This is a genomic window from Aeromonas sp. FDAARGOS 1411 (assembly GCF_019047125.1).
Taxonomy (GTDB): Bacteria; Pseudomonadota; Gammaproteobacteria; order Enterobacterales; family Aeromonadaceae; genus Aeromonas; species Aeromonas veronii.
On the sequence record NZ_CP077214.1, the window covers coordinates 4,170,001 to 4,394,471 of the forward strand.

Annotated in this window: 207 protein-coding genes, 13 tRNA genes, 2 rRNA genes, 1 pseudogene and 1 riboswitch (2 of these 224 only partly in view); of the genes and pseudogenes, 115 read left to right on the plus strand and 108 right to left on the minus strand. The window is 59.3% G+C overall.

Features of this window, described 5'->3' with window-relative positions; translation table 11 throughout:
• The 5 genes from I6L41_RS18975 to I6L41_RS18995 form a co-directional block, all read left to right on the plus strand.
• Nucleotides 1-1,725: ribosomal RNA gene (locus I6L41_RS18975) — 23S ribosomal RNA — on the plus strand; it begins 1,165 nt to the left of the window's first position.
• 81 nt (nucleotides 1,726-1,806) lie between these two features.
• Nucleotides 1,807-1,921 (plus strand): 5S ribosomal RNA (gene rrf / locus I6L41_RS18980).
• 94 nt (nucleotides 1,922-2,015) lie between these two features.
• Nucleotides 2,016-2,092: transfer RNA gene (locus I6L41_RS18985), tRNA-Asp, on the plus strand.
• Between the two features lie 410 nt (nucleotides 2,093-2,502).
• On the plus strand, nucleotides 2,503-2,820 hold the full coding sequence (tmaR, locus tag I6L41_RS18990) for a PTS system regulator TmaR (RefSeq protein WP_005336024.1): 318 nt from the start codon (nucleotides 2,503-2,505) through the stop codon (nucleotides 2,818-2,820).
• Nucleotides 2,821-3,028: 208 nt separating this feature from the next.
• Nucleotides 3,029-6,112, plus strand: coding sequence for a transglycosylase domain-containing protein (locus I6L41_RS18995; protein WP_216960630.1), 3,084 nt, complete (start codon nucleotides 3,029-3,031; stop codon nucleotides 6,110-6,112).
• 109 nt (nucleotides 6,113-6,221) lie between these two features.
• Here the strand turns inward: I6L41_RS18995 and yidA are convergent, their stop codons facing one another.
• From yidA to I6L41_RS19015, 4 genes are all read right to left on the minus strand, one after another.
• A complete protein-coding gene (yidA, locus tag I6L41_RS19000; RefSeq protein WP_216960632.1) occupies nucleotides 6,222-7,031 on the minus strand; it encodes a sugar-phosphatase in 810 nt (269 codons plus the stop codon).
• A gap of 114 nt (nucleotides 7,032-7,145) precedes the next feature.
• Complete coding sequence (locus I6L41_RS19005) at nucleotides 7,146-8,813, minus strand: DUF342 domain-containing protein (protein WP_216960634.1); 1,668 nt, start codon at nucleotides 8,811-8,813, stop codon at nucleotides 7,146-7,148.
• Nucleotides 8,814-9,063: 250 nt separating this feature from the next.
• On the minus strand, nucleotides 9,064-10,212 hold the full coding sequence (locus I6L41_RS19010) for a CinA family nicotinamide mononucleotide deamidase-related protein (protein ID WP_216960637.1): 1,149 nt from the start codon (nucleotides 10,210-10,212) through the stop codon (nucleotides 9,064-9,066).
• Between the two features lie 53 nt (nucleotides 10,213-10,265).
• Nucleotides 10,266-11,504, minus strand: coding sequence for a DUF3391 domain-containing protein (locus I6L41_RS19015; protein WP_204419726.1), 1,239 nt, complete (start codon nucleotides 11,502-11,504; stop codon nucleotides 10,266-10,268).
• Nucleotides 11,505-11,648: 144 nt separating this feature from the next.
• On the opposite strand from I6L41_RS19015, the gene metA reads away from it, so the two are divergent.
• Complete coding sequence (gene metA / locus I6L41_RS19020) at nucleotides 11,649-12,596, plus strand: homoserine O-succinyltransferase (RefSeq protein ID WP_042053667.1); 948 nt, start codon at nucleotides 11,649-11,651, stop codon at nucleotides 12,594-12,596.
• Here the strand turns inward: metA and I6L41_RS19025 are convergent, their stop codons facing one another.
• Nucleotides 12,597-13,115, minus strand: a complete 519-nt coding sequence (locus tag I6L41_RS19025; protein ID WP_216960640.1) for a cyclin-dependent kinase inhibitor 3 family protein — start codon at nucleotides 13,113-13,115, stop codon at nucleotides 12,597-12,599. It lies immediately after the preceding gene.
• A 143-nt stretch (nucleotides 13,116-13,258) separates the two neighbouring features.
• On the opposite strand from I6L41_RS19025, the gene I6L41_RS19030 reads away from it, so the two are divergent.
• Nucleotides 13,259-13,729: an Lrp/AsnC family transcriptional regulator gene (locus I6L41_RS19030; protein WP_005336001.1), complete on the plus strand. Its 471-nt coding sequence runs from the start codon at nucleotides 13,259-13,261 to the stop codon at nucleotides 13,727-13,729.
• Between the two features lie 91 nt (nucleotides 13,730-13,820).
• On the opposite strand, the gene I6L41_RS19035 is transcribed toward I6L41_RS19030, so the two are convergent.
• The gene (locus I6L41_RS19035; protein WP_216960642.1) at nucleotides 13,821-15,785 is read right to left on the minus strand and encodes an LTA synthase family protein; all 1,965 of its coding nucleotides are present in this window, start codon (nucleotides 15,783-15,785) and stop codon (nucleotides 13,821-13,823) included.
• 258 nt (nucleotides 15,786-16,043) lie between these two features.
• Here I6L41_RS19035 and I6L41_RS19040 point away from each other — a divergent pair, with 258 nt between their 5' ends.
• Nucleotides 16,044-16,301 carry a DUF2442 domain-containing protein gene (locus I6L41_RS19040; RefSeq protein ID WP_005335997.1) on the plus strand — a complete coding sequence of 86 codons (258 nt, stop codon included), beginning with the start codon at nucleotides 16,044-16,046 and terminating at the stop codon, nucleotides 16,299-16,301.
• On the opposite strand, the gene I6L41_RS19045 is transcribed toward I6L41_RS19040, so the two are convergent.
• Nucleotides 16,298-16,558 (minus strand): hypothetical protein, encoded by a 261-nt coding sequence (locus I6L41_RS19045; protein ID WP_127006022.1) that lies wholly within the window; start codon nucleotides 16,556-16,558, stop codon nucleotides 16,298-16,300. The genes I6L41_RS19040 and I6L41_RS19045 overlap by 4 nt on opposite strands.
• Between I6L41_RS19045 and I6L41_RS19050 the strand changes: the two genes are divergently transcribed.
• Nucleotides 16,547-18,514, plus strand: a complete 1,968-nt coding sequence (locus tag I6L41_RS19050) for a TonB-dependent copper receptor (RefSeq protein WP_216960644.1) — start codon at nucleotides 16,547-16,549, stop codon at nucleotides 18,512-18,514. The two genes, I6L41_RS19045 and I6L41_RS19050, sit on opposite strands and share 12 nt — an antisense overlap.
• Before the next feature lie 109 nt (nucleotides 18,515-18,623).
• On the plus strand, nucleotides 18,624-20,252 hold the full coding sequence (locus I6L41_RS19055) for an alpha-amylase family protein (protein WP_216960646.1): 1,629 nt from the start codon (nucleotides 18,624-18,626) through the stop codon (nucleotides 20,250-20,252).
• Between the two features lie 84 nt (nucleotides 20,253-20,336).
• Here I6L41_RS19055 and I6L41_RS19060 read toward each other — a convergent pair whose 3' ends face one another.
• Nucleotides 20,337-21,776 (minus strand): RimK family protein, encoded by a 1,440-nt coding sequence (locus I6L41_RS19060; RefSeq protein ID WP_111901505.1) that lies wholly within the window; start codon nucleotides 21,774-21,776, stop codon nucleotides 20,337-20,339.
• A 186-nt stretch (nucleotides 21,777-21,962) separates the two neighbouring features.
• Between I6L41_RS19060 and I6L41_RS19065 the strand changes: the two genes are divergently transcribed.
• From I6L41_RS19065 to I6L41_RS19075, 3 genes are read left to right on the plus strand one after another with little or no spacing between them, the layout of a single operon-like run.
• Nucleotides 21,963-22,484: a GNAT family N-acetyltransferase gene (locus I6L41_RS19065; protein WP_069526949.1), complete on the plus strand. Its 522-nt coding sequence runs from the start codon at nucleotides 21,963-21,965 to the stop codon at nucleotides 22,482-22,484.
• A 31-nt stretch (nucleotides 22,485-22,515) separates the two neighbouring features.
• Nucleotides 22,516-22,761, plus strand: coding sequence for a DUF3624 domain-containing protein (locus tag I6L41_RS19070; protein ID WP_005363187.1), 246 nt, complete (start codon nucleotides 22,516-22,518; stop codon nucleotides 22,759-22,761).
• Between the two features lie 56 nt (nucleotides 22,762-22,817).
• Nucleotides 22,818-23,564, plus strand: coding sequence for an SDR family oxidoreductase (locus I6L41_RS19075; RefSeq protein ID WP_216960648.1), 747 nt, complete (start codon nucleotides 22,818-22,820; stop codon nucleotides 23,562-23,564).
• A 60-nt stretch (nucleotides 23,565-23,624) separates the two neighbouring features.
• Here the strand turns inward: I6L41_RS19075 and I6L41_RS19080 are convergent, their stop codons facing one another.
• Nucleotides 23,625-25,097, minus strand: a complete 1,473-nt coding sequence (locus I6L41_RS19080) for a C69 family dipeptidase (RefSeq protein WP_216960650.1) — start codon at nucleotides 25,095-25,097, stop codon at nucleotides 23,625-23,627.
• A 474-nt stretch (nucleotides 25,098-25,571) separates the two neighbouring features.
• Between I6L41_RS19080 and I6L41_RS19085 the strand changes: the two genes are divergently transcribed.
• Entirely contained in the window at nucleotides 25,572-26,027 is a 456-nt protein-coding gene (locus I6L41_RS19085) for a hypothetical protein (protein WP_019446593.1), read from the plus strand.
• A gap of 143 nt (nucleotides 26,028-26,170) precedes the next feature.
• A complete protein-coding gene (locus tag I6L41_RS19090; RefSeq protein ID WP_216960652.1) occupies nucleotides 26,171-27,322 on the plus strand; it encodes an iron-containing alcohol dehydrogenase in 1,152 nt (383 codons plus the stop codon).
• Nucleotides 27,323-27,411: 89 nt separating this feature from the next.
• Here I6L41_RS19090 and I6L41_RS19095 read toward each other — a convergent pair whose 3' ends face one another.
• The 3 genes from I6L41_RS19095 to I6L41_RS19105 all read right to left on the minus strand — a co-directional run bounded on the left by I6L41_RS19095 (nucleotide 27,412) and on the right by I6L41_RS19105 (nucleotide 28,882).
• Nucleotides 27,412-27,870, minus strand: coding sequence for a methylglyoxal synthase (locus tag I6L41_RS19095; protein ID WP_005363178.1), 459 nt, complete (start codon nucleotides 27,868-27,870; stop codon nucleotides 27,412-27,414).
• Between the two features lie 184 nt (nucleotides 27,871-28,054).
• Nucleotides 28,055-28,531 (minus strand): bacterioferritin, encoded by a 477-nt coding sequence (gene bfr, locus I6L41_RS19100; protein WP_005354959.1) that lies wholly within the window; start codon nucleotides 28,529-28,531, stop codon nucleotides 28,055-28,057.
• Nucleotides 28,532-28,675: 144 nt separating this feature from the next.
• Nucleotides 28,676-28,882, minus strand: coding sequence for a bacterioferritin-associated ferredoxin (locus I6L41_RS19105; RefSeq protein ID WP_005335965.1), 207 nt, complete (start codon nucleotides 28,880-28,882; stop codon nucleotides 28,676-28,678).
• Nucleotides 28,883-29,019: 137 nt separating this feature from the next.
• Between I6L41_RS19105 and I6L41_RS19110 the strand changes: the two genes are divergently transcribed.
• Together I6L41_RS19110 and I6L41_RS19115 are read left to right on the plus strand one after the other, a co-directional pair.
• The gene (locus tag I6L41_RS19110; RefSeq protein WP_005354958.1) at nucleotides 29,020-29,331 is read left to right on the plus strand and encodes an HlyU family transcriptional regulator; all 312 of its coding nucleotides are present in this window, start codon (nucleotides 29,020-29,022) and stop codon (nucleotides 29,329-29,331) included.
• Nucleotides 29,328-31,394 carry a tRNA(Met) cytidine acetyltransferase TmcA gene (locus I6L41_RS19115; protein ID WP_216960654.1) on the plus strand — a complete coding sequence of 689 codons (2,067 nt, stop codon included), beginning with the start codon at nucleotides 29,328-29,330 and terminating at the stop codon, nucleotides 31,392-31,394. The genes I6L41_RS19110 and I6L41_RS19115 overlap by 4 nt, the downstream gene beginning before the upstream one ends.
• On the opposite strand, the gene I6L41_RS19120 is transcribed toward I6L41_RS19115, so the two are convergent.
• On the minus strand, nucleotides 31,381-32,100 hold the full coding sequence (locus I6L41_RS19120; RefSeq protein ID WP_216960657.1) for an SDR family NAD(P)-dependent oxidoreductase: 720 nt from the start codon (nucleotides 32,098-32,100) through the stop codon (nucleotides 31,381-31,383). The genes I6L41_RS19115 and I6L41_RS19120 overlap by 14 nt on opposite strands.
• 181 nt (nucleotides 32,101-32,281) lie before the next feature.
• Here I6L41_RS19120 and I6L41_RS19125 point away from each other — a divergent pair, with 181 nt between their 5' ends.
• From I6L41_RS19125 to I6L41_RS19135, 3 genes are all read left to right on the plus strand, one after another.
• Entirely contained in the window at nucleotides 32,282-33,298 is a 1,017-nt protein-coding gene (locus I6L41_RS19125; RefSeq protein ID WP_203118340.1) for a chemotaxis protein, read from the plus strand.
• A 176-nt stretch (nucleotides 33,299-33,474) separates the two neighbouring features.
• Entirely contained in the window at nucleotides 33,475-33,954 is a 480-nt protein-coding gene (locus tag I6L41_RS19130; protein WP_005354955.1) for a hypothetical protein, read from the plus strand.
• Nucleotides 33,955-33,971: 17 nt separating this feature from the next.
• Nucleotides 33,972-34,586 (plus strand): superoxide dismutase, encoded by a 615-nt coding sequence (locus I6L41_RS19135; protein WP_203118341.1) that lies wholly within the window; start codon nucleotides 33,972-33,974, stop codon nucleotides 34,584-34,586.
• A gap of 84 nt (nucleotides 34,587-34,670) precedes the next feature.
• Here I6L41_RS19135 and I6L41_RS19140 read toward each other — a convergent pair whose 3' ends face one another.
• The 3 genes from I6L41_RS19140 to I6L41_RS19150 all read right to left on the minus strand — a co-directional run bounded on the left by I6L41_RS19140 (nucleotide 34,671) and on the right by I6L41_RS19150 (nucleotide 39,354).
• Nucleotides 34,671-35,618: a vancomycin high temperature exclusion protein gene (locus I6L41_RS19140; protein WP_216960660.1), complete on the minus strand. Its 948-nt coding sequence runs from the start codon at nucleotides 35,616-35,618 to the stop codon at nucleotides 34,671-34,673.
• A 187-nt stretch (nucleotides 35,619-35,805) separates the two neighbouring features.
• Nucleotides 35,806-38,565 (minus strand): collagenase, encoded by a 2,760-nt coding sequence (locus I6L41_RS19145; RefSeq protein WP_216960663.1) that lies wholly within the window; start codon nucleotides 38,563-38,565, stop codon nucleotides 35,806-35,808.
• Between the two features lie 471 nt (nucleotides 38,566-39,036).
• The gene (locus I6L41_RS19150; RefSeq protein WP_216960666.1) at nucleotides 39,037-39,354 is read right to left on the minus strand and encodes a fimbrial protein; all 318 of its coding nucleotides are present in this window, start codon (nucleotides 39,352-39,354) and stop codon (nucleotides 39,037-39,039) included.
• Between the two features lie 91 nt (nucleotides 39,355-39,445).
• A riboswitch (cyclic di-GMP riboswitch) is annotated at nucleotides 39,446-39,532 on the minus strand.
• A 984-nt stretch (nucleotides 39,533-40,516) separates the two neighbouring features.
• Between I6L41_RS19150 and I6L41_RS19155 the strand changes: the two genes are divergently transcribed.
• From I6L41_RS19155 to I6L41_RS19180, 6 genes are all read left to right on the plus strand, one after another.
• Nucleotides 40,517-41,059, plus strand: a complete 543-nt coding sequence (locus I6L41_RS19155; RefSeq protein ID WP_005354944.1) for a fimbrial protein — start codon at nucleotides 40,517-40,519, stop codon at nucleotides 41,057-41,059.
• A gap of 99 nt (nucleotides 41,060-41,158) precedes the next feature.
• Complete coding sequence (locus tag I6L41_RS19160) at nucleotides 41,159-41,548, plus strand: hypothetical protein (RefSeq protein ID WP_216964005.1); 390 nt, start codon at nucleotides 41,159-41,161, stop codon at nucleotides 41,546-41,548.
• Nucleotides 41,549-41,615: 67 nt separating this feature from the next.
• Complete coding sequence (locus I6L41_RS19165; RefSeq protein WP_216960670.1) at nucleotides 41,616-44,150, plus strand: fimbria/pilus outer membrane usher protein; 2,535 nt, start codon at nucleotides 41,616-41,618, stop codon at nucleotides 44,148-44,150.
• A gap of 10 nt (nucleotides 44,151-44,160) precedes the next feature.
• Nucleotides 44,161-44,892, plus strand: a complete 732-nt coding sequence (locus tag I6L41_RS19170; protein ID WP_139741653.1) for a molecular chaperone — start codon at nucleotides 44,161-44,163, stop codon at nucleotides 44,890-44,892.
• Between the two features lie 5 nt (nucleotides 44,893-44,897).
• Nucleotides 44,898-45,926 carry a fimbrial protein gene (locus tag I6L41_RS19175; RefSeq protein ID WP_216960674.1) on the plus strand — a complete coding sequence of 343 codons (1,029 nt, stop codon included), beginning with the start codon at nucleotides 44,898-44,900 and terminating at the stop codon, nucleotides 45,924-45,926.
• An 11-nt stretch (nucleotides 45,927-45,937) separates the two neighbouring features.
• Entirely contained in the window at nucleotides 45,938-46,489 is a 552-nt protein-coding gene (locus I6L41_RS19180; RefSeq protein WP_019445472.1) for a fimbrial protein, read from the plus strand.
• Between the two features lie 2 nt (nucleotides 46,490-46,491).
• On the opposite strand, the gene I6L41_RS19185 is transcribed toward I6L41_RS19180, so the two are convergent.
• The 7 genes from I6L41_RS19185 to I6L41_RS19215 form a co-directional block, all read right to left on the minus strand.
• Nucleotides 46,492-47,727: a helix-turn-helix domain-containing protein gene (locus I6L41_RS19185; RefSeq protein WP_216960677.1), complete on the minus strand. Its 1,236-nt coding sequence runs from the start codon at nucleotides 47,725-47,727 to the stop codon at nucleotides 46,492-46,494.
• A 300-nt stretch (nucleotides 47,728-48,027) separates the two neighbouring features.
• On the minus strand, nucleotides 48,028-49,431 hold the full coding sequence (gene menE, locus I6L41_RS19190) for an o-succinylbenzoate--CoA ligase (RefSeq protein ID WP_216960679.1): 1,404 nt from the start codon (nucleotides 49,429-49,431) through the stop codon (nucleotides 48,028-48,030).
• Nucleotides 49,424-50,353, minus strand: coding sequence for an o-succinylbenzoate synthase (menC, locus tag I6L41_RS19195; RefSeq protein ID WP_216960681.1), 930 nt, complete (start codon nucleotides 50,351-50,353; stop codon nucleotides 49,424-49,426). The genes menE and menC overlap by 8 nt, the downstream gene beginning before the upstream one ends.
• A complete protein-coding gene (menB, locus tag I6L41_RS19200; protein ID WP_197971580.1) occupies nucleotides 50,353-51,201 on the minus strand; it encodes a 1,4-dihydroxy-2-naphthoyl-CoA synthase in 849 nt (282 codons plus the stop codon). The genes menC and menB overlap by 1 nt, the downstream gene beginning before the upstream one ends.
• Before the next feature lie 4 nt (nucleotides 51,202-51,205).
• On the minus strand, nucleotides 51,206-52,003 hold the full coding sequence (gene menH, locus I6L41_RS19205; protein WP_216960684.1) for a 2-succinyl-6-hydroxy-2,4-cyclohexadiene-1-carboxylate synthase: 798 nt from the start codon (nucleotides 52,001-52,003) through the stop codon (nucleotides 51,206-51,208).
• Nucleotides 51,963-53,720: a 2-succinyl-5-enolpyruvyl-6-hydroxy-3-cyclohexene-1-carboxylic-acid synthase gene (menD, locus tag I6L41_RS19210; protein ID WP_216960686.1), complete on the minus strand. Its 1,758-nt coding sequence runs from the start codon at nucleotides 53,718-53,720 to the stop codon at nucleotides 51,963-51,965. The genes menH and menD overlap by 41 nt, the downstream gene beginning before the upstream one ends.
• 32 nt (nucleotides 53,721-53,752) lie before the next feature.
• On the minus strand, nucleotides 53,753-55,075 hold the full coding sequence (locus I6L41_RS19215) for an isochorismate synthase MenF (protein WP_216960689.1): 1,323 nt from the start codon (nucleotides 55,073-55,075) through the stop codon (nucleotides 53,753-53,755).
• Between the two features lie 208 nt (nucleotides 55,076-55,283).
• Here I6L41_RS19215 and I6L41_RS19220 point away from each other — a divergent pair, with 208 nt between their 5' ends.
• Nucleotides 55,284-56,189 (plus strand): 1,4-dihydroxy-2-naphthoate polyprenyltransferase, encoded by a 906-nt coding sequence (locus tag I6L41_RS19220; protein WP_216960692.1) that lies wholly within the window; start codon nucleotides 55,284-55,286, stop codon nucleotides 56,187-56,189.
• 75 nt (nucleotides 56,190-56,264) lie between these two features.
• On the opposite strand, the gene I6L41_RS19225 is transcribed toward I6L41_RS19220, so the two are convergent.
• Complete coding sequence (locus I6L41_RS19225) at nucleotides 56,265-57,659, minus strand: PepSY domain-containing protein (RefSeq protein WP_216960695.1); 1,395 nt, start codon at nucleotides 57,657-57,659, stop codon at nucleotides 56,265-56,267.
• 278 nt (nucleotides 57,660-57,937) lie between these two features.
• Between I6L41_RS19225 and I6L41_RS19230 the strand changes: the two genes are divergently transcribed.
• Entirely contained in the window at nucleotides 57,938-58,345 is a 408-nt protein-coding gene (locus I6L41_RS19230) for a hypothetical protein (protein WP_216960697.1), read from the plus strand.
• 26 nt (nucleotides 58,346-58,371) lie between these two features.
• On the opposite strand, the gene I6L41_RS19235 is transcribed toward I6L41_RS19230, so the two are convergent.
• Together I6L41_RS19235 and dbpA are read right to left on the minus strand one after the other, a co-directional pair.
• A complete protein-coding gene (locus I6L41_RS19235) occupies nucleotides 58,372-58,662 on the minus strand; it encodes a YkgJ family cysteine cluster protein (protein ID WP_005341481.1) in 291 nt (96 codons plus the stop codon).
• Nucleotides 58,663-58,751: 89 nt separating this feature from the next.
• Nucleotides 58,752-60,131 carry an ATP-dependent RNA helicase DbpA gene (dbpA, locus tag I6L41_RS19240; RefSeq protein WP_042053613.1) on the minus strand — a complete coding sequence of 460 codons (1,380 nt, stop codon included), beginning with the start codon at nucleotides 60,129-60,131 and terminating at the stop codon, nucleotides 58,752-58,754.
• A gap of 542 nt (nucleotides 60,132-60,673) precedes the next feature.
• Here dbpA and I6L41_RS19245 point away from each other — a divergent pair.
• Complete coding sequence (locus I6L41_RS19245) at nucleotides 60,674-61,879, plus strand: NupC/NupG family nucleoside CNT transporter (RefSeq protein ID WP_005363118.1); 1,206 nt, start codon at nucleotides 60,674-60,676, stop codon at nucleotides 61,877-61,879.
• A 64-nt stretch (nucleotides 61,880-61,943) separates the two neighbouring features.
• Here the strand turns inward: I6L41_RS19245 and I6L41_RS19250 are convergent, their stop codons facing one another.
• Complete coding sequence (locus tag I6L41_RS19250; protein WP_201995202.1) at nucleotides 61,944-62,444, minus strand: metal-dependent hydrolase; 501 nt, start codon at nucleotides 62,442-62,444, stop codon at nucleotides 61,944-61,946.
• Between the two features lie 125 nt (nucleotides 62,445-62,569).
• Nucleotides 62,570-63,019 carry a YaiI/YqxD family protein gene (locus I6L41_RS19255; RefSeq protein WP_216960700.1) on the minus strand — a complete coding sequence of 150 codons (450 nt, stop codon included), beginning with the start codon at nucleotides 63,017-63,019 and terminating at the stop codon, nucleotides 62,570-62,572.
• Between the two features lie 140 nt (nucleotides 63,020-63,159).
• Here I6L41_RS19255 and zntB point away from each other — a divergent pair, with 140 nt between their 5' ends.
• Together zntB and I6L41_RS19265 are read left to right on the plus strand one after the other, a co-directional pair.
• Nucleotides 63,160-64,125 (plus strand): zinc transporter ZntB, encoded by a 966-nt coding sequence (zntB, locus tag I6L41_RS19260; protein ID WP_005341467.1) that lies wholly within the window; start codon nucleotides 63,160-63,162, stop codon nucleotides 64,123-64,125.
• Between the two features lie 13 nt (nucleotides 64,126-64,138).
• On the plus strand, nucleotides 64,139-64,651 hold the full coding sequence (locus tag I6L41_RS19265; protein ID WP_005335914.1) for a mechanosensitive ion channel domain-containing protein: 513 nt from the start codon (nucleotides 64,139-64,141) through the stop codon (nucleotides 64,649-64,651).
• A gap of 60 nt (nucleotides 64,652-64,711) precedes the next feature.
• On the opposite strand, the gene I6L41_RS19270 is transcribed toward I6L41_RS19265, so the two are convergent.
• The 7 genes from I6L41_RS19270 to lpxL form a co-directional block, all read right to left on the minus strand.
• Complete coding sequence (locus tag I6L41_RS19270; RefSeq protein WP_216960703.1) at nucleotides 64,712-64,960, minus strand: hypothetical protein; 249 nt, start codon at nucleotides 64,958-64,960, stop codon at nucleotides 64,712-64,714.
• A gap of 64 nt (nucleotides 64,961-65,024) precedes the next feature.
• A complete protein-coding gene (locus I6L41_RS19275) occupies nucleotides 65,025-65,597 on the minus strand; it encodes a DNA-J related domain-containing protein (RefSeq protein WP_216960706.1) in 573 nt (190 codons plus the stop codon).
• The gene (locus I6L41_RS19280; protein WP_216960709.1) at nucleotides 65,594-67,381 is read right to left on the minus strand and encodes a sodium:proton antiporter; all 1,788 of its coding nucleotides are present in this window, start codon (nucleotides 67,379-67,381) and stop codon (nucleotides 65,594-65,596) included. The genes I6L41_RS19275 and I6L41_RS19280 overlap by 4 nt, the downstream gene beginning before the upstream one ends.
• A gap of 190 nt (nucleotides 67,382-67,571) precedes the next feature.
• Nucleotides 67,572-68,093, minus strand: a complete 522-nt coding sequence (locus I6L41_RS19285; RefSeq protein ID WP_005335907.1) for an MltR family transcriptional regulator — start codon at nucleotides 68,091-68,093, stop codon at nucleotides 67,572-67,574.
• A gap of 133 nt (nucleotides 68,094-68,226) precedes the next feature.
• On the minus strand, nucleotides 68,227-69,372 hold the full coding sequence (locus I6L41_RS19290) for a mannitol-1-phosphate 5-dehydrogenase (RefSeq protein WP_162628412.1): 1,146 nt from the start codon (nucleotides 69,370-69,372) through the stop codon (nucleotides 68,227-68,229).
• Nucleotides 69,373-69,409: 37 nt separating this feature from the next.
• Entirely contained in the window at nucleotides 69,410-71,332 is a 1,923-nt protein-coding gene (locus I6L41_RS19295; RefSeq protein ID WP_216960713.1) for a PTS mannitol transporter subunit IICBA, read from the minus strand.
• A 627-nt stretch (nucleotides 71,333-71,959) separates the two neighbouring features.
• Entirely contained in the window at nucleotides 71,960-72,883 is a 924-nt protein-coding gene (lpxL, locus tag I6L41_RS19300; RefSeq protein WP_136502368.1) for an LpxL/LpxP family Kdo(2)-lipid IV(A) lauroyl/palmitoleoyl acyltransferase, read from the minus strand.
• 204 nt (nucleotides 72,884-73,087) lie between these two features.
• Here lpxL and hldE point away from each other — a divergent pair, with 204 nt between their 5' ends.
• Entirely contained in the window at nucleotides 73,088-74,515 is a 1,428-nt protein-coding gene (hldE, locus tag I6L41_RS19305) for a bifunctional D-glycero-beta-D-manno-heptose-7-phosphate kinase/D-glycero-beta-D-manno-heptose 1-phosphate adenylyltransferase HldE (protein ID WP_005335903.1), read from the plus strand.
• Nucleotides 74,516-74,631: 116 nt separating this feature from the next.
• On the opposite strand, the gene tolC is transcribed toward hldE, so the two are convergent.
• Nucleotides 74,632-75,951: an outer membrane channel protein TolC gene (gene tolC, locus I6L41_RS19310; protein ID WP_005335902.1), complete on the minus strand. Its 1,320-nt coding sequence runs from the start codon at nucleotides 75,949-75,951 to the stop codon at nucleotides 74,632-74,634.
• 304 nt (nucleotides 75,952-76,255) lie between these two features.
• Between tolC and nudF the strand changes: the two genes are divergently transcribed.
• The 6 genes from nudF to parC all read left to right on the plus strand — a co-directional run bounded on the left by nudF (nucleotide 76,256) and on the right by parC (nucleotide 83,317).
• Nucleotides 76,256-76,897, plus strand: coding sequence for an ADP-ribose diphosphatase (gene nudF, locus I6L41_RS19315; protein ID WP_213387752.1), 642 nt, complete (start codon nucleotides 76,256-76,258; stop codon nucleotides 76,895-76,897).
• Nucleotides 76,898-77,005: 108 nt separating this feature from the next.
• Complete coding sequence (locus tag I6L41_RS19320; RefSeq protein WP_216960716.1) at nucleotides 77,006-77,455, plus strand: DUF1249 domain-containing protein; 450 nt, start codon at nucleotides 77,006-77,008, stop codon at nucleotides 77,453-77,455.
• A gap of 22 nt (nucleotides 77,456-77,477) precedes the next feature.
• Nucleotides 77,478-78,296, plus strand: a complete 819-nt coding sequence (gene cpdA, locus I6L41_RS19325) for a 3',5'-cyclic-AMP phosphodiesterase (protein WP_043826047.1) — start codon at nucleotides 77,478-77,480, stop codon at nucleotides 78,294-78,296.
• 12 nt (nucleotides 78,297-78,308) lie between these two features.
• Nucleotides 78,309-78,896, plus strand: coding sequence for a YqiA/YcfP family alpha/beta fold hydrolase (locus I6L41_RS19330; RefSeq protein WP_167557664.1), 588 nt, complete (start codon nucleotides 78,309-78,311; stop codon nucleotides 78,894-78,896).
• Nucleotides 78,897-79,028: 132 nt separating this feature from the next.
• Complete coding sequence (gene parE, locus I6L41_RS19335; RefSeq protein WP_216960720.1) at nucleotides 79,029-80,939, plus strand: DNA topoisomerase IV subunit B; 1,911 nt, start codon at nucleotides 79,029-79,031, stop codon at nucleotides 80,937-80,939.
• 83 nt (nucleotides 80,940-81,022) lie between these two features.
• Nucleotides 81,023-83,317: a DNA topoisomerase IV subunit A gene (gene parC / locus I6L41_RS19340; RefSeq protein WP_216960723.1), complete on the plus strand. Its 2,295-nt coding sequence runs from the start codon at nucleotides 81,023-81,025 to the stop codon at nucleotides 83,315-83,317.
• Between the two features lie 94 nt (nucleotides 83,318-83,411).
• Here parC and I6L41_RS19345 read toward each other — a convergent pair whose 3' ends face one another.
• Nucleotides 83,412-83,921, minus strand: coding sequence for a hypothetical protein (locus I6L41_RS19345; protein ID WP_216960728.1), 510 nt, complete (start codon nucleotides 83,919-83,921; stop codon nucleotides 83,412-83,414).
• Nucleotides 83,922-84,581: 660 nt separating this feature from the next.
• Between I6L41_RS19345 and I6L41_RS19350 the strand changes: the two genes are divergently transcribed.
• Nucleotides 84,582-84,962 carry a VOC family protein gene (locus tag I6L41_RS19350; RefSeq protein ID WP_088868424.1) on the plus strand — a complete coding sequence of 127 codons (381 nt, stop codon included), beginning with the start codon at nucleotides 84,582-84,584 and terminating at the stop codon, nucleotides 84,960-84,962.
• 105 nt (nucleotides 84,963-85,067) lie between these two features.
• Here the strand turns inward: I6L41_RS19350 and I6L41_RS19355 are convergent, their stop codons facing one another.
• The 7 genes from I6L41_RS19355 to I6L41_RS19385 form a co-directional block, all read right to left on the minus strand.
• Nucleotides 85,068-86,555, minus strand: a complete 1,488-nt coding sequence (locus tag I6L41_RS19355; RefSeq protein WP_254203353.1) for a peptide MFS transporter — start codon at nucleotides 86,553-86,555, stop codon at nucleotides 85,068-85,070.
• Between the two features lie 525 nt (nucleotides 86,556-87,080).
• Complete coding sequence (locus I6L41_RS19360) at nucleotides 87,081-87,983, minus strand: hypothetical protein (RefSeq protein ID WP_216960734.1); 903 nt, start codon at nucleotides 87,981-87,983, stop codon at nucleotides 87,081-87,083.
• A gap of 11 nt (nucleotides 87,984-87,994) precedes the next feature.
• Nucleotides 87,995-88,762: a hypothetical protein gene (locus I6L41_RS19365; protein ID WP_005343119.1), complete on the minus strand. Its 768-nt coding sequence runs from the start codon at nucleotides 88,760-88,762 to the stop codon at nucleotides 87,995-87,997.
• Between the two features lie 12 nt (nucleotides 88,763-88,774).
• Nucleotides 88,775-89,317 (minus strand): hypothetical protein, encoded by a 543-nt coding sequence (locus tag I6L41_RS19370; protein ID WP_216954845.1) that lies wholly within the window; start codon nucleotides 89,315-89,317, stop codon nucleotides 88,775-88,777.
• A gap of 23 nt (nucleotides 89,318-89,340) precedes the next feature.
• Nucleotides 89,341-89,625: a DnaJ domain-containing protein gene (locus tag I6L41_RS19375; protein ID WP_005343121.1), complete on the minus strand. Its 285-nt coding sequence runs from the start codon at nucleotides 89,623-89,625 to the stop codon at nucleotides 89,341-89,343.
• Nucleotides 89,626-89,905: 280 nt separating this feature from the next.
• Complete coding sequence (locus I6L41_RS19380; RefSeq protein WP_216960737.1) at nucleotides 89,906-90,658, minus strand: SDR family NAD(P)-dependent oxidoreductase; 753 nt, start codon at nucleotides 90,656-90,658, stop codon at nucleotides 89,906-89,908.
• Entirely contained in the window at nucleotides 90,655-91,533 is an 879-nt protein-coding gene (locus I6L41_RS19385; RefSeq protein WP_216960739.1) for an NAD(P)-dependent oxidoreductase, read from the minus strand. Before I6L41_RS19385 ends, I6L41_RS19380 begins: the two co-directional genes overlap by 4 nt.
• 130 nt (nucleotides 91,534-91,663) lie before the next feature.
• On the opposite strand from I6L41_RS19385, the gene I6L41_RS19390 reads away from it, so the two are divergent.
• Complete coding sequence (locus tag I6L41_RS19390; RefSeq protein WP_216960742.1) at nucleotides 91,664-92,488, plus strand: LysR family transcriptional regulator; 825 nt, start codon at nucleotides 91,664-91,666, stop codon at nucleotides 92,486-92,488.
• 76 nt (nucleotides 92,489-92,564) lie between these two features.
• Here the strand turns inward: I6L41_RS19390 and I6L41_RS19395 are convergent, their stop codons facing one another.
• Genes I6L41_RS19395 through I6L41_RS19410 form a run of 4 tightly spaced genes read right to left on the minus strand, consistent with a single transcriptional unit; the run spans nucleotide 92,565 to nucleotide 96,310 of the window.
• Entirely contained in the window at nucleotides 92,565-93,080 is a 516-nt protein-coding gene (locus I6L41_RS19395; protein WP_216960746.1) for a protein disulfide oxidoreductase, read from the minus strand.
• 3 nt (nucleotides 93,081-93,083) lie between these two features.
• A complete protein-coding gene (locus I6L41_RS19400) occupies nucleotides 93,084-93,827 on the minus strand; it encodes a DsbA family protein (protein ID WP_113739865.1) in 744 nt (247 codons plus the stop codon).
• Between the two features lie 9 nt (nucleotides 93,828-93,836).
• Nucleotides 93,837-95,879, minus strand: a complete 2,043-nt coding sequence (locus tag I6L41_RS19405) for a protein-disulfide reductase DsbD (protein WP_216960750.1) — start codon at nucleotides 95,877-95,879, stop codon at nucleotides 93,837-93,839.
• A gap of 53 nt (nucleotides 95,880-95,932) precedes the next feature.
• On the minus strand, nucleotides 95,933-96,310 hold the full coding sequence (locus I6L41_RS19410; RefSeq protein ID WP_005354882.1) for a hypothetical protein: 378 nt from the start codon (nucleotides 96,308-96,310) through the stop codon (nucleotides 95,933-95,935).
• 181 nt (nucleotides 96,311-96,491) lie between these two features.
• Between I6L41_RS19410 and I6L41_RS19415 the strand changes: the two genes are divergently transcribed.
• From I6L41_RS19415 to pspG, 4 genes are all read left to right on the plus strand, one after another.
• Nucleotides 96,492-97,220, plus strand: coding sequence for a 1-acylglycerol-3-phosphate O-acyltransferase (locus I6L41_RS19415; RefSeq protein ID WP_005335875.1), 729 nt, complete (start codon nucleotides 96,492-96,494; stop codon nucleotides 97,218-97,220).
• 210 nt (nucleotides 97,221-97,430) lie between these two features.
• On the plus strand, nucleotides 97,431-98,093 hold the full coding sequence (gene pspA, locus I6L41_RS19420) for a phage shock protein PspA (protein WP_216960755.1): 663 nt from the start codon (nucleotides 97,431-97,433) through the stop codon (nucleotides 98,091-98,093).
• A gap of 2 nt (nucleotides 98,094-98,095) precedes the next feature.
• Nucleotides 98,096-98,302 (plus strand): PspC domain-containing protein, encoded by a 207-nt coding sequence (locus I6L41_RS19425; RefSeq protein ID WP_005335873.1) that lies wholly within the window; start codon nucleotides 98,096-98,098, stop codon nucleotides 98,300-98,302.
• A gap of 48 nt (nucleotides 98,303-98,350) precedes the next feature.
• A complete protein-coding gene (pspG, locus tag I6L41_RS19430) occupies nucleotides 98,351-98,569 on the plus strand; it encodes an envelope stress response protein PspG (protein WP_005335871.1) in 219 nt (72 codons plus the stop codon).
• A gap of 90 nt (nucleotides 98,570-98,659) precedes the next feature.
• Here pspG and I6L41_RS19435 read toward each other — a convergent pair whose 3' ends face one another.
• Nucleotides 98,660-99,004 (minus strand): GIY-YIG nuclease family protein, encoded by a 345-nt coding sequence (locus I6L41_RS19435; protein ID WP_005363060.1) that lies wholly within the window; start codon nucleotides 99,002-99,004, stop codon nucleotides 98,660-98,662.
• 44 nt (nucleotides 99,005-99,048) lie between these two features.
• Between I6L41_RS19435 and I6L41_RS19440 the strand changes: the two genes are divergently transcribed.
• On the plus strand, nucleotides 99,049-99,783 hold the full coding sequence (locus tag I6L41_RS19440; RefSeq protein ID WP_216960758.1) for an ABC transporter substrate-binding protein: 735 nt from the start codon (nucleotides 99,049-99,051) through the stop codon (nucleotides 99,781-99,783).
• On the opposite strand, the gene rarD is transcribed toward I6L41_RS19440, so the two are convergent.
• Nucleotides 99,765-100,655, minus strand: coding sequence for an EamA family transporter RarD (rarD, locus tag I6L41_RS19445; protein WP_216960761.1), 891 nt, complete (start codon nucleotides 100,653-100,655; stop codon nucleotides 99,765-99,767). The genes I6L41_RS19440 and rarD overlap by 19 nt on opposite strands.
• Nucleotides 100,656-100,754: 99 nt before the next feature.
• Here rarD and I6L41_RS19450 point away from each other — a divergent pair, with 99 nt between their 5' ends.
• Nucleotides 100,755-101,342, plus strand: coding sequence for a uracil-DNA glycosylase family protein (locus I6L41_RS19450; protein WP_201978686.1), 588 nt, complete (start codon nucleotides 100,755-100,757; stop codon nucleotides 101,340-101,342).
• Between the two features lie 4 nt (nucleotides 101,343-101,346).
• Here the strand turns inward: I6L41_RS19450 and I6L41_RS19455 are convergent, their stop codons facing one another.
• Nucleotides 101,347-102,204 carry a DMT family transporter gene (locus tag I6L41_RS19455; RefSeq protein WP_021231711.1) on the minus strand — a complete coding sequence of 286 codons (858 nt, stop codon included), beginning with the start codon at nucleotides 102,202-102,204 and terminating at the stop codon, nucleotides 101,347-101,349.
• Nucleotides 102,205-102,295: 91 nt separating this feature from the next.
• Between I6L41_RS19455 and I6L41_RS19460 the strand changes: the two genes are divergently transcribed.
• Nucleotides 102,296-103,186, plus strand: a complete 891-nt coding sequence (locus I6L41_RS19460; protein WP_107682801.1) for a LysR substrate-binding domain-containing protein — start codon at nucleotides 102,296-102,298, stop codon at nucleotides 103,184-103,186.
• 12 nt (nucleotides 103,187-103,198) lie between these two features.
• Here I6L41_RS19460 and znuB read toward each other — a convergent pair whose 3' ends face one another.
• Complete coding sequence (gene znuB, locus I6L41_RS19465; protein ID WP_216960765.1) at nucleotides 103,199-103,978, minus strand: zinc ABC transporter permease subunit ZnuB; 780 nt, start codon at nucleotides 103,976-103,978, stop codon at nucleotides 103,199-103,201.
• 21 nt (nucleotides 103,979-103,999) lie between these two features.
• Nucleotides 104,000-104,776, minus strand: coding sequence for a zinc ABC transporter ATP-binding protein ZnuC (znuC, locus tag I6L41_RS19470; protein WP_204385021.1), 777 nt, complete (start codon nucleotides 104,774-104,776; stop codon nucleotides 104,000-104,002).
• A gap of 93 nt (nucleotides 104,777-104,869) precedes the next feature.
• Between znuC and znuA the strand changes: the two genes are divergently transcribed.
• Nucleotides 104,870-105,802 carry a zinc ABC transporter substrate-binding protein ZnuA gene (znuA, locus tag I6L41_RS19475; protein ID WP_216960770.1) on the plus strand — a complete coding sequence of 311 codons (933 nt, stop codon included), beginning with the start codon at nucleotides 104,870-104,872 and terminating at the stop codon, nucleotides 105,800-105,802.
• A gap of 67 nt (nucleotides 105,803-105,869) precedes the next feature.
• Nucleotides 105,870-106,544, plus strand: coding sequence for a transglutaminase-like cysteine peptidase (locus I6L41_RS19480; protein ID WP_042052461.1), 675 nt, complete (start codon nucleotides 105,870-105,872; stop codon nucleotides 106,542-106,544).
• Here the strand turns inward: I6L41_RS19480 and I6L41_RS19485 are convergent.
• Both I6L41_RS19485 and I6L41_RS19490 read right to left on the minus strand, forming a co-directional pair.
• The gene (locus I6L41_RS19485) at nucleotides 106,539-107,480 is read right to left on the minus strand and encodes a TAXI family TRAP transporter solute-binding subunit (protein ID WP_127006075.1); all 942 of its coding nucleotides are present in this window, start codon (nucleotides 107,478-107,480) and stop codon (nucleotides 106,539-106,541) included. The genes I6L41_RS19480 and I6L41_RS19485 overlap by 6 nt on opposite strands.
• Nucleotides 107,477-108,775 (minus strand): LapD/MoxY N-terminal periplasmic domain-containing protein, encoded by a 1,299-nt coding sequence (locus I6L41_RS19490; RefSeq protein WP_216960773.1) that lies wholly within the window; start codon nucleotides 108,773-108,775, stop codon nucleotides 107,477-107,479. Before I6L41_RS19490 ends, I6L41_RS19485 begins: the two co-directional genes overlap by 4 nt.
• Nucleotides 108,776-109,035: 260 nt before the next feature.
• On the opposite strand from I6L41_RS19490, the gene mepM reads away from it, so the two are divergent.
• Nucleotides 109,036-110,373 carry a murein DD-endopeptidase MepM gene (gene mepM, locus I6L41_RS19495; RefSeq protein ID WP_005354854.1) on the plus strand — a complete coding sequence of 446 codons (1,338 nt, stop codon included), beginning with the start codon at nucleotides 109,036-109,038 and terminating at the stop codon, nucleotides 110,371-110,373.
• Between the two features lie 71 nt (nucleotides 110,374-110,444).
• Here mepM and I6L41_RS19500 read toward each other — a convergent pair whose 3' ends face one another.
• Complete coding sequence (locus I6L41_RS19500; RefSeq protein WP_167557645.1) at nucleotides 110,445-111,389, minus strand: D-2-hydroxyacid dehydrogenase; 945 nt, start codon at nucleotides 111,387-111,389, stop codon at nucleotides 110,445-110,447.
• A 162-nt stretch (nucleotides 111,390-111,551) separates the two neighbouring features.
• Here I6L41_RS19500 and I6L41_RS19505 point away from each other — a divergent pair, with 162 nt between their 5' ends.
• Nucleotides 111,552-112,133, plus strand: a complete 582-nt coding sequence (locus tag I6L41_RS19505) for a YjaG family protein (RefSeq protein ID WP_005335839.1) — start codon at nucleotides 111,552-111,554, stop codon at nucleotides 112,131-112,133.
• 71 nt (nucleotides 112,134-112,204) lie between these two features.
• On the opposite strand, the gene I6L41_RS19510 is transcribed toward I6L41_RS19505, so the two are convergent.
• The gene (locus I6L41_RS19510) at nucleotides 112,205-112,684 is read right to left on the minus strand and encodes a MarR family winged helix-turn-helix transcriptional regulator (RefSeq protein WP_047434495.1); all 480 of its coding nucleotides are present in this window, start codon (nucleotides 112,682-112,684) and stop codon (nucleotides 112,205-112,207) included.
• Nucleotides 112,685-112,847: 163 nt separating this feature from the next.
• Here I6L41_RS19510 and I6L41_RS19515 point away from each other — a divergent pair, with 163 nt between their 5' ends.
• The gene (locus I6L41_RS19515) at nucleotides 112,848-113,375 is read left to right on the plus strand and encodes a hypothetical protein (RefSeq protein WP_005335836.1); all 528 of its coding nucleotides are present in this window, start codon (nucleotides 112,848-112,850) and stop codon (nucleotides 113,373-113,375) included.
• A 9-nt stretch (nucleotides 113,376-113,384) separates the two neighbouring features.
• A complete protein-coding gene (locus I6L41_RS19520; protein ID WP_216960776.1) occupies nucleotides 113,385-114,983 on the plus strand; it encodes a BCCT family transporter in 1,599 nt (532 codons plus the stop codon).
• A gap of 118 nt (nucleotides 114,984-115,101) precedes the next feature.
• Here the strand turns inward: I6L41_RS19520 and I6L41_RS19525 are convergent, their stop codons facing one another.
• Nucleotides 115,102-116,340 (minus strand): multifunctional CCA addition/repair protein, encoded by a 1,239-nt coding sequence (locus I6L41_RS19525; RefSeq protein ID WP_216960779.1) that lies wholly within the window; start codon nucleotides 116,338-116,340, stop codon nucleotides 115,102-115,104.
• Nucleotides 116,341-116,577: 237 nt separating this feature from the next.
• On the opposite strand from I6L41_RS19525, the gene mutY reads away from it, so the two are divergent.
• From mutY to mltC, 3 genes are all read left to right on the plus strand, one after another.
• Nucleotides 116,578-117,630 carry an A/G-specific adenine glycosylase gene (gene mutY / locus I6L41_RS19530; RefSeq protein ID WP_042052456.1) on the plus strand — a complete coding sequence of 351 codons (1,053 nt, stop codon included), beginning with the start codon at nucleotides 116,578-116,580 and terminating at the stop codon, nucleotides 117,628-117,630.
• Between the two features lie 8 nt (nucleotides 117,631-117,638).
• A complete protein-coding gene (locus tag I6L41_RS19535) occupies nucleotides 117,639-117,911 on the plus strand; it encodes an oxidative damage protection protein (RefSeq protein WP_005335828.1) in 273 nt (90 codons plus the stop codon).
• A gap of 117 nt (nucleotides 117,912-118,028) precedes the next feature.
• On the plus strand, nucleotides 118,029-119,132 hold the full coding sequence (gene mltC, locus I6L41_RS19540; protein WP_005354839.1) for a membrane-bound lytic murein transglycosylase MltC: 1,104 nt from the start codon (nucleotides 118,029-118,031) through the stop codon (nucleotides 119,130-119,132).
• 85 nt (nucleotides 119,133-119,217) lie between these two features.
• Here the strand turns inward: mltC and I6L41_RS19545 are convergent, their stop codons facing one another.
• Nucleotides 119,218-119,604 (minus strand): YgiW/YdeI family stress tolerance OB fold protein, encoded by a 387-nt coding sequence (locus tag I6L41_RS19545; RefSeq protein WP_005335826.1) that lies wholly within the window; start codon nucleotides 119,602-119,604, stop codon nucleotides 119,218-119,220.
• Nucleotides 119,605-119,858: 254 nt separating this feature from the next.
• Between I6L41_RS19545 and I6L41_RS19550 the strand changes: the two genes are divergently transcribed.
• Nucleotides 119,859-120,896, plus strand: coding sequence for an SGNH/GDSL hydrolase family protein (locus I6L41_RS19550; RefSeq protein ID WP_216960782.1), 1,038 nt, complete (start codon nucleotides 119,859-119,861; stop codon nucleotides 120,894-120,896).
• Between the two features lie 266 nt (nucleotides 120,897-121,162).
• Nucleotides 121,163-122,200, plus strand: a complete 1,038-nt coding sequence (gene ompA, locus I6L41_RS19555; RefSeq protein ID WP_005335824.1) for a porin OmpA — start codon at nucleotides 121,163-121,165, stop codon at nucleotides 122,198-122,200.
• Between the two features lie 131 nt (nucleotides 122,201-122,331).
• Here the strand turns inward: ompA and I6L41_RS19560 are convergent, their stop codons facing one another.
• Complete coding sequence (locus I6L41_RS19560) at nucleotides 122,332-123,354, minus strand: GGDEF domain-containing protein (protein WP_019445736.1); 1,023 nt, start codon at nucleotides 123,352-123,354, stop codon at nucleotides 122,332-122,334.
• Nucleotides 123,355-123,488: 134 nt separating this feature from the next.
• Between I6L41_RS19560 and rnr the strand changes: the two genes are divergently transcribed.
• From rnr to I6L41_RS19580, 4 genes are read left to right on the plus strand one after another with little or no spacing between them, the layout of a single operon-like run.
• Nucleotides 123,489-125,882, plus strand: coding sequence for a ribonuclease R (rnr, locus tag I6L41_RS19565; protein ID WP_005354835.1), 2,394 nt, complete (start codon nucleotides 123,489-123,491; stop codon nucleotides 125,880-125,882).
• Nucleotides 125,879-126,628: a 23S rRNA (guanosine(2251)-2'-O)-methyltransferase RlmB gene (rlmB, locus tag I6L41_RS19570; protein ID WP_005354834.1), complete on the plus strand. Its 750-nt coding sequence runs from the start codon at nucleotides 125,879-125,881 to the stop codon at nucleotides 126,626-126,628. Before rnr ends, rlmB begins: the two co-directional genes overlap by 4 nt.
• 2 nt (nucleotides 126,629-126,630) lie before the next feature.
• The gene (locus I6L41_RS19575; RefSeq protein ID WP_005363028.1) at nucleotides 126,631-127,203 is read left to right on the plus strand and encodes a Crp/Fnr family transcriptional regulator; all 573 of its coding nucleotides are present in this window, start codon (nucleotides 126,631-126,633) and stop codon (nucleotides 127,201-127,203) included.
• Nucleotides 127,204-127,259: 56 nt separating this feature from the next.
• Nucleotides 127,260-127,715, plus strand: a complete 456-nt coding sequence (locus tag I6L41_RS19580) for a GNAT family N-acetyltransferase (RefSeq protein ID WP_069530022.1) — start codon at nucleotides 127,260-127,262, stop codon at nucleotides 127,713-127,715.
• A 72-nt stretch (nucleotides 127,716-127,787) separates the two neighbouring features.
• Here I6L41_RS19580 and srmB read toward each other — a convergent pair whose 3' ends face one another.
• Nucleotides 127,788-129,011 carry an ATP-dependent RNA helicase SrmB gene (srmB, locus tag I6L41_RS19585; RefSeq protein ID WP_216960785.1) on the minus strand — a complete coding sequence of 408 codons (1,224 nt, stop codon included), beginning with the start codon at nucleotides 129,009-129,011 and terminating at the stop codon, nucleotides 127,788-127,790.
• A gap of 119 nt (nucleotides 129,012-129,130) precedes the next feature.
• Here srmB and I6L41_RS19590 point away from each other — a divergent pair, with 119 nt between their 5' ends.
• From I6L41_RS19590 to brnQ (I6L41_RS19600), 3 genes are all read left to right on the plus strand, one after another.
• Nucleotides 129,131-129,841 carry a tRNA1(Val) (adenine(37)-N6)-methyltransferase gene (locus I6L41_RS19590; RefSeq protein WP_216960788.1) on the plus strand — a complete coding sequence of 237 codons (711 nt, stop codon included), beginning with the start codon at nucleotides 129,131-129,133 and terminating at the stop codon, nucleotides 129,839-129,841.
• A 191-nt stretch (nucleotides 129,842-130,032) separates the two neighbouring features.
• The gene (brnQ, locus tag I6L41_RS19595) at nucleotides 130,033-131,337 is read left to right on the plus strand and encodes a branched-chain amino acid transport system II carrier protein (protein ID WP_040067130.1); all 1,305 of its coding nucleotides are present in this window, start codon (nucleotides 130,033-130,035) and stop codon (nucleotides 131,335-131,337) included.
• A gap of 451 nt (nucleotides 131,338-131,788) precedes the next feature.
• The gene (brnQ, locus tag I6L41_RS19600) at nucleotides 131,789-133,066 is read left to right on the plus strand and encodes a branched-chain amino acid transport system II carrier protein (RefSeq protein ID WP_254203430.1); all 1,278 of its coding nucleotides are present in this window, start codon (nucleotides 131,789-131,791) and stop codon (nucleotides 133,064-133,066) included.
• A gap of 73 nt (nucleotides 133,067-133,139) precedes the next feature.
• Here brnQ (I6L41_RS19600) and I6L41_RS19605 read toward each other — a convergent pair whose 3' ends face one another.
• From I6L41_RS19605 to zur, 3 genes are read right to left on the minus strand one after another with little or no spacing between them, the layout of a single operon-like run.
• On the minus strand, nucleotides 133,140-133,370 hold the full coding sequence (locus tag I6L41_RS19605; RefSeq protein WP_047434532.1) for a hypothetical protein: 231 nt from the start codon (nucleotides 133,368-133,370) through the stop codon (nucleotides 133,140-133,142).
• A 4-nt stretch (nucleotides 133,371-133,374) separates the two neighbouring features.
• Nucleotides 133,375-133,836 carry a chemotaxis protein CheX gene (locus tag I6L41_RS19610; RefSeq protein WP_005343179.1) on the minus strand — a complete coding sequence of 154 codons (462 nt, stop codon included), beginning with the start codon at nucleotides 133,834-133,836 and terminating at the stop codon, nucleotides 133,375-133,377.
• Nucleotides 133,826-134,284: a zinc uptake transcriptional repressor Zur gene (gene zur / locus I6L41_RS19615; RefSeq protein WP_074042686.1), complete on the minus strand. Its 459-nt coding sequence runs from the start codon at nucleotides 134,282-134,284 to the stop codon at nucleotides 133,826-133,828. The genes I6L41_RS19610 and zur overlap by 11 nt, the downstream gene beginning before the upstream one ends.
• Nucleotides 134,285-134,421: 137 nt before the next feature.
• On the opposite strand from zur, the gene dusA reads away from it, so the two are divergent.
• A complete protein-coding gene (gene dusA / locus I6L41_RS19620) occupies nucleotides 134,422-135,408 on the plus strand; it encodes a tRNA dihydrouridine(20/20a) synthase DusA (protein ID WP_216960794.1) in 987 nt (328 codons plus the stop codon).
• A gap of 69 nt (nucleotides 135,409-135,477) precedes the next feature.
• Here dusA and I6L41_RS19625 read toward each other — a convergent pair whose 3' ends face one another.
• The 3 genes from I6L41_RS19625 to I6L41_RS19635 all read right to left on the minus strand — a co-directional run bounded on the left by I6L41_RS19625 (nucleotide 135,478) and on the right by I6L41_RS19635 (nucleotide 139,196).
• Nucleotides 135,478-137,037, minus strand: coding sequence for a PAS domain-containing methyl-accepting chemotaxis protein (locus I6L41_RS19625; protein ID WP_216960797.1), 1,560 nt, complete (start codon nucleotides 137,035-137,037; stop codon nucleotides 135,478-135,480).
• Between the two features lie 136 nt (nucleotides 137,038-137,173).
• On the minus strand, nucleotides 137,174-137,473 hold the full coding sequence (locus I6L41_RS19630; protein WP_139743104.1) for a hypothetical protein: 300 nt from the start codon (nucleotides 137,471-137,473) through the stop codon (nucleotides 137,174-137,176).
• Between the two features lie 118 nt (nucleotides 137,474-137,591).
• The gene (locus I6L41_RS19635; RefSeq protein ID WP_216960800.1) at nucleotides 137,592-139,196 is read right to left on the minus strand and encodes an ABC transporter substrate-binding protein; all 1,605 of its coding nucleotides are present in this window, start codon (nucleotides 139,194-139,196) and stop codon (nucleotides 137,592-137,594) included.
• Nucleotides 139,197-139,380: 184 nt separating this feature from the next.
• Here I6L41_RS19635 and I6L41_RS19640 point away from each other — a divergent pair, with 184 nt between their 5' ends.
• Nucleotides 139,381-140,088, plus strand: a complete 708-nt coding sequence (locus tag I6L41_RS19640) for a ParB-like protein (RefSeq protein WP_216960803.1) — start codon at nucleotides 139,381-139,383, stop codon at nucleotides 140,086-140,088.
• A 101-nt stretch (nucleotides 140,089-140,189) separates the two neighbouring features.
• Here the strand turns inward: I6L41_RS19640 and I6L41_RS19645 are convergent, their stop codons facing one another.
• On the minus strand, nucleotides 140,190-140,849 hold the full coding sequence (locus I6L41_RS19645; RefSeq protein ID WP_216960805.1) for a CatB-related O-acetyltransferase: 660 nt from the start codon (nucleotides 140,847-140,849) through the stop codon (nucleotides 140,190-140,192).
• A gap of 284 nt (nucleotides 140,850-141,133) precedes the next feature.
• Here I6L41_RS19645 and I6L41_RS19650 point away from each other — a divergent pair, with 284 nt between their 5' ends.
• Nucleotides 141,134-141,562 (plus strand): DUF2753 family protein, encoded by a 429-nt coding sequence (locus tag I6L41_RS19650; protein ID WP_005335785.1) that lies wholly within the window; start codon nucleotides 141,134-141,136, stop codon nucleotides 141,560-141,562.
• Between the two features lie 18 nt (nucleotides 141,563-141,580).
• On the opposite strand, the gene I6L41_RS19655 is transcribed toward I6L41_RS19650, so the two are convergent.
• The gene (locus I6L41_RS19655) at nucleotides 141,581-142,330 is read right to left on the minus strand and encodes an enoyl-CoA hydratase-related protein (protein WP_216960808.1); all 750 of its coding nucleotides are present in this window, start codon (nucleotides 142,328-142,330) and stop codon (nucleotides 141,581-141,583) included.
• A 90-nt stretch (nucleotides 142,331-142,420) separates the two neighbouring features.
• On the opposite strand from I6L41_RS19655, the gene I6L41_RS19660 reads away from it, so the two are divergent.
• The 3 genes from I6L41_RS19660 to I6L41_RS19670 all read left to right on the plus strand — a co-directional run bounded on the left by I6L41_RS19660 (nucleotide 142,421) and on the right by I6L41_RS19670 (nucleotide 144,310).
• Complete coding sequence (locus I6L41_RS19660; protein WP_216960811.1) at nucleotides 142,421-142,870, plus strand: copper chaperone PCu(A)C; 450 nt, start codon at nucleotides 142,421-142,423, stop codon at nucleotides 142,868-142,870.
• A 95-nt stretch (nucleotides 142,871-142,965) separates the two neighbouring features.
• Nucleotides 142,966-143,598 carry a TIGR04219 family outer membrane beta-barrel protein gene (locus I6L41_RS19665; protein WP_058059690.1) on the plus strand — a complete coding sequence of 211 codons (633 nt, stop codon included), beginning with the start codon at nucleotides 142,966-142,968 and terminating at the stop codon, nucleotides 143,596-143,598.
• Nucleotides 143,599-143,629: 31 nt separating this feature from the next.
• Nucleotides 143,630-144,310 (plus strand): SDR family oxidoreductase, encoded by a 681-nt coding sequence (locus I6L41_RS19670; protein WP_216960813.1) that lies wholly within the window; start codon nucleotides 143,630-143,632, stop codon nucleotides 144,308-144,310.
• A 92-nt stretch (nucleotides 144,311-144,402) separates the two neighbouring features.
• On the opposite strand, the gene I6L41_RS19675 is transcribed toward I6L41_RS19670, so the two are convergent.
• A complete protein-coding gene (locus I6L41_RS19675) occupies nucleotides 144,403-146,127 on the minus strand; it encodes a proline--tRNA ligase (protein ID WP_216960816.1) in 1,725 nt (574 codons plus the stop codon).
• 274 nt (nucleotides 146,128-146,401) lie between these two features.
• On the opposite strand from I6L41_RS19675, the gene rlmD reads away from it, so the two are divergent.
• Nucleotides 146,402-147,754 carry a 23S rRNA (uracil(1939)-C(5))-methyltransferase RlmD gene (rlmD, locus tag I6L41_RS19680; protein WP_216960818.1) on the plus strand — a complete coding sequence of 451 codons (1,353 nt, stop codon included), beginning with the start codon at nucleotides 146,402-146,404 and terminating at the stop codon, nucleotides 147,752-147,754.
• 78 nt (nucleotides 147,755-147,832) lie between these two features.
• Here the strand turns inward: rlmD and I6L41_RS19685 are convergent, their stop codons facing one another.
• Genes I6L41_RS19685 through I6L41_RS19695 form a run of 3 tightly spaced genes read right to left on the minus strand, consistent with a single transcriptional unit; the run spans nucleotide 147,833 to nucleotide 151,312 of the window.
• Nucleotides 147,833-148,402, minus strand: coding sequence for a membrane integrity-associated transporter subunit PqiC (locus tag I6L41_RS19685; RefSeq protein WP_019445716.1), 570 nt, complete (start codon nucleotides 148,400-148,402; stop codon nucleotides 147,833-147,835).
• The gene (gene pqiB, locus I6L41_RS19690) at nucleotides 148,399-150,048 is read right to left on the minus strand and encodes an intermembrane transport protein PqiB (RefSeq protein ID WP_005335774.1); all 1,650 of its coding nucleotides are present in this window, start codon (nucleotides 150,046-150,048) and stop codon (nucleotides 148,399-148,401) included. The genes I6L41_RS19685 and pqiB overlap by 4 nt, the downstream gene beginning before the upstream one ends.
• Nucleotides 150,041-151,312, minus strand: a complete 1,272-nt coding sequence (locus I6L41_RS19695) for a paraquat-inducible protein A (protein WP_216960821.1) — start codon at nucleotides 151,310-151,312, stop codon at nucleotides 150,041-150,043. Before I6L41_RS19695 ends, pqiB begins: the two co-directional genes overlap by 8 nt.
• 176 nt (nucleotides 151,313-151,488) lie before the next feature.
• Between I6L41_RS19695 and hfq the strand changes: the two genes are divergently transcribed.
• Nucleotides 151,489-151,848 (plus strand): RNA chaperone Hfq, encoded by a 360-nt coding sequence (gene hfq, locus I6L41_RS19700; RefSeq protein WP_005335772.1) that lies wholly within the window; start codon nucleotides 151,489-151,491, stop codon nucleotides 151,846-151,848.
• A gap of 132 nt (nucleotides 151,849-151,980) precedes the next feature.
• On the opposite strand, the gene I6L41_RS19705 is transcribed toward hfq, so the two are convergent.
• From I6L41_RS19705 to I6L41_RS19730, 6 genes are all read right to left on the minus strand, one after another.
• Nucleotides 151,981-152,571, minus strand: a complete 591-nt coding sequence (locus tag I6L41_RS19705) for an HAD family phosphatase (protein ID WP_201990057.1) — start codon at nucleotides 152,569-152,571, stop codon at nucleotides 151,981-151,983.
• Between the two features lie 65 nt (nucleotides 152,572-152,636).
• Complete coding sequence (locus I6L41_RS19710) at nucleotides 152,637-153,740, minus strand: EAL and HDOD domain-containing protein (protein ID WP_075116004.1); 1,104 nt, start codon at nucleotides 153,738-153,740, stop codon at nucleotides 152,637-152,639.
• 4 nt (nucleotides 153,741-153,744) lie between these two features.
• Nucleotides 153,745-155,385 carry a sensor domain-containing diguanylate cyclase gene (locus tag I6L41_RS19715; RefSeq protein ID WP_216960826.1) on the minus strand — a complete coding sequence of 547 codons (1,641 nt, stop codon included), beginning with the start codon at nucleotides 155,383-155,385 and terminating at the stop codon, nucleotides 153,745-153,747.
• A gap of 254 nt (nucleotides 155,386-155,639) precedes the next feature.
• Nucleotides 155,640-157,676, minus strand: a complete 2,037-nt coding sequence (locus tag I6L41_RS19720; protein ID WP_216960829.1) for an exoribonuclease II — start codon at nucleotides 157,674-157,676, stop codon at nucleotides 155,640-155,642.
• A 99-nt stretch (nucleotides 157,677-157,775) separates the two neighbouring features.
• Nucleotides 157,776-158,675: a LysR family transcriptional regulator ArgP gene (locus tag I6L41_RS19725; RefSeq protein ID WP_216960832.1), complete on the minus strand. Its 900-nt coding sequence runs from the start codon at nucleotides 158,673-158,675 to the stop codon at nucleotides 157,776-157,778.
• A 201-nt stretch (nucleotides 158,676-158,876) separates the two neighbouring features.
• On the minus strand, nucleotides 158,877-159,527 hold the full coding sequence (locus I6L41_RS19730) for an acyl-homoserine-lactone synthase (protein ID WP_042081537.1): 651 nt from the start codon (nucleotides 159,525-159,527) through the stop codon (nucleotides 158,877-158,879).
• A gap of 62 nt (nucleotides 159,528-159,589) precedes the next feature.
• Here I6L41_RS19730 and I6L41_RS19735 point away from each other — a divergent pair, with 62 nt between their 5' ends.
• Together I6L41_RS19735 and lysE are read left to right on the plus strand one after the other, a co-directional pair.
• Nucleotides 159,590-160,372 carry a LuxR family transcriptional regulator gene (locus tag I6L41_RS19735; protein WP_005335753.1) on the plus strand — a complete coding sequence of 261 codons (783 nt, stop codon included), beginning with the start codon at nucleotides 159,590-159,592 and terminating at the stop codon, nucleotides 160,370-160,372.
• Between the two features lie 207 nt (nucleotides 160,373-160,579).
• Nucleotides 160,580-161,188: an L-lysine exporter gene (gene lysE, locus I6L41_RS19740; RefSeq protein WP_021231753.1), complete on the plus strand. Its 609-nt coding sequence runs from the start codon at nucleotides 160,580-160,582 to the stop codon at nucleotides 161,186-161,188.
• 82 nt (nucleotides 161,189-161,270) lie between these two features.
• Here the strand turns inward: lysE and I6L41_RS19745 are convergent, their stop codons facing one another.
• Entirely contained in the window at nucleotides 161,271-163,280 is a 2,010-nt protein-coding gene (locus I6L41_RS19745; protein ID WP_216960835.1) for a methyl-accepting chemotaxis protein, read from the minus strand.
• A 260-nt stretch (nucleotides 163,281-163,540) separates the two neighbouring features.
• Here I6L41_RS19745 and ruvA point away from each other — a divergent pair, with 260 nt between their 5' ends.
• From ruvA to I6L41_RS19870, 25 genes are all read left to right on the plus strand, one after another.
• Nucleotides 163,541-164,155 (plus strand): Holliday junction branch migration protein RuvA, encoded by a 615-nt coding sequence (gene ruvA / locus I6L41_RS19750; RefSeq protein WP_216960838.1) that lies wholly within the window; start codon nucleotides 163,541-163,543, stop codon nucleotides 164,153-164,155.
• Between the two features lie 8 nt (nucleotides 164,156-164,163).
• Nucleotides 164,164-165,174, plus strand: coding sequence for a Holliday junction branch migration DNA helicase RuvB (gene ruvB / locus I6L41_RS19755; protein ID WP_005335744.1), 1,011 nt, complete (start codon nucleotides 164,164-164,166; stop codon nucleotides 165,172-165,174).
• Nucleotides 165,175-166,108: 934 nt separating this feature from the next.
• Entirely contained in the window at nucleotides 166,109-167,665 is a 1,557-nt protein-coding gene (locus I6L41_RS19760; protein WP_005335743.1) for a cytochrome ubiquinol oxidase subunit I, read from the plus strand.
• An 11-nt stretch (nucleotides 167,666-167,676) separates the two neighbouring features.
• A complete protein-coding gene (gene cydB, locus I6L41_RS19765; protein ID WP_005335741.1) occupies nucleotides 167,677-168,813 on the plus strand; it encodes a cytochrome d ubiquinol oxidase subunit II in 1,137 nt (378 codons plus the stop codon).
• Between the two features lie 14 nt (nucleotides 168,814-168,827).
• Nucleotides 168,828-168,944 carry a cytochrome bd-I oxidase subunit CydX gene (cydX, locus tag I6L41_RS19770; RefSeq protein WP_005304933.1) on the plus strand — a complete coding sequence of 39 codons (117 nt, stop codon included), beginning with the start codon at nucleotides 168,828-168,830 and terminating at the stop codon, nucleotides 168,942-168,944.
• The gene (locus I6L41_RS19775; RefSeq protein ID WP_041202810.1) at nucleotides 168,931-169,242 is read left to right on the plus strand and encodes a cyd operon YbgE family protein; all 312 of its coding nucleotides are present in this window, start codon (nucleotides 168,931-168,933) and stop codon (nucleotides 169,240-169,242) included. Before cydX ends, I6L41_RS19775 begins: the two co-directional genes overlap by 14 nt.
• A 105-nt stretch (nucleotides 169,243-169,347) precedes the next feature.
• Nucleotides 169,348-169,755, plus strand: coding sequence for a tol-pal system-associated acyl-CoA thioesterase (ybgC, locus tag I6L41_RS19780; protein ID WP_216960842.1), 408 nt, complete (start codon nucleotides 169,348-169,350; stop codon nucleotides 169,753-169,755).
• Nucleotides 169,745-170,434 (plus strand): protein TolQ, encoded by a 690-nt coding sequence (gene tolQ / locus I6L41_RS19785; protein WP_005335735.1) that lies wholly within the window; start codon nucleotides 169,745-169,747, stop codon nucleotides 170,432-170,434. Before ybgC ends, tolQ begins: the two co-directional genes overlap by 11 nt.
• Complete coding sequence (gene tolR / locus I6L41_RS19790) at nucleotides 170,434-170,880, plus strand: protein TolR (RefSeq protein WP_005335733.1); 447 nt, start codon at nucleotides 170,434-170,436, stop codon at nucleotides 170,878-170,880. The genes tolQ and tolR overlap by 1 nt, the downstream gene beginning before the upstream one ends.
• A gap of 5 nt (nucleotides 170,881-170,885) precedes the next feature.
• Entirely contained in the window at nucleotides 170,886-172,019 is a 1,134-nt protein-coding gene (gene tolA, locus I6L41_RS19795; protein WP_013723471.1) for a cell envelope integrity protein TolA, read from the plus strand.
• Nucleotides 172,020-172,114: 95 nt separating this feature from the next.
• Nucleotides 172,115-173,440, plus strand: a complete 1,326-nt coding sequence (gene tolB, locus I6L41_RS19800; RefSeq protein ID WP_005335728.1) for a Tol-Pal system beta propeller repeat protein TolB — start codon at nucleotides 172,115-172,117, stop codon at nucleotides 173,438-173,440.
• Nucleotides 173,441-173,489: 49 nt separating this feature from the next.
• Nucleotides 173,490-174,014: a peptidoglycan-associated lipoprotein Pal gene (gene pal / locus I6L41_RS19805; protein WP_005313284.1), complete on the plus strand. Its 525-nt coding sequence runs from the start codon at nucleotides 173,490-173,492 to the stop codon at nucleotides 174,012-174,014.
• 158 nt (nucleotides 174,015-174,172) lie between these two features.
• The gene (gene ybgF, locus I6L41_RS19810) at nucleotides 174,173-174,973 is read left to right on the plus strand and encodes a tol-pal system protein YbgF (protein WP_216960845.1); all 801 of its coding nucleotides are present in this window, start codon (nucleotides 174,173-174,175) and stop codon (nucleotides 174,971-174,973) included.
• Nucleotides 174,974-175,147: 174 nt separating this feature from the next.
• Nucleotides 175,148-175,223, plus strand: a tRNA-Lys gene (locus tag I6L41_RS19815).
• 31 nt (nucleotides 175,224-175,254) lie between these two features.
• A tRNA-Val gene (locus tag I6L41_RS19820) sits at nucleotides 175,255-175,330 on the plus strand.
• Nucleotides 175,331-175,354: 24 nt separating this feature from the next.
• Nucleotides 175,355-175,430: transfer RNA gene (locus I6L41_RS19825), tRNA-Lys, on the plus strand.
• Between the two features lie 16 nt (nucleotides 175,431-175,446).
• Nucleotides 175,447-175,522: transfer RNA gene (locus I6L41_RS19830), tRNA-Val, on the plus strand.
• A 24-nt stretch (nucleotides 175,523-175,546) separates the two neighbouring features.
• A tRNA-Lys gene (locus I6L41_RS19835) sits at nucleotides 175,547-175,622 on the plus strand.
• A gap of 17 nt (nucleotides 175,623-175,639) precedes the next feature.
• Nucleotides 175,640-175,715: transfer RNA gene (locus tag I6L41_RS19840), tRNA-Val, on the plus strand.
• A 22-nt stretch (nucleotides 175,716-175,737) separates the two neighbouring features.
• A tRNA-Lys gene (locus I6L41_RS19845) sits at nucleotides 175,738-175,813 on the plus strand.
• A 16-nt stretch (nucleotides 175,814-175,829) separates the two neighbouring features.
• Nucleotides 175,830-175,905: transfer RNA gene (locus I6L41_RS19850), tRNA-Val, on the plus strand.
• A gap of 23 nt (nucleotides 175,906-175,928) precedes the next feature.
• Nucleotides 175,929-176,004 (plus strand) — tRNA-Lys (locus tag I6L41_RS19855).
• 17 nt (nucleotides 176,005-176,021) lie between these two features.
• Nucleotides 176,022-176,097, plus strand: a tRNA-Val gene (locus I6L41_RS19860).
• Nucleotides 176,098-176,121: 24 nt separating this feature from the next.
• Nucleotides 176,122-176,197, plus strand: a tRNA-Lys gene (locus I6L41_RS19865).
• A gap of 17 nt (nucleotides 176,198-176,214) precedes the next feature.
• Nucleotides 176,215-176,290 (plus strand) — tRNA-Val (locus I6L41_RS19870).
• Between the two features lie 304 nt (nucleotides 176,291-176,594).
• Here I6L41_RS19870 and I6L41_RS19875 read toward each other — a convergent pair.
• A complete protein-coding gene (locus I6L41_RS19875) occupies nucleotides 176,595-177,908 on the minus strand; it encodes a sodium-dependent transporter (protein WP_201938699.1) in 1,314 nt (437 codons plus the stop codon).
• A gap of 431 nt (nucleotides 177,909-178,339) precedes the next feature.
• Here I6L41_RS19875 and I6L41_RS19880 point away from each other — a divergent pair.
• A pseudogene (locus tag I6L41_RS19880) lies at nucleotides 178,340-179,060 on the plus strand (substrate-binding periplasmic protein).
• A 3-nt stretch (nucleotides 179,061-179,063) separates the two neighbouring features.
• Here I6L41_RS19880 and I6L41_RS19885 read toward each other — a convergent pair.
• Entirely contained in the window at nucleotides 179,064-180,377 is a 1,314-nt protein-coding gene (locus I6L41_RS19885) for a sodium-dependent transporter (RefSeq protein WP_158112740.1), read from the minus strand.
• Between the two features lie 211 nt (nucleotides 180,378-180,588).
• On the minus strand, nucleotides 180,589-181,428 hold the full coding sequence (locus tag I6L41_RS19890; RefSeq protein WP_216960848.1) for an isopenicillin N synthase family oxygenase: 840 nt from the start codon (nucleotides 181,426-181,428) through the stop codon (nucleotides 180,589-180,591).
• A 206-nt stretch (nucleotides 181,429-181,634) separates the two neighbouring features.
• Here I6L41_RS19890 and I6L41_RS19895 point away from each other — a divergent pair, with 206 nt between their 5' ends.
• Nucleotides 181,635-182,198, plus strand: coding sequence for a DUF2799 domain-containing protein (locus I6L41_RS19895; RefSeq protein ID WP_064341678.1), 564 nt, complete (start codon nucleotides 181,635-181,637; stop codon nucleotides 182,196-182,198).
• 51 nt (nucleotides 182,199-182,249) lie between these two features.
• On the opposite strand, the gene I6L41_RS19900 is transcribed toward I6L41_RS19895, so the two are convergent.
• Entirely contained in the window at nucleotides 182,250-183,068 is an 819-nt protein-coding gene (locus tag I6L41_RS19900) for a Cof-type HAD-IIB family hydrolase (RefSeq protein ID WP_216960851.1), read from the minus strand.
• 110 nt (nucleotides 183,069-183,178) lie between these two features.
• Nucleotides 183,179-184,408: an MFS transporter gene (locus I6L41_RS19905; RefSeq protein WP_216960854.1), complete on the minus strand. Its 1,230-nt coding sequence runs from the start codon at nucleotides 184,406-184,408 to the stop codon at nucleotides 183,179-183,181.
• Nucleotides 184,409-184,514: 106 nt separating this feature from the next.
• On the opposite strand from I6L41_RS19905, the gene I6L41_RS19910 reads away from it, so the two are divergent.
• Together I6L41_RS19910 and I6L41_RS19915 are read left to right on the plus strand one after the other, a co-directional pair.
• A complete protein-coding gene (locus I6L41_RS19910; protein ID WP_216960857.1) occupies nucleotides 184,515-185,138 on the plus strand; it encodes a metalloregulator ArsR/SmtB family transcription factor in 624 nt (207 codons plus the stop codon).
• Between the two features lie 311 nt (nucleotides 185,139-185,449).
• Nucleotides 185,450-185,926 (plus strand): Lrp/AsnC family transcriptional regulator, encoded by a 477-nt coding sequence (locus I6L41_RS19915; protein ID WP_005304871.1) that lies wholly within the window; start codon nucleotides 185,450-185,452, stop codon nucleotides 185,924-185,926.
• Between the two features lie 131 nt (nucleotides 185,927-186,057).
• On the opposite strand, the gene I6L41_RS19920 is transcribed toward I6L41_RS19915, so the two are convergent.
• Both I6L41_RS19920 and I6L41_RS19925 read right to left on the minus strand, forming a co-directional pair.
• Complete coding sequence (locus I6L41_RS19920) at nucleotides 186,058-186,375, minus strand: hypothetical protein (RefSeq protein ID WP_005343224.1); 318 nt, start codon at nucleotides 186,373-186,375, stop codon at nucleotides 186,058-186,060.
• A gap of 145 nt (nucleotides 186,376-186,520) precedes the next feature.
• Nucleotides 186,521-186,748, minus strand: coding sequence for a hypothetical protein (locus I6L41_RS19925; RefSeq protein ID WP_005335715.1), 228 nt, complete (start codon nucleotides 186,746-186,748; stop codon nucleotides 186,521-186,523).
• A 206-nt stretch (nucleotides 186,749-186,954) separates the two neighbouring features.
• Here I6L41_RS19925 and I6L41_RS19930 point away from each other — a divergent pair, with 206 nt between their 5' ends.
• Entirely contained in the window at nucleotides 186,955-187,410 is a 456-nt protein-coding gene (locus I6L41_RS19930) for an NUDIX hydrolase (protein ID WP_139474067.1), read from the plus strand.
• A gap of 58 nt (nucleotides 187,411-187,468) precedes the next feature.
• A complete protein-coding gene (gene chrA / locus I6L41_RS19935; protein WP_216960860.1) occupies nucleotides 187,469-188,635 on the plus strand; it encodes a chromate efflux transporter in 1,167 nt (388 codons plus the stop codon).
• 74 nt (nucleotides 188,636-188,709) lie between these two features.
• Here the strand turns inward: chrA and msrB are convergent, their stop codons facing one another.
• The 4 genes from msrB to malQ form a co-directional block, all read right to left on the minus strand.
• A complete protein-coding gene (gene msrB, locus I6L41_RS19940; RefSeq protein ID WP_216960863.1) occupies nucleotides 188,710-189,096 on the minus strand; it encodes a peptide-methionine (R)-S-oxide reductase MsrB in 387 nt (128 codons plus the stop codon).
• Nucleotides 189,097-189,164: 68 nt separating this feature from the next.
• Complete coding sequence (gene glgX / locus I6L41_RS19945) at nucleotides 189,165-191,321, minus strand: glycogen debranching protein GlgX (RefSeq protein ID WP_042052416.1); 2,157 nt, start codon at nucleotides 191,319-191,321, stop codon at nucleotides 189,165-189,167.
• Entirely contained in the window at nucleotides 191,321-193,498 is a 2,178-nt protein-coding gene (glgB, locus tag I6L41_RS19950) for a 1,4-alpha-glucan branching protein GlgB (RefSeq protein ID WP_216960866.1), read from the minus strand. The genes glgX and glgB overlap by 1 nt, the downstream gene beginning before the upstream one ends.
• An 82-nt stretch (nucleotides 193,499-193,580) precedes the next feature.
• Nucleotides 193,581-195,770 carry a 4-alpha-glucanotransferase gene (gene malQ, locus I6L41_RS19955; RefSeq protein WP_216960870.1) on the minus strand — a complete coding sequence of 730 codons (2,190 nt, stop codon included), beginning with the start codon at nucleotides 195,768-195,770 and terminating at the stop codon, nucleotides 193,581-193,583.
• Nucleotides 195,771-196,117: 347 nt separating this feature from the next.
• Between malQ and gap the strand changes: the two genes are divergently transcribed.
• Both gap and I6L41_RS19965 read left to right on the plus strand, forming a co-directional pair.
• Complete coding sequence (gap, locus tag I6L41_RS19960) at nucleotides 196,118-197,113, plus strand: type I glyceraldehyde-3-phosphate dehydrogenase (RefSeq protein ID WP_005335708.1); 996 nt, start codon at nucleotides 196,118-196,120, stop codon at nucleotides 197,111-197,113.
• A gap of 86 nt (nucleotides 197,114-197,199) precedes the next feature.
• A complete protein-coding gene (locus I6L41_RS19965) occupies nucleotides 197,200-198,066 on the plus strand; it encodes a D-hexose-6-phosphate mutarotase (RefSeq protein WP_216960873.1) in 867 nt (288 codons plus the stop codon).
• A gap of 70 nt (nucleotides 198,067-198,136) precedes the next feature.
• Here the strand turns inward: I6L41_RS19965 and nadA are convergent, their stop codons facing one another.
• Entirely contained in the window at nucleotides 198,137-199,210 is a 1,074-nt protein-coding gene (gene nadA, locus I6L41_RS19970; RefSeq protein WP_216960876.1) for a quinolinate synthase NadA, read from the minus strand.
• Nucleotides 199,211-199,350: 140 nt separating this feature from the next.
• Here nadA and I6L41_RS19975 point away from each other — a divergent pair, with 140 nt between their 5' ends.
• A complete protein-coding gene (locus I6L41_RS19975; RefSeq protein ID WP_111900205.1) occupies nucleotides 199,351-201,456 on the plus strand; it encodes a methyl-accepting chemotaxis protein in 2,106 nt (701 codons plus the stop codon).
• 69 nt (nucleotides 201,457-201,525) lie between these two features.
• On the opposite strand, the gene I6L41_RS19980 is transcribed toward I6L41_RS19975, so the two are convergent.
• On the minus strand, nucleotides 201,526-201,981 hold the full coding sequence (locus I6L41_RS19980; protein ID WP_005354718.1) for an NfeD family protein: 456 nt from the start codon (nucleotides 201,979-201,981) through the stop codon (nucleotides 201,526-201,528).
• A complete protein-coding gene (locus I6L41_RS19985) occupies nucleotides 201,978-202,901 on the minus strand; it encodes an SPFH domain-containing protein (RefSeq protein ID WP_005335703.1) in 924 nt (307 codons plus the stop codon). Before I6L41_RS19985 ends, I6L41_RS19980 begins: the two co-directional genes overlap by 4 nt.
• A gap of 197 nt (nucleotides 202,902-203,098) precedes the next feature.
• Between I6L41_RS19985 and cysG the strand changes: the two genes are divergently transcribed.
• From cysG to cysC, 5 genes are all read left to right on the plus strand, one after another.
• Nucleotides 203,099-204,535 (plus strand): siroheme synthase CysG, encoded by a 1,437-nt coding sequence (cysG, locus tag I6L41_RS19990; RefSeq protein ID WP_216960880.1) that lies wholly within the window; start codon nucleotides 203,099-203,101, stop codon nucleotides 204,533-204,535.
• Nucleotides 204,536-204,631: 96 nt separating this feature from the next.
• Nucleotides 204,632-205,540: a sulfate adenylyltransferase subunit CysD gene (cysD, locus tag I6L41_RS19995; protein WP_100645123.1), complete on the plus strand. Its 909-nt coding sequence runs from the start codon at nucleotides 204,632-204,634 to the stop codon at nucleotides 205,538-205,540.
• A gap of 12 nt (nucleotides 205,541-205,552) precedes the next feature.
• On the plus strand, nucleotides 205,553-206,980 hold the full coding sequence (cysN, locus tag I6L41_RS20000; protein ID WP_042079975.1) for a sulfate adenylyltransferase subunit CysN: 1,428 nt from the start codon (nucleotides 205,553-205,555) through the stop codon (nucleotides 206,978-206,980).
• Nucleotides 206,981-206,984: 4 nt separating this feature from the next.
• Nucleotides 206,985-208,709, plus strand: a complete 1,725-nt coding sequence (locus I6L41_RS20005) for an SLC13 family permease (protein WP_136501696.1) — start codon at nucleotides 206,985-206,987, stop codon at nucleotides 208,707-208,709.
• Between the two features lie 138 nt (nucleotides 208,710-208,847).
• Nucleotides 208,848-209,438, plus strand: coding sequence for an adenylyl-sulfate kinase (gene cysC, locus I6L41_RS20010; RefSeq protein ID WP_216960883.1), 591 nt, complete (start codon nucleotides 208,848-208,850; stop codon nucleotides 209,436-209,438).
• A gap of 282 nt (nucleotides 209,439-209,720) precedes the next feature.
• Here cysC and I6L41_RS20790 read toward each other — a convergent pair whose 3' ends face one another.
• From I6L41_RS20790 to I6L41_RS20065, 12 genes are all read right to left on the minus strand, one after another.
• The gene (locus I6L41_RS20790) at nucleotides 209,721-210,206 is read right to left on the minus strand and encodes an ATP-binding protein (RefSeq protein ID WP_254203355.1); all 486 of its coding nucleotides are present in this window, start codon (nucleotides 210,204-210,206) and stop codon (nucleotides 209,721-209,723) included.
• A gap of 135 nt (nucleotides 210,207-210,341) precedes the next feature.
• On the minus strand, nucleotides 210,342-211,760 hold the full coding sequence (locus I6L41_RS20015) for a DUF87 domain-containing protein (RefSeq protein ID WP_254203357.1): 1,419 nt from the start codon (nucleotides 211,758-211,760) through the stop codon (nucleotides 210,342-210,344).
• Nucleotides 211,757-213,175 carry an SIR2 family protein gene (locus tag I6L41_RS20020; protein ID WP_216960886.1) on the minus strand — a complete coding sequence of 473 codons (1,419 nt, stop codon included), beginning with the start codon at nucleotides 213,173-213,175 and terminating at the stop codon, nucleotides 211,757-211,759. The genes I6L41_RS20015 and I6L41_RS20020 overlap by 4 nt, the downstream gene beginning before the upstream one ends.
• A gap of 669 nt (nucleotides 213,176-213,844) precedes the next feature.
• On the minus strand, nucleotides 213,845-215,482 hold the full coding sequence (locus tag I6L41_RS20025) for a PAS domain-containing methyl-accepting chemotaxis protein (RefSeq protein WP_216960889.1): 1,638 nt from the start codon (nucleotides 215,480-215,482) through the stop codon (nucleotides 213,845-213,847).
• 276 nt (nucleotides 215,483-215,758) lie between these two features.
• A complete protein-coding gene (locus tag I6L41_RS20030) occupies nucleotides 215,759-216,619 on the minus strand; it encodes a TIGR03899 family protein (protein ID WP_005335692.1) in 861 nt (286 codons plus the stop codon).
• A gap of 104 nt (nucleotides 216,620-216,723) precedes the next feature.
• Nucleotides 216,724-217,197, minus strand: a complete 474-nt coding sequence (locus I6L41_RS20035; protein ID WP_026034852.1) for a DUF3299 domain-containing protein — start codon at nucleotides 217,195-217,197, stop codon at nucleotides 216,724-216,726.
• Between the two features lie 31 nt (nucleotides 217,198-217,228).
• Nucleotides 217,229-218,476, minus strand: a complete 1,248-nt coding sequence (locus tag I6L41_RS20040) for an ABC transporter permease (protein WP_005354695.1) — start codon at nucleotides 218,474-218,476, stop codon at nucleotides 217,229-217,231.
• A gap of 76 nt (nucleotides 218,477-218,552) precedes the next feature.
• Nucleotides 218,553-219,242, minus strand: coding sequence for an ABC transporter ATP-binding protein (locus I6L41_RS20045; protein ID WP_005335686.1), 690 nt, complete (start codon nucleotides 219,240-219,242; stop codon nucleotides 218,553-218,555).
• Between the two features lie 4 nt (nucleotides 219,243-219,246).
• Nucleotides 219,247-219,825, minus strand: a complete 579-nt coding sequence (locus I6L41_RS20050; RefSeq protein WP_216960893.1) for a DUF2796 domain-containing protein — start codon at nucleotides 219,823-219,825, stop codon at nucleotides 219,247-219,249.
• Between the two features lie 31 nt (nucleotides 219,826-219,856).
• Nucleotides 219,857-220,156: a DUF2607 family protein gene (locus I6L41_RS20055; RefSeq protein ID WP_100645133.1), complete on the minus strand. Its 300-nt coding sequence runs from the start codon at nucleotides 220,154-220,156 to the stop codon at nucleotides 219,857-219,859.
• 44 nt (nucleotides 220,157-220,200) lie between these two features.
• Nucleotides 220,201-220,743 carry a YtfJ family protein gene (locus I6L41_RS20060; protein WP_005335681.1) on the minus strand — a complete coding sequence of 181 codons (543 nt, stop codon included), beginning with the start codon at nucleotides 220,741-220,743 and terminating at the stop codon, nucleotides 220,201-220,203.
• 220 nt (nucleotides 220,744-220,963) lie between these two features.
• Nucleotides 220,964-221,854, minus strand: a complete 891-nt coding sequence (locus I6L41_RS20065) for a hypothetical protein (protein WP_043821720.1) — start codon at nucleotides 221,852-221,854, stop codon at nucleotides 220,964-220,966.
• Nucleotides 221,855-221,993: 139 nt separating this feature from the next.
• Here I6L41_RS20065 and I6L41_RS20070 point away from each other — a divergent pair, with 139 nt between their 5' ends.
• Nucleotides 221,994-222,341, plus strand: a complete 348-nt coding sequence (locus tag I6L41_RS20070; protein ID WP_216960895.1) for a hypothetical protein — start codon at nucleotides 221,994-221,996, stop codon at nucleotides 222,339-222,341.
• 30 nt (nucleotides 222,342-222,371) lie between these two features.
• On the opposite strand, the gene ppa is transcribed toward I6L41_RS20070, so the two are convergent.
• A complete protein-coding gene (gene ppa / locus I6L41_RS20075) occupies nucleotides 222,372-222,902 on the minus strand; it encodes an inorganic diphosphatase (RefSeq protein ID WP_005335667.1) in 531 nt (176 codons plus the stop codon).
• 216 nt (nucleotides 222,903-223,118) lie between these two features.
• Nucleotides 223,119-224,471 carry the 3' portion of a DUF3369 domain-containing protein gene (locus I6L41_RS20080; protein WP_101529634.1) on the minus strand. The gene runs 228 nt beyond the window's last position, so 1,353 of the gene's 1,581 nt are visible here — the last part of the coding sequence; its start codon lies off the right edge, out of view; its stop codon occupies nucleotides 223,119-223,121.

Here is a 224,471-nt window from a genome sequence, read left to right on the forward strand (position 1 = left end):
TGTGAGTGGTAGGGGAGCGTTCTGTAAGTCTGCGAAGGTGTATCGAGAGGTATGCTGGAGATATCAGAAGTGCGAATGCTGACGTAAGTAACGATAAAGGGGGTGAAAAGCCTCCTCGCCGGAAGACCAAGGGTTCCTGTCCAACGTTAATCGGGGCAGGGTGAGTCGACCCCTAAGGCGAGGCCGAAAGGCGTAGTCGATGGGAAGCAGGTTAATATTCCTGCACGACTTGTAATTGCGATGGGGGGACGGAGAAGGCTAGGTGGGCCAGGCGACGGTTGTCCTGGTGAAAGTGCGTAGGTGGTGTTTGTAGGCAAATCCGCAGACACAACGCTGAGACACGAGACGAACACACTACGGTGTGGAAGCCATTGATGCCCTGCTTCCAGGAAAAGCCTCTAAGCTTCAGATTACAAGTCATCGTACCCCAAACCGACACAGGTGGTCGGGTAGAGAATACCAAGGCGCTTGAGAGAACTCGGGTGAAGGAACTAGGCAAAATAGAACCGTAACTTCGGGAGAAGGTTCGCTCTTGATGGTGAAGTCCCTTGCGGATGGAGCTGTCGGGAGTCGCAGTGACCAGATGGCTGGGACTGTTTATCAAAAACACAGCACTCTGCAAACACGAAAGTGGACGTATAGGGTGTGACACCTGCCCGGTGCCGGAAGGTTAATTGATGGGGTTAGCGCAAGCGAAGCTCTTGATCGAAGCCCCGGTAAACGGCGGCCGTAACTATAACGGTCCTAAGGTAGCGAAATTCCTTGTCGGGTAAGTTCCGACCTGCACGAATGGTGTAACCATGGCCATGCTGTCTCCACCCGAGACTCAGTGAAATCGAATTCGCCGTGAAGATGCGGTGTACCCGCGGCTAGACGGAAAGACCCCGTGAACCTTTACTACAGCTTGGCACTGAACATTGAACCTACATGTGTAGGATAGGTGGGAGGCTTTGAAGGCGTGACGCCAGTTGCGCTGGAGCCGTCCTTGAAATACCACCCTTGTATGTTTGATGTTCTAACGCAGGGCCCTGAATCGGGCTCGCGGACAGTGCCTGGTGGGTAGTTTGACTGGGGCGGTCTCCTCCCAAAGAGTAACGGAGGAGCACGAAGGTTGGCTAATCCTGGTCGGACATCAGGAGGTTAGTGCAATGGCATAAGCCAGCTTAACTGCGAGACGGACAGGTCGAGCAGGTACGAAAGTAGGTCATAGTGATCCGGTGGTTCTGAATGGAAGGGCCATCGCTCAACGGATAAAAGGTACTCCGGGGATAACAGGCTGATACCGCCCAAGAGTTCATATCGACGGCGGTGTTTGGCACCTCGATGTCGGCTCATCACATCCTGGGGCTGAAGTCGGTCCCAAGGGTATGGCTGTTCGCCATTTAAAGTGGTACGCGAGCTGGGTTCAGAACGTCGTGAGACAGTTCGGTCCCTATCTGCCGTGGGCGTTGGATGATTGAAGGGAGTTGCTCCTAGTACGAGAGGACCGGAGTGAACGAACCTCTGGTGTTCGGGTTGTCACGCCAGTGGCACTGCCCGGTAGCTAAGTTCGGAATCGATAACCGCTGAAAGCATCTAAGCGGGAAGCGAGCCCTGAGATGAGTCATCCCTGACCCCTTGAGGGTCCTAAAGGGCCGTTGGAGACCACAACGTTGATAGGTGGGGTGTGTAAGCGCAGTGATGTGTTGAGCTAACCCATACTAATTACCCGTGAGGCTTAACCATACAACACCCAAGAAGTGTTCTAAGGCTTGTAGCAAATACGAACGAATTACTTACGTCAGCTTTCTCAGATTGAAGAATTTGCCTGGCGGCAATAGCGCCGTGGAACCACCTGATCCCATGCCGAACTCAGAAGTGAAACGCGGTAGCGCCGATGGTAGTGTGGCATTCGCCATGCGAGAGTAGGACACTGCCAGGCACCCAATTAAACGGTGATGTGAAAGACATGACCGGCTGCGAGGATGATACCTCAGAAGAAGCAGCAGAAGATTTAGCGAAAGCTAACCGAATGCGGAGCGGTAGTTCAGTCGGTTAGAATACCGGCCTGTCACGCCGGGGGTCGCGGGTTCGAGTCCCGTCCGCTCCGCCACTAATTTGAAGGCCTTCCCTGATGGGAAGGCCTTTTTGCTATGGGCATTTTTACCAACTTCCCCCGATGGTTGCACACCGGAACCAACACAAAGCCCGGGTTCATAACCGGGCTTTGGTATTTTTAGCGTATTAAACAGCCAGTGTTAGCATTTATCTGCAGGAAGAGAACTAAAACCCTGTCACCTCCACCATTTTCTATCTATATCAACCCCTTATCTGATGGATTACTGGCCATTTTAACTGGTTTACTTTTGGCCAAACTCTGTTCATGGCGCGCGATTAGGGTTGTATCTCGCTTATAACTCGGTAGAGTAAGGGCATCTTGAGTTTGCCTGTCCCGCGCCGAGTTTGCCGGGTTCCAGGTGTAACTTGGCCAGTTTTTATCAACCTTAAGTCAGTGGTATCGATATGGAACAAGTAAACAAGTCCACCTTCAGCGATGTACTGGAATATGTGCGTATGTCCCGTCGCCAGAACAAACTCAAGCGTGAAATTGCGGATAACGAGAAGAAGATCCGTGACAACCAGAAGCGCGTGCTGCTGCTCGACAACCTGAGCGACTATATCAAGCCGGGCATGAGCATTGATGATGTGCAGGCGATCATCGCCAACATGCGTGCCGACTATGAAGAGCGCGTGGATGACCACATCATCAAGAACGCCGAGCTTTCCAAAGAGCGTAAAGAGCTGAGCACCAAGCTGAAGGGCATGAGCTCTCACAAATAAGCGTTGCGCTTTCGCTTAAGAAACACCGGCCACTGGCCGGTGTTTTGTTATCAGCTCGGATCTCTGCCACTCCTGCAACAATCGGCTCCCCTTTTTAGAATTGCCCTGTTACCATCACTACAAAGCGGTCAATAGTTTCAAGCCATTGACTTGAAAAGACTAAGCTTGAGTGAAACACAATAAATTGCGCAACCATGGTGGGGCTGATATGGGCGCATCAGAACAGACGGATTTGACACAAGTGGCATCTCAAGATTCATCTGTCCAGACCTCGGACGGGAACCCAAAGCGCAAGCGTCGTCCCTGGTGGCGTTGGCTGTTCTGTTTTCTCTTTTTATTGTGCCTGGGGGCGGTGATCGCTCTGGTTGGCTATGAGATGAAAACCTCGAAGCTGCAATCTCAGGAGATCTCCCGCTATGCCGCCAAGCTCACCTATCAGGTCGAGCCCGGCCAGAGCAAGCAGATCGCTTTCCCTGAGGATGGCCCGTTCGACAAGCGGCTCGGCTATGTGCAACTGCCGATGATGCAGGAGCGCCTGCTGCAGCGGGGCTATGAAGTCAGCAAGCAGGTGCATTTCTCCGACGCGCTCTATGACTACGCCAGTCGTGGCTTCTTCGTGCCCTATACCGAGAAGGTGCAGGCCGGACTGACGCTGCACGATTGCCGCGCCGAGCCCTTCTATCAATTCAAGTATCCGACCCATCACTATCCGGATTTTGACTCCATTCCACCGCTCGTCATCCAGTCGCTGCTGTTTATCGAGAACCGCGATCTGCTGAGCAACGAAGAGCCGTTGGCCAACCCGGCGGTCGATTGGCCCCGTTTTGCCAAGGCCGCACTCTCTCAAGTGGGCAAGGCGCTCGATATGCAGGATCAATCTGCCGGTGGCAGTACCCTGGCGACCCAGGTGGAGAAGTATCGCCACTCGCCGGATGGCCTGACCCTGTCGCCGACCGAGAAGATCCGTCAGATGGCCTCTGCCAGCGTGCGGGCCTATCGTCTCGGGCCGGAAACCCTCGAAGCGCGCAAACTGGTCGCTTGGGCCTATCTCAACTCGGTGCCGCTCTCGGCTGCGCCAGGATATGGTGAAGTGCATGGTCTGGGAGATGGCCTCTGGGTCTGGTTTGGTGCCAATGTCGATGACGTGAACCGTCTGCTGGACCCCGCCCGCAACCAGAACGCACCGCTGGCCGAACAGGGGCTTGCCTTGCGTCAGGTGGTCTCGCTGATGATTGCGCACCGCCGTCCCTCTTACTATCTGGCTCAGGGGCGAGAGGCGCTGGCTACCCTGACCGACAGTTACCTGCGCCTGTTTGTGCAGGAGGGAATGATCACGCCACCTCTGATGGAGGCGGCGCTCAAGGCCAAGATTACGTTCCGTGACTTCCTGCAGTCCCCGGCTATCACCCGGGTGAACAATAACAAGGGGTTGCAGGTTGCCCGTACTCGCCTGAGCCGTCAGCTCGGGGTGCAGCTCTATGACCTCGACCGGATGGATCTGACCGCCGATACTAGCCTCAACATGCCGTTGCAGAACGAAGTCTCCCGTTATCTGCAACAGCTAGCCGACCCGACGTTTGCCGCTCAGGTGGGACTGTTTGGTGAGCGCCTGCTCTCGCCGGAGAAGACGGGCGATGTGCGCTACAGCTTCACCCTGTTCGAGAAGTCGCCGGAAGGGTTCAAGGTGCGGGTACAGACCGATAACACCGATCAGCCGTTCGATATCAATGAAGGCTCCAAGCTGGAGTTGGGCTCAACCGCCAAGTTGCGGGTGCTGACCACCTATCTGGAGATCGTGGCCGAGCTGCACGACAACTATGCCGGGATGCCGGTCGAGAATCTGCGCAAGCTGGCTGCCGTCTCTCAGGACAACCTCAGCCGTTGGGCCATCTCCTATCTGATGACGGCTCAGGACAAGAGCCTGCCTGTGATGCTGGAAGCGGCGCTGGATCGCAAATACTCCGCCAGCCCCAACGAAGGGTTCTTTACCGGTGGTGGCATGCACACCTTCAACAACTTCCGCCGCGAGGATAACAATCGTATTCCGACGTTGCGTGACTCTCTGCGTGAGTCGATTAACTTGCCCTTTGTGCGGCTGATGCGCGATATCGTGCGCTACAGCCTCTACAAGGAGGGCAACCGTGCCCAGTTGCTCAAGGATGACAAGGATCCACGTCGTCAGGAGTATCTGGCCAAATTTGCTGACAAAGAGGGCCAGACCTATCTGCTGCGCTTCTGGCGCAAATATCGCGGCAAGACTCCCGAGGAGCAGCTCGATACCTTCCTCGACGGTCTCAAGCCGAGTGCGGTACGTCTGGCGGCGGTTCACCGCTACCTGATGCCGGAAGCCAGCGAAGCCGCATTTGCTGCCTTCCTGGCGGAGCGGTTGCCGCGGGAGAAGCTGAGTGCGAAACGGGTCAATCAGCTCTATGTGAGCTATGGCCCGGGCAAGTATTCACTGCCGGATCAGGGCTATATCGCCCGGGTTCACCCGCTGGAGCTGTGGCTGCTGGCCTATCTCAAGGAGTTCGACAAGGCCACCTTTGCCGACGCGGTGGCGGCCAGTCGTGACGAGCGGCAAGAGGTCTACAGCTGGCTGTTCAAGACTCGCCATCGCAGTGCTCGTGACAGCCGGATCCGCACCATGCTGGAGGTGGAAGCCTTCCTCGATATCCATCAGCGCTGGGCCAAGCTCGGTTATCCGTTTGATCATCTGGTACCTTCGCTGGCGACCGCGTTGGGCAGCTCTGGCGATCGTCCGGCAGCGTTGGCCGAGCTGATGGGGATTATCCAGAATGGCGGTGTCCGCTCGCCAACTTTGCGTATCGAGCACCTCTCGTTCGCCAAGGGGACTCCTTTCGAGACCGAGTTTGAGCCGCAGCACACCGAGGGTACCCGGGTGATGCCGGCAGAGGTGGCGGCCGCCCTGCGCAGTGCGCTCTCCAAGGTGGTTGAAGGGGGCACGGCAAGACGTATCGCCGGTGCCTTTACCCTGCCGGATGGCACTGTGCTGCAGATGGGGGGCAAGACCGGAACCGGGGATAACCGGATTGAAACCGTGGGTCGTTATGGCAACGTGACCAGCTCACTGGCGCGCAACCGCACCGCGACCTTCGTTTTCTATCTGGGTGAGGATCACTTCGGTACCCTGACCGCCTATGTACCGGGTAGCCAGTCTGACAAGTTCCGTTTCACCTCGGCGCTGCCGGTGCAGGTGCTCAAGGGGATGGCTCCCCTGCTGACGCCTTACCTGCAACCGGGCTCCCATACCCAGTGTCTGGCGAACCAGTGATGCGCACGAATTACCGCTCATCACGCAGATAGCTGACCAGAAAAAACGGGGAGGCTGACAGCCTCCCCGTTTTTATTTCCTCATCGGACGCAGCAGCGCTCGATTGCGATCAGGCGTTCAGTACGAACTGCTCGATCACCTGAGCCACGCCATCTTCATCGTTGCGGGCAGTGGTGTGCTGGGCGAGCGCCTTGATCTCGTCGGTGGCATTGCCCATCGCAACCCCGAGGCCTGCGTATTCGATCATGTGGCGATCGTTGCCCGCATCCCCGACGCAGATCACCTGATCGGCGGTCAGGCCAAGGTGCTCGGCCAGTGCGGCCACGCCGGTTCCCTTGTTGCTCTGCTTGTTCATGAACTCGAGGAAGAAGGGGGCGCTCTGTACCACGGTATAGCGCTCATAGAGTTCTGCAGGCAGTCGCTCGATGGCGCGGGAGAGCTGGGGCGGCTCGTCGATCATCATCACCTTCATGATCTGCTCGTCGGCAGGCAGGGTGGCGAAGTCGATCAGATTGATCGGCATGTCGATCAGGCGGGATTCGTGCTCGGTGTAGGTGCTGACACGGGGACTGATGAGGCCCTGGGTGACCGAGAAACCATGAACGTTCACCTCCAGCTCGTCAGCCAGTTTGGCGACGGCGCTGGCGTCACTGCCGGTCAGCAGCTGGCTGCGGATGATGCGCTGATCGGCCACCTGTTGCACCAGGGCGCCGTTGTAGCAGATGACGTAGTCATGCTCTGTGGTGAGGCCGAGCTCTTCCAGATAGCGGCTCATCCCTTCCAGCGGGCGGCCGGAGGCCAGTACTACGGTTACCCCTTTAGCGCGCGCGGCGCTGATGGCGGCGTGGGTGCGGGGAGTAATCTGGCCCTGCGGGTTGAGCAGGGTGCCATCCATATCCAATGCGATCAGCTTGTACATCTCTCACTACCTGAGTCTGGGTGGCCCGCCCGGTGGGGCCAAGGAAGTGGCGAGTGTAGCGAAAATCGACGGCGGGATCACGGACGATACAGCGAGCAGTCCGTGCCGGTTGAGCTATTTGTGTCCCTCGTAAGGGGTCATCTCGAGGGTTTCATCATGGATGGTCAGACGGGTAGGGCCTCGGGTGATGGTAACCTTGCGTTTGAAGCTGGCCATCTCGACCTCGATGCCGGAGTAGAGGTGTTGGGTGGCAATGACCTCCATCTGAGCCATCAAGTTTCGCAGCTCCTCCTGGTTGGCGGTGAGCTGCTCATCGAGCTGGGCCAGCTCGGCCAGCTGATGGTCCCGGATCGGTTTGAGCTTGCGCAGGGTATCCGGATTGCGCTTGTCGCCGGGCAGTTGCAGCAACTTCATGACCAGCTCCTTGATTTTCTCCAGCTGGGCCTGACACGCCTGCTGGTGCAACTTGAGCTGGTGTTCCTGCTCCTTGTGGGTGAAGTAGCCGCCAAGGATCTGCAGCCGGGTATGGTTGGCGGCCTCGGCCCCCAGGCTGGGGGCCATGATCAGGCGATTGGCAATGCTGGTGCCCCCCAGCAGTGTGCCTTTGCGCATGTTGCTATCGCCTACCTTGATGTCTTGTCCGCTACGGGAGTAGCAGTGGCTGAGCTGGCTCTGGATCTGGATATCGCCCCCCGCTTCCAGCTGGGCATACTGGGCGTAGCTGGCGTGGATCTCCCCTTGAGCATTGAGCTGGCAAAGATACTCTCCCTGCTCGTTGCGGCGGCCAATGATGCCGTGGCGTACCGTGATGCTGCCCCCTGCCTCGATCCAGCCCCCTTCGATAAAGCCGCCAATCACGATATCACCGCTGACCCTGATCTTCATGCCCGGGTTGACGTCGCCGCTGACGATTAAGCCCCCTTCAAAATCAATGTGGCCGTGGCGGGCATCAACCTGTTTGACGCTGAGCACCTCGTCCACCTTCATGCCCGCTTTCTCCTGACAGGGCAGGCCAGCCCGACCGGCAATCAGCAGGTCGGGATCGTCGGGGGAGATGAAGGTGCCCTCGCCAGCGCTCATCGGACTGTCTTTGCCATCCTTGGCGGGCAGCTCCTGACCGGTCACGGTAAAACCGGGTACCCCGACGGTGGCCGGATGACGGCGCATCAGCGGAGCGCCTGCCTTGACGGTGACGATGGAGCCGAGATCCCGCAGGTCGACCTTGCCATGACCCAGCTCCTGCGGTTTGAGGATCCGTTCGGCCGGGGTCTCCACCAGCCGCTCATAGCGAGTGTCCTGACCATTGACGGCAGGCTGGCCGTTGGCAATCACCAGCTTGAGCTGACTGCCGGGGGCGGCCTCCTTGGCTGACTGGATGGCAGCGGTGAGCAGTTGCTCACTTACCCCCTGTTTGATTTCGCTGATGGCGATCGCCTCTTTCAGCTGTTCCAGCGTCACATACTTGCCCCCCCAGTCGGCAGTGATCTGGGCGATGGCGCTCATGCGATCCTTCTCCACTATTACGGCGAGTCGGGCATCCTGACGCTTGCCGATGGGGATGGGGTTGGCAGGGACGGGGGCGGCAGGGTTGGTGAGCAGGGTATTAAGCAGGCTGATAGCCTGTTTGATCCCCTCGGGCAGCGGCTGATAGCGGCGACAGTTGGAAGCGAGCAGCAGAGCCTGCACATCCTGTTCCGTGACAGGTTTGGTGAGACCGGCGGCAATCCGCAGGCAGACCAGTTCCATATCGCTTGATAGCAGCAACCACTCTTTGCTTAACACCGCATCTCCTTGCTGAATGAGAACGGAACGATCGGCTCGCTCCTCTACTGTCATTTAATCTCTCAATGATTAATAAAGCGAGTCACCAACCCTGAGAGTGGGCAGTATTCAGATATTTCCTCTGAATGGTCAATGAATTGAAGTCAAATCGGTGATGGCGGCCGGATAAATATGGGTTCTGTTTGGCAATGGTGTGAAAAGACAGATCGCAGCGCCAGCAACATAGGGTCGTTGGCAGGGGCGGTGGTTATCAGCTGCGCTGGGCTGTTCTGGCCAGGGTGAGGTAATCGCCGAGCACCGGCTCACCCAGCATATGGCGGCGCAGCATGTCGAGGGCGGCAAAGGCGAGGATCTTGCGGCGACTCTCCGGGTCGGGGTGGCTGACCTTGACCGTCTGACCGATGTGTTTGCCATCGGCGCTGAGCAGCAGTGGCACCCCCTCTGCGCCCTCTCGCCCTATGGTCAGTTGCAGGCCCGCATCGGCGGTCGGCAGTTGTGCCAGCTCATCGGCCAGTTGCGTACTGAAGTTGGCCTCCAGCCGGGGATGGCTGTGACAAAGCGCCAGCAGGGCGCCGCCACTCTCTCCCTCCAGCAGAGCCAGCGGTTTGCCTTGCAGCAGCTCGAGGATCTGCTGCGCCGGTTCCGTATCTCCGCTGCCAACCAGCCAGGGGCGGATCGTATCCAGCAGTCGGCGCTCGGCACTCTCCATGTCAGCGGCACTGGCGCCGTGGCCGATCAGTTTCAGCTCGATAAGGGGCATGGAGGAGCGGTAACCCAGCTCAATACCAGTTGGCCAGGGTTCAGCATCCAGCATATCGCTGAGCGCCGACTCCGAGACGCCGAAGGTGTAAAAGCGACGCAGCTCGGTATCGACTTGTGCCCCGGCCAGCTGTTTGAGGCGCGGCAGAATTTGCTCGCGCACCATCTGTTTGAACTCGAACGGCACGCCCGGGGTGAAGAAGAGCTGACTCTGGCCACTTCGCACCACAAAGCCGCAGGCGGTGCCGACCGGGTTGTCGAGGATTTCGCACCCCTGTGGCAACCATGCCTGTTTGGCATTGCTTTGTGCCATGGGGCGGCCACGGCTGGCGTAGCGCGCTTCGATGGTAGCGAGCCAGTCGGGGAAAAGGGTAAGCGGCTGGGCAAAGGCTTCAGCGGCAGCCTGAGCGGTGAGGTCGTCGGCGGTGGGCCCGAGCCCGCCACACACCAGCACCACCTCGGCGCGGCTGGCACTCTCTTGCAGCACCGTTTTCAGGTCAGCGAGGTTGTCACCCACCGTCAGGCGACGGCGCACCTGCCACCCCTGTTCCAGCAGCAGAGCGCTGAGCCAGGCCGCGTTGGTATCCACCACCAGACCCGTCACTATTTCGTCTCCGGTACTGATGATCTCGATACGCATGGCAGGCTCCTTGGATTAAACGGGTGGCAACGGTTGGCCTCGGGCCAACACAATCAGGCTTTGTTGTGCTCGAAGTAGTAGCTGATCCGGGTACGCGGATTGAGGTACTCGAACACGGCGGGTGGCAGCCGTTTGGGGTGGATCACCTTGGCGATCGACAGTTCGGCTTGCTGCAGGTCGATGATGGCCGCTTCCTGACGGGGAATGCGCGGATCGTAGACCAGCACCGAGGGGTAGAGCAGGCGGGAAGCGTTGACCGACATCACCAGCCCCACCTGACCGTTGGAGAGTTGCACCACGCTGCCGGGGGGGTAGATCCCCATCAACCGGATCAGCATGCTGAGGTACTCCGGATTGAACTGCGCCTTGCGCTGCTTGTAGAGGCCGCTCAGGGCCGAGTAGGGCACCTTGGCCTGCATGTGGCAGAGGTTATCGTACTCGTTGATCAGCGACACCATCTGGGTCAGCGGATCGAGCTGGCCACCCTTGAGCCCTTCCGGCCCGCTGCCATCGAGATATTCGTGGTGATGGAGCACGATCCCCTTCGCCTCGGCCGGGAAATCCTTGGCCAGATTGAGCAGGTCCAGCCCGTAGCGCGGGTGCTGGGCCATCAGGTTCTGTTCCGGCTTGGTGAGCGGATCGGTCTTGCGCAGGATTTGGCTCGGGATCTTCAGCTTGCCGATATCGTGGAACAGCGCTCCCATGCCGACTTGACGGATCTCGTCGGCCGTCATGCAGCACTCCTTGGCCAGCAGCATGCTGAGCACGCTGACGTTGAGGGAGTGGAAGTAGAGGTTGTTGCCATCCTCGCTGTCGGAGACCAGATGGAGCACCATCTCGTCCACCGAGAGCAGTTGCTCGGTCATGGCGTTGACCAGCTCCTGCGCCTCGCCGATGGCATTGAGGGGGCGGGACTGGATCTTGCTCATCACGCTGCGCACCTGCGCCAGCGACTGCTGGAACTGTTTCTCGCACTGCTGCAGATTGCGGCGATAGAGTTGCAACTGCTCGATGCGGCGATCCTTCTCCTGCTGCATCTGGGCCTGGCGCTGGGCGGCGTCTGCGCTCTCTTGTTGCTGAGGCTGTACCTGATTGAGGGGCTTGGGCGGAACGTCGCTCTTGTCGGGAATGATGGTGACCAGTTTCAGGCCGAGACGGCGGATCAGCTCGATCTCTTCTTCACTTTTGATCTTGAAGCTGGAAAACAGGAACGGGTGTTCGCGCCACCCCAGTGGCAGGGATACATAGTTGCCGACTTGCAGTCGATCTACGGAAATCTTGATACCGGTCATTATCTTGGAAGCAGGAGACACACTGAGCCGTATGCTAGTCAAAGGCGGGGGTGAATACAAAAGGTATCTGATGACAGGGCAGGAGCTTTATTATAGGCTTCTGGATGTCCAGACATATTTACTGATGCAGTACAGGGAGTAAGCATGCCGATCAAGATCCCGGATCAGTTACCCGCCGCCGAAGTGCTGGGGCAGGAGAACATCTTCGTGATGACGGAATCCCGGGCCGTCACCCAGAACATCCGTCCGCTGCGGGTGCTCATCCTCAACCTGATGCCAAAGAAGATTGAGACCGAGATCCAGCTGATGCGGATGCTCTCCAACTCGCCGCTGCAGGTGGATGTGGATCTGCTGCGCATCGATGACAGGGAGTCAAAGAACACGCCTCAGGCGCATCTGGAGAACTTCTATCACGACTTCGAACAGGTGCGTGGCAATAACTACGACGGCATGATCATCACAGGGGCGCCGCTCGGGCTGGTGGAGTTCGAGGAGGTGGTCTACTGGCCGCGCATCGTCGAGATCATCGAGTGGTCCCATCAGCATGTCACCTCCACCCTGTTCCTCTGCTGGGCGGTGCAGGCGGCGCTGAAAGCCTTGTATGGTATGGAGAAGCAGACCCACGGCGAGAAGCTCTCCGGGGTTTACCGCCACCATCGCCTCGATGAGCACGAGCCGCTGCTGCGCGGTTTCGATGACGAGTTTGTCGCCCCGCACTCCCGTTACGCGGCGTTTGATGGCGATCTGATCCGTGCCCAGACCGACTTGCAGATTTTTGCCGAGTCAGAAGAGGCGGGAGTCTATCTGGCGGCGACCAAGGATTGTCGTCAGGTGTTTGTCACCGGGCACCCGGAGTACGATGCCCTGACGCTGGACGGGGAGTATCAGCGGGATCTGGCGGCAGGGCTCGACCCGGCCATTCCTGTCAACTACTACCCGAATAATGATCCGAGCCGGACGCCGCGCGCCAGCTGGCGCAGCCATGGTCATCTGCTGTTTGCCAACTGGCTCAACTACTACGTCTATCAGCTCACCAGCTATCGGGTGGAAGATATCGGCAAGGTCTTCACCTACGACCAGGGAGGCAAGTAGTCAGTCGCCCTGCGCCAGCCGCTCGGCCAGCTGGTCGAGCCATTGGCGGTGGCAGGCCAGGGTAAACGCCTTGGGTCTGTGGGCCTTGATGGCGGCCATCGCCTCTTGCTGTGGCTGGCCGAGGGTCATCAGCAGCGCGGCGGCGACCAGACCGGTGCGACCGCTGCCCCCTTTGCAGTGGATGACCAGATGTTTGCCATCTCCCAGCAGCTCGCGCAGCTGTGGCAGCGCCTGTTGCCAGGCAGCCTCGAAGTCGGCATCGGGTGCCAGATCATCCTCGATGGGCAGATGGAACCAGCGCATTCCTTCGTGCTTGACCTGCTGGCCGAGCTGCGCCAGTTCGAGTCGGATCAACTCGGCGCTTGTCATCAGGGTCACCACTCCGTGGGCACCGGCCAACCGCAGTTGATCGAGCGCCAGGGTCAGCGGCACCTGCTGGGTGCCGGGGCAGGGGGTCAGCAGCAGCTGACCGTCGACACGGGGAACCTCAAGGCTCCAGAAGGGGTGATACGGGTGCATGGCGGATCCTCGCGTGGTGGCCGCAGGGCTGCGACCGATGAATGGCGCCAAGGATAGGCGGGGCAGGGGGGATGTCAATGGCCGTTGTGTTTGCCTCGGTTTACGGGCAGAGTCTAAAAAATTGAGCGGTTCAAGGAGTTAAGATGAGAAACCTGGATCAACTGGATTTGGATATCCTGGCCCATCTGTTTCGGGATGCGGGCATGACCAACAAGGATCTGGCCGCGCTGGTGGGCGTTGCCCCCTCCACCTGTTTGGAGCGGGTGCGCAAGCTGCAGCAGGATGGCGTGCTCAAGGGGGCGCACTGCGAAGTGGATTATCAGGCCCTCGGTGGTCACATTCAGGCCATGGTCTCCCTGCAGCTGGCCCGTCACAGCCGCCAGATCATCGATGCCTTCCGCGATGCCATTCTGGCGCTACCCGAAGTGATCAGCCTGTTCCACATGGGCGGCAAGGATGATTTTCTGGTGCACCTCTGTGTTTCAGATACCGAGCACCTGCGCAACTTTGTCTTCGATCACTTCACCTCCCGCGAAGAGGTGGTGCACCTCGAAACCTCGCTGGTATTCGAGCACAAGTTCAGCCGCTCCCTGCCCTGCTTTCCCCAGCCATAACGGCCAGTGGGCCGACAGTATGAATAGATAGAAAAAACCGCCAGCTGGCGGTTTTTTCCATTCTGCTATCGGCTGAATCAGTACGGGTGGCTCAATTGGCGGCGGTGCGTTCATCCTTGGCCGTCTGATAGAGACTCTTCTGATAGGCCATGCTGCCCCACAGGGCAAGACCGAGGGCATCCTCCTTCAAGGCGTCCGGCTGCGCCGCCAGAGTCAGCTTCTCGCTGGCATTGTCGTAGACATAGCCCTCTGCCGCCCGTTCCGGTTGCAGGATCACCACATCCTTGCCGCGCATCAGGGCGAAGTTCTTGTCGTACTGCATGATGGCGCGCCCCGGCCAGTCGGCGGGCATACGGGTCAGATCCTTGCCGAGCATGGGGTAGTCGGCACTGATCCCCATCAGGGAGAGCAGGGTAGGCGCCATGTCGATCTGGCTGACGATACGCGAATCCTTTCTCGGCACTATGCCATCGCCCACGATGACCCCCGGAATATGGAAGCGGGGAATGGGCACCAGACTGGCGCCACCGACCCGGCTGTCGTGGTCGGCGATGACCAGGAACAGGGTGTCCTGCCAGTATTCGGACTGTTTCGCCCTCTTGAAGAATTCGCCGATGGCGTAATCCGCATACTTGGCCGCGTTGTTACGGGTCTGTTTGGGTTGCTCGAAGAGTTCGATGCGGTTGTCCGGGAATTCGAACGGATCGTGATTGCTGGAGCTGAACACCAGACTGAAGAAGGGTTTACCCTCCTTGTGCAACGCCTTGAAGGTCTCGTCGGCCTTGGCCATCAGATCCTCGTCGGAAGCCCCCCATGACCCTTTGAACACCGGATTGTCGAAATCCTTCTGCTCGACGATGGTGGTGAAGCCATTGCCGAGGAAGAAGCTGCGCATGTTGTCGAAGTGACTCTCGCCGCCATAAATAAAGCTGGTGTCGTAACCCCGTTGTTTGAGCAGATCCGCGATGGTGAAGAAGTTGGTCTGGCTCTTGCCGAGTTTGACCACCGACTGTGCCGGGGTTGGCGTGAAGCCGGTCAGTACTGCCTCGATACCACGCACCGAGCGGGTGCCGGTGGCGTAGAGCTGCTCGAAGGCCCAGCCCTGCTGCGACAGGGCATCGATGTTGGGGGTGAGCGGCAGGCCACCGAGGGAGCCGACAAACTGGGCACCCAGACTCTCCTGCAGCAGGATCACCAGATTCTTCGGTTTACCCTGGAAGCTCGCCTGGTTGAAGGTCTGGCTGGGCAGCAGATCTGAGTTGAAATCACTGGCCGGACGGCCACTCTCCTTGCGCATGACCTCGAGCACCTTCTGCTCCGTCATCTCGCCGTAAAACTGGCCGGCATCCTCCTCGGCGCCCATCTGCTTGATGGCAAAGAAGAGGGAGTAGGCGGAGTTGACGGTGAGCGAGTTGACCAGCGGATCTTCGGCAAAGGCGACCATGGCCGGGTTCAGGGCGCGGTGGCCGAGACTGGAGCGGGCACCGAGAAAACCTATGGCCAGAATGAGCAGGGCGAAGGCCGGACGCAGATACCAGCGGGGGAAGCTGAGGCCATGCACCAGACGGCCGCTCAGCCACCAACCGCCGGCCAGCGCGGCGCCACTGAAGAGTACAGCCAGCAGCAGCTCGGCTTTGCGCCCCGCCCACAGCATGGCGAACACCTCTTTCGGATAGATGAGGTACTCCACATAGAGGCGGTTGGGGCGCACGCCATACTCGGTGACAAACGAGGGGGTGGAGATCTCGAGGAACAGCATCAGCCAGAGTCCGACGGTCAGCCAGACGCGCATCAGTTGCAGCCAGCCCCGACCGATGGCATGGGGGCCTGCCAGCAGCAGGGTGAGCATGGCGGGGACACCCCAGACCCAGCAGAGGGTCGCAAAGTCGACCCGGATCCCTTGCAGCAGCATCTCCTGCCAACCGGCCACGGCATCCACCCGTTCCAGTTGCCAGAGGCCGAGGGCGATTCGGCTGAAAGAGAGAGAGAAAAGCGCGAGCGCGCAGAAGATGGCGAAGGGCCAAAACGGGCCGAGTCGCTGTTTTAGATCTGTCATTTTTGTTCCTGAATGAGACTGTAAGCGCCTGTCCACAGACGTTTTTTACTTGTTGTGAGGTTATGACAGATCGAACGGGTTAAGGTTGCATTCAATTTTGTTAAAAGCCGGAATTAACACATTTATCATCTAAAAATGTGATGTCGCGCGCTTAATGAGCACAGCATAACCTGCTGGATAAAATGTGAGCCACAGCGCGTATGGATGGGGGATGGGTGTTTATAATTGCCGCGAATTATCTCAATCGGAGCCGAAGGGATGCCGGTCTTTATCGATGTCGAGTATGTGCGGGGATGGCGCCTGTTTCTGGTGTTATCGGATGGCACTACGGGTGTGCTGGATCTGACCCCCTGGCGAACCCAGCCGCTGTTTGCAAAGCTGGAGAGCGAGCGTCACTGCGCCCGGGTCTTCATCAACCGTCACCACCAGCTGGAGTGGCCCGTCGGATGTACCTTGTCAGCCCATGAGGTCTATCACCTCATCTCTCCCATTGATGAGCGGGAAGCCTTCAGCTAATCCCCATTTTTTGTGAGCCAACGCCAGATTCCTGTTGCTGGAATGTTTGCCCGTTTGCCTTTCTGAGCCAACTTGGGTAAAACCTGCGCAACATTTTGCCAACTTGCCTTCGCTTCACCTGACAGAGGCTTGCCGCTTTCGCGCCGCAGGCCTTTTTTGCGGCCTGACGGCAAACCTTTCCCTTGCTGAAAGGTTTGGTTGGTTGAATGAAAATAACAAAACAAACAAATACATAAGGAAAATGTATGGCTTGTCATATGCGCACACCCCTTGCCCTGCTGGTTGGTGGACTCGCCTGTCACGGCGCTGCCGGTCAGGAGTCGGTGCAACAGCTGGACCCCATGGTGGTGGTGGCAACCCGCCCGGCCAGCACACTTGAAGTGACGCTGGATCCCAAGAAGCCCGGTTCCCCCATGCCCGCTGCCGACGGCGCCGGTTATCTGAAGAATGTCACCGGCATGAGCATGGTGCGCAAAGGAGGGCTCGGTGGCGACCCTGTACTGCGGGGGATGGGGATGTCCCGCCTCAACGTGCAGATGGATGGCGGCATGCTGGCCGGTGGGTGTGGCGGCCGGATGGACCCGCCCACGGCCTATGTGTTCCCCCAATCCTTTGACCGGATCCGGGTGCTGAAGGGGCCGCAATCCCTCGAGCAGGGTGCCACCCTGGCGGGAACCGTACTGTTCGAGCGGGACAGGCCCGAGTTTACCGCACCGGGCCTCAAGGCCGATGCCTCGGCCCTCTTTGGCAGCTTTGGTCGCGATGACCAGATGGTGGATATGACGGCGGGTTCGACCGATGGCTATCTGCGCGGCCAGTTCACCCACTCCGACAGCGACGATTACCGCGATGGTCACGGTAACAAGGTGCGATCTTTCTATCGCCGCGAGAACGGCACCGCCCAGTTGGGCTGGACGCCGGGGGAGCACACCTGGCTGGAACTCACCGCCGAGCGCAGCAATGCCCGCGCCGCCTATGCGGATCGCACCATGGATGGCCCCATGTTTGATCGCGAATCCTTCGGGCTGAAGCTCAAGCAGGAGCAGATCACCACTCACTGGCAGCGCAGCGAGCTGACTCTGTGGGACAACTACATCGACCACATCATGGACAACTTCAGTCTGCGGCCAAACAGCGGCATGAAGATGCTCTCCAACCCGGATCGCCGCAACACCGGCGGTCGCTGGGCCAACGACATCGCCTTGCCAGCAGACTGGCTGCTGACCGCCGGGCTCGACAGCAACCGGGACCAGCACCGCAGTCGGAGTGGGGTCGACTATGCCACCAAGGATCGTCAGCGCACCCTGCGTTTCGAGCAGCAGGGCGGCTTCGCCGAACTGGGTCGTCAGCAGGGGGCTCACAGCTACAAGGGCGGTTACCGCCAGGATAGGGTAGAGACCACCCGCTATGGCGCCGGTGAACAGACCCTCTACAGCGATACCCTGAGTCTGAACAGCGGATTTGGCCGCTACGAGTACCAGTGGTCGCCCCGCTGGTCCAGCTATCTGGCCTGGGGGCAAGCGGAGCGGGCGCCGGACTACTGGGAGCGCAGCAAGGACAGCACCCCGTTCACCCTCAACCCGGAGCGTAGCCGCCAGTGGGATGCGGGGTTGGCCCTGCGCAGTCGCGAGCTGGACCTGACCCTCTCCCTCTTTAGCGCCGATATCAAGGACTACCTGCTCTACAACAGCAAGTCGAACAAGGTGCGCAATATCGATGCCCAGACCCGGGGTGGCGAGCTGGAGGGGCGCTGGCAGTTTGCCGAGCAGTGGCGTCTCGATGGTGGTCTGGCGGTGGTCTACGGCGAAAACCAGAGCGACAACAAGCCGCTGGCCCAGATGCCGCCGCTTGATGGCAAGCTGGCGTTGGGCTGGCAGCCGGACGAGGCGCTGAGCTTTACCCTACTGGGGCGTGCGGTGGCGGCGCAGGATCGGGTAGATCTCTGGTCCGGTACCGTTGCGGGTCAGGATCAGGGGGAGACTCCGGGCTTCTTCACCATGAACCTGAGCAGCGCCTGGCAGTTTGCCAAGGGGTGGCAGCTCTCGGCCGGGGTGGACAACCTGTTCGACACCTTCTACTACGAGCACCTCTCCAAGTCGGTGCACGCCAGTCAGGCCGGGTTGGGCTATGAGCAGAGCGGCCGCATCCCCGAGCCGGGCCGTTCCTACTGGCTCTCTGTCAACTACCGCTTTGCCTCGGCCGGTGTGCTCTAACCAGTTGAGTCAGATAACGTTTTCAGTCACAGACACCGCTGTGTGAGCATCGCTATCATGGTGAAAAACAGGCGTATCAGACGCCTGCTCTCACAGCGGGAACATAACAATGAAACAGGGAACGTTACGCTATGGCGGCCTGCTCGGGGCCGCCCTGTTACTTGCGGCTTGCGGCGGCAGCGGTAGTTCAGGTGGGGAGAGTTCTCCCCCCGTCGTCAATCCGCCGGTCACCCACCCTCCGGTCGCCACGGCCAGTCGTGCCTGCTATGGCGACGATCAACCCGCCTGCAACCTGCGCATCTATCAGGTAATGGTGGAGTCGTTTGCCGATGGTGACGGCAGTGCCAACTACGGCGTCGGCTATGGCCCCTCCCAGCACAACGGCGATCTGCAGGGGATCATCGACAGTCTCGACCACATCAAGAGTCTCAACGTCAACGCCATCTGGCTCACCCCGGTGTTCGACTCCTGCGCGGGGCAAGGCGGCGATAACAAGCTCGATGCCACCGGCTACTTCGCCTGCGACTTTTTCACCGTGGATCCCAACTTTGGCAGCAATGCCAAGCTCAAACAGCTGGTGGATGGGGCGCACCAGCGTGGCCTCTATGTCTTCCTCGACGGGGTGTTTGGCCACGTCAACAAGGTGGGGGTGAGCAAGCCCTCGCCAGAGGGGCGTCAGCCAGCCCTCACCAGCGGCGGTGCCGGCTATCCGGGTCAGCTGGTGGATTACAGCAAGCCGGAGAGCCTCGCTTACTTCAAGGAGGTAGCCCGCTACTGGGTCGAGCAGTACGGCATCGACGGATGGCGCCTCGATCAAGCCTATCAGCTTGGGCTGGATGATTGGCGCGCCATTCGCAGCGAGGTGGAGCAAGCCAGCGCAGCGCGCAAGGCGGCAGGGCAGCAGTGGGGCACCCTTGGCTACATGGTGGGCGAGGTGTGGAAGGGGGCTGACGACATTCGCGCCCAGGCTTACGGCAGCAGCGACAATCCGGCGCTCTCCTCGGCCTTTGACTTCCCGTTGCGTTACGGCATCGTGCAGGCACTGGCGGTGGAGGAGTCCGGCAAGGGCGGGCAGGGGGCCAGCGTGCTCGACGCCAGCTGGAACAAGGTGGAGAACTACCCGAATCACGCCATGCCGAACCTGATGCTGGGCAACCACGATCTGGTGCGTTTTGGTGATCTGCTGGAGCGTGGCAATTTCAAGTCGACCGAGTACTGGCAGCGCCACAAGGCGGCCTTCAGCTTTATGGCGGCCCGCTCCGGCCCCATCACCTTCTACTATGGCGAGGAGTTTGGCGACGAGGTGCCGGGCTTTGCCGCCAAGGCTGGTGGTGACTGCGCAGCGCAGGGCTTGTGCGACGATCATGTGGCCCGCAGCGATGGCAAGGTGCCCGCTGTCACCGGTTTTGTGCCAAGTAGCGAACAGGCCGAGCTGAAAGAGTGGCTGGCCCAGCTGCTGGCGATGCGTGCCGCGCACCCCGCTCTCTATCAGGGAGAGCGAGTCAAACTGGTGGCCGAGGGCAGTCTCTATGGTGACATCAAGCAGACGGCGGGGGAGCAGATAGTCTACCTGCTAAACCTCTCCACCACGGCGCTCAGCTACAACCTGCCGACGGGCAAACTGCGCAGCGGCAGCACGCTGGTGGATCTGCAAAGTGGCGAGAGTCTGGCTATCGGCGGCAGCAGCGTAACGGTGGAGATACCGCCCTTGAGCGGGCGTTTCCTGCGTCTGCAATAAGTCAGCCACAGCACGCTTTGATATGAGAGAGGGCCCCGTCGCGGGGCCCTCTCTGTCATTGTGGGTGACAAGGTCATGGCGGGGTTATACGGTGGTCTGGCCCCGGTTTTCCAGCCGCTGGCGGAAGGCGCGGGCCAGTCGCTCGTAGAGATCCTGCGCCTCCTTGTCTTCGATATCGCCGCGGATCCAGGGGTTGTCGACTATCTCCAGCAGCACGCAATCACGCCCTTGCTGGCGCAAATCGAGCCCGTAGAGGCCATTGCCGAGCTGATGCACGGCACGGCGGGCGGTCTGCAGTACCCGTTCCGGCACCTCGTTGAGTGGCAGCGCCTCGATGCGGCTCATGTCGAGGGGGTGCTTGCGGCGGCGAATACGATTGCCGGGTTCGGGCCGGTAGCGGCGGCAGGCAAACAGCGGCGAGCCGTCGAGAAAGCCGATGCGCCAGTCGAACTCGGCGGGGATCCGGCTCTGCACCAGCAGCAGGGCGGAGCGGCCCAGCCCCTCGTCCAGCAGGCGGGCCAGCTGTTGCTCGTCGCTGGCCATGGCGAGATCGCGCCCCTGTGCCCCGTCGGGCACCTTCACCATCAGCGGCAGGCCGAGCCGCTGTACCAGCTCATCCACATGGTGGCGGCCGCGGCGGGTGACCACCATGGTGGGCGGCATGGGCACGCCGCTGCGCACCATCAGCTCGTAGAGGTAGAGCTTGTTGCTGCAGGCGAGGATGGCGCGGGAGCTGTCGATCACCGGCATCTTGAGCTGTTCGGCACGGTGGGCAAATTCGAAGGTGTAGTGGCCGACCGCGGTTTCGGCACGCAGCCAGAGGGTGTCGAACTCCGGCAGCCGCTCGATGGCGGACGGTGGCAGGATCTCGGCCCGGATCCCCTGGGCGGCAGCTGCCCGGATAAAGCGCTCCAGCGCCAGCCCGTCACTGCTGGCACGGCCATCATCGGGATCCACCAGAATAGCGAGCTGGTAGAGCGGCGCCGCCTGCTCCTCATCGCCGGTGCCCACCAGCGCCTGGGCGTGGTGCAGCATCAACTCTTTCTCGCTTGGGCTCAGCGCCAGTGGCGACAGGCTCTGCTGCTGGCGCACCGACCAGCCGTGGCGGCCGCGCTTGAGGGTCAGCTCCTGCAGCGGCAACTGGCTCAGGCCATAGTAGTAGCGGGCCAGCCCCGCCAGCTCGCTCTGTTCACACTGGCCGAAGATGGCGCGGACTCTAATCCGATCCTCGCTCTGCTGGGCCAGCCACCCTTGCGCCTTGCGCCACAGCTTGGCCGGTGGCTGCTGGGGTTGCAGTCGGCTGATGGCCTGCAGACCCGGCAGGCAGTGGTGGCCGCGGGCCTGGGCCAGCAGCGAGCAGTAGTAGCCTGCGCTCAGGTGCTCCAGATTGCGGCAGAGGTTGATGATGCGGGGTCGGCCGCCGGTAGTCGGCACGCCATGTTGCAGATAGGTGCGGGCGGTCAGCAGATAATCGGCATGGCAAGGCCAGTCGCCCAGCTCTTCGACGATGACATAGGTACTCATATTTTCGGCTCCACAGATCAGACTGCCTGAACAGGCAGGATCCCCAGTGGGCTTCGATGCACCGACAAGCACGACAATGGCGCGAGGGGAAACAAGAGGTTACAGTGCCTAATATGACGCCTTGGTAACTTGTGATACAAGTCGCATTTTTGGTGCTGAGGATAAATAACTGAACAAGGACTCCCCGTGTTGACCGTACGTGCGGCCCGAACCGATGATCTGGGCGCCATCGTTAATCTGGAACGCTACTGTTTTCCCCCCGAAGTCGCCTTTGGCCGCAGCCGCTGGCACTATCTGCTGGCCCACGCCAAGGGGCGTACCCTGTTGCTGCTGGACGAGAAACATCAGCTGATGGGCTATCTCTGCCTGCTGGAGCACAGAGGCTGGGATCGGCTGGTCATTCAGGCGCTGGCCATCCGCTGGACAGTGCGTCGTCTGGGCTGGGCCCGCCGTCTGCTGGAGCAGGTGATCCGCGAGGGCAAGGCCGCTGGCTGGGGGGCGATTCGCCTCGAAGTGGGGGATGCCAACGCAGAGGCGCTGGCGCTCTATCAGGGATTGGGATTTCGTCCCCAGCAGCGGCTGGCGGACTACTATGGCCGCGACCAGCACGCCCACCGGCTGGTGCTGCCGCTGGTGAGCGACGAGGAGCGTGAGCGGCGCAGAGTGGCTCGCACTCAGGCGCGCAAGCCCTCTGCACAGGCCAACTGATCATGTTGAACGAGCAGAATCGAGGAGCAGGATGAGCTGCGACAACTGTCTTGCCACCGCCATCAGGGCCAAGCTGGGGCGCTGTCCGGTCTGCGCTGGCCAGACCTTCGTCATCGGCCTGATTGGCTGGCTGGTCTGGTGGTGGTGCGGCGCCGACACCTCGGTCAACGCTCTCACCGGCCTGCTGTTTGCGCTGGGTGGCTCGGGCCTGTTGCTGCTCCATCTGGTGGTATTTGTCTGGCGCAAGGCGACCGGACGTGAATTGAGCGATGAATGAATCTGAATAGATTCAAACAGATAAATAACAATATCGGTGTAGATATGGAGGTTCAGATGATTGCAATGGTAACGGGCGCCTCGTCCGGTTTTGGTGAAGCCATCAGCCGCCAGCTGGTGCAGGCGGGCTACAAGGTGATCGGTACCGGTCGCCGCGCCGAGCGGCTCGCTGCGCTGGCGGACGAGTTGGGCGAGCAGTTCCTGCCGCTGGCGTTCGACGTGCAGGACAAGGCGGCTACCCGCGCCGCTATCGCCGGCCTGCCAGCCGCCTGGAACGAGGTGGATCTGCTGGTCAACAACGCCGGTCTGGCGCTGGGGCTGGAGCCGGCTCATAAGGCGGATCTGGAAGATTGGGAGCAGATGATAGCCACCAACATCAGCGGTCTGACCCTGCTCACCCGCTTGCTGCTGCCGGGCATGGTGGCGCGCAATCGCGGCCATGTCATCAACATCGGCTCCATCGCCGGTACCTACCCCTATCCGGGCGGCAACGTCTACGGCGCCACCAAGGCGTTTGTGAAGCAGTTCAGCCTCAACCTGCGTGCCGATCTGGCGGGCACCGCCATCCGCGTCACCAACGTGGAGCCGGGCCTGTGCGGCGGCACCGAGTTCTCCAACGTGCGCTTCCACGGTGACGACGCCAAGGCGGCCACCGTCTATCAGGGGGTGGAGGCTATCCAGCCGGAAGATATCGCCAATACCGTGCTCTGGGTGAGCCAGCAACCGGCCCACGTCAACATCAACAGCATCGAGATCATGCCGGTGGCCCAGACCTTCGGCCCGCTCAATATCAGCCGTCGCTGATCGCTGCATTGGTTGAAACAAAGAGGCTCCCGTGGGAGCCTCTTTGCGTTGGCGAGCCGGTCACAGGCTCATGATCTTCTTGAACTCTTCCGGCGAGTACTTCTTCTCGGTGCGCTTGGTGAGATCCGTCATCAGCTTGTAGCGCAGCGCTTTGGCCATCTGATAGGTCTGCTCCAACTGGCCATAGGAGTAGTCGGCGGCCAGCCCGATGGCGGTAGCTTTGTCGCTGGCGTAGGCCTGTTTCAGGCTCTTGTCGAGCAGCGCTACCTCCTTGTAGAGCTTGCGGCTCTCTTTGCTCCAGACGCCGCGCAGTAGCGGCAGGTACTTGTCCGGATCGGCGCTGGCCAGCGCGGTCAGGCTGCGGAACTGCCAGTAGGCGGAATCATCGGAGTAGCTGTCGCTACCGGTGTGATAGGGCAGGGGGTAGGATTCTAGGGTGTTGTAGAGCGGCACCATCACAGATTCGGCCAGCACGCCGTAGCTCTGCCAGATCAATCCCTGCAGCTCTTTGGGCATCTCCTTGCGCAGCTGGATGACGTGGGATTCCAGCTGGCGATCGACCCGGATCGGCCGCTCCGCCTTGCCCGCGAGCGGCGTGCCCTCATAGGTGGCGCTCAGCAGCCAGGCCACGTCCGGCACGGCGATGGGGGCATCCGGCTTCATAAACAGCGGATATTGCGCCTGCCGGGTCGCTTGTTTGTGGGAGGCCGTCAGCATGTTCTGGCCGAGCCACTCCCGATCCACGTTGTAGGGATCGGCAATCACCCCGAACGCCTTGGCGAAGTTGAAATCTTTCGGGTCGGCGTTATCCAGCAGTTTGTGCTCGCGCACGAACTCCAGCAGCTTGGGCGAGTGCAGCACATCGGCGCTGTCGAGATTGACGCCGTGGATTCGCAGGCCGTTGGCCACCATGGCGTAGCTGTCGTCCGGCACCCGCACTGCGATCCAGTGGTGGCCGGAGCCGATCTCCATCAGCCAGGCCTCGTTCACATCCGCCAGATAGAGGCTGTTGCCCTCACCGGCGCCATATTGCTCCACATAGTGGCCAAGCAGCTCGACCCCCTCTTTGGCCGTCTTGGCCTGCGGCAGGATCAGGGTCGGGATGATAGCTTCAATCACTCCCTTCTCGATCAGCGGATCTGCTTTCTGGGCCTTGTCGTTGACCTCGGCACTGGTGGTGGCCGAAATGGCGACGTTGAACTCGTTGATGCCGCGCTCCTCGTAATACTTGCCGTCCGGGTCGCTGGACGTCGCATCCCAGTCACGAATGGCTGAGTAGGCGAAAAACGCCTTTGGCATCGGCACTTCCAGCCCGTTGCCCAGTTTCCAGAGTTTGCCCTCGTTCTGCTGCGCGGGCCGGAAGGCGAGGTACTTGTTCCAGTTGTTGACGCCAAAATCCTCGTTTCTGGCGATCATCACGCTGCCATCGGCACTGGCCCCCTTGCCGACGATAAGACCGGTACAGGCGTCGGCACTGGTGCCAAGCAGGGTGAGCAGGGTGGCGGAGAGAAGACTCAAGGTGTGTTTTTTCATAGGTGTACCCGAAGGGTTGCGGTGAGTGAGAGTCAGACGAGGGGATGAGGTGTGGGGAGGCTGCAACTCCGAACTGGCAGCGGAGTGAGCACGACAGATTGGTCTGCCTGTTATTGGTTTTTCGAACAGATCATCCATGACACGGCTGGCTGGTTGTGATGTGCGCCAAAATTGTATTCCCGAGTGGTTGTTTATTTTGTGATCGAGCTGCGGTTCCTGACTTTTCTCTGGCATCGTGGCGCGTGGACGGCGAAATGTGCCAAAACAGCGAGAGCCGGCAGCAGATGAGTCATGATTCTGACGCCAGCCTTGCGTGTGGGGCGTGGTGAGATCCGCCATAGCGCGGGATCTTGCAACATCTGACAAGTTGGCCTGTAACTTGCTAGTTTAATTGATAATGGTGGGGCCTGACGCCCCATGTGACCGGATCAGCCTGTGCCCATTGCCGCAGATGCGCACTGAATTGGAGCCCCCATGGATATCAAACCCTACAGCCAGCAGCTTGCCCAGAGCGCCTCCAACAACCGCGCCCTCGCTACCCTCAACAGTGCCAGTAGCGGCGGTCAGGGCGGTGGCTGGGAGGAGATGGTCAGCCTCTCCACCCAGCGCATGACCGGTCAGGCCCAGCAGGTGCTGACCTACGAACATCTGGCCAAGAACAACAAGTTGCCACCGGCGCTGGATATGAGCTCCGACAAGGGGGGCGTGGTGCAGCAACTGGTGGACAAGGCGCTCGGTTTCGATCGCAAGAAGTTCAACGAGATCGAAGAGAAGCTCAAGACCATCGCCGATAACAAGAAGCTGACGCCGGAAGAGCGGGCGGAGCAGAGCAAGCCGCTCAACGAACAGCGAGAGGCGATGCTCAAGGAGGCGATGGATCGCCTGACCGGCAAGAAGAGCTCATCCAAAGATGAGGCCAAAACTGCCTGATCCTGCCGCTGTTCTGAGATCTACCCGGTCGGCACCGATGGGCCAGTGTCGACCGCCGATGGGCAAGCTTCTGCCACCTCTTTTGACCTCACCTCCCCACAGGCGCACAATGTCCGCGCATTGAGCCAGTCGAGGAGTCCGCCGTGTACAACTTCCAATATGCCAATCCGACCCGCATCTGTTTCGGCGAGGGGCAGATCGCCAGCCTGCCCGAACTGATCCCGTCCGGCAGCCGGCTGCTAGTGCTCTACGGTGGCGGCAGCATCAATCAAAACGGCGTCTATGAGCAGCTGACCCGGGCGCTGGAAGGGGTGACGTGGCAGGAGTTCTCCGGCATCGGCGCCAACCCCAGATTCGAGCTGTTGATGGAGGCGGTGGCGCAGGTGAAGCGCGAGCGCATCGACTTCCTGCTGGCGGTCGGTGGCGGCTCGGTAGTGGATGGCACCAAGTTTGTCGCGGCGGCCGCCTGCTATGAGGGGGATGATCCCTGGGATATCTGCGGCAAGCAGGCGAGCGTGCACAAGGCGCTGCCGATGGGCTGTGTGCTGACCCTGCCAGCCACCGGCTCCGAGAGCAATCCTACCTCGGTGGTGAGCCGGGGGGATGTGAAGATCTCCTTCAGAAGCCCGCTGGTGCAGCCGCAATTTGCGGTGCTCGATCCGGCGACCACCTACAGTCTGCCGCCGCGCCAGACCGGTAATGGAGTGGTGGATGCCTTCGTCCATATTGCCGAGCAGTACCTCACCTTTCCGGTGGGAGGCGAGGTACAGGATCGGCTGGCGGAAGGCTTGCTGCAGGTGCTGGTGGAGAACGGCCCCAAGGCGCTGGCGGAGCCAACCAACTATCAGGTGCGGGCCAATCTGATGTGGGCGGCCAGTCTGGCGCTCAACGGCCTTATCGGTTGCGGAGTCCCGCAGGATTGGGCCTCTCACGCCATCGGCCATCAGCTGACGGCGCTCTACGGGCTGGATCACGGCCAGAGCTTGGCGGTGGTGCTACCCTCACTGCTGCGTGAGCGGGCGAGCCAGAAGCAGGACAAGCTGGCCCAGTTTGCCGAGCGGGTGTGGCATTCGACCCGCGAGGACAAGGCCCTGCGCATCGAAGAGGCGATCATCCGTACCGAGCAGTTCTTCCAGAAGATGGGATTGGGTACCCGGCTGGCCGACTATGGCCTCAGCGAAAGCTGCATTCCGGCGGTCTGCTCCAACCTCAAACGGGTGGGGCGCACCGCGCTCGGTGAGCAGCAGGATATCGACCCGGATCGGGTGGCACGCATTCTCGCCCGCGCGCTATAAGCCGGCGCCGGTTTGTGTCCCTGGCTGATGCATTTTCCCAATTAAAGAGGGCCGCTTGTTGCGGCCCTCTTGCATGACGGGTTAGCCGATCACTCGGTGCGCGCCTTCAGATAACCGGCGTAATCCGGGATCTGTACGCTGAACGCTTGCCGCATATGGGGGCTGTCCATGATGAAGTCGGCGGTCGCTTCGTTGGTGGCGACCGGGATGTTCCAGACTGCCGCGAGGCGCAGCAGCGCCTTCACGTCCGGATCGTGCGGCACCGCATTGAGGGGATCCCAGAAGAAGATCAGTACGTCGATCTTCCCTTCGGCGATCAGGGCGCCAAGCTGCTGGTCGCCCCCCATGGGGCCGGAGAAGAGGCAGGTGATGGGCAGTTGTGCCTTCTTGCCGAGCATGGTGCCGGTGGTGCCGGTCGCATAGAGATGGTGGAGCTTGAGCTCCTCCTTGCGGCGCATTACCCAGTTCAGCAGAGGGGTCTTCATGTTGTCGTGAGCCACCAGTGCCACCCGTTTGTGGGGCGCCATCTCGCGTGCAATCTGTTCCATGGAAATCGTCCGTAGCATTGTTATTGGAAGAGAGTCGTATCCTAATCGAAAGCCATGCCAGATGCTGTGTTGGGCGTATTAACTGTGATCCTGTCGAAAAGTTTTCGGGTCATGCGACTCAAATATGGCGGTCCAAATAAAGGGACCCGCGCTGGCGGGTCTCTTTGCTTGCTGGCCTGCGGGCTCAGGAGCCGTGGTGCAGTTGCGACTGCTGGTAGTTCTCCAGCCCGATGCGATCGATAAGGTCTAGCTGGGTCTCCAGCCAGTCCACGTGCTCCTCCTCATCCTCCAGAATCTCCTGGAACAGGTCGCGGCTGATGTAGTCCTGCACCGACTCGGCATAGGCGATGGCTACCTTGAGGTCGGGGATGGCATCCATCTCCAGCGAGAGGTCGCAGCGCAGCATTTCTTCCACCGTTTCACCGATACGTAGCTTGCCCAGATCCTGCAAATTGGGCAGCCCTTCGAGAAACAGCACGCGTTTGACCAGCTCGTCGGCGTGTTTCATCTCATCGATGGACTCGTGATACTCCTTGTGCCCGAGCGCCTTGAGGCCCCAGTCATCGTAGATGCGGGCGTGCAGGAAGTATTGGTTGATGGCAATCAGCTCATTGGCCAGCACCTTGTTGAGGTGGGCAATGATCTTGGGATCTCCTTTCATCGACAGTGCTCCTTGGTTCGTGCCTGAGGCTCCGATCGTTAGAGCTTAGTCCAGAAAAGTGACAACAAGAGGTCTGGCGAGCTAGCTCGCCTGAGAAAAGGGGTGACCCTGTTGGCGGGTCGCATCAGAAAAGAGGTGTCCGGATCAGGCCACTTCGTAGTAGAGCACGGGTTGCTCCTGCTCCATCTTGTCGAGCTCGGCGGCAATGATCTCCATGGTCATGCGTACGCACTTGCCGCACTGGGCGCCCACCTCGAGCGACTGCTTGAGCTGGCGGAATTCGCTTTTACCTGACTGCACCGCTTTGCGGATCTGGGTATCTGTGATGCCGCGGCACAAACAGACATACATGGTGGTTACCTCGCGCTGAAATTAAATGAAATCTAAATGAGAATGGTTCGTAGTGCAAATAACCATTGGTAATAAGATCCCCTGCTTGCCACTGTGCAACCCCTTGGGGACAATGCTGGCAACCAGAGGAGATCACCATGCTCAAGAAACTGTTCAGCGCCCTGTTCGGGGGCGAGCCGACCAAGGCGCCGGAAGTCACTCCCACCGAATATGCCGGCTATCTCATCTATCCGGAGCCCATGGCAGAAGGTGGCCAGTATCGGCTGGCGGGCCGCATCACCAAGGAGCTGGACGGCGTGCTGCAAACCCACCGCTTTATCCGCTCCGATCTGTTTGCCAATCCGGCCGATGCCGAGCGCTTCATGGTGCAGAAGGCCCACACCTTTATCGATCAGATGGGGGATCGCATGTTCGAGCCCCGCAAACCGGCTGACAGCCAGGCTTCATGACGCCGCCTGAGATCCACTGCCTGCGCGAGGCGCTGGCCCGCGCCGGCGAGCGGCGCCTGATCTGGCTGGAGGGGGAGGAGCCTGACTGCATTGCCCGCGCCCAATCCCTGCTCGGTGAGACCGTTTTTTGGCTGGGGGCCGGGCCCGAGTGTTATGCCCCGCAACCCGCCGCCAAGGCGTTGCAGCGGCTCGGTCAGGAGTGCGACACGCTGGTGTTCAACGCCTTCAGCGGCTTTCATCCCGACGCCTTCGGGGCGCTGGCGGGCACTCTGCGCGCCGGTGGCTGGCTGTTGCTGCTGACCCCACCCAGAGCAGAGTGGCCCGCATGGCCGGACCTCGACCGGATTCGGCTGGTGGCCCAGCCGGAGGAGGCCAGTCGGGCCGGTCACGGCTTTATCGCCCGGCTGGTGCGGTTGCTGGACGGGGATCCTGCCCTCTCGCTGGATCCGCCGGTTTGCTCGCAGCCGTGGCAACCGCTTGGGCCGGAGCGCAGGCTGAGTTGCGATCAGGCACGGGCACTGCCCGCCATCCACAAGGTGTTGCACGGCCATCGTCGTCGACCGCTGGTGCTGAGCGCCGACCGCGGTCGTGGCAAGAGTGCGCTGCTGGGGCTGGCCGCCGCCGAGCTGCTGCGCCAGCAACCCGGGCTGAACATAGTGGTGACGGCTCCCTCGCAGGCAACGGTCGCCACTCTGTTTGCCCACGCTGCTCGTGGGCTTGATTGCACGCCAGAACAACTGACTGGGCTGAGCTACTGTTCGCCAGATCGGTTGGTGCACGAGGCGATGAATCCCGATCTGCTGCTGGTGGATGAAGCGGCCGCCATTCCGACCCCGCTGCTTGAGGACATGCTGGCCCGTCACAGCCGCATCGTGTTTGCCACCACCGAGCACGGTTACGAGGGGACGGGGCGCGGTTTTCACCTGCGCTTCAAACGGGTGCTCGATAGCCAGACCCCGGAGTGGCAGGAGATCCGCCTCTCTGAACCCATTCGCTGGAGTGAGCGTGATCCGCTGGAGCCGCTGATTTTCCGCCTGCTCGGCCTCAATGCCGAAGTGGCAGCGCCTATGTCGCCGAGCAACTCAAGCTGGCGTCTGGTCAGTCAGGAGGCGCTGGCGAACGACGAGGCGTTGCTCAACCAGCTGTTCGGCCTGTTGGTGCTGGCTCACTACCAGACCACGCCGAGCGATCTCAGATCCCTGCTGGAGAGCCCGGATCTCGACATCCATCTGCTGGAGCAGGATGCGAGCCTGCTGGGTGTGGCGCTGGTGGCGCGTGAAGGGGAGATAGAGCCCGAACTGGCCGAGGCGATCTGGGCCGGTCGCCGCCGTCCGCGCGGCCATCTGCTGCCCCAGTCGCTGCTGGCCCACGCCGGTTTTAAAACGGCGGGGGGGCGCAGCTACGCCCGGGTGATGCGTATCGCCATCCACCCCGAGCTGCATCGGCACGGACTGGGTTCGCTGCTGCTTGGCAAGCTTGAGGAGCACTATCGTCAGATTGGCATCGACTACCTCGGCTCGGCCTTTTCGGCCAGCGCCGACCTGCTCCCCTTCTGGCGCAAGGCAGGACTGACGGTGCTGCGCATCGGCCTGCAACGGGATGCCGCCAGCGGCTGCCACGCAGCCCTGCTGCTCAAAGCGCTGAAACCCGGACATGAGCCCGAGTTGGATCAGTGGCAGCAGCGTTTTGTTCGCCAGCTGCCGACCCTGCTGGCGGGTGAGTTGAAAGGATTGGATCCCGAGCTGGTATGGCAATGTCTGCAAGGCAGCATCGTTACCGCAGCGGAGCTTGGCGAGTTCGAGCGCGATGAGGTTGAGTGCTTTGCCCATCATCACAAGCCGTTTGAACTGAGCCAATGCAGCCTGCAGTTGTGGCTGGCGCGCAATCTGGCTGTGTTGGCTTCACTGACTCCTGACGAGCGTTATCTGCTGATCGCAGCCATCTGGCAATATGCCGACTGGGGAAGACTGGCTGCGAGGTTGCAACTGGCGGGCAAGCCCGCCGTGATCAAGAGTTTGCGGGCGCTGCTGGCGCGTCTCTTGAGTTCCTCTACCACTCGATAGGTTTGCCCTGCCAGTCGAGAAAGCTCAGCTCGCCATCCGGTTGCAGCCGGTTCATCAGGTTAATCAGATGGTCGGCTACCAGCTCGGGACTCTGCACATTTCCCGCCGGTACATTGGTGCGAAACGGGCGGGAGAGTTGGGTATCCACGGTGCCGGGATGGAAGGCCAGCAATTTGACGCTGGGGGCCCGCCGGGCCAGCTCGATGGCGGCACACCTGAGCAGCATGTTGAGGGCGGCCTTGGATGCACGATAGCCATACCAGCCGCCCGCTCGGTTGTCGCCAATGCTGCCGACACGAGCGCTGAGAACGGCCAAAGTGCAAGGCTCGCGGCCAAACAGCGGTAACAGCTGGCTGATCCAGCGCAGCGGCAGTAGGGCGTTGGTCTGGTAGAGGCGGGTCATGGCATCGAGATTGATTGCTTCGAGTCGCTTCTCCGGCTGGATCTCCCCCTGATGCAGGATGCCGTTGCAGATCACCACCCGATGGGGTCGCGGCGCCAATTCCGCGATGCGGGCCACCACTTCTGTCATCTGCTCATCGCTGTAGTCACAACATAGCCAGTGCAGGGCTGGCGAAGAGGTTCCTGCTGGTGCGGGCTGACGGCTGATGGCAATCACGGGCCCGACACCCGCCGCCAACCAGTGTGCGACCAGCGCCGCCCCGATACCGCCAGAAGCGCCAATCACGACGACACCTTCACTCATCTCTGGCTCCTTATCAGCGCATGGATTTGTCCTGATTGGCAGATACGATCCCGCCAGCCTGCGGGATCAAGCGGTTAACGCTGCAATCTTGCCGAGATCCGAGCCGCTGGGTGAATTCCATTCCTATACTGAGGGAAAACCGCAGCGGTCTGCTGCCCGCGCAACCAGAATGAGAGTCACCATGATGTCCAAAGATGGGGAAGAGCGTAAATCTATCCTGACCGAAAGTGGCACCAACGAGCTTGAGATCATCGAGTTTCACCTCAAGAAGCAGCTACCGGACGGCCGTGAAAAAACCGCTTATTACGGAATCAACGTCGCCAAGGTGCGCGAGGTGATCCGGGTGCCGGAGACCACAGATTACCCCAATGCCCAGCGCCATATGGTAGGGGTCTTCTCCCTGCGGGATCGCCTCATTCCGCTGGTGGATCTGGCGGGCTGGCTCGGCATCAAAACCAACCCTGACCACAGCCACAAGGTGGTGATCGTCACCGATTTCAACAAGATGGCCAACGGCTTTCTGATCGACAGTGTCAGCAGGATCCATCGGGTCTCCTGGGAGGATGTGGAGTCCCCCAGCCAGTTTCTGGAAGCGGGGGAGAACGACTGCGTGGTGGCCGTGGTCAGGCGCGATGGCAACCTCATCATGATCCTCGATTTCGAGAAGATCATCGCCGATATCAACCCCGAGCTCAGCATGGAGAAGTACGATGTCACTCAGGACCGCAAGGTGCTCATCGACGATCGCATGATGGCGCTGCGCCAGGGAAAAACCATTCTGGTGGTGGACGACTCGGCCTTTATCCGCAAGATGATCGAGACCACCCTGCGCACCGCTGGCTACAACGTGATCACGGCCAAGGACGGGGGAGAGGGGCTGGAGATGATGACGGATTTCGATCGCCTTGCCCAGGAGGAGAGAATGCCGGTGACCGGCTTCGTCAACGCGGTGATCACTGATGTGGAGATGCCGCGCATGGATGGCATGCACCTGCTCAAGCGGCTGCGGGACACCCCCTCCTACAAGGAGATGCCCATCGTGATGTTCTCCTCCCTGATGAGCGATGACAACCGCCAGAAAGCGCTGCAATTGGGGGCCAACGATACCATCACCAAGCCCGAGATAGGGCGCATGGTGGGGATGATGGACCATATGCTGCTGGGGATCGCCCCGCCTTCGCCAGCCAACAACATCTGACCTGCCGTTAACTTGCCATTGGCCGGTCGAATCCACTGATTGGTTGCCTCAAGCGGCCACTCCTTGCCAAGGGGTGGCCGCGCTGTTTTGGCTGTTTGCTGTGATTCCCGACGCCCCTTGTCTCCCGGATATGATCTATGTAATGATAATTATTATCATTTGTTGGTGTGAAGTATATGACAGCAACCTGGGTGAAGGGGTGGGTCGAGTCGACCGAAGGTGGCAGCAGCATGAGTCACTGGAAACAGCAGACCAGAGAGGGCAACCGGCTGTTTGACTGCGGCGAGTATCATCAGGCGTTGGCCCATTATCAGCAGGCGCTGTGGCTGGCTCGTCAGCAATTGGTGCAGTGGCATGACGCCGATGAGGCGGTGGCGGCGCTGGTTGTGGCTCACCACAATCTGGCGGATCTGCTGGTGGCCATGACTCTGCCCGATCGCGCCGCCGACCTGCTCTGCTATGTGCACGACTGCCTGCTGGCGACCTGTCACTCCCCCGCTTGCTCCTCTCGCCTGCGAGAGGCTGCTTTGCGCCATACCCGCACAACCCGTGCCGAGTTGCTGACGTTCGTACAGCGCCACGGCAGCCACGCCGGGATCATGCGTTCGCTCGGTCACTGCCTGTGTCAGAGCGAGCCCTCATCCCGGCTCCATTAATCCGAACAGAGGTCATCATGAGCCATACCCTGCCAGCCCTGAACTATGCCTACGACGCACTGGAACCCCATATCGATGCACTGACCATGGAGATCCACCACAGCCGTCATCACCAGACCTATATCAACAACCTCAACGCCGCGCTGGAAGGGGTGCCCGAGCTGGCCGCAATGCCGGTAGAGGCTCTGCTGCGCCGCTTCGATACTCTGCCTGCCACCTTGCAGGGGGCGGTCCGCAACCATGGTGGCGGCCATGCCAATCACTCCCTGTTCTGGCTGGTGATGAGCCCGCAGGGGGGCGGTGAGCCGGATGGTGAACTGGCTCTGGCCATCGAGCGGGAATTGGGGGGATTCGATGCCTTCAAGCAGGCTTTCACTCAGGCGGCTCTGAGCCGCTTTGGCAGCGGCTGGGCCTGGCTGGTGGTGGACAAGGCGGGCAGATTGCAGGTGGAGAGCAGTGCCAATCAGGATAGTCCCCTGATGCATGGCCATACCCCGATCCTGGGGCTGGATGTGTGGGAGCACGCCTACTATCTCAAGTACCAGAACAAGCGTCCTGACTATATCGCAGCCTTCTATCAGGTGGTGGATTGGGCCGAAGTGGCCCGCCGCTATCAGGCGGTGCGAGGCTGACTTGGCCGCTGGGAATTGGTTTGCAGTACAGCCGCCACAACCCGCGCTGTAATAACAAGACCCGCCAGTTGGCGGGTCGTCTGTTTATGGTGTGGCAGTGCTGACGCTGGCGGCTGAAGGGGTCATCGGCAATGTGGGCAAGGCCGCGCTGGGCGCCTCTGCGGTGGTTTCTGCCGCGGATTTGGCGGGAGTGACCGGATCAGTCGTTGCCGCTGCGGATAAAGCAGGAGTGACTTGTTCAGTCGTGGCCGAGGCAGACGAAGTTGCTGACTCGGTGGCAACCGCGGCAGAGACTGCCGCTGGCTTGGCCTCATCCACCGCCGGTTTGGGCTGTTTGAGGCAGGGTTGCAGGCTGCCGATGGTGCTCAGTGACTGGCAAGGCACAGGCAGACCGATGGGCACAGGAGCGCCGAGGAACTTGGGCCCCTTGTCCAGTACATAGAGGTCGAGCAGCCCCATCAGGCGGGCAAAGACTTCCCGCACCCGGGTGCGGATCCCCTGATAGGCGCTGGGATCCTCGGCATTGAAGCCGACCGCATCGATACCGAAATGGCGGGCGATGAAAATGGCCCGCTCGTTATGAAAGCCCTGGGAGACCACGGTAAAGCGATCCTGGCCGAACACCTCTTTGGCGCGAACAACTGAGTCGAGGGTGCGGAATCCGGCGAAATCCATATAGATGGCGGAGGCGGGGATGCCCGCCTTGATCAGGGCGCGGCGCATCTGGCGTGGCTCGTTGTACTGCACGGTGGCGTTGTCACCGGAGACGATGATGAAGTCCACCTTGGCATTGTTGTAGAGCTCGGCCGCCGCCTTGATGCGGTATTTGAAGTAGTGGTTGGGGCCGCCACCGGAGAGATATTTGGAGGTACCCAGCACCACCGCAACCCGGTTGTAGGGCACCTTGTCCACCTGATCGTAGGTGTAGTGACGGGCATCCGAGACGATCCACTCGCTGTAGCCCAGCAGCATGGCAATCAGGGCCAGCAGCAAAACGAGGCAGGCGAGGAGGATCTTGGAAAACTTCTTCATGCGCGGTGCGGTCAGGGTCTGAAGTTGGGAGTGGCTATCGGCATTCTATTACAACTCGGCCGCTGGCGTCAGGCTTGATAACGGGCGGGCACCTCATTCGGGCAGAGGTTGTCGCAGCAGAGGCCGGGAGAGCGGGAGGATAAAGAGAGGGGCTGCGGTGGCAGCCCCTCTGTTAGGTGAAGGTCTATCAGTGGGCGGAGTCGTTACCCTTGCAGGCGTCTGACTCCTTGTTGGCTTGCCACCAGGGCAGCAGATCCCGGGCGAGCCACGCCTGATAGGCGTCGCTGTCGTTGGCGATCAGCCGGTCCAGCTCCCCTTCGAAGTTGCTCATCGCCTGCTGGCGATCCGGATTACGCAGCGCCTGTGCCAGCGCCAGCCAGCTGGCGCCGCGACCGGTATCGTTGAGGAAACGGTGCACGGTATAGGACCAGGAGTAGACCATCTCGCCACCCTGGTCGTAGTCAAGGTGGAGGATCGCCGCCAGTGTCGGACGCTGGTTGGCGGGGCGGTTTGCCACGTTATCCAGACCCCGGGCAAAGCACTGGCCGTGGGCGATGTACTCTGCAATCCCCTCTGCCCACCAGGTAGTGCGGTTGAGCGGATAGTGGCCGAAGCTGCCGTACTGGTTGAAGCGGCCATCCAGATAGTGAACGTACTCGTGGCGCAGGTTCCACACCTGGAAGGCAGGGCGTTTCCACTCCGCCTCATAGGCGAAGAAGCGGGCCTGATTGTCGGGGCGAGCCGGATCCCCCTCGATATAGATGCCGCCATTGTCGGTGGATACGCCAAACAGCGCGCTGCCGTAGCGGCCCCAGTCGGCGGAGGAGTTGAAGATCACCAGCTCCAGCGCTTCGTTGTGATCATCGGCCACCGGTTGCCAGCCTGTCTCCATCTGCTGGTGGAAGCGCTGCTCTTCATCACCCAGCTCGCGGCAGATCCCTTCGGCCTGAGCCAAGGTCAGATCCTGGGCGCGCAGACGCAGGGTGGGTGAGCAGGTGTGCTCGAACGGCAGAATATCTTCCATGCGGATCGGGGTACAAAGCCCGGCGAACTCGCCGCTGACACAGGCTTCGCTGGTGCGATCCGTGTAGGTGAAGTAGTAGCTGGAGAGGGTCAGGGAGACCTCTTCCAGCATGGAGGCCGGATGCTGGCCGCCCGGGACCAGTCCCTGCTGGCGCATGATGGCGATGACATCGCGATCCAGCTGTTGGCGATAGGCGATCGCCTTATCCGGGCTGGTGTGATGGAGGTAGCGCATCATCTGGTAGAGGCGGCTGTGGGCATCGAGGATGTTGTTGAAGATAAACAGATCCCGTGAGCCATCGCGCTGTTTCCAGAGGGCCAGCTCGCTCAGGCCCAGTTGCAGCAGGCTCTGGCGCAATGCCGCTTCTTGTTGCAGCACAGCTGCGCTGAAGTCAGCCTGCTGACCGTAAGAGGCGCTCTGATCGACCAGATTGAGCAGCTCGAACAGGCCATCGGCCCAGGGTTTGTGGCCATTGATCTGCGCCGCATGTTGCACCGCATAGCCGAGCGCCTGGTTGAGCTGGACCAGCATGGGGGCGGCACTCTGGCGGAAGGCGGCTTGGCCAAGTTGTCCCTGCGCCGCTACGCTCCAGGCTTCCAGCACTGTGCCAGCCTGATCCTGTGGTTCAGCTCCCAGCAGCAGGGGATGGTTAAGCAGATCAATCATCACCCCGGCCAGTGCCCGGGCAGCCTGATCACTCTCTTTACCAACGCCGCCGTGGTAGTTGTGGGCGCGCACATAGTAGAGCAGCTTGTCCATTGCCGGATGGGTTGGCTGGTTGGCCGCCAGCAGAGCACGCATGCCGCGCACCACCGCCATCAGCTTGGCGTCATCGTGGCCGTAATCCGCCTGCCAGGCAGGGCTGTTCTGGCCGCTCACGTCGGCCACCAGTTTGGCGGCATCGCTGTCGAGCAGATCCACATCGGGCTGCTCTGGCTCGGAGCAGAGACGACCGTTGGCGCGGCGACACTCCAGCTGCTCCTCCTTGCTGGCCAGCACGATGGGGCGATTGAGCACCCGACTCTCCTGCCACTCTTTGCTCTCTGGCAGGGGTTGCCACTCGCCGCCGGCGACCGGGTATTGGTAGCCGCTATCTTGCAACGTTACCTGAACCTCGCTGCCAGCGGGGATCACCTGACGACAGATGCGATAGCGGATGGTGTTGCTCCCCTCCTTGCGCTCCTGCGGCTCATCACACTCCTGCCGAGGCGTGAGCTGATCCAGCTGCCACTGATAGCGGCGCCAGACGTGGATCTCGCTGACCTGAGCGGCAGCCTGAGTGCCTGCCACCGGTTGCAGACGGAAGAAGATCTGCTCCAACCGGCCATCCCGCTCGCTCGGGGTCTCTTCAAGTACCTGCAACTGCTGCCAATCCTGCGGCTGATAGTGCCACTCTGACTCGGTGCAGCGGCCCTGCGCGTTGAGTTTGCAGCGATCCAGCTCCCTTTCGCTCTGACCCAGGATGATGGCTTGTGGCAGCGGCAGACGATCCTGCCGCTGGGCGGTCGGCGTGCCCGCCAGCTGCTCCCAGCGACCCTGCTTGAGGCCATAACCAAAGTCATAACTGCTGGCCGGGATCAGCTTGCCCGCAGGAATCCGATCTTCACAGCGCACGAAGCGGATCTGCCAGCCCGCATCTACCTTGAGCTGCGGCTCGCCACACTGCTGCTCGGCCAGTGCGGCGAGATCGCTGCTCTGCCAGTCGAAGCGACGGTAGACCCTAAGCTGCTGGTAAGGAGCATTGCTGCTGCGCGCCTTGAGCTCGTAGGTGATTTCGGTGATGCGAGCGGCCAGTTGCCGGCTCGATTCGCCAGTCAGCTGATACTGTCGCCAGTCATTGGGGGAGTAGTTGGCTTGCGCCGAGGATGTAGCCAAAAGCAGGGGGCCTGCCAGCAGCAGCCACCCGGTACCTGAACGGTTCATTTTTATCCCTTTGTTGTTGTTTGTGTATTGTCTTGCAAGTAATCGCAAGGTAATTTACAGGGACTCAAAGGGATATCAATGATTTTTTTAAATGACATATAAATCAATGGTATAGCGCTGATTTATATGCTTGCTGTTTTTGAACTCCTGCTGCCGTAGTGAGGGCTCATATGCGACTTTATTGAAGAAGTTGTTAGTTGTGTAAAGTGAGAGTCAGATCTCCTTTAATCAACACGAGACATGCAGCAAATGGCCAGGAAAAGCGAGATGTTCCTATGGCTTAAGCCACATTATCTGGGCGCATGATGACTTGTGACTCAATCAGCAAAACCAGCTATTTGTTCGTGAGGAGGCGGGATGAAAAGATATTGGCCGCCTGTATGGGTAGCACAGGCGACCTGATAAGAGTTGCTTTCAACACCACCTGCTCATCTGTTTCGCGCCAATTTCAGCGTCACTACAGATGAGTCATCAGAGATAGCTGACAGTCACGATCGCCATGTTGCTGGCATTGGTCACTTTGTAGCTGATAGTGCTGCTAATTGAGCTGATTTGACCGGCTTGCTGCAAGTGAGCCAAAGGCATGGTTTGCTTGTTCATGCCTGAATAGCAGGTCACGCTGCTGTCAGAAAAATCACATGGAGTTTCATAGATAGTGCCAGTAAACGTCACTGAGCCATCAGCCGCAGAAGCTGTGGATGGCAACAAGGCGGTACCAAGCAGCAAGGAGGTGCATACAGAGAAAACTGTCTTGCGAACTAAACGGGAGGCGGTGTGTTGAGCTTTCATATCTATGTCCTTTTCGTCACAGGTGTTGTACGAAAAGGGCAACGCAATCAAAGAGTAATGCCATAAATCGACAATAACATCACTCTTCTCAGATGGCAGCTCCGCTGTCTTAGGTATCAAAACCCTTAGACCGGTGGCTTTGCGTCCCGACCTTTCGATCGGTTTGCCCTTTACTCTATGTCTAGATGATAACACTCCACTTTGAGAAATCAATCGGCTTAAAAATCATGAGAGATGGCTCACAGTTAGTCTGCATAATTAATAACGTATATTTATTTTTTTATCTCAAACCTTGCCTGTGAATATTGCGGGCAAGCCTCTATATTAGCGCGTCATATCTATGATTAATATGTAATGTAGTAGATGTATATTTATGTGTGGACTGCCAATAATTTGATTGCCTGATTGCCTGATTGCCTGATTGCCTGATTGCCTGATTGCCTGATTGCCTGATTGCCTGATTGCCTGATTGCCTGATTGCCTGATTGCCTGATTGCCTGATTGCCTGATTGCCTGATTGCCTGATTGCCTGATTGCCTGATTGCCTGATTGCCTGATTGCCTGATTGCCTGATTGCCTGATTGCCTGATTGCCTGATTGCCTGATTGCCTCTTTAGGGGGCGGTTTATGAAGTGGTTGATAACTATTACTGAAACTGCAGAGGTTATTTTTGTTGTGTTTTTGTTATGTTGCTGATGATAATTTTAAATTCACAGCCTGACCATATTGAAATAGATGTGTTTTATATGATGTTTATTTGTTTGATGATATCTGCAAGTGTTGTGGGTGTTTTGTAAGCTCATGTTTTTTAAGTGTTTATAAAAAAATTTATATAAATCAAAATGTATTTGATGTGCATCAAACGAGTCGTTAATTTGTTCGTCAAGCAAAAGCGGAATGCGGTTTTCTGCACAGACGACAAGGATGTATGTAGTTGTGCAGTTGAGGTGTAGCGGGAACTACCCCTGATGCGGTGTGCTGCTTTTGCTTATTTAAATAAACCTGAAGAGGCACAGTTTATTATTGGCATGACTTCTCATCGGCTTAATGAGAGACGAGCGCCAACAGTTGCTGTGCAGTATATCGCGGCATCACTTAATATCGTGACTCCAGCATGATTGGAGTGATGCAGTACAACACACGTTAATGTAGGTATAAACGAATGAAAGCTAATAAAATTCTGGTTGCTATGGGTGTTGGTTCCATGCTGCTGTGTGGCTCCGCTTTTGCTGCTGGTGGTGCCGGTTCCGGTAAAGTCACTTTTAACGGTGAAATCATCAACGCCCCTTGCTCTGTAGCCCCTGAGTCTGTTGACCAGGTAGTTGAAATGGGCCAGATCAGCACCAAAGAGCTGGCCAACGGTGGTGAGTCCAGCTCCAAGCCGTTCAGCATCAAGCTGCTGAACTGTGAAATCTCTGACAAGGAAGATGCCGTCAAGGTGACCTTCAGTGGTGCCAAAGACCCGGTAGACTCCAGCCTGCTGGTGATCGGTGGTGGTGACGCCGCGGGTGCCGGTATCAAGATGACTGCTCCGGGCGGTGCTCCGATCGTACTGGGTACCCCGACTGCCGCCTTCGGCCTGGTCAACGGTGACAACGAGTTGCCCTTTAGCGCCGTGCTGAAAGGCTATGCAAGCCAAGACACCAACCCGCTGAAAGCCGGTGCTTTCACTGCAGTGACCAACTTTACTCTCTCCTACGAGTAATAGAGTGCCTTAACGTGTGACAAGGGTTGTGGTGGTGCGAGCCACCACAACTTCACACATTCTGTTTCCTCACATCGAACCCTAATCATGAAAACTTCAATGATGGCGGCCATGGTGCTGCAGCTGGTGATGATGGCGGGATCAGTCCACGCCAACGAACTAACGGATGGACTAGCCGAATCGGGCTGTACGCTGGAGGTGCTGCGCAGCATTCCACTGCAGGCTCAGCAACCGGGCACGTTGAAAATCAGCGGTTGTCAGGTTGACGGAGCGACGGTGGCATCACTGCCTTTTATTTCCATGTCCGTGCGTGGTGCCATGAGCGATGAGCTGGGCATTCTCAATAACGGTCAATATCACAAGGTATCCGGTGAGCTCTTTATTGTCTCGGATATCGTCAACAGTGATCTGGAATTCAATTTGGGGCTCATCAGCAGTCAGCTGTTTTTTCCGGACAGTACGACGCTGTTAGAACTCAATTATATGTAAGCAAACCAATTGCTTAGTGTAGATACCTCATTACGTGAGACCTTTATGCAATTCCTAGAGTGAAAATATGAGCGTTTCAACATCAGACTCTGTGAGAAAAAAACATTATTCAAAAATGGCTTTTATGCTATGCGTGCCCGGCCTGATGGCGGTGGCAAATCACGTATGGGCAGAAACGGAGTTTAATATTGATGCGCTCGATCTGGATGAGCGGACCAAGATCGACCTCTCCCAGTTTGCCGACGAAGGCTACATCCTGCCCGGCGACTACTACCTCGAGATCGAGGTCAACAAGAACAAGCTGCCCCTGCAGAAAATCCCTTTCTACGAGAGCGATACTGGCAAGGGAAAGGGTGGGGTCGCCTGCCTGCCGCAAGACGTGACCCCCAAGCTGGCGCTGACCGACGAGGCCATCGCCAAGATCGATACCTGGCACGATGGCCAGTGTGCCAACCTGTTGGCGCTGGACGGCGTAGTGATCTCGAACGATATCGGTAACGGCTTGCTGCGCATTGCCATCCCTCAGGCGTGGATGAAGTACAGCGATCCCAACTGGATTCCGCCCGAGCAATGGGATGAAGGGATCCCGGGGATGATGCTTGATTACAACATTAACGCCCAAGTCAACGAAGGCGATGGTTACTCCAAACACAACATCAGCAGCTATGGTACGCTGGGGTTCAACTACGGCGCCTGGCGTCTGCGGGGTGACTATCAGGCCAGCTCTTACTGGGGCGACAATGAGCGGACATCGACCGAGTTGAACCGTATATATGCCTATCGTCCGTTGCCGAACATGGCCGCCAAGCTGACAGTGGGTGAGCAGCAGCTCAACTCCCAGTTGATCGATGGTTTCCGCTATACCGGCGTCAACCTGGCCAATGACGAGCGCATGCTGCCACCTAGCCTGCAGGGTTATGCGCCGGAAGTGAGCGGTATTGCCAAGACCAACGCCAAGGTCACCATCTCCCAGTCCGGCCGGATCATCTATGAAACCAACGTGCCGGCGGGCCCGTTTCGCATCCAGGGTCTGGACAGCTCGGTGCGCGGCCGTCTCGATGTACGGGTAGAGGAGCAAGATGGCAGTGTCAATTCGTTCCAGGTAGACACGGCAACTGTTCCCTACCTGACACGCCCTGGCTATGTTCGATACAACCTGGCGGTTGGTGCGCCTTCCGAACAGACGGATTCGGTGCACGATGTGCACGGCCCTGCCTTTGTGACCGGTGATTTCTCCTGGGGGGTGGCGAACTCCTGGTCGCTGTACGGCGGCAGCCTGATTGCGGGTGAATACAACTCCATGGGATTGGGTATCGGTCGTGATCTCTATGCCTTCGGCGCTATTTCCGCCGACCTGACCCAGTCCATCGCCAAGTTGCCGGGACTGTCGACCAAGATTGGCCAGTCGGTACGGGTGAACTACGCCAAGCAGTTTGATGAATACAACAGCTCGATCACTTTCGCGGGTTATCGCTTCTCCCAACATGACTTCATGACCATGTCGCAGTTCCTCAATAACAAGGATCGGTTGGAGAACAACACTACGACCTCGAGTGATGACTACAACACCTGGGGTGACAAGGAGCTCTACACCATCACCGCCAACAAGACCTTCTGGGCGGAGGATGCGGCCAAGGCGCTGACGGTTTATCTGGACTACACCCACAGAACCTACTGGGAACACGATGCCGAGGATCGATACGGCCTCACTATCAACAAGAACGTGAACATCGGCAGTTTCAAGGATGTCTCCGTCTATGTGTCGGCCTACAAGACCAAGACCGAGAACTACGAGGATGACAAGAGCGTCATGCTGACCCTGAGCATGCCGATCGGGGACAGAAAGAGCGCGGGATACAGCGTGCAGTCCTCCAACGGCAAGGTGACTCACCTGGCCACCTATCAGGACTACAGTCGACCGGATGATACCTATCAGCTGGGGGCGGGTGTGCAGAGCAACGGCCACGCCGTGGCGCGGGGTTACTACAACCACAACAGCGACATCGGTGCGGTCAGCCTCAATGCCTACAGCGTGCAGAGCGAATACACCTCGGTTGGTGCCAGCCTGCGTGGTGGTCTGACGGCGACCCAGCACGGTGCAGCCCTGCACCAGGCGACACGTCGTGGCGGTACCCGCATGATGGTGGATACCGACAATACCTCCGGCGTCTCTTTCAACAATGGCCGCGCCGTGACCAACCGCTTTGGCGTCGCGGTGATCAGCGACATGACCGACTATCGCAAGAGCGATACCCGGGTCGATGTGGATCAGCTGAGCGACGACATCGATGCGATGAATGCCATCAAGCAGGGGACCCTGACCGAGGGCGCAATTGGGTATAATGCTTTCGAAATTGCGGAAGGGTTCAAGCTGCTGGCCAATGTCAGACTACCCGATGGCTCAGTGCCGCCGTTTGGTGCCACCGTCGTCAAGGATTCCGGCCGTGTGCTCTCGGTGGTGGATGAAGATGGCCTGGTATATCTGACCGGGGTGAAACCGAATGAAGCGTTTGAACTCTCCTGGGGCGGGGCCCGCCAGTGCAAGATAGTGGCGCCGCAACAAGTAACCGATCTGTCGATGAAGACTCTCACTTGCAAGTAATGGGATACCGATGAAAAAGCTGCTCTCTTATATCTGTCTGGCTGCGCTTGGCATGACCTCACTCAACGTCAGTGCCGCCATTGTGCTGGATCGTACTCGTGCCGTTTATCCGGGCGGCGCAAAGTCCATCAGCCTCAACATCAAGAACGAGAACCAGAAGCTGCCCTACTTGGCGCAGGCCTGGATTGAAGATGCCCAAGGCCAGAAGATCTCTTCTCCCTTCGTGGTGCTGCCGCCGGTACAGCGGGTGGATGCCAACCAGAAGTCCATCGTGCGCATCGCCAGTGTGCCGGCCATCGACAGCTTGCCCAAGGATCGTGAGTCCATCTACTACTTCAACCTGCGCGAGATCCCGCCCAAGAGCGAGAAGAGCAACGTGATGCAGATTGCCGTGCAGTCCAAGATCAAGCTGTTCTACCGCCCCGAGGCCATTCTGCCTGAGCGTGGGGCTGTCTGGCAGGATCAGGTGCTGATCACCAAGCAGGGCAAAGCCCTCAAGGTCAACAACCCGACCCCTTACTACATCACCTACGTGGGCCTGGGTCATCCGCAGGGCAAGGAGCGGACCACTATCAAGGGGTTCTCCGCCTTTATGGTTTCTCCCAAGTCAGAGCTGACGGTCACTATCCCGGAAACCCTGGGCAACGAATTTGTGATCAGCTATGTCAATGACTACGGCGGATATATGGATATCAAATACCAGTGCACAGGCAATGCCTGTAAAGCCGTGAAGAGCGAGTAAGCCTTATGCTACGTTCTATCTTCTGTTCAAGTCTTATGTTGTTGGCAGGAACGGCATTGGCAAATGGCTATGTGACGCCTAACCCAACCCATGATTACTATATATCGTTGGACAAGGCTGACATTCAAAACAGACCTGGTTTTACTACCAAGGCATTTGAGTGGAATTTGGGAGGGCAATACTCAGGTATCGTTACCTGCCCAGATAGAAGCATTCCACAATCTCCAGTGTACTATAAAGCAACAATGACGGATGGCTTGCCTCAAGTTGGTGATGGTTTTGTAAAACTGAATGACTTTTTGGATATGAAAGTCGAAATTTGGATAGCCGGTTGGAAGAAAAAATTTGTTACAGCCCCATTCCCGAATGAAAGTAACGATTACCCAAATTACTCTTGTACTAAAGGGAAAGAGACAAGAATAAATAATTTCGAAAGCGGTAGCCGTGGAAAGGTAACTTTTCGCGTGAGAAAACAAATAATTAATGGTGTGCAAATATCAGATCGTCAAGTTGTAGAGATGTATGGCCGTCTAGGGGCTACAACGACAGACTTTAATAATTTGCCAATGTCTAGAATTACGATTACATCTGCAATTTTATATGTACCAGAAGAGTGCGTGATCAATGGTGGGCAGACGATTGAAGTAGAGTTTGGTGATTTGCCAGGATCAGGATTGGATGGAAATAACTTTGAAAAGACGGTTCCGCTGACATTTCGATGCCGTGGTGGTGTTTTCGAAGGGGATGCTTTGAAGATCAATCTTGGTATTTCTGGAAAACCAACCTCTTTCAGTCAAGACTATCTGCGGACAACTCGGGATGGCTATCAAGGTGGAAATGTTATTTCCGATTTAGGGATAAAATTCAAACAGCTGGATGGTTCTCAGCTGAAATTGAATACCTTCTATCCGGTTTCCATGCAGGGAAATATCGGTGACTGGGGCTTTATCGCGGCACCGGTAACCCCAGCAGGTGCAGATATTCCGGCGGGCGATTTCTATGCGACTGCCACCATCGTTGCCGAGTTCCAGTGAGGATTTGTAATATGTTGCGGACATTGTGGATAGGTTTGGCGCTTTGCCCGATGCTGGCCGTGACGGCGGCTCCTCGTGCCAGCAATGACCTGGAATTGCTTGGCAATACGGTTCATCTCCATGGCAGGATCATCGATCAGCCATGTGTGGTTTCTCCTGAATCCCTTGATCAGGAGGTCGAGATGGGGGTAGTTGACGTGAAGGAACTCTATGCCAACGGAGTCGGACAGCTAGTGCCGTTCTTCATTCGTCTGACCAATTGCAAGCCGGGTATTTTCCGCATGGCCAAGGTGACCTTTACTGGCTCGCAGGATACCGAACTCAGCGGCGGATTGGCATTCACGGCCGGGATTGCCAGGGGGGCAGGCATCCGCCTGTATGACGTGGCTCAATCACCTCTGAATTTGGGTAGTGCCTCCCGCGGCTATCTGCTAGGTGGTGCGGCAGATAATGAGCTGCAATTTTTTGCCAGGGTCGAAGGACATCCAGCGGCATTGACCGCCAAGAACATCCAGCCTGGCGACTATTCTGCCGTCGCCAATTTCATCGTTGCTTATGAATAAACTCAGAAGTCATTGCGCTGGATGACTTTTGTATTGCCATGGCTGGGCCAGGTGATGACGCCACCTAGATAACTGGAAAGGTAAATACCTCCGGGCAATTGAATGAACTTGGCTTTTTGTTTGGGGGGCGTTAGCGCCGCGACCAGAGTGGCGACCAGAGCGTTATTGGTCAGCGCCTGTTGGTCAATGAAATTGACAATGGTGTTTTTGATTTCGACCGAAATATCACCATTATCCCGGTCCAGATCCCCGACGGAATCCAGATTGAACAGCGTCTTTCCCTGATTGTCAGTGGCTATCACGGTGGCCACCACTATCTCTCTGTTCATGGTCACAATATATTTACTTTTTCTGGTCATCTCTACCCAGTTGTCCGGTGCCAGACAATTTCTGTGATATCTGACAGTGGTATCAGGATTATTGTAATAGTTGTTGGAAACATTGTCTCCCTGCTGGTTCATGGTTGTGATGACACATTGTACTTCTTCAGCCACAGGGTGACCGCTACGCAGCAGAAAGATATTCGCAGAAAGTTTTTTACTGTCATTGTCGATGGAAAAATAGCTGATGGCTTCTTTTCCGACCAGAATTGAAACTTGCTTATCAGTCTTGCGTGAAATACGTTGTATCAAGGGTGTCAGCGAATCTATTTTGACATTCAGCGTTTTTTCGGTATCGCTGGTCATATAGAGAGAGGTTTGGCTGAGATTGATAGTGCGCAGCGTATTTGCTGTCGCATAGTTATAAATGACGAGGGCCAGTGAAGTCAGCGAGACCAGCAGCAATGCAAACAGCAAAATACGCTTTGGGCTGAAATATCGGTCATATTTGCGGCGAGTATATTGCCGCCTGGCTTGAGGTTCAGGAGAAGGCGTCGGCGCATGAATTTCTTCCGCTGGTGCTGGCTCTTCAGTTTCCCCTGCGAACTCAATTGGAGCACAAAACATATAGCCAACCCGTGGGATGGTATCGATCGCATCCATCAAGCCGAAGGATTCCAGCTTTCTTCTCAACGAGAGTATCTGCCGGTTCAAATTGGTATCGGTATTGTCCTGATTTGGCCACAAGGCATCCTGCAGTTTGCTTCTTGGAATGACAGAGCCTGCCTCATCACACAGCATTTCGAGTAGCTCCGCTTCCTTGTTGCTGAGCTTGATGTCCTTGTCCCCTTTCGAGAGCCGGAATATTGCAGCGGAGAAAAATATATCCTCTGCAATTTTATAAATTCTGTTACTCATGTGTGACTCGCCTTACTGCCAAGGAGAGCATTTTACCACCATGCAGTCTTTGTTCAAATAATGATAAATCGTCAATTTCCTTTGTTATCAAATGGTTGTTTTTCCGCTTAAATGCATGGTGGGGTATATGGTACTACAGCCAATTAATTTGGTTCAAAAAATGTGCAAAAAAAGGCCGTTTATGTAATCGTTCTCACTTATTCAGACTGAGGAGGAGGATTTTGATACCACCAGCATTTTATTTTGAGTCATATGTGTATTTGGATGGCTCCGTGGTGTCAGTTTTTGTCGCATGAATAATTATTGCGACCTAATAATATTCTGAAATTGTTTTCGCTGTGGTTTGAGATTGCCGCCAAGATCGGGCCAGGGGAACCAGTGGTCGGGCACCATAAAGCCGGGCAGGGTGCTGCGGATCCAGGCAGCCAGTTCGGAGTCGGGAACCGGCTCGCCGTGCCAGTCGATAAAGGCGGCGGGGCGTTGCCCCCACTCGTCGCTCGGTACCGGCACCACCAGCGCCTGGGCGATGGCGGGATGATCTACCAGTCGCTGCTCGATGGTTTCGGGCTGGATGTTTTCGCCACCCGAGATAAAGAGGTTATCGAGACGTCCCTCTACCAGCAGTTCCCCTGCCGCAGTGAACCTCCCCTTGTCGCGGGTATGAAACCAGCCTTCGTCATCGAGGGGTCGTTCCAGCTCGCCATCTCGGTAGTAACCGGCAAACAGGGTGGCGCCGCGCACGCAGATCTCCTGCTCCCTGATCCACACTTCCCGTCCCGGTAGCGGTTTGCCAACTACGCCTGCATCGCCGGGGATAGCGGTACAGACCTGACTGCCCATCTCGGAGAGACCATAGCTAACCTTGGGTTTGAGCCCCATGGCGCAGAGGCGGCTCACCAGCGGCTGCGGGATGGCGGCGCCACCTAGCAGCAGCTCGCGCAGGCGGGTACGGGTGGGGTCAAAGCCCTCTGCCAGCAGGCGCCAGAGCTGGGTTGGCACCAACGAGAGGTGAGTGATGGGCTGGCACTCCAGCCGCTCCTTGAGGGAGCGTTCACGTTGATCCAGTACCAGAGTTGCGCCCGCCAGAAAGACCCGAAACAGGATGGCGTAGCCGCCGACATGGAACAGTGGCAGGGAGAGCAGCCAGCCGGACTTCTCATCGAGGGGAATGAGGGTGGCAGAGCCGCGCGCCGAGGCAAGGTGGTTGCAGAGCCGGTGCACCACCGCTTTCGGCGTGCCGCTGGATCCGGAGGTGAGGATCATATTATTGAGTTGGGTTGATTCCAGCGACCATGTTTCCTCGCTTGCTGGCAGTTCGCGCGTGAAGTCGAGCTGCAAGGGCTGCCAGTTGCCTGCCGGGATCTCCCCTGCCGACCACAATGCATCGGCATCGAGTTGTACCGCCAGCTCGCGCTGTTTTTCGAGAGGAAAGGCTGGATTGAGCGGGCAGAACACCACGCCGCTGCGTACGCAGGCCCAAGCCAGCAGCACATCTTCCAGCGCTCCTCGCACCACCGCTGCCAGATGATCGCCACGACGCACTCCGGCTTGTTTCAGCTGTTGGCACAGGCTGTTGAGGCGAGCATCGAGTTGGCGGTAACTGAGGGGGTAGACTGCGTGGATGGCAATGCGGCTCGGGGCTGTGATTGCCCGGTGGCGTACCGGGCAAGGTATCTGTTCGGGTGAACGGGAGGGGTCAATCACGGTAATACAGTTGCTCCAGTCGGCTCAGTTCCGGCTTGCCATCTTCTCCCAGCAGGTTGCCCGCCATCCAGCGGCGGGTATCCAGACCCGGCGCCTGTTCCGGCGCCCATTCGCCCGCCAGATGAAACAGCTGGTTCAGGCCCAGATCCGATTCGAAGCAGGAGGAGATGATCACCTTGAGCCGCAGTTCGCGGGCGCGGGCGATCAGCGCTTCGCAGTTGGCGAGTGAACCGAGCAGGGTAGGCTTGAGCACCAGCGCGCGCAGTTGCGGGATCGGCTCCCACGGCTTGCCTTGTGCCAGCAGTTCGTCCAGCGCCACCGGCATGCCGGTGCGGTTGGCGACAAAGGCGATGTCGGCAAAGTCGGCGCAAGGGTCTTCCAGATACTCGATGCGATTCGGGTCGAGGTGGCCGCAGAAGGTCCACGCCTCCTCGCGAGTCCAGCCCTGGTTGGCATCCAGCACCAGCTTGAGGGAGGGGAGGCGGTCGCACAGCAGGCGGATCAGCGCCAGCTCGTCACGCATCGGGTAGCGTGCCACCTTCAGCTTGGCCTTGCCGGGCGTGCGGTGCAGCCACTCTTTCCAGTTGCGCAGCAGCTCCTGGGGGGAGCCTTGAATGAGGGGATAGGGCTCTGGCAGCGGGTTGCACTGCTCCGGCCATGTCCGGCGCGCGCAGTCGAGGCCAAATTGCACCGACGGCAGCACGGGGTTCGGGGTGTCGCCAGCGGCCAAGGCTGCCAGCGTGGCAAGGGCTTCTGCCTCTGCCTGTTGCAGGCTCTCTTTCGAGAAGCCGGGCAGGGGGGCAATTTCCCCCCAGCCGTCGTTGATGCGCACCAACAGCCCCTCTCGCGCCACCTCCACCTTGCCGTGAAAGGTCAGTGGCTGGGTAAAAGGCAGTTGATAGCGATACAGGGCGAGTGTCATCAGGGATTCCGCTTGTATTTGGAGAAGTCGGGGCGACGCTTTTCGTTGAAGGCGTTGCGGCCTTCCTGACCTTCTTCGGTCATGTAGAACAGCATGGTGGCATTGCCCGCCAGCTCCTGCAAGCCCGCCTGACCATCACAGTCAGCGTTGAGCGCCGCTTTCAGGCAGCGCAGCGCCATCGGGCTGTTTTGCAGCATTTCACGGCACCAGCGCACGGTTTCGCGCTCCAGTTCCGCCAGCGGCACGACAGTGTTGACCAGACCCATGTCGAGGGCTTGCTGGGCATCGTACATGCGGCAGAGGAACCAGATTTCGCGGGCCTTTTTCTGGCCGACGATGCGAGCCATGTAGGAAGCCCCCCAACCGCCGTCGAAGGAGCCCACTTTCGGGCCGGTCTGGCCAAACTGGGCGTTGTCGGCGGCGATGGTCAGGTCACACATCATATGCAGCACGTGGCCGCCACCGACCGCGTAACCGGCCACCATGGCAACCACAGGTTTCGGACAGGTGCGGATGTCGCGTTGGAAGTCGAGCACGTTGAGGTGGTGAGTCCCCTCGTCATCGCGGTATCCACCGTAGTCGCCACGGATCTTCTGGTCGCCGCCGGCGCAGAAGGCTTTCTCGCCAAAACCGGTCAGGATGATGGTGCCGATCTGATCGTCATAACGGGCATCGGCCAGCGCCTGCAGCATCTCTTTGACGGTGCGGGGGCGGAAGGCGTTGCGCACCTGGGGACGGTTGATGGTGATCTTGGCAATGCCATCGTTGGACTTGTGATAGAGGATGTCCTCGTAACCGGCGGAGCAATCTTGCCATTCAACAGGTGCATACAGTTCAGCTTCCGTCATTGCTTCAATCATGACTCGTCTCTTCTTGTTGGTTGACCCACTCCGCGAGGAGTCGGGCAAAGTTATCAGGCTGATGGGCGTGCAGATTATGGCCGCCATCCAGCACCAAGTGGTTGATTCTGCGATCCTGGTTCGCCAGCTGGCAAGCCAGCTGATGGAATTTGTGATCCCGCTTGCCACTCACCCAGGTGACCGGCAGCTGGCTCGCCATGAGCCAGGGGGCGAGATCCGGCTGCTTGCCTAGCGAAGTGGCGCGCAGCATGGTGGCGATGCCCTGACCGTCGTTGCCAAGGCGGCGGGCGATCTGGCGGGCCCGGGCCGCGTCGTCGAGATCGGCAAACACCCCTTGCCGGTACCAGTCTGCCAGCACGTCAGCCAGGGGCTCACGCTCGAAGCGCTGCGCCCACTGTTCATCGTGCTGGATGCGGGCGGCCCGCTCACTGACCGGTAACCCCGGGTGGCAGTTCTCCAGCAGCAGCCCCCGCAGCCCGGCGGGCTCGCGGCTGGCGTGATAGAGGGCCAGTCGCCCCCCCAGCGAATAACCCGCCAGCAGATAGCGTTCAATGTTGCGGCTGGCCAGCTCGGTGACCAGCCACTGGTGGCTCTGCTCAAAGTCGCTGACGTTGAGATCGCTATGCTGGCCGTGACCCGGCAGATCGAGGGCGATGCAGTGGATGGCGGGCAGCCGGTCGATCACCGGTTGCCAGTCGCCGCTATCCCCCAGCAGGCCGTGCAGCAGCACCAGCGGCATATTGGCATCTTTATTCACCACGGATGGCGGCCCCCAGCGCCTTGAGATCATCGGCCACTTGCTCGCTCGGTACCCGGATCTCGATCAAGGTAACGCCATGTTGGAGGGCGGCGCGGTAATCGCGTTCGAACTCGGGCAGGGTGGTCGGCGCCCGATAGGCGAGGCCAAACATGGCGGCAGCATGTTCAAAGCTGAGGCCGTGGGGCAGCCGATAGTAGCTCTCCAGCAGCTCCCCTTCGGTGGGCACCGGCAACATACGGAAAATGCTGCCGCCATCGTTGTTGAGCAGGATCACCACCAGCGGTCGGCTCGCCTTGCTGAGCAGCGCGAGACTATTGAGATCGTGCAGGGCGCTGAGATCGCCAAGCAGCAGGGTAGTGGGCTCATCACTGTCCTGCTCGATCGATTGGGCAAACCCGTAGGCGGTGGCGATCAGGCCATCGATGCCGGAGGCGCCGCGGTTGGTCATCACCCGGCTCGGCCCCTTGCCCGTTTCGCCGAGCATATCCATCAGTCGGGCCGGCATGCTGTTGCCGACAAACAGTTGCCCCTCGATCAGGCGGTTAAGGCGATGGCAGACCCCGAGCTCGGAGAAGTGCTCGCAGGCGGCGGCGATCTGCTGGCTGGCGTTGTGTTGCAGCTCGGCCAATGTGTGCCAGGGGGCTTGTGTTGTGACCGGATGGGCCGAAGCAAAGGCGCTGGCACTGCAGAGCAGCCGGTTGCGCAGCCGGTAGTCGGGATCGAGCCGCGCCGGTTGCGGATCCACCAGCCAGTAATCCTGCCATGAATGGTGCTTGATGAACTGGCCGAGCCGCTTGGAGACAAGCCGCGCACCAAATTGCAACAGCACCTCGGCGCGGCTCAGCTCGGCGACGAATTCAGGGTCGTTGAGCGCCATATCCATGTGGATGAGGTTGCGGCTATCGAAGCGGATCTGGCTCTGCAGATCTGCCAGTAGCGGCCAGCCGAGTTGCTCCGCCAGTGTGGCGGCGGTCTGTGCCTGCTTCGGGTCGGTAATGCGACCAGCCACAACGATGCCGCGCTGTTGCCGAAAGGTTTCCCACTCCGCCTGAGGAGAGCAGGTCGGTTCGCTCTGTTGCCACGGACTCCAGGGTGTCTGCGAGTTGAGCCAGTCACCGAGGGGGGCCAGATAGTCGGAGAAATCCTGATAGTGCTCGCCCGGGTAGAGGGGCTCGGGGTACATGCAGTTGAAGTGCACCACCCCGGGGGTGAGCGCCTGCTTGGCCAAGGCTTGGTCCACCGAACTCAGCACAAACGCCGCCGGAATGGTCGGGGTGGGGCTCGGCAGGTTCTGCTGATAGACGGGGTAGCGGCCGAAGATCCCCTGCTGGTCGATCGCCTGATTGGCGCCGTTGTCGATAAGCTCGTGAGGGCGATCGGCGGAGAGAATAATCAGCGGCACGCCGGTGAGCTGGGCCTCTGCCACGGCGGGCCAGAGGTTGGCCACCGCAGTACCCGAGGTCATGATCACCGCCACCGGCCGGTTGCTCCCCTTGGCCAGCCCCAGCGCCATAAAGCCGAGACCGCGCTCGTCAAAGTGCAGGTGACGACGAAAGCCCTGATGGGCCGCGGCCGCCATGGTCAGCGGCGCAGAGCGGGAGCCGGGGGCCAGCGCGATGTCGCGCACCCCGAGGCGAAAAAGCTCCTCCAGCAAGAGGGAGGACCAGACGTGGTTGAAGGTGGCGTGCTGGCTCGAAAACGGGGTGCAGGCAAACTCTTCGCTGGCAGGCTCTTTACGGGTGGGCATAGGGGCTCTCGTAGCGTGAAAAGGGTGAATGACTATCCCAGCAGGGAGAGCACATTGGCGATCTTGTTGTCGAGCTCGGCCCACTCGGCGACAGGCTCGGAACCGGCGACAATGCCGGCACCGGCAAACAGGGTGACGCTGCCCGGCTGAATGCGGGCGCTGCGAATGGCGACCGAGAACTCGGAGGTTTCCCGGCTCAGCATGCCGCAGGCACCGGCGTACCAGCCCCGATCATAGGGCTCGAACTCGCGGATAAAGGCGAGCGCTGCCTCGCGCGGGGCTCCACCCACCGCCGGCGTCGGGTGGAGGGCGTCGAGCAGCTGCCAGTCGCAGACCCCGGGCTTGAGCTCGGCTTCGATATCGCACTTGAGGTGCTGCAGCAGCCGCAGTTTGAGAATGCGCGGCTCGGTCAGGGTGGCGTCGTGGGCCAGCGGTGCCAGTCGGCTGAGGATGTCGGCGTGTACCAGCCGGTTCTCCAGCCGGTTCTTGCTGTCGGCGAGCAGCTCGGCGGCCAGTTGGGCATCCACCTCTTCATCGCCGGAGCGGCGAATGGTGCCCGCCAGCGCCTCGGTAAAGAGGTGGCGATCTTCCCGGCGGTAGAGCCGCTCGGGGGAGCAGGCGATAAAGGCCTGCTCGGGGGAGAATTGAAAACCGAAGTGGAAACAGTCCTGGGCGTGGCGGGCCCACTGGTCGAGCATGGCCCAGGGATTGATATCCGCATCATGGTTCGGACTGGTCAGCACGCTCTCCCGCGATAGCACCACCTTGGGAGTGTGGGCCTGAAAATCAGAGGCGGTGACGCGCTCTACCAGCGTCTGCCACTGGGCGGCGCCGGGGCAATCCTGCCGCTGCCAGGGCTGCTTTTGCAGGGCGGGTAGCGGGGCTTCCGGGCGCAGGGCATCGAGGGCGGCTTCGGCCGCCTGCAGTTCGGCATCGAGATTGTTTTCATCCAGCCAGAGGTTGAGGCAGAGGCTGACGCATTCGCCACGGCGCACCAGCTCGATGCGGGGCAGCACGAAACGGCAGGGGCCAAACCCTTGCCAGCCGGACTGGGCCGGATCGAACGCCAGCCCGCCATAGTAGCGAGGGCTGTCGTCATGATGCTGGTTGGCTGTGTTAGTGCACACCTGCTTGATGGCGTGCGGTTCGGTCAGTTCATGGATGGCGCCCAGCGCGACATACTCGGGACGAGCCTCTCCACGGGCCTGCCAGTAGATGCGGGGATAGAGGGTTTGCGCCGCGAGCCAGCCCAGAAAGGAGCGGATTTCGATCGCCACTCGCAACCGTACGAAGCCGCTGACGTTGCTGTGACGCAGGGCGTCCAGTTGTTGCTTGATATGGGTCTGAACCAACATGGATTCTTTTCTGAGCCGGGTAGTAACGAGCGATCCGGTAGCTGGATGCCGTAGGTTTATGCCAAAGGGCGATGATTTCCTATATATTATCTGCCCATTCGTCCATGTAAATCGCCCGCGGGAGCTTCACTCTCCGGGGCCAAGTATACCCAAATCCGGTTCGATAACCCTTAACACGATCAATATCCGATTGTTTGGCCATCACAAAATGACAAATACCTTCTCTGTTTGGTTGCTGGCGGCGCGTTTGCGAACACTGCCGCTCGCCTGCTCTTCCATCCTGCTGGGCTCGGGGCTGGCTGCCAGTCGTGGCGCCTTCGATGGCACCATCATGGCGCTCTCCCTGCTGACCGCCATCCTGCTGCAGATCCTCTCCAATCTGGCCAACGATTACGGCGATGCGGTCTCCGGCGCCGACAACGGTGAGCGGATTGGCCCGCAGCGGGCGGTGGTCTCCGGTCTTATCACCAAAAAACAGATGCGCGTGGCGATGGGGCTGACCGCGCTGGCGGCGGTGGCCAGTGGCCTGCTGCTGCTCGGCTGCGCCTTCGGTGGCCAGTGGCTGCAGATTTTGGCATTTGTGGTGCTGGGTGGCGCGGCCATTGTGGCTGCAGTGACCTACACCGTGGGCAAGACCCCTTACGGCTATCGCGGGTTTGGCGATATCTCTGTGTTCCTCTTCTTCGGCCTGCTCGGGGTGCTCGGCTCCTACTACCTCTTCACCAAGACGCTGGAGTGGGATCTGCTATTGCCTGCCACCGCTTGTGGTCTGCTGGCCACCGCCGTGCTCAATATCAACAATGTGCGCGATATCGAGACCGACGCTGCCAGCGGCAAGATCACTCTGGCGGTGCGCCTTGGCCGCAACCGTGCCATCGCCTATCACTGGGTGTTGCTGGGGGCGGCGCTGCTGGCAACCATCGCCTTTATCTTGATCCAGCCCGCCAGCTTCTGGCCGTGGATCTTCCTGCCCGCCATGAAGCCCCTCAGCGATGCGGCCCGCACCTTGCGCGAAAGCTACGATGGCGAGGTGCTGACCGGTGCCCTCAAGAAGACCGCCATCAGCGCGTTTCTGTTCAGTCTGCTGCTCTCCATCGGGTTGGCGCTCTCCTGACTGCTGGTCGCAGCTCGCCAAGGCGAACAATAAAAAGGGCTCCCGATATGGGAGCCCTTTTTGGTTTTGGCCGGTTTAGCTGGCGCGCGCCACCCTGAGAGGGCGGCGGGAGAAGAGCAGGGTATCCAGCAGCCAGATGGCGACCATGGAGGCGCCCGCCAGAGGGAAGGCGATCCCCAGCAGGATCAGCAGGGCGATGGCACCACGCATCGGCGGCAATTTGGCGGGCAGCGGCGGTGCGGCGAGACGGCCCTGCGGACGGCGGCACCACCAGATCCACAGACCGCTCACAGCGCTGGCCAGCACCATCAGGCAGATAAGCAGCATGGCGAGCTGGTGGGGCCAGCCGTAGAGCTTACCCATGTGCAGCATGACCCCGCTCTCCACTGTCTTGGCGACCGGGCCGTAATCCTGCCAGCGCACATCGGCCAGCACCTTGCCGCTGTATTGATCGACATGCAGGGTGGCGTCGTTGCGCGGATCGTCGGCAAACAGGGCGATGGTGTAGACGCCGGTGGCGCCGACCGGCGGGGTGATGCTGTAACCCGGATGGACTCTCCGCTCATGGGCGATCTCGACGACCCGTTGTAGCGCAATGCGCTGGCTCGCCATCACCACTCCCTCATGCTCGCCATGGTTCATGGCACCGTGATCGTGTCCCTCATCGACCGGCTGCGAGCTGGGCATAGGGGTGTTCTCCACCGCCCAGGGAACGGTCTGCTCGTGTGCCTGATTCAGGGTGCGGGCCAGCGGCGCCGATTTGGGCACCTCGTTCCACATGGCGGCGGGGAAGCGGTTCCAGACAGCGGCAAACTTATCGCCCCAGAAGCCGGTCCAGGTCATGCCGCTCAGCAGCAACAGCAGCAGGAAACCGGCGCCCCAGAAGCCGACCACGGCGTGCAGATCTCGCCACCAGAGGCGCCCGCGCTGGTTCACTCTGGGCCAGAGGATGCCGCCCACCCCGGGCCCCTTGCGTGGCCACCAGAGGTAGAGGCCGCTCAGCAGCAGTACCAGCCCCCAGCCTGCAGCCAGTTCGATCAGCCGATCTCCGGTGGTGCCGAGCAGCAGGTCGGCGTGCAGGGCGCGGGCTACCGCTTGCAGATTCCACTTGTTGTCCATGGTGCCGAGCAGGGCGCCGCTGGCGGGATCCATAAACAGGGTCAGTTCCTGTTCACCCCGATTGACGATGAACTGAGCGCTCAGGTCGGGAGCGGCAGGCGGCAGGTATTTACGCAGGCTGGCATCGGGCATGGTCATCATCGCCTTGGCCAGCAGCTGGTCGGCACTCAGGGTCTGGCTGGCGGGGGCGACCTTCATCAGCTCGGGGTACATCAGGTTGTCGAGCTGGGGTTTGAACAGATAGACGATCCCGGTCAGTGACAGCAGGATCAGGAAAGGGGCGACAAAGAGACCGGCGTAGAAGTGCCAGCGCCAGATCCGTTGGTAATGACTCGAGTCCCTGTTTTTCATTGCACATCCTTGTTGGGGTGCCAAACCTTTCGGCAGGTGGAATGTTTGTGGCGGCGCGGATAATAGCAGTAACGTTTCGTTAACTGCAATCACACATCATGAGTTCGGTTCGGTTCGGTTCGGTGCGGGATGTCGGTAACATGAGGTGCCGACGGTTTGCTGGATAGGATGAGCACACTTTGGGGAAAGTCAGTTTGCTGCTGGACTTTTCCTTATAAATTATTACCTTGTGGTAACAATTTGCAGGTGATGGTGGTGGTAACGGAATGGGAGCAGTCATGCAGCCACATGGGCAATTTGACATGGAGCGCAGGGGTCAGATGCTGATCTGCCGCCCGAGTGGTCCCTTCAATCTGGCAGGCGCCATGGCCTATGAGGCGCGCTTTCGTCACGAACTGGTCGGTCTGATGGATGGCCCCTGGGGGATTGTCGAGGTCGCGACCGAGTTTGAAGCGGCCGGGCCCGAGGTGCTGGCCCGTTTTCGTCGCCAGTTTGGCTGGTGTGCCGAGAGTGGCTGTCAGTTTCTGGCGGTGGTTTTCGTAGGGGGCTTCAAGCGCTATCTGGCGGATAACATCTTCAAGGGATTGCCCTTTCGGGCGGTACGTTACTTCGAGCAGGAGGCAGCGGCCATCCAGTGGCTGGGGGAGCAGCTCAACACCGCTCCCTGTGAACCTGCGAGCGTTTGACCACCCTTATCCTGACTGGCCTTGGCTCAATCCAGCTTGATAAACCACTTGTCCCGTTCGTCAACGCAGTCGGGTTCACCCATTTCGAATTCCCGGCAGATCAGCGGTCGCACCTCGTAGATACGGCACATCATGGTGTTGCGGTCGAGGGCGGCGCACCAGCCATCGTCCAGCCGGCGCATGACCGGTATCTCGCCATCCCGTTCCAGTACATAACGGTCCGGCACGCCGGTATCGGTAAAGAGCATCACTTCGAGGCGGCAGCAGCAGGCTTCGCAGTTCTGGCAGCTCACATCGGTTTGGATTGCTTGGGTCATGGTGCCTGTCTTGCCGCATGGCGGCATGGGAGATATGAAACAGGCGCCTGTCAGGCGCCTGTGGTCTGGCTAACGGCTTGCAAAAAACCTTAGCCCAGTTTGCGGGCGCGGTAGCTGCGACCCTTGATCTTGCCTTCCTGCAACCGCTTGAGGGCGGCGCTCGCCACGCTGCGCTTCACCGCGACGTAGGAGTACTGTTCGGAGATCTGGATCTTGCCGACGTCGGCGCCGGCAATGCCGCCTTCACCGGTCAGGGCACCCAGAATGTCACCGGCCCGCACCTTGGTCTTGCGGCCTGCATCGATGGAGAGGGTCACCATCTGCGGCGCGATCGGCTTGATGTCGCGGCCGATGCTGTCGAGATCACCCAGCGGCATCGGGGCCTGCTGGTACTCTTCGATAAAGTTGACGCGCTGGGCCTCGTTTGGCTGATAGAGGCTCAGGGCCAGACCCTGCTGGCCGGCACGACCGGTACGACCGATGCGGTGCACGTGCACTTCCGGATCATAGGTCAGCTCGTAGTTGATGACGGCGCCCAGCTCCTTGATGTCGAGACCGCGGGCCGCCACGTCGGTGGCCACCAGAATGGTGGCGCTGCCGTTGGCAAAGCGCACCAGCACCTGATCCCGCTCACGCTGTTCCAGATCGCCGTTCAGCGCCAGCGCCGAGAAGCCCTTGGCAGCCAGATGGTCGGCCACGTCGTTACAGGCGCGCTTGGTGTTGCAGAACACCACGCAGGAGCTTGGCTGGTAGTGACTCAGCAGCCAGGTGAGGGCGTCGAGGCGCTGGCCGGCAGGCACTTCGTAGAGCTTCTGTTCGATGGCGCTCCCCTCGTGCAGGGACTCCACGCTCACCTCGACCGGATTGCGCTGCACGCCGCGGCTCATCTGGGCGATCCCTTCCGGATAGGTGGCGGAGAACAGCAGGGTCTGACGCTGCTGGGGGGCATAGCTGATGACCCGGTTGATATCTTCGCCAAAGCCCATATCCAGCATGCGATCCGCTTCATCCAGCACCAGCGTCTTGAGGCCGGAGAGCTCCAGCGTACCCTGCTCCAGATGCTTGAGAATGCGACCCGGGGTACCGACGGCGATATGGGCACCAAAGCTCAGGGTGGCGGACTGTGGTGCGGTCGGGGTGCCGCCGCACAGGGTCACCAGCTTGACGTTGGGCAGGGCGCGCGCCAGACGGCGGATCTCGGTGGCCACCTGATCCGCCAGTTCGCGGGTCGGGCAGAGTACCAGCGCCTGCACTTCGAGGCGGTTGACGTTGAGCTTGGCCAGCAGGCCGAGGCCGAAGGCGGCGGTCTTGCCGCTGCCGGTTTTTGCCTTGGCGATCAGGTCTTTGCCATCGAGCACCAGGGGCAGGCTCTGGGCCTGGATCGGGGTCATCTGCAGGTAACCCAGGCTGGTGAGGTTCTCTTGCAGGGCGGGGGAGAGATTGAGGCTGCTAAATTCGCTGTTGTTCACAAAAGGACTCTATTTCGGAGAAAACGGGGATGCGCGAGCGCTAAGGCCGCGCATCATACCAGAATGTGGCACCGGATGTGGCGGATTTTTGAACGGCTTGTCACGAGGGGACATGAAAGGTTCATTTGTTGCCAAACCGATCGCGGGCGAGCACTGACAATGTAATAAGGACTATTTTTCAAACACACATCTAATTATTTATCGCGGATAAACGTTTTCTATTTTCAGTATTTTAATATAATGACTGGAAAATATTCTACGAGCAGTTACTGCGCCACATGGAATGTTGCGAAAATGCTGATTAAATATTTTCAAAGAACATGAAAACGGCGCCGCCATTACTCAACATGATGTTTTAAAAGGATTTATGTTATCCGCGTTGCGCGATTAATATCAGTTCATTGCACAATTAATTTAAAAACGTTTGTATTATCCTGCCTCCATAATATTGCGCGGGATTGTGATGGCTATCTGATTTTTAAATGTGCAAATGTCTATGATGGCGCCGGTCAAAAATTACAATTTACTCAGGTGCTACAGGTATGGAATACGTTCACTTTGTGCTCGGACTGGTGATGGTCCTCGCTCTCTCTCTGCTGGCTAACCGCCACAACTGGAAACAGATCAAACTGCGTTATATCGGCCAACTGCTGGTGGTCGAACTGGCGCTGGCCTGGTTCATGCTGAACTCTGAAGTGGGTCTGGCGGTGGTGGGGGGCTTTGCCGCCGGTTTCACCAAGCTGATGGAGTTTGCCAAACAGGGTACCGACTTCGTGTTCGGTGGCCTGGTCAACGAAGGGGCCTTCTCCTTCTTCCTGATGGTGCTGATGCCCATCGTCTTCATCTCCGTGCTGATCGGTATTCTGCAGTACATCCGTCTGCTGCCGCTGGTGATCCGCGGTATCGGTACCGTGCTGGCCAAGATCAACGGCATGGGCAAGCTGGAGTCTTTCAACGCCATCAGCTCGATGATCGTCGGCCAGTCCGAGAACTTCATCGCCCTCAAGAACATCCTGCCGCACCTGAACGAGAAGCAGATGTACACCCTGGCTGCGACGGCCATGTCTACCGTCTCCATGTCCATCGTCGGTGCCTACATGCAGCTGATCGAGCCGCGCTACGTGGTTGCCGCGCTGGTGCTCAACATGTTCAGTACCTTCGTGGTGCTCTCGCTGATCAACCCCTACGAGCCGGATAACTCCGTGACCGACATCAAGGCCATTGCCGAAGGTGACGAGCACCACACCCCGAAGAAAGAGAACTTCTTCGAGATGCTGGGTGAGTACATCATGGCCGGTTTCACCGTTGCCGTTATCGTGGGTGCCATGCTGGTGGGCTTCATCGCCCTGATCGCTCTGATCAACTACCTGTTCGAGATGGCATTTGGCGTGAACTTCCAGTTCGTCATGGGTTACCTCTTCTACCCGATCGCCTGGATCCTGGGTATCCCGAGTGGTGAAGCGCTGCAAGCGGGCTCCATCATGGCGACCAAGCTGGTGACCAACGAGTTCGTGGCGATGATGGATCTGGGCAAGGTGGCTGCCGAGCTCTCTCCGCGCACCGTCGGCATCCTCTCCATCTTCATGGTCTCCTTCGCCAACTTCAGTTCCATCGGCATCATCGCCGGTGCGGTAAAAGCGCTGAACGAAGAGAAGGGCAACATGGTTTCCCGTTTCGGCCTGAAGCTGGTCTACGGTTCTACCCTGGTCAGCCTGCTCTCTGCCGTTATCGCAGGCATCATGATCTGATCCTCTAGTGGTTCGCACCACTGCTTGGGCCCCTGACCTCGTCAGGGGCTTTTTCGTTTCTGGCTTACAGGCGCCAGCCGCACCACCAGCCGGCAACCAGCAGGGTGAGGGTGCAAAAGCCGGTTTCGATGGCGCCGCCGCTGCGCAGCGGCCAGCCCGGCAGGCGGTAACGGCGCTTGATGGGCCAGAAGAGCGGAATGCCCGCCGGGGTGAGCCAGTCCCCCAGCAGATGGCTGAGGTAGCCGACGATAAGCGCATCCTTGACCCCCACGGGCAGGGTGCCCGGCGGCAGGCTCTGGTTCAGCCCCCAGACGGCGGCGGCGACCGCCAGCAGACTGTGGGTGAAGCCGCGATGGCCGAACAGCCGCGACAGGGGTTTCGAGATCCACGGCAGGCGCTGCCCCAGCACCGATTTGGGGTGGTCGAGGTCGGGCAACAGGGCGCTGGCCAGCGCGGCAGGGATGGTCTGCCACAGGCTGGCATCGGCCAGCGCCGGAGTGAGCTGCAGTTTATGGGCGATCAGGGTGCAGGTAACGGAGAAGAGCAGGTGCCCTTGGGCGGTCATGATGATTACGGCGTGGACAAGATGGCGGCGCATCTTACCAGCCTGACGGTTGTGGTCAGCTCTTATTTTAAAAATCAGGATGTTACGGCGAAAAAGCGCCCAGGTAGGGCGCCTTTAGGGTCTCTTTACAGCTTGCCTTTGACCAGCCACTTGTCGAGGGCGTTGGCGAATCGCTGTTTGTCGGCGGCATTGAAGGGGGCGGGGCCACCGGTTTGTACTCCGGCCGAGCGCAGCTCTTCCATAAAGTTGCGCATGCCGAGCCGCGTCTTGATGGTCTCGCGAGTGTAGATCTCGCCGCGGGGATTGAGCGCCTCGCCACCGGCATCGATCACCCAGGAGGCGAGGGGGATATCGCCGGTGATCACCAGATCGCCGGGCTGAACCTGCTGGGCGATGACATGATCTGCCACATCGAATCCCTTCTCCACCTGCTGGGTTTTGATGAAGGGCGAGGGGGGCACCCGCAATCCCTGATTGGCCACCAGGGTAGTGACGACCTGGGCGCGGTGGGCGGCGCGGTAGAGGATCTCCTTGACCGGAATGGGGCAGGCATCGGCATCAACCCAGATGGGCATGGCATGGTTTCCTGTAGTGAAAGCGGATGGAAAACGAGAGCGGCCATGTTAACACAGGCCTCCCCTTCCCGGCGCGGGGCTGAGTCGGCCCAACCTTTGGTGTAAGCTGGGGCCAGCACATGAAACGAGAAGGAGACGAGATGGATCGGGTGCCCGGTGAAGTGATTTATGCCCTGACCCTGGATGGCAAGGGTGGCATGGCGCCGCTGACGGCGGGAAGCGAAGTCCCGGCGGCGCATCCCGGCTGGCTGCATCTGGATTACGGCAATCCCGATTCGGCGCGCTGGCTGTTGCAGACCCCCTTGCTCAGCGAGGCGGCCAGGGAGTCGCTGCTCGGCCAGAGCAATCGTCCCAAGCTGGTGCGGATGGGGGAGACGGTGCTGCTGATCCTGCGCGGCATCAACCACAACAAGGATCACAGGCCCGAAGAGATGGTGGCGCTGCGCATCTTCATCACCCCGGATCTCATCATCAGCAGCCGTCGTCGTCCGCTGCTCTCCGAGCAGGATGTCTTCAACCAGCTCAAGCTGGGGGGGGGCGCCGATACCCCGGCCGACTGGCTGGTGGAGATCTGCGATGCCCTGACCGATCGGGCGGGGGAGTTTGTCGAGGAGCTGCACGACAAGATCCTCGATCTGGAGGAGATGGTGCTGATGCGCGACATGCCCGCCAATGGCCGACTGGCGCTGATCCGCAAGCAGCTCATCATGATCCGCCGCTACCTCTCCCCCCAGCGGGATCTGGTGGCGCGGCTGGCCAACGAGAAGATCAGCTGGCTGGATGAGGATGACCGCCGTCGTCTGCTCGATATCGCCGATCGGCTGCGGCGCTGGCTCGACGACCTCGATGCGGGAGTGGCACGTACCGCTGTGCTGGCAGACGAGATCAACAATCTGATGGCGGAGGCGACCAACCGCCGCGCCTACCAGATGTCGGTGATGGCGCTGCTCTTTTTACCTGCCAGCTTCCTGACCGGCCTGTTTGGCATCAACCTCGGCGGTATCCCCGGGGCCGAGAATCCGACCGCCTTCTGGGTCTTCTGCGGATCCTTGGTGGCGCTGGCAAGCGGGCTGGCTATCTGGCTCAAGCATCGGCGCTGGTGGTAAGGAGGCATAACCCATGTGGCAATCAATTGGCCTGACCCTGCTGCTGTTGCTGGGTCATACCCTGATCCGGCGGCTTATTCACAAGAGCCTGCTGGCGCTCGGCCAGAGCAGGCAGGTGAGCGAGAACCGGGTGCTCTACGTGGCCCATGTGTTCCACTTCCTGCTCGGCTGCGCCACCTTGCTGGTGCTGGCCGGGGTGTGGGGGCTCGACTTCTCCCGGCTGGTGGTGCTCGCGTCCTCCTTCTTTGCGGTACTGGGGGTCGCCATGGTCGCCCAGTGGTCGATCCTCTCCAACATCACCGCCAGCATCACCATCTTCTTTGCCTTCCCCTACAAGATTGGCGACCGGATCCGCATCCTCGACAAGGATGACTCGGTCACCGGCGTCATCACCGAGATCGGCCTCTTCTATGTGCGGGTGCGTGATGACAACGGCGACCTGGTCACCTATCCGGCCAACCTGATCCTGCAAAAGCCGGTCAGAAAGCTGGAGGGCAAGGTGGTGGAACCGCTGCAACCGGAATAGAAAGCAACCGGAATAACAAAAAGCTCCCTCGGGAGCCTTTTTAGTGTGTGGTGGGTGGCGCTAGCGTTCGAAGAAGCGGTAGAGGTGCTCCACCTGAACCGGGCAGTCGGCCACCTGATGCAGATGTTCGCGGGCCTGCTCTACGGTGCCAAAACTGACCGGGCAGCCGAGGGTGTCGGTCAGCTCGTAGAGGGCGCCATCCTTGCCTCTGAATTCGATGAGCCAGCCGGGAATGGCCACGTCGTGGAGAATTTCAGCCTCTTGCAGGGTCTGTTGCTGATAGAGCTTACGAAGTTCACTGACTGTCATGATGCTCTCCTGTGGGGAATATCCAGCTCTAGTCTATGCCTGCCCTTTATATGCGGCAACGGGATCATCCCCGCAGGGCCTCCCATGCCCAGCGGATGCGGATAAAGGTCTCTGCATTGCCGCCCCGATCCGGATGGTGCTGCAGTGCCAGCTCCCGCCAGCGGCGGCGGATCGCCTCCTGACTCGTTCCTTCATTCAACTCGAACAGGGCGAGCGCCTCGGCTTTGTGCCCCTCACCGTCATAAGCGCGCCAGAAGCGGTTGAGCAGGGCTTCAACTTCGGCACGGTCGGTCTGCCAGAACACCTGCCAGTCGAGATAGTAGCTACGCAGATTTTCGCCAACAGCAAAGCCGTGGTTGACCTCCTGGTTCCCGGCCAGCGGTTCGAGCCGGATATCCAAGGTGCTGATCACCAGCCACCAACCCTCTTCATAAAGCTCGGCCTGCAGCTGGTAGAGGGCGTTCATGATCAGGAAGTTGACCCGAAACAGCTGCAGCTGCTCGTCGTCGGCCAGCCGGGGGATCGCCCCCTGCTGGCGCAGAGCAGCCATCAGTTCATGCACCTTGTAGCTGCCCGCCGCCTGTTGCAATAGCACCAGCAGAGGGGCGATCAGCGGATTATGGTTGGCTTCGTTCATTCGGCGCCCTGCTCTCTGGGCGGCTGCAGGGCGATCAGCAGCTCACCCGCCTGCGGGGTGACGGGGCCGGTAACGATCTGGGGCTTGCCCTTGCCATCCATGATGAACAGCGGGATGGCGCCGGGATTGGCGGCCTGATACTGGGCCCAGTCGAACGCCTCGCTCAGGCGGGTCGCCTTGATCTGGCCGCCCCGGCTCAGTAGACCGCTCAAGCGGGCATAGTTGATATCGGGCCCAAACAGGTTCTGGCGAGCGCGGAAGGTGGCGCTCTCCCGGTTGGCCTTGCCGTGCTGCTCGCTGGAGCGCAGGGAGTAGACCTGCTCCTCGCCGTAGAGGTGGGCAAAGTGCAGCACCCCGAGGGCGTTGTTGTGGCGGTTGGGGGAGAGCGCCAGCACGGTACTGATGCTGGTGAGCGGCAGGTGCAGCTCGGCATGTTCCGACTGGGGGTTGCCGAAGTAGCAGGGGAGGTTGCTCATCCGCGCCTGTTTGCAGAACTCCCAGGCGGGATCGCAGAGCTGCACTGGCACCCCCTGATCCGCCAGCGCCCGGCCTATGGCCCGCGCCACCGAGTTGGCCCCTATGATGAGCCAGGTGTTGGGGGCGCTCTGGCGCATCTTGAGCAGGCTGGCCAGCGGTGCCGAGGTGAGGCTCTGCAACACCACGGTGGAGATGATCACCGCAAATACCAGCGGCACCAGCTTGTCGGCATCGGGGATCTCGGCCTGATGCAGGCTGATGGCGAACGAGGCGCTGACCGCCGCCGCGACTATGCCGCGCGGGGCGATCCAGCTCAGCAGGGCGCGAGCCCGCCAGGAGAGATCCGAGCCCCAGGTCGAGACCAGAATACAGAGCGGGCGCGCCACAAACTGCACCACGCAGAGCAGCGCCAGCACCATGGGGCCGAGCTGCCAGAGCTGTGCCAGATCGAGGCGGGCCGCCAGCAGGATAAACAGGCTGGATATAAGGATGACCGCGAGATCTTCCTTGAACGCCAGCACCTCTTCCAGATCCAGCCCCTCCTGATTGGCGAGCCAGATGCCGAACACGGTCACCGCCAGCAGGCCGGACTCGTGGCTGAGCCAGTTGGAGAAGCTGAAGGTGACCAGCACCAGCGCCAGCACGCCGAATTTGTGCAGGCTGACCGGTAGCCAGTCCTTGCGAATGAGCAGGGTGGTGAGCCAGCCTGCCGCCACCCCGATCAGGGAACCGACCAGCACTGTCTTGCCCAGCGCCAGCAGGGTATGGCTGATGAGGTCCCCCTGACTGCCGAGGCGTACCGCCTCGAACACCAGCACCGCAAACAGGGCGCCGATGGGGTCGATGACGATCCCCTCCCAGCGCAGGATACGGTCCACCTCCCGGGTGGGGCGGATCACGTTGAGCATGGGGGCGATCACCGTCGGGCCCGTTACCACCAGCACAGCGCCGAGCATGGTGGCAACCCGCCAGTCCAGCCCCAGCAGGAAGTAACCGGCGCTGCCGATGACGGCGAAACTGACCAGCATGCCGGTGGAGCAGAGATTGCGCACCACCTTGCCGATCCCCTTGAGCTCGGCCAGATGGAGGGTCAGTGCCCCCTCGAACAGGATGATGGCCACCGACAGGGAGACCAGCGGAAACAGCAGATCCCCGAGCAGGGCATCGGGGTCGAGCAGGCCGCTGACCGGGCCCAGAGTCAGGCCGGTGAGCAGCAGAAACAGGATGGCGGGCACCCGCAGCGACCAGGCAAGCCATTGGGCCAGCACGGAGACCAGGGCGATCCCGGCCAGAGAGAGGGCAATCATGCAGACCTCGATTCAGGCAGTGAGTATGGAGCTAGTGTAGTGGCTAAGTTGGTCAGATTGACACCCGAAGGTGTGGGCGTCATGGCCGGGATGGGGATATGTGCGACAGTCGGCGTCATGGTGGCTGGCGGTGGTGTGAAGGGCGCCAGCCAGACGCCAACCGTGGTGATGGTGTGGCTTCGGGGCCGGATTAGATGGGGCTCTCCTTGTGGAGCTCGCCGACACAGTCGGCCAGCGCCAGTACCAGTGCGGAGCGCACCATCTGATCGAGCCGGTTGAGCTGCATCTGGTAGAAGGCCCAATCCTCTTCGCTGGCGGGGGGCTCCAGCTTCATCATGCCGCCCTGGTTGACCCCGTGCAGGCGGTCGAGCAGATCGCGGATCGGCTTGTCGCTGAAGCGGTAATCCTTGGGGTCGCGCACCAGAAAGTCGCGGATCTTGATATAGGCTTCGATATCCTGATAGCGCTCGAGTGAGATGAGGCCGAGGGCGAAGATGAGCTTGAGGCGCACCTCCAGCTGGCCGAGGGGGCCGCTCTGGTTGAGCAGGGGTTCGATGGCGTATTTGACGGCATACTCCTCCTGACGGAACGCGCGTCGCATCAGGGAGTCGACCGCCTCTTCCAGGATGGTCACGGCTTCGAGAAAGAAGCCGCGGGGGCCATCCTGCTCGTTCAGTCGTTCCAGTACTTCATCTTCCTGGTGTGTGGTCATAGGTGCATTGGGTCCAGCTGACAGGGAGAGAGTGGGCCTCTCTCCCGGTTTCTATCATATGGGGCACATTCCCTTGCCATTCAAGCGCTTGGCGCGCTATCAGTGGTGGCTGAATGCGCCGCAAGCAGGGTCATTACAGGGTTTCGTAACGGGCGACGATGGCGCGAACCACTTCGCTCTCTTCATCCAGTCCGGTGACGCGGGCCAACGCTTTTGCCGGGCCAAGCTCCGCCAGCAGCTGTTGCAGCTCGACCGCCTGCGGATCATCGGCATTGCGATAGTGGAGCGCCGCGGCGATCCCCTCCTGCAACTGCTCGTTGGGCAGGCCGTACTCCAGGGTACCGAGCAGCGGCTTCACCAGTCGATCCCCCGCCGCCAGCTTGCGCAGTGGCTGACGGCCGACCCGGTCAATTTCGTCCACCAGATAGGGGTTGGCGAAGCGGGCCAGGATCTTCTCGATATAGGCGGCGTGCAGACGCGGGTCGAAACCGTAGCGTTTTACCAGCACGGCACCGCTCTCCTCCATGGCGCGGCGCACCTTGCTGCGGATCACCGGATCTTCGATCGCCTCGCGCACGGTGCGATAGCCCCGCAGCTTGCCGAGGTAGGCGGTGACGATGTGGCCAGTGTTGAGGGTGAACAGCTTGCGCTCGACGAAGGCCATCAGGTTGTCGGTGGGCTCCATGCCCGCCACCTGTGGCAGCTCCCCCTTGAACTGGGTCTGGTCGACGATCCACTCGCTGAAGCTCTCGACCGTCACTTCCAGCGGGTCATCGTTGGCAGCCGCGGCGGGCGGCACGATGCGATCCACCGCCGAGTCGACGAAGCCGATGCAGGATTCGAGCGTGGCATGATACGCGACCGGCAGGTACTTGAGTACCTCCTGCTTGAGGTGGCTGGTGCCGCGCACCATGTTTTCGCAGGCGATGACATTGAGCGGTGTCAGGTTGCCGGCATCGAAGCGAGCCTGCAGCCCCTTGGCCAGGGTGCTGGCAATCTTGTCCAGAATGTTGGGGCCGACCGCGGTGGTGACCAGATCGGCGGTGATGATGCGGGCGATCACCTCGTGACCGGCGGAGCTGACCGCTGCCACGTTGCGTACCACGTCCAGCTTCTGATCCGCACCTACCACATGGACCTTGTACTCCTGACGGTGGTTGAGCTGGTCGATCAGGGTGTCGTTGACGTCGGCGAAGGTGACCTGATGGCTGGCATCCGCCAGCACTTTGCCGATAAAGCCGCGACCGATGTTGCCGGCACCAAAATGCAATGTTTTCATGATATTAACCTCTTGAACCAAAGACGATGAAAGATGATTAGGCTGCCTGTTCGGCACCCAGCAGATCCAGGAAGGCCTGGGGATCTGTGGTGCTGGCCAGCCGGTCGATGAGACCGGGTTCATCCAGTGCATTGGTCAGGCGGGTTATTACCTGCATGTGTTCGTCGTTGCGAGCGGCGATGCCGATCACCAGCCGCGCCACCTCATCGGCGGCTTCGCCAAAGGCGACCCCGGCCGGGTACTGGCAGATGACGATGCCGGTACGTTTCACAAACTCTTTGGCGGCGATGGTGCCGTGGGGCACGGCGATGGATTCGCCGAGGTAGGTAGAGACCAGCTGTTCGCGCTCCAGCATGGCGTTGACGTAGTCGGGCGCTACGTAACCGCGCTCCGCCAGCAGTCGGCCTGCGGTCAGGATGGCGGCCTCCTTGTTGTCGGCTTTCAGTCCCAGATGCACGTCATGACGGCTCAGGGTAAAGACTTCGGCCGCTTGCGGCTCATAGCTGTCGTCGTTGGCCGCCACCAGCAGCTGCGGGTTGGCGACATCGTCGTTGGCGGCCTGAGTCAGGCTCTGTACCAGCTCCTGATAGAGGCCGTTGTCGAGGAAATTGGTCAGTGAAATATGGTGGGCATGCGGCGCATGGCGACGGGCCCGCTCGGTCAGATCCTTGTGGGTGATGACCCAGTCCACCTGATCGTCGAGCTGATCGATGGCGCGGTTGGTGACGTTGATATCGAGCCCGGCGGCCTGTACCCGCTTGCGCAGCATGCCGGCGCCCATGGCGCTGGAACCCATGCCCGCATCGCAGGCGACCACGATATTGCGCACCGCCATCAGTTCACCGCCCGGCTTCTTGGCCGCTGCGGTTTCGGGCTTGCCGCCCTTCATGGCTTTCATCTTGCGGGTGGCTTCACCGAGGGCATCGGCCTCATCGGCTTCCGGCTGCTGGGCGCGGACGAACACGGCGGCGACCAGGAAGGAGACCAGAGTGGCGGCTGTGATGGAGAGCAGCACCCCGATCAGGGAGGCTTTCGGCGTCATCAACAACACGGCGAAGATGGAACCCGGTGAGGCGGGGGAGACCAGACCTGCGTTGAACAGGGTCAGGGTAAAGACCCCGGTCATGCCGCCGGCGATCACCGCCAGAATGAGGCGCGGGTTCATCAGCACATACGGGAAGTAGATCTCGTGGATGCCGCCGAAGAAGTGAATGATGGAGGCGCCAGCCGCAGACTGCTTGGCCGCACCGCGACCGAACACCATGTAGGCCAGCAGCACGCCCATGCCCGGGCCCGGGTTCGCTTCGATCAGGAAGAAGATGGAGCTGCCGTGCTCGGTCGCCTGCTGGATCCCCAGCGGCGAGAAGATGCCGTGGTTGATGGCGTTGTTGAGGAACAGGATCTTGGCCGGTTCGACAAAGATGGAGGTGAGCGGCAGCATGTGGTTATCCACTAGGAAGCCGACGCCACCGGCCAGCACGCCGGAGAGCACCTTGACGAAGGGGCCGATCACGAAGAAAGCGAGGATCGCCAGCAGCATGCCGATAAGGCCAGCGGAGAAGTTGTTGACCAGCATCTCGAAGCCGCTCTTGACGCGACCGTCCATCGCCTTGTCGAAACGCTTGATGGCCCAGCCACCGAGCGGGCCGACCATCATGGCACCCATAAACATCGGGATGTCGGTCCCCACGATGACGCCCATGGTGGTGATGGCACCGACCACGCCGCCACGATCACCGCCCATCAGCTTGCCGCCGGTGTAGCCAATCAGCAGCGGCAGCAGGTAGGTGATCATGGGGCCGACCAGCTTGGCCAAGGTTTCATTGGGCAGCCAGCCGGTGGGGATAAAGAGGGCGGTAATAAAGCCCCAGGCGATGAAGGCGCCTATGTTGGGCATGACCATATTGGACAGGAAGCGTCCAAAATTCTGTATCTTGACTTTGGTATCCGGTGATAACATGTCGGGACCCCGTTTTAAGCCTGTTTGATTAAAAGTGGTAGTTCGGGATGGCCGGTTTTGCCGAACCTCCATCCCGGTCGTCTAAGCAACTTCAATCTACCAGCTTGCGATCAAATTAGGCTGAAAACGGGGTGTCTTGTGATACAGATCTCAGATACCCAGCGATACCCCCTCCAAAACCAGTGATCCTGATCACGTTCGAGAGCTGTAATTCGGCTACATTTCGATCTTTTCTATTTTTAATGACCATTTTTTGTGATTCAGATCGCCAACTCGTCTTTGCCGTGTCTTTGCGTAAAGGTGATTTGCATCACAAATTCAGTTTTTGTATTCGAATGGAGCAAATCACTCAATAACTCATCAGCGGGTGGTGACGATGGATCTATCGAAACACTCCATTGTTTATCAATGAATCAATAAATTTGTAACCCGCTTTCAGTTTTTACGGTTGGTGATGAGGGTTCTTTTGCTGCTGGCTGATGGAGAGTTGAGGAAAAGTGCCGAGGGGGATTGCGCCAATCATGTTTCGGTAGCTTACTTGCCGTGCAGGGCTGATAGCAGATAAAAACAAACCGCCAGCAGGCGGTTTGTCGGTTTTTGCGATCTGAGCCCTGTCGGGGCAGCGGCTTAGTAGAAGCCGGTATCCTCGGAGGAGGGGCGGGTCTTGAAGCGGCGATGGAGCCACATGTACTGCTCCGGCGCCTTGCGCACGGCGGCTTCAATCTCGCGGTTGGCGCGGGCGGCATCAACCATGTCATCCCCGCTGGGGTAGTCGGCAAGGGGCGCGCCGATATGCAGGGTGTAACCCTCGCTGGTGCGGATGTTGTAGCAGGGCAGGGTGACGGTGTTTTTCACCCGCGCCAGAGTGGCGGTGCCGGTTATGGTCGCCGCCTGCTCCACCGCGAAGTAGGGCACGAACACGCTGGCGTGGCTGCCGTAGTCGTGATCCGGCGCGTACCAGAGGGCGTCACCGTTGCGCAGCGCCTTGATCATCCCCTTCACATCCATCCGGTCCACCAGATATTTGTTGGAGGCGCAGCGGCCGTGGTACTGGGCATACTCCAGCACCGGATTGGTGTTGGGGCGATAGACCCCCACGCCGGGGCGCACCAACCCGAAACAGCGGGCGTTGAGTTCCAGCGTCAGGAAGTGGCAGGAGAGCAGCAGCATGCCCTGACCTTTTTCCATGGCGGCGATGACGTGCTCTTCCCCTTCCACCTTCATCAGGTTGCGCATCCGCCAGTCTGGCCAGAACCAGGCGATCCCCACCTCGAACACGGCGCAGCCCACGCTCTCGAAGTTTGCCTTAAGCAGTTTCTCCCGCTCATCCCGGGTCAGCTCGGGCATCGCCAGCTCCAGATTGCGACGGGCAATCTTGACCCGGGACTTCAATATCCTGGCGGCGAGACGACCGAGCTGACGGCCCAGCCACATCTGGCTACGCCACGGCAGCAGGGTCAGCAGCCAGAGCAGGCCGAGGCCGAACCAGCTGGCCCAGTAACGGGGATGAAACAGGCGGGGCTCCAGGCGGGGAGCGTTGTCATGGGCCATGGCTAATCTCTTGTTCGCAAACACAATCGGGGGATTCTAGCCGAAAAGGGGGGGCGGGGGCGAATGGCTGTGTGCTGGTCAGAGGGGTAACCCGCGTCCGGTTAGCGTGACAGCGGCGGCAACCGCGGTCGGCTTTTTCTACACCGGATAAAAGAGTGTGATAAAATCGCCCGCTGATTTTTCAGGTTTTGAGAGTCGATACAGATGAAGATCACCCTGCCCGATTTTGAAAAAGCCCGCGTTCTGGTCGTTGGCGATGTCATGTTGGACCGTTACTGGCATGGCCCTACCGGTCGGATTTCCCCCGAGGCGCCGGTGCCCGTGGTCAAGGTTGAACACATTGAGGAGCGTCCCGGTGGCGCGGCCAACGTGGCCCTCAACTCCGCTGCGCTGGGCGCCCACGCCGTGCTGCTTGGCCTGACCGGTCAGGACGAGGCTGCCGATGCTTTGGCTGGCCAGATGGCTGGCGTCAAGGTGGCCTGTGATTTCGTTCGTCTGGCCGACTTCCCGACTATCACCAAGCTGCGGGTGTTGTCACGCAACCAGCAGCTGCTGCGTCTGGACTTTGAAGAGCCCTTCCACTCCGTCGATGCCACCCTGCTGATGAGCAAGGTCGAGCAGGCGCTGCCGAATAGCGACGTGATGATCCTCTCCGACTACGGCAAGGGTGCTCTCAACGACGTGCCAGGCATGATCCAGCGCGCCCGTGCCGCCGGTATTCCGGTGCTGGTCGATCCCAAGGGGACTGACTTCGAGAAGTATCGCGGTGCCACCCTGCTGACCCCCAACATGTCCGAATTCGAGGCCGTGGTGGGCAAGGTGAAGAGCGAAGAGGAGCTGGTCGCCAAGGGGCTGGATCTGGTCAAGCGTTTCGAGCTGGATGCCTTGCTGGTCACCCGTTCCGAGAACGGCATGACCCTGATCCGCGAAGGTCAGCCGGAGCTGCATCTGCCGGCTCAGGCTCACGAGGTTTACGATGTGACCGGTGCCGGTGATACCGTCATTTCCACTCTGGCTACCTCACTGGCGGCAGGCAAGAGCCTGGACGAAGCCTGTGCGCTGGCCAATACCGCTGCCGGTATCGTGGTCGGCAAGCTGGGTACCTCTACCGTCAGCCCGGTCGAGTTGGCCAATGCCCTCTACACCGAGCAGGAGACCGGCTTCGGCGTCATGTCCGAAGCCCAGCTGAAAGTGGCGGTTCGTGCCGCCCGTCTGCGCGGCGAGAAGGTGGTGATGACCAACGGCTGCTTCGACATCCTGCACGCCGGCCATGTCTCCTATCTGGCCAACGCCGGCAAGCTGGGGGATCGCCTGATCGTGGCGGTCAACACTGACGAGTCGGTTCGCCGTCTGAAAGGGCCGGGTCGTCCGGTCAACCCGACCGAGCGCCGCATGGCGGTGCTGGCTGCGCTGGGCGCGGTGGATTGGGTTGTGCCGTTTGGTGAAGATACCCCGCAGCGCCTGATCGCCGAAATCCTGCCCGACCTGTTGGTCAAGGGCGGCGACTACAAGCCGGAAGATATAGCCGGTTACGCCGAGGTGACCGCCAATGGCGGCGAGGTGCGCGTTCTCAACTTCGAGGATGGCTGCTCCACCACCGACATTATCAAGACGATCCGCGAGCGCGGCTAACGTTCTGCTGGCCCCGCAATCTGGCGGGACTCACTATCGGCGGCTGCAATCCGACCGAAATACGGATAACAAAAAGGCGACCTTGCGGTCGCCTTTTTCATGTCCGATAGCGGCTATCAGCCTTTGGCTTTTGCCGTGGCAGGCATCAGACCCTGGTTCACTTCCACCAGGTCCTGCGCTTCCAGAATACCGGCAGCCTGTTTCAGGCTCAGGATATTGAGAATGTAGTTGTAACGGGCTTCGGAGAGCTTCTGCTTGGCCTCGTACAGCTTGCGAGTGGAGTCCAGCACGTCGACGATGGTACGGGTACCCACTTCGTAACCGGCTTCGGTTGCCTTCAGGGCGCTATCGGCGGAGACCACAGACTGGCTGTAGGCGCGCACCGAGCCGATGCTGGCGTTCACGTTGTTGTAGGAGGAGCGTACTGTGCTCTGCACCGAGCGGAAGTTCTTCTCCAGCAGTTCGCTTGCCGCCACGTAGTTGTACTGAGCCTGCTTCACCTTGGAGCTGGTGGCGCCACCGCTGTAGATGGGCAGCTTGAAGGTCAGACCGATATTGGCCTGATTGTCATTGCCACCCGGAATGCTATCCAGCTTGTAATCGGTATTGCTGGTTTGCAGTCCGGCACCCAGATCCAGAGTCGGCTCATGGCCGGTCTTGGCGAGATCGATCTGCTCCTTGGCAATGTCCTTGCTGATTCGGGCACTGTGCAGTTGCAGGTTCTTGTCCAGCGCCAGCTCCAGCCACTTGTCGGAGCCGAAGGCGGTCTTCTGCGGGCTGAAACGATCGGTGTTCAGCACATCCAGATTGCGGTGATCGATACCGGTCAGCTCGCGCAGGGTCTCGTAGCTGTTGTCCAGAGAGTTTTCGGCATTGATCTCGTCAGCCAGCGCTTGGTCGCGGGAGGCTTCAGCTTCATGGACGTCGGTGATGGCGGTCAGGCCCACTTCGAAACGCTGCTGGGTTTGCTCCAGCTGACGCTCTACCGCAACCTTGTTGGCTCGGACGAATTCTAGGGTATCCATCGCCTTGAGCACATCAAAGTAGGCTTTGGCGGTGCGCACCATCAGGTTCTGGATCTCGAGGTTGTAGGCGACATCTGACTGAGTGGCCTGCTTCTCGCTGATATCCAGATTGACCCAGTTACTGCGACGATAGAGGGATTGCGACAGCGTCACTTCACCCTTGGCGTTGGTATTGCTCTGGGTATCGTTCTTGTTTTGCAGATAATTGAGCCCGGCACCCAGATCGATCTGGGGCAGCAGAGGAGCACGGGATTCGTTGATCTTTTCGAAGGCCTGGTCGCGAACGGCTTTGGACTGCAGCAACTGCGGGTCTTTGATCTGGGCTTGCTGGTAGATGTCGAGCAGGTTTTCGGCATGGGCACCGGCACTGACGCCCAGCAACACCATGACTGACAAAAGTGTTCTTTTCATAGATCGTTTTAACCTTATGTAGTAACCCAAACTGGTTGCTGGAGAGGCAAATATTGTCACCGACCAAGCTTGATTGCAGCTTAATCACTCTACTATAAGCAAAATTTAATGCTAAGAGTCTCAGGTCCGGTGACGGGAACGTCAAGAACCGGACGCAGTTTTCTCCCCGCGCGCCTAGCCAAATGGTCTGTGGCTGCTAAAATCCACCCCTCATTACCATGGCACGCCGAGTGAATGAACGTTCATTCATGTTCCTCGGATTTTATGGTCAAACTGATACAAGTCAAGCTGACGGGAGCCCCGGATGTCGCAGCAACCCTTGCCGCAAGATCGGCATTACGCCGCCGATGATGTGAAAATCATTGAAAAATCAGCTGGATATAACGGCTTCTTCAAGGTGAATGTCTATCGTTTGCAGCATCGGTTATTTGCTGGCGGCTGGAATCAGCCCATCGTGCGCGAGCTGTTCGAGCGGGGTCATGCTGCCGCGCTGCTGCCCTATGATCCGGTACGCGACCAGATCGTACTGGTGGAGCAGTTCCGCATCGGCGCCATGGAGACCTGTTCCACCCCCTGGCTGCTGGAGCTGGTGGCCGGCATCATCGACGAAGGGGAGACCGCCGAGGCGGTGGTGCGCCGCGAAGCGGTGGAAGAGGCCGGGATCGAGGTGGCCCGCTGCGAGCATGCCATCAGCTATCTGGTGAGCCCGGGCGGCAGCACTGAGCGGATCGAGGTCTTTGTGGGCGAGGTGGATGCCAGCAAGGCGAGCGGCCTGCACGGTCTGGCTGATGAAGGCGAGGATATCCGGGTGCACGTGGTGAGCCGCGAACAGGCCTACGCCTGGCTCAAAGAGGGACGTATCGACAATGCGGCCTCGGTCATTGCCCTGCAGTGGCTGGCCCTCAACCATGGCGAGCTGCGTGCCCGCTGGCTGGCAGATCGCTGAGGTGGCGCTGACCCTGCAACAGAGCAGGCGCTATGTGCCTGATCTGATGTCCTTGCAGCGTACCTGCGAGGTCAACTACTCCCGGGTGTTGATTGATGGAGCTTTGCGATGTCGTTAGTTCAATCCCGGACCAAACGTTATGTGCCGGATTTGATGTCTTTGCAGAGAACCTGCGAGGTCAATTACATGGCGTTGATGAAACTGCTGCCGCCAGATGGGGAAGTTGGGGCCGAGCGCCGCTATCGGGTCGGCAACGATCTGCAGTTCCAGCTCACCATCATTGGCGAGAGTCGCTTCACCAATCAGGTGATCCTGAGCCAGCATAACCCCGAATTGCCCGAATATTTACAAGCTCAGATAGAGATTCGTTTGTATCATGATGTGCGGATGGCGGAAGTGTGTGCAGCGCAACAGATTTCCCGTTTGCAACCACGTTATGATTATCCCAATAAAAAGATGCACCAGCGGGACGAAAAGGAGCAGGTAAATCTGTTTCTGGCCGAATGGCTAAAATTTTGTCTCAGACATGGTACCAGCCCGATCAATATCTCCAGTTGAACAAATAAAAAGAAGCGTGATTTTGGAAACAGAGCTCCCCCAGGCGCAGGACGGCAGTGTGCGCCTGTTGCAAATTACCGACACCCACCTCTTCGCGAGTGCCGAAGGGCGGCTGTTGGCTGTGCGCACCGCAGAGAGTCTGGCCGCAGTGCTGGAACAGGTGCAGGCCAATGAACACCCCTACGAGGTGATTCTGGCGACCGGCGATCTGTCGCAGGATCACAGCCCGGAATCCTATCAGCGTTTCGCCTCCATGATGGCACCCCTGGGTCGCCCCATCTACTGGCTGCCGGGCAATCACGATGACAGCCCGCTGATGACCGAATATCTCCATGCCGCCGGGATCAGCGAATCCAAACAGCTGGTGGGCGACCACTGGCAGGTGATCCTGCTCGACACCCAGGTGCGCGGCAAACCCCACGGCATGATTGGCGATCACCAGCTGGCCGCCCTCGACCGTGCCCTGCGCCAATATCCTGATCGCCACGCCCTTATCACCCTGCACCATCAGGCGGTACCGGTGGGCTGCGCCTGGCTGGATCAGCATAATCTCAAGAATGCCGATGACCTGTTTGCTGTACTGGCCCGTCATCCACAGCAGAAGACCATCCTGTTTGGCCACGTCCATCAGGAGTTTGACGAGGTGCACCGCGGGGTGCGGCTGATTGCCAGCCCATCGACCTGCATCCAGTTCAAACCGCTCTGCGATGGCTTTGCGCTGGACGAGTCCGGCCCGGGTTGGCGCTATCTCACCCTCTATCCGGATGGGCGGGTGGCCAGCGAGGTGTGGCGCCTGCCGGTGGGGCAGTTTGTACCCGACCCCAACGCTACCGGTTATTGAGGAGAGCATTCCATGAAGTCGGTTCTCCTTTATCTGCACGGTTTCAACTCCTCACCGGGCTCCGCCAAGGCGCAGCAGATGGCTGCCTGGGTGGCCGCCAATCGGCCCGACATTGAGGTGGTCATTCCAGCCCAGCCCAATACGCCAGCGGCGGCTTGGGCGGCTATCGAGCAGACCATTGCCGACCTGCAGCGTCGTTATGGTAGTGAATTCAAGCTCGGCGCCGTGGGTAGTTCCCTCGGCGGCTTTATGGCGACCCGGGTGAGCGAGCGGTACGGCTGCCGCGCTGCGCTGATCAATCCGGCGGTGCGCCCCCACGAGCTGCTCTGTGACTACCTCGGCCCCCAGACCAATCCCTATACGGGTGAGCAGTACGAACTGCGGCCTGAACATATGGATGAGCTGCGGGCACTGGCGGTACCGGTGACGGTGCCGGAGCGACTCTGGATCCTGCAACAGCAGGGGGATGAGGTGCTCGACTATCGCAAGGCGCTGGATGAATACCGCTTTGCCCGCCTCTCGCTGGAGTGCGGCGGCAACCACGCCTTTGTGGCGTTCGAGCGCTACCCCGCCCAGATCATCCGTTTCCTCGGGTTATAGTCAGGTTTGAGTCAATAAGGGCGGTCTCGCCCTGCTTGTTCTTCTCCAGATCAAGCTTTCGGTGCGGGGAGTTTGTTCTACCCCCGCCTAGCAGTTAAGATTCCCTCCAAACGTCAATTCGCAAGGCCCTCCATGTCTACTCAATACAATGCGGATGCCATTGAGGTCCTCAATGGCCTTGAGCCGGTGCGTCGCCGCCCCGGCATGTATACCGACACCACCCGGCCCAATCACCTCGGCCAGGAGGTCATCGACAACAGCGTCGATGAAGCGCTGGCAGGTCACGCCCGCAGTCTGGAGGTGATCCTGCATGAAGACCAGTCCCTCGAAGTGATCGACGACGGCCGCGGCATGCCGGTCGATATCCACCCGGAAGAGGGGGTCAGCGGGGTGGAGCTGATCCTCTGCAAGCTGCACGCGGGCGGCAAATTCTCCAACAAGAACTACCAGTTCTCCGGTGGTCTGCACGGGGTGGGTATTTCGGTCGTAAACGCCCTCTCCGATCGGGTCGAGGTGACGGTGCGTCGCGACGGTCAGGTCTACGACATCGCCTTCGAGCGTGGCGAGAAGGTGCAGGAGCTGACCATCACCGGCACCTGCGGCCGTCGCAACACCGGCACCCGGGTGCGCTTCTGGCCGCAGGCGAGCTACTTTGATTCGCCCAAATTCTCGGTCACCAAGCTGGAGCACCTGCTCAAAGCCAAGGCGGTACTCTGCCCCGGCCTCACCATCAAGTTCCTCGACAAGAACACCGGCATCAAGCTGGAGTGGTGCTACGAAGATGGCCTCAAGGATTATCTGGTCGACGCGGTCAAGCAGTTCACCTGCCTGCCGGAGCAGCCTTTTATCGGCTCGTTCAGCTCCGAACTGTCGGCGGTGGACTGGGCGCTCTGCTGGTTGCCGGAAGGGGGCGAATGCCTCGCCGAATCCTATGTGAACCTCATTCCCACCGCGCAGGGCGGCACCCACGTCAACGGTCTGCGTCAGGGTCTGCTCGACGCCATGCGTGAGTTCTGCGAGTTCCGCAATCTGTTGCCGCGCGGGGTCAAGCTGACTCCGGAAGATATCTGGGATCGCTGCGCCTACATCCTCTCCATCAAGATGCAGGATCCGCAGTTCGCCGGTCAGACCAAGGAGCGCCTCTCCTCCCGCCAGAGCTCGGCGTTTGTCTCCGGCGTGGTGAAGGATGCCTTCAGCCTCTATCTGAACAGCAACACCGAGCTGGCGGAGCAGATCGCCGAGATCTGTATCTCCAGCGCCCAGCGCCGGATGCGCGCCGCCAAGACGGTGGTACGCAAGAAGATAACCCAGGGCCCGGCGCTGCCCGGCAAGCTGACCGACTGTAACTGCGCCGACCCCATGCAGGGCGAACTGTTCCTGGTGGAGGGTGACTCCGCGGGCGGCAGTGCCAAGCAGGCGCGGGATCGCGAGTTTCAGGCCATCATGCCGCTGCGCGGCAAGATACTGAACACCTGGGAGGTGGAGGCCGGTCAGGTGCTCGCCTCGCAGGAGGTGCACGATATTTCCGTGGCCATCGGCCTTGACCCCGATTCCGAGGATCTCAGCGGCCTGCGCTACGGCAAGGTGTGCATCCTCGCGGATGCGGACTCGGATGGTCTGCACATCGCCACCCTGCTCTGCGCCCTGTTTGTGAAGCACTTCCGCACACTGGTGGAGAAAGGCCACGTCTATGTCGCCATGCCGCCGCTTTACCGGATCGATATCGGTAAAGAGGTCTACTACGCCCTCGACGAGGACGAGAAGAACGGCGTGTTGCAGCGGGTCGAGGCCGAGAAGAAGAAAGGCAAGGTGATGGTGACCCGATTCAAGGGGCTGGGTGAGATGAACCCGAAACAGCTGCGGGAAACCACCATGGATCCCAACACCCGCCGTCTGGTGCAGCTCACCATGGAGCCGGCAGGGGAGAGTGAAGGGGATGCGGCTGACGAAACCCTGCAGCTGATGGACATGCTGCTGGCCAAGAAGCGGGCGGGTGATCGCCGTGAGTGGCTCGAAGAGAAGGGCAACCTCGCCATCATCTAAGCCGTCGGCTGGCCCTCACAGGGCCAGCAAGCATTTAGCCGGAGTCGCCCTGTGGCGGCTCCCGAACCGAAAGAGAAAATCACATGAGTGATGCTATCGAGCTCAGTCTGGACGGGGTAGAGCGCCAGCCAATGCGCACCTTTACCGAACAGGCTTACTTGAACTACTCCATGTACGTCATCATGGATCGGGCCTTGCCGCATATTGGCGATGGCCTCAAACCGGTGCAGCGGCGCATCATCTACGCGATGAGCGAGCTGGGGTTGTCGGCCCTCTCCAAGCACAAGAAGTCCGCCCGTACCGTGGGTGATGTGCTGGGTAAGTACCACCCCCACGGCGACAGCGCCTGTTATGAAGCCATGGTGCTGATGGCCCAGCCCTTCTCCTACCGCTACCCGCTGGTGGACGGTCAGGGTAACTGGGGTGCGCCGGACGATCCCAAATCCTTCGCGGCCATGCGATATACCGAAGCGCGCTTGTCGCGCTTCTCCGAGCTGCTGCTCTCGGAGCTCGGCCAAGGCACGGTGGAGTGGACGCCTAACTTCGACGGCACCATGAAGGAGCCGGTAGTGCTGCCCGCCCGTCTGCCGCACATCCTGCTCAACGGGGTGACCGGTATCGCGGTGGGGATGGCGACCGACATCCCGCCCCACAACGCGCGGGAAGTGGCCTACGCCTGTGCCGAGCTGCTCGACAACCCCAATGCGGGGCTCGATGTGTTGATGCAGCACATTCAGGGGCCGGACTACCCGACCAACGCCGAGATCATCACCCCGCGCGACGATATCCGCAAAATCTACGAGACCGGCAAGGGCTCCATCAAGCAGCGGGCGGTCTGGAGCGAGGAGGATGGCGACATCGTCATCACAGCGCTGCCCCATCAGGCCTCCGGCGCCAAGATCATGGAGCAGATCGCCGCCCAGATGGTGGCGAAAAAGCTGCCGATGGTCACCGATCTGCGCGATGAATCGGACCACGAAAACCCGACCCGTCTGGTGATCGTGCCGCGTTCCAACCGGGTGGATGTGGAGGGGTTGATGGCCCACCTGTTCGCCACCACGGATCTGGAGAAGAACTACCGGGTCAACCTCAACATCCTCGGCCTCGACAACCGGCCGCAGGTGAAGTGCCTCAAGACCATCCTCAGCGAGTGGATCCAGTTCCGCCGCGAGACAGTGCGTCGCCGTCTGCAATTCCGCCTCGACAAGGTGCTGGCTCGCCTGCACATCCTCGAAGGCTTGCTGATCGCCTATCTCAACATCGACGAGGTGATCGAGATCATCCGTACCGAGGATGAGCCGGGCAAGGTGATGGTGGAGCGTTTCAACATTACCGAGACCCAGGCCGAAGCGATCCTCGAGCTGAAACTGCGCCATCTGGCCAAGCTCGAAGAGTTCAAGCTGCGCGCCGAACAGAACGAACTGGCCGAAGAGCGTGACAAGCTGGAGCTTATTCTGGGCTCCGAGCGTCGTCTCAACACCCTGCTCAAGAAAGAGCTGCTGGCCGATGCCGAGAAGTACGGCGACGATCGCCGCACCCCGCTGGTGGAGCGTGCCACCGCGGTGGCGCTGACCGAGAAAGAGCTGGTGCCTAGCGAACCGGTCACCGTCATCCTCTCCGACAAGGGGTGGGTACGCGCCGCCAAGGGCCACGACGTGGATGTCGAGGGGCTCTCCTACAAGGCGGGGGACAACTACCTCACCCACGCCTTTGGCCGCAGCAACCAGCAGGCGGTGTTCCTGTCGAGCTTTGGCCGCACCTACTCGCTGGAGGCGCACACCCTGCCCTCCGCCCGCAGTCAGGGTGAGCCGCTCACCGGCCGCTTTGCGCTGGGGGCTGGGGAAGAGGTGCGCCATCTGGTGATGGGCAACGAGGGCGAGCCGTATCTGATCGCCAGCGATGCCGGTTACGGCTTTGTCTGCACCTATGACGATCTCATCGGCAAGAACAAGAACGGCAAGGCGCTGCTCACCGTGCCGGAAGGGGGTCAGGTGATGGCACCCCAGAAGATTGGCTCGCCAGAAACCGATCTCTGCATGGCCATCTCCAACGAAGGGCGCATGCTGCTGTTCCCGCTCAATACCTTGCCGGTACTCGGCAAGGGCAAGGGCAACAAGCTCATCAGCATCCCCTCTGCTCGGGTCAAGGCGCGGGAGGAGTTTGTGGTGATGGCCGCCGTCATCCCGCAGGGCCAGTCGGTCACCCTGTTTGCCGGCAAGCGCAAGCTCACTCTTAAGCCATCTGACCTTGACTACTACCGCGGCGAGCGCGGCCGCCGTGGCGCCAAGTTGCCCCGCGGTTTGCAGCGCGTGGATCGCATCGAGATTGAACCCGCCGCTGGAACCGAACCGGTAGCCGGGGAAAATCAGGAAGGGTAATTAATATAGAAGGGTGCGAAAGCGCCCTTCATTTATAAATATATGTATTTATTTATATTTTGGAAGGCATTCAATATCTAATACACAGATACTATTATTTTTTTTCCTCATCAGTTATTTCTGTTGTCGATAATAAAGAGTGCTTCCTCGAGTAATCGTACATTCTACCTAATTTAGCATGTAATAGACATATGTCGTTAGCATGGCTTGAAAATGTACATTCTGTAATTAGGTTGTTTTTATCTTTCATGCTCTCAATTCTTGCGCGTGTTATTTGCATGTCAGATAGTATTGATGCCATGAATTTTGCTTCAGTTTCATGCTCATGAATCATGCAGTTTTTAAATACTTCAAAAACCCATTCTTTTGGTGGAATGGGGGGGTCATGGTTTTCTTTGGTTGTTGATGTATCTATCTGGTGTTTTTCACTAAGAAAAATAAATTCATTTTTTAGGTATGTAGCTAATTCGGTACAGTAGGTGTGTAGCTCTGACAAGGCTAATGGCAGGAGAGATTTTGCGGCGATTAGTTCTCTGTATCTCTTCGCATTTTCAGAATATTGAGCTGCGTATATTGCAAGTACGGCAGCCAAAAGAGCAATCATACCTGAGTTGAATGTCTGCTAGCGATCCCAGACTTTCTGTATTTCAAGCCAAGAAAAATCAGTCATTATCAATGGGGCAGTCATCATTGCATTCACCCACAAGAAAATAAAAGCAAGTGATAGCGATTTAATTAATTTTATTTTCGTTATATGTGTCACGCTAGGAATCCTGAAGTTTGAATTTTATTATTCTATTCAAGGTGGAGTAACTAGTCTAGCTAGATGAAGCAACCGAAGAGCCGTAGATCGCGAAAACAGGTTACCGTAATTCTACCGGTGCTCCAGCTGATCTCTTCTCTATATCCATCGCCACCGAGATTGCAGTGCGGACGATTACGCTTCGCTAATCGACCCTACTTCTTTCTGTTTGCTTTAACGTTTTGCTGCTTGTCGATTGTTTGCTCCCCTCATCCCCGACCCTTCTCCCCTTATCTATGGCAAAGAGTGGGAGAAGGGAGCAGAGATCGCAGCCATTTTGGTATGGCGTGACAACTAGGGCCAAAGGTTGGCATGCACTTGTCCCCTGCGAGATCGTGCTTCTCAGCGCACCATCTGGTCTTTTGACCCGTCTGCGTGGATCTGATGGATGGCTTCATGGCAATAATGGGGGCATGATTCTGCCTGCACGGCGCTTTCGCTAACTAACAAGGAAGGGGTTCGATGGTCAATATTGGGATGCATTTCGAGATTCCGGTAACGGATATGCAGCGAGCAATTGCTTTCTATTCTGCCGTTTTTGATATCGAGTTCGAACGAGTGGAGATCGATGGCAATGAAATGGCGCTATTTCCGCTTATTGACGGTGCCGAAGGCTGCTCTGGTGCGTTGGCCAGAGGGGAGAGTTATGTCCCGAGTCTGGATGGCACGCGTATTTATCTGACGGTGAACGATATTGAGCGGGTGATGGCAGATGCGCTATCAGCGGGCGCCAGGTTGCTTTACCCCGTGACCCGGGTGGGGGAAGTCATCAAGGTGGCCGAGTTTCAGGATTCTGAAGGTAACCGGATTGCCTTGCTGGATAAGGCGATTTGCGCTGATTAGCGAAGTCTAAACGATCCACCCCACCAAAAGCAGAGTCCCCGCAATCCATGATTGCGGGGACTCTGGTCTTGTTTGCGGCTCACGCCGCCAAGTGGTTCAAACCGATCAGGCGGGGATAGCTGTCGCCGCCGGTGGCGGGGTGATTTTGGAGGCGATCAGCTGGCGCAGGCGGGGCACCAGCAGTAGCAACACCACGCCGCCTGCCAGCGAACCCCAGCCGAGCATATTGAACACCGAGCTGTAACCCGGGTTGGTGGCGACCGGGGTGCTGCCGATATTTTGCGGCATGGCGCCGGAGACATAGCCCGCCAGCACCGAGGCGATGCCGGTCACCATCATCCAGCAGCCCATCATCAAGCCCTGCAGGCTGGCGGGGGCCAGCTTGCCGATCATGGCGTAGCCGATGGGGGAGATCAGCAGCTCGCCAAAGCTCTGCAGCACATAGCTGATGGCGATCCACTTGAAGGCGACCAGCCCGTCGGCCCCCGCCAGATGGATACCGATCGGCAGCACCAGCATCCCCAATCCCATGCAGAACAGGGAGGCGGCAAACTGGGAGGGGATGTCGATATTCCACCCCTGTTCGCGCAGTCGCTTGAACAGCAGCGCCATCAGGGGGCCACCGATGACGATGACAATGGTGTTGATGTTCTGGATCCACTGGGGGGCGACCCGCAGCCCGAACACGTTGAGGTTGATGTTGTGCTCGGAGAAGAGCATCAGTCCCATGGGCGCCAGCTGGTAGAGCGACCAGAAGATAAGGGAGCCGAGGGCGAGTATCAGGTAGGCCACCATGCGGCTTCGCTCGGCGGCGTCCGGGTGGCGGGCTGTCATCACGCAGAGCAGCACCAGCACCACGGCCCCCAGGATCAGCACGAAGCTGCCGCTGAAACTGGCGTGGGTCAGCAGCAGACGCAGCGCCGGCACCAGCATGGCCAGAATGGCGATACCGGCCAGCATGCGGCGGTAGAAGCCGCTCCCTTTGAGATGGCGCAGCGGGGTGCTGATATCCGCCAGAATGGGCCAGCAGGCGAAGGTAGCGATGATGGCAATGATGTTGCCCAGCGTCGCAAACAGGAACAGGGTGCGGTAATCCTCGGTGAGCTGGAAGTAGCCCGCCACCGTGAAGCCGATAAAGAAGCCCAGATTCATCCCGGCGTAGTTCCACAGGAAGGCGCTCTCGCGGCGGTGATCATCCGGGGCGAAGCGCTGGGTCAGCATCATATTGAGGCAGGTGACGTTGAGGCCGCTGCCGGTAAGGAACATGGCGAGCCCCCAGTAGAGGCCGGTGATCCCCATCTCGGCGATGAAGTAGCAGCCGATCACCTGCAGCACCATCCCCATCACGAACAGGTTACGGTTGCTGAGGTAGCGCCCGCCGAGATAGCCGCCAAACAGGTGCAGGCCATAGTTGAAGGCCCCGAAGACCCCCATCATGGCGTTTGCCTGGGATTCGCTAAAGCCGAGCCGCTTGGTGGCGTAGAGCACCAGGGTGGAGTAGAGCACGGCAAACCCCAGAGTCGAGAAGGTCTGGATAAAGAACAGCGCCCCGGAGCCGGGGGGAATGGTGGGGTGTTGATTCGAAGCGCTCACGGTCTGTCTCCTGTGAGAGAAGAAAGTCATTACTCGTCCTGAGAGCGTACCGGTCTGCTGCCGGTTAGCCTTGTGCGCTTCCATGCTGGTCTGAAGGCCGGTCTGTCATTTAGCGGCCAAGCGGTGCAAATAGCCATACCTGAAATTTAATCCGGCGCGATTAATTGCTTTTTATTGATCTATTCCGCCTTTTTATGCGTGATTGAGTCGTGGTTTTAGCTCGGTTTACCACGCGGTTGCAGCACGGTTGATGTGATCCAGTCGGCTATTTGGTGCTGATTCTGGCGCTGTGGCGGGATCTGTGTCCCGCTTTGTCGTCCCGCAACGCAGCTGGCGCCAAGCCGTTGTATCGCAGGTTGTTTATTCATCCTTGGGCATTGAGTGAATAAATATCGGGAAGAGAAGGGGTAGCCTCAGGGTGACTTGCGTGTGTTCCCTCTCTGCTTGGGAGAGGGTGAGGGAAGGATATAACAACGCCCGGCGGGCCGGGCGTTGTGGTGCGACTGATGGGCGGCGAAAGCCGCCTTAGAAGTCGTGGTAGAGCGGCCAGCCGAGCAGCGGGTGCTTGAGACCGGCGCGCATCTCGACGTTGTCGAGCTTCTCCGGCGAGGCGTTCTCTTTTTGCAGCAGCTGGTACTGGCGTACAAAGCCGAGGGTATGCAGCAGGTTGGGCACAAAGCCCGGGCTCAGCTCCTGACGCAGGGCGGCGGCCATGTCGGCGGGCAGCGCGTTCAGCATCAGGGCGAGCTGGGCGGCGAGGTAGTCGGTGTCATACCAGCCCTCGTCGAGCTCAATCTCCCGCGCCAGTTTGCGCTTGAGATCCTGCTTCACCTTGAGCGGAGCGGCGCCACAGCCCTTGCCGCAGAGGATGCGGTAGAGCAGTGCTTCGGCCAGTTTGTCCTCCATGGTGGGGTGGTCGCTCTCGCAGGCGAAGAAGTGCTGGTCGATGAGATCCATCAGGCGGCTCTTGTTGTGCTCGGTCAGCGCCTTCTCGTACTCCTGCCACCCTTGCCACTCCTCCACATCGGGCGGGCTGGAGATCTTGTCCAGCAGGCGGGCATCCACGTCACCGTAGAGGCTGTTGCCAGCCTGCTTGGGGCTGACGGTGATGAGCATCGACCAGCCCTTCTGGAACGGCTTGATGGGGCCTTCCGGCGCCTGCAGCAGCGCCAGTGCCTTGGCCGGATCCCGCGCCGAGAGCTCCTGCAGGCCGAGGCTCACCACGCCGATGACGTCGTGGGCGGCCTGCTCCAGCAGGTGCATCTTGTACTTGTTGTAGTACTTGTCGGCGAATTTGAGGCTCATCAGCACCGCCTTGCCCTTGATGGCGGCCAGCTGTTGCTGACTCAAGAGTTCGTTGTCGCGGCCAAAGCGCAGCACCTGGCTCAGAAAGGGGCCCTGGTTGGCATCGCGAATGACTAACTGCATGAATGGGCTCCTTAATCCAGAAAGCTGAACATGTCGTCGACGTCGCCGTACTCGTCTTCCTCGACCTTGTTCTTCTCTTTGGCCTGCATCACCAGTTCGGCGGCAAACTTGTTGATGATGCCGTCCCAGCTGGAGTGCTCGTTGCGCAGCAGCGCCTTGATGGCTTTCTCCACCTCGGGGGCCAGCTCGCGAATGAGCATCAACAGGCTGCGCGGGTCGTCCAGCGCGTAGTCGTGGACATCCTCGCTCTGCTGGCGCTCGCTGTAGCGCAGGGACTCTTCGAGATCTTCCTCTTCGGCGTGCAGCACGTCGCGATAGCCTTCGTCCTCTTCATAGCGATCGCCGCGATAGAACTCGATAAAGGGGATGGCGAGGTAGAAGAGACCGGCCGGGTCTTCGGCCACGCACTCGAGGATCTCGCGCTGCTTGGCTTCGCTATCCTGGGTGCGGATCAGGTAGTTGAGGAAGTCGAAGGTGTGCTGTTGCAGCTCGTCGGCGTTGTTCTTGATCGCCTCTTCCCAATAGAGCGGCTGCTGGCAGACGATGTCGCGGATCCGCTCCGGGGTCATCAGCTCGGAGATGATGGAGGGGAAGGAGATATCGTGCTGGCCGTTAATCTGGGTCAGGGTAACGATATCAATGTTTTCAATCACTTCTGCCAGCTGGTCGTCAGACATGGTCTTGGCGATCAGCTCGAACTTCTCGCTGGCCTGCTTCGGCTCGATAACGGCCAGCTCTTTGATCTCGATGGCGGTAATTTCTATCAGACTGTTGCTCATGCCTTGCCCCAATTAGAAACGGACTTCGTCGTACATATCCTGATCGCCGTCGTCATCACCATAGCGGTCACTGCCGCCGTGGTAGTCTGCGTCGGCATCTTCCCCGTCTTCATCTTCTTCGTCGCGCAGCTCATAGTCGTCATCGCCGCGGTGGCTGCCGCGCGGCAGCGGGTTATCGAGCAGGAACAGCACGGCGCAGGCTTCCATCAGCTGATCTTCGCTCTGGGCCCGCACCGCCTTGACCAGCGGCAGGGCGGCGTTGTTGAAGCCGACGCTCACCTTGAACTCGTCCCAGCTTGGCTGCTCGCCGTTGGCGAGCCACTTGTTCCACTGCGACTTGGCCTTGGCCGGGAACTGCACCCGGCCATAGAGGGCCAGCGGCAGATACTCGGGCATAAACTCCAGCATGCTCATATCGGCCAGCAGCAGGCTCTTCATCTGGTCGGTGAACTGTTCCAGCCCCTTGGGGTCGTCCTGATCCCGGTAGGATTCGATGTTTTCGCTGGCATCGCTTTGCAGCGACTTGAGCCGCGCCTGGTCCCATCTCTTTTGCATAGTTGCTCTTTCTGCCTGCTGTTTCAGGGGTAGAACTGATCCCACATCTCCTGCATGGCGGAGGCGGGGTCGGTCACGATGACGTTGTTGAAATCCTTGATAAAGGCGGCCCGCTGTTTCGGATCGGACAGCACTTCATAGGCCTGCTTTACCTGGTGCAGCTTGATGGCTGCCTGCTCTTTCTCTTCTTCACTGGCCCCGTGCAGCTTGTCGGGGTGGTACTGGTTTGACAGCCGACGATAGGCTTTCTTGATGTCGTTTTCGCTGGCGTTGGACTTGACGCCCAGCACCCGAAAGTAGTTGTTCATGGCAGATCCTGCATCACTGGCATCATAGGATTCACGCTGCGAGTGCCTGATGGTGGGGATTGGCAAACCAGGCACGGCAAAAACCCGTCATTTTAACGGAAACAGCCCGCCAACGCGATGAGTTGGGCGATCAATTAACGGGCGAGATGAAGAGGTGTCAGTTGAGCGTCTATTGTTGCCAGTCGATCTGGTCAGTGCAAGGGCGGTGGGGCAAAAGCGATGAAAAAACGGGCAGGAAAGGAGCGGGTGGCAGGCCGGGGCGAGGCTGCCGCCGCAGGGGTTACTCCTCCCAGAAGGAGGCGGAGGTGTGGTAGATCATCTTCTTGCTCATCCCGCCATCGACCACCAGATTGGCACCGTTGATAAAGTCGTTGCGAGGATCCGCCAGAAAGAGGCAGGCGCGGGTGATGTCGTCGGGGCGACCAACCCGGCCGCTCGGGTGCTGGCGGTGATCCGCCTCGGTCAGGGTGTGGTAATCCTCCGCCTGGATCCAGCCCGGACTGATGGCATTGACCGTGATGGGATGGTCGGCCAGCGAGTTGGCGAGGGACTGGGTGAGGGCGACCAGCGCCCCTTTGGAGGCGCCGTAGGCATCCCAACCCGGTTCGTTCTGCTGCCAGCGGGTGGAGGCAATATTGATGATGCGGCCATAGGGCAACCCGCAGTTGGCCTGCACAAAGGCGCGGGCGCAGAGCATGGCGCCGCGCACATTGACCGTCATCACCTGATCGAACTGGGCTGCGCTCAGCTCCTCGAAGCGGGTGTGGAACTTGCTGATGACGCCGTTGTTGATCAGCAGATGGATGCCGCCATGTTGTGCGCGCACCTCCGTAAAGAGCCGCACGATGGCCTGCTCATCCCGCAGATCGAGCGGGTGAAAGTGGATCTCGGGATGGTCGAAAGCGTGAGGAGCCAGATCGGTGGCGATCACCCGATAACCCGCCTCGGCCAGCCCGATGCAGAGCTGGCGGCCAATCCCGCCAGCGGCGCCGGTGACCAGTGCAATTTGGGGGTGATTGGTCAGCTCGTTCATTGTGCCGCTCCGTTGCGCGCCCGCAGCACCTTGATGAGGGCTGACACCTCCTGCTGACCAAACCCTTGCGCCACCCCTTCCTCAAACAGATCGGCGGCAAAACGCGGGAAGCGGCTGTCGATCCCGGCATCGGTGGCGTGACCTGCGAGGCGGCTGATGGCGGCGCTCCAGGTTTTTAGGCTGGCGTAGGGGTGATCGAAATCGCCGCTCGCCAGCGTCTTGCCAAGATGGGCCACATCGCCCCCCAAAATCGGGGAAAGTTCGCTGAACTGGGCGCACACCTTGGCTACCGGCAACCCTTCAGCCTCGCAGATCAGGGCGCCGTGCAGAGCACCGAGCAGACCACCGGCAAAGTAGGCGGCGACAGCGCAATCTTGCGCCGCGGCGGCGCCCACCGCCTCGGCCACATGGTCGAGGGTGGGGGCGAGCAGGCGCAGCACCGGCTCGGCGTCGCTAAAGGCCGCGCTGGCCCCCGAGCAGATGATGCTGGCATCGCTGGTGCCGATCTGATCCGGGAAGCAGAGGATGGCGCCATCGAGATAGCGGGCGCCGCGGGCGTGGCTCCAGCTCTCCAGCGCTCTGGCCCCCTGCGGGCTGCCGGTAGAGAGCTGCACCAGCAGCTTGCCCGCCACCGCGTCGCTCGCCTCATCCAGCAACTGTTGGCTGACGGCGTAGTTATCGACGCAGACAAGGATGATATCGCTCGCAGCGATGGCCGCGCCAACCGAGGGGGCGAGTGTTGCACCCAGCGCTTGCAGCGGGGCGGCCTTGGCGGCGCTGCGATTCCAGACGGTGATCGGATGGCCCGCCTTGAGCAAGGTGGTGGCGAGGGCGGAGCCCATGGCTCCTAGGCCGATGACAGAGATATGGCGCATGATGGCTCCTGGCTGTGTTGATAGACGCTGATATAGAGAATTAGGATGCCTTGTGGCAGGTAAGCCACTATATTTGCCCCGTGTAGCCGTGAAAAATGGCTTTTATTACTGTCTGGTATAGGTGAATTCTATGGATGTGCGAACCCTGCGTGCGTTTGTGGCTGTCTTCGAGGAGCGCAACATCACGGCGGCCGCTACCCGCCTTTTCATTACCCAGCCCACCCTCTCCACCACCATCAAGACGCTGGAGGATGAGCTGGGGGTGACCCTGTTTGTGCGGCAGGCGCGCGGGGTGGAGGGGACCGAAGCGGCGCACCGGCTCTATCCCCGCGCCAAGCGGCTGATCGCCGATACCGACTCCCTCGCCCGCGAGTTTCGTGAAACCTCCCCCTGCCTCGAGCTGACGGTGGGGATTGAGGCGGATCTGGGTGATGGCGTGGTGGGGACGCTGGTCAACGGGGTACTCGCCCACGAGGAGATCCTGCTGACTCTGGATGAGGGCTGTTGTGGCGATGTGCGGCTGGGGTGTGAATCCCTGCGTTGTGGCGACGAGCTCTTTATCCCTCTGCTGGAGGAGGAGTTCGTGCTGGTGCTGCCGCCGGATCACCTGCTGACGGGCAAGGGGGCGCTCACCCCGGCAGCGTTGGCGGACCAGCCCTGGGTCACCTGCCCGCGCCACGACTCCCACCTGCGGCTGATCGCCATCCTCGGCAATCAGGCGCCGCTCTATCCACGGCGGGCGGGGTCGCTGCGACTGGCGGCGACCATGGTGGCCGCCGGGGCGGGGATCGCCTGGTTGCCCCGTTCGCTTTGTTTGCCCGGTTGTTCGGTCGCCGAGCTGGCGGCCTCTTCCTTCAAGCGGCGGGTGGGGCTCTGCTACGCCCCCGATGCGCTGCGCTCGGCAGCGGTGACTGCCCTGTTGGAGCAGGTGCGCGGGATGCAGCTCCCCGTCTGATGTCGGGATAAATATGTCGGCATAAAAAAGGGCCATCCGGTGGGATGGCCCTGTTAAAGGCAACGAAGTTGCGTGGCTAGAGCGATGCCCACCAGAGCCGCAACTGCAAGCCCCACTTCGAGCTCCAGCCGGTGGTGCTGCTCACCAGCTTGCCATCCTTGATAACGAGGAACGTCGGGGTGACGCCCACCTGCCACTTGGCCGCCAGCGCTCCCGACTCGTCGTTGTGGGTCGGGAAGGTGAGCCCCTTCTTGCTCATCCCCTTGGCTAACTGCTCCGAATTGCCGGAGCGCAGTGCCACCGTCAGCACGTTTTCCCCCTCTTGCCAGAGCTGCTGCACGGCCGGGGTGGTGAAGCGGCAGACCCCGCACCAGCTGGCCCAGTAGTAGACCAGCAGTGGCTTGCCCTGGCTCAGGGTGGCGAGATCCGTACTGGTGCCATCCTGCAGGGTGACGGGGGCGCTCATCGCCCCCTCTGGCAGGGTCGGGCTGCGCCACAGATCCAGCAGGGGCGAGATGATCAGCGCCATCAGCAGCAGCCAGAGCGCCTCCTTGCCCCAGCGGCGCCAGCGGGGTTGAGGATTGGTGGTCATCCCTTACCCCTGCTTGGCCAGTTCGGCCTTCACCAGATGCTCCAGCTCCTCATAGGGGATGGCGCCCGGCACCAGCTGGTTGCCGATAAGCGTCGCCGGTGTGCCCTGTACCCCCAGAATGGTGCCGATGCGCAGGCTGTTGCGCAGCTCTTCGGTCGCCGTGGCGGTCGGTTTGAGCGCGGTGTTGCTGGTGGCGGCCAGCGCCTTGTTGATGTCCGCCTCGGTCAGCATCCCCTGCTTGCTCATCAGCTTGTCGTGCAGGGTGAGGAAGCGGGCGGGATCCTGTTGCCACAGGGTCAGGCTGTATTGGGCCGCCTTGGCGGAGGTCTGCCCCTTGAACGGCAACAGCTTGATCACCAGCCCCAGATCGTCCGGATAGGCCTTGAGCAGCTTGGTCAGCTGGGGATCGAACTGCTTGCAGTAGGGGCAGTTGTAGTCGGTGAACAGCACCAGCGTCAGCTTGGGATTCTTGGCGCCGAGGCGCGGGCTGGTGGCGCTGTTGAACAGCACATCCTTGTTGCCCTTGATGAAGTTGCCAAGCTGCGCCTCCTGGGCTGCCGCGTTCTGCTTCTCCCAGGATTCGGCGGCCTCGTCGAGGATCTTGGGGTTGGCGATCAGGGTCTCGCGGATCAGCTCCTTGATACGTGCCTCCTGCTCCGGGGTGAAGGGGGCGGCGTGCAGGGCCGGAGCCAGCAGGGCTGCGGAAAGGGAAGCCAGCAGGGTCAGGGCGCTCAGAGTCGGTTTCATGGTTGCTCCTTAAAATCGGGTGGTGCCAGCCTGAAGCAGGCCAGCCTTGTGCAATGTGGTCAGCAGATCGTCCTTGTCGAGCAGGGGTGACAGCGTGACCCCCTGCGGCAACTCCGGGCCGTAAATCTGGTTGAAGGGGACGGCCGCTGCGCCCCGCTTACGCAGGAAGGCGGCGATGGTGTCGTTCGGTTTGCTCCAGTCGCCGCGCAGGGCCACCACATCGGGGGCCGAGAGGGCCTGTTGCACCTCATCGCGCAGCAACACGTTGTATTTGTTGGCCTTGCAGGTAACGCACCAGTCGGCGGTGACATCGATAAAGACCCGCTTGTTCTGGGCCAGCGCATCTGTGATGGCGCGTTCAGAGAGCGGTTGCCAGACCACCTTGTCAACACTGGCCGAGCCCTGCGCGCTAAAGGCGCCACTCAGCAGCAGGGGGCTGCCAATCAGGGCGGCGAGGGCGATCGCCAGTGTGAAGCCGCGCATGCCGTAACGCCATATGATGCCAATCAGCAGTGCCAGCAGCATGGCTACCATCAGCCAGCCGGTGGCATAGCTGCCGAGATGGTTGTCGAGCAGGCTGGTGAGCCAGAGGCTGGAGCCCAGCATCATCAGGCCGAGCAGGATGCGCAGATGGTTCATCCAGCGCCCTGGTTTCGGCAACCAGAGGGCGAGCCGTGGCAGGGCCGCCACCAGCAGCCAGGGCAAGCTCATGCCAATCCCCAATGCCGTGAAGATGAGCCAGAGCTGGCCAAGTGGCGCCGCCAGCGCAAAGGCCACTGCCGTGCCGAGGAACGGTGCCGAGCAGGGGGTCGCCAGCAGAGTGGCGAAGCTCCCCTGCAGGAAGTGACCGCCGAGGCTGTTGCCGCCGCTGGTGGCGAGGCGGGTGCTGAGGGCGCTGGGCAGGCGGATCTCGAACAGCCCCAACAGGTTGGCGCAAAACAGCATGGTGACCAGCACCATCAAGCCGATAAAACCGGCGCTCTGGAACTGGATGCCCCAGCCAACGGCCCCTTGCGTGGCGCGCAGCAGGCTGCTCATGGCCGCCAGCACCCAGAAGGAGGCGATGATCCCGGCGCTGGCGGCGAGGAACTGCTTGCGCACCGTTCCCTGTTCACGCTTCTGATGTTGCAACACAGTTCCCAGCTTGAGCGCCAGCACCGGCAGCACGCAGGGCATCAGGTTGAGGATCAGGCCGCCGAGCAGCGCCGCCCCCAGCAACCAGAACAGCGAATGACTCTGGTTGGGCAGTGTGAGCGGCGCGCCGATCGTCCCCTTGCCCTGCCACGCCTGCTCGCCACTGGTGAGCAGCAGGCCGAGGGATTGGCCGCGCAGATCCGGCGCATCCCCCTGCCAGCCATCGCTCACCGGCACCCGGGCGATCAGGGTGTTGCCTTCGACCTCAAGCGCCGGTTTGCCAAACTCGGCCCCCTCCAGAGCGTCGATAAAGAGGGCCGGTGATTGCCAGCCCTCTGCCCGCTCGGCGCGCAGTTGCAGCTGGTTGTGCTGATAACTGAGCTCGACCCGGGTTTCGGCAGGCAATTGCTGGGGCAGGGTACTCATCGCCTTCGCCCAGGCAAAATCGAAGTCGGCCGGGGCCTGCCCATCCACCGCGAGGGTGAAGGGAAAGTCGGTCAGGATGCAGACATTGCTGCAGGTGGAGAGGCGCAGAGTCCCCTTGAGCGGTTGCCCGGTTGGGTAGTTGAGGCTGAGGGGGAAGGTCACGTCCCCCTGATAACCCTGGGTGCTGAGCCCGGCTACCTCGAAGTGGCGTGGCACCGGCCAGCGCCACTGAAAGTCTCCGACCGGCTCATCCCACAGGATCTGGGGGGCAATGCCCCCTTCTCCCGGGCTGTGCCAGTAGGTTTTCCAGCCCGACTCCAGCTCGACATCGAGCAGGATGCGGGTCTGATCTGCCGTGCTGCGGTCGGCCTGCAGCCGTACCCGGGCGTGATCATTCTGTGGGCTGGTGAGCCAGCCCGTGTCGCTGGCCAATCCCATGGATTGCCACAGCAGACCGCCCAGTAGCAGGGCCGCCTTGAAGAAATTCGACATCTTTTTGGTCTCGCAAAAATTGAGTGACAGCTAACGAAAGAACGCAGCCGAACTCATTCCCGCCAGACGCACAGGGTGAGGTGCAGACGCCGCTCGGGCGGCGAGATGACTCTGGGAGGGGGCAGTGGCGGTGTGTAGCGCCAAAGGGGAGCCAGCAGGGCGATCAGCACGGCCACGGCAAAGAAGAGCTGTTCGACGCAGAGCAGGGTGGCGGCACTTAGCCACTTGCCGTTGAGCTGGCAGCTGGTGGGTTGCGGGCTGGCCGGTTTGGCATCCTCTTGATCCGTTGCCGAGCCTGGAACGGGCAGTGCCTGACAGCTGAGGGCGTGATCGAGCAGGGCAAGCCGGGCCAGCGGCTGGGCCGCACAATTGAGCACCAGCAGGCAGACCAGCAGCAGGAGATGTTTCGCTACCCGTTGTTGCAACATCATGTTCGCCCCGTCCATCAAGATGGGGCCATCCTAACGACCAATGGCGGGTGGGGCAAGTCGGCGGCGTATTGATGAGCAGCAATGTGGGTGGCGCGACGGGGTGGTCGGTTCTGTTTGGCGAACGCTTGTTCGCTAAAAGGGGGATCAGTATACTGCGCCGAGTTAAAACTCGAGGTGTTCGATGCTCAAAATTGCCCGTGTGCTGCTGCTTGGTCTGCTGCTCATTTTCTGGTTCCTGTTCGGCCTGCTGCTCTGTCTGGTTCGTCCGCGCCATCCCAACAACGTCTATGTCTTCGCCCGCATGTATCACGCGGTCTGCCCGCTGATCGGGCTGCGAGTCAAGGTGACGGTGGCCGACGAGGTCAAATCGGTCGGCCCGGCGGTCTACGTCTGCAACCACCAGAGCAACTTCGACATCTTCACCGTGACCGGTGCGGTGCAGCCCGGCGTGGTGGCGGTAGGCAAAAAGAGCCTGCTCTGGCTGCCGCTGTTCGGCCTTATCTTCTGGCTCTCCGGCAACGTGCTGATCGACCGCTCCAACCGCTCCCGTGCCATCGGCACCATAGGTCAGGTGGTGGATCGTATCAAGAACCGCGGTACCTCCATCTGGATGTTCCCGGAAGGGACCCGCTCCCAGGGGCGTGGCCTGTTGCCATTCAAGGCGGGCGCGTTCCACACTGCGGTACAGGCTGAAGTGCCCGTGGTGCCCATCGTCTGCTCCAGCTACTTCGGTCAGGTCGACCTCAATCGCTGGGATAACGGCGAAGTGCTGGTGGAAGTGATGGCCCCGGTCTGCAGCAAGGAGCACGGTGCCAGCGGCATTCGCGATCTCTCCGACACCTGCCGCGCCCGGATGGAGGCCAAGCTGACCGAACTGGACAGCAAGCTGGGCCACAGCCACGCCGCCTGACGGATATCGCAGACGAATCGACAAGGGAGCCACAGGCTCCCTTTTTTGTTGGTAAAAATCACCACCAGGTTGGCTATTCTCACCAACAAGCCCTTCTTGAATTTCCTCAGTAAATTCCCATCTATATGTAAAACAACAATAATTTTTCTTGGCACGGCTCTTGTAATGCTATGGGAAGAGATAGCCATCCCATCAACAAGGAGCCAGACCATGAGCGTATTCAGCCGCCTGACCGACGTGATAAATGCCAACCTGCACAGCCTGCTCGACAAGAGTGAAGAGCCGGAGAAGATGCTGCGCCTGATGATCGAAGAGATGGAGCAGGTGCAGGTCGAGATGCGTACCCAGGCCGCCCGCGTGATTGCCGAACAGAAGCAGCTGGAGCGTCACCAGCAGGCGTTGCAGGCGCAGATCCTGGAGTGGTCGGCCAAGGCCGAGCTCGCCATCCAGAAGGGACGTGAGGATCTGGCCCGCGCCGCCCTTACCGAGAAGCTGGCGGAGGTTAAAAAATGTGAACAGCTGGAGCAGGACAAGGCCCGGGTGGCCGAGGTGCTGGCCCAGCTCAGCGCCGACAGCGAGCGGTTGGCAGCCAAGCTGACCGAGGCGCGCGAGAAGCAGAAACTGCTGACCCTGCGCGAGCAGACAGCCCACAGCCGCATTCGTGCCCGCGCCCAGGTGGACAACCAGCGCATGCATGAGCTGATGGCGCGCTTTGATGGTTTTCAGGGCCGGGTCGATCAGCTGGAAGCCCAGTTGGAGGCGGCCACCTTGGGGCAGAATCCCTCGCTGGAGGCCCAGTTCCGCGAGCTGGAGCTCAATGACGAGATCGAGCGCGAGCTGGCTCGCCTCAAAGGCCAGAAGGCGGAGGTGTAATCATGAGCCCCTGGCCCAAGGATCTGGTGCATCGCAAGCTGACCGGGGTCTGCGCCGGTATTGCCAGGCGGTTGGGGGTCTCCAGAGTCACGGTGCGGGTGGTGGCACTGCTCGCCCTGATCCTGATGCCGCCGCTGGCTCTGGCCGCCTATCTGCTGGCGGTGTTGGTGATGCCGCCCCGTTATGAATTGAAGCGCTGGCTGGATTGACCGAAGGGTTGAACAGTCGGCAGACAAGGTACTGATAAGGAGCAAGTTATGCTGGAATTTTTCATCTTGCTGGTGGTGCTGCTGGTCATGGCACTGACCGGTTTTACCCTGGTAGCCATGTTGCTGGTGAGCGGCCTGTTCGTGCTGCTTGGGGCGCTGGGCGGCATGCTTGCTCTGATCATCAAGCTGGCCCCCTGGTTGTTGCTGGTGCTGGCGGTTTGCTGGCTGATCAGCAACCGTAGCAAGCGTTCCAATACCTACCTCTAACCCGCCTGAGGTTGTGCAAGACGTTGTGTGATGCTCCCTGATTTCCCCTTTCCGGCCACTCATCGAGTGGCCTTTTTTTGCCTGTCGTCCTCAAGGCTGGGTGGCTGCGGGTAACCACTGGGGGCTCCAGCTCTGCCAGAGTGCCGGGCTTTTTATCAGCTGTTCCTTGAAGGATTTCGGCTGCTGCTTGAGGCGATATTCGATGCGCAGAGCCGCCCCCTTCTCGCCGACTTCCTGTTGCCACGCCAGCGTCAGTGGCCCCTTGCCGCGCAGGGCGCGAGCGCCCTTGCCACTCTGGTGCTGGCGCAGGCGGCGCAGCGGATCCGTGCTGATCCCGGTATAGAGCAGGCCGGTGGCGGTGCGCACCATATAGACAGACCAGCGGGAAGGGGTGGATGGTTGCTGTGCCGGTGTGGTGGTCGCGGGTTCTCTCATTCAAATTCTCTGTGCCAAACTCAGAGGCAGCTCAAGGAGGTGCGATGAGAGTCTGGTTTTGGTTGTGGTTACTGTTGTCGGTCCCGGCTCTGGGGGAGACGATCCGTCTCTACGATTACCATCAGCATCCGCCCTTCAACACCGGAGTGGATGCAGGGCTGAGCCGCGAGCTGGTCAAGTATCTCAATGAAAAGCTGGGGGGTGAACCCAGAATCGAGCTTTGGCTGGTCAATCGCGCCCGACTGGCGCAGGAGATGGCGGATCCCGACTTTGACGGTCTGGTGGTCTGGGTCAATCCCGCCTGGGTGGGGGATCCCCATCGCGAGCGCTATCTCTGGACCTTTCCGGTGATGCGCGACACCAACGAGCTGGTCTCGAACATCGACAAACCGGTCACCTATCGCGGGCCAGACTCCCTCAAGGGGCTGGTGTTTGGCGGGGTGGAGGGCTACCGCTATCAGGGGATCGATGATGCAGCTGGCCGCGGGGAGCTGGTGCGTCAGGATGCCAAGAAGGTGAAGACCAATCTTGAGCTGCTGGTGCGCGGCCGCATCGATGTGACGTTGGTAAGTGGTTCATCGCTGGGCTTTTTCATCGACTCACAGCATTATCAGGGCAAGCTGTTTATCTCACCCTTCCCCCAATCCAGCTATACCCGCCATATCCTGCTGCCCAAATCCCGTCCCGAGCTGCATGCCACCCTCAACGACATCGCCGAGCAGATGGACAGAGATCCCCGTTGGCACAAGGTGCTGGAGTCTTATCGCGGTACGCCCTGAGGGCGGCGCTTGAGCCGGTGCAGCGGCACCAGACTCACCAGCAAGCCTGCCCAGACGAAGGCGAAGCCGACCGTCTTGATGGGGTCCGGCGTTTCACCAAACCAGTAGATGGCGAGCAGGAAGGCGAGGCTGGGCTCGATATATTGCAGCAGTCCCACCGTGCTCATCCGGGTTCTCGCCACCGCGTAGCAGAAGAGCCCGACCGGCAACAGGGTGGCGGGCGCACTGCCCATCAGCAGCAGCTTGTCGGCCAGATCCCCGTTCACGAATGCCCCTTCCCCGTGCCACGCCAGCGTGCCGATGATGATCAGCGCGACGGGCAGTTGCACCATGGCTTCCAGATAGAGGCTGGTGCCGGTGTCGTAGTGGATCTTCTTCTTGATAAGGCCGTAGCAGGCGAAGTTGGCCCCCATGATGAGGGAGAACCAGGGGAGTTGGCCGTAGCAGAAGAGCATGTAGGCGAGCCCCGCCAGCGCCAGGGCGACCGCCAGATGCTTTTGCGGGGTGAGTCGCTCTTTGAGGAAGATGACGGCGAATACGATATTGAACAGCGGGGTCATAAAGAAGGCGAGGCTGGTGGTCAATACCTGCCCGGTGGTGAGGCACCAGGTGAACATGCACCAGCTGATGGACATGACGGGGCCCGCCAGCAGAATGAGGCCGAGCTGGCGCGGCTCACTGCGCAACCGTGCCCACGGCACCTGGTGGCCAAACAGCAAAAACAGGGCACCCAGCAGCACCACAGACCAGAGCACCCGGTGGGAGATCAGCTCCCACATGTTGACCTCGGGCATGAATTGATAATAGAGCGGCAGCATCCCCCACAGGATGAAGGAGAGGGTCGCGGTGCCGGTACCTAGCCAGTTTTTCATTATTATCCGTTTATTAAATTAAACACTCATGGCGATAGTAGGGGGTGCGCCCTGTTTCCACAAGAGGGAAAACAGGGAAATGCTGGTACTATCAACGTCATGCAGCGAATCGATAAGTTGTTTGAGCAAATCAGGGCCTGCCGTCTGTGCGAGGCACATCTGCCGCTGGGGCCTCGTCCGGTGATCCGCGGGGCCGAGAGTGCCCGCCTGCTGATCATCGGTCAGGCCCCCGGCACTCGTGTGCATGCCAGTGGTATCCCGTGGGATGACCCCTCCGGTGACAGGCTGCGCCAGTGGCTCGGGGTCGATAAGGCCACCTTTTACGACGAATCCCGCATCGCCATCATGCCGATGGGCCTCTGCTATCCCGGCAGGGGAAAATCCGGCGATCTGCCGCCCAGACCCGAGTGCGCGCCTAACTGGCACGACAAGGTATTGATGCTGCTACCCAATATCGAACTGACCCTGCTTATCGGCCAATATTCACAAGCCTACTATCTGCGGGGGGCAGCCAAGGGATCGCTCACCGACACGGTGCGCAGCTGGGCCGACTATGGCCCCGGCTGGCTGCCGTTGCCTCACCCTTCACCGCGCAATACCCTCTGGCTCAGAAAGAATCCCTGGTTCGAGGATGAGATTGTCCCCCATCTGCAGCAAAGGGTCGCCCCTTTGCTGGAACGACCCTGAGCGCTTAAAGCGCCGGTTCGGCCAGCGGTTTTGGCTTGCTGCGCGCCATGGCGATGAGCGGCAGGACGATGCAGATACAGCCCAGCAGCAGCGGCAGACCGGGCTGCTCGTCAAACAGCCACACCCCGATGGCCACCGCCATCAGCAGACCGGTGTACTCCGCTGAGGCGATCTTGCTCGCCTCTGCCTTGCGATAGGCCACCACGCACAATCCCGCATAGACCATGATCAGCGCCGAGGAGCCAAAAGCGGGCCACCACATCTGCCACTGCCAGTTGCCCCCTTCCCACAATGCCAGCGCCAGAATGAAGGGCATGCTCAGCACGTTGGTGAAAAACAGGGTCTGGGCGATGGGCTGCTTGAGCGGGATCCGCTTGATCAGCAGATTGTTGAGCGCCATCGACAGCGCCACCCCAAGCGCCGCCAGCGCGGCCCAGTTCACCTCGGTCGGGCGCAGCACGATCAGTACCCCGATAAACCCGATAACTGCGGTCAGCACCTTCTGGCGCGAGATCGCTTCCCCCGCCATCCACACTGCCAGCGGCACCATCATCAGGGGGGCGGCATAGAAGAGGGCATTGGCAGTGGCGAGCGGCAAGCGGGTGAGGGCCACCACCATCAGGCAGACGCCGACCGCCCAAATATGGGCCCGCAGCAGGTGCCACTTGATGGCCACCGGTGGGTTGCGGCGCCATGACCAGAGCAGCCAGGGCATCAGCAGAATGGCGGCCGAGAGCTGGCGGAAAAAGACAAACTGGAAGATGGGCTGATCCGGCTCCAGCACCTTGACCAGCGCATCGGAAAAAACCGCCACCATATTGCCCAGCACCAGATAAAGGATGCCGATCCCTACTGCATTCATACCACCTCCCACTTCAGATTCGGGGAGGGTAGCGCGAGGGCCGTTATCCAGTAAAATGATAAAAAATGACCACTCATGAGATATTTAGATAATGAAGCTTCCTCCCCTGCGTGCGGTGCAATATTTCGAGGTGGTGGCACGCTTGCTCAGCTTCTCTCGCGCCGCCCTTGAACTGAACGTCAGCCAGAGTGCGGTCAGCCACCAGATCCGCCTGCTGGAGGATTTTCTGGGTGAGCGCTTGCTGCTGCGTCAGGGGCGGCTGCTCTCGTTGACGACGCAGGGCGAGAGCTATTTCGAGGGGATTGCCGCCGGACTCAGCCAGATTGCCCAGAGCAGCGAACAGCTGCGCGGGGGCGGCGAGATGCGGGTCCGGCTCGCAGTCTACAGCTCGTTTGCTGTGAAGTGGCTGATCCCGCGGTTGGCGGGATTGCGCCAACTCTACCCCGAGCTGGATTTGAGTCTGGAGATGGTGGCGGAAGATCCCGAGCTCTCCGATCGGGTGGCGGATTGCTTTATCACAGTCTCACCCCACGGACGGGGCTACTGTCACGATCTTATCTATCAGGAGCGGCTCTTTCCGGTCTGCAGCCGCCGCTTGTTGCAGCAGATCAGCGGGGAGTGGCCTGAGGCCATCTGGCAGCTGCCGCTGCTCTCGGTGCAGTCCATTTACAAGGCGCGGGGCGAGGATTGGCAGCGCTGGGCCAAGGCGGGCGGGCTGGTGATCCCGGACGAGGCGCGGATGCACCATTTCAGCCATGTGTTGCTGGCGATGGAGGCGGCGGCCTGGGATCAGGGGGTTGCGTTCGTGAATGACTACATGCTGCGGCCCGATGATCCCCAGCTGGTGGCCTTGCCGGTACACCAGCTGGAGACGGGGGATGCCTTCTACTTTACCTGCAAGCGCTCGCGGGCCCATGAGCCCGCTATCAGCCGGTTGCGCCAGTGGCTAATGATGGAGACACGCCAGAGTATGCCGTTGTAATTGCTCGGGTTATCAGGCTTTCTTGAACTGGCTCAGCACAAACAGGCTGGTGGCGCAGACGACGACCGAAGGGCCTGCCGGGGTGTCCTGATACCAGGAGAGGGTCAGCCCCCCCAGGACGGCGAGACAGCCGATCAGCGCGGCAAAGCCAGCCATCTGCTCCGGCGTCTGGCTGAAGCGGCGGGCGGTGGCGGCGGGAATGATCAGCAGGGAGGTGATGATCAGCGCCCCGACAAACTTCATCGCCACCGCGATCACCAGCCCGATCAGCAGCATCAATACGCAGCGCAGCACATCGACCCGGATCCCCTCTACCCGTGCCAGCTCTTCCGAGATGGTCATGGAGAGCAGGGGATCCCACAGTCGCAACAGGGTGAGCAGTACCAGCGCGCCACCGCCGTAGATCCAGAGCAGATCCATCGGTTGTACCGAGAGCAGGTCGCCGAACAGGTAGGCCATCAGATCCACCCGCACGTTATCCATAAAACTCAAGGTAACCAGACCGAGCGACAGGGCGCTGTGGGCCAGAATGCCGAGCAGGGTATCGGTCGCCACCTGCTGGTTGCGACTCATGATCACCAGCAGCATCGCCATGGCGAGGCAGCAGACCACCACCGCCAGAGTGAGATCGACCTGCAGCAGGATGCCCAGCGCGATGCCGAACAGGCAGGCGTGGGAGAGGGTGTCGCCAAAATAGGCCATCTTGCGCCATACCACGAAGCTGCCGAGGGGGCCGGCCAGCAGGGCGATGCCGAGACCGGCCGCGAGGGCGTATAACAGAAAGCTGTCCACTTGAATGTCCTGTTGCTTGCGCTATTTGCTGTGAGCGTTGTTGCGAGAAGGCAGGCGGATGACGGGGGCCTGCGGTTCATGATGATGGTGTTCGCCGTCGCAGTGGTGATGGTGGGTATAGACCGCCAGCACCTCCTGCTCCGGTCGCCCGAACAGACGGGCAAATTCGGGGTGGCGGGCCACGCTTTCCGGCTCGCCATGACAGCAGACGTGGCGATTGAGGCAGATCACCTCGTGGGTGCTGGCCATCACCAGATGCAGGTCGTGGGATACCATCAGCACGGCGCAATTGAACTCGGCGGCGAGCTTGCCGATCAGGGCGTAGAGCTCGATCTGGCCGGTGATATCAACCCCTTGCACCGGTTCGTCCAGCACCAGCAGCTCGGGCTTGACCAGCAGGGCGCGGGCCAGCAGCACGCGCTGCATCTCGCCGCCGGAGAGCTTCTGCATCCGGTTTTCCAGCAATCCCTCTGCGCCCACCCGGGCCAGCGCTTCCTCGATGGAGAGGCGGCTATTTTTGCCCAGTTGCAGGAAGCGACGTACCGTCAGCGGCAAGGTGGGATCCAGATAGAGGCGCTGGGGCACATAGCCGACTCTCAGGTCGCGGCTGCGGGTGATCTTGCCCGAATCCGGGGTGAGCAGACCCAGTACCAGCTTGCTCAGGGTGCTCTTGCCAGCCCCGTTGGGGCCGACGAGCGTGGTGATTTTGCCTTTATTGAGGGTAAAGGAGACCTTGTCGAGCACAGAGCGTCCATCAAACGAGAGAGAGACCTCTTTCAGCTCTACCAGTTGGCTCATGACAACTCCGGGGTTTACAGCCAGTGAGAGTTATAATATAACAAAAAGCGGCTGTTATATTATCACATACTCACCCCCTGACGAGATTCACCAATGAGAATTATTGCGCTTTTCACTGCCCTGCTGGCGGTGAGTTTGCCTGTTCGTGCCATTGAGGTACTGACCACCATCAAGCCCCTTGGCTTCATCGCTGCGGCGATCACTGACGGGGTGAGCGAGCCCAAGGTATTGCTGCCCACCGGCGCCTCTCCCCACGATTTTTCCCTGCGCCCTTCCGATATTCGCAGCATCAACAGTGCTGGGCTGGTGGTGTGGGTTGGCCCCGAGCTGGAAGGGTTTATGGCCAAGCCGCTGGCCAATCACTCCCATGCTTTGGCCCTGACTCAGGTTGAGGGAATGCCGCTGTTCAACTACGCGACTCAGGATAGTCATGACTCCCATGACCATGATGATCACGATCATGCCGCCCACGAGCACGTTGACCATGATGAAGGGCATGAGGGACATCATCACGAAGGGGTCGATCCCCATATCTGGCTTGGCCCGACGCAGGCCAAAGTGATTGCCAAGGCGATCGCAAGTGAATTGGGCAAGCTGGATCCGGCCAATCAGGCTCGCTATGACGCCAACCTCGCGGCATTTGATACCAAGGTGGATGCCAAAGACAAGGTGATTGCCGGCCAGATGAAGGCGGTGAATGAGAAGGGGTACTTTGTCTTCCACGAGGCGTATGGCTACTGGGAGCGCCACTACGGCATGAGTTCAAAGGGTCACTTTACCGTGAGCCCTGAGCGTCGCCCGGGCGCCAAGACGCTAGTGGATATCCGCAAGGCACTGGAAGAGAAGCAGGCGAGCTGCATTTATGCCGAGCCGCAATTCTCACCGGCTGTGATCGAATCGGTGGCACGCAATACCGGCGCCAAGGTACTGTTGCTTGATGAGGTGGGTGAACAGGTGCCACTCGGCCCGGATGGTTATCCCCAATTTATGCAACAACTGGCAGACGCATTCGCCCAGTGTCGCTGATCGCCTGCTGAGTCTCTCATCCGGAGGGACTATACTGACCTCCAGCATCTGACATGGAGTGTCCGGTATGAAATGGTTGTTGATCCCGGCCTGTACTCTGGCGCTATGTTGCGCCAGCGTGCAGGCTTCGCGTCTTTCCGAATATATTGCCAGTCCGGATCTGCGGGCCAAGCTGCAGGAAGTGTATGGTGGCCGCGCCATTCAACGGGCCGAGGCATTCTCTCGCCTGCTCACCCCCAGAGCGGGTACAACCGACCAGCAGAAGATCGAGCTGGTGAACAACTACTTCAACAATCTCACCTACAGCGAGGATCCCAAGCTGTGGGGAGATGAGGATTACTGGGCCAATCCGCTGGAGTTCATCGGCGCCCGGGGTGGGGATTGCGAGGATTACAGCATCTCCAAGTACTACACCCTGATGGAGCTGGGGGTGGATGAGAAGAAGCTGCGACTGGCCTACGTCAAGGCGGTGCGTTACAACCAGTTCCACATGGTGACGCTCTACTTCCCGACGCCCAAGGCTGACCCACTGGTGCTCGACAACATCAACAGCCGGATCCTGCCGGGCAGCAAGCGTACCGATCTCATTCCCGTTTACAGTTTCGATGCCAAAAGCATCTGGATAATGAAGTCACGGCGGGAAGGGACGCTGGCGGGGAGTGCCGATCGGTTGGCGCAGTGGACATCGATGAAGACCCGTTTCTCCAGCGAGCAACTGCGCTCCCCTCGTCGTCAGTTATAGCTTGCCCGCCGCCTTCAACTCATCGAAATATTTCGCCGCGCCCGGATGCTGTTCAATACTCAGCACCGGGCCGGTTTTATTGCGTGCCCGGTGAAACATATTGGCGTAGCCATAAGTCTGCTCATTGAACTTGGTCTGCTGGGTCAGCATGGCCTTGGTCAGACGATAGACAGACTCTTCCGGCATGGTGGCATTGGTAACCAGGGTGGCGGCAATGGCAAAGGTGGGAGTTGCCTTCAGATTGCCGGGGTAGATGCGGGCGGGCACCTGACTACGTTGGTAATATTTGACCCCCTTGAGTAGCTGATCACGGGTGGCCCCATCGATGGGGAGGAAACTGACTGCGCAACGTTTGGCGGTGTCGAGCACAATCCGGTTAGGGTGTCCCATCACCAGTGCAAATGCGTCGATCTGCTTGCTGCAGAGCGCATCCGGCAGGTTGGCCATGCTCTTCAGGTCGAGATCCTGCTCTTTCGCTCCCAAGATGTTGAACAGGGTCAGCGCCGTCTGGCGGGTTCCCGAGCTCTTCAACCCCATGTCGATGGGGGCGAGCTTGAGCTGTTCCAGTGAAGTGATATCGCCATCGGCACGGATCACTATGGTGAAGGGCTCGGCATGGGTGGCAAACAGGGCGCGCAGCTCAGGTTGCGGCTGCGTGGCAAAAGGGCCCAAGCCCTGGCTTGCCTGATACAGCCAGTCTGACTGCACCATGGCGTAGGAGGTCTCGCCACTCTTCAGCCGCGTCAGGTTTTCTATTGAACCCGATGAACTCTGCAGTGTGCACGCAAGTTGCTCGTCGACCTCATGAGCCAGACGGCAAAACTCTTTGGTTATCTGGTGATAAATCCCCTGCTCACCCCCGGTGGTGATAGTGACGGTTTCAGCCATCAGGCCGGGTTGCCACATCAGGGGCAACAGCATGGCGAGCTTCTTCATGATTGCGCCTCCTTGGCATAACCATCGATACCCCAGGTCCGCAGTTTGTCGATGTCGCGGCACTCTCCCGATTCTGCCAGCAGGGTATAACCGGCGGCATGCATGGTTTGGGAGAGCAGATTCCAGTAGAGCGGCGCATCGGTCAGCTGACAGCTGATAAAGATGGGATTGAGCGGGTCAAGTTGATTGAAGGTATCCGCATTGAGGGGAATGGCGCTGAAGGCAAGCTCACACCCCTGTTCCTGCAACGCAGCCAATGTGGCTTGGCCGTGGGCGGGAAAGGTGGCCACATCCCAGCGCCAATCCAGTGTTTTGCCGCGGCCCTGGCTTAGCAGAGGGGCGATCTCGGACCATTGTGGGTGATTGAGCAGGGAGAGGGGCAGCAAGACCCCTTCTATATGAGAGTGCTGCCACTGTTGCAGGGCGCTCTGGATGGTTGCGAGATCGCTGTCGGCACCGAGGGGCTGACTGGGCAAGAAACGCTGATAGAGCGCGATCTCCCCTTGTGTGGAGACAAATTTTTGCAGTTGCCCGCCTTCCGGCAGTGGGCTCACTCCTTGCAGCGGCTGTGGGGGCGTCAGTAGCAGCTGTTTTCCCAGCTGGGTGATTTTAAGTCGTTGTTGCAGCAGATCCCGTTTGCGTTCGGAAACCAATTGGTTGATGGAAAGTGCCACTTCTTTGAGGTCTTGCAACCAGGGAGTGGGCAGGGTGCTGTTGAACTGGTGTTTGCGGATACGGATCAGCTGCAGGTTGATCTGCTCCAGGGGCTGCAGCAGGCGTTTGCACACCAGGGAGATGATCAGGGTAAATACGACGAGGCCCGCCAGCAGCGCCAGACCGGTGCGACTGATGGCATTCCACAGATGCTGATAGGCGTAGCCGCTATGCCCCTCAAGGGTCAGAGTGCCCAGCATGCGCCAGCCATCGGTCAACTCTTGCTCAATCTTGACGGGGGGCATGCCGATAACCGAGGGAAGCCAGCCGGGGACATTTTGCTGGGTAGAGTGGAAGACCTTCTGAAACAGCAACTGGCCATCGGGATCGATCAGGGTGACCGAGCTGACGAAGCCGCCATCGAACATGGCATTGACGATGGTCTCGGCCAGCACATTGTCGTCATTAAGCAGGGTTCCTTGCAGCACCAGCCCGAGAGCGGTGATGGCGGTTTCCAGGTTGGCTGACATCTGGTCGAGGATGGATTGGCGGACCGTCGTGACTTCCAGTGCAAACAGCAGCGCTGCACCGATCAGGAACAGGACGACAATTATTCTGATTAACAGTTTTGCTAACGACATATCCACTCCATGGAAAAGTTATCGCAACATTTCAGGTTTCTATTCAGTATCGAATCCGACCCGGTTCTTAAAAATAGGAAAAAATGGTTAAAAAAGACGATCATTTCTGCCCATCCGGGCGGGTTATGCATAAAATGTGAGGTTCATGCAGATTGTGATGAACTATTTGTAACTATTTGTGTCCAACAAACAGTTTTATACGGTTTTGTCACAACTGACATCGCAACTCACACTCTTTAGATCTAAATACAGGATAGCGGATGAAACGTCTCCGTCCCTTGGTAGTACAGGCTGCCAATTGGGAACCACCGGTTCCCCGCAAACACTTTTACGCCATGCTGATGCTGACGGCCATGACCCTGTCAGCAGTGGCATTATTGCCAGCTCCGGGTGACATCCTCGAGCGGCCGCTGCGTCTTGAGTTGCCCATTGATACCGCAGGTACGGCAACCAACGAAAACAACACCGACTTTAACGAAATCCCCGATCACGAACTGGTTGATCAGAGTGCGCCGGATGACGACATCCCGGTTGACACCACCCCCCAGTGGCAGGATTACCGGGTCCGCAACGGCGAAAACCTGACCGCCATTTTTAACAATCTCGGTCTCTCCACCACCACCCTCTACAAGGTGCTGGACGCGGACAACAAGAATTATCTGGCGCGCCTCAAGCCGGGCCAGAATATCGAGCTGCTGATCGATCAGGACAACATCCTGCAGCAGCTCAAAATCCGCTTGAACATCAAGCAGACGCTGGTGATGGCGCGCAGCGACGATGCCTATACCGCCTCCATGATCAATGAGAAGGTCGAGTGGCAACCGCAGCGTTACAACGGCGTGATCAACGGCAGCTTCTATGTCAGTGCCCGCAATGCGGGGATTCCGGCCAACCATATCCAGAAAATTGCCAACCTGTTCCAGTGGCGAATGAATTTCGCCAAGGATCTGCAGAAGGGTGACAAGTTCAAAGTGCTGGTACGCCAGGAGACGGTGGAAGGCAAGAGCACTGGTAACAGCCAGCTGCTGGGTGTGGAAGTGACCAGCCAGGGCAAGACGGTGTCGGCCTGGCTCTCCGATGACGGCAACTACTACGACGGTCAGGGCAACAGTCTGGAGCGCGGATTCCGCCGCTACCCGACCCACAGCCGCTATCGGATCAGCTCCAATTTCAACCCGGCGCGCAAACATCCGGTAACCGGTATGGTGCGTCCTCACGAGGGCACCGACTTTGCGGTGCCGGTGGGCACGCCAGTGCTGGCGACTGGCGATGGTATCGTCCAGAAGGCAACCAGCCACCCGCTAGCGGGCACTTATATCGTCATCAAGCATGGCCGTACTCTCTCTACCCGTTATCTGCACCTGAGCAAGCTGCTGGTCAAAACCGGTCAGCGAGTGAAGATGGGCGACAAGATCGGCCTCTCCGGTAACACTGGTCGTTCTACCGGTGCTCACCTCCACTATGAACTGCGGATCAACAACCGCCCGGTCAATGCCATGACCGCCAAGCTGCCGATGGCTGAACCGCTCAGCGGCAAGGAGCGTCGTCAGTTCCTTGCCAAGGTGAAGAGCTACCGCAAGGAGCTGGCCGCGGGTTGATTCCTGTCGTCAAAGCCTGAAATGAAAGGCCCCGCCAGATTGGCGGGGCCTTTTTACATGCGCCGTGAGGGTTAGTAACCCTTGTCGAAGTCGATCTTGCCATCCAGTGGCTGGCCATCGATAAAGCGGATGTAGTTGCGCACAAAGATCTGGGCCACATCATCCGGGAAGCTGTAGGCGCTGTTGTGGGGGGTGACGATGAGGTTGGGTTGGCCCCACAGCGGACTGTCGGCGGGCAGCGGCTCCTGCTCGAACACATCCAGCACCGCCATCGCCAGCTTGCCGGTACGCAGTGCGGTGAGCAGATCGCCAGAGTGCACGGCGCTGCCACGACCAACGTTGAACAGGATGGCGCCCGGTTTGCAGTGTTCGAAGCGGGCGACATTGAACAGATGACGGGTATCGCGGGTGGCAGGCAGCACGCTGACGATGACATCGGCCTGCGCCAGCATCTTGTTGAGCGCAGGTAGTTGATAAACCTGATCAAACCCGGCCCGCTCCCGACCGCTGCGGCTGATGCCCAGCACCTTCATGCCAAAATGTTTGCCGGTATGGGCGATATGCTGGCCAATGCTGCCGGTCCCCAGGATCAGCATGGTGCGCCCCTTGAGGCCCTGATAGGGGTGGCTTTGCCACAGTCGCTGTTTCTGCTGCTCCCGATAAAGGGGGATTTGGCGCATCAGGCTGAGCAGATGACCAAAGACATACTCGCTCATCAGCGGGCCGAAGATGCCGCGCACATTGGTGAGTTGATAGTCGCGGCGACTGTCAGGGTCGAGCAGCACATCGACTCCCGCATAGGTGGACTGGAACCAGCTCAGCTTGTTGGCTTTGGGCAGCAGCGGTTTGGCACGGGCCGGTTCGGCCATCAGAATATGGGCTTCGCCGATCAGCTTCTCGGCATCACTCTGGTTATCGGCTCGCAGAATGCGCAGATGGGGGAGATTGGCGGCCTTGAGCAGCCGTTCGTAGTGAGCATTATCCTGGCTGAGCAAAAGAAGGGTACGTTGGCTCATACTCTTGTTCCTTATCAGAATTTGCGGCGCAACAAGATGCCGCTCTCGACCCATCTTACCTGACTTCATATCGCAACATAGCCGACCAGGGCGCTTTTTCGTTTTCGCCGCGCCCCTCGTGGGCTACAATCTGCCCCACATTTTGCAAAGGATCCGACTCCAGTGTTTGGTGACAAGTTTTATAAGCGACTGGCCGAGCTACAGCCTTGGCAACAGACCGTCTACACCCTGGCGCTGGCAGAGCGCATGTACCCCAACTATGCCCTGTTCTGTCAGGCCTCCGGCTTTGGCAATGCTGGCGCTTTCCGGCATGCGCTGGATCAGATGTGGGTCTACCTCACCGTCAAGGGATCCCGGGTCAATCTGGGTGCCATTCTCGAAGAGTTCGAGTCTCACATTCCGGATCCCCGCAAGTTTGAATCCTACGGTGCCTATCCCGCGCTGGATGCCTGTGTTGCGCTGGGCTGCGCCTACAACTCGGTGATCTGCCGGGTCGGCGAAGAGGCCAACGATGCCAGCCATGCGTCAGTCGGTACCGTGGCCGGTTTTATCGAGCTGCTGGAAGAGCGGGATCTGACCGAAGAGGAGCTCTACGAGCACGAGTACATGGAGGCCGAGCTGGAGTTCCAGGTTGAACTGCTCAAGCGGGTTGCCCATGAGCGCGACAGCGATCGTATCCTGGCTATCAGAGTATTCGCCTCTCAGGATGGCGTCTCCAATATCGGGATCAGCCTGGAAGAGTAATTCTCGGCGGCCCCTGATCGAAAAAAGCTCCCGTTCGGGAGCTTTTTTTATGCCTGAAATTGTTCAGCAGCTTATGCCTGCTCTTCGGTGAGGGGTCTGACGCTCAGCACCGGGGCTGCGTCGATTTCGTCTGCATTCATCATGGCGGAGATGCGTTGCAGGGAGGAGAGCAGCAGGGTCTGCTCCCAGGTTTCAAGGGATTGAAAGCGTTGGATAAAGCGCTCTTGCAGCGGGGTGGGAGCCTGGGCCAGCAGGGCGCGGCCTGCATCAGTCAGTGTCGCGTGAACCTTGCGCTTGTCGGTATTGCTGCGAACGCGCTGCACCAGTTGGCGGCTCTCCAATCGGTCCATGATGGTGGTGGCGGTGGCCTGGCTCATGTTGGTGTGATCGGCCAGCTGGCGCATGGAGATCTGTCCCAACTCGTCGATCCCTTTGAGCAGCAAGAGTTGCGGGGAGGTGAGCCCGGCTTCTTTGATCAAGCGCCTGGAGTGCATGTCGATGGCACGAATAATCTGGCGCAGGGCGACCAGCACTTCATCATGTTTTTCCATGGGGTGTGCGTCATTGGAAGGCTATGGAGAGGCGCAAAATTTTCCGCCTAATTCGTCACAAGGTCAATATGGTTTTTGTTGTAATAATTTCTGCTCTAACTAATTTTGTGTTAGGTTGACGGGCATTTCACGGAATTCACCCTGACATTTGAGGAGCGAAATGATGAATGACGAGCTGGATATCAAGTCTCTGGTGGCCGAGTTACGTGTGGTCAGAGTGCGCTATGAACTGCCGGACACCTCGGCTTTTGTGCGCTATCAGCCTGCCTATGATGAAGATCCCAACAACCTCAAGGTACACCACTATGATGGTGAGTTACCCCTCTCTTGCAGTGAGACAGGTACTTTCAACCTAAAGGAGTTAGTGAACGAATTGCGCTACGCCTATGTGCTGGTGCACCTCTTTCCTGATGAAAGTGCCATGAACTTTTATCTGACCGGCCTCGATACCGGCCTGGCCCAGCTGGAATTCATCGGTGGCTCATACGACTTCAACCGCCTCTGGATCACTAGCGGTATCTCCAATCTGGGCGTCCCCATGGCCATCTTCCTTGGCAAGCGTCACGCCGTGAATGGCCAGCCCTCGGTTTCGCTGGTGGATCACCGCGAACAGGCGGCCGGCAAACTGGTCTATCGTGCCATCGGCGGGGCCGGTGATCATGTGGGCGAAGACTTTTTCAACAACGACTAAGGAGGCTGGATGCGAGCAAGCAAAGGGCTATTGAAAGGCCTCAACCCGACTATGGCCATGACGGCCCTCACCGTGATCACCCTGTTTTTGCTGTTTGGCGTATTTGTTCCCGATACCGCGGCCGCCTGGTTTGTCGGTGCCAAGGATCAGATTATTGCCGGGTTCAAGTGGTACTACATCCTGGTGGTCGCCCTGTTCCTGTTCTTCGCCATCTATCTGATGTTCAGCCGCTTCGGCAGCATCCGGCTGGGTGACGACGACCAGGTACCGGAGTTTGGCTACTTCGCCTGGTTCGCCATGCTGTTCAGCGCCGGCATGGGGATAGGGCTGGTGTTCTGGAGCATCGCCGAGCCCATGTACCACCTGCAGGGCAACCCCTTCGTCACCGAAGGGATGACCCCGGAGGCGGCCCAGATCGCCATGCGTCTCACCTTCTTCCACTGGGGCCTGCACCCCTGGGCCATCTACGTGATCGTCGGCCTGTCGCTCGCCTTCTTCAGCTACCGGCGCAAGCTGCCGCTGGCCATCCGCTCCGTGCTCTATCCGCTGCTCGGCGATCGCATCTACGGCTTCTGGGGTCACGCTGCCGACGTGCTGGCGGTGTTTGGTACCGTGTTCGGGGTGGCGACCTCCCTTGGCTTGGGGGTCTCCCAGATGAATACCGGCCTCAACCAGATGTTCGGCATGGAAGTCTCGCAGGCGAACCAGCTCTGGCTCATCGGCGGCATCAGCCTGATCGCCACCCTGTCGGCGGTCTCCGGCGTCGGACGCGGGGTGAAGATCCTCTCCGAGCTCAATATCTGGTTGAGCGTGTTCGTGCTGGGCCTCTTCCTGGTGCTGGGGCCGACCACCTACATCCTCAACGCCTATGTGCAGAACATAGGTGACTACCTGCAGAACATCGTCAAGCTGAGCTTCTGGACCAATACCGAGGCCAACGGCACCTCGGCCTGGCAGTCGAGCTGGACCGCCTTCTACTGGGGCTGGTGGATTGCGTGGGCGCCCTTTGTCGGCATGTTCATCGCCCGCATCTCCAAGGGGCGCACCATCCGCGAGTTCGTGCTCGGTGTCTTGCTGGTGCCCTCCCTGCTCGGCATGTTCTGGCTCACCGTGTTCGGCGGTACTGCCATGAATCTGGAGCTGTTCGGCAGTGGTGGTGTGGTGGCCGCGGTCAATCAGGATGTCACTCTGGCGCTCTACAAGACGGTGGAGCTGCTGCACTGGGAGACCTTCGGCTGGATTGCCAAAGCTGTGCTGACCCTGCTCATCTGCACCTACTTCATCACCTCCAGTGACTCGGGTACGCTGGTCATCACGACTCTGCTCTCCATCGGTGATCAGGATCCTCCGGTGCCGCACCGCGCGCTCTGGGGGCTGGGCCAGGGGCTGGTCGCTGCGATTTTACTGGTCTCCGGCGGCCTGGCGGCCTTGCAGGCGGCCAGCATCATAGCGGCGCTGCCCTTTTCGGTGATCATGTTGGCGATGTGCTATTCGCTGATGCTGGGGCTCAAGCAGGAGAGCCAGCGCCAGTTCGAGTATCGCCAGAACCTCAAGCGCCACGATGGCTCATCCCATATGAGCCTGATGGAGCGAATTGGTCCGGCATAACGGCACCAGCAGAGGTTAGCGCCCCCTCACATATCAATCTGGATGCAAAACGGCCGCCCTGGCGATGCTCTCCTTGCGGAGCTCATCATCAGGGCGGCCGTCTGTTATGGGGCCGAGGTTACTCCTCGATAAAGGTCCACTCATCCTTGATGCGGCTGATAGCATCAGTGCGCTTTTTGGCGAGCTGCTCCTTGATCTCTTCCCCTTTGAAACCGGCCGCCACTATCTCTTTCACCGGCACCGCCTGGGCGGCAGCCAGCGCTTCGGCCACATAGTCCGGCTCGGCGTAGACCCGCTCCTCGAAACCGGTGCGGCCGTGGAAGTCGGCGCGGCAGGCATCCAGCAGCTGGGCAAAGCGCTCGGGGCGACGCCAGGCATCAGCCTTGTCGAACACCTTGAGCAGGGTGGCGGGTTTGAGCTTAAAGGCGATGTGGATGTGGGTATGCAGATCGCTCACCAGCAGCGCCAGATCCCGGCACTCGTTGGGTACCCGGAACCGTTCGCACAGGGCGCGAATAAGCGGCAGCCCCTTCTGGCCATGACCGTGATGGCTTGGCCAGAACTCCTTGGGGGTTACTCCCTTGCCAAGGTCATGGCAGAGGGCAGCAAAGCGGACGGTCAGCTCGGGGGAGATCCGGCACGCTTGCTCCAGCACCATCAGGGTGTGGATGCCGGTGTCGATCTCCGGGTGCCACTTGGCCGGGGCGGGGACGCCGAACAGCGCATCAATCTCTGGGAACAGCGCCTTCAGGGCGCCGCACTGGCGCAGCACCTCGATAAAGATCTGCGGGGTCGGCCCCAGCAGCACTTTTTCCAGCTCCTTCCAGACCCGCTCCGGCGTGAGGTGGGCCAGCTCGCCAGCGGCCGTCATCTCGCTCATCAGGGAGAGAGTTTCCGGCGCTATGGTAAAGCCCTGAGCGTGGAAGCGGGCGGCGAAGCGGGCGACCCGCAGGATGCGCAGCGGATCTTCGGCAAAGGCGGGGGAGACGTGGCGCAGCAGCCGTTTTTCCAAATCCTCGATGCCACCGTAGGGATCGTGGAGCTGGCCCTGATCATCTTCGGCGATGGCGTTGATGGTGAGATCCCGGCGCAGCAGATCCTGTTCCAGCGTCACATCGGGGGCTGCGTGGCAGACAAAGCCGGTGTAGCCCTGACCCTGTTTGCGCTCGGTACGGGCGAGGGCATACTCCTGCTGGGTTTTGGGGTGAAGAAACACGGGAAAGTCGCGACCGACCTGGGTAAAGCCCAGCGCCAGCATCTGCTCCACGGTGGCGCCGACCACCAGATGATCCCTGTCGCCCTGCGGCAATCCCAGCAGGCGATCCCGCACTGCGCCCCCAACCAGATAAGTCTGCAAACCGTCTCTCCCGTCATCAATCGTGGGGCCGAGTATATCGTCTTTGTTATCGCTTTGCTGCCTGGCCACCACCTGCCCACAGCGCCAGTCAGCAGGGCTTTGACTTGGGCGTGGCGAGGCCTTACGCTGCCGCACCAGACAGCTGGCGCTGTGCAGCGGGATGACTTTATGCCCGTGCAGGCCAGATGAGCCGGAGGAACCGCAGAGTTCCCCATATATCAACGACATGAGAACAACGTGAATCAATCAACCTTCGCAAGTCGGGTTCTGGAGTGGTACGAGCTTCATGGCCGCAAAACCCTGCCCTGGCAGCAGGAGAAGACCCCTTACCGGGTCTGGGTCTCGGAGATCATGCTGCAGCAGACCCAGGTCGCGACCGTGATCCCCTATTACCAGCGTTTTATGGCGCGCTTCCCCGATGTGGTGGCGCTGGCCGATGCCCCTGTCGATGAGGTGCTGCACCACTGGACCGGGCTTGGCTACTACGCCCGGGCCCGCAACCTGCACAAGGCGGCTCAGCAGATCCGCGATCATCACCACGGCCTCTTTCCCGAGCGCTTTGACGAGGTGATGGCGCTGCCGGGGATTGGTCGTTCTACCGCCGGGGCCGTGCTGTCGCTCTCTCTGGGTCAGCCCCACGCCATCCTTGATGGCAATGTGAAGCGGGTACTCACCCGCTGGCTGGCGCTGCCGGGCTGGCCCGGCCAAAAACAGGTGGAGAACGAGCTGTGGGAGATCGCCATCCGGCTCACCCCCAAGCTGGGGGTGGCGCAATACAATCAGGCGATGATGGATATCGGGGCAACGATCTGCACCCGCAGCAAGCCTGCCTGTGATCGCTGTCCGGTGCGGGCCGATTGCCAGGGGCTGTCGCAAGGCAAGCCTACCGCTTATCCCAATAGCAAGCCGAAGAAGAGCATTCCGGCCCGCGACGGCATCATGCTGCTGATCCGTCACGGCGATGAGTTGCTGCTGGAGAAGCGGCCGCCACAGGGGATCTGGGGCGGGCTCTACTGCTTCCCGCAGGTGGCTTCGCTGGCGGAGGTGGATGGTCTGCTGGCATCCCTCGGCCTGAGCCATCACGGTTATCGTGAACTGGCCGGTTTTCGCCATACCTTCAGCCACTTCCATCTCGATATTCAGCCGCTGCTGATTGACATTGATGAGGCGCAGCCGCTGCGGCTCATGGAAGCAGATAACCGACTCTGGTATAACTTACGCCATCCTGCCGAGGTGGGGCTGGCGGCCGCCACGGCCCGTCTGCTCGCCTATCCAGAGTTACAACCATAGAGGTCAACATGAGCCGTACTGTATTTTGCCAACGCCTGAAAAAAGAGGGCCCGGGTCTGGATTTCCAACTCTATCCCGGTGAGCTCGGCAAGCGGATTTTTGACAACATCAGCAAGGAAGCCTGGGCCGAGTGGCAGAAGAAGCAGGTGATGCTGATCAACGAGAAAAAGCTCAACATGATGAATCTTGAGCATCGCCAACTGCTGGAAAAAGAGATGGTCAGCTACCTGTTTGATGCAGGTGAAGTGCAGATCGAAGGTTACACCCCGCCTGCCCAGTAAGCTCTCCGGCTGTTGTACGTGTGAACAGGTGCGGGAATGGCGCCACACTGGCGTGACCGCTCCTGAAGTCGCAGCAAATGAATGATGGGCAGCTCTGCTGCCCGGTTTGAGGATCCTATGGGCCGAATTTTTTGGCTGCTGTGCACCCTGCTGTTTCTCTCTGCCTGCTCATCTTCCCCCAAGCCCAGCGGGAGTGAGGATGACGATCTGGTCAACGGCAAGGACATCCGCGGTTTTGAACACATGATCAGCGCGCTCTCCCATAACGTAAACGAGATATGGGGGCGGGAGGCGCTGTTTGCGGGCAAGTTTGACTACGTCAAATACACGGATCAGTACAAGAGCCGGGCCCACATCGACTTCTCCAGCGGCCACATCATGGTGGAGACGGTCTCGGGCATCGATCCCCGCGCTCACCTGCGTCGCGCCATTATCGAGACCCTTCTGACGCCGGACGATCCAGCCGAAGTGGATCTTTACTCCGACCGGGAAATTCTGACCGGCGGCGAGCCCTTCCTCTACGGTCAGGTGCTGGACAATCAGCGCCAGCCAATCCGCGCCTCCTGGCGCGCCGAGCGTTATGCCGATTACCTGCTCAACACGGCGATGAAGAAGCGCACTCTGGGGATTCGCACCATCTTCTTCGTCGATATTCCCATGGTGGCCAACCATGAAGATCGACGGGGCTACAAGTATGCGGGGATCATCCGGGAAGCGTCGCGCAAATACGGCGTGCCGGAGAGCCTGATCTATGCGGTGATCAAGACCGAGAGCAGCTTCAACCCCTATGCGGTGAGCCATGCCAACGCTTATGGCCTGATGCAGGTGATCCCGGCTACCGCCGGTCGTGACGTCTATGTGCGGGTCAAGGGCAAGAACGGCCAGCCAACCCGGGAGGAGCTGTTCAACCCGGCCTACAATATCGATGTTGGTACCGCCTATCTGCACCTGTTGCAGACCGTCTATCTGGCGGATATTCAGGATCCGCGCTCCCGTCGCTATGCGGTGATCTCCGCCTATAACGGTGGCGCGGGCGGGGTGCTCAATACCTTCTCCAGCGATCGCAAGGCGGCGCCGGGTCGGATCAACCGGCTCTCCCCCGAGGCGGTCTATCAGGTGTTGACCGAGCAACATCCCAAAGAGGAGGCGCGCCGTTACCTCTACAAGGTCAATCAGGCCGAGAAGGGGTTCAAGAGAGCCTTTGCCAGTCGGGCCGGTTAAGCGGTGACGCCGGGTTAACCATGCAAAAGGGCGCTTGATATCAAGCGCCCTTTTAACGTCTGGCCAGTTCGTCGTTGAAGTGGCCTTATTTGGCGATAAAGCCGCCCTTGGTCTGCGGGGCCGCGCCCACTTTCTCCAGGGTTTTCACTTCCACTTCGGTCTTGTTCCAGCTGTGGTCCACTTCACCACGGATGCGGATCTGATCATCCGGGCCCACTTCAGTGCCACGCCACACATCCTGATCCACTTCGACCTCCACCTCACCGCTGGCATCGCGGAACAGATAGTTCTCGCCGCCCAGGTGCTTGACCAGTTTCCCTTCCAGGGTGGCCCAGCTGTCATCAGCCAGATCTTTCAGTTGAGCAACGGAAACCTTGTTCTGCTCTTGCGGGCCGGTATAGGCCGCCATGGCAAAAGAGGAGACAGACATCAGGGTCAACAGTCCGATTACGCTTGCGCTTGCCTTGTTCATTTCATACTCCTGTCGTTGGTATGGGGGCATTGTGCCGGGAGGGGCGTGAAACAAGCGTGAAAGAAATAGGCTGGTGTGATTGTCTGTTTTGTGAGCGCAAGCGATTTCATCGGTGGCGGAACATGTGTGATTTCATCTGGAACTGTAATCTGTCGCCTTCACCAGAAGTCAGTGGCAGCAGACTCTTCCCATGCCTGTCGCCACTCGAGGAGAAGTCCGCAGGTCTCACCTGCTTAATCGAAGAGTATAACAATATGAAAAAATGGCTTGTTTGTTTATTGGGGTTAATGGCATTGACCGCGCAAGCGGCAGAGGGACGCCAACCTTTTTCCCGGGTCGTGATGTTTGGTGACAGCCTCTCCGACACCGGCAAGATGTACAAAAAGATGCGGGGGTATCTCCCCTCCAGCCCACCTTACTTCAACGGGCGCTTCAGCAACGGCCCGGTGTGGCTGGAGCAGTTGGGTGACGAGCGTTTTCCCGGTCTGGTCGTGGCCAACGAGGCGGAAGGCGGTGCGACCGCGGTGGCCTATAACCATCTGGGCGCCCTGAATGGCTGGCTCGGTTTCTGGTCCTGGGATCCCAAATATCAGGTGATCAACAACCTCGATTACGAGATCGATCAGTTCCTGAAAAAGGACAAGTTCCGCCCCGATGATCTGGTGGTGATCTGGGTCGGTGCCAACGACTATCTGGCTTATGGCTGGAACACCGAGCGGGATGCGGATCGGGTGATCGATACCATCCGGCTGGCATCCAACCGGTTGGTGCTCAACGGCGCGCAGCAGATCCTGCTGTTCAACATTCCTGATCTGGGGCAGACCCCGTCAGCCCGCAGCATGAAGGTGGTGGAGAAGGTGCGCCATGTGGCCAGTTACCACAACCAGAAGTTGCAGAACCTCACTCGAGAGCTGGCTCCCCTTGGCATCGTGAAGCTGTTCGAAGTGGACAAGCAGTTTGACGAGATGATGCGCGATCCCCAGCTGTTCGGGCTGAGTGACACAGAACACGCCTGCTACGGTGGCGGCTATACGTGGAAGCCGTTCTCCGGCAGCGCCGCCGAGGTGGCTGCGACCCCGGCTTTGAGTGTCTCCGAAAGAGTGGCTATTGCCGGTAACCCGATCCTGGCGCAGGCGGTGGTGAGCGGGCAGGCAAAAGGGCGAGCTGCGACTCTTAACTGCGATGAGCATATGTTCTGGGATCAGGTGCATCCGACCAAGACGGTGCACAAGGTACTGAGCCTGCGTGTTGCTGACTTTATCGATCAGCACTACGAGTTTGTTCGTCACTGATATCGCTTCGGGCCAGCATGTTGCTGGCCTTTTTTCCCCTTTCAACCCTCATCTGTGCGTCTTTTTGCGTCACATCCAGTTCAAATAACAAACGTTTGTTGCTGTTTTTGTAACGTGGTTGCGTTAGAGTGTTTTTTGTTAATTGATATCAGTGACTTGAAAATAGGCTAACGTTGATATGCTGCGATCGCTTTTGGGTGGTTGCACCTATAAGACGAGGTGATATCAATCAACCTCCTCCTACATAAAGTTGCAGAGGCTCAAACATGAAAAAATCATTGATTACCTTGCTGGTTACCGGCTTGCTGGCGGCCAATGCCCAGGCTGCCGGTCAAGACAACACCTGGTATGGCGGTGCCAAACTGGGTTGGTCCAACTTCTACGGCATTGATGAAAGCAATGCCCTGACCCTTGGCAATGAGACCAACGATGCCTTGGGTGCAGGCGTGTTTGGCGGTTATCAGATCAACAAGAATCTGGGACTGGAGCTGGGTTACGATTATCTGGGCAATTACAAATACGATGCCACTACGGCGGCAGGCGCTTTCAGTGATGAAGTAAAAGCACAGCTGGCTCAACTGACCCTGAAACTGGGCTTCCCGGTTACCGATAATCTGGATCTGTATGGTCGTGTCGGTGGCGGTTATGGCTGGGCTGATACCAAGAGCGATGTCTACAAAGATGACAGCCGCTTTGTCATGGTCGGTGCACTGGGTGCCGAGTATGCGTTCAATCTCGACTGGGCCGCTCGCCTGGAGTACCAGTACACCACCCCGTATGGCAGCCGCGATGATACCGGTCTGAGAATGGATAACGGCCTGCTCTCACTGGCAGCGGTTTATCGCTTTGGTCAGGTTGCCCCTGTGGCGCCCGCCCCGGCTCCGGAACCTGCTCCTGCACCTGTGATGGTTGAGAAGCAGTTCACCTTGAGCTCCGATGTGCTGTTTGACTTCAACAAGGCGACCCTCAAGCCAGAGGCCAGTCAGGCACTGGATAGCCTCTATAGCCAGATTGAAGAAGCACGACCCAAGGATGGCGTGGCAACCGTAATTGGTCACACCGACCGTATCGGTTCCGATGCCTACAACCAGAAGCTCTCCGAGCAGCGTGCCCAGACCGTTGCCAACTATCTGGTTGGTAAAGGGATCCCGGCCGCCAAGATCAATGTGGAAGGGCGTGGTAAATCCTCACCGGTTACCGGCGACAGCTGCGTCAGCAAGTCCAAGCGTGAGCTGATCGTCTGCCTGGCTCCGGATCGCCGTGTTGATGTGAAAGTCGAAGGTGTCAGCGAGGTGCAGGAGTAATCCTTCACACTGAGCAGGTTTCCAATGGGGCTGGAATGAACAGCCCCTGTCGGAGCAAGAGAGACCAAAAAGCCAGTCAGTTGATCTGACTGGCTTTTTACATTGGCATTGCGGTCGGGCAGGGTACTAAATCAGGAAGGGAGCGGCATCACCCGGTTGCGCCCCAGCTCCTTGGCCTTGTAGAGCAGCTTGTCGGTACGTTCGACCAGACAGTCTGCACTCTCCTGACCGTTGAACTCACCCACGCCAAACGAGGCTGTGATGTGGTCGATGCGGCGGCCTGATTTGCGATCCAGAATCGACATCCGCTCGATGGCGCGGCGCATGCTTTCCGCCATCTGTCTGGCCAGCGCCAGCGAGCGATGGGGGACCAGCATGGCGAACTCCTCCCCACCCAGCCGATAGGCGGTGACCCCCTCCTTGCAGGCGTCGCGCAGCCGTTTGCTGAAGGCGCGCAGTACCTGATCGCCGAGCAGGTGCCCATATTCGTCGTTGAAGTTCTTGAAGCGATCGATATCGGCGAGGATCAGCGAGAAGGGGTGCTGGCTGCGGATCAATCCTTCCAGCTCCAGATCGAAGGCGCGGCGGTTGAGCAGGTTGGTGAGGGCATCCTCGTTGGCCAGTTTGCGTGTCTCGTTGAGCGCCGCCCGCAGCTCCTTGATCTCTTTCTCCGCATTGCTGAGCTGGTTGCGAAAGTGCATGGTGGACATGCGCACATCCCGCGATTCGCGCACCAGCTCCCGCAGGATCCCCATGGTGTCTTCCAGGCTGAAGCCCTCGTCATCAATGCGGCTGAGCTTGTCAAAACTCTTGTCGAGCATCTCCTGAAACATGCCGGTATCGGAGATGGCGTCCTGCATGGAGTGGCCGAGCTCGTTGGCCATGGCGGCGAGGCTCAGTTTCATCGCCTCCATCTGCTTCTCGTCCTGAGCGGCCAGATACTGGTGATAGAGTCGCTCGCAGGTGGTGAGCGAGCAGGTTCCCTGCATTTTGACTGCCTGATCGATCGCCTGGTTGAGCTCGGGCATGCTGGCCGAGACATAGTTGTACCACAGGTGGTAATTGTCCGGCGTCGTGGGGATCTGGTACTTGATCATCAAAGGAACCGCCTGTTTGAGATAGGCGGCGGATTGGGCAAATGTGTCCTTACTCATGAGTTCTGTGTCTCATCATGCCAGCGAACTGAAGATAGTATGACAGAGAGATTGGCCAAAAGGCAGCCGATGGATGCCATTCGCCCCCCCCTCCGATATAATGGCACCGTTACCACCTACCCTAAGGCCTGCTTATGTCTCAAAAAGATCCTTTCCTCGAACGCGAGGCCGAAAAATACGATAACCCCATCGCCAGTCGCGAGTTGATCCTGGAACTCATCAAGGGCCATGAAAAGCCCATGTCCCGTGAAGAGTTGGCCAAGGTCCTCAAGCTGAAAGATGAAGAGCCGTTGGAAGCCTTGCGTCGTCGTCTGCGCGCCATGGAGCGTGATGGACAACTGGTATTCACTCGCAACCAATGTTATGCCCTGCCGGATCGCCTGAATCTGGTCAAAGGTTATGTAATCGGCCACAAGGATGGCTTCGGTTTTCTGCGTCCGGAAGGTGGTGGTCCGGATCTGTATCTGAACAACCGAGAGATGCAACGCCTGATGCATGGCGATTACGTGCTGGTGCAGCCGACCGAGATCGACCGCAAGGGGCGTCAGGAAGCGCGTCTGGTGCGCCTGCTCAAGTCCCGTGAGGCAGACATTGTCGGCCGTTACTTCGTCGAGAATGGCGTTGGTTTCGTGGTGCCGGATGACAGCCGTATCGGCCAGGACATCATCATCCCGGAAGGGGAAAACAAAGGGGCTCGCCAGAGCCAGGTCGTGGTTGTGCGCATTAACCAGCGCGCCACCTCCCGCATCAATGCCGTCGGCACCGTACTGGAAGTGCTGGGCGAGAATATGGCGCCGGGCATGGAGATCGAAATTGCCCTGCGTACCCACGGCATTCCGCACACCTGGCCGGAAGAGGTGACCAAAGAGGTTGCCGGTCTCGGCGAGCAGGTGCCGGAGAAAGCCAAAGAGGGCCGCATCGACCTGCGCGCTCTGCCGCTGGTGACCATCGACGGGGAAGATGCCCGCGACTTCGATGACGCCGTCTTCTGTGAAGCCAAGCGTGGTGGCGGCTGGCGTCTGTGGGTTGCCATTGCGGACGTCTCCGCTTACGTGAAGCCCGGCACGGCGCTGGATGCCGAAGCGTATCAGCGCGGCAACTCCGTTTACTTCCCCGAGTTCGTGGTGCCCATGCTGCCTGAGGTGCTCTCCAACGGCCTCTGCTCGCTCAACCCGCAAGTTGACCGTCTCTGCATGGTGTGCGAGATGACCATCTCCGCCGCTGGCCGCATGTCCGGCTACAAGTTCTACGAAGCGGTAATGAACTCTCACGCCCGTCTGACCTACACCAAGGTTGCCGCGATCCTCGATGGCGATCCCAAGCTGCGCCAGCAGTATGATCCGCTGGTGGGCCATATCGAGGAGCTCAACAACCTCTACAAGGCGCTCAAGCATGCCCGTCACCAGCGCGGTGCGGTGGAGTTCGAGAGCGAGGAGACCCGCTTCATCTTCAACGCACAGCGCAAGATCGACCGCATCGTGCCACTGGTGCGCAACGATGCCCACAAGATCATCGAAGAGTGCATGATCCAGGCGAACGTGGCTGCTGCCCGTTACATCGAGAAGAACGAAGCCTTTGCCCTGTTCCGGGTACACGATCGTCCTGGCGAAGAGCGTCTGACCGGTTTCCGCGACTTCCTGGCCGAACTGGGTCTGGAGCTCAAGGGCGGTCTCGAGCCCGAGCCGAAAGACTTTGCCGAGCTGGCTGCCAAGTTTGAAGGGCGCCCGGATGCGGAGCTTCTCTCCACCATGCTGCTGCGCTCCATGCGTCAGGCCATCTATCAGGCTGACAACATCGGTCACTTCGGTCTGGCGTTGAAGTCCTACGCCCACTTCACCTCGCCAATCCGTCGCTATCCCGACCTGATCCTGCACCGGGCGATCAAGTACCAGACTGCCAAGGAACAGCAGGGCAACCTGCGCCACAAGTGGACCCCGAGCGGTGGTTATCACTACCAGCTGGAAGAAGTGGACCCGATGGGCGAGCACTGCTCCATGACCGAGCGCCGTGCCGACGATGCCACTCGCGACGTGGCCGACTGGCTCAAGTGCGAGTACATGCTGGATCACGTGGGTGACGAGTTTGACGGCGTCATCGCCAGCGTCACCGGCTTTGGTTTCTTCGTCCGTTTGGCGGAGATCCATATCGATGGTCTGGTGCACGTCAGCACCCTCACCAACGACTACTACCAGTTTGATCCCCTGCACATGCAGCTGATTGGCGAGAACTTCCGCCGTCGCTACCGTCTGGGCGACAAGGTGCGGGTCAAGGTGATGGGCGTGAACTTGGATGATCGCAAGATCGACTTCGTGATGGTGGAAGAGCCGCTCAAGGCTACCGGCAAGAACGCCAAAGAGATGGCGCGCAAGCAGGCCGAGATCAAGAAAGAGAAGGCCAAGAGTGCCCAGCGCCACGAAAAACGTAAAGAGGGCAAGGATCACGGCAAATCCGACAAGGGTGGCCGCGCCAAACCGAGCAACAGACGACCGAGCAAAAAGGCTCGCGATAAGGCCAAGAGCACTAAATGAGTACTGAACTGATCTACGGCATTCACGCTGTCACCGCGCTGCTGGAGCGCACCCCGGAGCGTTTCATCGAGGTATGGGCGCTGAAGGGGCGGGATGACGACCGGCTACAACCCCTGCTGACCGAGCTGGAGTCCCTCGGCCTCAAGGTGCAGAGCGTGAATCGCAAGACCCTTGATGACAAAGCGGAAGGCAACAATCACCAGGGCATCATGGCCCGGGTGAAAGAGGCGCCCAAGCTCGCCGAGCACGATCTGGCCAGCCTGCTGGATGAGCTGGCGGCACAACAGAGCCAGCCATTCCTGCTGGTGTTGGATGGCGTGACCGACCCGCACAACCTCGGCGCCTGCCTGCGCAGCGCCGATGCCGCCGGGGCTCATGCTGTCATCGTGCCGCGGGACAAGGCCACCGGCCTCACCCCAATCGTGCGCAAGGTTGCCTGTGGCGCCGCTGAAGTGGTGCCGCTTATTCAGGTCACCAACCTGGCCCGCACCCTGCGCGAGCTGCAGGAGCGCGGCGTCTGGATCGTCGGCACCGCTGGCGAGGCCGATCACGACCTCTATCAGGCCAAACTGACCGGCCCGATGGCGCTGGTGATGGGTGCCGAGGGTAAGGGGATGCGTCGCCTGACCCGCGAACATTGCGACGAGCTGGTGAGCATCCCGATGGCGGGGGCGGTATCCAGCCTCAACGTCTCGGTGGCAACCGGCGTTTGCCTGTTTGAAGCCGTGCGTCAGCGTCGCGGTTAATCATGCTGACTGACAGACCCCCCTTCGATTGGGCGCAGGTCGCAGATAAAGAGGAGGCCGCGCGCCTCCTCTCTTTTGCCCGCCCGCTGACCCTCAGCCCGAAAAGCTGCCTCTGGCACGCCGGTGACAGCCCGGATCTGCTGGTCAGGGTGGAGCAGGGGCTGCTGCGGGCCAAGCTGGTGCTGGAGGATGGCCGCGAGTACATCAAGGAGTTCTATTGGGAGGGGGACGAGTTTCTCGACTTTCACCACCTGCTCAGTGGCGATCCGGCCCGCTACAGCGTGGAGGCGCTGGAACCCTGCCATCTGCAGCTGTTCAGTCTGGCCGACTTGCGCCAGCTGCCCGGCTGGCCGCGCTGGTACCAGCACCTGCTGGAGGTGCAGCTGCGCATCAAGGAGGAGAAGGAGCAGTTGCTGCTGACAGGCAGCCCGCAGGCGCGCTATCAGCACTTTCTCGACAGTTTTCCTGCACTCGATGCCAGAGTGCCAGACCACCAGATTGCCGCCTATCTCGGTATCACTCCCATTAGCCTGAGCCGCATTCGCAAACGGCTGAAAGAACTTAACAAAGGTTAATGCAGGGCGCTGGTGCCGCGATTATGCTGGCAGGCCGAACTGATAAGGAGTTGCCGATGAACTGGATCCTGAAACCCTGGTCTGAACTGACCACTGACGAGTTGTATGAGTTGCTGGCGCTGCGGGCCGAGGTGTTCGTGGTGGAGCAGACCTGCCCCTTTCAGGATCTGGACGGGCTCGATCGCCGCGAAGGGGTCTGGCACCTGCTCGGCTATCAGGGCGATCTGTTGGCCGCCTATGCGCGGATCATGGCGCCCGGCATCGGCGACGAGAGCGGTTCTGCCATCGGTCGGGTGGTGACCTCACCCAAGGCGCGCGGCGGCGGTCTCGGTCACCAGCTGATCAGCGAGGCGGTCAAGGCGTGCGAGGCGCGCTGGCCGACCCACAGCATTTGGCTGGGGGCGCAGGCCCATCTGCAAGGCTTCTATGGCCAGCACGGTTTTGTGGCGGAAGGGGAAGGCTATCTCGAAGATGATATCCCCCATATGGGGATGCGCAGAGTGGTGGCATAACCACTCGTCAGAGTGATTCAGAATGCAGAAGGGCCATCCCGCGGGATGGCCCTTCTCTTTATCGCCAGGCGATCACTTCTTCTTTTTCTTTTTGGCGGACTTCTTCTTGTCGACCGGCTTTTTCTTCTTCACCGGTACCCGCGCTTCCTTGTGTTTCGGGCGCAGCTCGTCGATCACCCGGCGCTTGAGGCGCTCCTCGGTGTAGCGCTCGATCTTGGCGACCATCGCCATGTCGTGGGCTTCCACCAGGCTGATGGCACAGCCACGGTTGCCAGCGCGGCCAGTACGGCCGATCCGGTGGACGTAGACATCGGCGCCGTAGGGCATGTCGTAGTTGATGACATGGCTGACGTTCGGCAGGTCGATGCCGCGGGCGGCGACGTCGGTGGCGATCAGGAAGGGTACTTCCCCTTCGTGGAACTTGCGGATCGACTCGATACGCTTGCTCTGCTCCATTTCGCCACGGATCCAGGCGCAGGAGATACCTGCCGCCTGCAGCTGGCCGGAGAGCTCCGCCAGACGCTCGCGAGTCTTGACGAAGATGATCGCCTTCTGGGTTTCCGGATCTTTCAGGATATGGGTCAGCAGCGCCAGCTTGTGGGCGGCGTCATCAGCCAGATGGATCCACTGGGTGATGGGGCGACGCTCGCTGCGGGGCGGCTCGGCGTGCAGCTCCACCGGATCCTTGAGGATCTCGTTGGCGAACTTCTCAAGGCCGGCCCCTTCCAGGGTGGCGGAGAAGAGCATGGTGTGCTTGCGGTAGCGCGCCTCTTCCACAATGCGGTTCACATCCTTGATGAAGCCCATGTCCAGCATGCGGTCCGCTTCATCCAGCACCAGCACTTCGATGTCGTGGCTCTCGAACTCCTCTTTCTCGATGTACTCGAGCAGACGGCCCGGGGTGGCGACCACGATGTCGGTGGTCTTGGTCAGAGCAGGCAACTGCTCTTCATGGCTGACGCCGCCGATGATGGTCTCGATGCTGAGGTTGGTGTGAGCCGCCAGCGCCTTGGCGTGGGTGGTCACCTGCAGCGCCAACTCGCGGGTCGGGGTCAGGATCAGCATGCGGCAGGGGCCCGGCTTGCGGCGCGGGAAGTCCAGCAGGTGCTGGAGTGCCGGCAGCAGGAAAGAGGCGGTCTTGCCGGTACCGGTCGGTGCGGATGCCAGAATATCGCGGCCGTCCAGGGCTGGCTCCAGCACCATCTGCTGGATGGTGGTGGGGCGGGTGAATCCCATCTCGGCCAAGGCCCGGTTGAGGGCTGGGTGCAGGTCGAAATCATCAAAGGACTGGCTCATGGCAATACTCGGTCATTAAGGAAACGGCAGATTATAGGCGATTATCTCGTCGGCTCCTATTGGTGAGTGTGTCTTAGCCGCTATAATCGCCCACCATTTTTGCAGATGACGGGGGCCAGATGGGACGTAGTCGCGGATTTACCTTCAAACAGTTCCATATCAATCACGATCGCTGCGCCATGAAGGTGGGCACCGATGGCATTTTGCTCGGTGCCTGGGCGCCGGTCGAACAGGCGCGTCGAGTGCTCGATATCGGCACCGGCAGCGGCCTGATCGCCCTGATGCTGGCCCAACGCAGCAGATCTGACTGCCGTCTTGATGCGGTCGAGCTGGATATTAATGCGGCCAGTCAGGCGCGGGAGAATGCGGCTGCCTCTCCCTGGGCCGATCGGGTGACCGTCATAGAGAGTGCCATTCAGGATTATCAGGCCGCCCCTTACGATCTTGTCGTCTCCAACCCTCCCTATTTCGTGGCAGGCCAGTCATTTAGCGATCCGGCGCGGGCGTTGGCCCGCCATACCGGCGCCCTCGACAGCCCCGCATTACTGGCGGCCTGCGATCGTTTGCTGAGCCCGAACGGGCAGGTGGCGCTGGTGCTGCCGACGGCGATGGCCGATGAAATTTTATGCATTTCGGCGAATTATGATCTGCATGGCATTTGTTATACAGCTGTTATCACCAGAGAGGGTAAAGAGGCAAATCGTGTTTTATTGCTACTTGGCAGAGGATTAAACAGGTGTGAGAGGGGTGAAATTGTGATCCATTCTGCTGATGGGGCCTATTCCGACAGATATATCCAACTGACCAACCCCTTCTATTTTAAGATGTAAATTTCGTCTTGAACTATTTTTTCACGCCATTATGCTGGTTCCAGATCGAGCGCCCGCTCCAGACCAGCTAAAACCACTGGTTGCGATGAAAAAACATGCGGGGCTCTTTTTTTATACCCCCTGAACACACCCGGTCAGCGACCGATAAAAACTATAACAAGCAATAATTTACAAGACAGACGAGGTTGAACTTGACGAAATCACTCACATTGTCCGATGTACTCGGATTAGGGTTTATGACCTTCGCCTTCTATCTGGGCGCCGGTAACATCATTTTCCCGCCGTTGGCCGGTTACATGGCTGGTGAGCACCTCTCCCTGGCGATGTTTGGCTTCCTGGTTACTGCCGTGGGCCTGCCTCTGGTGACCATTCTGGCCGTGGCGAAAGCCGGTAACGGCTGGGCTGGCATGACCAAGCTGCTGCCTGCCGGTGTCGCGACTGCGCTGGCTGTTGCCATCTATATCATCATAGGCCCGGCCTTTGCCGCGCCCCGTACCGGTCTGGTTGCATACGAGATGGGCCTCAAGCCGTTCATCGGTGACATGGGTCAGGTTGGTCTTGCTGCCTATACCGTGATCTTCTTTGGTGTGGCCATTCTGGTCTCCATGAACCAGGGCAAGCTGATGGACGCCATCGGCAAATACCTGACTCCGGTACTGATGCTGCTGCTGCTGACTCTGGCGATCGGGGTATTTGTTGCGCCGCAAGGCTCCATGCCTGATGCGTCCGGTGACTATCAGAACAGCCCCTTCGTCAAAGGGATCCTGGAAGGCTACAACACCATGGACACCCTGGCGTCCCTGATGTTTGGCGCCCTGATCGTCGATCTGCTGCGCCAGAAAGGCATCAACGATTACAAGAGCCAGTTCAAGTATCTGGCCATTGCCGGCCTCATCTCTGCCGTTGGTCTGAGCGTGGTGTACGTATCCCTGTTCCAGCTGGGCAACACTGCCGCCGGTGTGGCGACCGATGTCAGCAACGGTGGCGCCATCGTCAACGCCTACGTACTGAGCCTGTTTGGTCAGCCGGGTCAGTTCATTCTGGCGGCCATCATCACTCTGGCTTGCTTCACCACTGCCGTGGGCCTGATCTCTGCCTGTTCCGATTTCTTCCACAATCTGACCGGCATGGCTTACAAGAAGCTGGTGGTGTTGCTGGGCGTTATCTGTGCCGTGGTGGCCAACGTGGGCCTGAGCCAGTTGATCAGCCTCTCCATTCCGGTGCTGGTTGCCATCTATCCCGTTGCCGTGGCGCTGGTGCTGGTCACCTTCCTGAAGGGTTACTTCGGCCGTCCCCGTCTGGTGTTCCGTGGCGTGTTGATGGTTGCCTTCCTGTTCGGTTGCCTGGATGGTCTGGGTGCTGCCGGTATGAAGATGGATGCGTTTGCCTTCCTGCCGCTGTTCGACAAGGGCCTCGCCTGGCTGATGCCGACCCTGCTGGCCTGCGTAGTTGGCGTGATGGTGCGTCCGACCGAGATGGCTGCCGAAGCTGCCTGATCACACCCGATCTGATATTGCCAAGAGCCTGCCCCGTGCAGGCTCTTTTGTTTTCTGTGAGCCTAGCTTCTCGCCTCGTTTTGCACTGCCGTAATTGTCACTGTACACAGATTGCATCTGAGCAGCCGTATTTTGCTGCTATAACCGGTTTCCCCCTTCTCACCTCCCATACGCCAGGTGTGACACCTTTTTATGGAGCGCTGAGTTGTTCGGCGATTAATTCCACAGCGGTAAATTGTTTCAAGATATTAATTGGTGATTGAGATCGAACTCCTCTTCTTTATGCTAAAGGTGGTGCGCCTCATCCGGTCCGCGGGCCGTGTGGGGGCGAGAGGTATTGTTACCGGTTATCTGCCAGGCAGTGGGTGCAATCAATAACAAGCTGATAAGGCAGATGAGGTTGAGTTTGACGAAATCATTGAAGTTGTCCGACGTATTCGGATTGGGGTTTATGACGTTTGCCTTCTATCTGGGGGCTGGCAATATCATTTTTCCGCCGCTGGCCGGTTTTATGGCTGGTGAGCATCTGTTGGCCGCCATGTGCGGCTTTTTGCTGACGGCGGTGGGTTTGCCGCTGATCACCCTGATTGCAGTGGCCAAGGGGAGTTCGGGGGGCGGCGCGAGTGGCTGGACCGGAATGACCCGCTATCTGCCCGCCGGGGCGGCGACGGCGCTGGCCATCGCCATCTATATCATCATGGGGCCCGCTTTTGCCATTCCCCGCACCGGTCTGGTCGCCTACGAGATGGGGCTCAAGCCCTGGCTTGGCGATACCGGTCATGCGGGGCTGCGGATCTACACCCTGAGTTTCTTTGCGCTGGTGATCCTGGTGGCGCTCGATCGGGGCAAGCTGCTCGATGCGGTCGGCAAGTATCTGACCCCAGCCCTGATGGCGATGCTGCTTATTCTGGCGGTCGGGGTCTTTATGACGCCGCAGGGCACCATGCCTGATGCCAGCGGTGAGTACATAGATGCAGCCCTGACCAAAGGAATGCTGGAGGGGTACAACACCATGGATACCCTGGCCTCCCTGATGTTTGGCGCCCTGATCATAGGTCTGCTGCGTCAGAAGGGGATCGAGGATTATCGCAGCCAGTTCAAATATCTGACCATCGCAGGCTTGATCTCGGCAGTTGGGCTGTCGGCGGTGTATGTCTCGCTCTTTCAGCTGGGCAACAGTGCCGGTGGGGTGGCGAGCGATATCAGCAACGGCGGCGCCATCGTCAATGCCTACGTCCTGAGTCTGTTTGGTCAACCGGGCCAGTTTATTCTGGCTGCCATCATCACCCTGGCCTGTTTTACCAGTGCGGTCGGCCTGCTCTGTGCCGGTGCCGACTACTTCCATGGCCTTACAGGTTGGGCCTATCGCAACTGGGTCATGCTGCTGGGGGCGCTCTGTGCAGTGGTGGCCAATGTGGGGCTGAGCGAGCTGATCGGCCTCTCGATTCCGGTGCTGGTGGCCATCTATCCGGTTGCCATCGCGCTGGTGCTGGTGACTTTCCTCAAGGGATGGTTTGCCCAGCCACGGCTGGCGTTTCGCGGCGTGCTGACGGTCGCCTTTCTGTTTGGTTGCCTCGATGGGCTGGGGGCTGCCGGGATGGCGATGGACGTCTTTGCCTTCCTGCCGCTGTTCGACAAGGGGCTTGCCTGGCTGCTGCCGACTCTGCTGGCCTGCATCGTCGGCATCCTGGTGCGACCAAGCGGGAAGTTGGCGGCCGAAGCGGCTTGATTCAGGATCAACGAGATAGCAAAGAGGCCAGCATCTGCTGGCCTCTTCTGTTTCTGCCGGATCCGTTACCGGATCAGATTTGCGGGCCTGACGGCTTGGGTTTGCCCTCCAGACCATACCAGTGGGTTTCTACCCGTCCGGCATGCCACTCGAAGGTGCCCCAAGGCTGCTTGGCTTCCCAGCGCGGGAAGTTGATGAGCACCCGGTTATCTTCGTACTTGTAGAGGGAAGTGCTGATCTGAATGTCCGACAGGATCAACAGCAGGGCCCAGCAGATGAAAAGCCATTTCAATGCTTTCCACATAGGGTTACTCGAAGCAGATTTCGATAGTGGCGCGACCGAAATCCGATTCGAACGGCATCATGATCTTGGTGCCATCGGCACGGTGGGTAATGGTGTGGTTGGGGCCGGAGACGATGATGGGGGTCGCCATGTCAAACTCGTAGCCCTTCTCGCCCAGCATCCGCTTGGCACCGCCGGTCACCATGTTGGTGATTTCACCGACCATGTCGGTCACCTCTTCGTTGATGGAGGCGGGAGCTTCCCCCAGCATGCGGCGCATGATCTCCAGCGCCAACCCCTTCTCGAAGCTGATTGAGAGGGAGCCACGGGTCTGCGGGCCGACCATGCCGATCAGGCCGGAGACGTCGCCGCGCGCCAGCTCATCCATCTTGCGTTTCGGTTTGCCCGGTTTGAGTTCCAGCTGTGCCATGGTCGAGAGCACATTGAGCAGGGATAGCAGGAACGGATTTACAAAATCAGCCTTCATGATGACTTCCTACAGTGGGCGTACAACGGGCACATTGGCCATGTGCCTCTATCGTCTTATTGGTAATAGTAAAACCATGCAAGTGGGCCTGCTCGGAAAACGCGCTATCGATCGCCGCATCGTGAAGCTCGACCACATCGCCACACTCATCGCAGATCAGCAACTGCATCGGGTGAGCGTGATCGAAGTGGCAACAGAAGATAAACGCGTTGAGAGATTCCACCTTGTGAGCAAAGCCCTGTTCGAGCAAAAAATCGAGTGCCCGATAGACGGTTGGCGGCTTGGCATTGGCTTCGGTTTGCTGCAGCTGGGCCAACAAATCATAGGCGCTGATGGCGTTGCCATGTGCCGCCAGCAGGCGAAATACCTGACGTCGGGTCGGGGTGAAGCGGATCCCTCGCTGTATACAGAGTCGCTCGGCTCGTTGTAAAAGTTGGTCTTGATTCATGATCGCGCAGATACCCTTTCTATTAGCCGGATACTATCACAGGGCCTCGCATGGCGCGGCGACAAAATTCATTTTCTGGGGCTGCTTCACGTTGTGATAAAATCCGCCCCTTTCTTTAGCCAACCCGGATGATTTTTATGCAGGCGCAGCGTTTTTCCATCGCCCCCATGCTGGACTGGACTGATCGGCATTGCCGTTACTTTCATCGACTGATGAGCCGCCAGACCTTGCTCTATACCGAAATGGTGACCACCGGTGCCATCATCTACGGCAAGGGGGATTATCTGGGTTACAGCGAGCAGGAGCACCCCATTTCCCTGCAGCTGGGTGGCAGCAATCCGGCCGATCTGGCGCGCTGTGCCAAGTTGGCCGAGGAGCGCGGCTATGACGAGGTGAACATCAACGTCGGCTGCCCCTCCGATCGGGTGCAAAACGGCCGTTTTGGTGCCTGCCTGATGGGTGAACCGGCGCTGGTGGCAGACTGCGTCAAGGCGATGCGCGATGTGGTCGATATTCCGGTGACGGTGAAGACTCGTATCGGTATCGACGATCAGGACTCCTACGAATTTCTGCAGGCATTCATCGAACAGGTGCGCGATGCCGGTTGCGACACCTTTATCGTCCATGCCCGCAAGGCGTGGCTGAGTGGCTTGAGCCCCAAGGAGAACCGCGAGATCCCGCCCCTCGATTATCCCCGCGTCTATCGGGTCAAGCAGGATTACCCGGATCTCACCATCGCCCTCAACGGCGGTGTCACCTCCATGGAGCAGACCCTCGAGCATCTGCAACATGTTGATGGCGTGATGATGGGGCGTGAAGCCTATCAGAACCCCTACATTCTGGCGCAGGTGGACAATCTGGTGTTCGGTCAGAACAACGCTGTGCCGAGCCGCCACGAGGTGGTGCGGATGATGCTGCCCTATATCGAACAGGAGCTGGCCAAGGGCAACTACCTCTCTCATATGACCCGCCATATGCTGGGTCTGTTCCAGAACATGCAGGGGGCCCGCGCCTGGCGCCGTCACCTGAGCGAGAATGCCTGCAAACCGGGAGCGGATATTCAGGTGGTGCTGGATGCCATGGCCAAGGTGCCGGAGTTTGCCGCCAGCGAGGCGGCCGAATAAGCCAGTTGTGCCAAGGCAAGAGCAGCCAAAAAGCGCGTCAGTTGACGCGCTTTTTTGATCGCTGTCGCTTCAATGTCTGAACTGGTTGATCAGCCGCGAGAGATCTTGCAGCCGCTCAACCAGCAGGGTGATGCCGTCGAGGGCCTGCCTGCTGTTGTCGGCGGTGTGGCTGGCTAGCTGGTGGATCTGGTGCACCCCTTCATCGAGCGTCGCCGTGACGTCGGCCTGCTGACTCACCGCCTGGGCGATCTCGTCGCTGGTGCGGGTTACCTGCCCCAGCATCCGGTTGATCTGGGTGAGCACGTCGGCGGTGGTGCCTGCGTGCTGCTGGCAGCGCACCGAAGTCTGTGCCCCTTGTGTCATCCCGTCCGACAGCTGTTGTGTAGTCTGTTGCAGCGCCTGGATCATCTCGTGGATCTCGCTGGTCGAGGCTCGGGTCTTCTGGGCCAGCGCCCTCACTTCATCCGCCACCACGGCAAAACCGCGCCCCTGTTCGCCCGCCCGGGCGGCCTCGATGGCCGCATTGAGAGCGAGTAGGTTAGTCTGGTCGGCGATTTGACTGATCACCTCCAGAATGCCGCTGATCTTCTGGCTGTCGCTGGTGAGCTGGGCCAGCACGGCGTGGTTGGCATCCAGCTCCTGATGGAGTTGGTTGACGGCAGATCGGGTGGTCGCCAATGCTTGCAGCCCCTCATCGGAGACCTGCTGTACCTCTATAACCAGATTGCTCGCCTCATGGGCACTGTGTGCCACATCCCGAATGGAGTGGCTCAGTTCGGTGATGGCGGTCGCCAGCTGCTCGCTGTGGGCGCGCTGCTGCTGCAGGTGGGTATCGATGGTCTGGATATTGCCCCGGTCATCTTCGGCTGCCTGCAGGATCTGCTGGTTGGTGTCGGCGCTGCGCCCGACCACGGCCTTGAGCTCGGCCTGCTTCATCCGCAGGGCCAGTTCGACGGCCGCCAGGGTATCGCGCCGTCGGGTGTAGAGCACCTGACAGAGGCGGGTTCCCTTGTCTTGAGCGGCAAGGGTGAGCAGATGAGCCAGCCGTTGCTGCAATCGCCAGCCGTGGATTGCCTGTGCCAACAGCAACAAGGCGGTGGGCAGCAGCCATAACAGGTTGCCGGTGGCAAAGGTAGCAAGAGTGGTGAGCAGCGCAGAAACGGAGAGCCAGAGGGTCAGCTGACCCGGTTCAAGGTGAAACCGGCTTAGCCAGGGAAGTGCCTTGCCGCTGCGCAGCAGGCCATAGAGCTGCTCGGCCCAGGCCACATCGCTGGCGGCGGGTTTGGTGCGCACCGACTGGAACTCGACGATCTCCTTCTGCGCATTGAGGATCGGGGTGACGTAAGCGTTTACCCAATAGAACTGACCGCTTTTGGCGCGGTTCTTGACCAGCCCCATCCAGCTTTTGCCCTGTCGCAGCCGCTGCCACATGTCGGCGAAGGCCGCCTTGGGCATGTCGGGGTGTCGCACCAGATTGTGGGGCACCCCTTCCATTTCGGCCGCACCATACCCGGCCACATCACAGAAGTGCTGGTTGGCATAGGTAATATGACTGGCGGGATCCGTGGTCGAGATGAGTGCGATGTTGTCGGGGAAGTGTATCTCCCCCTCCTGATGGAGTCTGGTCATGTGTCGTTCCTGAAAAAGCCAAATAACTGATAAATATATTTTTATTGTCGTTCTCAGTTAATCATTCTAAGGCTCTTCAGTGCCCCGAACTTGGCTTGGGTCAATTAATCAACACAATGAATTGATGAAGTGAGGGTCAGCTGGCCGGTGTGAAATCGTGAACTTCGCCCTTTCTCGGGGCGAGGCGAGGATCATCATCTTTGTACTCATGTACAAGCTGCATGGTTTTGCAGAAGCTGGCCTGCTTGTCGTACTCCTGACGAGCCAACTCGATGGCCCGTTCGGCCCGGCGCCGCTCCATCTTGTCAGACTTGCGATCGCTGAACTGTTGCTGCTGATGCAGCATCCAGCCGACAAACTCTTGCTGGCATTGGGATTCGCTACTGGCCTGCGCAGGCAGGGTCCACAACAACGAGAGCAGTATCAAATAACGCATGTCTGACTGGGTGTTGAAGATTAATTGAACAGAAGGGGCGGCATTTTAGGCTGGAAATCGGGATGTGAACAGTATCAATAGCGAGGCCCGGCGGGGCCTCGCATCGTTGTGGCTGGTGTCAGTGTTTGACGAGGTACAGCTGGCGGCTGTAGGCCACATCTTCCGGGTTGTTGATGGGGTAGCCCTTGAGCCATGGCTTGATGAGGCGGGCATTGGTGTACTGGTAGATGGGGGCTATAGGGGCCTGCTCCAGCAGGATCGCTTCCGCCTCGCCAAACAGCTTGCTGCGGCTGGCGGCATCCTGAGTGCTGGCCGCCTCTGCCAGCAGCTGGTCATAACGGGCATTGGCAAAGCCTGCCATATTGCCGCTGTGACGAGAGCCCCACAGGCCGAGGAACGCTGACGGGTCGTTGTAGTCGGCGACCCAGGATGAGCGGATCACCTCGAACTGACCGCTCTGGCGACTGTCGAGATAGGTTTTCCACTCCTGATTGGTCAGCTCGACCTCGGCGCCCAGCTTCTGCTTCCACATGCTGGCAATTGCCAACGCCATTTTCTTGTGAATTTCCGCGGTGTTGTAGAGCAGGGTCAGCTTGAGCGGCTTGTCCGGGCCGTAACCGGCCTCCTTGAGCAGGGCCTTGGCCTTGCTGTCCAGTTCCGGCTGGCTGCTGGTGGAGAGCTGGTTGGGGGCCGGGGTGAAGCTGGCGGTCACATCCGGAGTGAAGTGATAAGCCGGTTTCTCGCCGGTACCGAGCACCTTGTCGGCGATCAGGGCGCGGTCGATGGTGTAGGAGAGCGCTTTGCGCACCCGCACATCGTTCAGTGGTGCCTGACGGGTATTGAAGGCGTAGTAGTAGGTGCCGAGCTGATCCGGGGTGTAGACCTCATTCGGGATCTGCTGCTTCAGCTTGTCGTACTGCTCCTTGGGGAAGGATTCGGTGATATGCAGATCGCCCGCCAGATAGCGGTTGGTTGCCGCGCTCTCCTGATTGATCGGCATGAAGATCACCTTGGTCAATACGGTATGTGCCCGATCCCAGTAATAAGGGTTGGGGGTCAGCTCCAGCTTCTCGTTGACCACCCGGTTGTTCAGCACAAAGGCACCGTTGCCCACCAGTTTGCCGGGTTGGGTCCACAGGTTGCCGTACTGCTCGATGCTGGCTTGATGGAGCGGCGACAGGCTGGGGTGGCTCAGCAGGTTCAGGAAGTAGGGCACCGGCTGGGAGAGGGTCACCTGCAGGGTGTGGTCATCGAGGGCCTTGACCCCCAGCTCGCTGGCAGGCAATTTGCCAGCGACTATCTCGTCCACCTTGTCGAAACGGGCCAGTTGGGCAAACCAGGCGAAGGTGGCCGCCTCTTTCGGGTCGACCAGCTTGCGCCAGCCGTAGACGAAGTCGCCGGCCTTGACCGGATCGCCGTTGGACCAGCGCGCATCCGGGCGCAGATGGAAGGTAAAGAACTGGTTGCCCTTGTTCTCCCAGCTGGCCGCCACCCCGGCAACCGGTTTGCCATCCGGCCCCTGGGTCAACAGCCCCTCGAACAGATCCCGCAGTACCTGCAACTCCGGCAGGCCGACCAGCTTGAGTGGGCTCAGGCTTGCAGGTTCATCCTTGAGGTGGCGAACGACAATCTGCTCGGCGGCGAGTTGTGTTCCGGCGGGAATATCGGCAGCCTGGACAGCAGCACAGCCCAGCAGGGCCAGCAAGGGGGTCCATCCTTTCATGGGTCGGATCCTTCAAATAGTGTGAAGCGGGGAGAAAACTCGGCGAGAAAATATCGCCGACAGATGGGAAATCATGATATCCCGTTTGCTGGTCTGACCGCCAGCATTCGACTCTCACTCCCAATCGGGGTAGAAGAGCGTTCCCGGCGTCTGTGCAGTTCAATGTGGTGAGGAGTGTCAAACGATGAAAGCATGGTTAGTGCTGGCCTGTGTGTTGAGCCAGGGTGCCTGGGCGTTGGCCCCGTGCCAGAGCGACACGGCGGTGGGCAACTGGTGCGAGATCGGCATCGATGCCTTGCACCCGACTCAGGGGGGCGTCGGCCAGATCCAGGTCGATGAGACCCAGGCCACATTGGCGGGCATGAGCGCAAAGCAGCTCGACAAGTTGATGAAAAAGAAAGAGATCCCCGTGGTGATTGCGCCGGATGGCAGCTACTGGCTGGTGGACAGACACCATCTCACCAAGGCGCTGTGGCAGCAGGGCGTCAAGGATGCCCGGGTCAAGGTGATTGGCCGTCTGCAGGACAAAGCCAACTTCTGGAGCCAGATGCAGAACAACCACTGGGCCTGGCTCAAGGATGAGAAGGGACAGCCGCTGACCCCGGAGCAGTTGCCGAGCAGCATCGACAAGCTGCCTGATTACCCCTATCGCACCCTCGCCGGATTGCTGCAGAATGCGGGCTACTTTCGCAAGGATAAACAGGTCTATTTCGTCGAGTTTGCCTGGGCCAGCTGGCTCGGCAAGCAGATGCAGTGGATGCCGGTGGACAGCGCCAATCTGGCGGCCCGCCTGCAACAGGCCAAACGGCTCGCCTGCGGCAGCGATGCCAAGGATCTACCCGGTTATCCAGGCAAGCAGTGCAGCCTCAACCAGTCCAAAAGCGCGCAGTGAGTGGATGCGCGATGACGGCATCCAGAGCATGCCGGAGATAACAGAGGGCGACCCCGGGGTCGCCCTTCTGCTGTCTGCTTGTTACTGCTGGCTGGCGGTGGTCACTCATGGCGCTCCGCCCAGCGGGCAGCCGCCTGCTCAAGCAGGGCGACGTCACCTTGCTGGATCAGCGGTAGCAGATCGTTGACCTGTTGATCCGGCCAATCCCACCAGGCGAGGGCCTGTAGCCGGGCAATCTCCTCCTCGCCAAAGCGCATCCGCACCCCCCTGGCCGGGGTGCCCGCGACCATGGCATAGGGCGGCACATCCTGATTGACCAGCGAACGGGCGGCGATGATGGCGCCGTCGCCGATGGTGACGCCGGGCATGATCATCGCCTCCATGCCGATCCAGACATCGTTGCCGATGCGGGTATCGCCAGCGGGGCGGTAGCTGCGCTGGAGCGCTGCCAGATCGGCGAACGGATAGGTGCTGATGAAGGCCGTGTTGTGGGTGTGGTTGCCACCCATGATGATCTTTACCCCGGCGGCAATCTGCACATAGTCGCCGATATGGAGCCGGTCGATATGCCAGAGCGGCTCCCAGCCGGTGTCCGGGCTGCGGCTGAAGGGATCGCCATGGAGGTAGCGCACTGCCACCTCTTCGAAGGGGCCATCCCAGGCACCCGAGTAGTAGCTGTGCTGTCCCTTGAGGCAGATATTGGGGTTGGTCACCGTCAGGTGCAGGTATTCGACCTGCGACCAGTGTTGGCAGGTGTTCATGCTGGTACTCCTTTGCTGAATGGATCGGATGGGTTGCGTTCGCTTGAGCGCAGCTAATAGATCCAGACCAGCATGCGGGGCACGCAGAGCAGGGAGCAGCCCAGCATCTGCGGGAGGCGAGGTCGCATTGTGGTGTGCTCCAAAGAAGAGGGAAGGGCGCGATCATAAGGTCGGGCGCCGGGTTTGCCAAGGTTGCGCAGAGATCCTGCACTAACCCTCTGGTTGATATTTATTCTCAATTAGCCATGATAACACTCCCACCATGACGGACTCGGGAGAGCGAGATGACACCGCAAAGTTGGCAACGATACATGCTGGAGGCGGAGCGTGCCTGGCAGGCCGGTTCGCTGGGGGCGGCTATCTGCTTTTATCAGCAGGCGCTGGGGGATGTTTACGAGATGACCCAGGTCGAGTTGACGGAGTTGGCCACCATGCGGGTCGCCACCTGTCACCGGCTGGCCGATTTCTGGCGGGCGATGGATGAGCCGACTTACGAGCTGCGCTACCTGAAGCTCGCCTCCGAGCTGGTGACTGCACTGGTACCACAGTGCCCCAACCGGGAGTGCGAAGCGCTGATCAGCGAACTGGGTTGCTGTCGCGGCGCCCTGCTCGCCTTTCTCAAGCGTCACCCCAATCCCGAGATTGCCCGGCTGATCCAGCTACAGGACAAGGTACAGGGCTGCGAGCTGATCGGCCGCTTTCGCCTCAACTGACCGGGGTTGAGCGATAACTTAACTCCGTCGCTTGAGCTTCTGGGCAATGCGTTGCTGTGCCTCTTCCCCTTGCAGTGCCTGCGCGAAGGCGCGTGCCTCCAGATCGATGACAAAGTGCACCGCCTGTTTAAGCTCCTGCTTGAGCAGCGCCTTGCTCTTTTGCAGCGCCCTGGGCGGTTTGGCCGCCAGCTTCAGCCCCTGCTCGCGGGCAAAGGAAAGCAATCCATCGGCCGCCACCACCTTGTTGGCAAGCCCGAGCCGCAGCGACTCCTCGGCATCGATTGCCTCGGCCAGCAACAACAGCTCGGCTGCCTTGAGATGCCCCACCAGACGTGGCAGCAGCAGGCTGGAGGCAAACTCCGGCACCAGCCCCAGCTCGACGAAAGGAAGCTGCAAGCGGGCGTTATCCCCCAGATAGACCAGATCGCAGTGCAGCAGGATGGTGGTGCCAATCCCCACTGCCGGGCCCGCAACAGCGGCGATCACAGGTTTGGGGAAATCGGCCAGGGTGTGGAGGAACTGCAAGATGGGGTCATCGGGCTCCAGCGAGCTCTTGCCCATAAAGTCGGCCAGATCATTGCCCGCGGTAAAGCAGTCGTGCTGCCCCTGCAACAGCAGGACATGCACCTCCTCATCGACCGCCGCCTCTCGCAGCGCTGCCACCAGTTGCCGGTACAGTTCGGTATTGAGGGCGTTGCGCTTGTCGGGGCGATGGAGGGTCAGGGTGAGCAAGCCATCCTGCCGCTCGGCAATGAGAATGGGGGCCATGTCTAAATCCTTGTTATTGAAAGGTGCACAAAAGGTTTCTGCTGGGGTAACCTTGCTGCCGTTTAACAACATCATAAAAGGATTTCAACCATGTTTAAACGTGCGTTTTATTCTCTGCTGGTGCTCGGTATGACGGCTCCCGCGCTGGCCAAGGTCGAGGCCGTCGACGGCTATGTGCGCCTGCTGCCGCCGGGCACCCCCAACACTGCCGCCTTTATGGTGCTCAAGAATGACGCCGACCAGCCGGTCAAGCTGGTGGCAGCGGCTTCTGCTGCGGCCGGGCGTGCCGAGCTGCACACTCATCTGCACGAAAATGGTGTGATGAAGATGCGTCAGGTCGAGAATATCGAGATCCCGGCCAAGGGCGAGGCGGTGCTGAAACCGGGCAGCCTGCACATCATGCTGTTCGAGGTGGGTACGCTCTCCGAGCAGACTCCTTTCCCGCTCACCCTCACCATGGACGATGGTCAGAAGCTGGAGCTGTCACTGCCGGTGAAGCCGATTGAGCCGATGGCAGAGATGAAGCATATGAAGCACTGACATTTGTCGTCGTTTGTTCAGGATTGACGCTGGGTATTTTGGCTGCACCGAGTAAAATAGTGCTCTTTTCCATGTATGCAAGAGGAAGTGACGTAATGAAAAAGACGCTGATTGCCGGTTTTGTGCTGGCTCTGTGCAGCCAGAGTGCCATGGCCGCTGACGACTGGCGTTTTGCCGCCGGTGCCGACGTATGGGCAGCCAAGGGCAGTGGTCAGGCTTATGGCACCAGTGCCGATGGCAGCTATGACGACAGCTACAACTGGAACGGCTATCTGCAACTGGAGCACGGCATCATCCTCCTGCCGAACGCCAAGTTTGAAGTCTCCGATTTCAGCACCTCCGGCGGCAACTTCAAGAACGACCTGACCGCCTACGATCTGAGCCTCTACTACCGTCTGTTCAACAACGATCTGTTCAAGATCGATCTGGGTATGACCGGTCGTCACTACGATGGCGAGCAGGTCTATGTCGGTCGCAAGGGCTATAACGAAGATACCCTGATGGCTTATGCCGGCAGCGAAGTGAAGATCCCGGGCACCGGCATCGCCTTCTTCGGTGATCTGCGCACTCACGATGCGGACAACTATGACTACCGTCTGGGCGGTTCCTACAAGTTCTCCTCCATGCCGATCAAGCTGCGTGCCGGCTGGCGTGAAGCCAAGGTCGACTTCGACAACGTTGACCAGCGTATCGATGGCTGGTTCATGGGCGGCGAATTCACTTTCTAATCTGACCGTCAACTGACGAAGAGGAGCGATAATGGGCCACATCATAGTGACAGGTGCCGGTTCTGGTCTGGGTCGGGCGCTGACCATAGGTCTGGTTGAGCGGGGCCACCAGGTCTCCATGATGGGGCGCCGTTATCAGCGACTGCAGGAGCAGGAGCAACTGCTCGGCAGCGCGGTGATCGGCATCGCCGCCGATCTGGCGCACCATGAAGAGGTCGATGTCGCCTTCGCCGCTGCGGTGGAGTGGGGCGGGCTGCCCGACATGGTGATCCACTGCGCCGGGGTGGGTGAGTTTGGCCCGGTCGGTGTCTATACTGCCGAGCAGATCCGCCGGGTGGTGGAGAGCAACCTTATCTCCACCATTCTGGTGGCCCAGCAGACGGTGCGGCTTATCGGCGACAAGGGCGGAGTGCTGGCCAATGTGCTCTCCTCCGCCGCGCAGGTGGGCAAGGCCAACGAGAGCCTCTACTGCGCCTCCAAATGGGGGATGCGCGGCTTTCTCGAATCCTTGCGCGCCGAGCTGAAAGGCTCGCCACTGCGGCTGGTCAACCTCTACCCGAGCGGGATCCGCAGCGAATTCTGGGACAACTCGGATCACGTGGACCCGAGTGGCTTCATGACTCCGGAAGATGCGGCGGCCTATATGCTCGACGCACTGGAAGCCAGAAGCAGCTGCCACGTGACCGATCTCTTTATCGGTCGCAACGAGTAGGCTCCTTGCGGCAATCCTCTTTGCTTTAGAAGAGAAGACAAACAAAAAGCGCGCCATTGGGCGCGCTTTTTTATATCGGGAAGAGGGTGGGCTTAGCGGCCCAGCTTGGCCTTGATCATGGCGACGATATCGCTGATGGCCACTTCCTGCTTCTCGCCGGTGCGGCGGCACTTGTACTCGACCACGCCGTTATCCATGCCGCGATCGCCGATGACGATGGCGTGCGGGATGCCCAGCAGCTCCATGTCGGCGAACATCACGCCCGGGCGCTCTTTACGGTCGTCGAACAGCACGTCCACACCGGCCGCTTTCAGCTCGGCGTAGAACTGCTGTGCCTGCTCGGCTACGCGCTCGGATTTGTGCATGTTCATCGGCACGATGGCCACTTCGAACGGAGCGATGGCGTCCGGCCAGATGATGCCGTACTGGTCGTTGTTCTGCTCGATGGCGGCGGCCACCAGACGGGAAACCCCGATACCGTAGCAACCCATCTCCATGGTGACGGACTTGCCAGCTTCGTTCAGCACGCTTGCCTTCATTGCTTCGGAGTACTTGGTACCCAGCTGGAAGATGTGGCCCACTTCGATACCGCGCTTGAGCAGCAGCTTGCCCTGGCCGCACGGGCTCGGGTCGCCTTCCACCACGTTGCGCAGGTCGGCAACTTCGTAAGCGGTGATGTCGCGATCCCAGTTGGCACCGGTCAGGTGGAAGCCGGTTTCGTTGGCGCCGCAGACGAAGTCCGCCAGATGGGCAGCGCTGCGATCGACGATGATGCGACCGGCAAAGCCGACCGGGCCGATGGAGCCTGCGTCGCAACCGGCGGCAGCTTTGATCTGCTCGTCGTTGGCGAAGGTCAGCGGGTTAGCCACGCCAGCCAGTTTCTCTGCCTTGATTTCGTTCAGCTCGTGGTCGCCACGCAGTACCAGCGCAATAACGGCCTGCTTGCCGTGCTCATCTTCCTCTGCCAGTACCAGCAGGGTTTTGGCGATGGCGGTCGGTGCCACGTTCAGGAAGGCAGCCACTTCGTCGATGGTGTGAACATTCGGGGTGGCAACCTTGGTCAGGGCTGCGGTGGCGGCAGGGCGCTCACCAGCCGGTGCCAGTGCTTCGGCCATCTCGATGTTGGCGGCGTAATCGGAGCTGTCGGAGAAGGCGATCAAGTCTTCACCGCTCTCGGCCAGCACCTGGAATTCGTGGGAACCGGTACCACCGATGGAGCCGGTATCGGCCTGCACCGGACGGAAGTTCAGACCCATGCGGGTGAACGCCTTGCAGTAGGCGGCGTGCATCTTCTCGTAGGTATCGACCAGAGACTCTTTGTCGATGTGGAAGGAGTAGGCATCCTTCATCAGGAATTCGCGGCCACGCATCACGCCGAAACGGGGGCGCACTTCGTCGCGGAACTTGGTCTGGATCTGGTAGAGGTTGAGTGGTAGCTGCTTGTAGCTGTTCACTTCGTAACGTACCAGCGCAGTGATCACCTCTTCGTGGGTCGGGCCCAGCACGAAGGGACGGTTGTGACGGTCGGTCAGACGGCACAGCTCGGGACCGTAGTCATCCCAGCGGCCTGACTCCTGCCACAGCTCGGCGGGTTGTACCACCGGCATGGAGACTTCGACGGCACCAGCATTGTTCATCTCTTCGCGAACAATGTTCTCGATTTTCTTCAGTACCCGCAGACCGGTTGGCAACCAAGCATACATGCCGGAGGCCAGTTTACGGATCATCCCGGCGCGCAGCATCAGCTGGTGGCTGACAACTTCAGCGTCGGAGGGGGTTTCCTTGAGAGTGGAAAGCAGATATTGGCTGGTACGCATCGCGGTAGACCTTAGCTAGAACGGGCGCGGGGCCCAGGATAATTTCAAGGGCGGAATTTTAACAGGCTGGGCGTTGCGGCCCAAGGGCTAAATTTGCCGCAACCCGAAAGGTGGCCACGCCCGTCAGATAGCCTGGGGTAATGACCATTGCAACAAGCAGGCTTTTTATGCCTGCAATTTGGCCGGATCTCCGCTAAACTCTGCCACCTTTTCTCGATGGGCATGGTTTTGCCGCGTTCATCACCCCCCATTTTTAGTACTTTTGGAGCCGCTCATGCCGTTAGTGGGACATCAACACCAGATCGAGATCCTGGAACTGACCGACAAAGGAGATGGCAAAGGACGCCTGTTCGATCGCCCCCTGTTTGTCGAAGGTCTGCTGCCCGGTGAGCAGGCGCTGGTGGAGCTGACCGAGGTCAAGCCGAACTATCTGCACGGCAAGGTTGCCGAGCTGCTCCAGCCCTCCGCCGATCGGGTTGCCGATTTCTGCCCCAACACCGAGTGTGGTGGCTGTCAGGTACGTCCGCTGGCCTATCCGGCCCAGCTCAAGCTCAAGCAGGCACTGGTGCAGAGCGCACTGGAGCAGGTCGGGCTGGGTGACACGCTGGTCAAGGATATCCTTGGCATGGAAAGCCCGTTCGCCTATCGCAACAAGGCGCAATATGCGGTGCGTGGCTGTGACGCCGGTGCCGAGATCGGTTTTTATCGCAAGCACTCCCACGATCTCATCACCGCTGATGACTGTGCGGTGCAGGATCCGCTGCACGTCGAGCTCAACGCCCGGGTGCGCAACTGGATGCGCGCGCACGACATCGCCGCCTATGACGAAGTAAACCACAGCGGCTGCGTGCGTAACCTGATGACCCGCAAGGGCTTCAAGAGCGGCGAACTGATGGTGGTGCTGGTGACCCTGGGCGAGGAGCTGCCGTTCGAAGCCGAGCTGCTGGCGAGCTTAAGCGATCTGCCTATCACTACCCTGGTGCAGAACATCAACGATGAGCGCACCAACCGCATTCTGGGCGCCACCAACCGGGTGCTGCTCGGCGAAGGGGTGATCCGCGACAAGATCCACGAACTCGAGTTCGAGATCTCGCCGCTCTCCTTCTTCCAGAACAACCCGACCCAGACCGATGTGCTCTACTCCAGCGCCCTCGAGTATGCCGAGCTGACCGGTAACGAGACAGTGTTCGACATCTATTGTGGTATCGGCACCATCTCCCTGTTCCTGGCTGGCAAGGCCGCCAAGGTGGTGGGGATCGAGTCGGTGGAGAGCGCCATCAGCGATGCCCGTCGCAACGCAGCCCTCAACGGCATCGAGCACACCGAATTCCACGTCGGCAAGGCGGAGCAGCTGATGCCCGAATTGCACGCCCAGGGCGTGACCGCTGACGTGGTGGTAATGGATCCGCCGCGCAAAGGCTGTGACAAGGCGGTGCTGCAGACCCTGGTCGCCATGGCGCCCCGTCGTCTGGTCTATGTCTCCTGCAACCCGCAGACCTTGGCCCGCGATCTCGCCTGGCTGGTCAAGCAGGGCTTCGTGCTGGATGAGGTGCAACCGGTCGATATGTTCCCGCACTCCATGCATGTGGAAGCGGTTGCCCGCCTGAGCCTGCCTGCCAAGGCATAAGTCGCCCCCGACTCTTGTCCATAAAAAACGACGCCAGCTGGCGTCGTTTTTTTATCTCTGCAATCGGCGGATGGGCGATTAGCTGGCGTTCTGGCGCACCTCGGCGGCAATTTGGTCGAGCAACTGTTGCCAGCCCTGACCCAGTTCGTTCACCAGCGCGTTGTAGCCATCGGCCGGCAGCACCCGCTCCTGACGGAAGGGGGCATCGCGCAGCACGGTGCCATCTTCCGCCAGCAGGCGCCAGCGGCCGCTCAGCACGGCGCTGCCGTCATGACGGCCCTGAAAGCGCTCCACCAGAATGGTCAGCACCGGCCCCTTGCGGGCGCCATCCTGCCGCACCACCCAGCCCGGCAGGCGGGTGGAGAGGCCATTGAGGGTGAGCTGGTTGAGTTGATCGTCCAGCGCACCGGCCCAGCGATGGTACTCGGTGAAGTGCAGCTCTTGCCCTTCCAGCTGATAGACCAGGCTGATCCGATCGAGCTGGCTGGCCAGCGCCACCGGGCGCAGCACCAGCTGGTGCTGCGGTTGGGCCGGGGCCGTCACGGGTTGCTGGCTGTCGGCATCGAGCGAGTAGTAGTGCAGGCTTGGCTGGCTGCTGCAACCCGCCAGCAGGCCCAGCAGGGCCAGCGTCAGGATCTCTTTTTTCATTGTTTGCCTCGCTTGGGCTCAGGGTCCGATGGATGCGCGCGATCGAAGATCAGCGAGCTGGGCTGCTCGTTGAGGGAGTGCACCAGCGGCTGCAGTTCGCGCATCAACTGATTGAGGGTCTGCACCGACTGACGCAGGTCCTGATTGGTCTGCGACTGGGCATCATAGGCCTGCAAGGTCTCCTGCAACTGCTTGAGGCTCTCGTTGAGCGAGGCGGGCAGCTGCTGGGTAGAATCCTTGGCGGTGAGCTTGTTCAGGTTGGCGCTGACTGCACTGATGTTCTTCAGGGTGCCATCCAGGGTAGTCAGTGACCCGTTGACCTTGGTCAGGGTGGTTGCCATGTCCATGTCGACAAACTTGTCGAGGATGAGGTTCACCTTGCGCTCAATCTGATCCAGCCCGCCCTGCACGGTGGGGAAGACCTGATAACCGGCCAGCTTGGCCTGTTCGAAACGTGGCGCGTCCGGATAGAAGTTGAGATCGATGATCTTGCCGCCGGTCAGCAGGCTCGAGGTCTTGAGGCTGGCGCGCAACCCCTCCTTGAACTGCTTGCCGAACAGGGCACGCCACTGATCCTTCTCCGCCTTGGCATAGCGGTGGGAGAGGCGCTGTACCTCGATGCGGGCCAGCACCGGGATCTGGCGGCTCTTGAAGATCTGCACGCCCTTGTCCTCGATGAGGTAGGGGGCGGAGATGACGGTACCGACCCGAATGCCGCGATACTGCACCGCCGCGCCCGGGTGCAGGCCACCCACGTTGTCATCGAACAGGAAGACGTAGTCGATGAACTGATCCAGACTACCGGCCAGCACGCTCGCCTCATCCTGGAACAGGGTGAACCCTTCCATCTGTTTGACCGGTTCGCCAGGCGCCCAGCCGGGTGGCAGACCCATGGTGATGCCGCCATCGATCAGGCTCTCCAGCGAATCCATCTTCACCTTCATCCCCTCGCTGCTCATGGAGACCTCGAAGCCCGGGGTCATCCAGAAGCGGGAGTTGCTGCTCACCAGAATGTCATAGGGGGCGTGGATGAAGATTTGATACTGCATCTCGCTCTTTTCCGGCAGGAACTTCGCCTCTTCCACCTGACCTATGGTGAAGCCCTGATAGTTGATGGGGGAGCCTTCCCCCAGCGCGCGGGTGTCGCGGCTGCTGAGGGTGAGACGCAGCCCCTTGGCATCGAGGGAGGCGAGCGGCGGTTTGTCGAGCATGGCGTATTCATCCCGCGCCCGACCTTTCTTGCCGGGGGCGAGCTCGATATAGGCGCCGGAGAGCAGGGTGCTCAGACCCGATACCCCTTCACGGCCCACTCTGGGCTTGACCACCCAGAACTGGCTGTCACCGCGCAGCATGCCGGAGGCGGCATTGGTCAGCCGTCCTTTCAGCACGGCATGGCTGTAGTCATCACTCAGCTCGACGGCCTCGATACGGCCGACGTCCACTTCGCGGGAGCGGATCACCGTCTTGCCGGCGACTATGCCCTCGGCAGTGGCGACTGTCAGGGTGAAACTGGGGCCCTGGGAGTACCAGTGCTGGAACAGCATCCAGAGACCGATGAACAGCGCCAGCAGGGGCACCATCCAGATTGCGGCGGCAGAGCTCAGAAAGTCAGAGCCCGGTTTCCACCTTTTTTTACGCTCACTCACGTTCGCGTTCTCCTTGTTGTAAATCCCAGATCAGGCGGGAGTCGAAACTCATGGCGGCGACCATAGTGATCAGCACCACACCTGCAAATGCGACGGCCGCAGGGCCGGGATAGATGGTCATCAGATTGTCGAGCCGGATCAGGCCCGCCAGAATGGCCACCACGAAGACGTCGATCATCGACCAGCGTCCGACAAATTCGGTCATGCGATAGAGTTTGAGCTTGCCGAGGGGGGAGGTGACATTGCCGCGCTGCACCATATAGCAAAGCCAGAATAGCGCCAGTATTTTCACCAGCGGCACCACCACGCTGGCGAAAAAGATCACCGCCGCTATGGGGTAGGAGCCCATGGCCCAGAGCAGCACCACACCGCCGAGGATGGTGGAGGGGCTGTCATCACCGAGAAACACCGTATCCATGATGGGATAGACGTTGGCCGGAATGTAGAGAATGGCGGAGGTAAACAGCAGCGCCCAGGTGCGGTTCAGGCCGCCCGGCTTGCGGGCATGCAGCTTGCCGCCGCAGCGGGAGCAGCTGTGGCTGCCCACCTCGCTCAGAGCGCCACAGATATGGCAGCCCACCAGACCTGATTCCAGCGCGCCCGCTTCCGGGTCGATATCCCGCGCCTCGGTCGGGCCGAACAGCCGCTGCCACAGCCACATCTGATCCAGTGAGGAGATCATCTTGATGAGCAGCACGGTGTAACCGACGAAAGCCCAGAATGACAGCCCCATCTTGATGTCGGCCATCCCCATCAGCTTGACCAGCGAGATGAGCACCCCCACCAGAAAGACATCCACCATCAGCCAGGGTTTGATCCGGCAGAGCAGACGGCCGAGGGAGCGCAGGGCATTGCTGTGCAGATCTTTATCGATCCGCCACAGCACCAGCATGATGGAGCCCATATAAACCAGCGGCAGGCCGATCAGGGTCAGGCTCAGTACCGCGCCGAGAAACAGATAGCCCTCATCCACCAGGGTGGTGATGCTCTGCAAAAAGGTCATCTCCTGGCCCACCCCTTTGGCCGAGAAGGACATAAAGGTAAAGGCATTGGCGAGCACGAACATGATGAGTGCCGCGAACCCGTAGGAGATCGGCAGCAACTCCTGCTTTGGCAGGTGGCGACTCAAGGTGTGTCCGCAACGGGGGCAGCAACTGGCCTGTCCCACCTCGAGCGGTGTGGCCGGTATCAGCAGGTCACACTCTTCGCAGGCAGTGGCATCATGGACATAGGTGGTGTGGTGTTGGTGTGAAACCGGATGCAAGATAAAACCCCAGATAAGGCCCGTGGTAGAGCCAGAGCTGGCGATTATCGCAGTTGTGCCGGTCAGCGACCAGCCCCCGGAGGCCGCTATTGCTGGCGGGAGTGAGAATGACTTTGACAAGCCAGTGCCCATTTAGCACAATCAAACGCCACTTTTTTTCCGCGGGACAATAATTTATGACAACTGAATCCCCCAGCTACTCCACGATTGAGCAAGCCTTCTCCCTCGGGAACGGGCAAGATTCTGCCCTCAACTGGTTGCGCAAGAACCGCAGTCAGGTTGCTATTTTTCTGGTGAGCGGCATCAAGCTGGAAGGCACCATCAGCGGGTTCGACCAGTACAGCGTGCTGCTGACCGATGCTCATGGTAACCAGCAGCTGGTCTACAAGGCCAAGATCTCCACCATCGCCATGCACACCGGCCGTCCGCAGGTGAACATCCAGCGTGCTCGCAAGCCGCGTGTCTCCATGGCGCCGCGCCCCCACGGTGCGCCGGGTCGTTATGACGACAATCAGGGCGGCGGCAACAACGAGTAATCGTCTGCCCCGCACTCCTCGTTGACGCGCCCTGCGTCAGCGGCTGACGGAACCTGCTCTCATTTTCATTCATGTCCCGTATGAGAGCCGGTTCCGGTTATCGCCCCTTGCAGGGCGATATTTTTTTCCGCACTACGCCGTTATGCCGACTGGTTGACCCTCTTTGACCATGCAGGTCTGCATACCCGCCGCTTCTCCGGCCTGTACCCCGATTCCGGTATCTTCAAACACCAGACAGCCTGATGGCTCGACCCCCAGCTTGCTGGCGACCAGCAGGAAGGTGTCCGGATTGGGCTTGTGCAGCTCCACATCGTCTGCGGTGACCACCACTGAGAAGTAGCGATACAGCCCTGTGTTGCGCAGCACAGCCTCGGCGTTGACGCGAGGCGAGCCGGTGCCGATCCCCATCGGGATGACGCCATGATAGCGCTCGACCAGCGCCTGCATGGCCGGAAAGACGGTCGCCTTGTGCAGGTTGGCCACATAGTGGGCGGTCTTGCAGCGGGTGACTTCGAGCGGATCGAGAGGGATCTGCTGCTCCTGTGCGACCAGCAGGGCTATCTTGCGGCTCGGCATGCCCCCCAGCTCATAGAACCAGTCGGCGTCGAAGTGAAAGCCAAACTCGCGGGCAGTGTGTTCCCAGGCGGCGAGGTGCAGCGGCATGGAGTCGACCAGGGTGCCATCAAGGTCAAAGACCAGGCCTTGGAATCCGGAAAGCGTCATGGTGCGGGTCAGTCTCTGAAAAAAGGGAGCCCATTCTAGCCAGTGGTTCTCTGCCTCGCCATCACCTAGCTGGTGAGAAACGCTTGCCCCCACATTTGTGACTGAAAATAGACGGGGGTGAGCTGGGCCGGATCGAGTTGATATTTGGGGGCAAGCTGTTCCAGCAGGGCCCAGTTGCCCTGTTCATAGGTGCTGACCAGCTGAAACAGATGAAAGAGTGGCCCTTCGTGCAGTTCGATGGCGCGCTGCACGCTCTTGGGCAGGTGGGCCATCAGCGGTTCCGACAGCAGGGAGCCATCGAGCACCAGTCCCACCAGAAAGGCCCAGCTTGCCTCCGCTTTACCGAGGGCGGTGAGGGCAATCAACTCGCAGAAGCGGCCGCGGGCGATGGCCATGCGGGTGCAGGCCTCCGGCATGTGCTGGCTTACCCGAGCCAGACCGTTGATCAACACGAACTTGCGGATCTCCTGCTCCCCCAGATAGGAGAGGGCGCGGGGTACCGAGGTGATGGGGGCGGCATGATCGAAGCCGGGGGCGTTGACGTAGGTGAGCAGCAGGCCGGGCAGCCAGGCATCCCGCTCTAGCAGGCGGGCTACCTGGGCGAAGGAGAACTCTTCGTGGCAGATGAGCTGGAGGATCTGTTGTACCAGCGCCATATCGGGCTGATTGGCTCGCTGATTGACCAGCTCCGGACGGGCGAGAAAGCCGCCGGCAAAGAAGTCGACCCCCGCCTCCCGCAGCGGGAGAAAATCTGCCCAGGTTTCGATGTTCAGCGCCATCCGCTTGTGTTCGGTGGGCTGACAGATCCCCTCTTCCCCCATCCAGTACACCAGCAGGCGGCTGGCACCGAGCCAGCGTGGATCCCGGTTGGCGCCATGCACCGCCAGTCTGCGCCGGCTGTCACGCCACTGCTCCAGCACCGGAAACGAGTTGGGTTGGCGTTCACTGGAGGCTTCAACCAGCGGGATCGCGTCCTGATCCAGCAGCAGGGGACGCTGTTCATCGAGCTGTTCGTGGGTGAAGGGCACCAGATATTGACGCCCCTGCGCCAGCAGGCGGCAATGTTGCGCTAGTGAAGGCCATTCGGCCGGTGAGCTGAGCTGATAGTCGATGCCGTAGGCCACCAGAGCCAGGCGACGATTGAAGATAGGGTAGCGACGCAACAGCATGGGATCACCGATAGGCCAGAGTGCGGGCCCTCCCTTGTGACTTGGCGTGGTAGAGCGCCTGGTCAGCCTGTTCGGTCAGGGTCTGCCATGCTCCGTCCAGGGAGGGAACCAGATAGCTAAAGCCTATGCTAACCGTAATGAAATCAGCAACCCGCGAGGCGGGATGGGGCATTTTCAAGCGGGCAAGACCATCGTGGATCCGTCCGGCCAGCTGTTCGGCCTCACCGGGTTGGGGGGCGCAGAGCAGAATGACGAACTCCTCCCCGCCGTAACGGGCGACCAGATTGGTACAGCGCCGCTCTGCATCCCGCAGCACATGGGCCACCTGTTGCAGGCAGAGATCCCCCTTGGCATGGCCGAAGTGGTCGTTGTAGGCCTTGAACTCGTCGACGTCGATCATCAATACCGCCAGCAGGTTCTGGGTGCGTCGTGCCCACTCCCACTCCCGCTGCATGGTGATGTCCCACTGGCGCCGGTTGGCGATGCCGGTGAGGGGATCTTCCAGCGACAGCAGGGAGAGGCGGTGATTGGCCTCCTCCAGCGCACGGTTGGTCTCGGCCAGCTGCATGGTGCGCTCGGCGACCCGGGCCTCCAGCTGGCGGTTGAGGGTTTCCAGCTGCTCCTGAGTGCGCTGGCGGATCAGCAGTTGCGACAGGATGGCGGCGTACTGTTTGAAGATCTCGCTCTGATAGGCCTTGAGCGGACGGTGCCAGAGCAGGTTGTCGGCGGCGATCCAGCCGATGGGGGTGGTGCCATCCCATAGCGATACCATGGCGTTCCAGCCACGGCCTACTTGCTGCTTCTCGTAGTAGAGAGGGGTATCTTCCATCACCAGTACGTAGTCCTTGCGCCTGAGCGCCTCTTGCACCGTGGGGTGATCCGGAATGGGGCTGATGAAGTTATGTTCATCCATCAGCTCGCCCCCTTCGCTGGTGCCCCAGGTGCCGCGCATGGTCTTGCCATCGGGTTCGATCAGGAAGATGGCGACCCGATCGAACTGCAGCTCCTTGCGGGCCAGCAGCACGGCATCCCGCAGCAGATCGTTCTCGCTGCGACTGCGGGAGAGGGTGACGCTGACCATGTGCAGCGCCTGCAACATGGTGAGGAAGGATCCTTGCAGTGCCTGACTCTGTACCAGATCGGTCTGGGTATGGAGCCGCTGGTCCCGCTCCTGATTGACCTGGCTGGAGAGCAGATGATTGCTGAGCTCGGCCGTCAGATAGTGGATAAGGAGCTGGATGCCCTGACGCTGGTGGGAGGAGAGGCGATCGATGCGGCGGCGGGTCTCCAGATAGATGACCCCTTCCAGTTTCATGTGACGCTTGAGAGGGAAACAGGCGCGTAACTGCGGCTGGGCGGGCTCCACATTTTCGCCGGGGTCAGACGGTGGTGGGAGCTGCTCGATCACCAGTTGTCCCTTCTCCATCGCCTTGTCGATCAGGTGGTGGGGCAGGGTCAGTTGACCGAGATGGGCGAGATCAAGCGTGGTCAGCCCGTGATCGAGCTGAAAACTGTAGAGCTGCGGTTCGGGGGCTTTCAGCCAGAGGTAGAGGCGTTCGGCATCGGTCTTTTCACGGATGGTGGCGAGGCTCACTTCGCATAACTGAGCGAAGTTGGTGAAGTGTTCCGGGTCCCATTCCTGCATACCAATATCCCTTGGATTGTACCCAAGCGAGTATAGACATATTTCTCCTTGATTAATATGTCAGAAAGGAGAGGCGGCGCACATAATGGTTGCTTTCAGCCCTGCTGGTGGAGACATTCACTGTGTTCTCTGCCAATCGTGGCTAGAACTGTGTGCCATAACAGTATATATGGCAGCTTGTAGGGCGGGATGCCGGGCAAAAAAGAGCCCGCACGATGGCGGGCTCTCGGGCAGATCAGATGATTCTGCGTGGCTTATTCTGCCTTGGGGGCAGTCTCAGCGGTCGTTTCACTGCTATCGGCTGGCGCACTCTCGGTCGCCGGGGCTTCCGGTGCCGGACCCGGTACCAGGTCTACCGCCGGTTTGGCGATAAGGGAGCGGGTCTCTTCCACCGCTTCGGTCAGCTTCACCTCGATGATCTGGCCGAGCTCGTAGACCACTTCGGTCTTGTCCAGATAGACGCGGCCGTTGTCCCAGTTGCACTCCAGTCGATCCTTGTTGTCGAGAATATGGCGAGCAGGCAGGAAGACCACGGCGCCGTTCTCCTGCAGACGCAGCTTGAGACCGGCACGCATCACGTCGATGATCTCGGCGTTGAATACCTGATCGGTGCCAGCCGCGGCTTTCAGGTAGCGAACATAGAGCCAGTCGCCGATGTCACGCTCCACCATGCGGTGCAGACGGCGGCAGGCGGTCAGGTGCTCGGTGAGCTCGGTGCTCGGGCGCTCACCCGGGGTCTTGCCGGCGATGACCGCTTTGAGCAGACGATGGTTGACCATATCGCCGTATTTACGGATCGGGGAGGTCCAGGTGGCGTAGGCATCCAGACCCAGACCGTAGTGGGCGCCCGGTTCGGAGGACATCAGCGCATAGCTCTGGAAGCGGCGGATCTTGCCATCCAGCCAGCGGGTGTCGAGGTTGTCGATCCAGCGGCGCAGGGCGCAGAAGCCTGAGAGGCTGGCGATCTCGTCGCGCTCGAACGGGGCTTCGGCACTCTTCAGCAGGTCGATGGCGCCGTCGAGGGACTCTTCGTCAAAGCCGGTGTGAACGTTGAAGATGCCGTAACCGACACTCTTGCCCAGTACGCGACCGGCGCAGATGTTGGCGGCGATCATCGACTCTTCCACCATGCGGTTGGCGATGCGGCGCGGCTCGACGTGGATGGCCAGCACTTCGCCATTCTCGCCCAGCTCGAAGTCGTAGTCGGGACGATCCGGGAATACCAGCGCATGCTCGGTGCGCCACGCGATGCGCGCCTCGGTCATCGCCTTCATCAGCGGCAGCTGGGCCAGTACGCCTGCATCGATGGACAGCTCTTTGCCATGCTCGGCCCAGTCGGAGACGTCGTCATAGTTGAGACGGGCGTGGGAACAGATGCGGGCGGCGAAGAACTCGGTCTCCTCCAGCAGCAGACCATCTTCGGCGATCAGCAGACGGGCGCACAGGGTGTTGCGCTCCTCGCCCTCTTTCAGGGAGCAAAGCTCGTCGGAGAGGGTGCGCGGGATCATCGGCACGTTGCGGCCCGGCATATAGACGGTAAAGGCGCGCTGGGCGGCCTCTTTGTCCAGCTCGCTCCCTTCGGCCACATAGGCGGTCGGGTCAGCGATGGCGACCAGCAGCTCCCAGCCGTTGTCCAGCTTGGTGATGGCTAGCGCATCGTCCATATCCTTGGTCTTGGCCCCGTCGATGGTGAAGAAGGGCACCTTGGTCAGGTCACGACGGGGCAGCTCTTCCTCTTCGATGACCTTCCACTCCGGCAAATCAGCCGGCTCGACCTGGGCCAGATTGTGGCGCGCCAGCACCACCCACCAGGGCACATTGTGATCTTCCTGGGCGGCGATCTTCTGGATTATCTCGGCAGAGAAGTTGCCGTCGACCAGCGCATGGCGCTTGAGGGTAGCTACCACCCAGTCACCTTCCTTGAACTCTTTCTCATCCAGGCCCTTCTTGACGCGGGCCTTGATGGCATCCTTGATCAGCGGGTGGTCGGCCACCACGTTGAGGCGGTCGCGGAACATCTTGACCCGGGCCACGAAGCGGGTGACGGACTGCTCCAGCAGGGTATCCGGCTCGGCCACTTCCTTCTCTTTTTCGGTGCGGATCAGGGCGGTCACCCGGTCACCGTGCATCACCTTCTTCATGTAGGGAGGCGGCACGAAATAGCTGGTCTTCTCATCGACTTCCAGAAAGCCGAAGCCCCGGTCCGAGGCGCGGATCACACCCTCTTTCTTCGGGATGTTTTCGCGGATTTGTTGCTTGAGCTGGGCCAGCAGCGGATTGTCTTGGAACATAAGTGAGGAACCTGAAGTGAAAACCTGGGTGGAGACCTGATGAAGGATCGCCCAGCACTATACGTTTTTAGCCCTGCAAAGCCAAGGTGAATGGCCTGCTCAGCGTGGTTTCAACTGCGATCTGGCATGGTCGATAAGGCGTTGGGAGAGCTGCTTGTGAACCCCTTTTTCCAGTACCCAGCGGTGCCAGTAGAGGCGTTCAGTCAGAACGTGGTCGGGACTGAGGTTGAGTAGTGATCCGCCAGCCAGCTGGCCTCTTATTTGCAATTCGGGAATGAGACAGTAGGCCAACCCCTGCTCGGCCATGGCGACGAAGGCCTCTGACGAGTGAACCGTATGGCAGGGATAACCGCCCGGCTCCAGCCCGAAGCGTTCTCTCATAAAGCTCACATGCATGTCATCGCGCTGATCGAACGCCACCGCCGGTGCCTTGGCCAGCGCCTCACGGGTCAGGCCGCGAGGGAAGTGGCGGGCAACGAAGGCGGGGCTGGCGGTAAGCAGATAGTTCATCTCACCGAGCTCGTCGACGCAGCAACCCGCCAGCGGCTGGGGATGCAGGCTGACCGCACCAAAGGCCTGACCCTCGCGGACCTTGTCGAGGGTGCGGCTCTCGTCATCGACCAGCAGGTTGAGCTCGATGGGGTGCTGTCTCAACAAGGGGGCGATAGCGGGCAGAAACCAGGTGGCCAGGCTGTCGGCGTTCACAGCGATACTGATCCGGATTGGCCCCTGCGGCTCATCGGGAGTCAGCTCCCCCGCCAGTTCGAGCTCGAGCTGGTGTACCTGCCGATAGTGGGCCAGCAGTTTCTGGCCGAGTGGAGTGGCCTGCAGCGGCTGGCTGCGAATGAGCAGCGGCTCGGCAAACTGTTGCTCCAACTGCTTGATCCGCTGGGAGATGGCCGACTGGGTGATATGGAGCGACTTGGCCGCCCGATCGAAGTTCTGCTCCTGCAGTACCGCATCCAGTGCCCGCAGCAGTTTGTAGTCCAGCTCTTTCATCTTCTCTCCCTTCCGTTGCCCAAGGGCTGACTCTACGTCACTCGGCAGGGGACAACAATGGGCGGTGGAAGGGGCGTTGCGCTGTGATTTTTGACAGTAGTGGTCAGGCCATTGAGGGAGGATACTCTCTGGTGCCGCATGGGGTAGCCCTGCGCAGATCGTAGCGACATCTTTATCCCGGGTCTGTTTTCCCGGGATTTTTTATGAGTGAACTGCCAGCACCGGTGACGGTTGCTGCAGTGGATAATGGCTGGTTTGATAATGGCCCAGCAGAGGTTGGGAGACCGCCTGCGCGAAGCGCTCATCCAGATGGAAGCGGATGCCAACGCCCCTTACCGCACCCAGATCGACCGCCTGCCGATGACCGAGCCGCTCGATGGGCAGGCCAAGTCGGCGGAAGATGCGCTCCACCGGCAGGCTGACGACGGCGACCAGCTCCCGGATCCCGTGGGCATGGGCGAAGGCATAGACCTCGCGGAAGATGACGCAAGTGAGTTCGCTGACGCCATTGCTCATGCGCGGTGCGCGCTGGGCATCGATAGCCAGACGGGTGAGTTCCCAGACATCTGGGGTGCGTGGCGCGCTTTCACCGGCAAGGGCGGTGGGGAAGATGGTGGGCAGCATATAGGCATCGGCACAGTTGAGCAGACGAATACAGCCACACAGCCCTTGTTCGTCCTCGATCAGAACCCAATGGGTGTCTGGCGTGTCGAAGCTGTCACGCTCCAGGCCCCGATGAGACTCGACATCCCAGCCTAGCCGGTCGGAAAAGACGCGATTTCGAAAGCGATAGAGTTCATTCTCCACCTCGTTTCGTGGATGTTCTCTCAATTTTCCTTTAAAAACCAACATTATGGACCCTCTATCTTGCTATTCGCCGTTATAATCACATGTCTGGCCAAGGGGGCTTTCATATGAACAGAGACCAACTGCTTGAGTACCTCGAACATTTCACTTCGGTTACGGACGGCAATCGTCTGGCCGAACTGATCGGTCGCTTTACGCTCGGGATGGGCTATGACTACTATCGCTTCGCCCTGATCCTGCCGATGTCGATGCAAAGGCCCAAGGTGGTGCTGTTCAACCAGTGCCCCGATTCCTGGGTGCAGGCCTATACCGAAAACAACATGCTGGCGTGCGATCCGGTGATCCGGCTGGCACGCAAGCAGACGCTGCCCATTTACTGGAACCGCCTCGATGAGCGGGCCAGTTTTCTGCAGGAGGGAACCATGGACGTGATGGGGTTGGCAGCCGAGTTCGGGTTGCGTAACGGCATCTCCTTCCCTCTGCACGGTGCTGCCGGGGAGAACGGTATTCTCTCCTTCATCACCTCCGAGCGGGCCTCGAGCGACCTGCTGCTGGAGTCCTCGCCGATCCTCTCCTGGATGTCCAATTACATCTTCGAGGCGGCCATTCGGGTGGTGCGTTTCAGCATGATGGACAGTGCGGGGAAAGACCCCTTGACCGAGCGCGAGACCGAGTGCCTGTTCTGGGCCAGCGAAGGGAAGACCTCTAGCGAGATCGCCTGCATCCTCGGGATCACGGAGCGCACGGTCAATTACCATCTCAATCAGGTCACCCGCAAAACCGGCTCCATGAACCGCTATCAGGCCATTGCCAAAGGGGTTAGTACGGGGCTGTTGCTGCCCAATCTGGAGCAAGTTGTGGTTACCAACTTCCCCAGATTGCTGCAGTAGGCTGAGCCCACAGGCGCAACAGATTCTCCTGCCGCACTCTGAGGGTCACAATTGTCAGATCCGGTAATTGACAAGGGCTGGAACAGCGGCTGGGTATGCCGGTTTTTATTAGCAAAATGAATCAATAAGTAAATCAATGAATTTCTAAGAAGGAACCACCATCGCTATAGTGCCGCTCATTCATCATTTCGAACGGTGCTCTCCATGATGCTCGCAACTACACTACAGGGCTTCACCATCGGTCTGGCCATGATCATCCCCATCGGCGCCCAGAATGCCTTTGTGCTGAGTCGGGGCATCCATCGCAATCACCATCTGCTGACGGCCACGCTCTGCAGTTTCTGCGATCTCACCCTGATTGCTATCGGCGTATTTGGCGGAGCCAATCTGCTGGCCGCCAGCCCCCTCGGCATGGCGCTGCTCACCTGGGGAGGCGTGCTGTTTCTCGGCTGGTTTGGTGGCCGTTCCCTGCTCAGTGCCTGGCGTGGTAAAGGGGAGGGGCTTGCCGATTCAGCTCAGCAGATGGGGGCCAAAAGCGTGCTGGCGATGACGCTGGGAGTTACGCTGCTCAATCCTCACGTCTATCTCGATACTTTGATGCTGCTCGGCTCCCTTGGCAGTCAGGTGAGCGAGTCCCTGCGTCCGGCCTTTGCTGCGGGGGCCATGCTGGCCTCGTTGGTGTGGTTCTACTCGCTGGCGCTGGGGGCCGCAGCGCTGGCGCCCTGGTTGGCCCGCGGCCGGGTGCAGCAGGGGATCGATCTGCTGGTAGGCATCATCATGTTGAGCCTGGCTGTTCAACTGGCCATAGGACGTTGAGGAAGTTAAGGCGGCAGGAATGAGCGACCGGTAATAAAAAGATGCCACTCATATGAGTGGCATCCTTGCTATTACAGGGGGCTCAGACTCTGAACTGAGAGAGCAGGCGCTGCTGCAGCAGGCTGGCCTGATGGAGCGAGGAGGCGAGCTGCAGACACTCCTGCGCCTCCTGTTCGCCAGTTCTGGCTTGCAGACTGATGCCGGAGACCTTGTCAGAGGAGTGGCTCAGGGTGTGTGACAGTTGACCTGTGGCTACGGCGACCTGCTGCACCATGTCGGCCAGCTGGTCGATGGCGCCTTCCACCTTGAACAGGATCTGCTTGGTATTCTCGGAGTCCTGCATGCCGGACTCCACCGTCTTGAGGTTGCGCTGCATCATCAGATAGGCGGTTTCGGTCTGCTGCTGGATGCTGCTGATCACCTGGCTGATCTCGGCGCTTGATGTCGCGGTGCGATTGGCCAGGGTGCGCACCTCGTCCGCAACCACCGCAAAGCCACGCCCCATCTCCCCCGCGCGGGCCGCTTCGATGGCCGCATTGAGGGCAAGCAGGTTGGTCTGCTCCGAGATGCCACTGATGGTGGAGATGATCTGGCCAATCTGACCCGCCTGCTCCTTGAGGGAGTTGATGGCGATGGCACACTCGCTCACCTCCTGTACCACCCGCTGCATGCCCGCGCTGGCGGAGGCGACATACTGGCTGCTCTCGGTGGTCAGCTGGCGCACCTCGTTGGCATTGTGGGCCGCCATGCTGCAGTTGTCCGAGATACCTGTGGCGACCTGCACCATCTGTTCACTGTCGTGGTGCAGGGCCAGCGCATGTTCGGCGGTCTGGCGGCTGCTTTGGCTGATTGCTTCCACCCGGTTGACCGAGGTGTGAACGTGCTCGCTGATGTGCTGGTTGTTGTCCATGGTGGAGCTGATCATCTTCTGCAGTTTCTCGATGAAACGATCCACGCTGTTTGCCAGCGAGCCTATCTCGTCATCCCGTTGTAGGTTGATGCGGGCGTTGAGGTCTCCCTCGCCGGCGGCGATATCCTGCATTCGTTTGTCCACTTGCAGCAGTGGGGTCACCAGCTTGCGGGTCAGCCAGAAGCCGCAGAGGGTGACCATGATCAGGCTCAGCAACAGGCCACCCAGCAGCAGGGTTCGGGTCTGGCTGATGATGCCGTTGAGCTGGGCCACCTGATCCTCTACGGTGGCATCGCCGCTCTCCTCGATGGCAACCAGCTGTTGTCGCAGCTCATCGGCACTGACCTCATAGGCGGACTGCTGGGCCTGATAGCTGCCGAGCGCATCGACCCACTGTCCCATCAGTTGCTGATGCCGGGCCAACAGGGCGCGATACTCTGCCGACAGTGTCTTGCCGGCAAATTCGCCGGTTCCCTCGATATCGAACAGCCCGGTGCCGAGCATGCTGTCGATCGCTTCGTGGTAGAAATCGGTCGCTTCTTTCAACTCGACCTTGATCGCCTCTGTGACTCCTTGTCTGCGCATCTTCTCCAGCGCATAGAGTTGGCGCAAAAAGCCTATATTGGACTCCATCCCCCCATCGGCCGCTTCCCAGCGAGTGGAGAGGCCGCTGTTCCAGCTGATGGTCTGGTCGGGGGATTGGGTCAGCGCCTCGACTGCCCCATCGCCGATCACCTCCAGCTGGGTCGAGAGGCGAGCCATCAGATCGGCGTTGTGATGCAGGGCCTGATCCACCTCTGTATAGGCGTGATAGAGCGCCAGCAGCTTCTCTTGTTGCTGTTGATAGTCCTGCTTGTGCTGTTCCATGGTGGCAAGGGCTGCACCATCAATGAGCTGCCCCTGGCTGACCCGGGCCAGCGCGTCATCGGTCGCCGCCTTGGCAGCATCGAGTTCGGCGCGATTGAGTAGGGTTCCGTTTTGCATCTTCTGAATCTGTAGCTGTTGGTTGCCCAGCTCTATGGAGCCCTCCATGGCACCGTCGGCGGTCTGCCAGGCGGCGCCCAATACGTAGGAGAGCAGATTGGCTAGCCGCTGGCTGCCATACCAGCCAACGACCCCCATGCCCAGCGTGCAGCCGAGCAATATGGCAAGACCCAGATTGGAGGTGGTAACAATTTTCATGTGATGGCCTTCCTTGGTATCGACATTGGCACCAGTTTCGGTTCCGAACGGGTTTAGTGTAGTGGTTTATCCCCCGCTCGGGGGCCGGTGCGGCGCTGAAACATCCCGTGCACTGGTTGCACCCGATCAAGCATGGTGGAAAATTGGATAAAAAGCCTCTCTGACTACGCGGGTGTTGCTGCCCTATGCTGGATACTTATCCAGTTATTCTTTATGCTATGAGCCAATTTACGAATAGTTGTATTGGTGAGGAGAGAGCCGTGATTGGTCGCTTGAGAGGCATTGTCATTGAAAAGCAGCCCCCCGAGGTCCTGCTGGAAGTGGGCGGGGTTGGCTATGAGGTGCAGATGCCGATGAGCTGCTTCTATGATTTGCCGGAGATCGGCAAGGAAGCGACCATCCATACTCACTTCGTGGTGCGGGAAGATGCCCAGCTGCTCTATGGTTTTAACCACAAACAGGAGCGGGCGCTGTTCCGCGAGTTGATCAAGACCAACGGAGTCGGCCCCAAGCTGGCGCTGGCGATTCTTTCCGGCATGACAGCTACCCAGTTTGTGCTGAGTGTCGAACGTGAAGAGATAAGCTCTTTGGTCAAACTGCCGGGAGTCGGCAAGAAGACCGCCGAGCGGCTGGTGGTGGAGATGAAGGATCGCCTCAAGGGGTGGGTCAGTCACGACCTCTTCTCCCCGGCCATGGTCACCTTGCCAGCCAGTGAGCCCGAATTGCGGGCACCGGATGTGACCGAGGAGGCGGCCAGTGCGCTGGTGGCCCTAGGTTACAAGCCGCAGCAGGCGAGTCAGCTTGTCAGCAAGATCGCCAAAGAGGGGATGTCGGTGGAAGATATCATCCGTGAATCCCTGCGTAGCCTGGTATGAGGTAGTTGATGATTGAAGCAGACCGCCTCATTTCGGCCAGTGCCGCCCGTGAGGATGACATTATTGACCGGGCTATCCGCCCCAAGAAGCTGGCTGACTACACCGGTCAGGATACCGTCTGCGAACAGATGGAGATCTTTATCGAAGCGGCCCGTCAGCGGGGAGAAGCGCTCGATCACCTGTTGATCTTCGGCCCGCCGGGTCTGGGCAAGACTACCCTCGCCAACATCGTCGCCAACGAGATGGGGGTCAATATCAAGACCACCTCCGGCCCGGTACTGGAGAAAGCAGGCGATCTGGCGGCGCTGCTCACCAACCTTGAACCGAACGATGTGCTGTTCATCGATGAAATCCATCGCCTCAGCCCTGTGGTGGAGGAGGTGCTCTATCCGGCGATGGAGGATTACCAGCTCGACATCATGATCGGGGAGGGACCCGCAGCTCGCTCCATCAAGCTGGATCTGCCTCCCTTCACCCTGATTGGCGCCACCACCCGGGCAGGTTCACTCACCAGCCCGCTGCGGGATCGCTTCGGCATCGTCCAGCGGCTGGAGTTCTACAACGTTAAGGACCTGACCGATATCGTCTCCCGCAGCGCCCGTTGTCTGGGGCTAGACATGACGGAAGATGGAGCCATTGAGGTCGCCCGTCGCTCTCGCGGCACGCCGCGGATTGCTAACCGTTTGTTAAGGCGGGTGCGCGACTTTGCCCAGGTGAAATCCGATGGCCGGATCGACGGCCCCATTGCTGCCCGCGCCATGGACATGCTGGATGTCGATAACGAAGGTTTTGACTTCATGGACCGCAAGTTATTGTTGGCTGTGATAGACAAGTTTATGGGGGGCCCGGTGGGTCTCGATAATCTGGCCGCCGCGATCGGGGAAGAGAAAGATACTATCGAAGATGTGTTGGAGCCTTATCTGATCCAGCAAGGGTATCTGCAACGTACACCCAGAGGACGGATTGCGACCACACGAGCCTACGCTCATTTCGGTCTTCAGCGACCAGATGAGAAGTAAAAACAGTCGTTTGAACATGAAACCGCCGTCAAAGGCGGTTTTTTATTATCCGGGCAAAAAAAAGCCCACGGCGGATGCGGTGGGCAAAGACAATTCAGGATGGATGTTCACAGACAGTGAGTGCGTCTGGACACAGACCGGAAAATAAACAGGTGAGCCGTCGCGAGCTCTCAGAGTCGGTTCAGTTGATAGAGCTGAACAAAGGAAAGCTTGTAGTAACGGATGGTTTTAGCAACAAACTTTTTCATCTTCGATTCCAATAGACAGGTTCAAATTGATCGTCGAATACGTACCGTGAACCCGGATTAACCGGCCTGTATCCAAGGGTATGCCCTCACTGCGAGGCGCATTGTAGGAGTTCGAATCTACCCCGGCAAACAAGAAAAATTGCACTCTTCAAATTAGTTTATCTAATGTCTTTATTGATGAAATTGGTTCGCATGAGTATGCATTGTTTGTAGTTTTAAATTGAGTTTTCGAATCAGATTGCCTGACTCGGATAACATGGAAAAAGGCGCGTCATTCACGCTTTTCAAATTAAACCGAGTGGCGGGATGTTAAATTCTTAAATTGATTTAAATCAATGTTTTACGCTTTATCGTGTTTTGTGATCTGGCTCGCGTCAATAATCGTGAAATAGATTAAAAATGCCTTTCAAAGCCATGTATGGCGGGTCCTTTTACATTGATTTCAATCAAATAAAGGTGATATAAAAACCCGGTCATCATGGGCGAGAATAAATTTAGGCTGATTGTTTTGGAATTGTTAAACATTAGCTTTATTTGTGTTCTCGTATTGCCTTGTTGTTAATGCCAGTGGTTACTGAACGCGTTTTGTTGTGACACGTCCCAATAAGGCTCATTCGCTAACCTCCAACGGAAGCTTTGTGCTTAAAACTTAAAATAGCCGTGCCAATAATCGGTGAGGAAACATCATGATTGCTGAGCATGTGGTAGACCTATCGCGGTTCCAGTTCGCTGCGACGGCCCTTTATCACTTTTTGTTTGTACCCCTGACGCTGGGAATGGCCTTTCTCCTGGCGATCATGGAATCCGTCTATGTGATGACCAACAACACCATCTACCGGGACATGACCAAATTCTGGGGTAAGTTGTTTGGTATTAACTTTGCCTTGGGGGTCACCACAGGTCTGGCCATGGAGTTCCAGTTCGGGACGAACTGGGCTTACTACTCCCATTATGTCGGCGATATCTTCGGGGCCCCGCTGGCTATCGAAGGGCTGATGGCCTTCTTCCTGGAGTCCACCTTCGTCGGTATGTTCTTCTTTGGTTGGGATCGTCTGAGCAAGCATCAGCATCTGGCTGCCACCTGGTTGATGGCGCTGGGTACCAACCTCTCCGCCCTCTGGATCCTGGTCGCCAACGGCTGGATGCAGAACCCGGTCGGTGCAGAGTTCAACTTCGAATCCATGCGGATGGAGATGATGAGCTTCGCTGACGTGGTGCTCAACCCGGTTGCTCAGGTCAAGTTCGTCCACACTGTGGCGGCTGGTTATACTTGTGGCGCCATGTTTGTGCTGGGTATCTCCTCCTACTACCTGCTGAAGAATCGTGATGTGGCGTTTGCCCGTCGCTCCTTCGCCATTGCCGCTGCGTTCGGTATGGCTTCCATCGTGTCCGTGCTGATCCTCGGTGACGAATCCGGTTACGAGACCGGTGAAGTGCAGAAGGTGAAACTGGCCGCTATCGAAGCCGAGTGGGAAACTGAACCTGCTCCGGCCGCCTTTACCCTGTTCGGTATTCCGAATCAGGAAGAGATGCGCACCGACTACGCCATCAAGATCCCCTATGCGCTGGGCATTATCGCGACCCGTTCTCTGGACGGTCAGGTAACCGGTCTGAAGGATCTGAAGAGCGAGCACGAACTGCGCGTTCGTAACGGTATGACCGCTTACGACCTGCTGACCAAGCTGCAATCCGGTGACAAGTCTGACGAGACCCGCGCTCGCTTCGACGAAGTGAAACAGGATCTGGGCTACGGTCTGCTGCTCAAGCGCTACACCAGCAACGTGACCGATGCTACTGACGAGCAGATCAAGGCCGCCGTGGATGACTCCATCCCGCAGGTTCTGCCGCTGTTCTTCGCCTTCCGTATCATGGTTGCCGTCGGCATGCTGATGCTGGTGCTGATTGGTATGGCCTTCTATGACAGTGCCCGTCACCAGATTGGCAAGCGCAAGTGGCTGCTCAAGGGTCTGCTGTGGGGTATCCCGCTGCCGTGGATCGCTATCGAAGCTGGCTGGTTTGTTGCTGAATATGGTCGCCAACCGTGGACCATTGCAGAGGTGTTGCCGACTTCCCTCTCTGCATCCAACCTGCCTGCAGCCGAGATCTGGTTCTCTCTGATCGGTATCTGCCTGTTCTATACCGTACTTCTGGTTATCGAGATGTACCTGATGTTCAAGTATGCCCGTCTTGGCCCCAGCAGCCTGAAGACTGGCAAGTATCACTTTGAACAGATCAAGGCATAAGGAGAGCGACCATGTTTGATTACGAAACTCTGCGTGTCATCTGGTGGGCTCTGGTCGGCGTACTGCTGATCGGTTTTGCCATCACTGACGGCTTCGACATGGGGGTAGGCGCACTGCTCCCGTTCGTCGGCAAAAAAGATGTCGAGCGCCGCGTGATGCTCAACACCATGGGACCGCACTGGGAAGGAAACCAGGTGTGGCTGGTCACTGCCGGTGGCGCCTTGTTCGCCGCTTGGCCGATGGTGTATGCCGCGACCTTCTCCGGCTTCTACATCGCCATGATCCTGACCTTGATGGCGCTGTTCCTGCGTCCGGTCGGTTTCAAGTACCGCTCCCTGCGTGCTGATGCAAAATGGCGCAGCAACTGGGACTGGGCCTTGTTCGCCGGTAGCGCCGTACCGCCCATCGTCTTTGGTGTGGCCTTTGGCAACCTGCTGCAAGGCGTTCCGTTCGAGTTTAACCAGTTCATGATGTTGACCTATCACGGCAACTTCTTTGGTCTGCTTAACCCGTTCGGCATTCTGGCTGGTCTGGTGAGTCTGTTCATGCTGCTCACCCAGGGCGCAACCTGGTTGATGATGAAGACCGACGGTGAAGTGCTGGCACGTTCCCGCACTGCCGCCATGATCTGCTCACTGCTGACCCTGGTGCTGTTTGCTGCCGCGGGTTGGTGGGTAAGCGGTATGGAAGGGTATGTCATCGTCAAGGCTGCCGCGACAGACGCAGTATCCAACCCGATGAACAAGGAAGTTGTCCTGCAGGCTGGCGCCTGGATGAACAACTACACCCTCTATCCGTGGATGGTGGCTGCTCCTGTACTGGGCCTGGCCATGAGCTTGCTGACTGCGCTATTTGCCCGCATGAACATCGGCTGGCTGGCGTTTACCAGCTCCTCGCTGGCGATTGCCGGGGTCATCCTCACTGCCGGTTTCTCCATGTTCCCGTTCGTGATGCCCTCAAGCCTTGAGCCGTCACTGAGCCTGACCATGTGGGATGCTACCGCCTCTTTCAACACCTTGCAGGTGATGACTGTGGCTGCAGCGATCTTCGTACCGATTGTGCTGGGTTACACCATCTGGACTTACATCAAGATGTTTGGCCGGGTAACCAACAAGCACATCGAAGATAACCAACAATCTCTCTATTAAGAGGTGCGCTGACAATGTGGTATTTCACCTGGATCCTGGGGCTGTTGCTGGCCTGTGCATTTGGCATCATCAATGCGCTGTGGTTGGAACACACCGAGAACATGGATCGTCAGATCGATGAAAACAAGTGATCGACTCGCCAGGCTGGCCGCTCCACTGGAGCGGCAGCCGTGGCAGGGGTTGATGTTACTCGCGGCGGCCTTGTTGGCCGTCGCTATTTTACAGGCCCCCAATCTGATCGCGGCCAACACCAGCGAGCATGGTCTCTGGCTTGCTCCCTGGCTGATGTGGGCCGTCTGTTGTGGCGTACTTAACGGGCTTGGCTTTCATCTGAAAAGTCTGCCCGGACGTGTGCTGTTCAACCCCTGGCTCGCTTGGCCCAGTTTGTTGTATGGCCTCTGGCTGACACATTCATATTTCCTTTCATAAAAAACGGGGGGAGGCAGGATTTCCCTGTCTCCCCCTGCTTCTTTCCTATTCAGCCCTGCGCTATGATAGCCCCCCATCTGACTGTCGAATGGATCACAGATTGTTATGGGGGAAGTCTTTGAGTTTCCGGTGCGTGTCTACTACGAAGACACCGACGCCGGGGGCATCGTCTACAACGCCAATTATCTCAAGTTTATGGAACGTGCTCGCACCGAGTTTCTTCGTGCCAAAGGGGTCGAACAGGACGTCTGGCTGCAGGAGGGATATGCCTTCGTGGTGAGCCGAACTGAGATCGATTTCCGCTCGGCGGCCCGTTTTAATGAACTATTGAATGTATTAACGCAAGTGATTGAAGTGAAACGCGCATCCCTGCGCTTTTCGCAGCAGATCCTGGCGGCTGATGGACGACTGATCACCCAGGCCATGGTACAGATAGCCTGTGTCAGTCATCCGCAAATGGAACCTGTAGCTATACCTGAAAAAATCAAGGGAGTGCTGTTAAGTGCACGCTGAAATTTCGTTTATTGGCCTGTTTTGGCAAGCCAGCCTGTTGGTAAAACTGGTCATGATGACCCTGATGAGCATGTCTATTGTCTCGTGGGCGCTGATTATCCAGCGTTCAAAGGCGATCAAGGCGGCCAATCTCGCATCGGAACAGTTTGAAGATCGCTTCTGGTCAGGGGTCGATCTCAATCGGCTCTATCAGGAGTCCTCTTCCCGCCGCGATGACATCGAAGGCATGGAAGATATCTTCTACTCCGGCTTCAAGGAGTATGCCCGCTTGCTCAAGGCCGGTGCCCGTGGTCAGGATGCAGTGATGGATGGTACCTACCGCGCCATGCGCGTCTCCCTCTCCCGCGCGGTGGATGATCTGGAATCCAACCTGCCGGTGCTGGCGACCATCGGTTCCATCAGCCCCTATATCGGTCTGTTTGGTACCGTATGGGGGATCATGAACGCCTTTATCGCCCTGGGTCAGGTGCAGCAGGCCACCCTGCAGATGGTGGCACCGGGTATCGCAGAAGCGCTGATCGCTACCGCCATGGGTCTGTTTGCCGCTATCCCGGCGGTTATCTTCTACAACCGCTTCTCCAACAAGGTCGAGCGGCTGGAGAACGCCTACGCCAACTTCATGGACGAGTTCACTACCATTCTGAACCGTCAAATTGCACAGCAGCAGGGTGATCAGTAATGCAAACCTATCAGCGGATCCGGCGCAAGAAGGTGGCCGAGATCAACGTGGTTCCCTATATCGACGTCATGCTGGTGCTGCTTATCATCTTTATGGCGGTCACGCCGGTGATCACGCAAGGGGTCAAGGTGGATCTGCCACAGGCTGAGTCCGAGCAGTTGCCGGAAGATGCCAAGCCGCCCTTCATCGTCAGCGTCAATACCGAAGGCGAGTATGTCATCAAGGCTGGCGAAGCCGATGACGAGCCGGTGCCAAGCGGCACGCCAGAGGCGATGCAGCAATACATCACCGAAAAAGCCATGGGCTATCTGGCGATCAACCAGAATGCCCCCGTGGTGGTCGCGGGTGACAAGGCCGTGCGCTACGAAGAGGTGATCCTGTTGATGGTGGCCCTCAAGAATGCGGGTGTGCCTCAGGTTGGCCTGATGACAGATCCGGTGAACTAACGGAGATGGATGTGAAGCGTGGTATTTCCGGTTATCTCATCGCGTCGTTTCTGCTGCACCTGATCATCGGCATCATCCTGTTTGTCGGGCTCGATTTCAGCAAACCGAAGCGACCCGAATCGAAGGGGCAGATCGTCAATGCCGTCATGCTCGATGAGAACTTCCTCAACGAACAGGCCAAGCAGATCCAGCAGCAGAAATCTCAGCCCAAGCCTCAAAAGGTAGAGAAAGAGAAGGATAAGGAAGACACGGATCTCGCCAAGCGCGAGCTGGCTCAGAAACAGGAGCAGCTTCGCATCGCCGAGACCAAGCGCAAGCAGGCCGAAGAGGCGACTCGCAAGGCCGAGGCCGAGAAGCAGAAGAAGGTTGCCGAGCAGAAGCAGGCGGAAGAGAAGGCCCAAAAAGCCGAGGAAGCCCGCAAGCTGGAAGAACAGAAGGCCAAGAAGGCCGAAGCCGAGCGTAAAGCGGCGGAAGCCGAAAGCAAGGCGTTGGCGCTGAAGAAGAAAAAGGAACAAGAGAAGAAAGAGGCCGAAGAGAAGGCCAAGGCGGCAGAAGCCAAGGCCAAGAAAGCGGAAGCTGACAAGAAGGCCAAAGCCGAAGCCGAGAAGAAAGCCAAGGCAGAAGCAGAGAAAAAAGCCAAAGCCGAGGCCGAGAAGAAGGCCAAGGAAGAGGCTGAGAAAAAGGCAAAAGCTGACGCAGAGAAGAAAGCCAAGGCAGAGGCCGAAAAGCAGGCCAAGATCGCGGCTGAGCGCAAGCGTAAAGCGGCCGAGCAGGCCAAGCTGCAAAAAGAGATGGAAGAGATGATGCAGCAGCAGCTGTCGGCTGAGGCCAATGCTCGCAGTCAGGCGGCATCGGCAGCAGCCCAGGGCGAAGTCGACAAATATGCGGCGCTCATCAAGGCCACTGTTGAGCGGTATATGATTTTGGATCCCACCATGCGGGGCAAAACATGTACTATCGGCGTACGTCTTGCGAGCAGTGGCTTTGTCATATCGGTAGATAACGGCCAGGGTGACCCGGCGGTCTGTCGTTCCGGTAAGGCGGCTGTTCTGAAAGCCAATCAACTGCCTGTGCCCAAGGATCCTGCGGCATTCGAGATGTTGAAGGAATTTAACCTGAAGTTAGAACCGAGTATCTAAGCGTGATAAAACGAGGTTGCTTGCCTCCGGTTGGCAACCTCTCGCCGAGAAAGGAATTTAACCTCTCATCTATATTGGAACCGAGTATTTAAGCCATGATCAGAAAAGTATTTTTTGCTTTGGTTGGCTGTTTGTTGCTGGGCCAGAGTGCCCAGGCGGCCTTGGACATCGTCATCACCGGCGGTATTGATAGCGCACGCCCCATCGCCGTTGCTCCCTTCAAGTGGGAAGGCAACGGACAGTTGCCGCAGGACATCGCGGAAGTAGTCTCCAACGACCTGATGCGCAGCGGCAAGTTCAAGCCGCTGGCCCGTGGCCAGATGCCGCAAACCCCGAGCAGCAGCAGCGAGATCAACTTCGCTCCCTGGGCCTCCCAAGGGGTTGAAGCCGTGGTGGTGGGTTCCATTTCGGCAGTCGGTGACGGCACCTACAAGGTGAACTTCGAGCTGGTCGATGTGCTGAAAGGCCAGCTGGCCAAGGCACAAGGTGGCGAGAGCAACGGTTACATTCTGGATAGCCGTATGGCGACCATCCCGGGTGCCCAGATGCGCCAGTTTGCCCACCGTATCTCCGACATCGTCTATGAGCGTTTGACGGGCGAGCGCGGTGCCTTCCTGACCCGTCTGGCTTACGTCTCCGTCCAGCAGGGGACCCAGTTCCCGTACCAGCTGCGTATTTCTGACTACGACGGTTACAACGAGAAGACCCTGCTGCGCTCCCGCGAACCCTTGATGTCTCCGGCCTGGTCACCGGATGGCAGCAAGCTGGCTTACGTGAGCTTCGAGAACCAGAAGTCCGAAATCTACGTGCAGGATATCTACACCCAGCAGCGCAGTCTGATCACCAGTTTCCGCGGTATCAACGGGGCGCCGGAGTGGTCTCCGGATGGTCGTCGTCTGGCTATCGTTCTCTCCAAAGATGGTTCACCAAATCTCTATGTGGTTGATGTCGCTAGCAAGCAGCTGACCCGCGTCACAACCAGCCGGGTGATCGACACTGAACCCTCCTGGATGCCGGATGGGCAAAATTTGTTGTTCACCTCTGAACGTGGTGGCAAACCCCAGATTTATAGCGTAAATTTGGCGACTGGTATGACTCGCCGGATGACTTGGGAAGGTGAATCCAACCAGGGTGCATCCATCACTCCTGATGGCAAAATCATGGTGATGGTGACCCGTGTTCAGGGACAGTATCGTATTGCCCGTCAGGACATGGAAAACAATGCCCTGTTGGTCCTTACCCAGAGTGCTCTGGATGAGTCGCCAAGTGTGGCTCCCAATGGCAGCATGATCATTTATGCCACCATCTATCAGGGTCGTAAGAGTCTCGCGTTGGTGTCGACTGATGGTCGCTTCAAGGCTGTGCTTCCGACCAGTAGCGGTGAAATTCGTGCACCAGCTTGGTCGCCCTTCTTGAATTGATAAAAATCCAATTGTTTTTTGTTTTGTTATAAAGGTTTAAGGAAATAGCATGCAACTCAATAAACTGCTCAAGGGTTTGGCCATCGCACTGCCACTGTTCACCCTGGCCGCTTGTAGTTCTTCTTCTGATTCCGACGCCGCTGGCGCTGAATCAGGTATGACCGACGGCATGGGCGGTGTACAAACCGGCGGCGCCAACGGCATGTTGTCCCCGGAAGAGCAGATGCGTCAGAAGTTCGAAGCACTGCAGCGTGACAACGTGATCTACTTCCCGTTCGACGGTTACGATATCCAGGGTCAGTACGCTGATCTGCTGGATGCCCACGCCAGCTACCTGCGCGAGCGCCCGAGCGTGAAAGTCCTGATCGAAGGTCACGCCGATGAGCGCGGTACTCCGGAGTACAACATCGCCCTGGGCGAGCGTCGTGCCAAGGCTGTTGCCAAGTATCTGCAAACCCTGGGTGTGCAGGCCGAGCAGCTCTCCATCGTCAGCTATGGCGAAGAGAAGCCGCTGGATCTGTCCCACACCGAGGATGCCTTTGCCAAAAACCGCCGCGCGGTTCTGGTTTACTAAGGTTTGAACCGAACGAAGTTCGTTTATATGCAAGCGGCCATTTCGATGGCCGTTTTATTTGCACTAAACGCCAAGGTTTGATCCGAATGAAATCTGTATATGCGAGCGACGATGGCGCTGGCCGTTTTATCTGTACTAAACGCTAAGGTTTGATCCGAATGAAATCTGTGTACAAGCAAGCTGTCGTTGCGCTGGCCGTAATGGTTGCTCTGAATGCGCAAGCTGCGGCACCGGTCAGCGATCTGGGCGGTGACTCAAGTGGTGGGGTTGTCCTTAGCGGCAACAACGGCGCCATCGTGCCCACCGGTAGCCTGGAAGATCGGGTTGCCCTGCTGGAGCGCACCCTCAATGCCCGTCTGCGACTGCAAGCTGAATTGCAGCAACAGGTCGACTCCCTGCAAGGGGAAGTATCCGAGCTGCGTGGTCAGCTGGAGCAGCAGACCTACCAGATGGAACAGTCGCAAGAGCGCCAGCGTCAGCTCTACCAGGAGCTCGACAAGGTTGCCAGCAGCCAGCAGGCTGCTCCAGCCGCCCCGGTCCCTGCTGCTGCCACACCGGCTGCTGCCGCCAATTACTCAACCAATCAGGATGAGAACCAGGCCTACGACGCAGCGGTCAACATGGTGCTCAAAGAGAAGAACTACGACAAAGCCATCCCGGCTTTCCAGGGCTTTATCAAGCAGTACCCCAATTCGGGCTATGTTCCCAATGCACACTACTGGCTTGGCCAGTTGCTGTTCAACAAGGGTGACAGAGCCGGTGCCTCGGCCCAGTTTTCGACCGTGGCCAACAAATACAGCAAATCCCCCAAGCGAGCCGATGCGCTGCTGAAGCTGGGTATGCTGGCGCAGCTGGATGGCAAGAAGGCGGAAGCCAAATCCTTCTATGAGCAGGTGATCAAGGGCTATCCCAACACCTCGCCGGCCCAGTTGGCCAAACAGAGTCTGGCCAAGCTGTAACATTGCTGTATGTCACTGTTTTCGTAACGCTACTGTAAAAACAGCCTGCATTTGTACGCACAGTGAGCAAACGGATTTAAATTACGAATTTTCTGTTGCACCGGAAATTTAAATCCGTAATATAGGCCGCCGTCAGAGCCGAAGCAGCAATGCAGTCGGAACTGGTCGTGGTGAGGGTCGTTAGCTCAGTCGGTAGAGCAGTTGACTTTTAATCAATTGGTCGCTGGTTCGAATCCAGCACGACCCACCATTTTCTCCACTCGGTGGAGACAGAATTCCCAGGTCGTTTAGCTCAGCTGGGAGAGCACCTCCCTTACAAGGAGGGGGTCACTGGTTCGAACCCAGTAACGACCACCAGTTTGTAGAAAAAATGATTTAGATGGGTCGTTAGCTCAGTCGGTAGAGCAGTTGACTTTTAATCAATTGGTCGCTGGTTCGAATCCAGCACGACCCACCATCATTTCAGAATCCCAGGTCGTTTAGCTCAGCTGGGAGAGCACCTCCCTTACAAGGAGGGGGTCACTGGTTCGATCCCAGTAACGACCACCAGTTTGTAGAAAAAATGATTTAGATGGGTCGTTAGCTCAGTCGGTAGAGCAGTTGACTTTTAATCAATTGGTCGCTGGTTCGAATCCAGCACGACCCACCATCATTTCAAGAATCCCAGGTCGTTTAGCTCAGCTGGGAGAGCACCTCCCTTACAAGGAGGGGGTCACTGGTTCGATCCCAGTAACGACCACCAGTTTGTAAAAAATGATCTAGATGGGTCGTTAGCTCAGTCGGTAGAGCAGTTGACTTTTAATCAATTGGTCGCTGGTTCGAATCCAGCACGACCCACCATCATTTCAGAATCCCAGGTCGTTTAGCTCAGCTGGGAGAGCACCTCCCTTACAAGGAGGGGGTCACTGGTTCGATCCCAGTAACGACCACCAGTTTGTAAAAAAATGATTTAGATGGGTCGTTAGCTCAGTCGGTAGAGCAGTTGACTTTTAATCAATTGGTCGCTGGTTCGAATCCAGCACGACCCACCATCATTTCAAGAATCCCAGGTCGTTTAGCTCAGCTGGGAGAGCACCTCCCTTACAAGGAGGGGGTCACTGGTTCGATCCCAGTAACGACCACCAGTTTGTAGAAAAAATGATTTAGATGGGTCGTTAGCTCAGTCGGTAGAGCAGTTGACTTTTAATCAATTGGTCGCTGGTTCGAATCCAGCACGACCCACCATCATTTCAAGAATCCCAGGTCGTTTAGCTCAGCTGGGAGAGCACCTCCCTTACAAGGAGGGGGTCACTGGTTCGATCCCAGTAACGACCACCATATTCGCAAGCGAAGCTGAGATATCAGCTGCGGTTGCAGAGAAAGTCCCCATTCAGATGGGGATTTTTTTTGCCTGAAATTCAGTACTCCAGCTTCTTCTGTTGTCGTTGTGGCGAGCAAAGCACCACCTCTTATTGTGCCAGTCTGCACTCTGTCATTTCGCACATCCTCTACTCTGATCTGCCGAGATTGCCCGACTGCACTCCTGTCCATCGTGATGCTGCTCATAAGAACGCCTGTAATAAAGCAAACGCCAGCAATAAAAAGGGCAGGCCAAGGCCTGCCCGCAAAGATGCACAAGGTGTTACATGATCCCGCGGATCAGGATCCCGCTGATCAGCAGCGGCGCCACCACGCGCCAGCACCAGAGCAGCGCCAGACGCAGGGCGGGTGACAGGCCTACAGGGAGAATTGCATCACCCAGGCGCCAGCCCAGCAGCAGGGTCAGTACCAGACCAAACAGCGGCATCATCAGGTTGGAGGTGAGATAGTCGAGCAGCTCGAAGATGGTCTTGCCAAACAGGGTCAGATCGCTCCATGGGCCGAACGACAGACTCACTGGAATGCCGGATGCCATGATAAGCAGGGTCAGTACCCGGCAGGCACCACGGCGCGACCAGCCCCACTCCTCGGTGGTGAAGCGCACCAGATGCTCAAGCATGGAGATAGAGGAGGAGAGGGCGGCGACCAGCAGCAACAGGAAGAAGACCACCCCCAGTCCTTGACCGAACGGCAGATGGCTGAACACGGCTGGCATGGTCATAAAGGTGAGTCCTGGGCCTGCGGTGGGGTCGATACCGGTGGAGGCCAGCGCCGGAAAGATCATCAAGCCCGCCAGCACCGAGATAAGGCTTGCCAGTGTGACGACCCAGACCCCGGATCGCAGCACCCCTTCGCTATTGGGCAGGTAGGCACCATAGGTAGTGTGTACACCCAGCCCGATGGAGAGGGAGAAGAAGGCCAGCCCCAGCGCGTCCAGCACGCTCTGGCCGGTCAGCATGGAGAAGTCCGGCAGCAGCAGCTGGCGCACACCCGCCATGGAGCCCGGCATGGAGAGACCGACCCCCACCAGCAGCAACATCATGATAAAGAGCGCGGGCATCATCCAGCGCAGTGCCCGCTCAACCCCTTTCTGAATCCCCCCCTGCACGAACCACCAGGTCAGGCCTGCGAAAATCAGATGGGTCAGCACCGGCCACCAGGGGTTGCTGACATAGCCGTTGAACAGGGCGGTGAGGGCGCTTCCTTCGTTCAGGTTGAGTTTGCCAGCCATCGCCAGCGCGGCGTAACCCACGGTCCAGCCACCGACCACGCTGTAGAAGCTGTAGATAAAGAAGCCGCAGGCGATCCCCATATACCCCATCCAGCGCCAGTTCGGCCCCACCAGTTTGCGAAAAGCGCCGAGCACCCCGCGCTGGCTGTGGCTGCCGAGCAGGGTTTCGCCGACCTGTACCGCTACCCCCAGGGTGAAGCTAAACAGCAAAAACACCAGCAGGAAGGCGCCACCGCCATTGGTGGCGGTCACATAGGGAAACTTCCAGATGGCACCAAGGCCAATCGCTGTGCCTGCTGCGGCCAGCACATGACCGAGACGGGAAGACCACTGAACCTGGCTCATACAACCTCCGGGTAACACGACATCGAAGCAATACTCCTCTGTAGCAATAAACGACAGACCATAAAAAAGGCCGCCTGAGGCGACCTTTGCAATGAACATTCAGAAAAACTGTGCGTGCAAGGTCACCTCTCTTGCGAGCTAAAAAATCGACCAAACAGCACGAGGATGGCAGACATGAGGTGGCAACCTGACTAATGAATGAGGGAACAGCCTAAACCATGGAAAGAATAATTGACACATAAAATCAAAAAATTTTTATGTGTGCCGCTGTCACCACTCTGACTGTACGTACAACTCAATGTGGGGAACCTCGCAGGGCAGCATCTTTTCTACCTTGTGGCTATTTACTGGGCGATAATCGACGTAGCTTCTTCTGGAACTAGTGACCGCTACATGGCGCTGACGGGAACAACGATGAGACAGGATGTCGTATGAGATGGATGGTGCTGCCCTGGTTACTGATCAGCCTGAGTGTGTCGGCGCAGCCCGGATTAACCCTGCTGAGTCACGAACTTACCCCCCTTTACCGAATACCGCGACGGCAAGCTCGACGGATTTGCCATTCGCCTGATCGATGAGGTGCAGGAGGAGCTTGGCACCCGCTATCCGGTGCGGATTTACCCGCTCAAGCGGGCGCTGGCACTGGCACGGGTCGAGCCCGGCTATGGACTGTTCGTGGTACAGCGGCTCCCGGAGCGGGAGTCCCATTTCAAATGGGTTGGCCCGCTCTTTATCAATCGGGTCTTTATCTATCAGGCGCCGGATAGTCGCCACCCGCTGACCTCGCTGGCACAGTTGCGAGATCTGCCCAGAGTGGGGGTCGTGCTGGGCAATGCCGATGATGTGCGGTTGACCCATGAGGGCTACACCAATCTGGTGCGCTACAAGACGGTCGGGGAGGCGATAGAGCGGCTGATGCTGGGCAAGATCGATGCCTTGCCGATGGCGGAGCTGGTGATGGAGGCCACCCTCGACAAGATGGGGTTATCCCGGCGCAGCATCGTCAGCAGTGGCGTGCTGCTCCATCAGGCCGGTCTCTATATCGTCTTCTCCAAGGGAACGGATGATGCCGAGATCACCCGCTGGCAACATGCCCTGGAGGCCGTCAGAGCCGCCCAGGGGCGGGCCGATGAGCCCACCCGCGAAGAGTAACCGTCACACCAGACCGCGAATCAAGATCCCGCCGATCAGCAAGGGGGCAATCCAGCGCCAGCAGTTCATCAGCAAGTGATGCCAGTGGCTGGCAATCCCCTGCGGCAGCGCCTTGCGTCCCAGCTTCCAGCCCAGCAGCAGCGTCAGCATCAGGCCGAACAGCGGCATCATCAGGTTGGAGGTGACAAAGTCCAGCAGCTCGAAGATGGTTTTGCCAAACAGGGTTGCGTGTTGCAGCGGGCCAAACGACAGGCTGACCGGAACACCGCTAACCATGACGAATCCAGTGATGGCGCTGCAGGCCATGCGGCGTGACCAGCCCCAGGTCTCGCACAGGAAGCACTGCAAATGCTCCAGCAGGGAGATGGCCGAGGAGAGCGCCGCAAAAACCAGCAGGGTGAAGAAGATCACCTCAAGCACCTGACCGAAGGGCAGCAGCTGAAATACCGCCGGCATGGTCATAAAGGTGAGACCGGGGCCAGAGGCCGGGTCGATACCGGTCGAGGCCAGCACCGGGAAGATCATCAGCCCCGCCAGTACTGCCACCATGCTGGCCAGCAGCACCACCCAGAGGCTGGAGCGACCAACCCCTTCGCTGGTCGGCAGATAGGCGCCGTAGGTGGTGTGAATGCCCAGACCGATGGAGAGGGAGAAGAAGGCCAGCCCCATGGCATCGAGCACGCCGGACATCCCCAGCTTGCTGAAGTCGGGCATCAGGAAGTGACGTACCCCCGCCATCGCATTGGGCAGTGTGAGGCCAAAGGCGACCAGCATCAGGATCATCAGGAACAGGGCCGGCATCATCCAGCGCAAGGTGCGCTCCACCCCTTTCTGAATGCCCCCTTGCACCACCATCCAGGTGAGGGCGGCAAACAGCAGGTGAGTGAGGATTGGCCAGACGTCGCCGCTGACATAGTCATTGAAGCGGGCGGTGAGGGCCGCCGCATCCCCATGGTTGAGCTGACCTGAGATGGCCATGCCGGTATAACCCAGGGTCCAGCCCCCCACCACGCTGTAGAAGCAGTAGATGAGCAGGGTAGAGATCACCCCCATTACCCCAACCCAGCGCCACTGTTTGCCGAGCAGATCGGAGAAGGCACCGACTACCCCGCGGCGACTCATGCTGCCGAGCAGGGTTTCCCCCATCAGTACCGCAACCCCCAGGGTGAAGCTGAACAGCAGAAAGACCAGCAGGAAGGCGCCGCCGCCGTTGACGGCGGTGACGTAGGGGAATTTCCAGATTGCGCCGATACCGACCGCGGAACCCGCTGCGGCGAGGATGTAGCCGAGTCGGGATGACCATTGGGACTGCTTCATAAGAACTCCAATCGAGCGCCCCTTGGCAGGGGCAGAATGGCGCTCATGTTACGGAGGTCACGGCGCAATCACTACGACGGTTATCAGGTGTAAATGCGATTTATTGGCATGATTGGCTAATTTAATTCTGTTTTTTGCCCAATCCTGCCACCAAATAAAAACCGGAGCGAGATTGCTCCGGTTTGGTCTCTGAAAACTGCTCGTCGGTGGACTAGAGCACCCCGAGCTCCCGCAGCCGCTCCATCAGGTAGCTGTGGGCGGTATGACGCTCGGAGAGCACTACATCCGGGCGCGGATGGAGGAACAGCGGCAGGGAGATACGCGACTTGGCGGCGCTGCCACCGGTCGGGTTGATGACCCTGTGAGTGGTGGAGGGATAGTAGCCGCGAGAGGCTTCCTGCAGCATGTCGCCGATGTTGATGATGAGGGTGCCAAAGTCGCACGGCACATCCATCCACTCGCCGTCGGAACCCTTCACCTGCAGCCCCGGCTCGTTGGCGGCGGGCAGAATGGTAAGCAGGTTGATATCTTCGTGGGCGGCGGCGCGGATGGCGCCCGGCTCCTCGGTGCCATCGAACGGCGGATAGTGCAGCACCCGCAGCAGGGTCTTCTGGCTCTCTTCGATCATCGAGGAGAGGGGGCAGCTGTAGTGAGCGGCGATATCGGCCGGGGTGTACTGCTCGACCCAGCCCAGCAGCTCGGCGGCCAGACCGTTGGCTAGACGATAGTACTCCATCGCCTGCTCCTTCAGTTCTTCCGGCATCTGGCCCCAGGGGTAGATGTGGAAGTACTCCTTGATGTCTTTCTGGCTATGGCCCTTGGCCACCTCGGAGACCGAGGGCGGGAAGTAGCCATCCTGAGTCTCGCGGTTGAACAGGAAATCCTGCTTCTGCTCGCTCATGAAGAAGCGATACCAGTTTTCGTAGATGGACTGCACCAGCTCTTTCGGAATGGGGTGATTGGTCAACACGCCAAAGCCGGTGGTTCGCAGGGATTCGGTGAAGCGTTGGGCCGCATCGGGTGAGCGGTAATCGACGGTCAGGACTTTCATTGTTTTTGTTGCGCGCCAGTTAAAAGATGGCGCAGTTTACCTTGCACCTGATAACAAGGAAAGCGGGTTGGCTGCCCGTCTGGCACGGCGTTGAATAGTGACAAAAACATCAAATAAACCGTGCCAGACCGCACGGGGGCGCATCCCTTGTTATGGCCTTTTATCCTCTCTAGAATGCCGGTCACTATCTTTTCCGGAGTCTGTTCATGTCCCCCAAAATCCTGTTGCTGATCCTGCCGGTATTGCTGGCGGGATGCAGTGCCCTGTCAGAAGATGAGTGCCGCACCATGAGCTGGTACAACCTGGGTTATCAGGATGGATCGGAAGGCAAAACCCGTCAGGCGACCCGCGATTACGTTTCGTCTTGCAGCGAATATGGCCTCAAAGTGGATGAAGCCGAGTGGAAACGGGGCTACGACAAGGGGCTGGAGCTCTACTGCATTCCCGAGCTGGCTTACAGCAAGGGCAAGGAGGGGCAGGCCTATCTGGGGGTATGCCCCAATGATGCCAGCTTCCTCAAGCAGTATCAGCGTGGCTACGAAGAGTACAAACTGGCTGCCCGCCTGCGGGAGATCAGCGACGAGCTGGAGCGTACCGAGCGGGATATCGATACGCTTGAACGCAGCATCCGCAACGAAACCAACACGGAACAGCGCGACTACTACCGTGCCAAGCGCGATCGAGCCATTCGCCACTACGAATCCCTGCGCCGGGAGTACAACCGTCTGCGCTATCCGGATCGGGTGATCCAGTTCTCCTTCGGCGGTTAATCCCTCTCTTCATGGCCAGCCCGCGTGCTGGCCATGTTGCACCTTGTCAGATCAGGGCAGCACCCAGCGCTGCAGCGCCAGTGCTATACCATCTTCGTTGTGGTCGGCCGTGACCCGATGGGCATGGCTCTGGATTTGCGGGGCCGCATTACCCATGGCCACAGCCAGCCCCACCTGCTCGAACATGCTGATGTCGTTGTTGTTGTCCCCAAACGCTACCACCTGCTCCATCGCAATCCCTTCGCTGGCTGCCCACTGGGCCAGCTGGTTGCCCTTGCTGCAACCGGGCTGTACCAGCTCCACCGCATAGGGGGCCGCCCAGTCGCGGGTAAAGGGCATCTGCTCGACCACCTCGCCCATAAAGGTGTGCAGGCGTGCCGGATCCTGATTGAACAGCTCCAGTTTCCAGACCGGGTTGTCGAGCCAGCCTGCCAGATCCTCGACCGGGTGGAGGGCGATCTTGAGGTGATCCGGCTGATTGGCCGACCAGTGGCGGATGCGGGTGACATGCTCTTCGCAGCCGATGTAGCCGATCCCCTCGCTCAGGTGGAACAGGGCGCCCATCTGCTGCGCCTCGACCGCGGCCAGCAGCTCGGTAAGCGGGGCGGCCGCCAGCGGGTCGCCGCTGAGGATCCGGTTCTGCACCGGATCATAGAGATAGGCGCCGTTGCTGCAGATGAGGGGGGTATCGAGGGCCAGCTCGTGGTGGAAGGGACGCGCCGTCATGTAGTGGCGCCCCGTGACCAGCAGCACCTTGATGCCGTGGGCGCGGGCCTGCGCCAGGGCTGCCCGAGTGGCCGACGAGATCTTGTGATCCCGGGTCAGCAGGGTGCCATCCATATCGAGCGCGATGGCCTTGTACTCACTCATAGCTCCTCCAGCATCGAACAAATCCGTAAAGAGCCTTACCGTCCCAGACCCGGCGCCCCGATGCAAGTCTTGCCCGCAGCCGAAGCGCCGAACTGTGATCCCTTCGTGGCTCAGGCGCAGCTGGCCAGCTGTTGACGACGGTCGGCACGGCGACGCAGCAGATAGAAACCGGCGGCACTGACAAGGGAGCAGAGGGTGGCGAGATAGAAGGGCCACTCGGTACCGGCAAGCAGCACCAGACTGCCGAGCAGCACCGCCAGGATCTCGCTGCCCACGGCCAGGGCGCGGTAGAGCCCCATAGCCTGCCCCTGCTGCTCCGGGTGACTGCGGTTGGAGATCGCCACCGAAGTGGCCAGCTCCCCCAGACTCATGCCGATGCCAGCGGGAACGAAGGTGAGTGCCAGCCCCCACCAGTGCACGGGCAGGATAAAGAGCAGCATGCCGCTCGCCATCACCAGATGGCCGACAATCCCGAGGGAGCTGCCGCGCCAGTGACGGGCGATGCGGGAGCCGAGCCAGGAGCCCGCCATCATGGGCAGACTCACCAGCACCGCCGCCTGCGCCAGCTGGGCCGGATCCCACGCCAGCCGCTCTACCAGCCAGATGTTGAAGTAGGTGAAATAGAGCTGCACGGCGCCATAGCTGATCAGGGTGAGTGCGAAGTAGGGCAGCAGGGCCGGTTGCAACAACAGCTGGCGGCTGGAGAGGGTCGCTGTCTGACGGGTGGCCGCCACCGGCGGACGATAGGGGATCAGCCAGAGCACCAGCAGCAGGTTGAGCAGGGTCATTCCTACCGCCAGCCAGGCGGCCAGACTGTAATCCCCCGAGATCACCGCGGCGTAGCCCCCGATCATCGGCCCCACTACCCAGCCCAGATTCATGCCGATGTTGATCCAGGCGAAGCTGCGGGCCTTGTGCTCCTTGCCGGCGAGATCCGCCGCCATCGCCTGCACGATGGCGATGTTGCCGTTGCACAGCCCCTCCACAATCCGGCTGAGCAGCAACAGGGGGAGGGAGCGCCAGGCGATACCGAGTGCCATCAGGGCATAGCCTGCCAGTACCCCCGCCAGCGAGAGCAACAGCAGTTGCTTGCGGCCATAGCGGTCGGAGAGGCGACCGAGCCAGGGACTGCCCACCAGCTGGAACAGCGGGTAGAGCCCCATGATGACCCCCAGCCACACCTTGCGGCTCCAGTCGGAGGCATCCGGCGTCAGCATGCCGTGGGCCGGATCCAGCAGCAAAGGTGCCAACACCGGGGAGGGGAGACTGAAACCTGCAACTGCCAGCGTGACCGTCATGACCAGCACCCAGAGGGGATTTTTGTGCTGTTGTTTCGCCATGTCGCATCCATTAAGTAAAGTAATTTGTTTATTTATTCTGGGTGGTAATCGGCATTAAGTAAAGTGAATTGTTGATTTAATAAAGGGGTCTCCCCATAATGGGGTCATGAACGCAAGCACCGACAAGATCCTGTTTCTGCTCAAGAGCCATGGCCCGCAGAGCGCCGCCGCGCTGGGGGAGCAGTTGCAGATGACCTCCATGGGCGCCCGCCAGCACCTGCTCGCACTGGAGCAGGAGGGGTGGGTCACATTCAGCGACGAGGCGCGGGGGCGCGGTCGTCCCGTGCGACAGTGGCAGCTTACCGAGCAGGCCTGGCAGCGCTTCCCCGATAGCCATAGCGACCTGACCGTGCAGCTGATCGACAACGTGCGCGAGCTGTTTGGCGAGGAGGGGATGGAACGGCTGATCCAGCAGCGGGAGCAGCAGATGCTTGCTCGCTATCAGGAGGCGCTGGGGTCCGATGGCTTATCTGGCCGGTTGGCGGCGCTCAAGGAGCTGCGTACTCGCGAGGGCTATATGGCGGAGATCCTTCGCGAAGAGGATGGCAGTTGGCTGCTGTGGGAGAGCCACTGCCCCATCTGTGCGGCAGCGCGTACCTGCCGCGGTTTCTGTCGCAGCGAACTGGCGCTGTTTCGCCAGCTGCTGGCGCCGGCGACGGTGGAGCGGGAGCAATATCTGCTGGAGGGGGCGCATCGCTGCCTCTATCGCATCACGCCGCCCGCGCTCTGATTGCGCCAAACGCCCAAAAACAACAAAGCAGGCGCCGGGATGCCTGCTTTGTTGCCTTCGGGGAGGGGGTTCTCTCGTTCCAGCCCGTCGTTTCCCGATAAGGTAAGACGGCTGATGGGGCTCTTGACCCGGTAAGGTCCTTCACCGCAGAGACCCGGTCAGGTATCTGCTTTGCCACCGGAAGATGTAACCATAGTATCCCTCCCGTGCCGGTGAGTGGTTGCAAAGTAACCACTTATTTCGGTTGTTTTTGCAATAGTTCACCCTTAATCTAGGAAAAGTGGATTAGTCATTGCAACGAGGAAGGGTAAATGCTGAAACTTGATCGCATAGACAGACATATTCTCGAGCTGATGCAGGAGAATGGCCGCATCAGCAATCTGGAACTGGCCGAGCTGGTAGGGCTCTCCCCGTCACCCTGCTCCCGCCGGGTCAAGGCGCTGGAGGATGCCGGTCTCATCGACACCCACGTTACTCTGCTCAACGCCCGCCAGCTTGGCCTCACCCTCACCGCCTACATTCACATTTCCATGGACAGACACACGCCCGAGCGGTTCGAGAATTTCGATCGTGCCATCAGCGAACTGCCGGAAGTGCTGGAGTGTGACCTCATCACCGGCAATGATGCCGACTACCAGCTCAAGGTAGTGGTGCGCGACATGGAGCACTACCAGCACTTCCTGCTGGACAAGCTGACCCATATTCCGGGGGTGACCGGAGTGCGCTCCAGCTTCGTGCTGCGCCGCATCAAGCACAAGACGGCGCTGCCGCTCAACCATCTGGGTTGAGCCCGCGCAAACCGCTCAGATAAACAGAAAGAGGAGGCCACTGGCCTCCTCTTTTGCTATTCGCTCTTGGTTGTTCGGTAGTGGTTGTCGGGTCTGGATTCGCTGTCGCGGTGACGGGGCGACTGCCGCTGTCAGACGCTGACCTGGCTGATGTCTTCCACCTGCAGCAGCCAGCCGCTCTGCTCCTGCTGCGGTTCGCCGCTGACCCGCAGCCGCTCGCCGGTCGGCACCCACTGCCCCTCGGGCAGGGATACCAGCAGGCTCTCGCTGCCGTTGTCGAACAGCCAGCGATCTTCGCCAAGCGATTCAATCAGATAACCTTCCATCTCCACTCTGGACTCGGCTTGCCAGGATGGCGCAACGGAATCACGGCTCTCGATGAAATCCCCCTGAACACCAAAACTGGCTAGCCCCCACAGAATGGAGAGCCCGACGATGGATGTTTGCATCTTGTCTCTCCTCTTTTGGAACTGTAGGGCCAGTATGGGAACAGAAAACTGAGCGCACCATGAACAAGGTGGCAAAGTGCTGGCGAGATCGCGAAAAAATCCGGCCAATTGGCCGGCAGTGTCATTTTATGGTGCCTGGATCACACTATTTGGCGGCTTCTTCTGCCATCCGTTCAGCTCTTGGCTTATTCGTCCACATGGCTACCCCGCGATGATCCCCACAGATCCCCTCTGCCACCACGGCGCGAACCCGGGTGCCATCTTTGCAAATGGCCTGCCAGGCGTCGGCATCATCGATGGCGAGCGAGTTGGGGGGCGGCGTGGTTTGGCAAGCCGTGAGCAGCAGGGCGCACAGGGGGAGCAATTTTTTCATGGCGGACTCCTCGGGGTGATGGGGGATGGAGAGGATTGGGATGACCTCTCCATCCGGGCTTCACTCCCCAGCATCAGTGATAACCGGTTAAGGGGCAAGGGGAGGGGCCACCGACAGGTGCAGGTACCGTGCAGCCGGGGCTTGCCCTGTGCCCTCCTTGGGCCTAAGGTGGGGCCGTTTTACTGCCTGATTGAAGGAGCGTTTTCATGTCCACTCTCTATCCCCGCGTCGGGGTCGGCGTCATCCTGACCAACGCCCAAGGCCAGGTGCTGCTTGGCAAGCGCAAAGGGAGCCATGCCCCCTACTGGTCGATCCCGGGTGGTCATCTGGAGTTGGGGGAGAGCTTCGAGTCGGCGGCGATCCGCGAGGTGGCCGAGGAGACCGGACTTGAGATCCACGGGCCCGAGGTGGTGGCGGTGACCAACAATCTGGAGACCTGGCGCGAGAGCGGGCTGCACTATATCTCGGTGACGCTGCATGCCAAGGCCGATGGCGAACCGCAACTGCTGGAGCCGGAGAAGTGCGAAGGCTGGGTCTGGTGCGATCCGCGCGAGTTGCCCGAGCCCCATTTCGACGCCAGCCGTCAGTCCATCGCCTGCTGGCTGGCGGGACGCTGCTATCTGCCGGGTGATGTGCCCATGGTGTCGGCCGAATCAGCCTGATTGTCATAAAACGATCATCGCGCTGTCATAATATCCCCTCTCTATCGGGAGAAGAGGGATGAGGGAGAAGAGCGTGGGACAGGTATTTATTCAGTTTTTATGGCTGGGATGCATCAGCTTTGGTGGTCCGGCCGCTCATATCGGCTATTTCCAGCGCACCTTCGTCCAGCGGCTCGGCTGGCTGACACAGGCCGAATTTGCCCGCTTGCTGGCGCTGTGCCAGCTGCTGCCGGGGCCCGCCTCCAGCCAGCTTGGTTTCGCCATCGGTCGTCATCGCGCCGGTCTGGGCGGGGCGCTCTCAGCTTTTCTTGGCTTCACGCTGCCCTCATTTCTTCTGCTACTGGTGGCTGCGATCGGCATCGGCCAGCTGGGCAGCAATCTGTGGCTCGACGCTGCCTTGCATGGCCTTAAACTGCTGGCGCTCATCGTGGTGGCCGATGCGGTGCTCACCATGAGTCGTCAGTTCTGTGCCACTGGAGTGACCCAAGGGATTATGGTGGTGACCGCTGCTGTACTCTGGTGGCAGCCCGGTCTGCTGACTCAACTGTTGATGCTGGCGGGAGCGGCGTTGATCTGCGCCCGCAGCCAGCGCGGGGCGGGGAGTCGCCCTGCCACCGCCGAGCTGCCTGCTGCCGCCAGCAGTCAGCCTCATTGGCCGACCCTGCTGCTGTTTGGCATCCTTTTTATCGGCCTGCCGCTGCTCGCTAGTCCACTTGGTCAACTGGTTGCTGACTTCTATCGCGCCGGTAGTCTGGTGTTTGGCGGTGGCCATGTGGTGCTGCCGCTGCTGCAAGAGAGCGTGGGCCACACTCTCAACGAGCAGCAGTTTCTGACCGGTTACAGCCTGGCCCAGTTGGTGCCGGGCCCCATGTTTACCCTTGCCACCTATCTTGGCGCCCAGCTGCAGCCCGAGATGCCGATGATCGGTGCCCTGTTGGCGACCCTGGCGCTCTTTGCGCCCGGCTTTCTGCTGCTCTGGGCGGTGGGCCCCTGCTGGCAACAGTGGCTGGCCCAGCCCCGTCTGGCGGGGGCCGTCACCGGAATCAACGCCGCCGTGGTGGGCTTGTTGTTGGCGGCCCTCTATCAGCCGGTGTGGCAGAGCGCGGTGCTGGCGCCGACCGATCTGGCGCTGGCGGCCATCGGCTTTTATCTGCTGCGGGTGGTGAAGCTGCCGATACCGGCCATTGCGGCCCTGCTGGTGATGGCCGCCATCCTGCTGGCGTGAATGCGGTGAAATCCCGATAAAAAAACGGCGCCTCCATAACGGAGGCGCCGTTTTTATTGCAATGGGTCAGCCGCTTAAGCGTCGGGATCGAAATCCAGACTCAGGCTGTTGACGCAGTAGCGCTGGCCTGTCTCGGTCGGTCCGTCGAGGAAGACGTGACCGAGGTGAGAGCCGCACTGGCGGCAGGTGATCTCCACCCGCTTCATGCCGTGGCTGTTGTCCTCGGTGTACTCCACCGTCCCCTCGATGGCCTTGTCGAACGAGGGCCAGCCGCAGCCGGAATCAAACTTGGCTCCTGAGTGAAACAGCACGCTCTTGCAGCAGACACAGAGGTAGTCGCCGCTCTTGCGATTGTGGAGCAGGGCGCCGCTGTAGGGGCGCTCGGTGCCCTTCTCCCAGCAGACGTGAAACTGCTCTGCGGTCAGTTTGCTGCGCCACTGTTCCGGATTGTTACTGCTCATACCGACTCCTTGCCATCCATACCGGAGCCCAGCATAGCGGCTCCGTAAAGCTGACTCCAGCATGCCTGTTATGGTTTGCCTGTATCTGTGATCGAGGTGGCAACCATCTCCTCACCGGATGCAGGGAGAATTTCCTGCTGCGGTGGTTGGGCATCCTCCGCCGTGCTGGCCAGCGCCACCCGCTCCAGCAGTTTGAGGGAGTGGGCCCGGCCGACTGCCACCTGCCGTTTGATGTCATCGGGCAGGAAGGGCAGCCCATCGTTGGTGGCGGTGTCGATGGTCTGGATCCACTCCAGCCCTTCCCCCGGCGGGGGCAGGCGGAACTGGATATCGTAGTCGCTGGCGTTGAACAGCACGTACCAGCGCTCGCCGACACAGTTGATCATGCCGATATCCATGGCGAACGCCTGCCCCATGGGGGCGTGCCAATCCTGATCGGTGAGCTGGTGGCCGTCCGGGTGATACCAGTTGACCTGATGGCAGCTGGACGGGGTGCCATTCCAGCTGTCGTCGCTCAGTTGCAGGTTGGAGAAGACGCACGACTCCGCCCGCAGCGCCATCATCTGCTGGGTGAAGGCGAACAGCCGTTCATCCTCCGGTCGCCACTGCCAGTTGACCCAGCTGATCTGGTTGTCCTGACAGTAGGCGTTGTTGTTGCCAAGCTGGCTGCGGCCCATCTCGTCCCCGGCGAGGAAGTGCGGGGTCCCTTGCGACAGCAGCAGGGTGGCAATCAGATTGCGCTTCTGCTGCTGGCGCAGGCTGTTGACCCGCGGATCCAGGGTTGGCCCCTCTACCCCATGGTTATAGGAGAGGTTGTTGCCGTGACCATCCCGATTGTCTTCACCGTTGGCCTGATTGTGGCGCTGGTTGTAGGAGACCAGATCCTCCAGGGTGAAACCGTCGTGATAGCAGAGGTAGTTGACGCTGGTGTGGGGGGAGCGCCAGTTCTTCGGGAAAATATCCCGCGAGCCTACCAAGCGGGTGGCAAAGTCCCCCATCTTGCCCGCATCACCGCGCCAGAAGGCGCGCACCGTGTCGCGGTAGCGGTCGTTGATCTCCTGCCACTGGCTCGGGAATTGACCCAGCCGGTAGCCGAAGGGGCCGATATCCCAGGGTTCGGCGATGAGCTTGACCTGTGACAGCACAGGGTCGGCCATCACGGCCTTGAAGAAGGCGCCCATGGGCTCGAACTCCCCCGCTTCCCGCGCCAGCGTCACCGCCAGATCGAAACGGAAGCCATCCACCTGCATCTCGGTAACCCAGTAGCGCAGGGCATCGAGCACCAGTCGCAGGGTGTTGGGGTGATCCAGATTGACGCTGTTGCCACAGCCGGTCACGTTGGCGTGACGGGTGTAGTCCGGGCCGTGGGGGCCCGCTTCGAAGGCGTAGTAACCGGCGTTGTCAAAGCCCTTGAACGAGAGGGTAGGGCCGTCGAAGCCCGAGGCGGCAGTGTGGTTGTAGACCACATCCAGGATCACCTCGAGCCCGGCCCGGTGCAGCTCGCGCACCATGGTCTTGAACTCGGTCACCGCCTCGTCTGCTCTGGTGCTGTAACGCGGCTCCGGGGCGAAGAAGGCGATGGGGTTGTAGCCCCAGTAGTTGGTCAGTCCCAGCTGCTCCAGTCGCGGTTCCGACATGAAGGCGGCCACCGGCATCAGCTGCACCGAGGTGATGCCGAGGCTCTTCATGTGCTCGATAACCAGCGGGTGACAGATGCCAAGGTAGGTGCCCTGCAGCGCTTTGGGGATCCCCGGGTGCTGCTTGGTAAAGCCCTTGACGTGGGTCTCGTAGATAATGGTGCGGGCCGGGCTGATCCCGGGTTTGCCAACCCCTTGCCAGTCAAAACTGTCATCCACTACCACCGACTTGGCAATCATCCCGGCACTGTCCCCCTGATAGAGGGCTTCATCCCAGTAGGTGGGACGACTGAGCGCCTTGGCGTAGGGGTCGATCAGCAGTTTTTGCGGATCGAACAGCATCCCCTCCTGCGGGGTACCATAGACCCGATAGCCGTAGCGCTGACCGGCCTTTACGCCGCGCACGTAGCCAAAGCGATACTGGCCACGGCGGCCGGGCAACTCCAGCCGCATCAGCTCCTGCTCCTGCTCGTCGTACAGGCAGATCTCCACCTTGTCCGACTGGGGGGCCCAGACGCAGAAGTGGCAACCGTTCTCGTCAAGGCGGGCCCCCAGCGGGTGGCCCACCCCTTTTTCCATTACAAGCATCAAGACTCCTGTTTGATAAACAAGGTCGCCAGCGGCGGCAGATCCAGCACTATGCTGTGCGCCATCCCCTGCCAGGGGGTCGGCTCGGCAGCGAACACCAGACCTACATCATAGTTACTGCCCCAGTAATACTCGCTGTCGGTGTTGAGCATCACCCGATAGTGGCCCTCAGCTGGGACGCCGATCCGATATTCGAGACGAGGCACCGGGGTGAAGTTGCAAGCCACCACAATAGCCTGCTTGCCCTCTTTGTCCGCCCGCAGCCAGGCAAAGATGCTGTTGTCGGCATCGTTATGATCCAGCCAGCGGAAGCCGGTCTGCTCATAATCGGCCTGATACAAGGCAGGCTCATGACGGTAGAGGTGGTTGAGATCGTGGATCAGTCGCTGTTGACCGGCATGCTTGGGATATTGCAGCAGATGCCACGGCAGTTGGGCGTCGTGGTTCCACTCGTTGCTCTGAGCGATTTCGGTGCCCATGAAGTTGAGCTTCTTGCCCGGGTGGGCGTACATGAAACCCATGTAGGCCCGCAGGTTGGCTGCTTGCTGCCACTCGTCGCCCGGCATCTTGTAGAGCATGGAGTGCTTGCCGTGCACCACCTCGTCGTGGGAGAGCGACAGGATGAAGTTCTCGTCATAGTGGTAAACCATGGAGAAGGTCATGTCGTTGTGGTGGTAGCGGCGGTGGATCGGCTCTTTCTGCATGTAGGTGAGGGTGTCGTGCATCCAGCCCATATTCCACTTGAAGCCAAAGCCGAGGCCGCCGAGGAAGGTGGGGCGGGAGACACCGGCAAAGGCGGTGGACTCTTCGGCTATGGTCATGGCGTGGGGATACTTGCCATAGACCTCCTCGTTGGTCCACTTGAGCAGGCTGATCGCCTCGTAGTTGTGGTTGCCGCCATCGACGTTCGGTACCCACTCACCGGCGTTGCGGGAGTAGTCCAGATAGAGCATGGAGGCAACCGCATCCACCCGCAGGCCGTCGATGTGGAACTTGTCGAGCCAGAACAGGGCGCTCGCCACCAGGAACTGGCGCACTGTGTCGCGGCCAAAGTCATAGATGTAGGAGTTCCAGTCCGGGTGCCAGCCACGGCGCGGATCCTCGTACTCGTAGAGCGGGGTGCCATCGAAGCGGGCCAGGCCGTGGGCATCGGACGGGAAGTGGGCGGGTACCCAGTCCAGAATGATGCCGATGCCGGCCTGGTGGCACTGGTCGACGAAGTATTTGAAATCATCGGCGGTGCCGTAGCGGCTGGTAGGGGAGAACATGCCCACCGGCTGGTAGCCCCAGGAGCCGCTGAAGGGGTGCTCGGAGACCGGCAGCAGCTCGATGTGGGTGTACTCCATCTCTTTGACGTAGGCGACCAGCTCCACTGCCAGCTCGCGCCAGCTCAGGCTGTCGCCGTTGGGGTGGCGCTTCCAGGAGCCGACGTGCAGCTCATAGATGGAGAGGGGTTGCTCACGCTTGTCGTTGTGCTGGCTGGCAATCCACTCGGCATCCTGCCACTGGTACTGGGCGTGGTCATAGACCACGGAGGCGAACGACGGATACTGCTCGCAGTAGAAGCCGACCGGATCGCTCTTGTGGGGCAGCCGGTTGCCCATAGGGTCCTTGAGCTCAAACTTGTAGCGATCCCCGGCCTTGAGGCCCGGCACAAACAGCACCCAGTGACCGCACAGGCTGCGCTGCATCGGATGGCGGCGGCCATCCCAGAAGTTGAAATCGCCGATGAGGCTCACGGCGGTGGCGCTCGGCGCATAGACCGCAAAACGCACCCCTTCCACCTGCTGGCCAAGATGCTCCACGGTGCGCAGCTGGGCGCCAAGGGTGTGGTAGAGGTTTTCCGGCTGGGCGGTCAGTTCGGCCAGGCCTACCCAGGCGGCATCCTGAAACTGATAGGGGTCGATGACCTCGGTGGTGGCATCTTGGTAGCTGGCGAGCAGCTGATAGGGGAAGGAGTTTTTGCGGCGGGTGAAAACAGTTTCAAAAAGACCCGATTCATCGGTGGGCGCCAGGGTGGCAACGACTTTGCCCGACTTGAGATCCTTGACGCGGACTTCGAGGGCATCAGGCAACCAGGCGGTCAGTTTGAGGCCGGGCCCATCCGGATTGGCCTGCAGGCCTAAGTGAGAGAAGGGATCGGAACAGCGGGCAGCAACCAAACGTTCAACGAGCATCGAGATTTCCTTTCATGACAGAGCATCCACTCCGGCCGAAGCCGGAGTGGATTTAGGTGAGAACGCTGTGGGAGACAGCGTCTCAACGACTGGCCTCATCACGGGCTTGGCTCATCTTGCCAGCCAGTGCCTTGAGTGCCTCATTGGCAAAAATATCTTCCAGATCAGCGGAAAGCTTGCGGCGCCAGTTGGGGTATTCGTAACTGGTGCCCGGTACGTTGACCGGCTTGTCCATCTCCAGCCAATCTTCCAGCTGGGTACTGAACAGGGCGCAGCTGCCGCGGGACATGTGGATCTGCAGACCGTGGTTGAGTTCGGTGTTCATGCCGACCCAGTTCACGTCATGACTGATGTTGTCAGAGATGACCTTGTGGGCATGCAAGCTGTCGAGGATCCGCTGTTTGGCCTGGTGACGATCAGCATACAGAGTCTTCAAAACATCTTCATCCGGATACAGACCCAGTTGACGGCCGAGCGCCAAATCATCGCAATGCCAGAAGCCCTTGAGGGTCGGCATGTCGTGGGTGGTCAGGGCCGACATCGCCTGCTCGGTGTAGTGCGCCGGGGAGATAAAGCCGCCATCTTCCTTGGAGCGCTCGAAGAAGAACACCTTGTAGGAGTGGACGCCGTTCTCTTTCAAAGTCACGTCGATCCCCTCCGGCACGGTGCCCAGATCCTCGCCGATCAGCAGGCACTGATTACGGTGGGATTCGAGGGCCAGAATGCCCAGCAGATCGTTGACCGGATAGTAGATGTAGGCGCCCTTGGCGGCGGACGCTCCGGGCGGTACCCACCACAGGCGCAGCAAGGCCATTACGTGGTCGATGCGCAGAGCACCACAGGAGCGCATGTTGGCACGGAACAGATCCACCATCGGCTGATAGGCCGCTTCGAACAGCTTGTTCGGGTTCATCGGGGGCAGGCCCCAGTTCTGACCAAGCGGGCCGAGGATATCGGGCGGCGCACCGACCGAGGCTTTCGGGCAGTAGAGATCCTGGTTGGCCCAGATCTCGGTGGAGCCTTCGGAGACGCCCACCGCCAGATCCCGGTAGATCCCCATCACCATGCCGGCAGCCTTGGCGCGGGCATCGGCTTGCGCCAGCTGTTCGTCAGCCAAGAACTGCAGATAGAGGTAGAAGTTGACATCTTGCGGGTGCTCGGCCATCCAGGCGGCAACGGCAGGATTGTGGTAATCGCGCAGTTCCTGCGGCCATACCGGCCAGCCCCAGGCATTTTCGCCTTTGGCATAGAAGTGGGCCTGCAGGGCATCAAATGCTGCCTGCTGTTGCAGGCTGTCGCCACCGGCGGCCACGAAGGCATCAAAGGCGGCCTGACGCTCGACACTCAGGGTGGCTTCGTCGAACACCTGACGCAGCATGCCGAGTTTGGTCTGGATCACGCCGGTGTAATCGACGTTCTCCTTGGCGCGCAGATCGGCCAGATGTTGCTGGAAGGCAGGGCTCGCCACTTCCGCTTTCAGGCGATCGCTCTGCTGGAATTCGGGCACCGCTTCCACATTGATATAGGCCACGTTGAGCCAGCGACGGGAAGAGGGGCTGTAGGGACTGGCGCTCTCCGGATTGGCCGGATAGAGGGCGTGGATGGGGTTGAGGCCGACGAAGTGGGCACCCCAGGCGGCCGCTTTCTCGACCAGCTGGCCGAGATCGCTGAAATCACCGATACCCCAGTTGTGGCGGCTGCGCAGGCAGTATAGCTGCACGCTCGGGCCCCATACCTTGCGGCCATTGGCAATCGGCGCCTGTTTGTAGCAGGCCTTGGGGGCGACGATGAGGCGCATGGTGGCCAGCGGTTCGTCATTGCCCTCTTCCAGTAGCACCAGCTGGTGATAACCCAACTCCGGGGCCATCTCCAACGTGACGCGATAGGCCTGGCACTCCATCTCTTCAAATTCGGCCACGCCGACCAGCTCACCCTCGATGGGGGTGAATTGACCGGACAGCACCGCACCCTGCTCCTGCTGGAGCTGCCAGGTGAGGGCGTCGTTGACGAATTCGATGGGGAGGCGAACCTCAAGGGTAACGGCGTCGCCGGTGCGAACCACCATCACAGGATCCAGCGCCCGCAGCCAGTGCTGGCGATGCTCCTCTTCCAGCTGCTGCACCAGTGCGGCCTCGTCATTGACGCGGTAGCCCATGGCGCCCAGCATGGCGGCCTTGCTCTCTTCTGATACCTGGGCCGGGTGGCCCCAGGCATCGACATACTCGCTGGCGATACCTTTTGCGGCAGCCAGCTGTTCAATCAGGGTGGTCATAGTTTGAGAATTCCCGCTGTGGATTCTATCTATACTATTTTGTTTGATTTTTATGGGGTGGTACTTGAACAGTGGCTCTTTGGCCATGCTAAACCGCGCACATTTTTACATATCTCTGTGAATGGTTGTGTGACCGAGTAGGCACTATTGTTGATATCTGCGCGATGCCACGATCTGGCACTTTTTTCGTCAAAACGTGGTAATCAGTTACATAAACAGAAAATTAATTTCACAGTTTTTCATGATATAGCGCAATTTCAGACAGAATGTTGGTTGACTCACCGGAGAGTTCTAGTAAATTTACAAGCGGAATTTTCTTTGACTACTGAACAGTTAGGTAACTAAATATGACTATCAAAGTAGGTATTAACGGTTTTGGCCGTATCGGTCGTTTCGTATTCCGTCTGGCTTGCGAGCGTGCAGACATCGAAGTTGTTGGTATCAACGACCTGATCGATGTTGACTACATGGCTTACATGCTGAAGTACGATTCAACTCACGGTCGTTTCAACGGTACCGTTGAAGTTAAAGACGGCAACCTGGTTGTAAACGGCAAAACCGTACGTGTTACCGCTGAGCGTGACCCGGCCAACCTGAAGTGGGGCGAAATCGGTGTTGACGTTGTTGCTGAAGCTACCGGTCTGTTCCTGACCGACGAGACTGCTCGTAAGCACATCGCTGCTGGTGCCAAGAAAGTTGTTCTGACTGGCCCGTCCAAAGACGCTACCCCGATGTTCGTAATGGGTGTTAACGACTCTACCTACGCTGGCCAGGACATCGTTTCCAACGCTTCCTGCACCACCAACTGCCTGGCACCGATCGCCAAGGTTCTGAACGATACCTTCGGTATCGAGTCTGGCCTGATGACCACCGTTCACGCTACCACTGCTACCCAGAAGACCGTTGATGGTCCGTCTGCCAAAGACTGGCGCGGTGGCCGCGGTGCGGCTCAGAACATCATCCCGTCCTCTACCGGTGCTGCCAAAGCTGTTGGCGTAGTTATCCCGGAACTGAAAGGCCTGCTGACCGGTATGGCTTTCCGTGTTCCGACTCCGGACGTGTCTGTTGTTGACCTGACCGTTAACCTGAAGAAAGCTGCCACCTACGCAGAAATCTGCGAAGCGATGAAAGCTGCTTCCGAAGGCGCTATGAAAGGCGTTCTGGGCTACACCGAAGACGAAGTTGTATCTACCGACTTCCTGGGTGAGCGTCAGACCTCCGTATTCGACGCCAAGGCTGGTATCCAGCTGAACGACAAATTCGTTAAAGTTGTATCCTGGTACGACAACGAAATGGGCTACTCCAGCAAAGTTCTGGACCTGATCGCTCACATCTCCAAGTAATTTGGGATGCGCAATCGCGTAGCTTGAAAAAGGCGGCCATTGGCCGCCTTTTTGTTTTTCGGTTTCCCCTGATGACAGGAGTCTACATGCAATCCATTCGTCCCCTGACAGCCAATTGCAAGCTTGCCAACAATGCCGCCGGTCTGCCGGTTCTCACCATCAACAACGACTATGCCAAGGCCGAGATCAGCCTGTTTGGCGCCCATGTGCTGAGCTATCAGCGTCATGGCGAGCCGGCCTCCATCTGGCTGAGTGACAAGGCGGTGCTGGATGGCAGCAAGCCTGTTCGCGGTGGTATCCCGATCTGCTGGCCCTGGTTTGGCCCGGCGCCCGCCCGCGTTGGTAGCGGCAAGCCCTCCCACGGTTTTGCCCGCACCACCCTCTGGATGCTGGACGGGGTCTCCGATCACGCCGATGGCACGCTCGTTCATCTTTCCCTGCGCGACAGCGACGCAACCCGCGCCCTGTGGGATCACACCTTCGAGCTGGAGCTGGATGTGCTGGTTGGCAAAGAGCTCTCGCTGGTGCTGACCACTCGCAACACCGGTAGCCAGCCGCTGACTTATAGCGGTGCGCTGCACACCTATTTGCAGATCAGCGCACCGGAGGCGGTGAGCGTGAGCGGTCTGGGCGAGCCCTATGCCGACAAGCTGACCGGACAGGATGCCAAGCAGCAGGGTACATTGACCCTGAGCGGGCCGCTGGATCGGGTCTACTGGCAGCCAGAGGCGTTGGTGAGCGTGCAGGATGGTGAGCGCGAGACCCGGGTTGTCAGTGGCAACCACGACAGCGTGGTGGTCTGGACCCCCTGGCTGGAAGGGGCTACCGCCATGGCCGACATGAGCGACGATGGCTATCGCACCATGCTCTGCGTCGAAGCGGCCATCGCCGGTGAGGCGGGTGTGACCGTTGCGCCGGATGAAGAGCACAGTCTCTCCACCGTAATCATCTGAGTTGGATGAGGTTCAGATAAATAAAGAGGGCTCCCGCGGGAGCCCTCTTTGCATCTCGTGATGGCGGCAATCAGGCGTTGCCCTGAGTCTTGAGCTTGAGTTCGGCGGCGAAATTGAGCATCCGGTCGAGGGGGATCAAGGCTTTGACCCGCAGATCTTCGTCGACATGGATCTCGTGGCGCTCGGCACCATCGGTGAGCGCCTCCTTGATCGCCACCAGACCGTTCATCGCCATCCAAGGGCAGTGGGCGCAACTGCGGCAGGTGGCGCCATCGCCACCGGTCGGTGCTTCCACCATCTCTTTCTCCGGACAGGCCTGCTGCATCTTGTAGAAGATGCCCCGATCGGTCGCCACGATCAGCTTCTGCTGGGGCAGCTCTTTGGCCGCCTTGATCAGCTGACTGGTGGAGCCCACCGCATCGGCCAGCTCGATCACCGAGGCGGGGGATTCCGGATGAACCAGCACGGCGGCGTCAGGATTCTGCTCTTTCAGCTCGTGCAGGGCGCGGGCCTTGAACTCGTCGTGGACGATGCAGTGGCCCTGCCAGCGCAGCATCTGCGCCCCGGTCTTCTTCTCGATATAGGCACCCAGATGGCGATCCGGGCCCCAGATGATCTTGTGACCCAGACTGTCGAGGTGCTCGACGATTTCCAGCGCAATGCTGGAGGTCACCACCCAGTCAGCCCGTGCTTTGACCGCAGCCGAGGTATTGGCATAGACCACTACGGTATGGTCGGGATTGGCATCGCAGAAGGCGGAGAACTGTTCGATGGGACAGCCCAGATCGAGGGAGCATTCGGCCTCCAGAGTCGGCATCAGCACCCGTTTGTGAGGGCTCAGGATCTTGGAGGTTTCCCCCATGAAGCGCACCCCGGCGACAATCAGGGTCTGCGCCTCGTGATCGCGACCAAAGCGGGCCATCTCCAGCGAGTCACCGACGAAACCGCCGGTGGCTTCGGCCAGCGCCTGGATCTCGGGATCCGTGTAGTAGTGGGCAACCAGTACCGCTTTGCGCTCCTTGAGCAGCGCCTTGATTTCTGTGGTCAAGGTCGTTCTCTGCTCGGCACTCAGGGGAAGAGGTTTGGCCGGAAAGGGGTAGTCCATCGCGACTACCGGCGGGACACTGCTCAGTGCATTGTTCATTGCGACTGTTCCATCAACGCTCGGGAAGGCAAAAATTATAACCATAAGCCTGTCACAAACCCATCAACAAATCGGGTGAAGCGCAAGTGGGCGAATATACTCAATTAATTCGTTGTTATTCTGCCATAAGGAGTTGTCGCATGAAGCAACGTTCCCTCAAGTTCAAGTTGTTGTGCCTTACCATGGGGCTGTTTCTGCTGACCGGGCTGGCCATGACCCTGTTGCAATCGGCTTCTTTCAGCTCCCTTCGCAACATGGTGATGACCCAGACCAGCGATGCACTGGAAGAGGAGGTCTCCCGCAGCCTGCAGTATCAGGCAGAGCGTTATGCCATCCAGATTGCCTCGCTGATGCAGAACTCCTATCAGATCCCCCTGACCGTGACCGCCCAGATTGAAGCCGGGATGGCCAAACCGGAACTGCGGTTGTCGCGGCCCCAAGTGGAGTCTCTGCTCGGCAGCAGCCTGCAGCAAGCGAGCGGGATCAGCTCCATTTATGCCCAGTTTGAACCGGATGGCTATGATGGCGAGGATGGCAACTGGCTGGGCGGGGCCAGCCACTCGGTGGCAGGCAAGGGGAGTCTGGAGGTCTATTTCACCAAGGATCAGGGAGGGGCCGTCGCTCAGCAAGCGGTGGACGCCGCCGCCAGCGAGGCCAAGTTTGATACCTCCCTCAACGAGTTCGGCATTCGCAACAGCGAGTGGTATCTCTGTGGTCGCGATACCCGCCAGCCCTGCCTGATGGAGCCCTACCTCTACGAAATCAGCCCGGGCAACAAGATGCTGATGACCAGTCTGACGGTGCCCGTGCTGCGTGACGGCAAGTTTGTCGGGCTGGCCGGGGTGGATATGAACCTGCCCATCTTCCAGCAACTGGCTGAAAACCTTGGCAAGAGCCTCTATGACAACAAGGCGGATGTGACCCTGGTCAGCAAGATGGGGCTGATTGTGGGCAGCAACCGCTATGCCGACAAGCTGGGCCGTCCACTCAAGGAGGTGGGCCTGACCCTGCCTGACGGTCAGCCGGTCAGCAGCGACAGTGACTTCATTCTTCATCAGCCCATCCGGGTTGAGGCAGCCAATACCCAGTGGTGGTTGATGATCAAGGTGCCCAAGGCGCTGGCCCTAAGCAAGGCGCACACCATCAGCAGCGAGCTCGGCGCCCTGCTGGTGGATGCCCAGCGGCAGCAGATCATCGCCATGGGCGGTATCACCCTGTTGGTGTTGGGACTGCTGGTCTGGTTTATCCAGACCATCACAGCGCCACTTTCTCTTATCAGCCGCCATGTGGGCCATCTCTCCAGCAACGAGGGGGACCTGACCCAGCAGATGGAGATCGACACCCATCAGGAGCTGATCGATCTGGGCGCCCAGCTCAATGCCTTTCTCGGCAAGCTGCGGGGCATGGTGCAAATGAGCAAGGGGATCGGTCAGCAGGTCTACCAGCAGGCGCGGGAGATGAAACATACCGCCGACACCATGCGCAGTAGTCTGGACGAGCAGAATCTGGAGCTGGAGAGCGTGGTGAGCGCCATGCACCAGATGAGCACCACGGCAGTCAGCGTGGCGGGTTATGCCGAGCAGGCTGCGCAGGAGTCGGAAGCGGCGACCCACCACATCAATACCGCCCAGCAGACCCTCAGCAATGCCCGCAACGAGATCCATACTCTGGTCGGCGATATGCATGAGGCGGATAAAGCGGTGGCGCTGGTGGCCCAGCGCAGCACCAATATCAGCCGGATCCTCGATGTGATCCGCGCCATTGCCGAGCAGACCAACCTGCTGGCCCTCAATGCCGCCATCGAAGCGGCGCGGGCAGGGGACATGGGCCGTGGCTTTGCGGTGGTGGCAGACGAGGTACGGGCGCTGGCCAACAAGACCCGTGAATCGACCGACGAGATTGGCCAGCTGATTGGCAGTTTGCAGACTGAGGTGAGCAGCAGCCAGCGTCTGATGAATACCGGCATCGAGCGCTCCACCACCACGGTGCAGGGTACCGAGCAGGCGTTCGAGGCGCTCAATCGGGTGGTGGCCCAGATCCAGCAGATCCACGACCACATCAGTCAGGTTGCCACCGCCGCCGAGCAGCAGAGCGCCGTCAGTGACGATATCAACAAGAATTTGATGCGGATCGGCGATACCGCCAACGTGATCGGGCAGGAGGCAAGCTCCAGCCATCAACTGAGCGAAGCGCTGGAGCAAGCGGCCACGTCGCTGGCCAGTCAGCTCGATCGGCTGCGTACCTGAGTGGCAGCCAGAGAGACAAAAGCCAGCGAGCGATCGCGGGCTTTTTTATGACTCGATGGCAGAGTTGCGTCAGTTGCGGGGTTCAACCAGCAGGATGTGGGAGTCGGCCCCCACCACCCTGACCTTGCTGCCTGCAGGCAGCGACTCGTCGCAGCGCACCGTCCAGACCGTGTCGTCCAGATGTACCCGGCTGGTGCCTTGGGCGACATCATCCAGCAGGGTCAGCTCGCGGCCCATATAGCTCTGCATCCGCTCGTTGATGGTGCTGGCGGCATCCTGACCCGAGTTGTCGCGCTGGTGCTGCCAGCGCCACCAGGCCCAGGTGGTGAGCAGGGATTGCACCGCAAACAGCAGCAGCTGCGCCTGCCAGCCAAAGGGCCAGATCAGCAGCAGCAGGCCCACTTCCAGCGCGGCGATGCCGGTCCAGAGCAAAAAGCCCACCGAGCCGAGCACCTCGATGGCCAGCAGAATGAAGCCGAGCCCCAGCCAATGCCAGTGGGTCAGCCCCTCTAACAGGGCTGTCATGACTTGCTGCCCTTGCCATCTTTGTTGAACAGCTCGGCCATGCCGGCCACCGAGCCAATCAGGCTGCCCGCTTCCAGCGGCATCATGATGATCTTGCTGTTGGGGCCTTCACCGATGCGGGCCAGTGCCTCGGTATATTTCTGAGCCACGAAGTAGTTGATGGCCTGCAGGTCTCCTTCCGCAATTGCCTGGGAAACCATATGGGTCGCCTTTGCTTCCGCCTCGGCAGCACGCTCCCGCGCTTCGGCGGCGAGGAAGGCGGCCTGACGCTCACCTTCGGCTTTGAGGATCTGGGACTGCTTCTCCCCTTCCGCTTTCAGGATCTTGGACTGGCGCACCCCTTCGGCCTCCAGTACCTCGGCCCGTTTCTGGCGCTCGGCCTTCATCTGGGCGTTCATCGCTTCGACCAGCGCCAGCGGCGGGCGCACATCTTTAATCTCGATGCGGGTCACCTTGATGCCCCAGGGGGCGGTGGCGGCATCCATGGTGCGCAGCAGTTTCTCGTTGATGGTGTCGCGCTGGGAGAGCATCTCGTCCAGCTCCATGGCGCCGAGCACGGTGCGCATGTTGGTCATGGTGAGATTGCGGATAGCGCTGGTGAGATCGTTGACCTCGTAACCCGCTTTGCGGGCATCCACCACCTGCACAAAGCTGATGGCATCGATGGTGACGTTGGCGTTGTCGCGGGAGATCACCTCTTGTGCCGGGATATCCAGCACCTGCTCCATCATGATGATTTTGTGGCCGACCCGATCCACGTAGGGGATCAGCAGGTTGAGACCCGGGGTCAGGGTGCGGGTGTAGCGGCCGAAGCGCTCTACCGTCCAGTTGTAGCCCTGGGGCACTATCTTGATGCCCGCGCTCAGGGTGGCGAGCACCAGGAACACAAAAATCCCTAGCACAATCAATGATTCATTCATCATTTAGCTCCTTATGAAACACAGTCCCTAGCCTATGGTCTGGCGTCAGGTACCACAAGTGACTTTGTACGCCTTTGTCATGAATTGGCTTTGCTAATTACCAAAACGCATTAAAAAGCATTTTTTATTATTTTGAGGGATAAGCTGCCCTGCCTATAGTCGCCCCATATTAGTCGTGTTCCGAGGGATGGGCCGAAATGGATTATTTACCTATGTTTGCCAAGTTGGAAGGCCGCCCGGTACTGCTGGTGGGCGGGGGCGAGGTTGCCCTGCGCAAGGCGCGCCTGCTGCTGGCGGCCGGTGCCCGGCTGACCCTGGTCTCCCCGGAGCTTGAACCGGAATTTGCGGAATTCACCGGTCGTTTCACCCATCTGGCGGAGCGCTTCACCCCGGCCCATCTGGCTGGCCAGATTTTGGTGGTGGCGGCGACCGACAACCTCGAAGTCAACGCCCTCGTTTATCAGAGCGCCAACCAGCTGGGTCTGTTCGTCAACGTGGTGGATGACCCCAAACGCTCCAGCTTTATCTTCCCCTCGATCATCGATCGCTCGCCGCTGATGGTAGCGGTCTCCAGTGGCGGCAAGGCGCCGGTGCTGGTGCGCCTGTTGCGCGAGCGGCTGGAGAGCCTGCTGCCGCGCCATCTTGGCGGGTTGACCGAGCTCTCCGGCCGGGTCCGTGACAAGGCCAAGCGGGTGCTCTCCTCGATTTCCGATCGTCGTCGCTTCTGGGAGCGCGCCTTTGCCTCCAACACCCTCGCCAGCCTGATTGAAAAAGAGGATTGGCAAGGTGCCGAGCAGTGGCTGAGTGATGGCCTCGATCAGGCGAAAAGCGAAGTGGGCGAGGTGGTATTGGTCGGCGCGGGCCCCGGTGATCCGGGCCTGCTGACCCTCAAGGCGCTGCAACAGATTCAACAGGCTGAAGTGGTGCTCTACGACCAGCTGGTCTCCGCCGAGATCCTCGATCTGGTGCGCCGCGACGCCACTCTGGTGTCGGTTGGCAAGAAGGCGGGAGCCCACAGCGTGCCGCAGGAGGAGACCAATCGCCTGCTGGTGGAATACGCCAAGGCGGGCAACCGGGTGGTGCGGCTGAAAGGGGGCGATCCCTTTATGTTTGGTCGTGGCGGCGAAGAGCTGGAAGTGCTGGCCGATGAAGGCATCCCCTTCTCGGTAGTGCCCGGCATCACGGCCGCCGCCGGTGCCACCGCCTATGCCGGTATTCCGCTCACTCACCGTGATTACGCCCAGAGCGCCGTCTTTATTACCGGCCACTGCCAGATCGATGGCAAGGAGCCCGACTGGCAGCAGCTCGCCGCCACCAGTCAGACCCTGGTCATCTACATGGGGCTGATGCGCTCAGAGCATATCCAGCAGCAGCTGGTGGATCACGGCCGAAGCCAAGCCACCCCCATCGCCATCATCGAGCGCGGCACCACATCCCGCCAGCGGGTGCTGACCGGCACGCTGGCCGACTTGGCTGAGCTGGCCAAACAGGCGGTGAGCCCGTCGCTTATCGTCATCGGCGAAGTGGTTGCCCTGCGCGAGCGGCTCGCCTGGTTTGGAGAGCTGGGCGGCGAGCAGCAGCGCGCTAACCCGGATCTCGATGGCTGCGACCTCAAGCTGGTGCAGCTGGCCTGACCCGGAAAGAGATATTTGATGCGGCTGCCAGCGCGGCCGCGAACTGAACCACCCAGCGCCCCGAGCAGGCGCATAAGCAATGACCCGAGGACCAACATGGACCGTGAAAGATTGACCCACTTGCAGCAGCTGGAAGCCGAGAGCATCCATATCATCCGCGAGGTGGCTGCCGAATTTGAAAACCCGGTGATGATGTACTCCATCGGCAAGGACTCCTCTGTCATGCTGCACCTTGCCCGCAAGGCCTTCTATCCGGGCAAGATCCCGTTCCCCTTGCTGCACGTCGACACCGACTGGAAGTTCAAGGAGATGATCAAGTTCCGCGACGAGACCGCCAAGAAGTACGGGCTGGATCTCATCGTCCACAAGAACCCGGAGGGGCTCGCCATGGGCATCAACCCCTTCGTCCACGGCAGCGGCAAGCACACCGACATCATGAAGACCGAGGGGCTCAAGCAGGCGCTCAACAAATATGGCTTCGATGCCGCCTTCGGCGGTGCCCGCCGCGACGAGGAGAAGTCCCGCGCCAAGGAGCGGGTCTACTCCTTCCGTGACAAGTCCCACCGCTGGGATCCGAAGAACCAGCGCCCGGAGCTGTGGCGGGTCTACAACAGCCAGGTCAACAAGGGGGAGAGCATCCGGGTGTTCCCGCTCTCCAACTGGACCGAGCTGGATATCTGGCAATACATCTATCTGGAAAAGATCGACATAGTGCCGCTCTACTTCGCCGCTTACCGTCCGGTGGTGGAGCGAAACGGTATCAAGATCATGGTGGATGACGATCGTATGCCCATCGGCCCGGAAGACGAAGTGAAGCAGGAGCTGGTTCGTTTCCGCACCCTCGGTTGCTACCCGCTGACCGGGGCCATCGAATCCGATGCCACCACCTTGCCGGAAATTATTGAAGAGATGCTGCTCACCACTTCGAGCGAGCGGCAAGGGCGGCTGATTGACCACGATCAGGCCGGCTCCATGGAGCAGAAGAAGCGTCAGGGATATTTCTAAGGAGTCGTCAGCATGAACAGCCATATTCAGACCGCCATCACCGAACAGGGCATCGAAGCCTATCTGCACGCCCAGCAGCACAAGAGTCTGCTGCGTTTTCTCACCTGCGGCAGCGTGGATGACGGCAAGAGCACCCTTATCGGTCGCCTGCTGCACGACTCCCAGCAGATTTATGAAGATCAGCTCAAAGCGCTGGAGTCCGACAGCCAGAAGCTCGGCACCACCGGGGAGAAGCTTGACTTGGCGCTGCTGGTAGACGGCCTGCAAGCGGAGCGCGAGCAGGGCATCACCATCGACGTGGCCTACCGCTATTTCTCCACCGCCAAGCGCAAATTTATCATCTCGGATACCCCGGGCCATGAGCAGTACACACGCAACATGGCGACCGGCGCCTCCACCTGCGATCTGGCCATCATTCTGATCGACGCCCGCAAAGGGGTGCTGGATCAGACCCGCCGCCACAGCTTTATTGCGAGCCTGCTCGGCATCAAGCAGTTCGTGGTGGCGGTCAACAAGATGGATCTGGTGGAGTTTAGTCAGGAGGTGTTCGAGCGCATCAGCGCCGATTACCGCGAGTTCGCCAAAAAGCTCAGCGTCGACACCATCCATATCGTGCCGGTTTCGGCGCTGGACGGTGACAACGTGGTCAACCAGAGCGACAAGCTGGCTTGGTATCAGGGCGAAACCCTGCTTGCTCTGCTGGAATCCGCCGAGGTTGAGCGCGAGCTGGAGCGCCATCCGGTGCGCCTGCCGGTGCAGTATGTGAACCGCCCCAACCTCGATTTTCGCGGCTTCGCGGGCACGCTCGCCTCCGGCATCCTGCGAGTGGGCGACAAGCTGGCGGTGTTGCCGTCCGGCAAGGAGAGCACAGTCACCCGCATCGTCACCTTCGACGGAGATCTGGAGTACGCCCTGCCGGGTCAGGCCATCACGGTCACCTTTGCCGACGAGATCGACATCAGCCGCGGCGACCTGCTGGTGGATGCCGCCAAGCGGCCGCAAGTGACCCAGAATGTGCTGGCCCATATCGTCTGGATGGGGGAGGAGTCCCTGCAACCGGGCCGGGTCTACGACGTCAAGCTGGCCACCAAGAAGAGTCGCGGTCAGGTGGAGGCCATCCGCCACCGCATCGAGATCAACAAGCTGGACGAGCTGCCTGCGAGCGAGCTCAAGCTCAACGAGATCGGCCTGTGCGAGCTGAGCCTCACCGACCCGGTGGCGTTCGACCCGTATCAGGAGATCCGCGATACCGGCAGCTTTATCCTGATCGACCGGCTGACCAACGTCACCGTCGGCGCCGGCATGATAGTGGAAGGCTTGGCCGCCAAAGCGGTAAAAGGGCACTACAGCGAGTTTGAGATCGAGCTCAACGCCTTGGTGCGCAAGCACTTCCCGCACTGGCAAGCCCTTGCCATCGGTAACGACACAAGCAAGGAGTAAGCCCATGACCTGGCAACAATTCCTGGTGCTGGGTCTGCTGGCTGCTCTCGTGGCCCTGCTGATCCAGGGCAAACTCCGCCCGGCGCTGCTCTTCTCGGGCGCCGTGCTCATCACCTACCTGAGCGGACTGGCGGATATCAATGCCGTGGTGGCGGGCTACACCAACAGTGCCCTGCTGACGCTGGTGCTGTTGCTGCTGGTGTCGCTGGCGGTGGAGAAGACCCGCATCATGAGCTGGTTCGCCAATCTGGTGGGCACGGGTTCATTCAACAAGGTGCTGGTGAAGGTGTGGTTCTCCACCGCCTTCCTGTCGGCCTTCGTCAACAACACCGCCGTGGTGGCCTCCATGCTGGGAGCGGTCAAACGCAACCCCAACCATGCGCCGTCGCGACTGCTGCTGCCCATGTGCTTCGCGGCCACCTTTGGCGGGGTGCTGACCCTGATCGGCACCTCCACCAACCTGATCGTCAACAGCTTCCTCATCAAGATGGGGGCGCCGCCGCTCGGCATGTTCGACTTCTTTATGGTGGGAGCGGGTACCCTGCTGACCGGTCTGGTGGCCGTGCTGCTGTTTGCCCGTCACCTGCCTGTGCAGGATACCGAGATGAGCCGCGAATCCGGCTACTTTCTCGAAGCCAAGGTGGGCGCCGGTTCACCGCTGGCGGGGCGCAGCGTCAAGGAGAACGGCCTGCGCAGCCTGAAAAGCCTCTATCTGGCGGAAATCATTCGCGGCGAGCAGGTGATCTGCCCGGTGCAGCCGGAACACGAACTGCACGAAGGGGATGTGCTGCTCTTTTGCGGCGATGTGGAGAGCGTCGGTGTGTTGCAGGAGATGAAGGGGCTGGATCTCTACGGCCAGCACCGCCTCAACGGCCAGCATCTGGTGGAGGTGATCGTCAGCCACAGCTCGCGGCTGGTGGGTCAGACCATCAAGGATGCCGAGTTTCGCACCCACTTCGATGCGGTGGTACTGGCGGTGCGCCGCGGTGAAACCCAGCTTACCGGTGGCCTCGGCCAGATTGAGCTGCATGCCGGTGATACCCTGCTGCTGGCCCCCGGCCCCCAGTTTGCCCGCAACAAATCGCTGGGACGGGAGTTTGTGGTGGTGAGCGGGCTGGAAGCCTCCACCCGTCTCGATGGCAAGCGTAGCGCCGCCGTGGTGCTGGGCTTTCTCGGGGTGCTGGCGCTCTCGGTATTCGATCTGGTGCCGCTGTTCAAGGGCTTGCTGCTGATGCTGGTGGCGCTGCTGCTCACCCGTATTCTGACCCTGGACGAGATCCGCCGCCGCTTTCCGCTGGATATCTGGCTGGTGGTGGGCGGGGCGCTGGCCATTGCCGATCAGCTGGAAAAGAGCGGGCTGGCCAAGCTTATCGCCGACTGGCTGATGGGGGAGTTCAACGGTGCCAGCCCCATCATCGCCTTTATCGGTATCTATGTTTTTACCCTGGTGCTGACCGAACTGATGAGCAACAACGCGGCGGCCGCGCTGGCCTTCCCTATGGGTTACCAGCTGGCGCTCAGCATGGATGTCTCGACCATGCCGTTTATTCTGGCGGTGCTGTTCGGGGCCAGCTCCAGCTTTATCCTGCCTTACGGCTACCAGACCAACCTGATGGTCTATGCCGCGGGCAACTACAAGATGCCGGACTACCTCAAGCTGGCCCTGCCGGTCTCGCTGGCCTATAGCCTCGGGGTGATTGTGATGGTGCCCCTGCTGTTTCCGTTTTAAGGCGTAAGCGCCAAACAAGGAGTGTTGGATGAGCAATGCCATGGCATCAGCACGTTGTCGGCGGATAGTCCGAGGCGGCTCCCCGTGGTGCCGGACAGTTTAAGTTTTGAGGCGTGAGCGCCAAGCAAGGAGTGTGGGATGAGTAATATCGTGTGGCACAAGCATGCCGTGAACAAACAGAGCCGGGCCGAGCTTAAAGGGCAAAAACCGCTGGTGATCTGGTTTACCGGGCTCTCCGGGGCGGGCAAGTCCACCCTGGCGGGGGCGCTGGAGCAGGCGCTGGCGGCACAAGGCAAGCACACCTATCTGCTGGATGGTGACAATGTGCGCCACGGCCTCTGCGGCGATCTTGGCTTCGACGACGCCGCCCGTCAGGAGAATATCCGCCGGGTCGGCGAGGTGGCAAAACTGATGGTGGATGCGGGCCTGATCGTGCTTACCGCCTTTATCTCGCCATTTCGTGCCGAGCGGGCGCTGGTGCGCAGCCTCTTGGGCGAGGGGGAGTTTGTCGAGGTGTTTGTCGATGCGCCGCTCGCCGTCTGTGAAGAGCGCGATCCCAAGGGGCTCTATAAAAAGGCGCGGGCCGGGGAGATCACGAATTTTACCGGTATCGACTCCGCCTATGAGGCACCGGAGCAGCCGGAAATTCATCTACTTAATGCCGGTAAAGCGGTGGAGGTTGTGGTGGAGGAGTTGCTGGCCGCTCTGCGGCAGGGGAACTACCTGTAGCTGGATCGGAAGAACCTAAAACAAGCGCCCAGTGGTCTGCCACTTGGCTACCATAGGCGCTGCTGGGTTGGCAGCAGCCACTATAAGAAAAAGTTGGGTCATTATCGGAAAACCCATAAATTCAACTTATAGTGGCACCGGCGGGCCTTGAGCCACCCCAAGGCGGTCGATAGCAACCCCGCAAGGAGTTCTTCCGATCCCTGCTTATATCGCGGGGGGGATTCGCGATTGTCCGAATACGCTGCGTTATTCGAATCTACGGGCTCTATTTTACAGCCTTATTTAGTCTTGATTTTGCCAATCATTTGCTATTAGTTGCCAATCTACCTCACGAAGATCTTCTGTTGAATTAGACCATACATTCCAAAAATCAGGGTCGTCTGATTGTGGTCTTTGCTTTTCGGTAAGCTCTTTCATTCTTACTAGAACAGGAAGTTCAGAAGCCCATCCAAGTAAAATGGCATGCCGAGATGGTAATGATGGCAACTCCCTTAATAGCCCTCTCATATTATCAGGAACAAGTTTGTGGACTTGCTCTTGATCTCTATCATTACTAATTCGATGTAACAAAAAAGTATTGCACTGAGATAAAACAGTAGGAGATAACTCTGACGGCCTTTGGGAGGAAATTACAAGGCCCAAGCCAAATTTTCGTCCTTCACGAGCGATTTTTTCAAATACTTTACAGCATACATCAGAGACTGACTGACCTTCACTATCTTCTTTGTATCGCTTAATGAATGTATGTGCCTCCTCTGCGACCATCACTGTTGGTAATGGTTTTCCATTTATCCTTCGATAGCGTTGAAGTGCTTCAAAAGTTACTCTGGAAATTACAGCGGTTACCAGATGTATAATTTCATTTGGGACTAGAGATAAATCGATAACAGTTATAGAGCCTCGTTAATCTTCCCCAAGAAAAGTGTCTAACCAACTAGCTAAACTAATTGGTTCTTCTGAGTCATTTGTTACTGAATTTATACGAGTGTCACCAAGCATCGTTCTAATGCGAGTCAAAAGAAATTCTACAAACTGCTCTGTACCTGTTTCTTTCGCTAGAGCTTCAAGGTAAGCGACAAAGTCATCCCCTTTAAAAGGAATAGGCGTATCTTCACTTTTTGGAAGAAGCTCTTGTTCATCACCGCCAAGCGCAGCATATGTATTATTTAAAGAGTCAATTAACTTGTCGGTTTCAGATACATTAGGTTTCGCGGGCCACTGCTGCCCTATTCGTGTTGAAAGATATTCATCTATTGTGTTTATTAAATTCTCAAATGGTTTCTCTAAGAATTTTTCATCTAATGTGGTAATGCTATTTTTCCAAGAGGTTAAACTTTCTACAAAGCCTTTGGCATGGCCCCCATTAACATATATCTGACCTTGACTTGTCAATTGCCTCACTGATATGAGAAGGATGCCACAAAAGTGTTTTGCTTGGATTTTCACATCACTATCTGACAAAACATCATTTCTCATCGCCCTCAACGCTCTGCGTAGTAAAGGGAGTTGAACTTTTGAGCTGGCCTGAGTGAAAGCTCCCCACTCAGAACTATTCCATAACCATGATGGAACCTTAAGATCTATCTCTTCAGCAACAGTATTAGCATCTACGCGTAATAACTTACCCTTGTATTTTGATTCTGGACCAAATGCTCTACTGTACTCTCCATTTGGATCAAGTATTACAAATCGAGCATTTGGAGTTTGCCCTTGTTGTAGAACAGCATCTAAAGACCATTGAATTAACCCTGCTACAGAGCATGATTTACCGCTACCAGTGTTACCTAAAACAGCTATATGTCTTCCAAAAAGTCTATCTGGGTCTACTTTTATTTCAGCATTGTTAGCAAGAGGGCTATCTCCGATTTTAACTCTTCTATTTTCACCTGATTCGATAATTGATTTTAACTGCTGGTCAGTAGGTAGGAGGACGGAATCACCAACTGAGGGAAATGCATCTGTTCCTCTTGTAAATTTGAATCCATCATTTTTTCTATCGCTTCTCAATGTTCCAACAGGATTTATACTGAGTTTCTTCAACGGGAAAGGTAGGTCTATCAAGCCAAAATCTTGTAAGCCTCGCCTTTTGGGATATGGCGAGTTCTCCACCGCAATCCACTCAACCTGACCAACGAGAAATCCATCATCGCTACTTATGAGTACATAACTATTTATTCGGGGGAAATTTCGCGGTGAGCCACCTTGAAGTGATACTGAATCTGGAGAATCAATCTCTAAGGAAACTCTTATTTCGTTAGGTGATACAAAACCAACGGTTCCTATTCTTAATTGCTCTAGTCTTTCTATAGGCAAGTAACTCATAGTGTTACCTCGTCGGAAGTTGAGTTACTTGCATGCTCTGACTTGATAAAACCACGTTGCTTAAGTAGATCGGCCATCCTGATCGATGCTTTATCTATTGCAGGTTTAGGTAAATAGTTGTCAACGAGTGATTTGAGGTCACCTAAATGATCTCCCATTAGCAAAGTGATCTGTGCTTTTCTTCCGCTTTTACTAATAAAATTAATAATTCTTCCGAGTGGATCGCCAAAAGCAATAATAACCAAATGGGTAGAGGGTACAGTAAGAATATCTTCAATTACTCGATTTATATGTTCATCACCAAAACTGTAGCCATATGTAACCAGTGTGCTATTTGGTCGGCTAGTTGCTGCTGCTAAGTCTCTAAATAATTCAACATAAGGATATTCAGCTGTTTCTCTATCTTTTACTGAGTTTGGGTAAATCATTAGTTGTTCATAGCTATTTATTTCGTGACCTTCGGCTTCTAGAAAGGGCTCAACAGTACGTGCTCCAAAAGGTAGACCAAAGCGCCTGATCGCTCCATTTTGCTCATGCCAATCAAGAGATCCATGAAGTTTTGTGAAGCGTGCAACACCCTCTAGATATCTAGGTTCTCCGCGTATTCCTGGGGGGTTATAGTGATAATCAACTTCTAATCTCGAAGACCGAAAAACGGGAGCGATACTTCCAACAAAACGATCTATTAGCCTTAAACCAGCAAGCTCTGCCCCAACCTCAATAATTCGGTCATAGTTTGTTGTAAAAATATGAAGCCTATCGCGAGTAGCCGTTCTACTTGCAAAGCTCATTAAGAAGCTTACAAGATAGTTGAAAGTATCCTCTTTGCGCGTTGAGTCTGCGCTTTTAATTAAGTATTCTCCATTACTTACAGATTTAGAGAATTCACCCAGACACCGGGACAACTCTCTTTTAAGTGTATCCAAATCATTTTTTAGATTTCTATAGGCTGCATATGGCGTAGGTGGGTTTTCTGGTTGTGGGCTATTCAATACCGTTAGAATTTCAAGCCCTTTGATAAGCTCATTAATTGCTCTGATTTGATCTTCTATATTACCTTGGTCTCGGCCAGCCGCTTTTGCAGTTTTTGCAGCAAATTCATTTATTTCGTTTTGACATACAGCTAGATCACTTATCCATCCCATGCCGGCAGGAGGTGCTCCCGTAGCTGAAATTTGAATGGATGTACTTAAGCCTGCACCAATTAATAAATTTAAATGTTCTGATTGGAAAAGAGCGGTTAACCAAGGTTCGATATTTTGGCGCAATTTTTCTATTGATACTTGGGTCCCTTGTTCGCCCCATGAACTATTCGTTTTTAGGGTGAAAGGATGAGAGTCATTTTGTTCACTTGAGTTCGGTAGTAGTTCAATAATCTGTGGCACACTGCCAACTTTAATATGTTGGATGTTCATAAATACACTTCTTTTATTTGTGTGAAAGATATAGTGAGTAGGGGTAACTATAGCCACTAGTCTTAATTATAAAACTGTTGGCTTTGATCTTTACGTATGAAAAAGCCATGGAATATTTAGATGGGGCTGGAGTTGGGACTATCACTATTTTTATGTCGTATGTTGAGCTAGAAATAGTAGGTTGGAGCTGAACGCATTGAAGCCCAACGTTTACCGCAGAAACGTATCTGCAAATTTATTTTACCGATCAACCCATCATTATCCCGCTCTGGTTGACGCGATAATGCTCGTCTATTGGGCTTCGCTACGCACTGCCCCCAATCGACAAAAACCACGCTACCGCCCCTGAATTTCAGCCTCCAGTCTGCTGCTTGTTACCTGCGTTTTGGCACTGGCTTGGCTCATGGCTGACTCCGACAAGAGGTTGCCAAGCGGCTATGTTACCGAACGGGGCTGGGGTGAAAAGCACAAGCGGGTCGTTTCCTGAGCAAGATCAATAAATTAATCATTAATGGGTTTAAATGTGGTCAATCAACCACTTGGGCCCATCAGCGCAGAGGGAAATCGGACAGTGAAAGCGGGAGTGCCGCCCTCTTGCTGGCGGACATTAAAAACCCTATGGGCCCAAAGGCCCATAGGGTTTTTCTGCGGTGATTGTTGGTGTAGTGGTTATCTGGCTTGGCGTACCGGCACGGCGCGGGTAGCGGCAACTTCGTAGCGGCTTTGGCTTGTCGGAGCCCCTTTCTGGAACTGGCGTACCAGCCGGTCGAGATCGCTCAACTGGTTTACCAGCTGGGTGATGCCGTGTACGGCGTGCTGGCTGCCGACACTGGAGTCATCGGCCAGGGTCTTGATGCTGAGCACGTTGCGGTTGATCTCGGCGGTGACGTGGGACTGCTCCTGCACCGCCTGGGCAATCTGGCCGCTGCCGGAGGCGACCTGCTGCAACATGTTGTTGATCTGCTGGAGAATGGTGCCGGTCGCGGTGGCCTTCTGCTGGCAACTGTCGGCAAGTTGGCAGCCCTTCTCCATCGCTTGCTCAGCCTCGCCAGAGCTGTTTTGCAGCTCGGTGATCATCTTCTGGATCTCGCTGGTCGAGGATTGGGTCTTGATGGCGAGGGTGCGGATCTCGTCAGCCACCACCGAGAAGCCGCGACCCGCTTCGCCAGCCCGGGCCGCTTCGATGGCGGCGTTGAGGGCCAGCAGGTTGGTCTGGTTGGCGATGTTGTTGATCACATCGAGGATGCCGTCGATATCGCGGCAGTGGCCGACCAGCGCACTGATCACGCTCTTGGAGGTGATCAGTTCACTGTTCATGCCCGCCACGGCAGCCACGGTTTCGGCCACGCTACTGTTGCCGCTCTTGAACAGCACGGCCGTTTCATCCAGCAGGCTGGAGGAGTCAGTCGAGCTTTGTGACACCTCGCGAATGGATTCCGACATTTCGGTCACGGCGGTCGCAACCTGATTGGTTTCGGCCTGCTGCTGTTGCAGGTTGTCGGTGATGGATTCGGCGTTGCGCAGATCCCCCTCGGCGGCCTGCAGGATCTTGCTGCAAGTCTGCTGGGTGCGGGCCAGCACGGCGTTGAACTCGGCCTGATTCATCACCATCGAGAGTTCGATGGCGGCGATGTTGTCCACCTTGTTGGTGTAGAGCAGCTGCATCAGCGGGTTGTCAAAGCGACTGCGGGCCATCTTGTTGAGCTTGCCGAGGCGACGGGAGAGGGCATTCAGGGTGATGGCCGCTATCGCCAGCGGCAGGGCGGCTAGCGCCAGTTGCCAGTTCATATCGTGGCTGTAGCCCAGCGCAAACATGGCGAGCAGGCTCAGCAGCAGACAGAGGTTGATGGCCAGGGTATGGGAGAAGGTGGGCAACTTGAGCGCCAGCGGCAGCTTGTTGTTGCGAAGGTCGGCATAGACCTTCTCGGCCCGCTGTTTGATCTCTTCGCTCGGGGCGGTGCGCACTGACTGATACTCCACCACCCGGCCGCTTGCATCCTTGATGGGGGTGACAAAGGCGCTGACCCAGTAGTGATCACCGTTCTTGCAGCGATTTTTTACCGGTCCCATCCAGCTCTTGCCATCCCTGATGTGACCCCACAGATCGGCAAAGGCCTGTTTCGGCATGTCAGGATGGCGCACCAGATTGTGGTGTTCCCCCTTCAGCTCGTCGAGCGAGAAGCCTGCAATATCGCAGAACTCATCGTTGGCGTAGGTGATGCGGCTCTCCAGATCCGTGGTGGAGATGAGGCTCTGGTGGTCTGGATAGAGACGTTCTCTTTGGGTAACCGGTTGATTGATTCTCATGGCCTTGCTCCCGAGCTGTGGTGGTTAAATTTTGATCTGCGTCAAGACATGTGCAAAGGGCGGGCCAGCTGGCAAAAACTAATGATTGATGTGTTATTAGCGAGGTTTGGAGAGGAAAAACGCGTGGTTGTTTGCAATATGCAACGGATCTGACAGGGTGTGCCGCTGCGGTATCTGCAATTTGCAACCTATTCTGGTCAAGCCCATGAGCTTGGAGTCAGCAGCTGGATGCGAAGGAGCCACGAACCGACGGGGCATCCGCTGCCCCGCCAGAGATCAGGGGAGAGGGTCGGGAGCGGGTGAGGAGGGGGCGCTGACGAGCTGCATCACTTCAATCTGGATCCCCTGCACCAGCACGGTTTTCAGATCCTGCAGGTACTCCTCCAGCGGCGATTCTTGCAGCAGCTGGGCGAGCTCGTTGCCCACCGGGGTGAGGCGGTAGTAGAGCAGGGTGATGTTGTTCTGCTTGCACTGCAGTCGCCAGCGCTGGTTGCCGAACTCCAGCTCGACCCCATCGGCGGGCAGCGGGCCGGACTCCAGCTCGGCGCGATGCAGCAGCCCGAGCTCAAACAGTTGCAGCAGGGCGTTGTAGGGCAGTCGGTATTTGCCAAGGCCAAGGCGCGTCGCCTTGGCGCGGCTCAGCAAGCTGGCCCCCTTGTGCAGCCCCAGCAGCAGCCGTTGCTCGTCGCTGCCGGTATAGTGGCAGGTCAGCGAGCAGATGCGCTGAAACAGCTGGGCCTCGCGCTGGGTCATCTCTTTGAGGGTGGCGAGCGCCCGAATGGAGAAGCGGCCCGGCGTGGCTACTTCCAGCGCGAAGATCCGCCCCCACAGCTGCTGCATCGGCACCATGCTGATATCTTCCGCCAGTTGCAGGAAGCGGGTCAGCCAGTCGCTGTCCATCTCGCCGCCAGCTGCGGTCTCTTCGCAGTGGCGGGAGGCCATCACCATGATGGCTTCCAGATTGCGCTGGCGGGCGGCCTGATCCGCCAGATGGCGAAAGGTGGCGCGCTGTTCGAAGGTGCTGTCGGTGTTGCGGGTGAGCATGCCGTCGATGCCGCGACTGCGGGCCAGACGCAGGGTCTGCTCCTGGCTGCTCAGGATCGAACTCTCTTTTTTCGGGGGGGGGAGGTCTGCCATGCTGACTCCATTCGCACAGGTTCTGGAGCTGAATGTTACTCCAACCGGGATGCCAAGATAACAAAGCGGCCTCCGTGGAGGCCGCTTTTTTTGCAACGGGAGGATTACTCCTCGTAGACGCTCACCTCGACCGCTTCCATCGAGTATGAGGCGGTGGCCATCTCGTGGCTTGAGCTGACCGTGCGCATCTTGCCTTTCACCCAGATGGCATCCCACAGATCATCCACCGGCGCACCCTTGGGGTAGCTCACATAGATCACCTGATTGGTGGGGGGCGGCGGCACATGGATGCAGGCGCCGAAGTAGGGCACCAGCAGGAAGGCGGTGATCTTCTTGGCATCCCCCTCCAATGGCACTACGAAGCCCGGAATGCGCACATCCTGGTTGTCCAGCTTCTTGTTTACCCCACCCACCGGTTGCGGCACCGACATGGGATCTTCGTGATTGACCTGGGGCGGTGGCAGCAGTTTTTCCCCTTCCGGGATGAGCACATCCCAGTCGATGGTCTTGTAATCGGCGGCCAGGGCGGGCAGCACCAGCAGGCTGGCGAGCAGCGCCACAATTTTCCACTTCATCATCTGTCCTTCTGTTTCAATTTTGGGCGTCTCGCTAGACGCGAATGCTCATGCCATCGCTCAGGCTGTAGCGGTAAGCGCGGGCGGCAGGGAGCAGGCCAATTACCATGCCTGCCAGCCAGACTACCCCCAGCAACTGCCACTCGTAGGTGCTCGGCAGCCCCAGACTCAGTTGCAGGCCATAGTGGCTGAGCAGCCAGGGCGAGGCAAGCCCCTGTCCCAGATAGAGCACGGCGACCCCGAGGGCGATACCGACCGTGGTCAGCGCCATGGCCTCCAGCGCCAGCAGCAGGAACAGGTGGGCGGGGCCGGCACCGAGGGATCGCAAAATGGCGAGCTCCCGGCGCCGCTCGTTAAGCCCCGCCAGCAGGGTAGTCAGCATGCCGATCAGGCCCGCTACCACCACGAAACCGGCGATGACCGAGAGAGCGGTTTCCGCCACGCTCATCAGGCTCCACAGCTCCTGCAGGGCGGCCCCCGGCAGGATCGCCATCAGCGGCTCTTTGGGATAGGTGTTGACGCTGCGTTGCAGCTGGAACGCCAGAATGCGGTTGCTCAGCCCCACCATAAAGGCGGTGATGGTTTTCGGGGTGAGATCCTGCGCCAGCGCCTGCTCCGGCGTCACGTTCTTGCTGTGGCGGCCGGTATCCCAGCCCAGATGGATCGCCTCTATCCCCGCCAGCGGCACATGGATGGTGCGATCAATGGGCGTGCCGGTCGGCGCCAGAATACCCACCACCTTGAATGGCAGGTTGTCGTGCTGGCTGAACGAGGTGTTGCCAGCGCCGTGGGCGATGACGATGGATTGGTCGAGGTGATAGCCGAGCTTCTCGGCCACCTGGGCGCCCAGCACAGCTTCAAACGGCGTCTCGAAAGGCCGTCCTTCCCGCAGTTGCAGCGACTGCTGCTGACCGTACTTCAGGTGGGTGAAGTAGTCGCCATTGGTGCCGAGCACCCGAAATCCCTTGTGGGAGTCGCCAAGGGAGAGCGGGATGGTCCAGGCTACGCCCGGTTTCTGCTTGATGGCCTGATAGGAGTCCCACCCCACGTTGTTGGTGGGGTTGCCGATGCGAAACACCGAGTAGAGCAGCAGGTTCACCTGACCGGAGCGGGCGCCGACGATGAGATCGGTTCCCGAGACGGTGTTGGAGAAGCTTTCGCGGGCCTGGGTGCGCACCCGCTCCACCCCGAGCAGCAGGGTGACGCTGATGGCGACGGCCAGCAGGGTGAGCCCGGCGGTAAGGCGGCGGGCCCAGAGACTTTGCAGGGCGAGCTTTAGCACGTGACCCTCCGGTTTTGTTGTCGTACCGCGTGGGTACGCATGGCATTCATCAGGGAGACGCAGTGTTGAACGGTGCTCAGCATGATGCCCTCCGGTTGAGCTGTTGCAGATTTTCGACCCGCGGGAACAGGGGTTCGAGATAAGGGTCGTGACTGACGAAGATCAGGGTCGAGCCCTGCTTGTCGCACTCCTCGAACAACAGCTTGATAAAGGCCGCCCGGTTGTCGGTGTCGAGGGCAGAGGTGGGCTCGTCAGCAATCACCAGCGGTGGCGAACCGATCAGCGCCCGTGCGGCGGCAACCCGCTGCTGCTGGCCAATGCTGAGGGCATGGACGGGGCGATGCAGCGCGTCGTCCGGCAGTTGCAGCTCCGCCAGCAGACGGCGCGCCTCCTGCTCCGGACTCCCTTGCAGGCGGGCCCGTTTGGCGGGCGAGAAGGTGAGGGCAGCAGTCACGTTGTCCTGCACCGAGAGAAAGGGCAGCAGATTGAACTGCTGGAAGATATAACCCAGATTGGCCGCCCGGAAGTGGTCACGGGCACGGCCAGAGAGCCGGGCCAATGGTTGGCCCAGCACCTCCAGGGTGCCGTGGTTGGCGGTCTGGATCCCGGCCAGCAACCCGAGCAGGGTCGATTTGCCGGAGCCCGACGGGCCCTTGATAAAGACCCGCTCACCCTCGCGGATGGTGAGGGCGGGCAGATCGAGTACGGCGTCGCCACCTGGCCAGGCAAAGGCCAGATCGCGGATCTCAACCACGGCTTTTTTCATGGCGTTACCAGCTCAGCTTGTTGGCGGACGGGGTCAGCTCGCCCGCGGTCTGGCCGGTGGGCAGGATCCCCTGCACGCTCAGCTTCTCAAGGCTCGGATAGACGCTGAACAGGGTCGCTTCAAGGCCGGTGAGTTTGGCTGGCGTGGCGCAGGTGTAGGTATACATGGCGCCCATATCGGCGTGACCCGCTTCGTCATGATCATGGTGGTCTTCATGTTTGTCGCTGGCAGCCTTGTCATGGTCATGGTCATGGCCGTGATCTTCTTTGGCTGCTTGCAACTCCTGCTGGATCAGTTTGCAGCCACCGGCCGGGTCGAAGCGGAACAGGGTGTCAGGCTGCTGGAGGCGGGCGATGGCTTTGGCGTATAGCGCCTTCTCTTCATCGCTCTTGGCGGCGTGCTCGAAGCCCACCAAATCGGCGGCAGGGGCCTGCAGCTCGATCATCAGCTGGTCGCCATCGACCACCAGATTGAGGTGGCCGTGGCCATGCTCGTGGGCGCCGTGGCTGTGGCTCTCGTGTTCGTCGTGATTGGCGTGTGCGCTAAAGGCCGCTGCGGCCAGCAACAGAGTAACTGCTTTCATCTTTAATCCTTTTTCAAAAAAAATAGCGAAATTAAACAAAGGGATAGAGAAAAGCAGAGGCGGGCGGCGCACGGATGGCATAGCTGTGAAGCGTGGCGGTATCTGCCGAGCGTTGCATGGTTGCAACTGCTGGCAGAACAGAGGTCGAACCGGGGAAACAATAGGGGGTGGCGGTGATGACCTGTTTGCCATCCAGATGGAGGGCGCAAACCAGGCAGTGATGGTCGTCGTGGCCGGGCAGGGCAGATTCAAACTGGTGCCGAGCAAGGGCAGGCTGCAGCCATAACCAGCCCAGCAGCAAGATCCAGATTTTCAGCTTGATACGACCCATAGACCCTTATGGAAAGGGCGCCATCAGCGCCCTTTCTCTCTGACTTAGAGATGGGACTTGATGAGCCCCATCACGGTAGCAATGTTGTTGGCATCGAGCTGGCCATCTTTGGCAAACAGCACCTTGCCCTCTTTATCCAGCAGAATGATCGCCGAGCTTTCCGGCGTCAGATCCCAGGCGTTGCGCGCCATGCCCTTGGCATCCAGCACCATGGCGGACCAAGGGAACTCTTTCTTGCTGTCCTCGGCACTGCTCTTCACGAAGCCGGAGGTGCCCCAGATGGCGTCATTGCTGTTGATGACGGTAACGGTCTGGTACTTGTCTTGCGGCAACTTGGCGGCCTTGATCGCCTCGATCATCGGGGCGTTCAGCTCCTTGGCACTGGAGCGACCGGCAATATGCTGGATCAGGAACACCTTGCCGGTGAGCGAGGTGCTCTGCCACGGCTGGTAGCCGATCTCCTTGCCATTCAGTACCAGCTCACCCTTGTCGCTGACATTGACCAGCGGCACCGGGTTGCCATCTTTGAAGTTGTGAGCAAAGACCAGAGATGGCAGCAGCGCCAAAGTAAGTACGAGATGTTTCATCCTGATGACACTCCATTTGTTATGTTATAACGAGTTTCGGATTGAGGGAATGGGCGAGCTTCATCCTAAACTGATCGGATCTGTTTAAAAAGTGTTAAATAAGATCGCAATTCAGAAGCGTCGGCGCCCCGCCAGTCAGGTGGTTGGCTGGCAAGGGCGGCTAGGATGGCATGACATCGATAAAAATCAATGAATTGGCTGCTGGTCTGAGCTGTCTGCGTCAGTAGAGCGACTCGCTGATGAGGGGGATCTTGGCCATGGTCATCTGCTGGGCCAGCAGGGACGAGCCGGTCAGCAGCACATGGCGCTGATTGTTGATCACCACAACATCACCGGGTACGCCACTGTCTGCCGTAATGGCCAGCCAGGCAGGGGAGACGCTGCCGATGCTGATATCCGGATAGATGATGCTGAGCACATATTGCGGCGCCAGCTCTGCCAGCAGGCTGGCCATCAACAGCGCCTTCTCGTCGCTGTCGGCCTTGTTATCCTGCAGCGCCTGCAGCGGCGGCGCGAAGTGATCCAGCTGCTCCGGCTGGGTGGGGATGGCGTTCAGCCACTCCTGCAGCAGGCTGACGCTGGTGGCGAGATCCTTGGCGGCAAACTGCTGCGCCAGCGGCTTGAGATGCCCCTTGAAGTGGTAGAAGAGCTGGGAGTAATCGGGTCGCACGCAAGGCAGTTTGCGATTGGCAGGATGGACGCAGGGGATCACCCTCATCTGGTAGAAGGCATCCTCCTGATACTGCTGGTAGGCTTGCCAGAACAGCATCGACTCCATGCTGTCGTCCCGCAGGGTGAAGGCCTGCTCCAGATTGCGAAACTTGGTAGCGGTCTCCGGGCTGCTCTGGTTGATCAGGTTGATGCTGTTGTAGAGCCGCGGGCTGATGTAGGCGTAAAGGGTCTCCAGCGGATTGGTGAGAGAGGCCTTCAGCAGGCTCATCTCGTGGCGACTGGCGGCCATCACCTGATCGTCGGTGGTCAGCTGGAAGTGCTTGCGCTGGCCATCGGTGGATTGCCACTGCCAGCTCATGTTGATTTCGCTGGCGTTGCTTGTAGCACCAAGAGTGGTGCAGAGAGTGAGGCTGAGCAACAGCGCGGGGGTCAGCTTCATGGTGGTGCTTCCTGCCGTGGACGATAATTAACAACTAGGTGAGCCGGCACCACTTTGGTGATGTTTCGTTTTGTGATCTGGATAACAGATTGATGTGACTTTTAATTTAATTGTGAAATTAAGTCACTCTGGAGGGGTTATGAAGCCTTGGATCATAGTGCTGTCTGGGTTGCTCAGCCTGCCAGCCATGGCGGGTCAGGTGATCGTTAACAAGGGGATGTCCGTTGCGGATACCTTTGCCCTGCGCGATCAGTTGGCGCGCGAACACGAATGGCAGGAGTGGCTGCGCTACCAGCAGGCCATCAAGTGGTTGGAGGTATTGCCGGTCAACTGCGAGCTGATGAGCCCGCCGGGCGGCGGCTATCGCTGTGGCGGTGATTACTATCGTCCCTACCAGAAAGATGGTCGTGAAATATACATTCAGGGTAATCCTGCTGGAGATGCGACCGGTCAGCTGCCGCAAACACCGACAAAAAAGGCGCCATAAGGCGCCTTTTTTTTACAAACCGAGTGACGCTTACTTGGCAGCGTAACGCTCGGCAGAGGTCTTGATCTCGGCTTCGGCAGCGGCCTTGTCGCCCCAACCTTCCACCTTGACCCATTTGCCCGCTTCCAGCTCTTTGTAGCGCTCGAAGAAGTGCTGGATCTGGGCTTTCAGCAGTTCCGGCAGATCGTTCACATCCTGGATGTGGTCGTACTGCTTGGTCAGCTTGGAGTGCGGTACAGCAACGATCTTGGCATCTTCGCCAGATTCGTCGGTCATCTTCAGCACGCCAACCGGGCGGCAGCGAATGACGGAACCGGCCAGCAGCGGGTAGGGGGTCGGAACCAGTACGTCGACGGGGTCACCATCCAGAGAGAGGGTCGCGTTCACGTAGCCGTAGTTACACGGATAGAACATCGGGGTAGACATGAAGCGATCGACGAAAATAGCACCGCTGTCCTTGTCGACTTCGTATTTGATCGGGTCGGCATTCTGCGGGATTTCGATGATGACATAGATATCGTCGGGCAGGCTCTTGCCGGCCGGTACCAGGTTCAGGCTCATGATAATTCCTTCGTTGTTAGTATCAGGTTTGCAGGCCGATATTATAGCGATGTGATGTTAAATGACCATATTTCAGCGGATATCGCTAACAAAGAAGGGGGATGTATCCGCTTTGCGGCACTTTGATGTGTGCGGGATGCAACAAAACTGCTGTTTTGATGCCCTGCCGCTGACCTTGGTCACCGGCAGGGCATGTGGAGTTGCGAGCAAAGGGGGTCAGAGCGAGTAGGGGAGTCTCGACTCGTTGACCAGTCGCGACAGGGCTGTCACTACATGAGGGTCAAACTGGGTGCCGGAGCGGGACTGGATATACTCCATGGTCTGCGCCAGCGTCCAGGGCTCCTTGTAGGGGCGCTTGCTGAGCAGGGCATCGAATACATCGACCACCGCCACAATCCTCGCCGACAGCGGGATCTGCTGGCCTGCCAGCTGCTGCGGGTAGCCCTTGCCATCGAAGTGCTCATGGTGGCCCCGAGCGATTTCGGCGCCGAGAGAGAGGTAGCTGGTTCCCTCCACCATTTCGCCCGCCTTGTGCAGGATATTGGCGCCGATACCGGCGTGCTGCTCCATGATGGCCCGCTCTTCCGGGTCGAAACGGCCGGGCTTGTGCAGGATATGATCCGGGGTGCCCACCTTGCCCACATCGTGCAGGATGGAGGCCATGCCGATCATCTCGACAAACTCCGGAGTCAGCTGCTCGGGATAGGCCGCCATCTGCTTCAATTCGGCCACGATGGCATCCGAGAGTTTCTGCACCCGCAAGACATGCTCGCCGGTATCGGAGTCGCGAAACTCTGCCAGCGCCGCCAGCGCCACCACGGTAGCCTCCTGGGCGCGCAGCAACTGGTTGTAGAGATAGAGGTTGTCGTAGGCCGCCGAGATGCGTTGGCAGAAGACATCCAGCAGATCGCACTCGAGGGGATCGAGAGGCTGGGTCGGGGTAAAACTCAGCACGAACTCGCGACCATTCTGGGCTGCGATATAGAGGGAGTCCTGTGGGTGTTCAAAGCGGTTGCAGCGCGCCGCCAGTGCCTTCATGACCGAGTCATTGAGGGTGGGAAAGTCGGTGATCTTGCCATCATCCAGCAGAGTCTCGTAGTCGCCGGTGGCGGCGAGGATCTCCAGCCCCTGTTCGCCGGGACGGCGCTCGGCGCAGATAGCCCCTTCGGTGCCCACATCGAGAATGGCGCTGATCTGTTTCAGCACGCCGGAGGCAAACTCTTTGAGTGAATGAAGATGGTAGAGATCGCCCGCCCCTTCGAGAATTTTGCCGAGCCCCTGGCGGCTCTTGTCGATAGCACTGAGGGTTTCGTATGAACGCAGGGATGCGATGACAGTGGTGTAGAGCTTTTGTACCGTCAGCTCGGTCTTGGTCTTGTAGTCATTGATGTCGTAATCGAGGATCACCCGCTGCTCGGGGGCTTGGCCGGGTTGGCCGGTACGCAGCACGATCCGCACCAGCGAGTTGTGCATTTCGTTGCGGATCCGGTGCACCAGCCGCAGACCTGCGTCTTCGGTCTCCATCACCACATCGAGCAGGATCAGCGCAATCCTGGGATTGGCCTCCAG

Coding starts and splice junctions, on each gene's coding strand:
- tolC (WP_005335902.1), bottom strand. CDS start 75,951: ATGAAAAGAACACTTTTGTCAGTCATGGTGTTGCTGGGCGTCAGTGCC.
- I6L41_RS19030 (WP_005336001.1), top strand. CDS start 13,259: ATGAGAAACCTGGATCAACTGGATTTGGATATCCTGGCCCATCTGTTT.
- I6L41_RS20030 (WP_005335692.1), bottom strand. CDS start 216,619: ATGGCAGACCTCCCCCCCCCGAAAAAAGAGAGTTCGATCCTGAGCAGC.
- I6L41_RS19895 (WP_064341678.1), top strand. CDS start 181,635: ATGTCCCCCAAAATCCTGTTGCTGATCCTGCCGGTATTGCTGGCGGGA.
- I6L41_RS19220 (WP_216960692.1), top strand. CDS start 55,284: ATGACAAATACCTTCTCTGTTTGGTTGCTGGCGGCGCGTTTGCGAACA.
- I6L41_RS19285 (WP_005335907.1), bottom strand. CDS start 68,093: ATGACCACACACCAGGAAGATGAAGTACTGGAACGACTGAACGAGCAG.
- yidA (WP_216960632.1), bottom strand. CDS start 7,031: ATGTACAAGCTGATCGCATTGGATATGGATGGCACCCTGCTCAACCCG.
- I6L41_RS19905 (WP_216960854.1), bottom strand. CDS start 184,408: ATGGCGAAACAACAGCACAAAAATCCCCTCTGGGTGCTGGTCATGACG.
- I6L41_RS19110 (WP_005354958.1), top strand. CDS start 29,020: ATGCTCAAGAAACTGTTCAGCGCCCTGTTCGGGGGCGAGCCGACCAAG.
- I6L41_RS19180 (WP_019445472.1), top strand. CDS start 45,938: ATGTTGCGGACATTGTGGATAGGTTTGGCGCTTTGCCCGATGCTGGCC.
- cysN (WP_042079975.1), top strand. CDS start 205,553: ATGAACAGCCATATTCAGACCGCCATCACCGAACAGGGCATCGAAGCC.
- I6L41_RS19720 (WP_216960829.1), bottom strand. CDS start 157,676: ATGTTCCAAGACAATCCGCTGCTGGCCCAGCTCAAGCAACAAATCCGC.
- I6L41_RS19225 (WP_216960695.1), bottom strand. CDS start 57,659: ATGAAAAACAGGGACTCGAGTCATTACCAACGGATCTGGCGCTGGCAC.
- I6L41_RS19130 (WP_005354955.1), top strand. CDS start 33,475: ATGACAGCAACCTGGGTGAAGGGGTGGGTCGAGTCGACCGAAGGTGGC.
- I6L41_RS19265 (WP_005335914.1), top strand. CDS start 64,139: ATGTGGCAATCAATTGGCCTGACCCTGCTGCTGTTGCTGGGTCATACC.
- ruvB (WP_005335744.1), top strand. CDS start 164,164: ATGATTGAAGCAGACCGCCTCATTTCGGCCAGTGCCGCCCGTGAGGAT.
- rlmB (WP_005354834.1), top strand. CDS start 125,879: ATGAGTACTGAACTGATCTACGGCATTCACGCTGTCACCGCGCTGCTG.
- I6L41_RS19980 (WP_005354718.1), bottom strand. CDS start 201,981: ATGACAGCCCTGTTAGAGGGGCTGACCCACTGGCATTGGCTGGGGCTC.
- metA (WP_042053667.1), top strand. CDS start 11,649: ATGCCGATCAAGATCCCGGATCAGTTACCCGCCGCCGAAGTGCTGGGG.
- glgB (WP_216960866.1), bottom strand. CDS start 193,498: ATGCTCGTTGAACGTTTGGTTGCTGCCCGCTGTTCCGATCCCTTCTCT.
- menD (WP_216960686.1), bottom strand. CDS start 53,720: ATGCCCACCCGTAAAGAGCCTGCCAGCGAAGAGTTTGCCTGCACCCCG.
- cysC (WP_216960883.1), top strand. CDS start 208,848: ATGAGTAATATCGTGTGGCACAAGCATGCCGTGAACAAACAGAGCCGG.
- I6L41_RS19515 (WP_005335836.1), top strand. CDS start 112,848: ATGAATGACGAGCTGGATATCAAGTCTCTGGTGGCCGAGTTACGTGTG.
- I6L41_RS20045 (WP_005335686.1), bottom strand. CDS start 219,242: ATGAAAAAAGCCGTGGTTGAGATCCGCGATCTGGCCTTTGCCTGGCCA.
- lpxL (WP_136502368.1), bottom strand. CDS start 72,883: ATGGCCCATGACAACGCTCCCCGCCTGGAGCCCCGCCTGTTTCATCCC.
- gap (WP_005335708.1), top strand. CDS start 196,118: ATGACTATCAAAGTAGGTATTAACGGTTTTGGCCGTATCGGTCGTTTC.
- parC (WP_216960723.1), top strand. CDS start 81,023: ATGAGTGATGCTATCGAGCTCAGTCTGGACGGGGTAGAGCGCCAGCCA.
- I6L41_RS19985 (WP_005335703.1), bottom strand. CDS start 202,901: ATGAATGAATCATTGATTGTGCTAGGGATTTTTGTGTTCCTGGTGCTC.
- I6L41_RS19675 (WP_216960816.1), bottom strand. CDS start 146,127: ATGCGTACCAGCCAATATCTGCTTTCCACTCTCAAGGAAACCCCCTCC.
- rnr (WP_005354835.1), top strand. CDS start 123,489: ATGTCTCAAAAAGATCCTTTCCTCGAACGCGAGGCCGAAAAATACGAT.
- I6L41_RS20055 (WP_100645133.1), bottom strand. CDS start 220,156: ATGGGTCGTATCAAGCTGAAAATCTGGATCTTGCTGCTGGGCTGGTTA.
- I6L41_RS19115 (WP_216960654.1), top strand. CDS start 29,328: ATGACGCCGCCTGAGATCCACTGCCTGCGCGAGGCGCTGGCCCGCGCC.
- I6L41_RS19015 (WP_204419726.1), bottom strand. CDS start 11,504: ATGACCGGTATCAAGATTTCCGTAGATCGACTGCAAGTCGGCAACTAT.
- menH (WP_216960684.1), bottom strand. CDS start 52,003: ATGATCTCAAGGCGCTGGGGGCCGCCATCCGTGGTGAATAAAGATGCC.
- I6L41_RS19485 (WP_127006075.1), bottom strand. CDS start 107,480: ATGAAGAAGCTCGCCATGCTGTTGCCCCTGATGTGGCAACCCGGCCTG.
- glgX (WP_042052416.1), bottom strand. CDS start 191,321: ATGCTTGTAATGGAAAAAGGGGTGGGCCACCCGCTGGGGGCCCGCCTT.
- I6L41_RS19560 (WP_019445736.1), bottom strand. CDS start 123,354: ATGAGTAAGGACACATTTGCCCAATCCGCCGCCTATCTCAAACAGGCG.
- I6L41_RS19045 (WP_127006022.1), bottom strand. CDS start 16,558: ATGACAAGCCATACATTTTCCTTATGTATTTGTTTGTTTTGTTATTTT.
- I6L41_RS19925 (WP_005335715.1), bottom strand. CDS start 186,748: ATGAAAAAATTGCTCCCCCTGTGCGCCCTGCTGCTCACGGCTTGCCAA.
- brnQ (WP_254203430.1), top strand. CDS start 131,789: ATGACGTTTGCCTTCTATCTGGGGGCTGGCAATATCATTTTTCCGCCG.
- I6L41_RS19295 (WP_216960713.1), bottom strand. CDS start 71,332: ATGTTATCACCGGATACCAAAGTCAAGATACAGAATTTTGGACGCTTC.
- I6L41_RS19145 (WP_216960663.1), bottom strand. CDS start 38,565: ATGAACCGTTCAGGTACCGGGTGGCTGCTGCTGGCAGGCCCCCTGCTT.
- mepM (WP_005354854.1), top strand. CDS start 109,036: ATGAAACGTCTCCGTCCCTTGGTAGTACAGGCTGCCAATTGGGAACCA.
- I6L41_RS19010 (WP_216960637.1), bottom strand. CDS start 10,212: ATGCGTATCGAGATCATCAGTACCGGAGACGAAATAGTGACGGGTCTG.
- rlmD (WP_216960818.1), top strand. CDS start 146,402: ATGCCGTTAGTGGGACATCAACACCAGATCGAGATCCTGGAACTGACC.
- I6L41_RS19405 (WP_216960750.1), bottom strand. CDS start 95,879: ATGTCGAATTTCTTCAAGGCGGCCCTGCTACTGGGCGGTCTGCTGTGG.
- hldE (WP_005335903.1), top strand. CDS start 73,088: ATGAAGATCACCCTGCCCGATTTTGAAAAAGCCCGCGTTCTGGTCGTT.
- I6L41_RS19685 (WP_019445716.1), bottom strand. CDS start 148,402: ATGAAAAAAGAGATCCTGACGCTGGCCCTGCTGGGCCTGCTGGCGGGT.
- srmB (WP_216960785.1), bottom strand. CDS start 129,011: ATGAGCCAGTCCTTTGATGATTTCGACCTGCACCCAGCCCTCAACCGG.
- I6L41_RS19510 (WP_047434495.1), bottom strand. CDS start 112,684: ATGGAAAAACATGATGAAGTGCTGGTCGCCCTGCGCCAGATTATTCGT.
- I6L41_RS19665 (WP_058059690.1), top strand. CDS start 142,966: ATGAAAAAGACGCTGATTGCCGGTTTTGTGCTGGCTCTGTGCAGCCAG.
- I6L41_RS19575 (WP_005363028.1), top strand. CDS start 126,631: ATGCTGACTGACAGACCCCCCTTCGATTGGGCGCAGGTCGCAGATAAA.
- cydX (WP_005304933.1), top strand. CDS start 168,828: ATGTGGTATTTCACCTGGATCCTGGGGCTGTTGCTGGCCTGTGCATTT.
- I6L41_RS19415 (WP_005335875.1), top strand. CDS start 96,492: ATGCTCAAAATTGCCCGTGTGCTGCTGCTTGGTCTGCTGCTCATTTTC.
- hfq (WP_005335772.1), top strand. CDS start 151,489: ATGACAACTGAATCCCCCAGCTACTCCACGATTGAGCAAGCCTTCTCC.
- nudF (WP_213387752.1), top strand. CDS start 76,256: ATGTCGCAGCAACCCTTGCCGCAAGATCGGCATTACGCCGCCGATGAT.
- dusA (WP_216960794.1), top strand. CDS start 134,422: ATGCAGGCGCAGCGTTTTTCCATCGCCCCCATGCTGGACTGGACTGAT.
- I6L41_RS19175 (WP_216960674.1), top strand. CDS start 44,898: ATGCTACGTTCTATCTTCTGTTCAAGTCTTATGTTGTTGGCAGGAACG.
- I6L41_RS19545 (WP_005335826.1), bottom strand. CDS start 119,604: ATGAACAAGGCAAGCGCAAGCGTAATCGGACTGTTGACCCTGATGTCT.
- I6L41_RS19890 (WP_216960848.1), bottom strand. CDS start 181,428: ATGAAAGTCCTGACCGTCGATTACCGCTCACCCGATGCGGCCCAACGC.
- I6L41_RS19490 (WP_216960773.1), bottom strand. CDS start 108,775: ATGTCGTTAGCAAAACTGTTAATCAGAATAATTGTCGTCCTGTTCCTG.
- I6L41_RS19050 (WP_216960644.1), top strand. CDS start 16,547: ATGGCTTGTCATATGCGCACACCCCTTGCCCTGCTGGTTGGTGGACTC.
- I6L41_RS19105 (WP_005335965.1), bottom strand. CDS start 28,882: ATGTATGTCTGTTTGTGCCGCGGCATCACAGATACCCAGATCCGCAAA.
- I6L41_RS19875 (WP_201938699.1), bottom strand. CDS start 177,908: ATGAGCCAGGTTCAGTGGTCTTCCCGTCTCGGTCATGTGCTGGCCGCA.
- I6L41_RS19520 (WP_216960776.1), top strand. CDS start 113,385: ATGCGAGCAAGCAAAGGGCTATTGAAAGGCCTCAACCCGACTATGGCC.
- I6L41_RS19400 (WP_113739865.1), bottom strand. CDS start 93,827: ATGAAACCGACTCTGAGCGCCCTGACCCTGCTGGCTTCCCTTTCCGCA.
- parE (WP_216960720.1), top strand. CDS start 79,029: ATGTCTACTCAATACAATGCGGATGCCATTGAGGTCCTCAATGGCCTT.
- bfr (WP_005354959.1), bottom strand. CDS start 28,531: ATGAAAGGAGATCCCAAGATCATTGCCCACCTCAACAAGGTGCTGGCC.
- I6L41_RS19075 (WP_216960648.1), top strand. CDS start 22,818: ATGATTGCAATGGTAACGGGCGCCTCGTCCGGTTTTGGTGAAGCCATC.
- I6L41_RS19165 (WP_216960670.1), top strand. CDS start 41,616: ATGAGCGTTTCAACATCAGACTCTGTGAGAAAAAAACATTATTCAAAA.
- malQ (WP_216960870.1), bottom strand. CDS start 195,770: ATGACCACCCTGATTGAACAGCTGGCTGCCGCAAAAGGTATCGCCAGC.
- I6L41_RS19125 (WP_203118340.1), top strand. CDS start 32,282: ATGATGTCCAAAGATGGGGAAGAGCGTAAATCTATCCTGACCGAAAGT.
- I6L41_RS19330 (WP_167557664.1), top strand. CDS start 78,309: ATGAAGTCGGTTCTCCTTTATCTGCACGGTTTCAACTCCTCACCGGGC.
- I6L41_RS19705 (WP_201990057.1), bottom strand. CDS start 152,571: ATGACGCTTTCCGGATTCCAAGGCCTGGTCTTTGACCTTGATGGCACC.
- I6L41_RS19155 (WP_005354944.1), top strand. CDS start 40,517: ATGAAAGCTAATAAAATTCTGGTTGCTATGGGTGTTGGTTCCATGCTG.
- I6L41_RS19460 (WP_107682801.1), top strand. CDS start 102,296: ATGAAGCTTCCTCCCCTGCGTGCGGTGCAATATTTCGAGGTGGTGGCA.
- I6L41_RS19280 (WP_216960709.1), bottom strand. CDS start 67,381: ATGATTGCCCTCTCTCTGGCCGGGATCGCCCTGGTCTCCGTGCTGGCC.
- I6L41_RS19660 (WP_216960811.1), top strand. CDS start 142,421: ATGTTTAAACGTGCGTTTTATTCTCTGCTGGTGCTCGGTATGACGGCT.
- I6L41_RS20060 (WP_005335681.1), bottom strand. CDS start 220,743: ATGAAACATCTCGTACTTACTTTGGCGCTGCTGCCATCTCTGGTCTTT.
- I6L41_RS19975 (WP_111900205.1), top strand. CDS start 199,351: ATGAAGCAACGTTCCCTCAAGTTCAAGTTGTTGTGCCTTACCATGGGG.
- I6L41_RS19185 (WP_216960677.1), bottom strand. CDS start 47,727: ATGAGTAACAGAATTTATAAAATTGCAGAGGATATATTTTTCTCCGCT.
- ybgF (WP_216960845.1), top strand. CDS start 174,173: ATGAAATCTGTGTACAAGCAAGCTGTCGTTGCGCTGGCCGTAATGGTT.
- I6L41_RS19775 (WP_041202810.1), top strand. CDS start 168,931: ATGAAAACAAGTGATCGACTCGCCAGGCTGGCCGCTCCACTGGAGCGG.
- I6L41_RS19345 (WP_216960728.1), bottom strand. CDS start 83,921: ATGATTGCTCTTTTGGCTGCCGTACTTGCAATATACGCAGCTCAATAT.
- cydB (WP_005335741.1), top strand. CDS start 167,677: ATGTTTGATTACGAAACTCTGCGTGTCATCTGGTGGGCTCTGGTCGGC.
- cysG (WP_216960880.1), top strand. CDS start 203,099: ATGGATTATTTACCTATGTTTGCCAAGTTGGAAGGCCGCCCGGTACTG.
- I6L41_RS19450 (WP_201978686.1), top strand. CDS start 100,755: ATGCAGCGAATCGATAAGTTGTTTGAGCAAATCAGGGCCTGCCGTCTG.
- menC (WP_216960681.1), bottom strand. CDS start 50,353: ATGACACTCGCCCTGTATCGCTATCAACTGCCTTTTACCCAGCCACTG.
- I6L41_RS19710 (WP_075116004.1), bottom strand. CDS start 153,740: ATGCTGTTGCGTCGCTACCCTATCTTCAATCGTCGCCTGGCTCTGGTG.
- I6L41_RS20005 (WP_136501696.1), top strand. CDS start 206,985: ATGACCTGGCAACAATTCCTGGTGCTGGGTCTGCTGGCTGCTCTCGTG.
- I6L41_RS19390 (WP_216960742.1), top strand. CDS start 91,664: ATGGATGTGCGAACCCTGCGTGCGTTTGTGGCTGTCTTCGAGGAGCGC.
- I6L41_RS19150 (WP_216960666.1), bottom strand. CDS start 39,354: ATGAAAGCTCAACACACCGCCTCCCGTTTAGTTCGCAAGACAGTTTTC.
- I6L41_RS19270 (WP_216960703.1), bottom strand. CDS start 64,960: ATGACAGTCAGTGAACTTCGTAAGCTCTATCAGCAACAGACCCTGCAA.
- lysE (WP_021231753.1), top strand. CDS start 160,580: ATGCTCGCAACTACACTACAGGGCTTCACCATCGGTCTGGCCATGATC.
- I6L41_RS19120 (WP_216960657.1), bottom strand. CDS start 32,100: ATGAGTGAAGGTGTCGTCGTGATTGGCGCTTCTGGCGGTATCGGGGCG.
- I6L41_RS19455 (WP_021231711.1), bottom strand. CDS start 102,204: ATGAATGCAGTAGGGATCGGCATCCTTTATCTGGTGCTGGGCAATATG.
- I6L41_RS19610 (WP_005343179.1), bottom strand. CDS start 133,836: ATGAAGGCTGATTTTGTAAATCCGTTCCTGCTATCCCTGCTCAATGTG.
- I6L41_RS19070 (WP_005363187.1), top strand. CDS start 22,516: ATGAGCTGCGACAACTGTCTTGCCACCGCCATCAGGGCCAAGCTGGGG.
- I6L41_RS19320 (WP_216960716.1), top strand. CDS start 77,006: ATGTCGTTAGTTCAATCCCGGACCAAACGTTATGTGCCGGATTTGATG.
- pspG (WP_005335871.1), top strand. CDS start 98,351: ATGCTGGAATTTTTCATCTTGCTGGTGGTGCTGCTGGTCATGGCACTG.
- I6L41_RS19060 (WP_111901505.1), bottom strand. CDS start 21,776: ATGAGTACCTATGTCATCGTCGAAGAGCTGGGCGACTGGCCTTGCCAT.
- I6L41_RS19360 (WP_216960734.1), bottom strand. CDS start 87,983: ATGCAGTTAGTCATTCGCGATGCCAACCAGGGCCCCTTTCTGAGCCAG.
- I6L41_RS20065 (WP_043821720.1), bottom strand. CDS start 221,854: ATGAAGCTGACCCCCGCGCTGTTGCTCAGCCTCACTCTCTGCACCACT.
- I6L41_RS19025 (WP_216960640.1), bottom strand. CDS start 13,115: ATGCACCCGTATCACCCCTTCTGGAGCCTTGAGGTTCCCCGTGTCGAC.
- tolA (WP_013723471.1), top strand. CDS start 170,886: ATGGATGTGAAGCGTGGTATTTCCGGTTATCTCATCGCGTCGTTTCTG.
- I6L41_RS19095 (WP_005363178.1), bottom strand. CDS start 27,870: ATGGAACAGATTGCACGCGAGATGGCGCCCCACAAACGGGTGGCACTG.
- I6L41_RS19900 (WP_216960851.1), bottom strand. CDS start 183,068: ATGAGTGAGTACAAGGCCATCGCGCTCGATATGGATGGCACCCTGCTG.
- I6L41_RS18995 (WP_216960630.1), top strand. CDS start 3,029: ATGGGCGCATCAGAACAGACGGATTTGACACAAGTGGCATCTCAAGAT.
- I6L41_RS19725 (WP_216960832.1), bottom strand. CDS start 158,675: ATGAAAGAGCTGGACTACAAACTGCTGCGGGCACTGGATGCGGTACTG.
- I6L41_RS19965 (WP_216960873.1), top strand. CDS start 197,200: ATGCAATCCATTCGTCCCCTGACAGCCAATTGCAAGCTTGCCAACAAT.
- I6L41_RS19245 (WP_005363118.1), top strand. CDS start 60,674: ATGGAATACGTTCACTTTGTGCTCGGACTGGTGATGGTCCTCGCTCTC.
- ybgC (WP_216960842.1), top strand. CDS start 169,348: ATGGGGGAAGTCTTTGAGTTTCCGGTGCGTGTCTACTACGAAGACACC.
- I6L41_RS19135 (WP_203118341.1), top strand. CDS start 33,972: ATGAGCCATACCCTGCCAGCCCTGAACTATGCCTACGACGCACTGGAA.
- I6L41_RS20050 (WP_216960893.1), bottom strand. CDS start 219,825: ATGAAAGCAGTTACTCTGTTGCTGGCCGCAGCGGCCTTTAGCGCACAC.
- zntB (WP_005341467.1), top strand. CDS start 63,160: ATGGATCGGGTGCCCGGTGAAGTGATTTATGCCCTGACCCTGGATGGC.
- I6L41_RS20035 (WP_026034852.1), bottom strand. CDS start 217,197: ATGATGAAGTGGAAAATTGTGGCGCTGCTCGCCAGCCTGCTGGTGCTG.
- pal (WP_005313284.1), top strand. CDS start 173,490: ATGCAACTCAATAAACTGCTCAAGGGTTTGGCCATCGCACTGCCACTG.
- I6L41_RS19290 (WP_162628412.1), bottom strand. CDS start 69,372: ATGAAAACATTGCATTTTGGTGCCGGCAACATCGGTCGCGGCTTTATC.
- I6L41_RS19650 (WP_005335785.1), top strand. CDS start 141,134: ATGACACCGCAAAGTTGGCAACGATACATGCTGGAGGCGGAGCGTGCC.
- I6L41_RS19350 (WP_088868424.1), top strand. CDS start 84,582: ATGGTCAATATTGGGATGCATTTCGAGATTCCGGTAACGGATATGCAG.
- I6L41_RS19760 (WP_005335743.1), top strand. CDS start 166,109: ATGATTGCTGAGCATGTGGTAGACCTATCGCGGTTCCAGTTCGCTGCG.
- I6L41_RS19250 (WP_201995202.1), bottom strand. CDS start 62,444: ATGACCGCCCAAGGGCACCTGCTCTTCTCCGTTACCTGCACCCTGATC.
- zur (WP_074042686.1), bottom strand. CDS start 134,284: ATGAATCAAGACCAACTTTTACAACGAGCCGAGCGACTCTGTATACAG.
- I6L41_RS20015 (WP_254203357.1), bottom strand. CDS start 211,760: ATGAGTTACTTGCCTATAGAAAGACTAGAGCAATTAAGAATAGGAACC.
- pspA (WP_216960755.1), top strand. CDS start 97,431: ATGAGCGTATTCAGCCGCCTGACCGACGTGATAAATGCCAACCTGCAC.
- I6L41_RS19275 (WP_216960706.1), bottom strand. CDS start 65,597: ATGAACGAAGCCAACCATAATCCGCTGATCGCCCCTCTGCTGGTGCTA.
- I6L41_RS19380 (WP_216960737.1), bottom strand. CDS start 90,658: ATGAACGAGCTGACCAATCACCCCCAAATTGCACTGGTCACCGGCGCC.
- I6L41_RS19915 (WP_005304871.1), top strand. CDS start 185,450: ATGCTGAAACTTGATCGCATAGACAGACATATTCTCGAGCTGATGCAG.
- I6L41_RS19730 (WP_042081537.1), bottom strand. CDS start 159,527: ATGTTGGTTTTTAAAGGAAAATTGAGAGAACATCCACGAAACGAGGTG.
- I6L41_RS19645 (WP_216960805.1), bottom strand. CDS start 140,849: ATGAACACCTGCCAACACTGGTCGCAGGTCGAATACCTGCACCTGACG.
- I6L41_RS19080 (WP_216960650.1), bottom strand. CDS start 25,097: ATGAAAAAACACACCTTGAGTCTTCTCTCCGCCACCCTGCTCACCCTG.
- I6L41_RS19140 (WP_216960660.1), bottom strand. CDS start 35,618: ATGAAGAAGTTTTCCAAGATCCTCCTCGCCTGCCTCGTTTTGCTGCTG.
- I6L41_RS19395 (WP_216960746.1), bottom strand. CDS start 93,080: ATGACCACCAATCCTCAACCCCGCTGGCGCCGCTGGGGCAAGGAGGCG.
- I6L41_RS19920 (WP_005343224.1), bottom strand. CDS start 186,375: ATGCAAACATCCATCGTCGGGCTCTCCATTCTGTGGGGGCTAGCCAGT.
- I6L41_RS19170 (WP_139741653.1), top strand. CDS start 44,161: ATGAAAAAGCTGCTCTCTTATATCTGTCTGGCTGCGCTTGGCATGACC.
- I6L41_RS19365 (WP_005343119.1), bottom strand. CDS start 88,762: ATGAGCAACAGTCTGATAGAAATTACCGCCATCGAGATCAAAGAGCTG.
- I6L41_RS19910 (WP_216960857.1), top strand. CDS start 184,515: ATGAACGCAAGCACCGACAAGATCCTGTTTCTGCTCAAGAGCCATGGC.
- ompA (WP_005335824.1), top strand. CDS start 121,163: ATGAAAAAATCATTGATTACCTTGCTGGTTACCGGCTTGCTGGCGGCC.
- ppa (WP_005335667.1), bottom strand. CDS start 222,902: ATGAGCCTGAACCTGGTACCGGCCGGCAAGAGCCTGCCCGACGATATC.
- I6L41_RS19255 (WP_216960700.1), bottom strand. CDS start 63,019: ATGCCCATCTGGGTTGATGCCGATGCCTGCCCCATTCCGGTCAAGGAG.
- I6L41_RS19885 (WP_158112740.1), bottom strand. CDS start 180,377: ATGAAGCAGTCCCAATGGTCATCCCGACTCGGCTACATCCTCGCCGCA.
- I6L41_RS19385 (WP_216960739.1), bottom strand. CDS start 91,533: ATGCGCCATATCTCTGTCATCGGCCTAGGAGCCATGGGCTCCGCCCTC.
- I6L41_RS19085 (WP_019446593.1), top strand. CDS start 25,572: ATGGATATCAAACCCTACAGCCAGCAGCTTGCCCAGAGCGCCTCCAAC.
- I6L41_RS19440 (WP_216960758.1), top strand. CDS start 99,049: ATGAGAGTCTGGTTTTGGTTGTGGTTACTGTTGTCGGTCCCGGCTCTG.
- I6L41_RS19435 (WP_005363060.1), bottom strand. CDS start 99,004: ATGAGAGAACCCGCGACCACCACACCGGCACAGCAACCATCCACCCCT.
- rarD (WP_216960761.1), bottom strand. CDS start 100,655: ATGAAAAACTGGCTAGGTACCGGCACCGCGACCCTCTCCTTCATCCTG.
- I6L41_RS19055 (WP_216960646.1), top strand. CDS start 18,624: ATGAAACAGGGAACGTTACGCTATGGCGGCCTGCTCGGGGCCGCCCTG.
- I6L41_RS19375 (WP_005343121.1), bottom strand. CDS start 89,625: ATGAACAACTACTTTCGGGTGCTGGGCGTCAAGTCCAACGCCAGCGAA.
- I6L41_RS19500 (WP_167557645.1), bottom strand. CDS start 111,389: ATGAGCCAACGTACCCTTCTTTTGCTCAGCCAGGATAATGCTCACTAC.
- znuC (WP_204385021.1), bottom strand. CDS start 104,776: ATGAGCCAACTGGTAGAGCTGAAAGAGGTCTCTCTCTCGTTTGATGGA.
- I6L41_RS19745 (WP_216960835.1), bottom strand. CDS start 163,280: ATGAAAATTGTTACCACCTCCAATCTGGGTCTTGCCATATTGCTCGGC.
- I6L41_RS19035 (WP_216960642.1), bottom strand. CDS start 15,785: ATGACAGATCTAAAACAGCGACTCGGCCCGTTTTGGCCCTTCGCCATC.
- I6L41_RS20020 (WP_216960886.1), bottom strand. CDS start 213,175: ATGAACATCCAACATATTAAAGTTGGCAGTGTGCCACAGATTATTGAA.
- I6L41_RS19550 (WP_216960782.1), top strand. CDS start 119,859: ATGAAAAAATGGCTTGTTTGTTTATTGGGGTTAATGGCATTGACCGCG.
- chrA (WP_216960860.1), top strand. CDS start 187,469: ATGAGGGAGAAGAGCGTGGGACAGGTATTTATTCAGTTTTTATGGCTG.
- I6L41_RS19535 (WP_005335828.1), top strand. CDS start 117,639: ATGAGCCGTACTGTATTTTGCCAACGCCTGAAAAAAGAGGGCCCGGGT.
- I6L41_RS19605 (WP_047434532.1), bottom strand. CDS start 133,370: ATGTGGAAAGCATTGAAATGGCTTTTCATCTGCTGGGCCCTGCTGTTG.
- I6L41_RS19590 (WP_216960788.1), top strand. CDS start 129,131: ATGGGACGTAGTCGCGGATTTACCTTCAAACAGTTCCATATCAATCAC.
- I6L41_RS19580 (WP_069530022.1), top strand. CDS start 127,260: ATGAACTGGATCCTGAAACCCTGGTCTGAACTGACCACTGACGAGTTG.
- I6L41_RS19160 (WP_216964005.1), top strand. CDS start 41,159: ATGATGGCGGCCATGGTGCTGCAGCTGGTGATGATGGCGGGATCAGTC.
- I6L41_RS19040 (WP_005335997.1), top strand. CDS start 16,044: ATGCCGGTCTTTATCGATGTCGAGTATGTGCGGGGATGGCGCCTGTTT.
- I6L41_RS20070 (WP_216960895.1), top strand. CDS start 221,994: ATGAAGCCTTGGATCATAGTGCTGTCTGGGTTGCTCAGCCTGCCAGCC.
- I6L41_RS19930 (WP_139474067.1), top strand. CDS start 186,955: ATGTCCACTCTCTATCCCCGCGTCGGGGTCGGCGTCATCCTGACCAAC.
- I6L41_RS19715 (WP_216960826.1), bottom strand. CDS start 155,385: ATGCAGGAATGGGACCCGGAACACTTCACCAACTTCGCTCAGTTATGC.
- I6L41_RS19230 (WP_216960697.1), top strand. CDS start 57,938: ATGCAGCCACATGGGCAATTTGACATGGAGCGCAGGGGTCAGATGCTG.
- I6L41_RS19480 (WP_042052461.1), top strand. CDS start 105,870: ATGAAATGGTTGTTGATCCCGGCCTGTACTCTGGCGCTATGTTGCGCC.
- nadA (WP_216960876.1), bottom strand. CDS start 199,210: ATGAACAATGCACTGAGCAGTGTCCCGCCGGTAGTCGCGATGGACTAC.
- I6L41_RS19640 (WP_216960803.1), top strand. CDS start 139,381: ATGAAAGCATGGTTAGTGCTGGCCTGTGTGTTGAGCCAGGGTGCCTGG.
- I6L41_RS19635 (WP_216960800.1), bottom strand. CDS start 139,196: ATGAAAGGATGGACCCCCTTGCTGGCCCTGCTGGGCTGTGCTGCTGTC.
- mltC (WP_005354839.1), top strand. CDS start 118,029: ATGGGCCGAATTTTTTGGCTGCTGTGCACCCTGCTGTTTCTCTCTGCC.
- tmaR (WP_005336024.1), top strand. CDS start 2,503: ATGGAACAAGTAAACAAGTCCACCTTCAGCGATGTACTGGAATATGTG.
- I6L41_RS19735 (WP_005335753.1), top strand. CDS start 159,590: ATGAACAGAGACCAACTGCTTGAGTACCTCGAACATTTCACTTCGGTT.
- I6L41_RS19370 (WP_216954845.1), bottom strand. CDS start 89,317: ATGCAAAAGAGATGGGACCAGGCGCGGCTCAAGTCGCTGCAAAGCGAT.
- tolR (WP_005335733.1), top strand. CDS start 170,434: ATGCAAACCTATCAGCGGATCCGGCGCAAGAAGGTGGCCGAGATCAAC.
- I6L41_RS19425 (WP_005335873.1), top strand. CDS start 98,096: ATGAGCCCCTGGCCCAAGGATCTGGTGCATCGCAAGCTGACCGGGGTC.
- I6L41_RS20025 (WP_216960889.1), bottom strand. CDS start 215,482: ATGAGAATCAATCAACCGGTTACCCAAAGAGAACGTCTCTATCCAGAC.
- cysD (WP_100645123.1), top strand. CDS start 204,632: ATGGACCGTGAAAGATTGACCCACTTGCAGCAGCTGGAAGCCGAGAGC.
- I6L41_RS19410 (WP_005354882.1), bottom strand. CDS start 96,310: ATGATGTTGCAACAACGGGTAGCGAAACATCTCCTGCTGCTGGTCTGC.
- menB (WP_197971580.1), bottom strand. CDS start 51,201: ATGACGGAAGCTGAACTGTATGCACCTGTTGAATGGCAAGATTGCTCC.
- msrB (WP_216960863.1), bottom strand. CDS start 189,096: ATGAGCAGTAACAATCCGGAACAGTGGCGCAGCAAACTGACCGCAGAG.
- I6L41_RS19215 (WP_216960689.1), bottom strand. CDS start 55,075: ATGTTGGTTCAGACCCATATCAAGCAACAACTGGACGCCCTGCGTCAC.
- znuA (WP_216960770.1), top strand. CDS start 104,870: ATGAGAATTATTGCGCTTTTCACTGCCCTGCTGGCGGTGAGTTTGCCT.
- I6L41_RS19235 (WP_005341481.1), bottom strand. CDS start 58,662: ATGACCCAAGCAATCCAAACCGATGTGAGCTGCCAGAACTGCGAAGCC.
- tolB (WP_005335728.1), top strand. CDS start 172,115: ATGATCAGAAAAGTATTTTTTGCTTTGGTTGGCTGTTTGTTGCTGGGC.
- I6L41_RS19625 (WP_216960797.1), bottom strand. CDS start 137,037: ATGACCAGACTCCATCAGGAGGGGGAGATACACTTCCCCGACAACATC.
- I6L41_RS19670 (WP_216960813.1), top strand. CDS start 143,630: ATGGGCCACATCATAGTGACAGGTGCCGGTTCTGGTCTGGGTCGGGCG.
- I6L41_RS19630 (WP_139743104.1), bottom strand. CDS start 137,473: ATGCGTTATTTGATACTGCTCTCGTTGTTGTGGACCCTGCCTGCGCAG.
- I6L41_RS19655 (WP_216960808.1), bottom strand. CDS start 142,330: ATGGCCCCCATTCTCATTGCCGAGCGGCAGGATGGCTTGCTCACCCTG.